Origin of the sequence: Bacillus cereus group sp. N8, assembly GCF_016483685.1 — a bacterium.
Taxonomy (GTDB): Bacteria; Bacillota; Bacilli; order Bacillales; family Bacillaceae_G; genus Bacillus_A; species Bacillus_A proteolyticus.
This window is the reverse complement of record NZ_JAEHBK010000003.1, coordinates 115344-346029: the sequence shown is the minus strand read 5'-3', so window position 1 is coordinate 346029 and position 230686 is coordinate 115344. Positions and strand designations below refer to the sequence as shown.

Below are 230686 nucleotides of genomic sequence, written 5' to 3'. Positions count from 1 at the left end.
AGAACACGATATGAAAGAAAGTGTTCTTCATGATTGCGGTGATATTACGATGCATGTGACAGATTTAAAAGAAAGTCATAACCGAATTGCGAAAACAGTTGGTCACTTGACGAAAGTAAACCCGAAAATGATACCGATCGTTCTTGGTGGTGACCACTCGATTAGTTTCCCGAGTATAACAGGTTTTGCAAATAGTAAAGGAAAGGTCGGTATTATTCAATTTGATGCCCATCATGATTTACGCAATTTAGATGATGGTGGTCCATCAAATGGTACACCGTTCCGTAGTTTACTAGAGAATGATGTGATTACAGGAAAACAACTCGTTCAAATCGGAATTCGTAATTTTTCAAATGCACGTACGTACCATGAATATGCAAAAGAGCATGGCGTGAAAGTGTATACAATGAAAGATGTAAGAGAGCGAGAAATAAAAGATCTTATTTCAGAAAGTATTGAAGTATTAAGAAAACAAGGTGTGACTTCTATTTATATTTCTCTTGATATGGACGTATTAGACCAAGCGTTTGCGCCAGGCTGTCCAGCAATTGGTCCTGGTGGAATGGATAGTACAACTTTACTTGATGCAATTGAATTCCTTGGTAAAGAGCCACTCGTTCAAGGGATGGATATAGTCGAAATTGATCCAACTCTTGATTTTAGGGATATGACGAGTAGAGTAGCTGCGCAAGTGATTATGAGTTTTCTTTTAGCGCGAGAAACGATTAGTAAACAGGTTAGTATATAAGCGAAGAATTGTGCGTGTGAAGTTTTGAAGTAACCGTTTTTGTCTTTCATGTTGCACATTATATAAAAATACATCGCTACTTATATGTAGTGATGTATTTTTTGTTTTACAAGGTATATAAAATTGGAGGAAAAGGTAACAAAAATGCGGGTTTTTTAGTGTTTCTGTACAGATTGAATTTTTATGTGTAAATAAATTGACATGGAAAATATTTTTGTGATATTATAAAAATTTTGCTAAAAAAATAAATGTGTGTTATGCTTGAGAAGGTTACCATATATGGAGGTGGATTATTTGTTTCAAATTGGCGATAACATTGTTTATCCAATGCACGGAGCAGGTATAATTAAAGCCATAGAAGAAAAGGAAATTTCAGGAGAAAAACAACAGTATTATGTTATAAAAATGTCGGCTAGTAATATGGAAGTAATGATTCCTATGGGGAAAATATTGAATTCAAATATACGACCAGTTACAACTCTAAAGGCATTAACACACATAATAGATGTTTTTCAACATGGAGAATCAGATAGATTACTTACGTGGAAACAAAGGTATAAATTGAACACTGATAAAATAAAAACGGGTAAAATACAAGAAGGTGCTGAAGTTGTACGTGATTTATTACGTATGCAGAAGGAAAAAGCACTTAATGCAAGCGAAAAGAAAATGTTAGATAACGCACATGAATTTTTGATTAGTGAACTGGGATTAATTGAAGGTATCACAGAAAATCAAATAAAAAGCTTTTGTTAAGATTCATTGTAGATAATGTATTACATCCCAAAAAAGATCTTGAATTTTTTGGGAATATAATTATAGAGAATCAATCATTTCAAAGACATTCAACTCTTTCAAACCACTTTTAGAGCATTAACCTCTTTTGTTATTACTACAATCTAATCCATTTTTATTTTTTAATTTCTTTTACGAATGTTCGAGGTTTAATTAAATAACTCGATAAAATAGTTACTTGATTTTTGCAATCCTGATTCACACTGGCACGGACGAGGAGCCGTAAGGATGAAAGAGAGGTAGGGCTTTCATTGTTTTAGGTATATAAGTTATTATTTTTAGAAGAATACTGAACCACTCCCACTTCTATTGTTAAGAGATTTTCCATATGTGAGGAGATAATAATTGTTTATTTTCTTTATGTAAAAGAGATAAACGAATTGTTAGCCTTATATGGTCAACTAAAAAAAGGTTTCATAATTAGGAAACCTTTTTAATTTTTGTTTTTATCATTCTGTTTGTTTAATATTCGAATTTATAATGGCAAAGACGTATAAATTGACGTTACTATCTAAAAGTAAGTATGATGCGATTGTAGTAAGAATTTTTTTAGGGGGAAGAAAAATGACAAGTTCAAATAATAAAGCAGCGAGTATTTATGAAGGAACAAATATAAACGCTTGGGGCTCTTTTGAAAATATTGAAAAGACGAAGTTGTTTGATCCGATTCAAATAGGTTCTTGGTCTCTTCGTAATCGTATAGCAATGGCACCGATGACGAGATGTTTCGCGGATAATGAAACAGGAGTAATTGGTGCTGATGTAGTCGAATACTATAGAAAACGTGCTGCTGATGGATTGGGATTAATTATTACAGAAGGAATTGTTATTAGTCCGAGAGCAAAAGGGAATCCAGGAGTACCAGGTATTTACACACAAGCGCAAGTCGATTCTTGGAAACCTGTTACAGAGGCAGTACATAAAGAAGGCGGAACGATTATTGCTCAAATATGGCATGTTGGCCGTATGAGTCATCACGAAATAATTGGTGGTCAAATGCCACAAGCACCGTCTGCAATTGCTGCGGAAGGGAATGTTCCGCGTTTTCGTAAACCGTTTGATACACCAGAAGCAATGACGTTAGCAGAAGCAAAAGAAGTTATCGGTCAATACGCACAAGCTGCGAAGAATGCGATAGAAGCTGGGTTTGATGGAGTAGAAATCCACGGTGCACACGGATATTTAATTGATCAGTTTACTTATGAGTTTGCGAATAAGCGTACTGATCAATACGGGGGAGACTTAAAGCAAAGGTTAACGTTTATGAAAGAAGTAACGGAGGCTGTAATAGAAGTGGTTGGAGCTGATAAAACACTTCTTCGCTTCTCTGCTTTCAAAGGTGATAATCCTACTTATATGTGGGAGAACCCTGAACTTGCAATTGAAACTTTTGTAAATATGTTCAAAGAAGTTGGATTAACGATGATTCACCCTTCAACGATGAATTATACGCAAGTTATTGCTGACGAAATGAATTTTCATCAATTAGTAAGAAAGTATTGGGATCGTACTATCGTAGGAGTAGGTAATTTAAATCCGAAAGAGGCAGAAGAAGCACTGCAAGAAGGAACAATTGATGTAGCGGCATTTGGAAGACCATTAATCGCTAATCCGGATTTTGTTCATCGAATTAAAAATGCTGAAAGTTTAGTTGAATATGATGCGAAAGAGCATCTTGCTACGTTAATTTGAATAAGGATAAAAGGAGAACACATGAAGTGTTCTCCTTTTATTATGGAATTTCATAGGGGGAAGCGGGATGAGTGAAACTCTACTCGTTATTATTAGTATATTGCTCTTTTTGATGTTACTTTTAATTGTCTTTTTTATTATTACATTTTTTATAAAAAAACGGACGCACCATTCTATATTAAAACTGCATCCATACTTAGGAAGAATGCGCTATTTACTTGAAAAGATAGGACCGGAATTCCGGCAATACTGGTTTGATCATGACACGGATGGAAAACCTTTTTCACGTTACGATTTTCAAAGTGTTATGTTCTTAGCGAAATATCGTTCTGAAATACTTGGTTTTGGATCGAAACGAGATTTTGATGCATCTGGCTATTATATTGCTAATACATTGTTTCCGATTTTAACAGATGAATTAAGTGTAAATCTCACGAAAGAAAGTGAGGGGAAAAAGTATGTAATTCATAAAGAAGGATTATTTTCAAGAAGAGAGAAATTGACAGCGGATACAACAAATCTTTGGTTATATGAAGATGACGATGCAATTATAGTTGGTGAAAATCGTAAATACCCATGGAAGCTACATGGAATGTTTGGAGCATCAGCGACATCTTACGGTGCGATTGGAGAGAATTATATTTTAGCGAGCGGTTTTGGTGCGAAAATGGCAGGTGGATCGTGGATTAATACTGGAGAAGGGGGTGTAATTCCAGAGCATTTACATACAGGTGCGAATATCGTTGCACAAATTGGTCCAGGGTTATTCGGATACCGTGATGAAGACGGGAATTTTTCAATGGAGAAATTTATAGATAAAGCGAAAGAAAGTAATATTAAGGCGTTCGAGTTAAAATTTGGGCAAGGTGCTAAAATACGTGGTGGCCATCTAGAGGGACAAAAAGTAAATGAGAAAATTGCTTCTGTTCGGAACGTACGAGAAGGGGAGACGATTAATTCACCGAATCGATTTTCATTTTTAAAAAATGCAGCGGATACACTTTACTTTATTCAAAAGTTGCAAGAAAACGGTGGTAAGCCAGTCGGGATGAAAATCGTAATTGGACAGCAGAAGCCTCTGGAAGATTTATTAAAAACAATGAGTGAATTAAATATTTATCCAGATTTTATTACAATTGATGGTTCAGAAGGTGGATCGGGTGCTACGTATAAATCGATGGCAGATAGTATGGGACTTCCGCTTATACCCGCATTACTTACATTTATTGATACAGCAAATCATTTTGGTGTTCGGGATAAATTAAAGGTGTTTGCCTCTGGGAAATTAGTCACACCAGATAAAGTGGCGATTGCTTTAGCTATCGGTGCAGATGCCGTAAATTCAGCACGTGGATTTATGATGGCGAGTGGCTGTATTATGGCACTTCAATGTAATTCAGGACAATGCCCATCGGGGGTTGCAACTACAAATCCACACTACCAAAAAGCATTAGATCCGTATGAGAAAAAATGGCGAGTAATGAACTATGTTATTAGTATGAGATATAGTTTGTTTTCATTAGCGGCAGCAGCAGGGGTAAAGAGCCCACGCCATTTAACAAGAGAACATATTGTATTTAAAGATGAGATGGGGAGGGTAGTTGTTCTGTCGGAATTGTTTCCTGCTGTAAGTGAGAAGTAAACATATATTAGAACAAAAAATATTGGTAAAAGTCATACATTTGTATGGCTTTTTTGATTATAGTAGTATGGGTATTAGTTATCAGAATATTGCTTTTGATGAAAAAGTGAAACGATATACTCATTGACAATAAAAACTAATTAGATTATAATAAATCTCGAATTCAAGATAAATTTTAAGGGTAGTTAAAACAATAAAAAATTATTTTAAATAATGTTAAACTAAGCATATTGTAAGAACTGTAATTTTTTTGTAAATTATCTCGAATTCGAGATAATTTCTGAGCTGAATGAAATGTGTTAGTTCTTTAGAGAAATACCTCAATTTTGAAAAAGATAGTATTGCGGATTGAACTTTATCATATGGACAAAATGAATAATGAAATTTAGCGAATAAACGTTTTTTGTAATGAAATAAAAAAGGAGTGGAAGAAATGGAAAAGAAAACAATGGGAATCCATCATATTACAGCAATTGTAGGACATCCACAAGAAAACGTAGACTTTTATGCTGGTGTATTAGGGTTACGTTTAGTGAAACAAACAGTGAATTTTGATGATCCAGGTACGTACCATCTTTATTTTGGTAATGAAGGAGGAAAACCTGGAACAATTATTACATTTTTCCCATGGGCAGGTGCTCGCCAAGGAATTATTGGAGACGGTCAAGTAGGAATTACTTCTTATGTTGTGCCAAAAGGTGCAATGGAGTTTTGGGAAAATAGATTAGAAAAATTTGATGTTTCGTATACAAAGATGATTCGATTTGGAGAACAGTATATAGAATTTGATGATCCACACGGTTTGCATATAGAATTAGTTGAAAGAGAAGAGGGCGAATTAAATAATTGGAATTTTGGAGAAGTCACACCAGAAGTAGCAATTAAAGGATTTGGCGGAGCTGTTCTTTTATCTGCACAACCTCAAAAAACAGCTGAATTATTAGAGCATGTTATGGGTCTTGAGAAAATTGGAGAAGAGGGTGAATTTGTTCGATTCCGTTCTTCTGCTGATATTGGAAATATTATTGATTTAAAATTATCAACAATCGGACGCGGTCAGATGGGCGTTGGTACAGTTCATCATATTGCTTGGAGAGCGAGCGACGATGCTGATCAACTAGATTGGAGAGAACATGTATCTCGCTTTGGGTACGGTGTAACTCCTGTGCAAGATCGAAATTATTTTAATGCGATTTATTTTAGAGAACACGGGGAAATTTTATTTGAAATTGCAACAGACCCTCCTGGTTTTGCCCATGACGAATCTTTAGAGACGATGGGTGAGGATTTAAAGTTACCGGAGCGATATGAAACACATAGAAAACAGATTGAACAAACACTTTTACCATTTGAAGTGAGAAATTTAGACTAAAGTGATTGGAAGGGGAAAAGAATTATGATGAAACATGTTTTTCAAAAAGGAAAAGATACGTCAAAGCCAGTATTGTTATTACTTCATGGTACAGGTGGTAATGAGTTAGATCTATTACCGCTTGCAGAAAGAATTGATCCAAAAGCTTCTGTATTAAGTGTTCGTGGAAATGTATTAGAAAATGGTATGCCTCGTTTCTTCCGCCGATTAGCAGAAGGTATTTTTGATGAAGAGGATCTTGTTTTCCGTACTAAGGAATTAAATGAATTTTTAAATGAAGCAGCAAAAACATATGAATTTGATAGAGATAATATCGTAGCTGTTGGGTATTCAAATGGAGCAAATATTGCAGCGAGTTTATTATTCCATTATGAAAATGCATTAAAAGGTGCTATTCTTCATCATCCAATGGTCCCAAGAAGAGGGATAGAACTTCCTAATTTAGTAGAGAAAGCGGTGTTTATTGCTGCTGGAACAAATGATCCAATTTGTTCACCTTCTGAGTCAGAGGAATTGAAGATGCTATTAGAAAACGCAAATGCTAATGTAACAATGCATTGGGAAAATAGAGGGCATCAATTAACGATTGGTGAAGTAGAGAAGGCAACAGAATGGTATGAAAAAATGGTTTCACAGGCATAAATGATAGACTAAAACGGGTATAAAATCTTTATGATTTTATACCCGTTTTTTGTTGTAATTTAAGGGATTAAAAGAGAATAGGAAAACTATGTTAAAATATAAAGAAAAGTAAAGGGGTTCCTGTTTGTTAATGAGCAGGAGTGTGGATTTTTCTAATAATGAGGGGGAAACTATTAGATGGCAAACTACGAAAATGAAGAAATGCTAACGGGAGGGAATGTTTCAAACGTATATCGTTCGGAAGATACTGTTCGACGAGAATTAAAGAAAGGCAGTACGAAAATTCATAAGCTATTAAAACATTTGGAAAACAAAGGTTTTAGTTATGCACCAAAGTTTTTAGGTATTGATGATAAAGATAGAGAGATATTATCATTTATTGAAGGGAAAGCCGGTAATTATCCTTTAAAAGAGTACATGTGGTCTAATGATGTTTTAAAAGAAATAGCGAAGATGCTCCGTCTTTATCATGATGCTGTGAGTGATTTCCCGTTATCAGATGATTGGAAACCGATGGATAATACTCCAAATAAAATAGAGGTTGTATGCCATAATGATTTTGCAATATACAACATTATTTTTAATAACGAAAAACCAGTAGGTATTATTGATTTTGATGTTGCTGGTCCTGGACCAAGACTTTGGGACATAGCCTATACTCTTTACACTTGTGTCCCATTAAGTAGAGTTTATTATAAAGAAACAGGTGAGGCAGTTTATTATAGTTCATTACAGCATGCGGATCGTATAAAGCAAAGGGTTAAATTATTTTTTGAATCTTACGGTGGGGGTATGGAAGAAGATTATCTGGAGATGGTATTGCTACGATTAGAGGGATTATGTAAATACATGAAAAGAAAAGCACTAGAAGGCGATATGAACTTCCAAAAGATGATAGATGAAGGGCATCTTGAACATTATGAAAATGATATTCAGTTTATTCGTAAACATGGAAAAGAGTGGATTTAATAAAATAAATCGTATACAAAAATAAAGCTCAGAGTCATATAGGGACTTTGAGCTTTTTAACGTATTAGTGTAGATGTTTTCCACAATAACCCAACTACTTATAACAGATGTCTTTTACTATATTAATGTAGCATAGTTAAGAGTTTGTTACAGGCTGGGCTGTAGCAATCGGTAATTGGATATCGACAGTTGTTCCTATGTTTAATTCACTGGAAATGAATAATTTACCGTGATGCTCTTGAATGATTTTATAGCACATCATTAAGCCGAGGCCAGTTCCTTTTTCTTTCAAGCTATAAAAAGGTTCGCCAAGACGAGCCATGCGCTCTTCAGGAATCCCACAACCTTCATCAATAATGCGTATTGAAACAAAATCATTTTCTAACGAAGCTGTTTGAATGAATATGTTACCACCATCGGGCATCGCCTCGATTGCGTTTTTTAATATGTTAATAAAAACTTGTTTTAATTGATTACTGTCACATTGAATGTCAGAAATATAATCGAAATGATCCATGATGATATGAACGCTATGCATAATTGCTGTTGGTAAAATAAAAGTTACAACTTCTTCAATTAATGCCTGTACGTTGCATGTATGAATAGATAACACTTGTGGTTTAGACATCGCCATAAATTGGCTTGTTATAGATTCCATTTGTGAAATTTCACTCAACATAACGTCCACATACCATTTATTTTCCTCATTTATTTCTGGATGCAATAATGTTAAAAATCCTTTTAATGAAGTGAGTGGGTTTCTAATTTCATGGGCAATTCCAGCTGTCAGTTGTCCTACTACTGCAAGCTTTTCGGATTTTCGTAATAACTTTTCAGTTTCTTTTAGTTCGGTAACGTCCCTTCCCATCACTATAAGACCTTTGCGTGAGCCATCAGGGTGGAAGAGTGGGACCTTTGAAATACTTAAAATTAGGTCGAAATCATCTCTATGTATAATAAATTCCTCTCCGTGAAGAATTTGTCCTTTTTGCCATGTTAGTTCATCAACTTCTTCACAATGCAAAAAAGCTTCCCGATACGCTTCGTTATATTGAATGAGTTCATTATCTCTTTTTCCATGATAAGGAACGTTATGGAAATTGAAACAAGAAAGTGCATAGTCATTCGCTTCAAGCCAGCGCCCTTCATGATCCTTAAAAATAACAAACGCAGGCATTGAATTCATTAATGTGCGTAATCGTTTCTCACTCTCTTGTAATGTTTTCTCAATTCTTTCTGATTTTTCAAGGGGTTTCATAATGGCGTATACACCTGTTAAACGGTTTTCAACAAAAATAGGAACTAATTTTGTTACGACATCTAGTGAATATCCGTCTTTATGATAAATAGAGACGATATACTCTTTTTGATTGTCAGCTGCAGTATTTTTTATGTATTGTAGTACTTGATCAAAAATATGTGCTTCTAAAATAGAAGTGATTATTTTTCGCTCTAATTCGCTAGAAGTATAACCCAATATTCTTTCAGCAGCGGGGTTAATATGTAAAATAACTCCTTCTAAATTCAATGAAATAATACTATCAGGATTATGTTCAAAAAGAGATGCATACATTTCTGCTAAAGAACGATTTTGTATATGGTTTCGCAAGCGTCCAGATACGTTCGGATGACGCTTTTTTTGAGTAGATGAATATTTTTTACGACTCATAATATTTCCTCCGTACAACTAGCATCTAAAAAGATTAATCTAGTACTAACTATAATATAGGTGCAATGTGTATTTCTATAAAAAATGGAAATTATATAATAAATTTTCTTTTTTATTTTTAGTGTAAGGTAAAAAAAGGTGATAATAAGAGAATCTTATATTGCTTTATTAATTTTTTCTAAGTTACATGAATGTATTTTCGTTATAACATTAGAATAGAAGAGGGGGAAGGAATATGAAAAATTATATTCAAGGAATTGATCATGTACAAGTAGCCGCGCCCGTAGGATGTGAAGAAGAAGCACGAGAATTTTATGGTAATAAAATTGGTATGGAGGAAATCCCCAAACCAGAGGAATTAAAGAAGCGTGGTGGGTGTTGGTTTAAGTGTGGAAATCAAGAGATTCATATCGGAGTTGAGCAAAACTTTAATCCAGCTAAAAAAGCGCATCCAGCTTTTTATGTTTTGAAAATTAATGAATTTAAACAAGAGTTAATAAAGCAAGGTGTTGAAATAATAGATGATAATGCACGACCAGATGTGATTAGATTTTACGTGTCAGATCCGTTTGGAAATCGAATTGAATTTATGGAAAATAAAAACTAGGTGGAGGTCCACCTAGTTTTTTACGCTTTTCTAAACAATCCTAATACTTCAACAGTCTCCGTAATATTAACGAATGCATGAGGATCAATTTCGGAAATCGTTAGTTTCATACTTGCTAACTCTTCACGAGAAACGACTGTCATAAGTACACGTTTTTTCTCGTTTGAATAAGCACCTTCACCATCCAGTAATGTAATTCCGCGTACTACAGTTGAAAGAAGCTTTTTTTTCATTTCTTCTGCTTGATTTGTTACAATCATAAGTGTAACTTTACGATGCTTCGTATGAACGGCATCAATTACTTTACCAGTTACATAAATTGAAAGTAAGCTTGTAAGGGCAACATCCCAAGTGAAGAAAAATCCTGCAATGACAACAACAACAGTATTTAATGCAATAAGGAATCCACCAAGTTTAATATCTCGCTTACGAGATAACAACATACCGATAATATCAAATCCACCAGTTGAACCATGGCAGTTAAAGACAAGACCAATACCAGCTCCGGCGATGACACCGCCAAATACAGATGATAAAAGTGGGTCTGTTGCCACGACTTTTACAGGAATATAATATAGTGCAACAGATAATACAATTACAGAGACAACTGTGTTAAAAATTACTTTTTTTCCAAGACCTATGTATCCTAAAATGAGGATAGGTAAGTTCAATACAAAGTTAATAATACCTGTGTTCACAGGGGTTGCAATTCCTAAAACAATAGCAATTCCGCCAATTCCACTACTTAAAATTTTATGGGGGATAAGGAAAAGATTAAAGGCAATTGCAATAATAATAGAACCAAAAATAACACCAAGAAATCTGACCATCTCTTTCCCGTCCTTCACTAAATAATCATATTATTTCAAGATTATATATGAAATTGAAAGTTTTGGGTAAAAACAGTTTATTTCGGGAAATCGGAGTAGTCTAAAAAGTTTGATTTTTTAAAAGTGGAAGGGGATACAAAAATGGAGATAATGACGTATCAACAGAAAAGCCCTTTAAAACAAGAATGTGAGGATTCATTTTTTTGTAATGAGCATAACATGATGTACGGTGTATGTGATGGCGCAACACCGCTTGTCCCGTTTCGTGATGAAAAGGGACATAATGGAGCATACATCGCTTCGCATTTATTTGTAAGTCATTTTACTTCATTACGGGAGATTAATAGTTTAAAAGTTGAAGTGGCAAAAGCGAATGCGTTATTACAGAACAAGATGCTAGACTATAAGGTTGATACGAGAAAAAAAGATCATTTGTGGTGTACATGTGTTGCGGCAGTTCGAATAGTTGACGAAAAACTGGAATATGCACAGCTAGGTGATTGTATGATTGTCGCAATCCTTCAAAATGGAACGATGCAAGTATTAACGAAAGATACAGTTCAAGGAATTAGTAAACGTGCAAAAAAGAAGAGAGAAGAGGATCGAAAAAAAGGTTTACCAGTCCCGGAAGAACAAATTTTTCAGGAGGTTCGGGAACAGTTGAAATACAATCGTTATCTTGCAAATATGCCAAATGGCTATTCAGTCGCAAATGGTATGAAGGAAGCGATGACCTATTTACAACATGGAGAATTACATGTAGCTGACGTAAGTGGGATCTTTATTTGTTCAGATGGATTGTTCCACCCAGAGTGGTCGTTAGAACAAACTGTAGCATATATAAGAAAGAATAGTATAAAAGAATATGTAGCAATCATTGAAGAGTTAGAAGGGGAAAATAGAATAAGACCAGATGATAAAACAGTTATTATGATTGATTTTTAAGAGGAGGACGTTCATATGGAAATTAAATGTGCAAATTTAACATTTCAAGATGAGTTAGTTCCTTTAGAAAAAGTAAATAAGCTTATTATCCACCATACGTCAGAAGATGGATGGGATGTGTATAAAACCCATGAATTTCATCAAAAAGTACGAGGATGGAGCGGTATTGGTTACAATTATTTTATTGAAGAAGATGGAACTGTAGTCGAAGGGCGAGGTTTACATATTGGAGCACATGCGAAAGATAATAATAGTGACACAATTGGAATATGTATGACGGGAAATTTTGATAAATATGATCCTACTACCCCGCAAATGAATTCATTATATTCTTTATGTAAAATGTTTATGAAGCAGTTTGCCATAGAGAAAGGAAATATACTCGGCCATAGGGAGTTAGAAGGGGTTACAAAAACTTGTCCAGGAAATCGCTTTTCTATGGTAGAGTTAAGAAAAGTATTATCTTAAATATAGAGGAGTAACGAATGATGATGAACATAAAAATACCAAATGATAAAAAAGAAGAGCTTGTAGCACAAATTCAGCAATTTTTCGTTGAAGAAGATTTAGATGAGATTGGACGTTTCCAAGCAGAACGTTTAATAGAAGAAATGATAAAGTTAGTAGGACCATTTGCATACAATCAAGCAATTGGAGATGCAAGAAAACTTGTAAGTGAGAAATTAACGAATATTGAAGAAGATTTATATGTGTTAGAGAAGAATGAGGGTAAATAAAAAAGAGCCAGATGGCTCTTTTTTATTTGTTTTCTTTATATTCATGTATTTTCTCTTTTATATTACCGACAGTATCTTTTGCATTACCTTTTACTTTATCCCATTTTCCTTCGGCTTGTAATTTTTTATTGTCAGTTACTTTCCCAACAACTTCTTTTACTTCGCCTTTTACCTTATCAATGGCACCTTCTACTTTTTCTTTTAAACCATAATCATGTTTAGTCATACATTTCTCCTCCTTGTAGTTTGAGTAGAATTCTCTTTTCATATTGCAAGTTGAATGATGTATCTAGTAATAGCGTAACAAATCTTGTTTGAATATTCAAATGATTGATGGGATAGAAAAGGAATTGTCATAAAGTGAAAATTTAATCAGTGGGGGTTTTGTTCATCCTCCACTGATTATCAGCCCTCACCAATCGGGCTTTTACGGGCAGCCCGACGAATAGTGGGATAAAATGTATAAGGTTGTAATAGAAAGAATGTTAATTACATGTCTTTTGCAGTCCATATCGATTTCGTATAAGCGATTTTCATATGGGCACGTTCCATATTATTTTGACTGCCGCTACCAAAGCGAGCTTGTCCAACTATTAAATTGCAATTGGATTCAACAGCGGTCTCAATCCGTTTTTGAATTAATGCAGTATGACAACCTTTACGTTGAAATTCTGGTAAAGTAGCAGAAGCAGCTAGTGAGGCGACACCTTTATTTATGTAGAGTACCCCTATACTAGCTGGAGTGTTTTGAACTTCGGCTATGAAAAAATGCCACCCAGGCTGATTGTAAAGAATTTCATTATTTCGACGAACGCCATCTTTTGTAAATGAAGGCATGTTAAAGCCCTGAACATAAATGTCTGCAAAAGTATGAAACTCATTTTCTTTCAGTTTGCGTACTGAAATGTTAGAAGGGGGGAGCGAAAAATCTTGTCCCGGTATACTATATAAAGCGGTATGGAAGCTAGATTGGTAAAAGTCTTTTTGAGATAAGTATTGAAATAGTTCAGTTGTGCCTTGAGCCGGTGTAATTTCAAAACGGCAAGGGATTTGTAGTGATTGATAATAAGAGATGATTTCATCTATCTCGTCTGTATTTGTAAATGCAATGCCCTTTACTGTGTTAAAAGTAGGACCAGCGATTATTTTTGATGAAAAGGCAGTAGCACTCCCAAACTTTTTCAATTGTACTTGCATTGGATTTTCTGACATCGCTTGTAATGCCTTTAATCTAGAAGAAAGCATATCTATTTCTGCGTTTTCAATTTCTTGTGCTGCATTGAATGTCATAATAGTACTCATAAGATTCCTCCGTCAATTAATATAGTTCATAGTACATATACGATTTTCGTTCTGAGATTCCTGTTGAAATGTAAGAGAATAAGAGGTTTTTTGGAAGGGAAATGGAAGTTAACTGTCGAAGGGAGTGGAAACAGATTAAAGGTGGTGCTCTCATGAAACAGAAAGACGTGCAGACATGCTCTCATTGCGGTTCTCAAAACATAGGAGAAGGTGAGTTTATCGGTTATGCACAAATACGGAAAAAGGAGACGATGTTCACATCTTCACCAGTAGATGCTTATATTTGTACAGATTGCGGGAATATCCTTTCATTAAAGGTGCGGAATTATGAAAAGTTTAAGCAGAAGCCGTTATGATTGTTGAGAAGTGGTAATATAAAATGTCGTATACGAAACATATTACATTAAGTTAATTTAATAAAAGTGAAATTTTACATATATATGAGTACGCCTTAAAAAAAGAGATAAAAACATATACTGTATGAGATGCTCATCATTCATTACATGACACAGAAAAATATATAGAAGAAAAAGTAGTCATCTTAGAATGGTTCATAACGAAAACTCCTTTAAATGAATAAAGGAGTTTTTTGGGTTTTTTTATACAATAATTACCTTTAATTGTTATAATTGGTTATTGAGAGGGGTTGTTTTATTAACGCCATAATCATAGAAGAAAAACAGCTAAAACGTATACAAAACCGCCATATAACATAATCGCAACCGTAAGTTGACAAAGTGCAACCGCAGGAAGATAGAGATAGGGGCAATGTTTACATACAATTTAGTTAAGAAAACAAGGGGGGACACACATATGGGATTTGGTGAGAAACTTTTTAAATTAAGAAAGGAAAAAGACCTTTCTCAAGAAGCATTAGCTGAGAAATTAAACACGACAAGGCAAGCGGTTAGTAAATGGGAAAACGGTCAAGGTTTTCCAGAAACTGAAAAGCTAATAATGATTGGAAATGTATTTGAAGTATCGCTTGATTACTTATTAAAAGAAACTGCTGAGCAAAGTAATGAAAAGGAACATGGTTATTATGTAAGTAAGGAAATGGCAGAAGGGTATATAGTATATGGGCAAAAAATTTCTAAATATATCGCATTAGGGTTTAGTTTGCTTATTTTATCTACAATACCGTATTTATTATTTAAAGAAGATCCAACAATGTCTACATTCCTTATCATTATTATTGCTGTCCTTGGAATTGGAGCGATTATGGTACCTGTAACGATAGAAGAGAGTCGATACAATGTATTGAAAAAGGAAGAACTACTATTTGATCCAAACTTTTTAAAAGAATTGACAAAAAGATATGCGACTATTAAAAAGAAATATGCTGTAGTAGTAATTGTTGGACTTTGTTTCATAGCAGCGGGTGCAATACCATTTTTGTTTGAGAAAAAGCATATCACTTCAGGAGAGTTAGTACAATATTATCCCTACTGTGTTGTTCTTATTGCTATAGGTTTCTATCTTTTCGTTCGCGTTTTAGGAGTGTTAGAAACGTATAAAATTTTAGTTGAAAATGAAGAGTACAGTAATCGTTTCATTTTCAAATTAAAAAAGAAAGTAAGGAAAAAGGTAGATAGTTTTTAAATAGGAGAGAACCATGTTTTGTATCGTATGTATTCAAAACATGGTTCTTATTTATTAGAATTATTTCCAAAGAAATAATTCAGAAAATACAGAAAAATGTCGTAATTATTTGTAGAAGTCTGTTATAATGAACGAAATGAAAAGGCTTTAAAGGGAGGATGTAAACAATATGATGATGAATGTACCTCTAACAATTAGTTCTATGATGGAAAGGGCAGAAAAACTATTCCCAAAGAAAGAAATCATTTCACGGACACATGATACAGTTACGACATTAACGTATAAGCAGCTAGGGGAAAGGACAAGAAGACTTTCAAGTGCGTTAAAAAAGCTCGGAATTAAAGAAGGCGAGCGCATAGGAACGTTAGCGTGGAATCATCATCGACATGTGGAGGCATATTTTGCTATTCCAGGTATTGCTTCTGTTTTACACACAATTAATATTCGTTTATCTCCTCAACATATTTCATACATTATTCAACATGCAGAAGATCGTATTTTACTTATTGATGAAGATCTTGTACCACTCATTGAGAATATTCAGTCTGAATTATCGACTGTACAAGCATATATTATTATGACTGATAAAGAGGAACTCCCAAAAACTACACTTCAACCTGTATATCATTATGAGAAACTTTTAGAAGAAGGCGACCCGGATTTCCAGTTTGCTAAAGATATTGATGAAAACACACCTGCTGGTATGTGTTATACGTCAGCGACTACAGGGAATCCAAAAGGTGTTGTTTATACACATCGCAGTACAGTGTTGCACTGTATGGCACTCGGATTAGCGGATACGACGGCTTTATCGGAAAGTGATGCAGCAATGGCTATTGTGCCAATGTTTCATGTGAACGCTTGGGGACTTCCTTTTGCGGCTACTTGGTTTGGGGCAAAACAAGTTCTTCCGGGACCGATGTTTACGCCGAAAATTTTATTAGAAATGATTCAAACTGAAAAAGTAACGATAGCTGCAGGTGTGCCGACAATTTGGCTTGGTGTTTTACAAGAGTTAGAAAATAATAGTTTCGATTTATCTAGTATAACGAGATTACTATGCGGAGGCGCAGCTGCACCGAAAAGTGTTATTAAAGCGTTTGAGCAAAAATATAATGTTCCTTTCGTACATGCATATGGAATGACTGAAACAAGTCCACTCGTAACGCTTGCACGTCTAAAAAGCTATGAAACAGATTTGGCGTATGAAGAACAACTTGAGATAAGATCGAAACAAGGATATCTTGTCCCTGGTGTAGAGATGAAAGTAGTCGGTACAAATGGGGAAGTGAAGTGGGACGGTACGGAGATGGGAGAACTATGTTTACGAGCGCCATGGATCGCTGCAAGCTATTATAACGATGATCGTACTGTCGAAGGTTTTCGAGATGGGTGGTTATATACAGGAGATGTCGTTACGGTTGACGAGGAAGGGTGCGTAAAGATTGTTGATCGTACGAAGGATGTTATTAAAAGCGGGGGAGAATGGATTTCCTCAGTTGACCTTGAAAATGCTCTAATGGCACATGACGCTATATTTGAAGCGGCTGTCGTTGCAATCCCACACCCGCAGTGGCAAGAGCGTCCAGTTGCCTGTGTTGTACAAAAGAAAAATAGTACTGTTACAAAAGAAGAACTATATGAATTTTTAAAACCACAGTTTGCGAAGTGGTGGTTACCAGACGATATTGTATTTATGGAGGAAATTCCGAAAACATCTGTTGGGAAGTTTTTAAAACAGGCGCTTCGGAAAGAACTTGAGCATTTGCATAAAGAGAAATAATTGAACTTATATTTGTTAACTTAAAATAAAATAAAGTTGACAAAAGGTGAATAGAAAGATAATATAACCCCTATAATATGTTATCTGAAATGGATTTTAAGTTTACAAATAGGAGAAGCAAATATGAATACAAAAAACTTAGTTTTCGTCGCTTTATTTAGTTCTATTATGGGAGTGTTAGGGTTAATACCTCCGATTGCTCTTTCTATTACACCTGTTCCTATTACATTGCAATCGCTTGGAGTCATGCTTGCAGGTGGATTGCTAGGATCACGTCTAGGTGCACTAAGTCAGCTTATTTTCTTACTTATTGTAGGAGTTGGAGCACCACTACTTGCAGGTGGACGCGGGGGGCCTGGCGTATTTGTTGGGCCAAGTGCAGGATATTTACTTGGTTATATTGCAGGAGCATTTGTAATTGGTTATTTAATTGAACGTTTACGTGAAGTTTCTATTATAAAAGTATTATGCATTAATATAATTGGTGGTATTTTCGTAGTTTATGTATTTGGTATCATTGTACAAGCTTTCGTAATGGATATTTCCGTATGGGAAACGATGAAAGTGAGTGTTGTATTTTTACCAGGTGATTGCATAAAAGCGATTATAGCAGCAATTCTTGTGACAAGGTTACATCGTTCATTGAAACATATTATTACGCCCGCTTTGAAGAATAGAAAATATACAAATGCGGGATAAGAGAGAAGAAACACGCTAATTGCGTGTTTCTTTTTATTATTTTGTAAAGAAAGGACGTCTCATATGGGGATTACAAAAGAATATAAACAGCATGCCTCTTTACAACCGAATAAAATAGCGATAAAGGAAAATGATAGAGTATTAACATATAAAGAGTGGTTTAATTCAGTTTGTAAAGTAACAAACTGGTTGCGCGCAACAGAATCGAAGAATAAAACTATAGCAATTGTACTAGAAAATCGTATAGAATTTTTACAACTATTTGCTGGTGCTGCTATGGCTGGATGGATTTGTGTACCATTAGATATAAAATGGAAGCAGGGTGAGCTAAAGGAAAGGCTAGCCATCAGTAATCCAGATATGATGGTGACAGAACGGTACAAGTTAAATGATATATCGGATGAAGAAGGAAGAGTAATTGAAATTGATGAATGGAAAAGAATGATAGAGAATTATCCAACTACCAATCCACCTTTAGAAAATGTAGAAAATGCTCCTTTTTATATGGGATTTACATCAGGATCGACAGGGAAGGCGAAGGCATTTTTACGTGGACAACAATCGTGGGTTCATAGTTTTGAGTGTAATGTACATGACTTTCATATGAAAAAGAAAGATTCTATTTTAATAGCTGGGACGTTTGTTCATTCTTTGTTCTTATATGGAGCAATAAGTGCATTGTATTTAGGGCAAACCGTACATATTATGAGAAAATTCATTCCAAATCAAGTGTTGGCTAAGTTAGAAACTGAAAATATTTCGGTCATGTATACAGTACCGACGATGCTTGAGTCTTTATATAAAGAAAATAGAGTAATAGAAAATGAAATGAAAATTATTTCGTCAGGAGCGAAATGGGAAGCTGAAGCGAAAGAAAAGGTGAAGAATATGTTACCTTATGCAAAAAGATATGAGTTTTATGGTGCGTCTGAGCTAAGCTTTGTAACAGCATTGGTCGATGAAGAGAGTGAAAGAAAACCGAATTCAGTAGGGAAACCTTGTCATAATGTACAAGTTCGAATATGTAATGAAGTAGGAGAAGAAGTACAGACAGGCGAGATAGGAACTGTGTATGTGAAAAGTGATCAGTTTTTTATAGGATACATAATAGATGGTGTTTTAGCTCAAAAGTTGACTGCAGATGGCTGGATGACAGTGCAAGATGTAGGCTATCAAGATGAAGAAGGCTTTATATATATTGTTGGAAGAGAGAAGAATATGATTTTATTTGGAGGAATCAATATTTATCCAGAAGAAATAGAGAGTGTGCTACAGACACATCCAGCTGTTGATGAAATAGTTGTAGTTGGTGTAGAGGATAGTTATTGGGGTGAAAAGCTTGTCGCTATCGTAAAAGGAAGTGCTACAAAGCAACAATTGAAGAGTTTTTGCTTACAACGATTATCATCTTTTAAAATACCGAAAGAATGGCACTTTGTTGATGAAATACCTTATACAAATAGCGGGAAGATTGCTCGTATCGAAGCAAAAAGTATGATTGAAAACCGGGAAAAGATATATGAATAGGGCGGTTATTGTAGAAGCGAAAAGAACACCTATTGGTAAAAAAAACGGGATGTTGAAAGATTATGAAGTTCAGCAATTAGCAGCACCACTTCTTACGTTTCTAAGCAAAGGAATTGAGAGAGAAATAGATGATGTCATATTAGGAAATGTCGTTGGACCAGGAGGTAACGTTGCAAGATTATCTGCTTTAGAAACAGGGCTCGGTTATCATATACCTGGTGTAACGATTGATCGGCAATGTGGTGCAGGATTAGAAGCCATTCGTACTGCGTGTCATTATATCGGGGGCGGGGCAGGTAATTGTTATATCGCTGGGGGAGTAGAGAGTACAAGTACGTCACCTTTTCAAAATAGAGCACGGTTTTCGCCTGAAATAATTGGGGATCCAGATATGGGATTAGCCGCTGAGTATGTTGCAGAGCAGTATAATATAACGAAAGAAATACAAGATGAATATGCTTGTCTTAGCTATAAAAGAACGCTGCAAGCATTAGAAAAAGGATATATACAAGAAGAGATATTACCTCATTATTTTAATGGATTATTAGATGAATCTATAAAGCGAGAAATGAATTATGAAAGAATGATTAAGAGAACGAAACCTGTATTTTTACAAAATGGAACGGTAACAGCAGGAAATTCGTGTGGTGTAAATGACGGGGCATGTGCTGTTCTTGTAATGGAAGAGGGGCAAGCCCGGAAATTAGGATACAAGCCTGTTCTTCGTTTCGTTCGCAGTGCTGTAGTTGGAGTGGATCCAAACCTTCCAGGAACTGGTCCGATATTTGCAGTGAATAAATTATTAAATGAAATGAATTTAAAAGTAGAGGATATAGATTATTTTGAAATAAATGAAGCATTTGCTTCAAAAATTGTGGCATGTGCAAAGGAGTTACAAATTCCGTACGAAAAATTAAATGTAAATGGTGGTGCAATTGCGCACGGGCATCCGTACGGTGCGTCTGGAGCTATGCTTGTAACGCGCTTGTTTTATCAGGCTAAAAGAGAGTATATGAAATATGGAGTTGCGACATTAGGAATTGGGGGCGGGATAGGGCTTGCTCTATTATTTGAAAAAATAGAAGACTAGCTCCTAAACTAGTTTTCTATTTTTTGAGGAGTATAAACATTGCTACCAGGTTTTGCTTTTATTTCATTCCAAGCAGCGATAGCATCAGCTTTTGATTTTCCTTTGTTATTTGGATCTTCGAAAAAGTCACGAGTAAAGCGATTGTATTCAAACTGCGCGCTGATAGTAGTTTTGTATGTAGGATCTTTTTTTCGTTCGTTTTCTTCATACCAAAACGTAATCGCGTCTTCATATGTTTTTCCAACATTCGCTTTAAAAAACTTTTGAAGAGCTACTGTAAAGCGGAAGTTTGCTCCGATTTTTTCTTTGAAAAAAGCACGAACATCTTCGCTACAGCGGTGATTGTTAGTAATAACAGTTTGAAGGGAAAGGTCTTTATAGGATAGGGAGGCTTTACTCACCTTTTGACCGGAGCTGTTTTTTAATATTTTACCAGTAGTTAAATAATGGGAGATACGCTCGGTTATTTCGATCTTAGAGCCACTAGCTGGAAAATCATGTTCACGACAAAATGTTTGCAGTTCTGCTTTTAACCAATAATAGTTTTGGAAATCTTCAAGTGATATAGACTTTGTTAAAGGTGGACGCATGAATGTAACAACTTCTTTCTTCCATAATTTTCTTTAATTATAAAACGTACGTTCTTTTTGTGGAAGGATTAATTTGTAAATATAATGGGAAGAGGAGATTACATATGGAAAATGTAATGCAAGTTCGTGTTACCGGAATTTTAACTGAAGATGAAAAGGTGTTACTAGTAAAGCAAAAAATTGCTAATCGGAATTGGTCTTTACCTGGAGGAAGGGTAGAGAACGGTGAAATGTTAGAAGCAGCGATAATTCGAGAAATGAGAGAAGAAACAGGGTTAGAAGTTAAAATTAAGAAGCTGCTCTATGTTTGTGATAAACCAGATGCTAGTCCATCTTTATTGCATATTACGTTTCTGCTTGAAAGGATTACAGGGGAAATTACGTTACCATCAAATGAATTTGATCATAATCCAATTCAAGATGTGCAAATGGTACCGATCAAAGAATTGAGTAGATATGGTTTTTCTGAGAAGTTCATTAAACTTGCATCTGAAAAGTTCTTGAACGCAGGAAGTTACCAAGGATTAAAACAAAATATTGGTTTGTAAACATAAAAGAAGGCTGTTATTTTGGAGCAGCCTCCTCTTACTCTATAAGTTGTGTTTATTGTCGTATGTCGTTGGACAATCGATATTTCTTATAGGATCGTTGATATATTTTGATTTATGATAGATATATTTGAAAAATCGTTAATATAATTTCATTTACTGTATTACTATGTACGAAGCAAAGCAGCAAAGAGGATATCATCGAGTTCAATGACATCCCACTCATAAAATGATCTACACTGCTGACTGTAAAGAAGAAACAAGTTGATTTAAAAACTCATCCCCACTCATAATTGCTTTCCCACCACCACGAGCACTCTTTTTATTTCCTCCGCCTTTTCCTTCAATTGTAGGAAGGGCATCTTTTAAAAGAGCATTCATATCGAGTGTCACTGCTTTACTACAAGCAAGAATACATTGTAATTTGTCCTCATTTTCAATAACGAAGTATGTAATTGCATGTTCTTGTTGTTCTGTAATAATAGCAGACAGTTTTGCAATTTCTTGCATAAGGCGGTTTGTAAATACTTTAGAAATAAGTATACCACCGTGTATTTCTAAAGGCTGTTGCAGTAGTTCATTTGCCTCTGCAAATAATAGTTTTTCATTCATTGTTTGTAGTGCTTTTTCGTTTTCTTTTTGGGATGTAAGAAGTTGGGATACTTTTGCTGGAATATCAGCTTCACTACTGTTTAATTGTTTAGAAACATCTTTCATAATTTGTTGTTGTTGACCCATTAATTTTAGTGTGCGCCAGCCAGCGATAAACGTTAAGCGTATACTACCTTTATTGCGCTCCCATCCTAGTACTTGAATAAGACCTACTTCACCAGTGTGTTTCGGATGCGTTCCGCCACAGCCGTTGTAATCATAGTTTTCGATAATAACAACGCGTATATTTTCTGTCATAGTCGGTTCTTTGCGAAGAGGTAATGTTTTCGCTTCTTCTAAGTTCATCCACTCTATACGGATCGGATGGTTTTCAAAAACAATTTTGTTGGCAATTTGCATAGCCTTTTCAACTGTTTCTGCATGCAGATTTTCCGTTTCTAAATCAATTGTTATCGTTTCTTTTCCGAGGTGAAACCCAATTGTTGGTATGTTAAAATGATCCCAAAAAGCAGCAGATAAAATGTGCTGAGCTGTATGTTGCTGCATATGATCAAAACGGCGCTCCCAATCTATTTTACCCTCTACTTCTTCTGTATGTAATTGTTCTACTATGAAATGACGAATTTCTCCATTTACTTCTTCAACGTTACTTACCGGAATACCATTTAAAGTTCCAGTGTCGTGTGGTTGTCCGCCGCCTGTTGGATAAAAGGCTGTTTCATTTAAAACAACATATAAGTTACCTTCTTTATCATAATCTTGCTTTATAATTTTAGTAGTAAAGTCTTTCGTATAAGCGTCGATGTAATATAATTTTTGCTCCAATTTTCTTTCCCCTTTCGTGTTAGCTAGTTTCATTGTAAAGCAATTGAAATTAGTTTCCTAATATTTCAGAAGAAAGAAACTATTTTTAGAATTTTCTTGCTATAATAAGAAGAAAATGCGGGGGTGGAATGAATATGTTATATGAAAACGGTGTAGATAAACTGCTTAGTTTAAGCAGAAATATTTCTGAATTATATCGAGAACTAAATGAAATGACCCGGATTTTAACGGATTGTAACCGAGAAAGTGTGAAATTTGATCGGTTATATGTAAAGGAGTTACTTTGGAAGAAAGAAGATGTACTAGAAAAATATGACCAACTACTTGTACAACTTTGTATTAATGAATGCTTTGATTTAAAAAGTGTCATTACAGGAGAATATAAGTATACATACGAAGAAGTAGAAAGCATAGTTTTACAATTTAATGAAACGTATAATGTCGCGATTTTAATTAAAGATGTTTGTAAGGAATTACAGTTTACATATGGAATTGATATGGACATAACGCGAACAGCTCGGGTACAAACATCTCAAGTATAAAAAGGGAAAAGAAAGCAGATCCTTTGCTTTCTTTTTTTATGTAAGAATAGGGAGAGTAGGTTTGAAGATGAAGGGGAAGTTACAGAATATTCATCCGTTAGGAATGACAATTATAATAGGGACTTTATTTGCGAGGTTCGCCACGTCAATGAGTATTCCATTTTTAGCAATTTATTTAACGACTGTTAAAGGGGTATCAGCTGGAATGACGGGTGCTATTATCGGAACGAGTGCACTTGTTGGAGTTTTTGCTAGCTTTATCGGAGGGAATTTATCGGATCGATTCGGCCGAAAGATGATTATAATATGTTCCATGATCGTTTGGGTGTTTGTATTTATAGGTTTTTCAGTGGCAGATCATGTTTTAAGTTTCTTTTTATTAAATGCTTTGAATGGATTATGTAGGTCCTTTTTTGAACCGACGTCAAGAGCATTGTTATCAGATTTAACGAAACCAGAGTATCGGTTACTCGTCTATAACTTACGATACGGTGCAATAAATGTTGGGGTTGCGATTGGACCAATTGTTGGATTACAGCTCGGAAGTGCAAAATCAACAATTCCTTTTTTAGTAGCCGCTGGAGTTTACATTTTATATACAGCTATATTGGCGTTCCAATTTAAGAAGTATCCACTGGAACGAAAGAAAATAAATAAAGAAAAGCCTGTTACAATGTTAAATGCAATTCGTATTTTGCGAAAGGATGTAGTATTTTTAGTTGCTTTAGTCGGGATTATTTTGAGTAATAGTGGTTTTTCACATTTAACCACGACAGTATCTCAATATTTTGCAAATGCACATATATTTCAGGATGGAGTGAAGTTGTTTTCATATATGCTAGCTTTAAATGCAATTACAGTAGTAGTTATTCAATACCCTGTTATTCAAATGTGTAAAAAGTATACGCCATTAGCGTCTATTATGGTTGGAACGTTATTTGTGAGCGGGGGATTGTTTGGATTTGGACTAGTAGAATCCATGTTAGAGGCAGCTATTTGTACAATTATTTTTACATTTGGAGAAGTTTTAATGTTTTCAATGACAGATGTATTTATTGATGAGATCGCTGATTCCAATCTGAAAGGAACATACTTCGGAGCGATGGGCTTTTCAGGAATTGGAGTAGTAATTGGTCCTTGGTTTGGAGGAGTACTTCTCGATTATTACGGGTACCAAAATGGATTTGTAGTATTTTCAGCGCTAGCTATATTTTCAACTATAGCATTTCCTGTACTTTTAGTTACAAAAGGCTTATTGAAAAAAAGATATGATAGAAATTCTAATATAGAAATGCATGCGAAATAAAATAAGCCCCAGCAAGTTACTGGGGCTTATTTTTGTATTTATGTTAACTCTCAATTTGAAAAAAGAATCTTCTTTTCATGCTTATCGGCAACTTCATTTTTGGAAATATGAATGGCTAAAAATCCATTCTCTAAGCAGGCTAGCATCTTCTTATAAATAATATTAGCGGGTAAAGGAATGGTCCGCTGTAAAGAAGTATTTTTATGAAGTATGCATATGTTTAGGCCTGTCTCCATCTTTTTAATGAGTACATTTTGTTCAGTCACATTTGGTACATCTGTTTCCAAAATGTATTCTTGTTCTGTTTCACAAAGGTCAATATGAATTTGATTTGGAAAACTAAAATTACTACAAGAATCAGAACAAAATTGATCCATCCATTCTTCGAAACCATCAACATGAAAAAGACAATCCTTCTTTTTCTTGCCCATGTAAGACACCCTCCGTAAAATCTCAATTCATACTATGTTATGCATGAATGAACCAGGGGTGAAGAATAAATGGAAAAATATAAACATTGTATGTGGCAAAGGTAGCTAGTGTGAATGTTTTGTTTTACATATCATGATGCGCATGATTTTTTTGGCGTGAATGGTTACGGTTTTTTACTTTATGAGACCCGCTTAATGGTTCAGGTTGTCCTTTTTTTTCTTTCGATTCACGATTGTTTTTTCCCATTGTATGTGACACCTCCTCTTTCTATTTAGAATGAGAGAAGTTTGCGAATTTATACGAGAATGTTTTTAGAAAAAAGGGTAAAGATAAAGGGGACTAACTATTACAGAAAGGGGATCATATAATGCCATATCATAAAGATAAACAACAAGCTTTTCAAGCTGCACAGCAAGGAGTTACACAAGCAGAAAATATATTCAATAACATTGTGAAAAATGATCCAAACTACGGTCATGATTTAAAAGAATTACGCCAAGAGGTCCAGGAAGCGTATGAACAGATTCAAAATGCGCTAGAAGTAGCTTCGGAAACACAACGTCCACAACTTGAGCAATACGAAAATAATCTCCAAAATATTATGCGAAATGTAGATCAATTAGAAAAGTAAATGAGGTTGTTGTGAATTCAACAACCTCAAAACTTTTAGCGCTAATATGCAGAAACAAAAAATTATTCTATTAATTTTTTCTTTAATTTGTGCAGTACATATATTTCAAGTGGATAAAGTGGAAGCTAAAATGTTGTTAAGAAAAGAATTAGAGCCAACAGGCTATGTAACGTGGGAAGTGCCAAATAATGAAAAGGTCATTGCAATCACATTTGATGATGGTCCGGATCCAACATACACGCCGCAAATTCTAGATTTATTACATCAATATAAGGCGGAAGCGACTTTTTTTATGATTGGATTCCGTGTGCAGCGTAATCCATATTTAGTAAAGCAAGTGTTAAAAGAGGGACATGAAATTGGAAATCATACGATGAATCATTTGTATGCGAGTAATTCATCAGATGAAAAATTAGAAAATGATATTTTAGATGGAAAGAAATACTTTAAAAAATGGGTGAAAGAACCTTTGTTGTTCCGTCCTCCAGGCGGATATATTAACGATGCTGTATTTAAAACAGCTAAAGAAGCTGGTTATCAAACTGTTCTATGGTCGTGGCATCAAGACCCTCGTGATTGGGCGAATCCAGGTACTGAGTCCATTGTAAATCATGTTGTGAAACATGCTAAAAGTGGAGATATTGTACTGTTGCACGATGGAGGAAGTGATCGTAGCCAAACAGTGGCGGCGTTATCGAAAATTTTACCTGAGCTTAAAAAGCAAGGATATCGATTTGTAACGGTTTCGGAGTTATTACGTTATAAGCATTAGAAAAAAACCAAAAGGCAGACATACCTTTTGGTTTTTTTGTTACTGATTCTTTTTACGTTTCTTATTATTTTGTCGCTCTGCTGGAGTTAACGCCTCATTTGCAAACTCTTCGTTATAACCAGCACCTTGCCCTTGTGCGGGTGCAGCATTCATTCCTGAAATAATATGATTGGCTTTTCTTTTACCCATTTTTTTCACCTCTATAATGATTTTTTATAGACGAACCATGAGTTGTTCATAGCATATATGAACGTAAAGTAATACGCTGAAAGAGCGCTTTACTTTATGGTAATAGTATTAATAAAGAGCATGGACACTATTCAAATTTAGAAAGATAAAGAAAACTTATGATAATCCATAAGTTTCTTATTATTTACTTATTTAGAAAGTTGTAATAAGATATTATCGTAAGGTATTGAAAAGTTTGTCTACATTTTATATTCAGACAACTTAGTCACGTTTAACAGGGGGGAAACATAATGGTCAAACATAATCCATTTCAATCACGTGCAACTTTCGAAGTAGATGGAAAAACGTATCATTATTATCAATTGAAAGCGCTTGAAAATGCAGGGGTTGGCAACGTATCTCAATTACCATATTCCGTGAAAGTTTTACTTGAATCTGTACTTCGTCAAGTAGACGGACGTGTAATTACAGAAGAGCATGTTACAAATTTAGCGAAATGGGGAACGAAAGATGTTCAAGAGATCGATGTTCCGTTTAAACCATCTCGTGTAATTTTACAAGATTTCACTGGTGTTCCAGCTGTTGTAGATTTGGCTTCGCTTCGTAAAGCAATGGCAGATATGGGCGGGGATCCTGATAAAATTAATCCAGAAATTACTGTAGACCTTGTAATTGATCACTCTGTACAGGTTGATAGAGCGGGTACGGCAGACGCGCTTGCATTCAACATGGACTTAGAGTTTAAACGTAATGAAGAACGTTATAAATTTTTAAGCTGGGCACAAAAATCATTTGATAACTATCGTGCAGTTCCACCAGCAACAGGTATCGTACACCAAGTAAACCTTGAATATTTAGCACCAGTTGTTCACGCGGTGAAAAATGCTGAGGGCGACTTAGTTGCATACCCAGATTCATTAGTTGGAACAGACTCACATACAACGATGATTAACGGTATCGGTGTTCTTGGATGGGGCGTTGGTGGTATTGAAGCAGAAGCGGGAATGCTTGGACAGCCTTCATACTTCCCAGTACCTGAAGTAATCGGTGTGAAATTAACTGGCACACTTCCAAGTGGTACTACAGCAACTGATGTTGCATTAAAAGTAACACAAGTATTACGTCAAAAAGGTGTAGTTGGTAAATTCGTTGAGTTCTTCGGTAATGGACTAAAGAGCATGCCTCTAGCTGACCGTGCAACAATTTCAAATATGGCACCAGAATACGGCGCAACTTGTGGATTCTTCCCAATCGATGATATTTCATTAGAATACTTACGTTTAACAGGTAGAGATGAAGAGCAAATTCGCGTTGTTGAAGAATACTGTAAAGCAAACGGTTTATTCTATACAGCAGACAGTAAAGATTCAATTTACACTGATCTTGTTGAAATTGATTTAAATACAATCGAATCTAACCTTTCTGGACCGAAACGCCCACAAGATTTAATTCCACTTTCAGATATGAAAGATGCGTTCCACAAAGCTGTTGTAGCACCAGTTGGAACACAAGGACTTGGATTTAATGAGCAAGAATTCGATAAAGAAGTGAAGGTTACATTAGAAGATAAAGAAGTAACGATGAAAACAGGTGCAATTGCAATCGCTGCAATTACAAGCTGTACAAATACATCAAACCCATACGTATTAATTGGGGCAGGTCTAGTTGCGAAAAAAGCAATTGAAAAAGGACTTGTAGTACCTGAATACGTAAAAACATCATTAGCACCAGGATCTAAAGTTGTTACTGAATACTTAGACAAATCAGGTTTAACAACATATTTAGATCAATTAGGTTTCCAAACAGTTGGTTACGGCTGTACGACTTGTATCGGTAACTCTGGTCCATTAGCAGAGGAGCTAGAAGAAGCAATCGCAGCAAACGATTTATTAGTAACATCTGTTTTATCTGGTAACCGTAACTTCGAAGGTCGTATTCATCCGCTTGTAAAAGCGAACTACTTAGCATCACCACCACTTGTTGTGGCATATGCACTTGCAGGTACTGTTGATATTGACCTGAAAAATGATGAAATCGGTAAAGATGCAAATGGCAATGCTGTTTACTTCAACGATATTTGGCCATCAGCTAAAGAAATTGAAGATGTAGTTCAAAGCGTTGTTACATCTGAACTGTTCAAGAAAGAATATGCACAAGTATTTAACAGCAATGAGCGTTGGAATGAAATCCAAACTTCAAATGAAGCTTTATATACTTGGGATAATGACTCAACTTATATTCAAAACCCACCATTCTTTGAAGGTTTATCTAAAGAGCCAGGTGAAGTTGAAACATTATCAGGTTTACGCATAGTTGGTAAATTTGGTGACTCTGTAACGACAGACCACATTTCACCAGCAGGTTCAATTGGTAAGCATACACCAGCGGGACGTTACTTATTAGAAAACGGCGTACAACCAGTTGACTTTAACTCTTACGGTTCTCGTCGTGGTAACCATGAAGTTATGATGCGTGGTACATTTGCAAACATCCGTATTAAAAACCAAATCGCACCAGGAACAGAAGGCGGATATACAACATATTGGCCAACTGGTGAAGTAACATCTATCTATGATGCTGCCATGAAATATAAAGAAGATGGAACAGGTCTTCTAGTTGTTGCTGGTAAAGATTACGGTATGGGAAGTTCTCGTGACTGGGCTGCGAAAGGTACAAACTTATTAGGTATTAAAGCAGTAATCGCAGAAAGCTTCGAGCGTATTCACCGTAGTAACTTAGTATTAATGGGCGTATTACCACTTCAATTTAAAGATGGCGACAGCGCTGAAACGTTAGGTCTTGTTGGTAATGAGTCATTTGAAATTCAAATCGACAAAACAGTTAGACCACGCGATCTTGTAAAAGTAGTTGCAACCGATGCAGATGGCAATGAAAAACAATTTGAAGTAGTAGCTCGTTTCGATAGTGAAGTTGAAATTGATTACTACCGTCACGGTGGTATCCTGCAAATGGTTCTTCGTGAGAAAATTGAAGAGTCTAAAGTATCGAACTAAATAATTGAAATGAACGATAAGGAAGCTAACGTATGTTAGCTTCCTTATTTTATGGAAAGGGATGAAACCATTTGGTTTCATCCCTTTCTTTTTACTATAAAAAATGGAGGGAACATCATGAAAGAATATAAAAGAATATTGTTACCGTTACAGAAAGAAAAATTATTAGTAATAGCAGCTGTATGCAGTGGACTTTTTGCAGCTATTTTAAATTTATCTCGGCCACTATTTATGGGGCTAATTGTAGATAATCTTATTCAACGAGAGCTGAAGGGAGCATATCTTTACATTACTTTGTTTACAGTTAGCCGCTTGTTAATGTGGGTGAACAATCTTTCATTTGATTATGTAAGCTCAAAAGCGAGTCAGCGAATATTAAGAGAGAAGCGTATAGATGTATTGCGTCATTTTTTCCTATTACCGTTTGAAGAGAGTGAGAAAGTCAAACAAGGAGAGTTAGAAACGTTAGTCGTGTCTGATATTCCAAACTGGGTCAGATTATATGGCTCTATATTAATAGAATATATACACGCTATTGCGCAATTTATAGGTGCGTTCATAGCACTACAACATATAGATACAAAGTTCATATTGTGGGTAACTCCATTTTTATTTTTAAGTGCAACGGTTCCGATGTTGATGGGGAAAAAGGTAAGAAATATTGCAAGCATTGCTCAAAAAAATCAATCAAGTGTTGTAGAGATGGTGTCACAGTTTGTAAAAGGTATACAAGATATACGGAGTTTACAAAAAGAAAAATGGGCAATTCACTTATTTAAAGGAGTAACAGCACAATCTTATAAAACGGAAGTAAAGAAGATGATGATGCAACATTGCATTGGAATAGTTGGAACGGTGATTGAAACGGTCACGTATATAGTTGTTCTTATTATAGGAGCACAAAAAATAATAAAAGGGGATATGGAAGTTGGATCGCTCGTTGCAGTATTAGCTACAATTGAGATGCTTTTTTCCCCTGTTCGTTATGCGAGTGATTTATTGATGATGACGCAAGTCGCAATCGCTTCGGCAAATCGAGTTTTTTGTTTTTTAGATATACAGGCTGAATACAGAAATGTAGAAAGAGCGATGGGAATCAGATTAACAAATGTTTCATTTCAAGAGAACGGTGAAGAGAGATGTAGAATTAAAAATATTCATTTGCAAATTAATCCTGGCGAACTCGTTATCATTGTGGGGGAAAGTGGTGCAGGTAAAACGACGCTTTTAAAATTAATCGCGGGCTTATATAAACCATCTAATGGTAGTATTGCTTATTATGGTAATAAAGCTTGTATGACTACTATATGGCAGGAACCTCGTTTTTTTCGAACGACAGTAAAAGAGAATATGTATTTCGGAGAAGAGTGCCTAGAAAAACAATTAGAAAAAAATATTGAACTTGTAAATGCGAAGCCGATTATTTGGAGGTTATCTGAAGGTATTCAGACTGTACTACATAAAAGCGGAGAAGAGTTTTCGGGAGGAGAGAGAAAGCGTCTGGCGTTATTGCGAGCGATTGTATCAAATCCGAATCTCATTATTTTAGATGAACCAACTGCGGGATTAGATCCGAACAATCAAGAAGTGGTTTGGAATATACTGAAAGGGCTAGGAGGGAATGTAACGAGAATTGTGACGACACATGATGTTGAGAGGGCGATGATAGCGGATCGAGTTGTCGTCATGAATAATGGGAGTATTGTGGAATGTGGGGATCCTAGAGAATTATTAACTTGTAAGTCATTGTTTAAAGAGATGCTAATAAAAAGATAAGAGCTATATAGCGCTCTTATCTTTATTCACTCTTATTAAGTTGATACGTATAAGATTCAGGATCGTTAGTGCTAAACTCTTTGACTAGAGTAAGTTGATTTGTATCCGGATTATATTTGAAAATTTTGACCGTATGTTCGCTACTTAGTGATGGATTATATTCTTGAATAGCAAATGTATTTTCAGCAATCTGTGTCATATTACTGGTTGAAACGTTTTCTACGGCATCATGATTTGTAGAAATTTCAACGACTCTTTCACCGTTGAAAAATAAAAGAACGATTAATAAAACAACTAAACATATTCGTATATAGCGAAGTTCTTTACTAATAGGATGTTCTCCCAAAACAATCATCCTTTCTATAACTATTGTATAGTAGTGGTGGTAGTCATCGTGAAGAAACTAAGAATACCGAGACCGGCTAAAAGGATAAATGAGATTAAAGCGATATAGAGACAAATACGTCCAACTTGCTTTTTTTCAGGATCTTTACTGAAGAGCGAGATGATCCAAGTGATAATCCCGATTGGGGAAAATATAAAACTAAGAATATATAATAGTATTTTTTCAAATAGATTCATAAAAATCCCCCTTTTTGAAAGTTCTACATGTGCAGTTTTCTTCGTATTAGTGCTGCTGTTATGTAGGAAAGTACAGAATAAACAGCACTATAACTAATCCAAACGTCTAAGTTTTGTAAAGTTAGGTGTATATCAAATCCCGAGACGATAATGAAAAAAATAAGTGGAACAGTAAAAGAAATAATAATAGCAGCCCATTTGAATTTGTATAGCAAGCCGCTAAAACAAATACATAGTAATGGTAAAGTGAAGAAAGCAAAAGTAAAAGGGTTGATAAGTAATTGTAAAATACATATCACCTCGCAGGTTTTGTATTTATTTCTAATTATATGATAAAAAGGTAAATATTTCATCTAGACTATAAATATTCTAACTATTTTGAATGTGAATATTTCCAAGCTTGTCCGTATAAGCTAAAATAAGGTATATAGTATTTTGTGATTATGTTATAAGAAGATAAACACGTTAGGGTGATATAAGATGTGGCGGAAGCTTACGATTATTGTAGTGTTACTTTGTTTAGCGGGATATGCAGCTTATGATCAGTTTGGTAAAAAGGATCAAGTAGTACAAGAAAAGCCAGCAAAAAGTGAAGCTGCTATGAAAGAGATGATCGCAAGGAACGGTATTGAAATAGGAAAGAGTGCACCAGACTTTGAATTGACAAAATTAGATGGAACGAAGGTAAAGTTATCGGATTTAAAAGGGAAGAAAGTTATTTTAAACTTTTGGGCAACGTGGTGTGGACCTTGTCAGCAAGAAATGCCTGATATGGAGGCTTTCTATAAAGAACATAAAGAAAATGTAGAAATTTTAGCAATAAATTATACGCCTTCAGAAAAAGGAGGGGGAGAAGAAAAAGTAAGAAATTTCGCTAAAGAAAAAGGGATTACTTTTCCTATTTTAATGGACAAGAACATTGATGTGACAACAGCGTATAAAGTAATTACGATCCCAACTTCGTATTTTATAGATACAAAAGGTGTTATTCAGGATAAGTTTATTGGACCGATGACGCAAAAAGAGATGGAAAAACGGATTGCTAAATTAAAATAACGGCGAAAAGGTAGAGATGGAATATAATCGTTTCTGCCTTTTCTTTTTCAAGTAGTGAAAGCTTCGTGATATGATAAAAGAAATATAAATGTTTAGAGATAAAGGAGTGTCTGGAGTGGGGAATGTATCCTTACCGTTAGATTATGTTGTAATTGATTTTGAAACAACAGGATTTAACCCTTATAATGATAAAATTATTCAAGTTGCAGCAGTGAAATATCGTAATCATGAACTAGTAGATCAGTTTGTTTCCTATGTGAATCCGGAGCGTCCAATTCCGGAACGAATAACGAGTTTAACAGGTATTACAAATTATCGCGTTTCGGATGCACCGACGATTGAAGAAGTGTTACCTTTATTTTTAGCATTTTTACATACAAATGTTATTGTGGCACATAATGCCTCTTTTGACATGCGTTTTTTAAAGAGTAATGTAAATATGCTTGGACTACCTGAGCCGAAAAATAAAGTTATCGATACTGTATTTTTGGCGAAAAAATATATGAAACACGCGCCTAACCATAAACTTGAAACGTTAAAACGAATGCTTGGAATTCGCTTAAGTTCTCATAATGCATTTGACGATTGTATTACGTGTGCGGCAGTTTATCAAAGGTGTGCATCAGTTGAAGAAGAAGGAAAAAGAAAAGCGAAGAAAGAAGTGCTTGATGAAACAATAGTATTTGAAGCGGTAAAAGAAATGCTTGTACGAAATAACCGTGATATTGAATGGATTCGTTGTATGAGTGTAGGAAGCTATTTAGATATAAAAGCTTTTTATCCGGTTATGAGAGTAAAAGTAAAAGGGCGAAAGAAATACATATTAACAGAAATATTAGAAGATGATGTGAAAGAAATATGTACGAGTTTAAAATGTGAACCTGCGTTAAAAAGTGAAGTTGGTAATACGAGAATTATGCTTAATAACTTAGAGGATGTCTTGAAATTAGAAAGTTATATTTTAGAACAGTATGATTTCGTATTACGAGCGCTGCGTGATTATAAAGAAAGTGAAGTGAATGCAGAAGAAAAATTAAAAGAGTATTTAAAAGTTTTGGTATAAAAAACTCCGTGTGCTATTTTGAAGTGAACCCGAATCGTGGTATAGGAAAAAACACCTCCTGAATTCGCATACAAAGTATGTAAATGTAACGGAGTTGTTTTTCATTTGAAGAGCAGAGTACATTACTGAGAAGAAGTAATGTGATTGATTTGATATTGAAAGGCCCCCACCATTTTAGTCCTATCTAAAATGGTGGGGGCCAATTTGGTTTCTAGTTAGTCGCTTATTAAATGTAAAGCTGTTTAGTTATCTTACAAATTTTCTTTGAAAAGTTCTGGTAAAAAATTACTGAATTCACTCATTTCTTCTACATTGTGTTTATATAAACCACTTAGATTAATAAATGGTGGTAATCCTTTCGGAAAAATGAATGTAGAAGTCATTACTGTACCGTTCTCGGATTTTTCGTATTGATGTATTACTTGTGAAATTACATCGTCATTATCATCTAAACATGAACCCATTAAAACATGGCTGTAATGGGTATTTATAGGACAATCTTTAGGGTCTTCCCATCTGATTCTTAGCGGGAATTCTAGTCCATCCCCAGCAGATTCGATTGAAGCTGATATGGCTCCTACATGCCCATGCACTTTAGGATCAACTAGCCACTTAAAATCAACATGTTCTTCTGGGTGCCATAGTTTATATCGTTCAGAGTTATCGATATTATCCCACCACCAGTCAATCATTTCTGGTGTTACGTCATTCAATTCATGTTCAACTACTATTGATACTTGGTTTTTCATTTTTGTACCTCCTATTTTTTAACCAACATAGTGTCGGTTATTTATATTTATTATTATAGTTTGTGTATTTCATACGTTCAGTAAACAGAAATAGCCGATCTGTTGTATTCTGAACACTTTATAAAAATATGTCTAAAAAAATTCAGGAAGGGAAAAATTGGCAAAAGCATACACTGATTTACGTATAGCTCGTACTAAAGAAGCAATACATTATACAGGAACTAAATTAATACATGAAAAAGGGGTAGATTCGATTATATACGTTTAAGGATATTACAACTAAAGCCAATATTAATCGAGGGACATTTGCTTGGAATTCAAAATATTTTCCGAATTAAGATATGGATGAAATGGTAACGTATCGATCCAATTTATCGATTTAACAACCTGTAGGAAATAATATCCTTTTGGAAATATACCAAAAGTACTAAGGGAATTGGGGCAGATGGTTTAGGTGTTTTGATCTGTGTCCCGATTTCGGGGGCATTTTAATTTATTATACACGGAGCTTTTTTAGGAGTACTAAAACATAAAATTTTCTTACAAATCTGATTAAAGAGTTTTTCATTTGCTCATACTATGTAGTAAGAAAGCGAAGGAGAAAGGGTGAGCAGCATGAGAAGAAGTCGCCGTAAATCGTTTGAAGAACTTGTAAATGAAAATAAACAACAATTATTAAGCGATCGCGATGCAATCGATCGAATTGAAGAACGTATTGAAAAACGTTATGAAATGAAACTTTTTAAGCAAGCTGAATAATTCTTAACGCTAGTACGATACTAGTGTTAAGGAGGCGATAGTAATGGGTAATCCGAAAAAGAATTCAAAAGACTTTGCACCAAATCAAATTGGAACACAATCGAAAAAAGCTGGTGGCAATAAAGGGAAGCAAATGCAAGACCAAACTGGTAAACAACCGATTGTTGATAACGGTTAAAGTAAAGGAGAATATTGCATTCTCCTTTTTTTGTATAAATTTGAAGGAATATAGGTAATTTAAGATGGTATGTATAAAGAATTAGGAGGGAAGTACATGCCGAATCCAGATAATCGAAATGACAACGCTGAAAAATTACAAGAAATGGTACAAAATACGATTGATAATTTTAATGAAGCAAAAGAAACAGCGGAACTTTCTAATGAAAAAGATCGTGCTGCCATTGAAGCGAAAAATCAAAGACGTTTAGAAAGTATTGATTCATTAAAAAGTGAAATAAAAGATGAATCTTAACAGAATGTACAAAAAAGGCTGACGGAAGTCAGCCCTTTTTTGTAATCGTAAAGTTTTCGACGAGTAAACGCCAATTTTGTGGGAATGGTAAACCAATCTTCCAGTAACTAATACCGCCAATACCTTGTTCTTTCATTAAATTGAATTTACTTTGAACAGATCGTGAATCTTCAAACCAAACTTCATGTTGTACACCGTTTTCGTCAAAGTAATTAAAATGGGGAGCTTGAGCTGTGAAATCATAACGGATAGGAACATTGTACTTACGTGCTAATGCGACCGCTGCGACAGAACTAACAGCTTTTGCGGGCGGATTACCTTGTTTAAATGGAAGTTTCCAATCGAACCCGTATAAATTTTGCCCCATCATAATTTTTTGTGGAGGCATTTGAGATTTTGCATATTGAAGTACTTCTTTTACAGGACCGATAGGAGAAATAGCCATCGGTGGCCCGCCTTGCCAACCCCAGTCGTATGTCATAATGACGACGAAATCAACAATTTGCCCTTGTGCTTTATAATCATGAGCTTCAAAGAATTTTCCTTTTTGAGTGGAGCTTGTTTTCGGTACGAGAGTTGTACTCAATGTGTACCCGCTAGGTAAGCGTGTTTTCACATTTCGTAAAAAACGATTATATGCTTCGCGATCTTCGGGCGCCACATTCTCGAAATCGAAGTGAATATCTCGCATACCGTATTTTTCAGCTGTTTGCAAAATGTTCGTAATAAATTTATTTTGAATGGTTGGGTCACGCAACAAAACAGATGTTAGTTCAGGACTAAAGTTCCCGTTTTCGATATTTGTAATAACGAGCATAGGGATGGTTTTGCCTTGAGTTGCAATATTAGCGATTTTAGCTGTTTCCGTTGGTTCTTTTAAAGTGCCGTCTCTTTTTGCTTCAAAGCTGAAGTAGGCTAAATATGTTAAAAATGGATTAATAGCACGTGTAGCATTTACTAAACTTTCTTTTATCGGTATTGTTGAAGGTTGTAAATAAGCGATGGATTCTACTGCTCGTTTTGTCCCTTTCGGTATATATAATTGCTGTCCGACATGGAGTATAGATTTTAACGATAGATTATTAACTTTAGCCAAACTAGCAAGAGGAACGTTATACGTTTGAGAAATTCGATATAGGCTGTCACCAGGCTGCACATAATAATTATTTCCTTTCGTATTAACGATAAGTGCCTGACCAACAACGAGCGTTTCAGCTGGATTTAATCCGTTGTCTTTTACTATTTCGTCAGGTGTTGATCCATATTTTGATGCCAAGCTATATACGCTATCACCGCTACGAACAGTTACAATTTGAATCATATGCTTGCTCCTTTCAGGAAAAGATTCACTGTTTTTATTTTATTTTTGATTCCGGTGTATTATGATTAAATGTATGCAAGGCAGCAGAAGTGAAAGAAGGCGAATACATATGTTTGTAGCAGAACATGAAGTTGAAATCCGTTATGCGGAAACAGATCAAATGGGTGTTGTTTACCATTCAAATTATTTGGTGTGGCTCGAACTAGGTCGCACGAAACTTATACAAGATTTAGGATTTTCATATGTTGAAATGGAGAAAGAAGGAATTATTTCTCCTGTGTTAGATTTGCAAATTTCATATCGCAAAGCGATGCGTTACGGAGAAAAAGCAATTGTGAAAACGTGGATTGATACTGTGAGCCCGCTTCGTGTTGTATATGGTTATGAAATATATAACGGTGATGATGAGCTTTGCATTACTGCAAGTACAACGAATATTTGTGCAAAAAAAGAAGGGTTCCGCCCTGTATCATTTAAAAAATTATATCCTGAGTGGTATGCGAAATATGAGGAAATTAAAAAGAAATAAAAAAAGCGTGGCAGAAGCCACGCTTTTTTTTATTTTTCATAATTAAATTGAGGGAAATCATCACCATCGTTAAGTGTAACAGATAAATTATGTCCATCGAAGAACCACTCATCATCGCCTTCAATAAAGAAGTTAATACCTTCTTCTTGAGTTTGAACAGCAGGATGTGCAGGGTCATCTTTACGAATACCTAAAGAAAGTCCTTTTTGCACAGTACTGCAACCGCCGTATTGTACGAAAAGGCGTAGTGTTTCACCCGATTGTAAGTTTAATTCGTTTTTATACCATTGTGCTGCTTCTTTTGTTACGGAAAGATTCATGTATAGTTCCTCCAGATTATGTTGCTTTTTCTTTAGTATAAAAAATAACGCAAAAAGACGCTATTAATATGCTTCACGTTTTCTTTTTGCGTTATGTGGGTTACGATCTTATTTTTGCTTTTTTGAAAAGTTTGCTTTCGGTTCAGTTTTATTTATAATTCGTCCGATATTTGCACGGTGTTTATAAATAACCATACCTGCTAATAAACACATCGCAATAATGAAGATTTTATCCCCGCTAACAATGGATGCAATAACAGCAACGACAGCTGTTACCATAGAAGAAAGTGATACGTATCTTGTTGTAAATAAAAGGCTGAAAAAGACAACAGCTAATATTGCAAAAACAACTGGTGAGTAGCATAATAGCACGCCAGCAGAAGTTGCAACTGCTTTACCACCGCGGAATTTCGCGAAAATTGGATATACATGTCCAAGAACAGCAGCTAAGCCGAACCATAGTGGGTGAACATCTAATCCGAAAATAATCGGTAGACTTGTTGCTAATGTACCTTTTAAAATATCAGCAATTGTAACGATGAAACCTGCTTTTTTCCCTAATGTGCGGAATGTATTTGTTCCGCCTAAATTACCGCTTCCGTGCTCACGAATGTCGATTCCATAGCCAATTTTTCCAACGACTAATGCAAATGGAATCGAGCCAAGTAAGTAGGCAACGATAAATAAAAGATATGTAGTAACCATAAGTTCAGTCTCCTTTATTCAAATGTGTTGATAAAGGGTAAAAAGAGTTTTTCCCGTTTATTGTACCATACATTTGTAAAGAGCACATTTCTTTTTTGTAAATGAAAAATTCATTATTTCGTGAAAAAAAATTCACAGGAATGTTACATTTCTTACAGAAACAATAAGACTATATGTTGTAACATTTTAATCAAGAGACACCAACATATTGATGGAGGGTTATGAATGTTACAACAAAATACACGTGGAGAAGAATTAATGAAAGTGTTTGGGACAATTGTCCACGGTAATGAACAAGATTTAATGCAGGAAAATGCAAATGTAGATGGCCGATCTCCAATGGGAGTGATGGGAACGTTCGCATCTGAGAGTGCAAAGTACTATGCTGTAGCAAATTTACTATCAGATCAAGTGAAAAAAGCGATAAATCAAAATATATTATATCCACATGATTTGGATTTTTATGCAACAGGAACGACGACTTGTTCGCAAATTCCTTTAGCACAAATGCTTGCTACCGGTTTTCATACTGGACATGGACATATGAGACAACCGCAAGACATTAAAAGTGCGTTGGCGCTTTCTTCAATTATTTTTCAAGCGAATCAAAACATGCAGCATGGTGGTCAATCGTTTGCACTCTTTGATATTGATTTAGCTCCATATGTGAGAAAAACCGTACTGAGACATAAAAAACGACTACAGTCATATCCGCTTACGAAAGAACAAATAGAAGAATTTGCATGGAAAGAAACAGAAAATGATACGTATCAGGCATGTGAAGCGTTCATTCATAATTCAAATAGTATGCATAGTAGGGGCGGTGGACAAGTACCGTTTATTTCTATTAATTATGGAACAGACACATCAAAAGAGGGACGGTTATTAGTTAGACAGCTTTTAAAAGCGACACAAGCTGGTCTTGGTAAAGGGGAAACACCAATTTTTCCTATTCAAATTTTTAAAATGAAAAAAGGTGTGAACTTTGAAGAATCTGATCCGAACTATGATTTATTTGAATTAGCGTTAGAGACAACGGCTGAACGATTATTCCCTAACTTTTCATTTTTAGATGCTCCGTTTAATGCAGTGCATTATGATGGGCGACCTGAAAGTGAAGTATGTTACATGGGATGTCGCACTCGTGTTATGTCTAATATACATGGAGAAGAAACAGCAATAGGAAGAGGGAATCTGTCGTTTACTTCTATTAATTTAGTGAAATTAGGGCTAATTAGTGGATCGAAAGAAGCGTTTTTTGAAGCGCTAAATTATTACTTGGATTTAGGAATTAAGCAATTATTAGAGAGATTCGCGTATCAATGTACGAAGCGAGCGAGAGATTTTCGATTTTTATATTCACAAGGTGTATGGCGTGGTGGAGAAACATTACAGCCTGAAGATTCTGTAGCACCTATTTTAAAGCAAGGGACGTTAAGTATTGGTTTTATCGGTCTTGCGGAATGTTTAGTAGCTTTAACAGGAAAGCATCATGGAGAAGATGAAGAGTCATGGAAACTTGGATATGAAATTATTTCCTTTATGAGGGAGAGAATGGATAAGGCGACAGAAGAACATCAACTGAATTTCTCAATCATTGCAACTCCTGCAGAAGGTTTATCAGGGAAGTTTGTGAAAAAAGACAGAGAAGAATTTGGTGAGATTAGCGGTATAACGAACCATAATTACTATACGAATTCATTCCATATTCCAGTTTATTATAACATTCAAGCGATAAATAAAATTCGTTTAGAAGGACCTTTTCATGCTCTATGTAATGGAGGGCACATTACGTATATTGAACTAGACGGAGCAGCGATGCATAATCAAAAGGCGTTAAAACAAATTGTACAAGCAATGGCAGAGCATGGCGTTGGATACGGTTCAATTAATCATCCTGTTGATCGTTGTAAATGTTGCAGCTATCACGGAGTTATTGGAAATGAATGTCCAAGCTGCGGAAATGAAGACGAGACTAATATAGAAAGAATTCGCCGTATAACTGGCTATCTTGTGGGAGATATGTCGAAGTGGAATAGTGCGAAACGTAGCGAAGAGATGGATCGGGTGAAGCATAAATGAAAGTGATGAATATCATTCATGATAGTGTAGTAGATGGGGAAGGGTTGCGGACAGTCGTGTTTTTTGCGGGCTGTCCGCATCGTTGTATTGGTTGTCATAATCCGAAATCGTGGAATGTTTGCAACGGAACTGAAATGACAGTAGAGGAAATTGTGAAAGAGATTGAAAGTAATCCATTAACTGATGTAACATTTTCAGGTGGAGATCCATTCTTTCAAGCTGCTGAAGTGAAAAAAGTAGCGAAAGCTGTGAAGGATTTGAAAAAAAATCTATGGATTTATACAGGTTATACGTTAGAAGAGATACAGAGTGACCAAAATAATGATATGATAGAATTGTTACATTATGGGGATGTTTTGGTCGATGGAAGATTTGAACTTGATAAAAAAGATTTAACACTTCCATTTCGCGGAAGCTCCAATCAACGTATTATTCGATTGAAAGAGTAAAAAGGCGGGATAGGTTATATGAATAAAACAGTATTGCTTGTTGAAGACGAAAGAAGATTACGTGAAATTGTTAGTGATTATTTTCGTAATGAAGGCTTTGAAGTAATCGAAGCGGAAGACGGAAAAAAAGCGCTAGAATTATTTGCTGAACATACAATTGATTTAATTATGTTAGATATTATGTTACCAGAAATAGATGGTTGGTCTGTTTGTAGACGAATTAGAAAAGAGTCAGCAGTACCAATTATTATGCTGACAGCACGTTCTGATGAGGATGATACATTACTAGGATTTGAACTAGGTGCAGATGAGTATGTAACAAAACCTTTTAGTCCAAAAGTGTTAGTAGCTCGAGCAAAGACATTATTGAAACGTGCGGATGGTGCGATAGGCGTAACTGAAGAAAATGCTATGTCTTTAGCTGGAATAGAAGTGAATCGACTATCTAGAACAGTTTTAGTAGATGGAGAAGAAATTATATTGACACATAAGGAGTTTGAGCTTCTTGTTTATTTAATGGAGAACAAAGGAATTGTGTTGTCGCGTCAACATTTATTAGATCAGTTATGGGGATATGATTACTACGGTGATGACCGAACGGTTGATACACATATTAAAAAACTGCGAAATAAGCTAGGAGATAGAGCGAAGCATATCGGTACTGTCATTCGAGTGGGTTATAAATTTGAAGAATAACCTTTAAGTTACTCTATGCACTTTAGCTTCGGGATATAGCAAATTTATACTCTCCTTTGTAGGTGGAATGTACAAAAAATACTTTTCTTGTCTACAATGATAGATAGGAGTATTTTTTTAATTGGATTTCACGATGAGTTCACAAGAAGGACACAAAAAGTGACTATACTGAAAGTACGAGTTCACCAGAGAGGGGAAATAAAACATGGGATATTACGACGGACCGAATTTAAATGAAGAGCATAGTGAAACGAGAGAAATGAAAAAATCAGGTAGTAAAAAAGGATACTTTTTTACAGGTTTAGTTGGAGCTGTAGTCGGGGCTGTTACAATTAGTTTTGCAGCACCTTACATGCCATGGATGCAAAATAATGGCGCGGCAGTTTCATCATTCAATTCTAATCAACAAGTGGAAGGTACGCTAGCCCCTGTTGTTAATAAAGCGAAGGGCGAAACTGATTTGCCAGGTATGGTTGAAGGGGCAAAGGATGTTGTAGTTGGTGTAATTAATATGCAGAAGACTATTGATCCGTTTGCGATGCAACCGGCAGAACAAGAGCAAACAGCTGGTACAGGATCAGGTGTTATTTATAAAAAATCAGGAAATAAAGCATATATTGTAACAAATAACCACGTTGTAGATGGTGCAAATAAACTTGCTGTTAAATTGAGCGACGGAAAGCAAGTTGATGCAAAATTAGTTGGTAAGGACCCTTGGTTAGACTTAGCAGTTGTAGAGATTGATGGATCTGCTGTTAATAAAGTTGCAACTTTAGGTGACTCTAGTAAACTTCGTGCTGGAGAAAAAGCAATTGCAATCGGTAACCCACTTGGATTTGACGGTAGTGTAACGGAAGGCATTATCAGTAGTAAAGAACGTGAAATCCCAGTAGATATTGATGGGGACAAACGTCCAGACTGGCAAGCACAAGTTATTCAAACAGATGCAGCGATTAACCCTGGTAATAGTGGCGGTGCATTATTTAACCAAAACGGTGAATTAATTGGAATTAACTCAAGTAAAATTGCGCAGCAAGAAGTTGAGGGGATTGGTTTTGCAATTCCAATTAATGTCGCAAAACCAGTTATTGAATCGCTTGAAAAAGACGGAGTGGTGAAACGACCAGCTCTTGGTGTAGGTGTAGTTTCATTAGAAGATGTGCAAGCTTATGCATTAAACCAATTAAAAGTACCAAAAGAAGTAACAAATGGCGTTGTATTAGGTAAAATTTATCCAGTATCACCAGCAGAAAAAGCTGGTTTAGAGCAATATGATATTGTAGTAGCATTAGATGATCAAAAAGTAGAAAATTCACTTCAATTCCGTAAGTATTTATATGAAAAGAAAAAAGTAGGCGAAAAAGTAGAAGTTACATTCTATCGCAACGGTCAAAAAATGACGAAATCAGCTACGTTAGCAGATAATTCAGCTACTAAGAATCAGTAAGGTGAAACATTAATTAGTAAGGTTATCCGCAAATAATGGATAAAAGAAAGTCTCTTTCATGTTGAAAGAGACTTTCTTTATCGGATATACTAAGGGAATAGGAGGGATTAATTATGATAATTGAAAACCCAACCCGTACGGAAATTGGTGAAGTATTGAAGAAAAGCAAAACGATTGCAGTTGTTGGATTATCAGATAAGCCAGAACGTACATCGTATATGGTTTCAAAAGCAATGCAAGATGCGGGGTACCGCATTATACCGGTAAATCCAACAGTTGATGAAGTACTTGGAGAAAAGGCAGTTCCTTCACTAAAGGATATTAAAGAACATGTGGATATCGTAAACGTATTCCGCCGTTCAGAATTTTTAATGGATGTTGCGAAAGAGTTTGTAGAGATTGATGCAGATGTTTTTTGGGCACAATTAGGAGTACAAGATGAAGGTACATATAAACTTTTACAAGAAAAAGGCTATACTGTAATAATGGATCGTTGTATTAAAGTAGAGCATGCGATGACAAAGTAGTTTATGTTTTGTTAACGGAAATGTTAATTTCGCCCCTTATATATGATGGGGTAGATGAACGAGGTGTTCATCATGAGATTTTTTAAAGGCTGTTTTTGGGGATTGTTACTTGTTATCCCGTTTTGGATATTGATCATTTGGATCATGATAAAGGTTTGGAATGTATAATCTTGGAATACATATCCATTTCTCGTTGACAAACGATTATTTTTCTGAAATAGTAGCCTAGAGGAATCCTTGTGAAAAAACAAGGATTTTTCTATTGAAAATGGTATATAAAAGAGATAAGATAACTTGCCAAAACTATAGTCGAGGCGTTATTCTATAATAGAAACATATGTTCTGATTTGATTAGGAAAGGGGCAAGGAGTTTGGCGAAGCATCAGTTCCAATACAATGAAGATGCAATTCAAGTGTTAGAAGGACTTGAAGCCGTTCGAAAACGCCCGGGTATGTATATCGGGAGTACGGATAGCCGTGGATTGCATCATTTAGTATATGAAATAGTAGATAACTCCGTTGACGAAGCGTTAGCGGGATTTGGCGACGAAATTTCTGTCGTAATACATAAAGATAATAGTATTAGTGTTATTGATAAAGGGCGAGGAATGCCTACGGGAATGCATAAACTTGGGAAACCAACACCTGAAGTTATTTTAACTGTACTTCATGCTGGTGGTAAGTTTGGTCAAGGTGGCTATAAAACAAGTGGTGGTTTACACGGTGTTGGGGCATCAGTTGTAAATGCCTTGTCAGAATGGTTAGTAGTAACGATTAAACGTGACGGAAGCATTTATGAACAACGCTTTGAAAATGGTGGTATTCCTGCAACGACGTTAGAGAAAATTGGGAAAACGAAAGAGTCTGGTACGACAATGCACTTCAAACCAGATACAACGATTTTCAGTACAACAAATTACAATTATGAAACGTTATGTGAGAGATTACGTGAATCTGCATTCTTATTAAAAGGAATGAAAATCTCGATAAAAGATGAACGTAATGATTTAGAAGATGTATTTCATTATGAAACAGGAATTGAAGCTTTCGTTTCATACTTAAACGAAGAGAAAGATTCGATTCATCCAGTTGTATACTTCACTGGTGAACAAAACGGAATTGAAGCAGAGTTAGCATTCCAGTTTAATGATGGCTATTCAGAAAACATTCTTTCGTTTGTAAATAACGTACGTACAAAAGACGGGGGAACACACGAAGCTGGATTTAAAACAGCAATGACACGTGTGTTCAATGAGTATGCTCGTAAAGTTTCACTATTAAAAGAAAAAGACAAAAATTTAGAGGGTACAGATATTCGTGAAGGTGTAGCGGCTATCGTTTCTGTACGTGTGCCAGAAGAAGTACTTCAGTTTGAAGGGCAAACGAAAGGGAAACTAGGTACAAGTGAAGCTCGTTCTTCAATTGATGCAATTGTATCTGAGCATTTAGCTTACTTTTTAGAAGAAAACCCGGATGTTGCTACACTTCTTGTGAGAAAGGCAGTTAAAGCAGCGCAGGCACGTGAGGCTGCTCGTAAAGCGAGAGAAGAAGCGCGTACTGGTAAGAAGAAGAAAAAATCAGAAGGTACTTTAAGCGGAAAGTTAACCCCTGCGCAATCGCGTAATCCGCAGAAAAATGAATTATATTTAGTAGAGGGTGACTCTGCCGGTGGTTCTGCGAAACAAGGGCGAGATCGCCGTTTTCAAGCTGTATTGCCATTACGTGGTAAAGTAATTAACACGGAAAAAGCAAAGCTTGCTGATATTTTTAAGAATGAAGAGATTAATACGATTATATACGCAATTGGCGGTGGCGTAGGGAATGAGTTCGCTGTTGAAGATATTAACTACGATAAAGTTGTTATTATGACCGATGCGGATACGGATGGAGCACATATTCAAGTGTTACTACTGACGTTCTTCTACCGCTATATGAAACCACTTATTGAAGCTGGTAAAGTATTTATCGCACTTCCACCTTTATATAAAGTAAGTAAGGGAAAAGGGAAAAGTGAAGTAATCGAATATGCATGGTCTGATGAAGAATTAGATGGTGTAACAAAAAAGGTCGGTAAAGGCTATATGTTACAGCGCTATAAAGGACTTGGTGAAATGAATGCCGACCAATTATGGGAGACAACGATGAATCCTGAAACACGTACGTTAATTCGTGTGAAAATTGACGATGCATCAAGAGCTGAGCGTCGAGTTACGACATTGATGGGTGATAAAGTAGAACCTCGCCGTAAATGGATCGAACGAAATGTACAATTTGGTATGCAAGAAGAGGGAAATATTTTAGAAAATGAAATGATTATGGAGACGGAGGTGGAATAACATGCAAGCAGAGAAGTTTCATGACCTCCCGCTTGAAGACGTGTTAGGTGATCGCTTTGCACGTTATAGTAAATATATTATTCAAGATCGCGCGCTTCCAGATGCGCGTGACGGTTTAAAACCGGTACAAAGACGTATTTTATATTCTATGTATGTAGAAGGAAATGTACATGATAAAGCGTTTCGTAAATCAGCTAAAACAGTAGGTAATGTTATTGGTAACTACCATCCACACGGTGATTCCTCTGTATATGAGGCGATGGTACGTTTAAGTCAAACTTGGAAAGTACGTAATGTTTTAGTTGAAATGCATGGTAATAATGGTAGTGTTGATGGCGATCCAGCAGCGGCAATGCGTTATACAGAAGCACGTTTATCACCAATCGCATCTGAGTTATTACGTGATCTTGATAAAGAAACAGTAGAATTTGTGTCAAACTTCGATGATACGAGTGAAGAACCAGTTGTATTACCGGCAATGTTCCCAAACTTATTAGTGAACGGATCGACAGGGATTTCAGCTGGTTATGCAACAGAAATTCCTCCGCATCACCTTGGAGAAGTAATTGATGCGACGATGATGCGTATTGATAAGCCGGATAGTACTGTTGATGATTTATTAACAGTTATTAAAGGACCAGATTTCCCAACAGGTGGTATTATTCAAGGGATTGATGGTATTAAAAAAGCGTACGAAACAGGGAAAGGTAAAATTATTATTCGCGGAAAAGCAGAAGTTGAAACGATTCGTGGTGGGAAGCAACAAATCGTTATTACAGAAATTCCGTATGAAGTAAATAAAGCGAACCTTGTTAAGAAAATGGATGAATTACGTCTAGACAAAAAGCTAGATGGAATTGCTGAAGTGCGTGATGAGACAGATCGTACAGGTCTTCGCATCGTTGTAGAATTAAAAAAAGAAGTAAATGCTGAAGGTATTTTAAATTATTTATATAAAAATACAGATTTGCAAATTCCATACAACTTTAATATGGTAGCGATAAATAATCGTCGTCCGACACTTATGACATTAACTAAGATTTTGGATGCATATATTGGGCATCAGAAAGAAGTTGTTACAAGACGCTCACAATATGAATTAAGAAAAGCAGAAAATCGTCAGCATATTGTAGAAGGTTTAAAGAAAGCATTATCGATTTTAGATGAAGTGATTGAAACGATCCGTACTTCTAAAGATAAGCGTAATGCGAAAGATAATTTAAGTGCGAAATTTGGATTTACAGAAGCACAGTCAGAAGCAATCGTATCGTTGCAACTATATCGTTTAACGAATACAGATATTACGGCGCTAGAACAAGAAGCAAATGAGCTTAATAAGAAAATTATAGAGTTACAGTCGATTTTACAAAGTGAAAAAAGACTACTTCAAGTTATTAAAACAGATTTGAAGAGAGTAAAGAAAACATATAGTGATGATCGCCGTGCTATTATTGAAGAACAAATTGAGGAAATTAAAATTGATGTGGAAGTTATGATTCCGCAAGAAGATGTCATCGTTACTGTAACGAAAGAAGGATATGTGAAACGAACAGGCTGGCGTTCACATAATGCATCGAACGGGAAAGACTTCGGTATGAAAGAGGGTGACATCTTACTTGAGCGTTTCGATACAAACACGACAGAAACCGTTCTTTTATTTACGAACAAAGGAAATTATATTTATCTTCCTGTATATGAAATGCCAGAAATTCGTTGGAAAGATTTAGGTCAACACGTTGCGAATCTCGTTTCACTCGAGCGGGATGAAATGATTATCTGGGCGACCGTCGTACCGAATTTTGAAGAAGAAAAACGATTTATCGTATTTGTTACACGAAACGGTATGATTAAGAAAACCGAATTAAACCAATATAAAGTACAGCGCTATTCAAGAGCGTTCGTCGCTGTAAACTTGAAAAAAGAAGATGAAGTTGTTGATATATTTGCGACAGATGGAACGAGTGATATTGTTCTTGCAACTCATGGTGCATATGCACTTATTTTCCATGAAGATGAAGTAAGTCCAGTTGGTGTAAGGGCCGCTGGTGTAAAAGCAATTAATTTAAAAGAAGATGATTATGTCGCTTCTGGTAAACCGTTAAATGGTGAGAAAGATCAACTTATTCTCGTGACGCAGCGAGGTGCTGTAAAACGTCTAAAAGCATCAGAGATTGAGAAATCAACGAGGGCGAAGCGAGGTCTTGTTATTTTCAAAGAGTTAAAGCGTAATCCGTACCGCATTGTCGGTATTGAAATTGTGCGAGACGATGAACTAATTTACATGAAGACAGAGAAACACATTGTAGAAGAAATTGATCCGAAAGCGTATCGAAATAAAGACCGGTATAGTAACGGTAGTTTAGTATTAGATGTTAATGATACTGGTGAAGTTGTAGAAACGTGGACGAAGAAAAGACCGGAATAAAGGAAGCATCTTGCTATGAATAGTAGCAAGATGCTTTTTTATAAGCAAATCATTATGCGTATAAAAATAATCTTGTTATAATAGTGGAATGAAATCGTTCTCATAAAGTGAAACTTTAATCAGTGGGGGTTTTCTTCATCTCCCATTGAATATTAGTCTTCACCAATCGGGCTTTTACGAGCAATTGATCCCTCACCTAACTTCTGTGCTTTCGCTGAATTTTGAGGTAGGGGTCTTACTGCCCGCAAGTAGCGGGATAAATGGAGGGGCAACATGAAAAAAATAGGTGTAGGGATTGTAGGATTTGGATTTTCTAGTACAACATTTCACATCCCGTTATTACAAACGATAGAAGAATATGATATTCGTGCTATCTTATCATCAAAAGAAGAAGTAGTGAAACAAGCATTACCAAATGCTGAAGTTATTGGCACAATTGAGGAATTAGTAAATCGTGCTGATATTGACTTAGTAGTTATTACTTCACCGAATACAACTCATTTTCCATATGTAAAAGAAGCGATTGTACATGGTAAGCATGTTGTTGTGGAAAAACCATTCGTTGTTTCAATTGAAGAAGGAGAAGAACTTATTTCATTAGCGAAGCAACATAATGTCGTTTTAAGTGTGTATCACAATCGCCGTTTTGATAATGATTTCTTAACGATAAAGAAATTGTTAGAAGAAAAAAGAATAGGGAATGTATACGCATATGAAGCGCATTTCGATCGTTTCCGCCCACATGTACGTGATCGCTGGAGAGAAAAGAATTTACCGGGATCGGGAATTTTATATGACTTAGGCTCACATTTAATTGATCAAGCATTATCATTATTTGGGAAACCAGATGCGATACATGCTGATGTAATAAAGCAACGACCAGGTGCAGAAATTGATGACTACTTCCATGTTGTACTTCACTACGGAGTAAAGCGTGTCATTTTACATAGTAGCAGTTACGTAAAGCAAGCAGGTCCACATTTTACACTGCATGGAGATAAAGGTTCTATCGTGAAGTATGGTATGGATTCACAGGAAGAACAATTAAAAAATGGAATGAAGCCAGGCGATAACGGTTATGGAGCAGACTCTGAAGAGAATTTTGCTACTATAGAAACAGAAGAAGAATTAGTACGTATGCCGACAGAAGTCGGCTGTTATGAAATGTATTATAAAGGTGTAAGAGATAGTATTGTAAATGGTGAGAAACTACCTGTAACAGCAGAAGAAGGTTTAGATGTTATTAAAGTGATTCAATTAGCTATTGAAAGTAGTGAAACGGGTAGAGTCATTTCGGTAAAGTAAAAAAGACACGAATTTCGTGTCTTTTTTATTTTTGTGGAACAGAAAGACCGTAAAAAAACATAGTGACTATATCTTGTATATGTTTTTCTCGATCTCCTTCAAGAAGTTGTGCCCCGAAATCATCGCCTAACTTAGTGAACATTTGAATGTAAAGTAACATCATTTCTTTTGAAAGGTGTGGATTAATTTCATTTTTTTGCTGTGCTTGTTCTAATATTTCTAAATACCAAGGCAGGATTTTTTCGTTTTGATAACTATAAATAAATTCTCTGAGCGCTTCGTCTCTTTGCATCATTTGTAGTAACATATCAGGCTGAAATAACCCGCCAGTATTCATTTTTCTTACAATCATTTTTTGCATCATATCATGAAAAGGTAAATTTTCTTCTGCAAAATCTTTATAATATTGAAATTCAGATATTATAAATTCTTGTATAAGCTCCCTAAATAACGCATCTTTACTTCCAAAATGATTATAAATTGTAACTTGAGAAACGTTTGCTTTTTTTGCAATATGTTCTATTTTCACTTCATTAAATCCACGTTCTGAAAATAATTTAAAGGCCGCATCTTTAATGGCACGTTTTTTCTTTTCTTTCACTTTTTCAAAGCCGTTCAAAGCAATCACCTCATTTAAAATATACAAGAAAAAATAATTGAAAACAATATTTTTGAAATATGGACATATAAATATTTCAAAAAGTTGTTGCGAATATGAAAGATGAGGAGTACAATAATTTTGAAATATCACACATTAAATATTTCAAAAAATGAGGTGGGCTTATGATTTCAGTTCAAAATGTCACAACACAGTTTTCAAATGGGAAAGGCTTGTTTGATATTACATTTGAAGTGAAAGAAGGGGAAGTTTTTGGCTACTTAGGACCAAATGGTGCAGGGAAATCAACAACAATTCGTAATTTAATGGGATTTATAAAACCGACAGCTGGTAAAGCGACAATTTTCGGATTAGATTGTTGGGAAGATGCTGCGAAAATTCAAAGAGAAGTTGGCTATTTACCAGGAGAAATTTCTTTTATTGAAGGAATGAATGGATTAGAGTTTTTAAGTTTGATGCAAGGAATGCGTGGGCTGAAGGAAACGAAGAGACGTGATGACTTGATAGAGCGTCTGCAATTCGATGTGAAAACACCAATTCGAAAAATGTCTAAAGGAATGAAACAAAAAGTAGGGATTGTTGCTGCATTTATGCATGATCCAGAAGTACTAATTTTAGATGAACCGACATCAGGACTCGATCCACTTATGCAACAAGTGTTTATAGATTTAATATTAGAGGAAAAACAAAGAGGGAAAACGATTCTTATGTCATCGCATATTTTCACTGAAATTGAGAGAACTTGTGACAGAGTAGCTATTATTAAAGATGGACGTCTTGTAACGGTAGAAGATATTCATGATTTACAAGGAATGCGAAGACAAGTAATAGATGTAACAGTATCATCTCAAGAAGAAATAGAGTCTCTTAAACAATGTGATTTGCAATTTGAAGGAGTGAAAGGTAGAGAGGCGTCAATTATTGTGCAAGGAAATTATCAAACTGTTTTACAAATACTTTCAAACTACAATGTAACTGCACTACAAACGAGAGCGACGGATTTAGAACATTTATTTATGCATTATTACGATAAGAAAGAAGGGGTAAAGCATGAATAAGCAACTATTTTTAGCTAGTTTGAAAGAAACGCAAAAAAGTATTTTGAGTTATGCTACTGGTGCAGCTCTTTATTTATGGTTATTAATTTGGATATTCCCATCGATGGTTTCAGCGAAAGGGTTAAATGAATTAATAAGTGCCATGCCTGATAGTGTGAAAAAAATTGTTGGCATGGAAAGTCCAATTCAAAATGTAATGGATTTTTTAGCTGGTGAATATTATAGCCTATTGTTTATTATCATTTTAACAATTTTTTGTGTCACGGTTGCAACGCATTTAATTGCTCGTCATGTAGATAAAGGCGCAATGGCATACTTGCTAGCAACACCTGTATCTAGAGTGAAAATTGCAATCACGCAAGCTACTGTTCTCATATTGGGGTTACTAATCATTGTAATTGTCACTTATGTAGCGGGTATATTAGGTGCAGAATGGTTTTTAAAAGATAATAACTTAAATAAAGAATTATTTTTGAAGATAAACGTAGTTGGAGGGCTAATATTTTTAGTCGTTAGTGCTTATTCATTTTTCTTTTCTTGTATATGTAATGATGAAAGAAAAGCACTAAGTTATTCAGCAAGTTTAACTATCTTATTTTTCGTATTAGATATGGTAGGTAAATTAAGCGATAAGTTAGAGTGGATGAAAAATCTATCATTATTTACGCTGTTTCGTCCGAAAGAAATTGCTGAAGGAACATATAATATATGGCCGGTAAGTATAGGCTTAACTGTTGGAGCGCTTTGTATCTTCATATTAGCAATTGTAGTGTTTAGGAAGAGAGATTTACCGTTATAGAGTAGAAAGTCCACTATATGAGTGGGCTTTTTTGATGAGGAGGAAACTAGTGGATCATTTATTCCGGGTTCAGCTAAATGTACATGATATTGAAAAGTCATTATTGTTTTATGAAGAAATATTTGGTTTAAAGTTGTATAAAAGAAGTATGAATGCAGCACGATTTAATCACGATCAGTTTTCTCTATTATTAGCTAATGATTCAACATTGAATGCAAATCACTATTTTTACAATCGAAAAGAAATGAAGGGGAATGGCTTTGAGCTAATTATTGTTGTCGACCGAATTGAAGACGTATATGAACGTTGTAAAGAGAAGCGATGCACAATACAAGAAGAGATTCAAACTTATCCATGGGAGATGAGGGGATTTAAGGTTCTGGATCCAGAGGGATATTTCCTTAGGATTACATCTGAGTAAAGGTAAACATGAAGAATGTTTACCTTTTTTTATGGAAATATTCGAAAAAATGAACCTTTTTCTAGGCTCAACCGTCTAATACATGTAAAGTTAAATTTGAAGTGAGGATGAAACAGGAGGAGCAATTGTGAAAGTAATCCCTTTATATAAAATGATTGTAAAAGAAGAAACAGATGTTTCCTTAGCGAAAAAAGGTGATCATGAAGCGTTTATGGTCCTTATACATACAGAGAAATTGAAGATGTATCGTATTGCAAAGGCTATGTTACGTGATGAAACAAATATAGAGGATGCGATACAGACGACAATTTTAAAGGCCTATGAAAATATAAAAAAATTAAAAAAAGAAGAGTTTTTTCAAACTTGGTTAATTCGAATTCTAATGAACGAGTGTAACAATATTATCAGGTCGTATAAAAAGGTAATTGTGACAGAAGAGAATGATTACAATATGGGTGCATGTGATCAGTATGAAGATATAGATTTGTGTAATGCGATTCAATCGTTACATGAAGAATTAAGAGCTGTTACGGTGCTTTATTACTATGAGGATATGAATCAAGATAGTATTGCGAAGCTTTTAGAAATACCAAAAGGAACAGTGAAATCGAGATTGTCACGTGCGAGAGAACAACTGCAAAAACGATTAAAGATGGAATAGGGGGTGTATAGGATGGATAATGAAAAATTATTTGATGAGAAATTAAAAAAGAGAATAAAAGATGAGAATATTATAGTACCGCCAGAATTAAATGAAAAGATAAATGATGCAATACATAATCTTCCAGTAAAAAAGAAAGGTTACAGAGTTTATATGATGGTTATGAGTGCTGCTGTTCTAGCACTTTCAATTGTGTCTATGTCGGAGTTTTCTGATCAAATTTTTGCTCAAAACGGCGGAGTATTTGAATATGTAAAGAAAAAGGCGTTTTCAGATTATGAAAATGAAGAAGAAATAAAATTGAACGTAAATTATCCAGATAAAGAAAAGATTCATCAAAAGATGCTAGATTCCATTGATCATTTTAAAAATATTTCAGGACAATTTGAGGAATATTCTAGCTCATCAAGAATTGCTACAACATATAAGTATGCGATTGATACGGAGAAACAAAGAGGTACTTCTTCGAAAGAAGATAAACTAACGAAAAAACGAACAATTATATATAATGAGGGCACGAAAAAAGAATTTGATGATGAGAATTACACATATAAAGAGACGAAATGGGGCCCTAAAGAAAGAAACAATGAACTATTAAAATTAAATCCTACGGAAAGGTTATTGAGAAAATCAGGCGAGAAAAAAAGATATGATGATGAATATGTAGGATTCACGAAGTATAGTATTCAATCAGAATTTGCTGATCTATTAATTCGATATAAAGATTGGAATTATAAAGAAACGAAGTATCTTGGACTTGATTGCTACAAAATAGAAGGAACAATAAATATAGAAATGCCTGTAAGTACATCTGAAGATTTAAGAGGGAAATTTGAAATGGTTGTAGAGAAAAATACAGGGATTATGCTAAAATTCCTTAGTTTCCACGAAGGTATGATTCAATATTCGATTACGACTGAATGGATACAAATAAACAAAGGATTGAAAGAGACTGCATTTCAAAAGGATAGCGCTAATTATGAAAAAATGAAAAACATTTTATCTGAATAAAAAGGGGGTAACTATATGGAGAATAACTCTTCTTCAAGAGAAAAGAAAAATAAACGAAAATATAAAAAGACAATGATAATAAGTGTATTGTTAGGAGTATTACTATTTGGCGGAGTTGGGTACGGTGCTTATGTATATATGAAAACTTCTAATCTCGTACAAAAATCTAATTTGAACTTATCGCGTGGTGAAAAATCAAATTTACGTGAGAAAGCTGTAAAGCCAATTACACACAACGTATCAATGTTAATTATGGGAATTGATGAAAATCAAGAACGGCAAAAGGGCTATAATGGTGCATTTCATACGGATGCATTATTGTTAGCTACGTTTAATAAAGAAGATAAGACAGTGAAATTAATCAGTATACCAAGAGATACTTATACATATGTTCCAATCGAAAAGAAAAAAGATAAAATAACACACGCATATGGAAGTGGTTTCGTTAAAAACGGAAAAGATGGAGGGCCACAAGCTTCCGTTGAGGCAGTAGAGAAGTTACTGCAAGTACCGGTAGATTATTTTGTGAAATTTAATTTTGGGTCATTTATTAAAATTGTTGATGGGCTCGATGGTGTTGAGGTAGATGTCCCGGTTGAATTTACTGAACAAAATAGTAAAGATGAACCTGATACGATACACTTGAAAAAAGGGGTTCAGAAATTAACGGGGGAAGAAGCACTTGCTTTGGCGAGAACTCGTCATATTGATAGCGATGCAATGAGAGGACAGCGCCAACAACTTGTTATTGAGGCGATTTTAAGTAAATTAAAAAATGTAGGGTCTATTACAAAAGTTGAGAAAATGGTTGAGGCCGTTGAGGGTGATTTTAAAACAAATTTAGCACTGGATGATATTTTATCTTTTTATAAATATGGTTTAGATTGCTCAGTTGAGAAGATTCAGCTAAATGGCGATGATTTATATTTACCAAATGGCCCAAATGGGCAACGGGTATATTATTATAATCCTAATAAAAAAGACTTACAAAATTTGAGTAATACACTCAGAACACATCTTGGATTAAGTGAGAAACAAATTGAGGAAAATTAAAGCAGATCTTATATCTGCTTTTTTTGTTTAATAGTATATCTTTTATATTTAATTGTTATATACTATTTAAAAATTATACATAATAGTGTAACATAATAACAGGGGTTCAAGTTAAATAGCAAGGGGGCTATCACATAAAATAAATGATTGTCATCGGTAGAAATAGTATGGGGGAAATGAAAGAAACAGGGGAGTATTGAAAATGAAAATTGTAAAGAATTTAACATTCCAAGTTATTGTGGCAATTATTTGTGGTATTGCAGTAGGAGCGATTTGGCCTAGTGTTGGACAAGAAATGAAGCCAATTGGTGAGACGTTCATTAATATGATAAAAATGGTCATTGCACCAATTATCTTTTTAACAATTGTGCTTGGTATTACAAGTATGGGAAGTATGAAAAAGGTAGGACGCGTTGGTGGGAAAGCGTTATTATATTTTGAGATTGTTACAACTTTTGCTCTTGTCATTGGTATTATCGTAGCGAATGTCGTACGTCCTGGAGATGGATTAGATCCTTCAAAGTTAAAGGGTGGTGATGTTTCACAATATGTACAAAGCGGGCAAGAAATGCAATGGATGGACTTCTTTTTACATATCGTGCCTTCTAATATGTTTGAGGCATTTGCAAAAGGTGATATATTACAAGTGTTATTCTTCTCCATTTTATTTGGTGCAGGGTTAACGATGTTAGGGAAAAATGGACAACCTGTTATTGACTTTTTTGAAAGATTATCGAAAGTATTTTTTAACATTTTATCAATTGTAATGAAATTAGCACCGGTTGGAGCATTCGGTGGAATGGCGTTTACAATTGGTAAATATGGTTTAAGTACACTTATTCCACTTGGTAAATTAATGATTTGTGTATATGCGACAATGGCATTATTTGTTTTTGTTGTTTTAAATTTTATTTGTAAACTGTATAAATTTAGTTTGTGGAAATATTTAGTGCATATTAAAGAAGAATTACTTATTGTTCTGGGGACATCATCATCAGAATCAGTACTGCCGCGAATGATGACAAAGATGGAAGACTTCGGGTGTTCGAAGCCGGTAGTAGGTTTAGTCATTCCAACAGGCTATTCTTTTAACTTAGATGGAACAACGATTTATTTATCAATGGCTACTATATTTTTAGCTCAAGTCTTTCACGTCGATCTTTCACTAGGTCAACAATTAACTATAATAGCTATTTTGTTAGTTACATCTAAAGGGGCAGCAGCAGTAACGGGCGGGGGATTTATTGTACTAGCATCTACTTTATCTGCGATGAATGTTATTCCGTTAGAAGGGCTAGCACTTTTACTTGGTGTAGATCGTTTCATGTCAGAAGCACGTGCTATCGTCAATTTAATTGGTAACGGTATTGCGACTGTAGTTGTTGCAAAAAGTGAAAATGAATTTGATGATGAGAAGTATATGAAAGTAGTAGAGGAAATGAAAAGAGAGAAAATGGCCGGATAAAAAGTCAGCTTTGCTGACTTTTTTTATTTTTGTAGGAAAAGAGTTTCTAAAAATATACATTATTTATTAACAATAATTCACAGATATTTAATGTGTAAATATAATAAAGACTATTAAAATGGCACATTTATATGAATGAGCAATAGAATTTGAACATTATATGGAATTTTTATGAATATTACTGTAAGAAAATAATTTTTTAAAAATTTTTAATAATAATACTTTACAAATTTAAAAAAATTAGTAGAATAAGAAGTAGTAAGAATCGTCTGATAAATATATAAAGAAAAACAGAATTATCAGAAAATTCTTAAATAGATATCGTTTAGAATTAGGGAGGGTACAAAAAATGAAAAAGAAAAAAATGAAAAAACTAACGGCAGTTGTAGTACCGGTTTTAGCAATGAGCATGGCACTAACAGCATGTTCTACATCAGGCGGAGATAAAAAGACAAGCACAAACTCAAACTCAAGTGGAGATAGCAAGTCAGGGGAAAAATTAGCGGCAAAACAAGTTTTAAATCGAACAGTAACACAAGAGATTCCAACGATGGATTCTTCAAAATCAACTGATACAGTATCTTCACAAATGCTAGGGAACACAATGGAAGGATTATATCGTCTTGATAAAGATAATAAGCCTATTCCAGCTGCTGCAGAATCTAGTACGAAAAGTGAAGATGGTAAAAAATATACATTTAAACTACGTAAAGATGCAAAATGGTCAAATGGTGATCCAGTAACGGCGAAAGATTTCGTATATGCTTGGCAACGTCTATTAGATCCAAAAACGGCTGCTGAGTATGCATTTATCGCTTTCCCAATTAAAAATGCAGAAGTAGTTAATAAAGGAGAAAAACCTGTAGCTGAACTAGGAGTGAAGGCGATAGATGACCTTACACTTGAAGTTGAGTTAGAGCAGGCAGTACCGTACTTCTTAAACTTAGTAGCATTCCCATCGTACTATCCATTAAATGAAAAATACGTAAAAGAAAAAGGGGAGAAGTTCGGTTTAGAGTCTGATACAACAGTTTATAATGGACCGTTCGTTCTTAAAGATTGGAAGCATGAACAAGGATGGCAATTAAAGAAAAATGATCAATATTGGGATAAAAAGACTGTAAAACTTGAAGAAGTTAACTTCAGTGTTGTTAAAGAGCCAGCAACTCTTATCAATTTATATGATAGCGGACAAGTTGATTTCGCTTTATTAAACGGAGAGTTCGTTGACAAATATAGAAGTAAGAAAGATGAATTTGGCACATATTCGCAAGTAAGTACGTACTTCATTCGTATGAACCAAAAACGTGCTGGACAAGACACGCCATTAAAGAGCAAAAAATTGCGTGAAGCAATTGCACTATCAATTGATAAAAAGAATTTAGCAAACGTAATTTTAAATGATGGATCAAAAGAAGCTGACTTCTTAGTACCAAAAGGATTAGCAACTGGACCAGACGGTAAAGACTTCCAAGAAACATTTAAAAACGGCTTGAAACCAGATGCTAAAAAAGCTGCAGCAGCTTGGGAAGAAGCGAAAAAAGAGCTTGGCAAAGATCAAGTTACAATTGAATTCTTAAACTATGATACTGGTAATGCGAAAAAAGTTGGAGAATATGTAAAAGATCAAATTGAGAAAAACTTAAAAGGTGTAACAGTTAACATTAAACTTCAACCATTTAAGCAAAAACTAAAATTAGAATCTGAGCAACAATATGATATTTCATACGGTGGTTGGAATCCAGATTATGCAGATCCAATGACATTCTTAGATATGTTTGAGTCTAAGCATTCTCATAACCAAATGAGCTTCTCAGATCCTAAATATGATACAATGGTGAAGAAAGCTGGTACTGAATTAATGGGTGATGCGAAAAAACGTTGGGAAGAGTTAGGAAAAGCTGAAAAAACATTACTTGAAGAAGATGTAGCGATTGTACCTTTATATCAACGTGGAGATTCTTATGTTTTACAACCAAATGTAAAAGGTGTAGTAAAACATAATATCAGTCCAGAATTTAGCTTTAAGTGGGCATACGTGACTGAAAAATAATAGAGTTAAAAAAGCATTTTAAAGTAGCTTAGCTACTTTAAAATGCTTTTTTTAGTTCAGTTAAATAGAGAAGAATAAGGCGTATAGTACGTACATATAGTAGATGGGGGATAAATCATACTAATTTATGAAGATAAAAATCAGAATATTTAAAATAAAACTATTTACAAATGTGAAAAAAAGAGTAGAATAACATTAGTTATAATTTTCTGAAAAGTAAATCATTAACAAGGGGTCTCTCAAGGGTTGGTAATGTACATATAATTAGGGAGGGTATAAAAATGAAGAGAAAAAAGATGAAAAAGTTAACAGCGGTTGTAGTACCAGTTTTAGCAATGAGTGTTGCATTGACAGCATGCTCTGGATCAGGTGGGGAGAAGAAAACGACTACTACATCTAATAGTGGGGAAGAAAAAAAATCTGATATTAAATATGCAGCGAAGCAAGTATTAAATCGTACGGAAAACCAAGAAATTCCGACGATGGACACTTCTAAATCTACTGATACGTTAGGGGCACAAATTTTAGGGAACACAATGGAAGGATTATATCGCCTTGATAAAGATAATAAGCCTATTCCGGCTGCTGCAGAATCAAGTACGAAAAGCGAAGATGGTAAAAAATATACGTTTAAACTGCGTAAAGATGCGAAATGGTCAAATGGAGATCCTGTAACAGCGAAAGATTTTGTATACGGATGGCAGCGCTTACTTGATAAAACCACAGCGGCGGAATATGCATTTATTGCTTACTATATAAAAAATGCAGAAGCGATTAATAAAGGAGAAAAACCTGTAACTGAATTAGGAGCGAAGGCGGTAGATGATTACACGCTAGAAGTAGAATTAGAAAAACCGGTACCGTACTTCTTAAATTTATTAGCATTCCCGTCATACTATCCATTAAATGAAAAGTTTGTAAAAGAAAAAGGAGATAAGTTTGGTTTAGAAGCAGATACAACGGTGTATAACGGGCCATTCGTTATGTCTTCATGGAAACATGAACAAGGATGGCAGTTGAAGAAAAATGATAAATATTGGGATAATAAGACCGTGAAATTAGAAGAAATTAATTATAGTGTAGTAAAAGAAGTTGCTACGAAAGTAAATTTATATGATACAGGATCAATTGATTTCACACTACTATCAGGAGAGTTTGTAGATAAATATAAATCGAATAAAGATGAATACGGTGAGTATGCAGAATCAAGTACATTCTTCTTACGTTTAAATCAAAAGCGTAACGGACAAGATACACCGTTAAAGAGTAAAAAACTTCGTGAAGCAATTGCATTATCAGTTGATAAAAAAGGTTTAGCAAATGTTATTTTAAATAATGGATCAAAAGCAACAGATCAATTGGTGCCAAAAGGGCTTGCGACAGGACCTGACGGTAAAGATTACCAAGACACGTTTAAAAATGGTCTGAAACAAGATACAAAAAAAGCAGCAGCTGCATGGGAAGAAGCGAAAAAGGAGCTTGGAACAGATCAAGTTACAATTGAATTACTAAGCTATGATGATGGAACTGCGAAAAAGATTGCTGATTATGTTAAAGATCAAATTGAGAAAAATTTAAAAGGTGTAACGATTAATACGAAAATTCAGCCGTTCAAACAAAAATTAAAATTAGAGTCAGCGCAAGATTATGAAATCTCTTATGCAGGCTGGAGCCCAGATTATGCGGATCCAATGACATTTATTGATATGTTTGAATCGAAGAGCCCATATAACCAAATGAGTTATTCAAACCCGAAATACGATGAAATGGTACAAAAAGCAGGTAATGAATTACTGTCTGATCCGAAGAAACGTTGGGAAGCGTTAGGGAAAGCAGAAAAATTATTCCTTGAAGAAGATGCTGGATTAGTACCTTTATATCAAACAGGAAGATCATATGTAATGAAACCGAATGTAAAAGGCATTGTGAAACACAACATCAGTCCAGAATATAGCTTTAAGTGGGCGTATGTAACTGAGGATGGCGGAAAGAAATAACATGAAAGCATTTCAAAAGTGGCTAATATGCTTTTGAAATGCTTTTTTTAGTATAAGGAGGATAAGGCTTATTGAATTTTTGAGAAACGTTGAGGACACATTTGAAAGTTTACTGTAGGCTATTAGAATGAAATTCAACGGTTGGAAAGATAAATGATAGTAAAAGATTTCATATGAATAAGGAAAATATAGAAATTAGAAATAGAGAAGAATAAGGATGGGGATGTTTACATATAGTAGATGGGGGATAATTCATATAGTAGTAATAGTAAAATAACAAGTTACTATCATAAAAAAATAAATATTTAGAAAATTTATAAAACTACTTTACAAAACTCGAAAAAACAGTAGAATATTAATTAATAAGAATTTTCTGATAACTAAAGTTAATAGAGAATCTCTAACTGTTAATATCGTACATATAATTGGGGAGGGTACAAAAAAATGAAGAGAAAAAAGATGACAAAATTAACAGCGGTTGTAGCACCAGTTCTAGTAATGAGTATGGCATTAACAGCTTGCTCTGGATCAGGGGATAAAGAGAAGGCAAGCACAACGCCGAAAAGCGGCGAAAAAGAAGGCGGAAAATTAGCTGCAAAACAAGTACTTAATTTAACAGAGAGCCAAGAGATTCCATCTATGGATTCAGCAAAAGCGACAGACCAAGTATCGTTTCTTGCTTTAAACAACGTAATGGAAGGGTTATATCGACTTGATAAAGATAATAAAGCAACACCAGGGGTTGCTGAATCATATAAAAAGAGTGATGATGGTAAAAAATATACATTCACATTAAATAAAAATGCGAAATGGTCAAATGGAGAACCTGTAACGGCGAAAGATTTCGTATATGCTTGGCAACGTGCGGTAGATAAAAATACAGCAGCGGAATATGCATACATTATGTTTGATTTAAAGAACGCAAAAGCAATTAATGATGGGAAAGCACCACTTGATACGTTAGGTGTAAAAGCTGTAGATGACTACACATTAGAGGTAGAATTAGAAAATCCAGTTCCTTACTTTGTAGAATTAACTTCATTCGGAACATTCTATCCGTTAAATGAAAAATTCGTAAAAGAAAAAGGAGAAAAATACGGTTTAGAAGCAGATACAACGTTATACAACGGACCATTTACATTAACAGACTGGAAACATGAAGAAGGTTGGAAGTTAAAGAAAAATGCACAATACTGGGATAATAAAACAGTTAAGTTAGATGAAATCAACTTTAACGTAGTAAAAGATAGCGGTACACGTGTAAACTTATATGAAAGTGGACAAATTGATCGTGCGGCACTTACATCTGAAATGGTTGACAAATATAAATCAAATCCGGACTTCTTTACACAAAAAACACCGTCAACGTACTTCTTACGATTAAACCAAAAACGTGGTAATCAAGATACAGTATTAAAGAGCAAAGATTTACGTTTAGCGATTGCAATGGCATATGATAAAAAAGGCTTAACGAATGTAATTTTAAATGACGGATCTACACCTGCAGATTACTTAGTACCAAAAGAATTTGCGAAGAGTCCAGATGGAAAAGACTTCCGTAAAGAAAATGGAGATATTTTAAAAACAGATGTGAAAAAAGCAAAAGAGCATTGGGAAAAAGCGAAAAAAGAGCTTGGAAAAGAGCAAGTAACGATTGAGCTATTAAACTACGATAGCGATAACGCGAAAAAAGTAGGTGAGTTCTTAAAAGGAGAGCTTGAGAAGAACTTACCGGGCTTAACAGTGAACTTGAAAAACCAACCGTTTAAACAAAAATTAAAATTAGAATCAGATCTAGATTATGATTTATCTTACGCTGGTTGGGGACCTGACTACTTAGATCCAATGACATTCATTGATATGTTCGTTACAAATGGACCTCATAACCAAACTGGATATTCAAATCCGAAATATGATGAAATTGTAGAAAAAGGAAAAGGCGAGTTATTAACGAAAACGAAAGAGCGCTGGGATAGCTTACTGAAAGCTGAGAAAATGCTACTTGAAGATGCTGCAATTGCACCGTTATATCAACGTGGTGATGCTCTTGTTCAAAGAGCGAAAGTAAAAGGTATTATTCACCATCCAGTTGGTGGAGATTACAGCTACAAATGGGCATATATTTCTGAAGATAAGTAAAAGAGAGGGCGCGCGATGCGCCCTTTTTTTTATGCACTTTTCTCCCTTTCTGGAATATATAAAATAAAAAAGGGAGAATCCCATGAAACGAAACACATACATCGATTTTCTAGCTTATTACGGAATAGGGAGTGCTCATCCTGGTGGTTTTACGTTAACAAAGCAATTGCTATCTCAATTGCCACTTAGACACGGAGCAAATGTTCTTGAGATAGGTTGCGGCACGGGGAAAACAGCGGCGTATATGACAAAAGAATTGGGTTATAAAGTGACAGCGGTTGAAAAGAATGAAATTATGATTCAAAAAGCGAAAGATAGATGGTTGTTTAATGGTTTAAATATACAATTGATTCAAGGCGATGTAGAAGGATTACCGTGTTTAAATGATTCATTTGAGCTTGTACTTGGAGAATCTATACTCGCTTTTACAAATAAAGAAAAGGTTATTTCGGAATGTTATCGTGTATTACAGAAGGATGGAAAGCTTGTTGTCATTGAAATGATTACCGAAAAGCATATTGAGAAGAAAGAGGAAGAAAAGATTGGACAGTTATACGGTATGAAAGAATTATTAACTGAAAATGAGTGGATTCATTTATTTAAAGCAGCAAATTTTAAAAGAATTACAATTGCGGGCGGCGGAACTATTGCAGAAACAGTTGCAGGACATAGGGAAGAGCTGGAGTGGAATGTATCACCGTTTATTCCAGAAGAATTGTATGAGGCGTGGGTACAACACGAACAAGTACTGCTTATGTACCAACATATTTTAGGTCATCGCATTTTTATATGTGAAAAATAGAGAAAAAGAGTTGGCTAAAAATAGTCAACTCTTTACTATTGTTAGATGAAAAATAATGCAGCCAAAGTAATTCCAAAAATAAAACCAAATCCGAGTTCAACGCCCCAGCCACAACCGCCGCCACCCCAGCCACAACTATTGCAACCACGACCACCGCATCCACAGTCACTAAATCCACTACTGAATCCACCACCGCATCCAAATCCACAGTTATCACATCTGCTAATACCACCGCAAATATCACATCCACCGTTTGAATATGCGTTATAGTATCCGAATCCTGTATCAAAAGCTGAGCGCTGTTGCATTGGTTCAATCCAAACAGAATCGTTTGTTACATCGATTATTTTGCCTAAGTGAATGCGACCATCACGATCTTCAATTCGAACAACTTTACCGAAATAACGTTGGCATGTATCATAACATCTTTTTCTATGCATGTTCTTTCCTCCTTCCGTATTACCGTAATACGATATGTAAGCAGGACAAGTGCGGCTTGTACGAATGACCTATCTATCATAATTGTTATACGAAAGGGGAAATATACGAACAGGATACAGGATACATAACGAGGAGGAAGAGAAATGAAATCTACAGACCAATTTCAGACGTACGAAGTTCCTTGGGAAGAATTTATTGAAGCATTGCGGGGGGAAATAAAGAAACAAGTGGGGGCGGATATTATTGATACGGTCATATGTAATTTGAAGGATGGTTTTGAAGTGTATACATATGTGCAAGGAGATTTAGATTTTGAATATAAGGAGGCGCTTGAAAGAAAATACGGAAGCGATGCGAAGATACCTAACTTACTAACTGTTATGCTGTTAGCTAGTATTTACAATACAAGTGAAGAGAATATACGTTTACATGCAGATCAAAAGGAAAATCCGATTGTTGAAGTATACGTGAAAAAATGAAGAGTGCGCTAATTATAGCGTGCTTTTTTATTTCTTGTATTGAAAAGAAAATCAAACTTTAGTGGTGGAATTTATAGTGGGAAAAGTATGAAAGCTATGTGTTATTTTAGATATATATATAATAAGGAAAAAACTCAAAATATAATATGGGAGTAGTTCATTTTTGTTTACATAATGTACTTGTTGTGAACTGTTGTCCTAAAATACAAGTCATATATCTTGTTTCCTCTCATAAATTTAAACATAGGAATTTGTCTACAAAGGTGGCGAAGCCTCATCATGAAAATTCGAATTTGTGCCACGTTCATGCTGTTTCTATTTATATGTTTACCTTTTTCAGTTTTTGCAAAAGGAGAGGAGGCAAAAGAAAGGGTCGTTTCACTTGTATATGATGATTCGGGCAGCATGAGAAATAACGATCGCTGGAAGTATGCCAATTACGCCTTGCAAAGTTTAGTTGCGCTATTAGATGAGAAAGATAAATTTTCTTACGTTCCAATGAGTAAGCCAAATGATCCGTTAAACATTTCGTTAACAAAGGATCGAAGGCAAACAGAAATTGATGGGATCGGCGCGTGGAAAACATATTTAAATACTCCATTTAGCGCAGTAGAAACGGCGATGCAATCTATAAAAAAGGAAGCAGATATAGATGGAAAACGTGAATTTTGGCTTATTGTATTAACTGACGGGGCATTTAATGATTTGGAGAAAGATAAGGTTGGCGGAAAAGAACAAATTACACAGAAGTTAGCACAGTTTAAGAAAGAAATGGATTCGAAAAAGATCTCTTTACATCCAGTCTTAATCACGATGGAAGAGGATTTAGGGCAGCAAGAAAAAGAACAGCTAAATATGTTTAAAGAAATATGGAAGAAAGAGATAAATGGTGTTACGATGCCATCTAGTGGTGAGGATGGCATTGTAAAAAGTGTAAATCAAGTGGCAGCATTGGTTGCCAATCGTGACCCTTTCTCCTCGGTTGAAACAATTGTCAAAACGAAAATAGTAGGGCAAAAAATAGAAATTACAACGCCGTTCCCATTAAAGCGTATGACGCTTGTACGACAATCATCGTCTTTGTCTAATTATAAAGTTATGCAAATTTCTAAACCGTTACAAGTGCAGTCTTCTTTTTCCATACATGCACCAGGAGAAGCTAAATTATTCGGAAATATTGTGCATGTAAGTACAGCGAATCAGGAAGTGATTAAACCAGGGACATATACGATAGAAGTGGATCAAGATATTGAGAAAGAAGGGTTACAAGTACTTGTTGAACCAGCGCTTAATTATACTCTTTCTACGTATGACAAAGATGATAAAGATAGAAAAAATGTTGAGAAAATGTACGAAGGAGTAACGGCTGTTATTGAAGCAAAACCTACGGAGCTACCAATTCAAATTTCTTATTTTGAAGCAGAAGTAGAAATAGACGGAAAGCAGTATCCGATGAAGTGGGATGATAAAAGACATTTATTTTATTATGAGACAAAAGTTGGCAAAGAGTTAGTACGCGGAAAAGTTCATATGAACATAAAGGGATTTTATAGGCAGACGAAAGAATTCAAGATTGAATCAACTGAAAAACCAAAATTAACACTTCAAACTGTTACAAAAGGTTACGAAGAAAAGGTAACGAATTTGGAAAATAGTAAACCATTTATTTTACAGCCGCAGTTAGATGGTAAACCGATGACAGAAGAGGCTGTAAAGAAACTATTAAAATCTACTGGTGTCACATCCAATCAATCAATCAACTATGAAGTAAAACAACATGATAATCAAATTTACGTTTATCCTCGACCTTATTACTCCGACACATTCAATTTTACAGATACAGGCACCGTAGAAGCTACCATCACGATTAATGATTCAAAATTACAAGAAGTAAAGGAAAAGATTGTACTTCATATAGAAAATGCGCCATTTTTTGAGAAATATGCGCTCATTTTTAAATTTGTAATTCCTATCACTTTATTACTTTTAGTAGTAGGAATTATTATTTTAGGATGGATTGTTCGTCCGAGATTTCACCGAAAAGCATTATTATATTATGAATGGGATCAAGAAGTAGCGAAAGATTGGCTTTATCAATCCGAACCAGAGTTACTTAAAAATAAATGGTGGAAGCACTATTTTGGTATTCCATTCCGAGCAGAAAGAAAGACGGTGCAATCTGTAACATTAATAGCGAAAAAAGGATCGAAATCTATATTTGTAGCGAAAGAGTCACAAGTAGTTGGGATGATTATTGATGGAATGTTTATAACAGAGGATGAGGTAGGGATGGAACATAAGACGCTGTATCCAAATGAACTTTTAGTAATTGATAGAGGGTATGGTAAGGAAATTTACAGGTACGAATGTGAATAGTGGATAGGGATAAGAGCTGGTGGGTTCTTTGCGCTCTTTCCCCTTTATTTTAAACAAGCAAGAATAGGAAGGTGGTTCACATGACATTACAAGTTCCAACGATATTAATTGGTTTAGGTGGAATCGGTAGTACTGTGACACATCAAATATATGAAAAACTGCCTGAGGAGCGCCGAAAAAAGGTAGCAATGCACGTATTTGATACAGATGTGAATACATTGAGTAAATTTGATCATATTCGAAAGTTTAAGACGCAAACGAGCTCGAGTAAAACACCGAGGGAGTATATTGCAGGAGATCCAACGATTCCGGAGTGGTTTCCGATGGACCCGACTATACTTGATAAACCATTAACAGAAGGGGCCGGACAGTTGCGCGTCATTTCACGTTTAGCATTACGTGCAGCGATGAAAGAAGATAAGCTGACATCGTTTTGGCAAGAAATCGAGAAGATTTTTCCGGTTACAAGTGATCAGACAGAATATGGTGTACGTGTCATTATTGTAACGTCACTAGCTGGCGGAACAGGTTCAGGGATGTTTTTACAAATCGCATTATATTTGCGTGAAATGCTTCGGAAAAAATTGCAGCATCACAACATTTTAATTCGCGGTGCGTTTTTAATGCCAGACGTTTTAGTGAAGACGAGAACGGTTAGTGCGAAAGAGTTTGAAACGGTGCAAGCAAACGGCTATGCCTCGTTAAAAGAATTACATGCTATTACACTCGGCTCTACCGGTGAATTATCAAAACGAGGCGGCGTCACGATTGAATTAGAATATCGTCCTGATCAAGTGGATGAAGATGGAAGAACGAATCATACGATAAAGCAGCATCATTTACCGTACAATTATTGCTTCTTATATGATTATGAAAATTTACATGGGCACCATTTGCACAATTTATCAGATTATATGGAGCAAATGGCAAATACAATTCATTTACAGTTATTTAGTCCAATGTCTGCAAATCATTTTGCACAAGAAGATAATCAAATTCAGCAATTGGCAGAATCGAGCGGGAAAGGTAGATATTGCGGAGCAGGAACGGCAAAACTTATTTATCCGTATGAGCACGTTTTGAAATATTGTGCTTTAAAATGGGCGGTTCAAGGTTTAGATGAATCTTGGCTTCATTTAGATCAACTGTTTCAAGAAAAGAAGCAAAGATACGACCAAGATGTCAAACGTGGTATGCAGCGTGAAAAGCCAGAGCGCGGGAAAAGTTATTTAGAAGATTTAGAGCATCTTGCTACTCGTCCAGAGCAGGCCCATATTTTTTATAGACAAATGTTCAATGAAACGCGTGAAGGAGCAGAGGGCGGTAAGGTCGGTGTCGCAAAGTCTAAGTTGTTTTTAGAGGCTGTTGAAAGCTATGTACACCGTACAGTGCAAAAAGATGAGGAATTAAACCGCCTGCAGCATGAGTGCAAAATATCAGCTGCGAAACTTAAAATAATGGAACAAATGAAAGGTGAAGTAGCGAGAGTTGATCATGCAGTTCGTTTATATGCGTATGCGATTCCAAGCCGTGTACATGAACATGTAACTACCCTTTTATATGATATGATCGAATCAGATCGCTTTACACCGAGTGGCTCAGAAGGACAGTCGTATCAATTAAATACATGGTTTTTAAAGAAAACGGATCCTGTCCATCCAGTCGCATCACGTTTTATGCTGTATGAAATTCGAAAGCAGTTAGTAGAGAAGATGAATCGACTACATGAAAATAATGAACAAAAGCGTAATTTAATTCAAAACTACGATAAGAAATTTAATGTGAGTAATATTGATGGAACGGTAACGGCTGTTCGCCGCGTTGAAATTGCTCAGCAACAAGGCTGGGTCGGGAAAATGTTTTATAATCAGCAACGTTTGTTCAAAAAAGAATTTGAAGATATCGTAACGCAATATGTGCACAAATTAAGTGAGTATCGTAAAGAAATGTTGTTAGAACTCGTGTATCAATCGCTATACCAAGCAGTTGATAAAATGATTCAATATTGGGAAAGATTTTTTGATAACTTACACGAAACACGTGAAAATTTATTGTTTGAAATTCAAAAGCGAAGCAAAGAATTTGAGGGGAAAACGAACCCGACGAATGTATACGTATTAGCTGAAGAGAAATTGCAAGAAAAGATTTGGCAAGATATGCAGCAACATTTAAATTTAGGTGTATTACCGAAAGATATATCAGCAGAAATTTATATGAGCTTGTACGGGGAATATTGTCGTGATGCGAAAGCCGAAGAAATTCAGTCGAAAAAGGTTGAAGACTTCTATCGTGAACATATATTGAGTTATTGTTATGACGAACTTCAAGTGCGCTATCGTGACAAATTAGAGCTTAATATCGTTGAAGCACTGCGAAAGGAAGCAGATTTCAAGAAGCGTGATCGTGATGAATACGTTCGTGAAAAAATTGAAGATCTCTTCCATTTAGCAAGTCCGTTCGTTCCGAAAGTTTCTCATCATAGAGAATTACAATATTGGGGCGTACACCCTTCTTTGAAACAAGAATTGCAAGAAGAGTTATTGCAAGAAATGTTTAAAGAAAAAGATACGGTAAACGAGGCGTTTTCACCATTTGAAGTGATTTGTTATCGTGCTCATTACGGATTATCGCTACAAGATTTTCCTAAGCTTTCATCTGGGCATATTGCAAATGGCTTTATGAATGATAAAGGTGATTACTTCCAATCGTATTATCGCCGCGTGAACAAATTAAATAGTAAAAAATCTAGTTTGACGCCGCATTTAGATAAATATTGGCACTTGCCAGCCTTTATGCCAGACTTGAATGCAACGCAAACGAAGTTAGATTACGATAAATGTAATCGTGCTCTTCTATACGCGTATATGTATCGCTGGATTAGTTTAGTTGCTGTTGATGGACAATTCGTGTATCAATATAATGGTGTCGGCCGTAGCTTTTTAATCCAGTCGATGGGGAAAAATATTTCAAACGAAAGTTATAAGTTGCACAGAGCATTGCTTCATAATCCGTTTATTTATGAAAACATCTTGTCCCGGTTTGAAGAAGAACAAGAAAAGGCAATGATACAAGGTGGGCATTTATATACACATCCATTTGTATTAGGTGCTCAAGATATTAGATGGCTTCGTAAAGAGCATGTCCATAATATTTTAGATATGATTTTAATGTATGACCGTGAGGCGAAATATGACCCGACGTTAGAAGAAACATCTGACGATTTGTTAAGGCTATTCCTTGATGAAATTGAGCTGTATTTCCAAAATTACTACGGAACAGGCGCGGATATGGTTGCGAAGAAAGAAAAAGAGATGTTTATTAAGCAATTGTGGGATCGTTCGTATGCGAAAGGGTATGTAGATCCAAATAGTGTACCTTATAAAAAATGGCAAAACTTATTACATGTCCAAGATGAAGAAGAAGCACCAAAAACGAATGTATAATGAGCGAAAAGGGAATCCTTAAGAATGGCAATACAACTTTAGAAAAGAGGGATTCCGATGCCGTTTTTAGGGAGTGTATATCAAATATTTGGATTATATCCAGAAATTTATTATGGAATGATTTCAGCAGAGATTGCAGAGCAACAAATGGAAGAACAAAAAGAACAAGAAAATCATGAGACTGAAGTATAAAACCATGCAGGCTACTCGCCTGCGTGGTTTTTTCGTGTTACAATAAAGCGAATTTTTTAAGGGAGAGAAAGAGATGAAATGGATTTATTTTATTATTATCAACGTTATAGCATTTAGTATGATGGGGCTTGATAAGCGAAAAGCAAAGAAAAGGCAGTGGAGAACGCCAGAAAGTACGTTATTTTTATCAGCTGCAGCTGGAGGGGCGGTTGGAGCTTGGATTGGTATGTATATGTTTCATCATAAGACACATAAAAGTAAATTTGTCTTCGGTATTCCAGTGCTCGTTATTATAACAGTAGGAGTGTTTTTATACATATAAGGGATTTGTAAGAGGAATGTCGAAAGAAATGCAGATTGAATATTGGTAAAGTAAGTATGTGAGACCTTATAATGAAGAAAAAAAGAGAAGAGGAGAACAGGGAAGATGGGGAGTCAAACAGCAGAGCAAAAGCAGGGGATTATATATGCGGCGGGTGCGTATACGATGTGGGGAGTCCTTCCGATTTATTGGAAATGGGTGGAGGAAGTACCGGCAGATGAAATATTAGCGCATCGCATCGTTTGGGCATTTGTTTTTATGTTGTTAGTTTTAGGAGTAACGAAGAGGTTTCGTCAGTTTGGTGGGGAGTTAGTGGCCCTTTTTAAACGACCTAAATTATTAATGTCATTAACAATTGCTTCGGTACTTATTAGTGGAAACTGGTTTGTATACATATGGGCAGTAAATCATAACCATGTAATCGAAGCGAGTCTTGGGTATTATATTAATCCACTTATAAGTATTTTACTTGGTACAGTTGTTTTAAAAGAGAAGCTTAATTTTTGGCAATATGTTGCGGTTGGTTTAGCTGGATTAGGTGTTGTTATTTTAACGGTACGTTTCGGATCAATTCCATGGGTTTCTCTTTCACTTGCTTTTTCATTTGGATTATATGGATTAACGAAAAAATTATTGAATTACGACGCAACAATCGGGCTTACGATGGAAACGATGTTAGTGACGCCATTTGCACTTATATATTTGTTTATGACAGGAGTGCATGGTTTCGGTTCGTTCGGTTCTATTTCGGCAATATCAACGGTTCTTTTAATAGGTGCGGGTATTGTTACAGCATTACCACTCTTTTATTTTGCTAAAGGGGCACAACTTATTCCGCTCTATATGATAGGATTTTTACAATACATCGCACCGACTATTAGTTTAATTTTAGGTGTGTTCGTTTTTGGTGAACATTTCACATCTACTCATATGATTGCGTTTTTCTGTATATGGATTGCTTTATTGGTCTTTTCAATGGCAAAAACAAAGTTTCTACTACAGAAACAACCAAAATTTATTAAAAATAAATCAGCAAAAGTATCATAATGCGTAGTATTTTCTACGCATTTTTCTTTATACTTATATTATATAGAAATTCCATTATAGTCAGTGAGGAGCTGAAAAACATGGAAACAATTTTACATAATGATCCACTTATAGCAGCTATAATTTCTTGGTTTTTAGCACAGTTAACGAAAGTCGTTTTTAAATTAATAAAAACAGGCGAGTTTGATTTTGCTAAGTTTTTCGCTTCAGGTGGAATGCCAAGTTCGCATGCTTCGACTGTTACTGCACTTGCTACAGGTGTCGGAGTGGTGGAAGGAGTGGAGAGTCCAATATTTGCGGTTACCGCTATTTTTGCCATTATTGTTATGTATGATGCTTCAGGAGTAAGGCTTGCGGTAAGTAAGCAAGCGAAAATATTGAATGATTTTTTTCATGGTAGACAAACAGAATATAAAAAGTTAAATGAGCTCGTTGGACATACACCGTATCAAGTTGTTGTTGGTGCACTATTAGGAATTGTTGTCGGGGTTGGGTATTGTTTGTAAGCAGAATGTGTAATACACGTTCTGCTTTTCTTTATTTTCATACATATTTAGCTAGTTTTTCGAATATCGTATACGGACTTAGAAAGGGTGGGTGAGCGGTGTGCTACTATATGACAAAGTGCGTGAGGAGATAGAGCGGAGAACGACTGCACTTCAAACGATGCAAAGACAAGACGGAACGTGGGAATTTTGTTTTGAAGGAGCTTTGCTAACGGATTGTCACATGATTTTTTTACTCAAATTATTAGGGCGAAATGAAGAAATAGAACCGTTCGTGAAAAGGTTAGCATCTCTTCAAACAAATGAAGGGACTTGGAAATTATACGAAGATGAAAATGGAGGGAATTTATCCGCGACGATTCAAGCGTATGCTGCTTTACTTGCTTCGAAAAAATATTCGAAAGAAGATATGAATATGAGGCGAGCTGAAATGTTTATTAAGGAACACGGGGGAGTTTCTCGTGCACATTTTATGACGAAGTTTTTATTAGCGATTCATGGAGAATATGAATTTCCTACGCTTTTTCACTTTCCAACGCCAATCTTATTTTTACAAGATGACTCCCCTCTCAGTATATTTGGGCTCAGCAGCTCAGCGCGTATACATTTAATTCCGATGATGATTTGTATGAATAAGAGATTCCGTGTAGAAAAAAAGTTATTGCTAAATTTAAATCATATTGCAGGCGAAGGTGGACAATGGTTTCGAGAGGAGCGATCTCCGTTGTTTCAATCGTTTTTAGGTGATGTGAAAAAGGTAATATCTTATCCGCTTTCTTTACATCATAAAGGATACGAAGAAGTAGAGCGCTTTATGAAGGAGCGTATAGATGAAAATGGAACATTATATAGTTACGCGAGTGCTACGTTTTATATGATTTATGCTTTGCTTGCATTAGGGCACTCTATTCAGTCTCCCATTATTGAGAAAGCTGTGGCGGGATTAAAATCTTATATATGGAAGATGGACAGAGGAAGTCATTTGCAAAATTCTCCTTCTACCGTATGGGATACCGCTTTACTTAGCTATTCATTGCAAGAAGCTAATGTAATAAAAGAAAATAAGATGATTCAAAAGGCGACGGAATATTTACTACAAAGACAACAAACTAAGAAAATGGATTGGAGTGTCCACGCACCGTCCATTATAGCTGGCGGCTGGGGATTTTCAGATGTGAATACAACGATTCCTGATATAGACGATACAACGGCTGCTCTTAGAGCGTTAGCGCGAAGTAGAGGGAATAGTAAAGTAGATGGTGCATGGGATAGAGGCGTCGGATGGATAAAAGGATTGCAAAACAATGATGGAGGCTGGGGAGCTTTTGAAAGAGGTGTAACGAGCCAGTTACTAGCGAATTTACCGATTGAAAATGCAAGTGATATGCTAACTGATCCGTCTACACCAGATATTACAGGTAGGGTGTTAGAGTTTTTCGGAACGTATGCGCCGAATGAATTGTCTGAAGAGAAAAAAAAGAAAGCAGTCAAATGGTTAATGAATGTACAAGAGTCGAATGGGTCATGGTATGGGAAATGGGGGATATGCTATATATACGGTACATGGGCAGCAATGACAGGCTTACGTGCATTAGGAGTGCCTTCTACTCATCCATCGTTGAAAAAAGCAGCTTCATGGCTCGAGCATTTGCAGCATGAAGACGGAGGGTGGGGAGAATCCTGTCAAAGTAGTGTAGAGAAAAAATTTATTTCTTTACCTTTTAGCACGCCGTCACAAACAGCGTGGGCGCTTGATGCACTCATTTCTTACTATGATCAAGAAACACCAATTATTCGAAAAGGGATTTCATATTTGCTCGCGCAGCCTACTATGAATGAAAAATATCCTACTGGTACAGGGTTACCGGGTGGCTTTTATATTCGGTATCATAGTTACGGACATATATACCCATTGCTCGCTTTGGCACATTATATAAAAAAATATAATAAATAAACCGAGAGTAGCTCTCGGTTTATTTTTCGGGTAGTAGGTCCCTGTTGAAAAGAATAAGGAACGTTGTAGTGCCTTATTTTTCTGATGACTGGCGTTTTTGACGTGCATCAGCGGCATTTGCACGTGCGTTTGCTTCTAAGTCATTGTGGTCAGCGAGTTCGCGAGAGAACTCAACATCAATGCCATCAGCAGCTTTGTTTCGGTTTGCATTTTTATTTTTCATTCGACACAATCTCTTTGTGTTTTATCCCGCATAACGGGTAGTAAAACTCCCACCTCAAAATTCAGATGGAACAAAGAAGATAGGTGGGAGATTAACTGCCCGTAAATGCCCGATTGGTGAAGGCCAATAATCAGTGGGGGATGAACAAACTCCCCACTGATTAAAGTTTCACTTTATGCGACGTTGCAAAGTTAGTTTGACACAAATAGACTTTTTTATACAAAGAGGATTTGGAAAGCATAGAGCCGAAATATACAGTATAGCTAATAGAAATGGGGGATAGGGATGGACTTGTTAAATGGAAAAACAGCAGTTGTAACAGGTGCTGCGCAGGGGATTGGAAAAGAAATCGCACGGGTTTTTGCAAAATTAGGAGCTAAAGTATTAATTAGTGATGTAAATGAAGAGAAGCTACAAAAAACGACACGTGAGTTATCGGATGAAGGATATGAAGTGAGCTTATATCGATGTGATGTGAGCAATCAAAATGAAGCGAAGTCGTTAATTGAATATGCGGTTCAAAAATTTGGTACACTACATATTTTAGTGAATAACGCTGGGGTTACAAGAGATGCAATGTTACATAAGATGGAGAAGTCTGCTTGGGAGCAAGTATTACAAGTGAATTTAACTGGCGTTTTTTATTGTATGCAGCCAGCACTTCTTTATATGAGACAACAAGGATATGGGCGTGTTATTAATATATCTTCAATTAGTAGAGAAGGAAACATAGGGCAGGCAAATTATGCAGCTACAAAAGCAGGGGTTGTAGGTTTAACAAAAACAGCAGCGAAAGAGGTTGGGAGTTTTGGTATTACGTGTAATGCGATTTGTCCAGGATTTATGGATACTGATATGACAAAAACAATACCAGATAAAGTAAAAGAGAAAATGGTTGGAGCGATTCCAGTTGGAAGAATTGGAACACCGGAAGACATTGCAAATGCAGCGGCTTTTTTAGGATCAGAATATGCATCTTATATTACGGGAGAAGTATTAAACGTGAGCGGGGGACTGCAGGTTTAAAGGAATACATAATGAGAAAGAACCTGATCGGATAGATCAGGTTCTTTCTCATTAGTTTAAGTTGAGCCAAACACTCTTCACTTCTGTATAGTTATTTAATGCGTAAGATCCCATTTCACGGCCAAGGCCGGATTGTTTAAATCCTCCAAATGGAGATGCTGCATCAAAGACGTTATAACAGTTTATCCATACTGTACCAGCTCGTACTTTACTCGCAACATAATGTGCTGTTTTAACATTTTCTGTCCAGACACCAGCAGCTAAGCCGAATTGTGATTTATTTGCACGTTCAATTACTTCATCAATATCGTTAAACGGTATTGCAGAAATAACTGGACCGAAAATTTCTTCTTTTGCGATCGTCATTTCATCATTTACGTCAGCGAATACGGTAGGAGAAACGAAGTAGCCTTGATCGAATGGATTACTTCCTCCGCAAAGTACTTCAGCGCCTTCTTCAATCCCTTTTTCAATGTAGCCCATTACACGTTTTTGTTGTTCTTCGGAAACGAGAGGACCGATTGTTGTTTCAGGGTTAAGACCGACACCTTGATTTAGTTTTTTAGAATAGAGGACGAGATCAGCCATGACATTATCGTACATTTTCTTCGGAACAAATAAGCGTGATCCAGCAGAGCATACTTGTCCTTGGTTAAACATAACACCAGAAAGTGCACCAGGAATCGCGCGAGATAAATCAGCATCTGGCAAGATGATATTTGGTGATTTACCGCCTAACTCAAGTGTAACGCGTTTTAATGATTCGGATGCTTGTCGCATAATTTGTTTACCGACTGGAGTAGAACCGGTAAATGCAATTTTATCAACGAGTGGATGATTAACGAGAGCTTGTCCAGCTGATTCACCGAATCCAGGTACGATATTAATAACACCTTTCGGGAATCCAGCTTCTTCAATTAATTCAGCTAAGTATAGAGCAGATAGTGGAGTTTGTTCTGCAGGTTTTAAAACGATTGTACATCCTGTAGCAAGCGCTGCTCCCATTTTCCACATTGCCATAAGAAGCGGGAAGTTCCAAGGGATAATTTGACCAACGACACCAACAGCTTCATGGCGTGTATAGTTAAAGTAATCACCGGAAACAGGGATTGTTTGACCAACGATTTTCGTCGCCCAGCCAGCATAATAGCGCATATGTTCAATTGCGAGTGGTATGTCTGCTGCCATTGTTTCACGGATTGGCTTTCCGTTATCTAGCGTTTCGAGTTGTGCAAGCTCTTCTTTATGTTCTTCCATTAAATCAGCTAACTTGTACATAAGGCGGCTTCGCTCAGCAGTGCTCATGCGAGACCAAGGACCTTCGTCAAAAGCCATGCGAGCTGCAACGACAGCTTTATGAATATCTTCGCGACCAGCTTCAGAAACGATGGCAAGTGTTTCGCCAGTTGCTGGGTTAGGTGTCTTAAATGTTTTACCGGAAGCGCTTTCAATGAAAGATCCATTCACATATAACTTTTTTGTACCTTGAAGAAACTTTTCTACCTTTTCATGAAGATTTACAGCTAGTTGACTCATTGTATAACCCCCTTGAAAATATAATGTAAACGCAGTACGAGACGGCGTTTATTCCGAAATCAAGGATGTGGGAACTAGATGGAAAGCCTCTAATTAAAATCATAATTAATAAATACTGAAAATTCAAATTTCATTTGTGTTACAATTGTAAAAAATATGTAATGTAAGAGAATCTTCTATATGATTATAAAAAATCCTGCTTGTTTTTGCTTTCTAGTAGGAAAAACTAGAAGAACAATGGTACAATAATACATCGTGAGAGGAGGGGGAAAATGAAGAATTATCATGATGATCCGCGCTTTCGAGTTGCCCATAGAGAAGCGTTAATCGGTCTTGGATTAGCTATTATTAATTTTATAATATGGTATGGATTTGCTTATGGGCTTGGAAGTAAGGATCCGAGTGAATATACATATGTATTAGGTTTTCCAGCATGGTTTTTTTATAGCTGTATCGTTGGATTTATCGTAATGGTTATTTTGCTTATTTTAGTTGTTCGTTTTTTATTTCAAGATATTTCACTCGATGAGGAAGAAAAAAGTGAGGAATGATAGATGAATTGGTATGTAATAATCCCAATGATAATTTCTTTTATCGTTGTGTTTTTAATTGGTGTATATGCATCAAGACGTGTACAAGCAACCGCTAATAATAAATTTTTACAAGAATATTTTCTTGGTGGACGTGAGCTCGGCGGCTTATTATTAGCTATGACAATGATTGCTACGTACGGTAGTGCAAGTAGCTTTATCGGCGGGCCTGGTATTGCTTACAATATGGGTCTTGGATGGGTGTTGTTATCAGCGATTCAAGTTGTAACAGGATATATCGTTTTAACGGTTATTGGTAAAAAGTTTGCTATTATCGCTAGGAAGATGGAAGCAATTACTCTTATTGATTATTTGAAGGGCAGATACAATAATAAAGCGGTGGTTGTTCTTTCTGCGCTATGTATTATAATCTTTTTGTTCTCAGCAACAGTAGCCCAGTGGGTTGGCGGCGGACGATTAATTGAGTCACTAACAGGACTTTCTTATACAACGGCACTATTTTTATTTACATTTTCTGTACTTGTGTACGTGCTAATTGGTGGATTTCGTGCAGTTGCTTTATCAGATACGTTATTAGGAATCATTATGTTAGTCGGAACAACAATCATTTTAATTGCTACTGTCATTGCTGGTGGTGGAGTTGAAAAGATTATGCAGGAACTCATTCAAATTAATCCGAATTTAATTACACCATTCGGAGCAGATGGCAGTTTAACGAAATCATATGTGACATCGTTTTGGATTTTAATTGGAATTGGAGTCGTTGGATTACCACAAATTAGTGTGCGTGCTATGTCTTATAAAAATTCAAAAGCTATGCATCAAGCGCTTATCATTGGGACGATTGTCGTTGGTACAATTATGATTGGTATGCATTTAACTGGTGTATTTGCCCGAGTAGTACTTCCTGGTATAACGGTACCAGATAAAGTGATGCCACTACTCGCGATGGAAGTGTTACCACCTTGGCTAGCTGGAGTTTTCTTAGCTGCACCAATGGCAGCGATAATGTCTACAGTAAACTCATTACTTTTACTTGTAAGTTCGTCAATTATTAAGGACATATATGTGAATTACATAAATAAAGATGCAGCAGATAGTACGATAAAGAAAGGTAGTCTATGGATTACTGGTATCGTAGGATTACTCGTATATGCTGCAGCAATTAAGCCGCCAGATTTTTTAATATGGTTAAATTTATTTTCCTTCGGTGGTTTAGAAGCGGCGTTCATTTGGCCGATTGTACTAGGTTTATATTGGAGAAAGGGAAATGCAACTGGAGCACTCGCTTCCATTTTAGTTGGGGTAGGCTCATATATGTGTATTCATCTTTTCTATCCAAACCCGTTCGGTATACATACAGTTGTCTTCCCAATCTGCTTTGCATTTATTGCTTACATCATTGGCAGTATGGTTACTATGAAGAAAAACGTCTAGATAAGATGGAGAACGCAGTCCGTATAGGGCTGCGTTTTTTCGTATGAATTTATTCTTTTTTATTCTGTATATCCATGACTATTCATAAATTAATAACAACTGAGGGGATGGAGTTGAGGTCGATGAAAAAAGTTTTGTTTTTGGGAGACCCGGGAATTGATGACTCTTTAGCCATCATGTATGGAATTATGCATCCTGATGTTGATATTGTTGGTGTTGTAACAGGATACGGGAATGTAACGCAAGAAAAAGCAACGAGTAATGCGGCATATTTATTGCAAATGGCAGGAAGGGAAGATATACCTGTTATTAATGGTGCGAAAATCCCTTTATCTGGGGATTTTGTGACGTATTATCCGGAGATTCATGGGGCAGATGGCTTAGGTCCTATTAAACCGCCAAAAGCATTTTCACCTAATATAAAACCTTTTTGTGCATTTTTTGATATTCTTGAAAAGTATAAAGGTGAATTAATCATTGTTGATGCTGGCAGGTCAACGACACTAGCGACAGCATTTATTTTAGAAAAACCGATGATGAAATATGTGAAAGAATATTATATAATGGGCGGTGCTTTCTTAATGCCTGGTAATGTTACACCAGTCGCGGAGGCGAATTTTCATGGTGATCCCATTGCATCACAATTAGTTATGCAAAATGCCAAGAATGTGACATTAGTGCCACTTAACGTTACATCTGAAGCTATTATTACGCCGGAGATGGTAAAGTATATTACGAAACACTCTAAAACAAGTTTTAATAAGTTAATCGAACCGATATTTACGTATTATTATAAAGCTTATAAAAAGCTAAATCCCAAAATAACAGGTAGCCCAGTACATGACGTTGTTACAATGATGGTAGCGGCAAATCCATCTCTTTTAGATTACGTGTATCGCCGTGTTGATGTCGATACGGTTGGAGTTGCAAAAGGAGAAAGTATCGCTGATTTTCGCCCGCAACCTGATGCGAAAGCATTGAAAAATTGGGTGAGAATTGGTTGGTCATTACATTATAAAAAGTTTATTGAAGATTTCGTGAAAATTATGACGTAGACATACTAGGAACATACAAGTTAAAATAATGGAGATGATTATTAAAATAATCATCTCCATTATTTTATTTTTAAGAGATAAATAGAGAAGAGTTACACAATAGGAGAGGAATTTTACTTGAAAAAAACTATAGTATGCGCAGTGATTGTGGGTATTTTTGTTTTGCTGATATCGGGTAACTTTTTAGTGAAAAAAGTGTGGAGTTCAAATAATGATGATGCGCAGTACATAGCATCCTTTATTGAAGAACATAAAGAGGAAAAAAATAGTGCTCTTCTAGTAAAGAGAAATGATAAAGTTGTGTATTCTGTAAATCCAGATGTTGTATTGCCAGTTGCTAGTACGATGAAGTTAATTGTGGCGCTTGAATATACGAAACAAGTTACAGAGGGGAAAATCGACCCGTCTAGTTTCGTTTCAATTAATGATGTGAATCGCTATTATGTGCCGAATACAGATGGTGGTGCACAAGACAGATGGCAAAGTTATTTGCAAAAAAAAGAAAAAATAACTGAAGGGGCAGTCTCTTTAGAGGAAGTTGCAAAAGGTATGGTTAAGTTTAGTTCTAATGCAAATACTGAATATTTAATGGAGGTATTAGGATTAGACAATATTAATCGGAATTTACAAAGTTTAGCGCTTCCTGCACATCAACCGCTATTTCCGATTGTTTCATCTTTATATATTCCGGGATATTTGCATAAAGAATTACATGTTCCAAAATATAAAATAGAGAAAAAGTTAAAAGAAATGTCTCAAGAGCAATATCGTGAATATGCTATGATTATTCATGAACGCTTAAAAAAGAAGGGGCCATTATTACAGAAGGAAATTCCTCTTTATTTAGAGGAACGATATGATAAAATTTGGTCGGATAGATTGCCGGCTGCTTCCGCTAACGATTATATGGTACTGCTTCAAAAGGCCAATCATAAAGGTGGCCTGACAGAGGCAGAAGAAAAAGTGTGGGCGAATATCGTTGAAACAGATATGAGTGCGAAGAAATATCGTAAAACATTCAGGCATGCCGGGCAAAAGAATGGTTATACACCATGGACGGTAACTAAAGCAGTTTATGCAATGGATAAACGCGGAAACTGTACAGAAATTGTTTTCTTGGCAAATGATTTAAATGAAGATGACAGTGCTGAAATACGTAAACATTTAGCAAATTTACATTTCCAAGTATTGCAAAGTGACAAGTATGATGCGACTTTTATTAAATAAACTCGGTGCTATAAGCACCGAGTTTATTTTTACGTACAAGCACTTTTTTTCCATCCCTGGGTATGATGGGTAGTAATACTTAGGTGGGAGGGGAAAAGGTGATGAAACAGAGTAAAGAAGAGTTTATAAAGAGTGAAGGCGCTGATTTCCCTGGGAAGACATATGTGGATTGTGTATTACAGCATGTATTTGATTTTCAACACAATTATTTATTGAAAGATATGTTTCAAGTGCATAGGGCACATATTATTATGTTAACTGAAGAAAAGTTGATGAAAAGAGAAGAAGCTAAAGTTATACTAACAGCGCTTAAAAAAGTAGGAGCAATTCCAAAGGATCAGTTGCTATATACAGAGCAACATGAAGATCTTTTTTTCTTAGTTGAACATTTACTTTCTCAAGAAGCAAAGTGTGAATTTGTCAGTAATATGCATATCGGTAGGAGTAGAAATGATATGGGTGTAACGATGTATCGCATGAGTTTGCGGCAATATGTTTTACAGTTAATGGAACATCATTTATTGCTGCAAGAAAGTATGCTGGAGCTCGCTGAGGAACATATGGAAACAATTATGCCTGCGTATACACATACACAACCAGCGCAACCAACAACATTTGGTCATTATGTTTTGGCAATTTACGATACGATGCAAAGAGACTTAGAACGAACGAGAAAAGCGTATCATCTTGTAAATCATTCTCCAATGGGGGCAGCTGCCCTTTCTACAACAAGCTTCCCGATTAAGCGAGAACGAGTGGCACAGCTACTGGGATTTACAAATGTAATTGAGAACTCGTATGATGCTGTTGCTGGGGCGGATTATTTATTAGAAACTAGTTCGTTGCTAATGGTTATTATGACGAACATGAGTAGATGGATTCATGATTTTTTACTATTAGCGACGAAAGAATATGAAGGGATTACTGTAGCGAAGCCATATGTGCAAATAAGTAGTATTATGCCGCAAAAACGAAATCCTGTTTCAATTGAACATGCCCGCGCTATTACGAGTAGTGTTTTAGGGGAAGCCTTTACTGTATTTCAAATGATTCATAATACACCATTTGGCGATATTGTTGATACGGAGGATGACTTGCAGCCGTATTTATATAAAGGAATCGAAAAGGCGATTCGTGTTTTTTGTATTATGAACGCAGTCATTCGAACGATGAAAGTAGAAGTGGAAACGTTAAAAAGTCGTTCATATAAACATGCGATTACGATTACAGATTTCGCAGATGTTTTAACAAGAAACTATGAAATACCATTTCGGCATGCACATCATGCAGCAAGTGCGATTGCAGATATGTCTATGCGGCAGAAGAAAGAATTGCATGAATTACATTTCAAAGAAGTAAATATGTACTTGCAAGAAAAGTTAAGAGTAAATTTATTAGAAGAAGAGTGGAAAGAAATTATATCACCAGAAGCTTTTATTCAAAAAAGAAATGTATATGGTGGTCCGAGTAAAAAAGAAATGGAGCGTATGATTCAAAATCGGAAAGAATCTTTTCGAAAAGAAGAAGAGATATTTGAGAAGGAAAAGAAGAGAGTTTTGCATGCTGAAAATGATTTGAGCACATTAGTTTCAAATATTATCGAATCGTAAAAGAAGGATTTAATGAATCAATCGCCAATATGTAATTAAAATATAAATGGAGAGAAGAGATTGTCGATGATTCAATTACACGTATATGAAGAGATTCTTCGTTTTAAAGAAGATGTCACACCATTTTTAGAAAAGAGTGAGCAGGAAAATAATCTCATATTAGGTGTATTACAAGTGGCTCAAGAACCGAAATTTATGGGGGTAGCGAAACAAGGAGAAGAAATTGCAGTTGTATTTCTTCAAACGGTGGAGAAACAAATCATTGTCGCTACGTCTGAAATTTCGGAAGAAGATATAGTAGAACTTGCAAAAGAGTTAACGAAAGTATATCCGGATATTCCTGGGTTGATCGGTAATAAGAAAGTTGTACAAAAATTAGCGGAAGAGATTGCGGTGTTAGAAAATAAGAAAACTAATGTTGTAATGAAACAAGGTGTGTATGCATTACAACAAGTTAAGCAGAAGTGGACCGAGGATGGGATTTTTCGAGAAATAAATAGTGATGAGCTACCATTAATAGAAAAATGGATATATCAATTCTGCGAAGACGTGAAGCTTCCTACTACGAAAGAAGAAGCGAAACAAACCGCGCATACATTAATAACTACCAACCGTCTATTTGGTCTGGAGGTTGGCGGGAAATTAGTCTCTGTAGCTGCAAAAACAAGACCAACTACAAATAATATAACAGTTAATTTCGTATATACGCCGAAAGAAGAACGGAAAAAAGGGTACGCATCAAATTGTGTAGCTGCACTTAGTCAACGTATGTTAGATGAAGGTTACAAAACAACGACATTATATACTGACCTGGCAAATCCAACATCGAATAAAATTTATCAAGAAATCGGTTATGAACAGATTATGGAGTCTGTACTTATATTTTTAGAGAAATAGAATGAAAAGGCACACTAGGTATAGCGTGCCTTTTTGTTATTCATCAATTCGAATTACCTCACCTTGCGGGAAGTCCTCTGTTTCTAGTAAGCTACGAATTGCTTTCGCAACATATTCAGGTGACAGTAGCTTTCCTTCTTCTTTTAATGTGATGAAGCGGTCTAAATTTATGAAGTCTTCTTTATTTGTTTCACGAATTTGAGCTTGCATATTTGTATCAACAACACCAGGTGCAAAAGCGACGATTTTTACTGGATATTCTTTTTCCACTTCTTCAGTTGCTACGCACTGTGTAAACATATTTACACCTGCTTTCGTTGTGCAATAAGCGCCCCATCCGAAATAAGGATTTTTTCCTGCTCCGGAAGAAATGTTTATAACTCGTTTATCTAATTTCCAGTCTTTCGTATGTTTCAAGAAAGTGGAAGTAAGGATCATTGGTGCGATTAAATTAATTTGAACGTTTGAAATGATAAGTTCGCTTTCTGCTTTTTCGATCGGTTTCATTGGTGCAACCGTGCCAGCGTTATTAATTAAATGAATAGATGATACAGTATCTTCTTTAATAGATGAAATGATTTCGTTAAAGTTAGTTTCTAAGTTATGTACATCTTGAAGATCTACGGAATGAAAAATATAATTGCTGTTATTTTGCTCTGCAAGTTTAGTAAGCTCTTTATTTTCTCTTCTAGAAATAGAGATGACCGTTGTATTTTCTTCTAGCAATTGGGTGGCAATTGCCTCACCTAAACCTTGTGAAGTTCCTGTTACGATAACGTAGCGCATAGTTTTATAAACCCCTCTCGTATGTGCGGAATTTTGTTGGACAACGTACGTTGCATAGTTTGTCTACATTTTATAGTATAGAGCACTTTTTACTATAAATGAAATGAGATGATTATGTGCCTTTTATGAATCGCTTTACAACGACAGTAACTGGTGCCGTCACGTTCACTGGGAACACATTAGGATTAAGCCCGACCTCGCCTGCCCCGGGCAATAACTTCGGTACGATTAATGTGTTTACTACAGTAAATACATCACTTCAAGTTCCGGGGTTCCCAGTAGGAACGACGAATGATTGGCGGTTAAATTCTTCAAGTGCACTTTTAAACCTTCCAGCAGGGAGTAATGTTTTATACGCAGAACTTGTGTGGGCCGGCACATACAAGACTGATACTGAGGATGTTACTGCATTTTTAAATGATAATATCACCTTTAGAACACCCATAGGGACCTTTTCAGTTACGCCAGATCCTGCAACTGCACAGCAAGGTTCTGTTGGAAGTCAATTTTATTACGTTCGCTCTGCCAATGTGACAAGTCTTGTTAATGCGGGTGGGGCAGGTCCATATACAACGGGGGGCGTACCAGCTACAAGAACATCCGCTGAGACATCAATTAGTCGTTCGGTAGGTTGGACTCTTGAAGTTGTTTATCAAAGTGCGAGTTTACCACTTCGGAATTTATCAGTGTATGCAGGTCAAGAAATCATTGATGCTTCGTCACCACCAGTTGATGCTATTATTTCAGGTTTTGCAACCCCTTCTACAGGAGTTGTTACAGGAAGGGTACTTGTAACTGCCCAAGAAGGTGATTCTAACATTTCTGGAGATCAACTTCGCTTTGGGCCGAATGCGAATACTACAGTTGCTTTATTCGGACCGAGAAATCCTGCAAATAATTTCTTTCAGTCACAAATTTGTAATGACAATGGAAATTTAGATACAACTGGTACATTTGGAAATTTGAATCAACCATTAGGAACAGCTTTGGCCGTTCGAAGACAAGGGTGGGATATTACGAATGTAGATGCTTCATCATCATTAGTAAACAATCAGACGTCAGCGACTGTTCGTTTCGTCACAAATGGAGATGGATACGCTGCAGCTGGTTTTGGTGTTCAAATTGATGCGACGGGTCCAAGTATTAATCCTGTTAAATTAGTTGATAAAACAGTTGCAGGTGTAGGGGATACTCTTACTTACACGATTACAGTTCCGAATACAGGGACGGGAAGTGCGGATAACGTTGTATTACAAGACAGTATTCCGAATGGAACGACGTTTGTAGCCGGTAGTGTGACAGTAGGGGGAGTAACTCAGCCGAGTGCGAATCCAGCCACCGGAATTAATTTAGGAACGATACCTAACAATACTCAGAGAATCGTTACATTTCAAGTGAGAGTCACATCATTCCCAAGTCCGAACCCAATTCCAAATCGTGCGGTGGTGTCTTATCAATTCCGTCCTTTCGTAGGAAGTCCACTCGTTACAAGTACAGCTTCTTCAAATACAGTACAGACAACAATTAATCGTGCGAATTTAAGTTTGCAAAAATCTGTAGATTTACAGACGGCAACGCTTAATGACGTATTAACGTACACAGTTAATGTGACGAATAATGGGAATGTTGCTGCAAATAATGTTATTTTTGTTGATAGTATCCCTGCAGGAACAACATTTGTCGCAAACAGCGTTACGGTAAACGGAGTAGCACGTCCAGGAGCGAATCCAGCAAGTAGTATTAATCTTGGAAGTATTAATGCTTCGCAAACGACTGTAGTACGCTTTCAAGTTCGAGTAACATCGAGTCCTCTTGTAAATCCAATTCCAAACCGTGCGAGTGTAACATTTAACTTTACTCCAGTGCCTGGTCAACAACCAATTTCAGGTCAAGCGACAAGTAATACTGTATTTACTACAATAAATATAGCTGATATAAGAACGAGAAAAACAGTAGATAGAGCTTTTGCGACAGTTAATGACGTTCTTACGTATACCGTTACAATTGAAAATACTGGAAATGTACTGGCGATGAACGTTATTTTTCAAGATCCAATCCCAATTGGAACGACTTTTATCCCAAATAGTGTAACTGTTGATGGAGTTTCGCAACCTGGAGCAAATCCAGCGACTGGGTTTACAGTAGCGAATATATCTCCAGGTGGAAGTAGGGTAGTGACTTTTCAAGTACGAGTGACATCAACGCCATCAGGAGGTACGATTGCGAATCGCGGAAATGTATCTGCTAATTTCGTCGTTATTCCGAATCAGCCGCCAGTAACGATTAATAGACAAACGAATACAGTTGTAACACAAGTTAATACAGGTGGTTTAAATGTAATAAAAGAAGTAAATACAGCTCAAGCGGCAGTAGGAGATACTTTAACGTACACGATTGCCGTTCAAAATACAGGAAACGTTCCGTTAACAAATGTGTTTTTCCAAGACACTATTTCTTCCGCTGTTTCATTTGTTGCAAATTCTGTAACGATTAATGGAGTACCGCAAAGTGGATTGAATCCGAATACAGGATTTTCTCTTCAAAATATTCCTGCGGCTCAAACCGTTGTAGTCACATTTGACGTATTAATTGTACAGGATCCAGAAAATGAAGATGTTTTAAATAGTGCAACTGTATCCGCAAGTTTTCAAGTGAATCCGAGTGAACCACCAGTTACTATTACTGTTCCGAGTAACGTCGTGAATACGACAGTACAAACAGGGAGCTTTGAAGTTATAAAATCTGTGAATACGAGTGTTGCAACTGTAGGAGATATTTTAATATATACAATCGAAATAATAAATGCAGGTAGTGTACCAGCTACAAATGTATTTTTCCAAGATTCAATTCCACAAGGAACGCTATTTATTGAAAATAGTGTATTGGTTAATGGTGTTTTACAGGAAGGGGCAGATCCAGAACTTGGATTTACATTGAATAATTTACCTACTGGTGCGAGTGTAATTGTTACGTTTGAAGTATTAGTTGATTCAATTCCTCAAGGAAATAATGTTGTAAATAATGCGAATGTCACTGGAGATTTTCTTGTAAATCCAACAGAGCCACCAGTGACTGTAACGGTGCCAAGTAATACTGTTATGACAATCGTAAATTCTTCAGGACTAAATGTAATGAAAAGTGTAAGCGCTACTGAAGCAGGTGTAGGAGATACGTTAACGTATACAGTTCGTATACAAAATAGTGGAACAGTAGCAGCAACAAATGTATCATTCCTTGATCCAATTCCATCTGGAACAACGTTTGTAGCAAATAGTGTAACGATAAATGGAACCTCTGAACCAGGTTTAAACCCGACAACTGGATTTCCACTTGCTAATATTCCAGTAGGAGGGATGGTAACCGTCACTTTTCAAGTGACAATTACGAGCGTACCACCAAATAGAGTACTTCCGAATAATGCGAATGTAACTGCTGATTTTCAAGTAAGTCCTCTGCAGCCACCAATTACAATTGTAACAATTAGTAATATAGTCGTGACACGAGTGAATGTAGGTTCAGTTAATGTAATAAAGAGTGTAAATACACCACAAGCAGGTGTAGGAGATACGTTAACGTATACGATTCGTATTCAAAATACAGGAACTGTTCCTGCGACAAATATTATTTTTCAAGATCCTATACCTGCTGGATCTACGTTTGTTGCGAATAGTGTAACGATAAATGGAGTCGTTCAACAAGGTGCGGATCCTATGGTAGGTCTTCCAGTTACGAATATTCCGGTTGGTCAAACGGCTACGATTACGTTTCAAGTTACAGTGACGAGTGTTCCGAGCGGTGGAAATATAAGAAACCAATCGAACGTTACTGCAAGTTTCCTTATAAATTCGGCAGGGCCTCCGATAACGACTGTTACGAATAGCAATTTCGTCGTGACGCAAGTAAACACAGCACAGTTAAATATACAAAAATCTTCATCTGTACAACAAGCAGCACTTGGAGAAACTTACACGTATTCTGTTGTCATTCGAAATAACGGCACAGTACCAGCGACGAATGTTTCTTTCATTGATCCAATTGCTCTAGAAACAACATTTGTAGCAAATAGTGTAACGATAAATGGAACGCCACAACCTGGGTTTGATCCAAATGTTGGTTTTCTGATTCCTAATATTGCAGCTGGGACATCATTGACTGTAACGTTCCAAGTTACAGTAGTTGCGCCATCCCCGCGCGGAGCAGTATTAAATACGGCATCTGCTACAGCCACGTTCTTATTAAATCCTTTACAACCACCTGTAACAACGACAAATTCAAGTAATACGACAGTAGTTACAATACCGTTACCTCCTCCTGGTGAAGTAACAGCAACAAAAACAGTTGATGTTGCAACTGGGGCTGTTGGGGATGTATTAACGTATACCGTGCTCATTTCAAACGTAGGAATTATACCTGTTACAGATGTGTTCTTCCAAGATGTCATACCAGAAGGAACGACATTTGTAGAAAATAGTGTAACGATAGGTGGAGTGCAGCAATTCGGTTTAAATCCAGAAATAGGCTTTACAGTTACTCCATTATTAATTGCTGGTGGAAGTATTACGGTAACATTCCAAGTGACGATTACAGAAATTCCAGATAATGAAGTCATATTAAATGATGCAGACGTTACATTTACTTCACAACCAAATCCGCAGGAACCACCGATTACGGAAACGATATTAACGAATTTAGTCGTTACGACAATTAATATAGCTTCGATTTTCCCATTAAAACTAGTAGATAAGGAAGTAGCCACTGTAGGAGAAATTTTAACGTATGATGTATTGATCTTTAATTTTGGAACAGTGCCAGCGACTAATGTTCAATTTATCGATACTACTTCCGCGGGTGTAGCATTTGTACCAGGAAGTGTGAGCATAAACGGGGTACCGGCACCAGGATTAGATCCTTTTATCGGTTTTACAGTTCCAGATATACCTGTAGATGATTTTGTACTTGTCACATATCAGGAGAGGGTAACGAGCATACCAGAAGGTGGTACAGTTGTTAACTTTGTAGACGTTACCGCTACATTTGCTGTAAGTGAAACAGAACCGCCTATTACTGAGACGACGACAAGTAACACGACATTAACAGAAATAAATGAATCTGGTTTGAAAGTATTAAAATCAGTAAGTCAGCCGGTTGTTACAGTAGGCGATACAATCACCTATACAACCGTAGTTCAAAATACAGGGACAGTGGCAGTAACGAATGTTCAATATAGTGATGTATTACCTTCCTCTATAGCATTCGTGCCGAACAGTGTAACGATAGACGGTGTGTTACAACCTGGATTCAATCCGAATAATGGATTCCCGCTTCCAGATATAAATCCAGGTGAAAGTGTAGAAGTAACATTCCAAGTAACAGTTGTCAGTGTTCCATCAAACGGAACGATTGCCAATACGGCAAATGTGACTGGAAGCTTTATATTAGTACCAGGAGAACCACCAGTTGTAGTAAATCAGCCAAGCAATACAACACTCATAACTGTAAATAGAGGACGATTTAATGTTATAAAACAGGTGAACAGGGCTGCGACTCTCGTTGGCGATGTATTAACGTATACAGTGCAAATAACGAATACGGGAACAGTAACAGCTAACAATGTTCAGTTTATTGATACGATTTCAGCAGGAGCGTCATTTGTACCAAATAGTGTAACGGTAAATGGGGCCCTGCAACCAAACTTAAATCCGATTACTGGATTTGGAGTTGGAGATATACTCGTTGGTGAAACCGTTATAGTGACGTTTCAAGCGACAGTTACAACCATCCCGTCATCAGGAACAATTACGAACGTTGCAAATATAACAGGAAACTTTACTTTAGTGCCAGGAGAGCCACCTGTTGTAGTAACTGAACCGAGTAATACGACGATAACAAGGGTAAATAGAGGTAGATTTAATGTTATTAAATCAGTAAATAAACAAGCAACACGATTAGGAGATACGTTAATTTATAGTGTGCAAGTTACGAATACAGGAACGGTACTGGCGACGAATGTTCAGTTTATCGATGTTCCATCCGCTAGTTTAGAATTTGTTCTTGGAAGTGTACAGATAAATGGGATTCCACAAGTAGGTTTAGATCCTTTTGTAGGCTTTTCATTACTAAATCTTGCAGTAGGGGATAGCGTATTAATCACATTTGAAGTAAATGTAATCGCAATTCCACCTTCTAGTAGCATTATGAATACAGCGAGAGTAACTGGTGATTTCGAATTGATTCCAGGAGAACCACCATTTACAATTACGAATTCAAGTAATACGACAGTCACACCAGTAAATAGAGGCAGTTTAGATATGCTGAAAGAAGTAGATCATTCAATTGTTGGAGTAGGAGAAACGGTAACGTATCGTGTTCGCATATTAAATACTGGTACGGCTGATGCAATGAATGTTCAATTTATTGATGTGCTATCTCCGGAAGCGGCTTTTGTACCAAATAGTGTAACGGTAAATGGAGTAGCGCGTCCAGGAGTAAATCCGCAGGTTGGATTTACGATTTTAGACATTCCAGTCGGTGAGACGGCGATTGTAACATATGAAGCTACAATTATGAGTTTTCCAGATGGTGGTACAGTAGTGAACGTCGCTGGAGTGTTAGCAGAATATATTTTAGTACCAGGAGAGCCGCCAGTTACAGTGATGGACACGAGTAATACAGTTATTGTAACGGTAAACACTGCAATCTTATTTGTTGCAAAAGGAGCAAACTTTGAAGTAGCAATGGTAGGAGATGTTGTCACTTACGGAATTGCCGTTATAAATGATAGTACAGTTCCTGTGACGAATATTGTTTTAACGGATATCATTGATCCGAATACGTTATTTATAAATGGCACGGTAACGGTAAATGACGTATCTCTTCCATTTGCCAATCCGAATACTGGTATTCCGTTAGGTGATTTTCAGCCAAATGATGCGGCAATTATTAATTTCTAAGTTGTAATAACAGGAGGACAAATAAATAACTTAGTTACAAATATTGCTACAGCGACTGGGCTCGCAACTGTAAATCCGAATGAGTCGCCTGTAGTAGTTGAAGGTGATAGCAATACAGTTGTTATCCCGTTTATCCCTCAAAATGTCTCAACGACAGTCGTAAAAACGGCAGATTTACAGGCAGCAACAATTGGAGATGTCATTACGTTTACGACAGTCATTACAAATACAGGTGATACTGTCATGCAAAATATTCGTTTTCAAGACATATTAGATAGTAGTGTTCGATTTATCCCTGGAAGCGTAATAGTCGATAGTGTTCCATTACGAAATGTAAGTCCAGTATCAGGGTTTCTTATAGGAAATTTAAATCCGGGTGAAGCGCGGACAGTTTCGTTTCAAGTAGCAGTTCAGAGTGCACCAAGTGGTTCAGGAAATTATATTAATCAAGCGAGTATTCGCTTTGAACATCAAGTAGGTACAGTATTGCCACCTGTTACACAAATAATAGAAAGTAACATAGTGGTCATCCCATTTGTTCCAACGATAGAACAAATTTGCGAAACGAACTTTAATTGCTTAGATAAAATTCCATTTCAATGTTCTCCATGTAATCACTTACAAATAAATAAAAAATAAATACAAAAAGAGCATCCAGTAAGAATAGGGTGCTCTTTTTTATGTGTATCAATCATGTAGATTCTTTTTCGGGTGAGGTAAAAAATTCGTTGGTTTTGTTGGAGAGTAGAAATGGAATAGCTCCTTTTATGACAGAAATATCCCAGTCCCACCATGCAAGTTTTTCTAGTTTTTCAATGGTTTCTTGTGGGAAACGATAGCGAACTAGTTTGGCAGGGTTCCCAGCCACAATTGCATATGGAGGTACGTCTTTTGTAACTACACTTTTTGCACCGATAATGGCCCCGTTACCAATTGTAACACCAGATAAAACGCAGGATTGATAACCAATCCATACATCATTGCCAACTACGATATCACCTTTTGATGAAGGGTGACCGGTAATATGTGCTCCTTCTTCGAAGAGGACATTAAATGGATAAGTTGTTATCCAATCAGCACGATGTTCACCGCCAAGTACGAAAACGACTTCTTCTCCTAATGAACAAAACTTACCTATTTTTAATTTTGTTTCATCATTCCAAGAAAAAATAATAGGGCCTACTTTACTGTAAGTATAATCACCGATATCATATTTATTATATTCAGGTTTTTGATTTAAATATAACATACCAATTTTAGCATCCTCTCTAAAGAAAGTAATGGATATGGAACATTATATGCAAGGTGAAGTAAGGCGAACTATGTTGTATGAAATAGTAATGTGCAAAAATGTTAGTAGGCAAGATGAATAAAAGGGAGTGGAATGCATGAGATACGAAATGGGATTATATAATAAACCTTTTCAGTCAATTCGATTAGGGAAAAAAGTATATGAAATACGCTTATACGATAAAAAACGTCAACTTATAAAACAAGACGATGAAATTGTATTTACGAACCTTACGACAGCAGAAACGATGGCTGTAAAAGTAACGGAGATAAAGCGATACGAAAGCTTTAAAGCAATGTACAAACAAATTGATAAAAAATTATTTGATTGTGAAGAACTTAGTATAGAAGAAATGTTAGAAAGTACATATGAAATCTATACAAAAGAACAAGAAAAAGAATGGGGAACAGTTGCGATTGGTGTTGAGGTAATAAAGTGAGAAGAAATCGCGGCGTGGCTATTATTGTACAGGACGGTAAAATTGCTCTTATAAAACGTGTTCGAGAAGATGAGATGTATTTTGTTTTTCCAGGCGGGGGAATTGAAGAAGGAGAAACACCTGAAGAAGCAACGAAGCGAGAGGTTTATGAAGAATTAGGGGTACATATACAAGTGGAGCATCTGATTGCAAAGGTGGAGTATAAAGGTACGGAGTATTATTATAATGCCCATATTATAGGTGGAGTTTTCGGAAGTGGTAAAGGCGAGGAGTTCGAGCTGAAAGATAGAGGGAGTTATATTCCTTTATGGATGCCGGTAAATGAGTTGCCAAATGTAAATATAAAACCGTATGAAATGGCCCAAAGTGTATTCGATTATTATAGGGAATAAGGTCTGACAACATACAAAAAAAACCATTGACATAGCCTTCTGATTTAAGTATTGTATTCGAGTATGTTTATAATCAGGAGGTTTATATGAGCAATCAAACTACTACACATCATGTGAAAATGACAACAGCAGATCCATCTGGAATTGGTCTATTTGGATTAGCGATGGTAACACTTGTAGCATCATCTCAAAAGTTAGGCTTAACAGATGGCGTTTCACTTGTATTACCATGGGCAATCTTTTTAGGAGGATTTGCACAAATCTTTGCATGCATTCACGATGCAAAGCATAATAATACGTTCGGTACAACAGCATTTGGTGCGTACGGCCTATTTTGGTTAGGTGTTGGAATGACTTGGTTAATTCAACTTGGAGTATTTGGTGAAAAATTAGCCCAAACGGCAGATTCAAAACAGCTTGGTGTAGCCTTTATCGGATACTTGATTTTCACGATCTTTATGACAATTGGTGCAATGGAAACACATAAAGTATTATTTATGATTTTCGTCCTTATTGATTTCTTATTTATCGGTCTTTCATTAAGTACTTTAGGTGTTATGCCGCACGCAATGCATAATTTAGCAGCGTATTCTGAACTATGTATTTCATTATTATCTTTCTATGGTTCAGCAGCAGCTGTGTTAAATACACACTTCGGAAAAGTAGTATTACCAGTTGGAAAACCATTTGGTATTTTTAAAAAGTAATAAAGAAGAACGGATGATTGTATAGTCATCTGTTCTTTTTTTTATGGAATTAAATAAAATAGCAAAAAATATAATTGAAATTGATTATCATTATTAATATAATGATAATCATTTATTGTAAGAGGGGGATGCCAAAGTGGCGAAAATTTTAATAGCGTATGCAAGTATGTCAGGGAATACAGAGAGTATTGCTGATTTAATTAAAGTAAGTTTAGATGCCTTTAATCATGAAGTAGTATTACAAGAGATGGAAGGTATGGATGCTGAAGAATTATTAGGTTATGATGGAATCATTTTAGGATCTTATACGTGGGGTGATGGTGAATTACCATTTGAAGCGGAAGATTTCCATGATGAGTTAGAAAATATAGATTTAACGGGTAAAAAAGTGGCTGTTTTTGGATCAGGTGATACGGCGTATGAACTGTTTTGTGAAGCGGTAACGATATTTGAAGAACGTCTTGTGAAATGCGGAGCAGAGCTTGTACAAGAAGGATTGAAAATTGAATTAGCTCCAGAAGATGAAGAGGACGTTGAAAAATGCAGTAATTTTGCAATTGCTTTTGCTGAGAAGTTCTAGGAATGGGAGTGTCAACGTGGAAACAGAGTTCAGTGCAACCGCTATTACAAAGTTAAGAGATGGAAAGCTTTTGTTAGCTACTACATATAATGGTTTATTCATTGAAAACGATGGAGAATGGAAACAGATTTTAACTGGGTTCCAAAAACGAATTCGAGATTTACATAGTGAAGGTAATGTAGTTTACGGGGTAGGAGATGAAGGAGCTTTTATTCGTAGTATGAATTGTGGAGAAACGTGGACAATCCAGCGCTTTCCAACAAAAGCAACGAGTTGGAATGTGTGTAGTAATGTACAAGGAACTGTCATTGCTCATGGAGATAAAACACTGTATCTTTCCAATAATTTCGGTTCTACATGGGAGACCATTCATCCATTTCTTGATTATGGTAGTGATGCACCGTCTATTCGTTCGTTATTCTTATATAAACATTACTTATTTATCGGTACGAAAATACATGCGAAATATGGTGGTGTTTGGTTTTTTGATTTAGAGAAACGTAAATTAAGAAGAATTAAAATAGCGATGAATCAAATGATTTCTGCGTTGACTATACATAATTCTTATTTAGTAGCAGCAAGTGGATCGTGTAAAGGAATTGGCGGTAATATTTCTTTTCGTAAAATAGATGAAAGTATTGAGAATGAAAAACTATATTGGCATACATGTCAAAGTGAGCAGAAAGCTAGTAGCTATTTAGATTTAAGTGTAGATCAACATGTGTTATATACGACTTCAACGCAAAATAAGGCAGGCGTTAGCACGGTTTGCCGAGTGCATCTTAATGAAGGAATTGTTACAGTATGTGACTCGGTTAAAGGGCATGGTTGGCGCATTGTGAATGAAAAAGAGGACTATGTTGTAGCTGGATCAGGTGAATTAAAAGCGATGCAATGGGAGAAAGAAGTTATTTAGTAAAAAAACTTTGCTTTTATTATATTGATATGATATAGTTACTTTAAACCATTTTACTTTTAATAATATAGAGATTTAAATGAGCTGTAACTTCCAAGGGGGTAGCAATGTTAAATCTCCTTCGGGGGTTGCAGTTTTTTAAGTTATGACGTATTATTGTAAAGTGGTTGAAAATGAATATGTACATATAGGTACATTGTAGGAGGATTTTTTAAATGCAAAACGGTAAAGTAAAATGGTTTAACGCAGAAAAAGGTTTCGGTTTCATCGAAGTTGAAGGCGGAGAAGACGTATTCGTTCATTTCTCAGCTATCCAAGGCGACGGCTTCAAATCTTTAGAAGAAGGTCAAGAAGTTACTTTCGAAGTAGAACAAGGTAACCGTGGACCTCAAGCTACAAACGTAAACAAGAAGTAATTATGAAAAAAAGAAGGGCTTGCCCTTCTTTTTTTTGCGTTCTTATTGAATATCCTCCAATGTACATATGATAATAAGACTGAATTTTTATTTTTTTACACGAGGTATTTCATGCATAAAGTGCATTAATAAATAAATACTGAAAATAAAGTATTTGTGTGAAAAGGAATTTAGAAAGAGGTAAATAAATTGAAAAATGCTACACATTTCATTGTGTTTGATATTGAAAGGAATTTTAGGCCGTATAAATCGGAAGATCCGTCAGAAATAGTTGATATTGGAGCTGTAAAAATAGATGTGAGTACAATGAAGATTATTGAAGTATTTTCAGAGTTAGTAAAACCAAGTGCTCCATTAACTCGTCATACAACAAAATTAACTGGAATTACAAAGAAAGATTTAATTGGTGTAGAGAAGTTCCCTCAAATTATAGAGAAATTTATTAAGTTTATCGGAGAAGATTCTATATTTATTTCATGGGGAAAAGAAGATTATCATTTTCTATCTCACGATTGTACATTACATGGTGTAGAATGCCCATGTATGGAAAAAGAGAGCAGATTTGATGTGCAAAAATTTGTTTTCCAGGCGTATGAAGAATTATTTGAGCATACACCAAGTTTACAATTTGCAGTGGAGCAGCTTGATTTAACGTGGGAAGGTAGGCAACATCGTGCTTTCGCAGATGCTGAGAATACAGCGAATATATTTCTTAAAGCATATAGTGAGAGAGATATTAATAAGCGATACAAGAGACATGGTGAGCTTGAACTTGTAAAGAACGGAAAACTAACAGAAAAAGCGAAAAAAAAGATGCGAAAATGGGCATTTAAAGAAATGAAAAAAAGTGCAGAGCGTCCTTTCGTATGGAGTGTATTTGAAAGTAGTGACACGTGGGAAAGTATAACGGAAAGATATTATATAAGTGAATCTGCAGTAGAACTACTAAAAAAACACTTTCCTACTGCAGTGAGAAAGGCAGAGCGGCAACTTAGGTATTTGGCTGAGATGGAGGAGAATACAGAGGTTAAATGAGATTCGCCTCCATTTCTAACTACATAAATTTAATGTCATCGTATTGACGGGTGAATAATGTATTCATATTAAATAGGAATAAACTTGTTGTTATAATTGCTTTGAAAATAAAGGCGTAGTAAGAATTGTAAAATGTATTAATAAAATAAGAACTCATAGAAATGAAAGAGTGGACAGTTAAATGGAAGCGATCTTTAATATTTTAACCGTTTTAGTTTGTGGTGTAATATTCACGTTACTTTTAGCAGTAATTACACTTCCTCTTATAGCAAAGAAGAAGAATTGGAAAAAACTTAACATATCTTTAAACCGTCGGGTATTAACGATTAAAATAGAAGCGTAAGATAAGATTTTTATACAAGGGAGATGTGATAGTGATAAACTTGGATATCAAAGATGTCAACGTAAAGATGGAATTAAACGGTGTCTTTTGGAATGAGGATAGAATTGCTGAAATGATGGTGACTACAAAAGCAGAACATTCTCTTATTCTTCGTCTATTAGTTAACTTAGAAAGTAAAACTATTAGTGCGATGAGTGCCAAGATAGTGAATGGATTCTGCCCTCTGTGCGAACAGAAAAGGGATGAATGTAGTGAACTTAATGACTCACAAAACAAAATGGATATTTTAGAAGAAGCCTACGATTGGGTGAGAGAACATCCAAAATATCGTTTTCAATTATCTTTTTACGAGTACAATAAATTTGAGGTAGTGAAGTGAAAATTTCATTTTACCAACATACATAGTGACTAAAAGGACACCAAAAACTTATAGAAGGACTTGGTCAACTAGAAATATTGAAGCAAATATCTGTAATGGAAATATGCTTGTACAGCAAGGAAGGGATCTACTTGATCCTACAAAAAATGTCATCTTGGATCAAAAAAATTTTAAAATAAGCATATTTTGTTATACAGCAGAGAAACCGATTCTTAGTAGAATGGGTTTTTAATATAAATGTTAACTATGTCCAAAATAAAAGAGCGCTTGTTAATAGCGCTCAGTAAAAATAGTTATATGGAAGCATTTATTCAATCCCGTTCGGATCATAAGAATATTGTTGCTTATTCTCAATCCGCTCAATCACGTCTTGCAATTCATCCGGCTTTAGAAACTCAATTGGAGAGAATCCTTTTTCAAATGTAAGTGTGTCTGCTTCGATCATTAGTACGTATCGGTCATTTACCTTTGCGATATGTATTTGATCTCCAAAATCAGCAAGCAGGGCCTTCACAGAGATATGATCTGCTTTTAACTTTAATTCTACTTCAGGAGCATGCTCGACGATTTGAGCGGTAGCTTCCATTACTTCTTCGGTTGAAAATTGTTCCATAATTTCGCGTTTCGGACTGGCAGCCCATACTTCCATCGCTTGGTCGAATTGTTCGCGTTCTTCAGTACCTTCTTCAAATACATCTTCAATTTGGTCGTATACCATGTCCATTACTTGTGTTTTCATAATTTCAGGCATAGAGCGTTCGTACTCTACGAATTTTAAGAAGTCTTCAAAGTAACGGGCGTGTGATGCTTGGTGAATTTTTAGCTCGCCTACTTCGACGATGCCTTCTTCAGGCATGTACGGATATTGGATAGATTTCATGTTTTTTGTTGTGATGGCCATTTCGACGTTACGAATCAGTGTGGATTCATCGGAAATAGAAGCGACTTTCGGCTCGAAGTCACATTTCATAACGAAAACGAATGGATCATCAAAGTATTTACGTAGTTTTGCTTGAGCGATTAAAAATACACCACCACGTACAGCGCTTGTGTCAAGATATGTATAAACGAGAGGTTCGCTCATATCTTTGAAGTGTTCTTTTGTTTCTGCAAAGCGAATACGATTAAAAAGGTTATAATGAGGGTTTGAATCAAGTTCATGTCCTTCTTCTACAATAAAGCGACCAATCTTGGTTGGGGCTTGTTCTGTTTTTGCGTGACGTTCTACTTTTCGCTTTGAAATTTTTAATAATTCACCATTCAAAAATTCTTTTAAGGAGCTATCTTCATATTCTTCAGCGTCTAATGTTTGAAAATGTTTATAGCGTTTATCAACTGCTTCACCTTTTCCTTCTACTTGTACTACATAAAAGGAAAGAAAATTTATTTCAAAATCCATTTTTATCACCTTGTTTCATTTCATTAACTCTTATCAGTATAGAGATGTAAAAAACTTTCGTCAATTTATATAAGGAAGGGGGAGTCCCTTCCTTATATATTTATTAGTTTTCGAAATTAAAATCCATCTTCTAATGCTGAAAATGGAATGTTTAGTCTGTTTTCAACTGTACGTAAACGCTGATTTAAGCGGTTTAATCTACGCGTATGTCGCTCAACTGTGTTTTCTAGTTGACGTACTCTTTGCTCAAGCTCATTTACTCGTCGTTCTAGTTGACGGTTTCCAGTACCAGGGAAAGAGATTGGAAGTTGAAATTGACGATTTTGATCATATGGATTAACTTGTTCTGATTGATCTATATATTGTTGGTATTGTGCCTGTAAATCATACTGAGGTTGGTATCCATATTGGTTATATGGATCATAAGGATTGTAGGGATACATAAAAACATCCTCCATTTCTTTATAATTAGGTTGAATTCACCATAATGTATGTGCAAACGCGGAGTAGTGGCACGGCAAATACCTAGATGCGCTGAAGGGATTGATTGTTTTGATCTATAAAAATTTGGTTGCAGTTGTTTAATAATAATCATATATGAGAAATCAGCATTACGTTTCATGAAGCATGTAGGTGAATAAAGAGGTGAAATGAAAGAGTTTTCCAATTGTATTCTAGTCGTTAAATGGTATATACTGGATATAGAAAGGTTACATAAAAGTTACAATCTTACCAAACTCAAAAATTTATATAAATATGTATAGACATTTACAAAAGAAAAGAGTAATTTAAATAGAGTAAAAAACAACTTGTAACATTTTCTAAATATATTGTAAAATGATTGTAACAAAACATACATAAAATGAAATAATACTTAAGAAATAATGTTGGGGGAAAAGGAGAGAGTATATTGTTCCGAAAAGTAAAGGGTATATTAGTTGGGGTACTATGCGTAGCTGTAGTAAGTGGTTGTGGCGCAAAAGTAAGTGATGTGGCATTAGTGAGTGATATTGGTGGGAACGTTGTAGAGGCTAAGGCTGATGTACAGGATTCAATTAGCTTGGTTGATGCGCGTACTGGTACTGAAGTAAAAAAATTAGATTTATCAAGTTTAGGTTATTTTGAAGATGAAGCGAAATTCAAAAAATCGGTAACGAAGGTTGCAAGTGAAGTTGGGAAAAGCGTTGACAAAAAGATGGTTCCTTCACGTATAGCTCCTGATGGAAGTTGGCAAGAAGGAAAACCTTCTTATGAATTAATGGAAAAAGAATTAGTAGATAAATTATTAAACGTAGGTATGTGGGATTCTTCATATCAATTACCTATTGTTGAGAAAAAGCCTATCGCAACATTAAGTGATGCGCAAGGAAGTGGCACGGTAATTGGTAGATATGAAACGAATTTAGGTGGATCAGCAGGTGGCCGTATTGAGAATATTCGTTTGTCGGCAGCGAGCATAAATGGAGTTGTATTAGCAAAAGGAGACAGTTTCTCTTTCAATGCATTAATCGGTGATACAACGCCAGATAAAGGATATCAATTAGGTAAAGAAATTGTAGATGGTAAATTAGTAGATGGTTATGGTGGTGGCGTTTGTCAAACATCATCAACTCTATACAATGCAGCAGATCAAGCTGGTTTGAAAATGGTAGAGAGAACTACACATTCTAAAACAGTAGGTTATGTCCCGCAGGGAAGAGATGCTACAATTGCGTATCCTTATTTAGATTTAGTGTTTGAAAACACGAATGATGCGCCTGTTAAGCTATATATGGGCATACAAGGCGGAAAGTTAGTTGCTGAAGTACATAAGATGAAATAAATATCATAAGTTATAAGAATAAAAGATTGGAAGCCGGTATTTCTAAGTTTGTTAGAAGTACCGGCTTTTTGTGTACGGTGTATAAAGAAGAGTAATTTTGATGGCATATTGTTTGTATGTACGAAATAAGTATAAATTTAATTCTTAGTTTTCCTATTGACATTGTTTTAATTTATCTGTATTCTTCATAATAACAACTTAATAAATGGAAAAATTTATTAGTTTTCTTATCAAGAGAGATGGAGGGACTGGCCCGATGAAATCTCAGCAACAGGCTATAAAAGTACTGTGCTAATTCCAGCAAACGAATGATGCGTTTGGAAGATGGGGGGAAATGGATTAACATTCAACTCTTCTTATATGTATAAGAAGAGCTTTTTGTTTAGAGAGGGGGGATAGAATGAAATTTGATGCAACGTATTTTTTAGAAAGTTTTCCGCAATTATTTAAGTATGTATACATAACTTTAGGGATTACTGTTGTTTCCATGATTATTTCTTTCTTTATAGGGATTGGCTTGGCAATCATAACAAAAAACAAACCGAAATTTTTATATCCAATTGCAAGGGTGTATATCTCTTTCTTTAGAGGAACACCGTTATTAGTTCAATTGTTTGTGTTGTATTTCGGATTGCCACAAATATTTCCGGCTTTTACAGTACTTACAGCTATGCAAGCAACCTTAATTGGTCTCAGTTTAAATAATGCTGCTTATTTGTCAGAGATAATTCGAGGTTCATTAAATGCTGTTGAATCAGGGCAAATGGATGCTTGTTTATCAGTAGGGATGACAAAAGCACAAGCCATGCGGCAAATTATCTTTCCGCAGGCTATTCGTGTAGCAGTGCCGTCACTTGGAAATAATTTTGTTGGATTGTTAAAAGAATCTTCGTTATCTTTTGCGCTTGGGGTGGCTGAAATTTTAGCACAAGCGAAAATGTTAGCTGCTCAATCGTATCGTTATATGGAAAGTTATTTAGCGGTAGCGATTGTGTATTGGATTATTACAATTGCAATTAGCTGGGGGCAGAAAAAATTAGAAAAGAAACTTGATGCGCCGTATTTATAACAGAAATGAGGTGAAGTATGTGATTGAGATAAGTGATTTGTATAAATCCTACAAACTTAATGAAGTGTTAAAGGGAATTTCACTTACTGTGAAAAAAGGGGAAGTGGTAGTAATTATTGGACCTTCTGGTTCAGGGAAATCGACCCTATTGAGATGTTTGAATTTATTAGAACAACCGAATGATGGAAGTATTAGAATTGAAGATTTAGAGATTCATGTGAAGAAAATTTATAAAAAAGAAATAATACAATTACGGCAAAAAACAGCTATGGTTTTTCAAAACTATAATTTATTCAAAAATAAAACAGCACTGCAAAATATTACAACGCCATTAACGGTTGTACAGAAAAAAAGTGAAGAAGAGGCAAAGAGAATAGCGAGAGAAATATTAAAACAAGTAGGATTAGCTGATAAAGAAGATTTTTATCCAACGATGTTATCAGGGGGGCAACAGCAAAGGGTAGGGATTGCTAGAGCAATGGCTTTAAATCCCGTTGTATTATTGTTTGATGAACCGACTTCTGCGCTTGATCCAGAATTAGTTAATGAGGTACTGCAAGTTATTAAAGACTTGGCAAGACAGCATATAACGATGGTTATTGTTACACATGAAATGAATTTTGCAAAAGAGGTGGCGGATCGCATTATATTTATGGCGGATGGAATTATCGTAGAGCAGGGAACGCCAAAAGAGATTTTTAGAAACCCACAAAATGAACGTACGAAAAAGTTTTTACGACAATTAAATGCATCTGAAGAAGGAAATCATTTCGTTATTTAGGAGGAAGAGTTATGAGGAAATCGTCATTATTACTAACGATAGCATTAACACTATCAGTTAGAGCTTTGTCTGCATGTGGTTCAAACGTATCAAGTGAAAAAACGAATGAAAAAGTAGTGAAAGTTGGGACTTCTGCAGGTCGTAGTCCATTTATTTTTAAAGAGGGTGAGAAAGTAAAAGGTTTTGATGCTGAAATTATTGAAGCAGCTGCTAAAAAAGCTGGATATAAAGTAGAATGGAATGTTTCTGATTTTGAAGGATTATTTGGTTTATTAGATTCTGGTCGTATTGATACGATTGCAAATGAACTATCCGTTTCTCCGGAAAGAAAAAAGAAATATGATTTTTCAATCCCGTATGTGTATTCAGGATCTGTTTTCGCAGTGAAGAAAGATAATAATACAATTAAATCGATAGAGGATCTGAAAGGGAAGACTGTAGGTGTTGGACTTGGTACGGCAGGAGAGCAAGAGTTAAAAGCTTTAAATAAAAATAATGCTTTTACGATTAAAACATACTCAGAGGATCCGACAGCGGAATTGAATGAAGTAGGATTTGGACGCGTCGATGCTTATTATAATGATAAAGTTCAAGTAGAAACAACAATAACAAAGGCGAAACTAGATAATGTGAAAGTAGGATTTGGTCCACTTGAATGGGGAGAGATTGCATTTCCATTTGCAAAAAAGAGTGAAAAGTTAGAAGATATAAATAAATCGTTAAAAGAATTAGAACAAGATGGAACATTAAGCGATATATCGAAAAAATGGCTAAAAATTGATGCTACAAAAAAACAAAATTAAGGTGTATTCGTTGAATGGGCCTATTGCCTATCAACTTACATAAAAAACTAAAGGGAACTGGAGAGGAAGCTATTCATGGTACAAATTCATTCGAAAACATATATTGGTCATGTGGAATTTAAAGTTAAAGATTTAGGGCGTCAAATTGCTTTTTATGAGAATGTAGTAGGATTAGAAGTAATTAAACAAGAAGGGAATAAAGCATATTTATCTGGAAAGGGTGGTAAGAATACGCTGCTTGTTCTTGAAAAGTTGGAGGATGGGGTACTGCAAGAACCACGTACGACTGGTATATATCATGTTGCCTTTTTGGTTCCGACTCGTGAGGCTTTTGCTTCGGCATTATTTGGTGTGCTTCGTAATAAGAACGTAATTGATAGTCCAGCTGAGCAAGAAGGGCGTTATACATATTCAAATGAAATTTTACCAATTTCAAGGTTTAATAGCGCAAGTGATCATACGTATAGTGAGGCGTTTTATTTACAAGACTTAGAGGGTAATGGTATCGAAATATATGCAGACCGACCGCGAGATCAGTGGGGAGAAGGGCCAGGAGGAAGTACGCCACTTGATTTAAAAGAACTAGCAGTGCTCGTTGATTATGAGTTTGATGGCCTACCAGCCGAAACGGTGGTTGGGCACGTACATTTACGAATAGCTGATGTTGAGAAGGCACATGAGTTTTATGTAGATACAGTAGGTTTTGAAGTACAACAGCGTGAAGATGATTGCTTATTTATTTCGGCAGGAGGCTATCATCATCATATTGGTGCAAATACGTGGAACGGGGTAAATAATCCACATCCACCAGCATATGCAACGGGACTAAAAGTGTATACGATTGTACTGCCTCATAAAGAAGCGTTAGATGAAGTGAAAGAAAGATTAATAGAAAAACAACATGAACTAAATGAAACTTCAAATGGATTTACGGTAGTAGATCCAAGTGGTGTTACAGTGCAGTTTGAAATAGAAGCAGTATAAAAGAAACCAGAAAGTGTGTAATCACTTTCTGGTTTCTTTTTGATACGTAATCCAAGTAGGGCAAGGATTAAAAGGCAAGGATTTTAATATTTCCATTGCATATATACTCGTTGAATCGAATTCACCTTGTATGAAAGAATAGCTGTGTTTATTTGCATATGTAGTTTGTTCGAAAACGAGCAGTTTCAGTAATGGTAAATCTTCTGTAGTGTGAGTCCCACACCATCCAAATTCTAACGTATTATCCTTTTCTGATGTATGGAGGAAAGAGTACGCAATAATTTGATTCTCTTCATCTATAATGAGAAAGCTCCCATCTAGTAGTACATCAGCAGCCAAAATCATTTCTTGCCAAGTTTCGAGAGGGAATGAGGCAACAGGATTTACTAAGTGAGTATGCTCGTAATTTGCTTTTACTAAGTGAGCTAGTTTTTTAAGTAAACTATTATCGGATAAAATATTTGATATAGTTTGTAAACGATAATTTGAAGTAAGAACTGTATTGGTAAGAACTATTTTTTGTAAGTCTAATATCGGCATATATGTTCTTCGGATTTCAATAAAATTATTTTCTTCATAAAAGGCTTTTAACTGAGCTAAAGTTTCCCATATGGAAGTCTGCAATGGTAGAATGAATTTTTCTCGTTTTTGAACCTCAGTTAATAAATGTTTTTTAATTTGTAGTTTTGAGCAGAGAGGGTTCGTGTATATTCGAAAGTATGTGCAGTATGGATGGAAGTTACTGCTCCAGGCGATAAAAATGCCTACTACATCTTTGTTATAGTAGGCAACATACGCACATTTTACTTTATTATTTCGTAATAAGTGAAGTAGATTAGATTCTTCATTGTATAAAGCAATAAGTTGTTTTACTTCTAATTCATTGCTCGCTTTATATTTCTTTATAAAAAGAGTGTTTTCGTTGGATGATTTATTCATAGTTCAATCCAAAACCTTCTTACAACATTACCATCTTCTTCAGTGAAATCTTCATCACGAAGACCGCCGTTATGTAAAATCGTTTTCTCTGAAGCCGTATTCACTTCGTCGCAAACGACAAGTGCTTTCGTGATGTTTAATTCCTTCGTTTTTTCTATTGATAATGCTAGTAACTTCGTAGCATAGCCTTTTCTTCTTTCAGAAGGACGAATGCCATAACCGATATGGCCTCCAGCATTAAACAAATGATCAGTTAAACTATGACGTATATTAACAGCTCCTACAATTCTATTTTCAGCTGTAACGAGCCAATATGTAGAATCCGGTACCCAAGTTTCAGGGATATTTATTCCATTATGGGCATCGAGTAGTTCTTGAATCATAGCTGGGAAGTTGGCAGGATCTTTTGAGATAACCCACGGAATCATCGTTTCACCGCTATCTTTCCATTCGTTATAGAAATCTAGGTATTCTTCTTGTAAATCGGTAGTAGGTGTAAGTAAAGAGACATTCATTGTTAGTAAGCTCCTTTTATTTTATGTATTATTTCACAAAAATTGCGGCATAAAATGAAAGCGTTTTCTGATTTTCTCAACTTCATTTCATGAAATCCACATTCTGTTTTCAAATGAAAATGAGTTGTGCTTTGAAATTTAAAGGTTTTCGTATGAAAAGTAGGATGTTTTTGTTTATGTTAATATTTAAAATATTAACATAAATATATCGGAATATTAAGTGAATTTTAATGGAATGATTTTATATCGATAAATGGATGTGTGTGATAATTTTTGTTGCATCTATCTATAATGAATGAAAGGGGGAAGTGTTCGTGAGCTTACATATTGATTTTATTATGCTAATCGGTGTTGCTGGTTTATTAGGAGCGATGATTGGTATTGAAAGGGAAATTCGATCAAAAGAAGCGGGATTAAAGACTCATTTCCTCGTAGCGGTAGGGAGTGCTTTAATAATGGTTGTTTCAAAATATGCCTTTTCAGATATTATATTTGAAGATCATATGTCTCTTGATTCAAGTCGTATTGCAGCGCAAGTTGTTAGTGGAGTGGGGTTTTTAGGTGCAGGTACAATTATTATTCAAAAGCAGGCAGTGAAAGGGTTAACGACAGCGGCTGGTTTATGGGCTACAGCAGGAATTGGGTTAGCAATTGGAGCGGGTATGTATGTAGTAGGGATTGGAGCTACGATTCTTGTTTTAATTGGTTTAGAGATTGTAAGTCGTATTTTTAAGTTGCGATTTTTATTTTCGCAAAGTATTACAGTCCAAATTTGTATGAATAAACATGAAGCGGTGCAACAAATATTAGAGACGCTACAAGTAAAAGGTATTCCAATAATTTCATATGAAGTTGAAGCTTTACAGCAAGATACAGGTGTGGTTTATAAGGTAGGAATGCAGCTGAAAAGTATATCACCTGAAGAAAAGAATGCATTCATTCAGTATATGCAAACATTACCGGAAATCACGTTTATAAAGTTAAAATCATAGCGTTGAAAAAGGGGTTAGATGTAGCAGGAATTTCGCTATTATCTATCCTTTTTTTAACACAAATCGCATGGAGAGTCAAGCGTTAATTTTGCTATGAATGGATACATATGTGAACGTTACCTTATTTTTTCTCAATACAGAATAAAAGTCAGAATAGTAGAGTAATGGTGTGGGACACTAAAAAATGTAAGGTAGGGGAGAGTATGAAAGGCTATTCAAAAAAAGTTTTAGTAGGGGTAAGTTTTGCTAGTTTAATGTTAGGGAGTTTTCAAGGGAACATATTGGCGGAAGATACTAAGGGAGAGCAAGTTTCATATCGAAATGTGCTAAAAATGGAGCCGGTTGGTGTACAACTGCCAGTGGAAGAATTAGCTCATTCATCGAAAGTATTAGAAAGCAAGTCTTTTGAGAAAAGGCTACAATTTGCTGATTTATCGCAAAGACCGCCTGAAGTAAAAAAGGAAAGTAAGCAATTAGCTGTAGCGAAAACTTATACGATTGCTGAATTAAATCAATTAAGCAATCAACAATTAGTAGATTTACTTGTAACAATCGATTGGGAGCAAATTACGGGGCTATTTCAGTTTAATAAAGATAGTCTAGCATTCTATCAAAATGATAGTAGGATACAGGCAATTATTGATAAATTGAAGCAGCAAGGACAAACTTATACGCAAGATGATTCAAAAGGGATTGAGACATTAGTAGAGGTATTGCGATCTGGTTTTTATTTAGGGTTTTATAATACAGAATTAAGTAAACTGAATGAACGAAGCTATCATGATAAGTGCTTACCTGCATTAAAAACGATTGCGAGCAACCCGGATTTTAAGCTCGGTACATTAGAACAAAATAGAGTTGTATCATCATACGGAAAATTAATAGGAAACGCTTCGAGTGATGTGGAAACGATAACATCGGCTGCAAAGATTTTTAAACAATATAACGATAATTTTTCTACATTGGTAGATAATCTGTCAGCTGGAAATGCGATTTACGATATTATGCAAGGTGTGGATTACGACATTCAATCGTATTTGTACGATACGAGAAAAGCACCGAAAGATACAGTATGGTATCAAAAAATAGATAGTTATATTAATGAGCTAAGTCGTTTTGCATTAATGGGAACGATTACAGCGAAAAATGGATGGCTTATTAATAATGGCATTTATTATACAGGTAGACTCGGTACATTCCATAGTACAGGAACGAAAGGGTTGCAAGTTGTAACAGATGCGATGAAAATATATCCGTACTTAGGGGAGCAATATTTCGTAGCAGCTGAGCAAATTACGACGAATTATGGAGGAAAAGATGCAAATGGAAATACGGTTAATTTAGATCAAATACGAGAAGATGGTAAGAAAAAATATTTACCGAAAACGTATACGTTTGATGATGGTGCAATTGTTTTAAAAGCTGGAGATAAAGTGACTGAGGAAAAAGTAAAACGCCTATATTGGGCAGCAAAAGAAGTGAAGGCACAATTCCATCGTACCGTTGAAAGTGACCAGCCTTTAGAAAAAGGAAATCCTGATGATGTATTAACGATGGTTATTTATAATAGCCCAGATGAATATCAATTTAACCGTCAATTGTACGGATATGAAACAAATAACGGTGGTCTTTATATAGAAGGAACAGGTACGTTCTTTACTTATGAACGTACGCCACAAGAAAGTATTTATAGCTTAGAGGAATTGTTCCGCCATGAGTTCACGCATTACTTACAAGGTAGATATGAAGTGCCAGGACTTTGGGGACAAGGTAAGCTGTATGAGAATGAGAGGTTATCTTGGTTTGAAGAAGGGAATGCTGAGTTTTTTGCAGGTGCAACGAGAACGGACAACGTCGTTCCAAGAAAGAGCATTATAGGAGGACTATCTTCAAATCCAGCAGAACGTTATACAGCAGAACGGACGTTAAATGCAAAGTATGGAACTTGGGATTTTTATAACTATTCCTTTGCTTTACAATCTTATATGTACAACAAGAGATATGATATGTTTGATAAAATTCATGATCTTATTAGAAAAAATGATGTAACAGCATATGATGCTTATCGCTCTGCTTTAAGTAAAGATGCGAATTTAAATAAAGAATATCAAGACTATATGCAAATGTTAGTTGATAATCGTGATAAATATAACGTTCCGTTAGTATCAGACGATTATTTAGCAACTCACGCACCGAAACCAGTTTCGGATATTGCAGCAGAAATGACAGCAGAAGCAAAATTAAGTAATGTATCGGTAAAGAAAAATAAGTCTCAGTTCTTTAATACATTTACACTACAAGGAACATATACAGGAACAGCTGCAAAAGGAGAAAATGAAGACTGGAAAACAATTACACAAAACGTTAATGATACGTTAAAACGTTTAAGTGCGAAAGAATGGACAGGTTATAAAACGGTAACTGCGTACTTTGTGAATTACCGTGTGAATGCAGCAGGCCAGTTTGAATATGATGTTGTGTTCCACGGCATTAATACAGAAGAAGGTGCAGTGAATAAAGCACCAGTTGCGGTAATAAATGGTCCGTATAGCGGAAATGTGAATGAAGCAATCTCGTTTAAAAGCGATGGATCAAAAGATGAAGATGGGAAAATTGTTTCTTATAAATGGGAGTTTGGCGATGGTACTGTAAGTAATGAACAAAACCCAACGCACGTTTATACAAAAGAAGGAACGTATACAGCGAAATTAACAGTAACAGATGATAAAGGATTAATTAATACTGTTACAACGAATGTAACGGTTCAAAAGAAAGAAGATAACAGTGTAGAAAAAGAATCAAACAATTCATTCCAGACAGCAAATAAACTGCAATTAAATCAAGTTTTACGTGCTAGTTTAGGGAACGGTGATACGAGTGATTACTTTGAAATAAATGTGGAAACTGCAAAAAACCTTCAAATTAACGTAACGAAGGAAAATAATATTGGAGTAAATTGGGTTCTTTATTCAGAAGCTGATTTAAATAATTATGTTACGTATGCTAAGACGCAAGGAAGTAAATTAGAGGGTAGCTACAATGCGCATCCAGGTAAGTATTATTTACATGTATATCAATATGGTGGGGGATCAGGGAATTATACGGTAGAAGTGAAATAGCAAAAAGGTCGCCATGAATGGCGACTTTTTTATTACACGTTATACCCAAATAATTTTAAATCTTCTCCTGAGTCTGAAATTATTTTTTCGAATCGCAATCCTACTTTTTCTAACAGATTTCCTGAAGCAGCATTATCTATAGAAGTAATTGCTACAATTCGTTTCATACCTAGCTTATGTACACCGTATTCGATTACCGCAGCAACTGATTCATAGCCGTACCCTTTTGAACGGAATTTTTCTAAAAAGGCAAAGCCGATATCAATATCTTCTAATGAATCCCTTTTAATAAGGCCGCACATACCAAGTGGAGTGAGATCTTCTTTTCGTTCAACTAAGTAAAGACCAAAGCCCATTTTATTATACATATCGACAGGTCCGTTTAAGATGTAATTTTTTGCATCTTCTAAGTTTTTAATCCTTTTATCACCGATAAACTGAATCCATGCAGGATCGTTTACTAACTCGAGAATGAACGGAGCATCTTGTATATTGAACCAACGAAGAGTGAGTCGTTCAGTTTCAAGAACTATCAATCTATTGCACCCCCTTTAAAAGTTATAATAATTAGTATGGATTGTGTAACACAAAAGCGCAACATATTTTAATAGAGCCCTGCTTGTTCACATAAAGTTCGATTGTTTTGTATAAAAGGATATTTTATAATTAGGATTGATTGTAAAGAGTGAGATGCTTATACAATGACTCCTAGGAAACTGGGAGTTTTTACTATATAACTATCATTATTACTAAATATGACGCACTACACATTCTACTTAAGGAGGTACATAATGAAGAAATTATATAATGCATCGTTTACGTATTTAATTATTGGTTTACTATCAGGAATATTCGCTAGAGAGTATGGAAAATTTAAAGGGATTCTAGGATCTACACTATTAAATCTTTTGCATACACACACGCTAGTGCTTGGCTTTTTCTTCTTTTTAATTGCTTTAGGATTAGCAAAAGTATTCGCGTTTCATGAAGTGAAAGGATTTAATAACTGGTTTGTTTTACATAATATTGCGTTAACATTAATGTTAGGTTCGCTGGCAGCGAGAGGTCTTCTTCAACTAAATGGAGCGGACTTTAAAGGGTTAACTTATATTGTAGGATTTTCCCATTCGTTAATGGCAGTTACTTTAGTTTGGTTTATGTTGTTAATAAAGAAGTCATTTAAAATATAGTTTTATAGAAAAGAACTTGCAATATTTATTGCAAGTTCTTTTTGTTTATTCGACAGTAGGAAACGAATTTTATATGTATAAAACTTGAATTATTTAATTTTTCGGATTATTATGTATAAAATAGTTAACATATTTTGTAATTCAAATTTATAGAAAGTAGGAGAGTGTACGATGGAAATAACGATAGAGCGTTTAGTAAATGAATTAAAGGGGGTACTTCCCGAAGATCGAGTAGTTGTGAATACGACAGTAAGAGAGTTACATAGTAAAGATGAATCTTATCATGCTAGTAGTTTACCTGATGTAGTAGTTTTTCCGAAAACGACTGAAGAGGTTAGTAGATTAATGAAAGTAGCGGGTGAGCATAAAAAACCTGTCGTTCCTTTTGGGGTAGGTTCTAGTTTAGAAGGACATGTCATTCCATATGAAAAAGGAATTACAATGGACTTTTCGCTCATGAATAAAATACTCGAAATAAGAGAGAAAGATTTTCTCGTGAGAGTACAGCCGGGAGTGACTCGCTCTCAGCTCAATAAAGAATTGAAAAAGTATGGATTATTTTTTAGTGTAGACCCAGGAGCAGATGCAACGTTAGGTGGAATGGCAGCCACAAATGCGAGCGGAACGACAGCAGTTAAGTATGGTGTAATGCGTGATCAAGTACGTGATTTAGAAGTCGTTCTTGCTGATGGGGAAGTAATACATACTGGAAATTTAGCAGCGAAGTCATCATCAGGTTACCATTTAAATGGTGTTTTCGTAGGATCAGAAGGTACTCTTGGATGCTTTACAGAGTTAACATTAAAAGTATACGGCATACCAGAGCATGTTATGGCTGCGAGAGCATCGTTTCCAACTATAAACGATGCAGTAGAAGCTGTTATTAATATACTGCAAGCGGGTATTCCAATTGCGAGAATTGAACTTGTAGATGAATTATCTATGAAACAAGTAAATCATTATAATGAAACAAGTTACAGAGAAGAACCTACACTGTTTTTAGAGTTTCATGGTAATGAAGCTGGGCTAAAGCAAGATATTGAATTTACGAAGGAAATTGTTTTTGATCATAAATGTAAAGAAGTTGCTTTTGAAACGGAAACTGCGGCGAGAAATAAATTATGGGATGCACGGCATAATCTAGCATATTCTTACGTTCATAGCTATCCTGGTAAAAAGCTTATGAGTACAGACGTATGTGTACCAATTTCAGAATTAGCTGGTGCAATCCAACATGCGAAAGAGACTTTAGATAAAGTAGGTCTTGTCGGTGGTATTCTTGGTCATGTAGGAGACGGGAATTTCCACGTGCTCTTAATGATTGATCCGAACGATAAAGAAGAAGTGGAAAAGGGCGACGAAATAAATGAAAGTATCGTTTTATACGCTCTTAAACGAGGTGGAACGTGTACGGGAGAACATGGCGTTGGAATCGGAAAACGAAAGTATCAAGAAGAAGAACATGGGGCGGCATTATTCGTAATGGAAAAAATAAAGAAAGCTCTTGATCCGCAAAATATTTTGAATCCGAATAAAGTTTTTCAGTTGAAGGATAGGGGATGATGGGGTGAAAGTACTAGAAGCGATAAGTAATATAGCTGGAAAGTATTTTGCATTTTGGGTTATTTGTATTGCAGCTATTGCATATTTCATTCCTGGACCATTTCTCGGGTTAACAAGTTACATAACAATATTACTTGGCGTTGTTATGTTTGGGATGGGGTTAACATTAAAGGCTGTTGACTTTAAAATCATTGCTACAAAACCATTGCCAGTTATTATCGGTGTATGTGCTCAGTTTATTATTATGCCACTAGTCGCATACGTACTAGCCTACGTTATGAATCTGCCAGCCGAATTAGCAGCTGGATTAGTGTTGCTCGGTTCAGTACCGGGTGGCACTGCATCAAATGTTATGGTTTATTTAGCAAAAGGGAACTTAGCGTTGTCTATTGCAATGACGTCATTATCAACGTTATTAGCACCAATTGCCACACCTCTTATTTTATTATTACTTGCAGGACAATGGATGCCAGTAAATCCTATGTCTATGTTTCTTTCTATCGTACAAGTCATTATCATACCTATTATTTTAGGATTAGTAGTGAAGAGGTTTTTCCCTAAAACTGTTACGAAAGGAATGACCGTTATCCCTTTAATATCAGTTTTAGCAATTATCATTATTGTTTCAGCAGTGGTTTCAGCGAATGTAAGTAGCATTACTTCTTCAGGCCTGCTTATCTTTATTGCAGTTATGCTCCATAATGCATTTGGCTTTTTACTCGGATATATAACAGCGTTCGTACTTGGACTAGACGAAGGGACAAGAAGAGCTATTTCAATAGAAGTAGGAATGCAAAATTCAGGTTTAGGTGTTGCGCTAGCAACAGCACATTTTGGACCAGCTGCCGCACTCCCAAGTGTATTAGCAGCAGTATGGCATAATATTGCAGGACCAATTTTAGCAACCATCTGGTCAAAAAATGCAAAGAATACTTTCAGTGATGAAAATGTATCGGTAAATATAGAAAAATAGGAATGATAAAGAATGCAAAAACGTATTGTACATTTTGAAGGACTTGTTGTTTTGTTAGCCACAATTTATGCGTATTCAATATATGAATTTAGTTGGATTATATTTTTTGTGTTCCTTTTAGCACCGGATTTATCAATGTTAGCGTATGGGATAAATAATCAAGTTGGTGCTAAAATATATAATATATTTCACACATATATTATATCCATATTAGTAGTTATCATAGGTGTCTATTTTAAGATAGATACCGTTATAATGATTGGTTTAATATGGACAGCGCATATTGGGATGGATCGAATGTTTGGATATGGCTTGAAATATGAGACGGATTTTAAAGATACTCATATTCAAAGGTTATAATTGCTTTTGAGGAGAGGGATACATTGAAACAGAGAATTACAATCGAAGAATATAACATCAAATGGGAAAGTGAATTTAATAAGCTACAATCGCTCATTAACAATGCAATAAAAGAACTTGTTTTTTCCATTGAACATGTTGGGAGTACATCTGTTAAAGGACTTACCTCAAAACCAATACTAGATATTGACATAGTAATAGAAGATTACGAAATTTTTCCTGAAGTAGTAACAAAGCTTGAAACAATCGGATACTATCATCAAGCGGAATGGAGCTTCAAAGGAAGAGAGGCGTTTGGCAGAAAGGACGCTTTCGTTCCGTGGGACGGAGAAAGTATAGTTTGGATAGAACATCATTTGTATGTGTGTGACAAAAATAGCGAAGAGCTAAGAAAACATATAGCGTTTCGGGATTACCTTCGTGAACATGAAAATGTTGCTATTGAATATGGACGCTTAAAGGAAAAGTTAGCAAGAGGATCGGAAAATCGAGCGAGCTATAGCGAAGGTAAGACGGCATTTATTATAAATATATTAGGGAAAATGAACTAAGGCGGCATGGAATACATGCTGCCTATTCTTTTGAAATAGAAAGTTGCCATTATAAAACAAATACAAACTGGCCCTGTTGAATGCTACGAGACTTAAATATAATGAGAAATAAAAGACCGGAAAAGAGGGAGATTATGTACATACCAAAATACTTTGCAATACAAGATGAAGAGATGAAGTACGAAATAATTGAACAAAATAGCTTTGCGACGTTATTTTCTCAACATAATGGAGAACCATATGCAACGCATTTGCCGTTGTTACTGAATAGAGAAACCTTTACATTATATGGTCACTTTGCACGTCCGAATGAACAGTGGAAAGATAGTGGGAAACAGCAAGCACTAGCTATATTTCAAGGACCGCATAGTTACATATCACCGTCATGGTATGAAACAAACAATGCAGTACCCACATGGAATTACGTTGCAGTGCATGTATATGGTGAATTAGAAATTGTGGAGGATGAACAGGAATTAATAGATTCTCTTCAAGAGTTAGTACATAAATATGAAGATCCAGAGGGTACCTACTCGCTAAATGAGGTAGATTCGAATTATATGGCAGGATTAAGTAAGGGAATAGTTGGATTCAAAATAAAGATAAATAAAATAGAAGGAAAAGCGAAGTTAAGTCAAAATCATTCTGTAGAGAGACGGAATTTAGTTGTGGAGGAACTTGAGAAAGTTGGTAGTGAGGGGAGCAGGGGGATTGCAGAGTTGATGAAAAAATAGAGTCTACTTGAAAGAAAAACATTCTAAATAAGCGTATTTAAAAAGACCTTCTTAATTGAAGGTCTTTCATTTTTTATAGTGCTTTTTCAGCTGTCGTTGAGTTGTAGTCTTTACTTATGTCAACAGATTGAACAAAGTCAGGTCTTTGTGGTGCAGGGAAATCTGCATGGCCTGCTTGATATGTAAATGAACTATTGAGACCGATAGATACAATACCTATAACAGATAACCCTAAAACGATAGAACTAATTTTTTTTATCATTTTAATGCCCCTTTCTCAAAAGTTTTTTCTTTTGCTTGTAACGCTCTATGAAAATACTCACTTGCTTTTATATGATTATTTTCATTGTAAAGTTTAACCGCTAATTTTTCTGAATATTCTTGAACGTAGTTATATAAAGATTCTTTGTCGAAATACGCAATTCCTTCAAGAATAATATTTTCTAAGTCTTCAGTTGACTCATTATTGTTAAGAGACTCTAAAATTTTAAAGTGAAGCATATATTCTTCATTGTTTAGTTCTGTACAAATTTTTAATCCTTTTTTTATGAATTGATCAGCAATATTTATTTCATTAAGTTTAGAATGTTCCCTAGCTTGTAAGAAAATTGCTTTGAAATGGGTAGGCATTTTTGTCGTTACTTCAGATAGATGACGAATAGCTAGTGTCGATAAGTTTTGATTGGCATATAGCCATCCTAAATTATTACGCACTCTTAAAAGTAAAGATTCTTCATTTTGTTTTTGTAAAATGTTGATTGCTGAATTATATTTTTCTTCTGCTTGCTCGTATTGTTTTAAATATACAAATGCTGCACCTAATACGCTTTCACAAGAGGCGACGTTTTTTTCATACCCTACAGCTTTTATGAAGAATTCTTTCGCTTTGGTTGCATATTCAATAGCTTCAATTGGCTGATAAAAGTGATAATGGAAAATAGCCATTCGATAATTAAATTCACCTTTTTCTAGATCCTCAATAGCATTTACTAGTAGTTTCCCAGCTTTTTCATAATGTTCACTTGCTAAATTATAATTTGTTGTTAAAGTAGCATGAATCGCTTTAAATAAATGATAGTAGTAAGAAAGTTGGTGATTAGGTGAAATCGCGTAAGAATCTATCTTATTGAAACTGTCTTTTGTAATACTTAAACCATCAGTTAAAACTTTGAAACGAAAATTTAATAGAGAATAGTATAATGCTAAGTTTTCATCTTCTTCAAAGTTTAGTTCCTTTTCCTCAATTTCATGCTTTAAGTTTGTCGCCTGGGACACATCTTGTTTTAGCATAGCTGCATACCAGTCATTAAATAATTTCGTAACTTGTTCATTACCTTGTAGTTGAACGTTCATGAAATCCCCTCACTTTTTTGAATATTCTTATAAAATATATTATCAAAAATAACAATATTTAGAAATGAGGTTTTATATTTCTCAATATTTGTTTCGTATTTTTATTATTAAGCTCATTGGAAGAGATAGGTTTTGGTTTTGAGTTAAAGAAAGAGGAGAGCTATATAGTTAGGGACTTGAAATGGATTAAAAAGATGTGTTCATACAAATTGCATAAACACATCTTTTTTTAATGTATTAAACAATCAAGTCCCACAAAAAGTACGATAAGGACGATTCGTCGGTGCAGGTGGAACACAGTATTCTTCTTGATTTGTAGAGTATGCATAAGGGTTTGATAAAGCTTCAAGAAGTTTCTCCATTACGCTATAATCTCCACCTGTAACAGCAGCTTCTAGTGCTTCTTCTACGCGATGGTTTCTTGGGATGATTGATGGGTTATTATTTTTCATCATCTCATAGGCGTTCTCTTTCGATTCTTCTTGTCGTTCTAATCGAGATTGCCATTGATTGTGCCATTCTTTAAATTCATCGCTACCAAAGAGAGGACTACTTTCTAACGTGTTAAGAGTTAAAGAACGGAATGTATTTGTGTAATCCGCTTTATATTTCTCCATCATTTTTAAAAGTTTCTCAATAAGTGCTTTGTCTTGTTCGTCTTCGTTAAATAGTCCTAATTTCTTCTTCATACCGAGGAACCAATTGTTTTCGTACTGCACGCTGAATTTTGAAATTTCGTCTTGTGCAATTTTTAAGGCTGCTTCTTCGTCTTCGTGTAGAATCGGCATTAAAGATTCAGCTAATCGCGCGAGGTCCCATGCGGCCATATATGGCTGATTTCCATATGCGTAGCGACCTTGTGTATCAATAGAGCTAAATACTGTTCCTTGGTCGTAATTGTCCATAAATGCACAAGGACCGTAATCAATCGTTTCGCCACTAATTGTTATGTTGTCAGTGTTCATTACGCCGTGAATGAAGCCGACGAGTTGCCATTTTGCGATGAGATTTGCTTGTCGTTTAATGACTTCTTGAAGTAGCGCAGTATATCGGTTTTCATGAGCTTCAATTTCTGGATAATGCCTTTTTATCGTATAGTTGGCTAGTGATTTAAGGTCCTCGTTTGAGCCACGAGCTGCAGCGTATTGAAATGTACCGACGCGTATATGGCTGCTTGCTATCCTTGTTAAAATTGCTCCAGGTAACTTTGTTTCACGATATGTTGGTTCACCAGTTGTGACGACTGCTAAACTACGAGTAGTCGGAATATCAAGTGCATACATTGCTTCACTAATAATATATTCACGTAGCATTGGTCCAAGGGCAGCGCGACCATCTCCTCGGCGTGAATATGGAGTAGGGCCAGAACCTTTCAATTGAATATCAAAACGTTCACCTGAAGGGGTAATTTGTTCTCCAATTAAGAGGGCACGACCATCTCCTAACATGTTGAAATGACCAAATTGGTGCCCAGCGTATGCTTGAGCTAATGGATAAGCTCCTTCTGGTGTTGCGTTACCAGCAAAAATCGCAATTTCGGCTTCCTTCTTCAGTTCTTCTGGATTAAAGCCAAGAGATATTGCTAATGAATGGTTTAGTTTAATTAACTCCGGTGAACTTACGGGAGTAGGGGGGATTTCTGTATAAAATGATTGTGGTAAAGTCGTATAACTATTATCTAAATTCCAACCAGCTTCATTATTTTTAGTCATTTTATCTCCTCCTTGTTTATTTTTTTATTATGTATTTGTACGTATGTATTCTTTGTAAAGTTAGCTAAAAGTATAATATGATATTTCCCCTTGAAATCTATTGTAAGGACTTCACTGCACTATGTCTATTTAACAGCAAATATAAAAACTCCATTTTAAAAAAATGGAGTTTTTATTATTATTTAATTTTTACAATTATTTTTCCTTTTGCTCCTCCAGCCTCTGAATATTCCATTGCTTTTTGAGCATCTTGAAAAGGAAAAACTCGATCGATTACAGGTTTGATTTTTCCGGCTTCAATATAGTCTGCAATTATACGTAATTGATCACCACTTGGTTTCATAAATAAAAATGAATATTGAGCATTATGCTTTTTTTCAAGTGCAGTAAGTTTTTTGCTTGCTAATGAAAATAAGAGTGTTTTGAAAAATCCTGAACCAAATTCTTTACCGAAGCGAGCATTCGGCATTCCTGAAACGGAAACAATGTTGCCTCCGCTTTTTATAATATTGAATGATTTTTCAAGTGTTGTACCACCGATTGTATCAAATATTGCATCATAATTTGTTAGTATTTCTTCAAAATTCTCTGTTTTATAATTAATAATTTCATCTGCACCAAGAGATTTTACTAATTTTGCACCAGCCTCACTAGCAGTCGTTGTAACGGTAGCGCCCATTATTTTTGCTAACTGAATTGCGAAAGTACCAACTCCACCAGATCCAGCGTGAATTAAAATCTTTTGTCCTTTTTGTAATTGCATGATGTCATGTAATGCTTGATATGATGTTAAGCCAACGAGTGGAATCGACGCTGCTTCCTCAAAAGTTAAATTTTTCGGTTTTAAAGCTATATCATCTTCATGAATGGCTATATATTCCGCAAAAGTGCCGATCTTATTTTTTCTTGGGCGTGCATATATTTCATCACCGACTTTAAAGTTAGTCACTTTTGCCCCAACCTTTACGATGACACCGGAAAAGTCATTACCAAGGATTAGGGGCATTTCATATTTAAGCAACATCTTCACTTTTCCATCGCGTATTTTAAAATCAATTGGGTTAATGCTAGCTGCATGAATTTCTGCGAGCACCTCATACTCATTTATTTCAGGGGTAGGTACCTCTGCCATACACATTGGAACTTTCCCGTATTTATCAATTATCATCGCTTTCATTTCTTATACCTCCAAATTTCAATAAAAGTTGTGCAATAGCTTTTCGATATCTAATACAAGGTTCTTTAATAAACCTAATTTTGTACGTATATCAATATAATAAAAGTTTTTTGTACCTTCTTTTCGCATTAAAATAATACCGGCTTCTCGTAAAATCTTAAGGTGATGTGATACTGCTGGTCGAGAAAGATGTGTTTGTTTCGTAATTTCTCCTACACGTAATCCGGTTTGACATTCCGTTTCCATGAGAACTAGTAAAATAGCTTGACGTGTTTCATCGCCAATTGCCAATAATACTTTTTGTGAATCAATAAAATCTTTTTTTATAGCATTTAATTGTTCTTGTTTATTCATTTCAATCACTTTACCTCCTGGTAATTAGTCGAAAGGTTTAAGATGATGAACCATTACAACGATACGGTAATGCTACATGATTGTTGTATGAGCTGCAATATTGGGAAAGAAAATCGAGACGAATGAATTTTCTATGTTGAAAATGATAGGGGGGATAGAAAAGGATTAAATACCAGGATGGATAAAGTTTTAAAAATAGAAAATGATTTAATAATACATTGTTTCCAAATGAGGATGGTTAAGCCATTGAGCAAAAAATTAAGCGGTCATAACCCTGTATAATTTTTAGGGTTACGACCGCTTATAATGTTTTCATTATTTTGGTGTCTACTAAAGTGAGTTCTTTAGTTTTACTTTTTCATACACGCATAATTCAAGCGGATTATAATTGTATGAAAAAGTAAAAATAATTTGGGGCGTAATCTATCTATATGATAATTCAAAATGAAATATAAGTCTATATTTTTGTTGGTTTTTTGATTATATTTATGTCACTGAGCTCAGAACAATGATGTGGAGGGTAAATATATGAAATCGAATTATGTACCAGTTTTAATTGTTGGAGGGGGATTATCTGGGTTAGCGTCTGCGTTATTTCTTGCAAAACATAACATTGAGTACTTACTTATTGAAAGGCATCCGTCTACTGCCATTCATCCGAAAGCAGGCGGTCTTACTTTACGTACGATGGAGTTATTTCGAGAATTAGGTTTGGAACAAAGAATTAAATTGGCAGGTAAAGCATTAGAGAACTGCCGAGGAAGAATAGCAGTTCATACAATAGCTGAGGCGAATAAAGAAGAATTGGAACAAATGAGAGCGACTCAATACGGAAACGATGAAGAGTTACTTCAAAAAATAGAAAAGATTAGTCCATCAAAACAAACTGCGTGTTATCAAATTATTTTAGAAGAGATGATGTTACAAGAAGCGAAAACATTAGGCGGGCAACTATCTTTTTATCATGAACTAGTTTCATTTGAACAAAATGAAAACGGGGTAAAAGCAACGATTCGAAATCGTGAAACAGAAAAAGAAAGTGTCATACATTGTGACTATGTAATTGCAGCAGATGGAGCCAAAAGTAAAATACGTGAGCATTTAGGGATTACAACTGAAGGTCGCGGTACAATCGGTGGCTATTATATGAATATTTATTTTGAGGCTGATTTAAGTGGATTTATACAAGGAGACGCCTTTGGTTTTTCTATGGTACTTCGTCCGGAGGTTCTTGGTGCACTTATTCCGGTCGATAACGTGAGTAAATGGATCTATCATGTAGCTTATGATCCAATAAAAGGAGAGCGACCAGAGGATTTCACTATAGAACGCTGTAAACAAATTATTCAAACAGCAATTGGAAGCCCAAATGTAGAGTCAGAAATATTAAGTGTTTTACCTTGGGAAGCGACTGAAAGTACAGCTACAAAATTTCAAGAAAATCGCATTTTTTTAGTTGGCGATTCTGCACATATTATGCCGCCGACAGGAGGATTTGGTTCAAATACAGGAATACAAGATGCGCATAACTTAGCTTGGAAATTAGCGGCTGTTATAAAAGGGGCAGCAAAACCAAAATTGTTAGAAACATATCATGAAGAGAGATACCCTGTTGCAAAATTAACAACGGACCACGCGAGTAGTATATTATTTCGTGCTGCGGGCAGAGAGGAAGGTAATTTGAGTAATTTGGATAGTTTAGCTGTCACTGTTGGGTATCAGTATTGCTCAGAAGCAATTATAGACGAAAGTAACACACCGCATAGAATGGATATAGTTGATTTGAACGGACGCCCGGGAACGCGTGCGCCACATTTTTGGGGAACTTATGAAGGAAAAGAAGTTTCTATACTTGATCTATTTGGTAGCAACTTTGTATTACTTTCTGGAGGAGAGTCTAGTGCTTGGACTGAAGCTGCAAATGTTGTTTCATCGAGATTAGGCGTAAAGATAAAAGTGTATCAGGTAGGTTTAGCTGGTGATTTCATCGATCAAGGTAACTTTTTTAGAAAACTATACGGGATAGAAAATGGGGGAGCGGTAGTAATAAGACCAGATGGATTTATTGGATGGCGTACGGAAAATGAGGTAGTAAAGCCGGGTATATTACTTGAAGAGATAATGAATCGTTTATTATGTAATTAATATAAAACCACCGCTTGTATTTCAAAAGCGGTGGTTTTTATGCTTACAACTTACAAAAATAAAATATTGTAAGTTATAAGCGGGTGTGCTAATCTTATAACCTACTTGAAAGATGAATTTTTTTGATTGTAACTTACAAATAATAAAAAATGTAAGTTGTTGAAATAACAGAAGATAATTTTATTATGTAAATAAAATGGACGGTGAGAAAAATGACAGATAAGGCGTTAACGAAAAATGTTGTTTTAGATGCAGCGGAAAAAGAGTTAATGAAATATGGATGGAGTAGGACGACACTTGTTAGTATTGCGAAGTCACTTGATGTTAGTCATGCGGCTTTATATTCTTATTTTCGGAGTAAGGCCACGCTACGCGATGCTATTTTAGAAAGGTGGTTGTTCAAGTACTCGGATCAGCTTGAGCAAATTGCGGGAAAAGATGGAGATACAGAAATCATTTTACAAGAGTGGTTCTTTTGTTTATTTCAGCTTAAAAAGAAAGAGTTACTTGAAAACGAAGAGTTATTTACATTGAATAGTTCGTTAGTGCAGCAAAAGAATAAGGTGATTCAAAAGCATGAAGAAAGATTAGTTGGACAACTAGAGAAAGTGATAAATTGCGGGATAGAACGCAATGAGATTAAAAAACAGGATAGTTTATTTTTAGCACATACGTTATTTGGGTTACTTTCACCGTTCTACCACCCTGCTTTTTCTGAGCGATGGAAAGAAGAGAAGATAAACGAAGAATTTCAAAAGTCATGGGAAATTGTTGCGCGTGGTATTTTTCAGAAGTAAAGAACTTCGTATCATATAAGGCTTTCAATCAGGAAACGTAATGAAAAGGGGAGATTATATGAGTCATTATAAAGAAGAACAACAACGTGTAAATGTAGTCATTGAAAAAGTAGACGAGGAACTGAAAGAGCTGGATAGCCGAGTTGGTTCGGTGAAGTCTGAAATTGTAAATATAAGAAAAAACTTTTGGGAAGATGTAAAAGTAAATATAGATAATATTAAAGAGGCGGTTGAAACGGCGGCCAGTATTAGGCAAGAGGCCGAGATTCTTTCGGAAAGGGAGCATACCCATCGACATGCGAAAAATGAATACAATCTTTTAATGAAAATAAAAGATACACCCTACTTTGGAAGAATTGATTTTAAAGAAGAACAAGAGGCGGATACTGATGAGATCTATATTGGTATCGGCTCTTTTTATGATAAAGAGACAGATGAATTTTTAGTATATGATTGGCGCGCACCTATTTCTAGTCTTTATTACGATTATTCTTTAGGAAGTGCAAAGTATATAGCGCCAATGGGGACAATATCAGGTGATTTACTTTTGAAACGTCAATATATTATCCGAAATGGTAACATTCAAAGTATGTTCGATACAGGTGTAACGATAGGGGATGAACTCCTTCAAGAAGCGTTAGGAAGAAATGCAAGTGAACAGATGAAAAGTATTGTAGCGACAATTCAAAAGGAACAAAACAAAATTATTCGAAACGATAAAAGTGATGTATTACTTGTGCAAGGGACGGCTGGAAGTGGAAAAACTTCAGCAGCTCTGCAACGGGTTGCGTATTTATTATATCGTTACCGCGGGACAGTAAACGCGGATCAAATTTTGCTATTTTCTCCGAATGAGTTGTTCAATAGCTATATTGCTAACGTCTTACCAGAGCTTGGTGAGGAAAATATGCAGCAAACGACTTTTCAGGCGTATGTGGAGCATATGATCAGCAAAAGTTTTATTGTAGAAGATTCTTTTTCACAGCTAGAATACATGTTAACGAAAGAACAGGAAAACATGTATGAAACGAGGCTAAAAGGAATTGAATATAAATCATCAATTGAATTTATGGGACTGATTGAGAAATATGCGAGATGTCTAAGTGAAAAAGGACTAGAATTTCATGATGTCACATTTAAAGGTGAAGTGCTGATTGAGGCAAGTACGATAGATGATTATTTTTATGAGCTAGAAACGTCTATTTCCATACCGAATCGAATGCAGCTTACAGCGGAATGGATTCGTAAGAAGATAAGTGAATTTGAAAAGAAAGAAGCGAAAAAAGACTGGGTAGAACAAGAAATTCAGTATTTAAATAAAGAAGATTACAATCGTTTTTATGAAAAATTAGAGAAGGATAACCAATTTGATTATTATGAGCAGGAACATGAATTATTAACGAAATATGTAGTGAGAAAACATTTTTGTTCATTGCGAAGAAAGGTGAAATCTTTAGCTTTTGTAAATCATTCTGCAATATTTCAGCAGTTCTTTGAAACCATCCAGAAAGATGTTTTTGTACCAGATGGTTGGGAAGAGATATGTAAACAAACAGTAAATCGGTTGGAGAGAAAACAATTAGCGTATGAAGATGCAGCGCCGTATTTGTTTTTAAAAGAGTTAATTGAAGGATTTAAAACGAATCACCTTGTTAAATTTGTATTTGTTGATGAAGTACAAGATTATACACCATTTCAGTTAGCGTTTATGAAGCGGCTGTTTCCGGAGGCGAAATGGACAATGCTTGGAGATGTAAATCAAAACATTTTATCACACGCTAGCAATAGAGGGATGGATATGATTTCAACGTTGTTTGCAAATAGAAAAGTAGAAACAATTCAGCTTAACCGTAGTTATCGCTCGGCAAAACCGATAATTGAATTTACAAAACATATCATTCCAAATGGAAAAGAAATTGAAGCTTTTAACCGTAACGGGAAGAAGCCGTTATGTGTAAAAGTGAATGATGAACGAGAGCGCGCAGAAAGTATCATAGATAAAGCAAGAGATTTGCAAAAGCAAGGTCATAAATCGATTGCAATCATTTGTAAAACAGATGAAGAATGTATAAGGGCTATGGAGTTAATAGGGGATAAATTAGATTTTCATCTTGTAAAAAAAGAAAATACGACTTATGAAAAAGGCGTTGTGATTATTCCTACTTATTTGGCAAAAGGGATAGAGTTTGACGCTGTTATTATATTTGATGCTTCAAATGACATGTATAGCAAAGAATCTGAACGGAATTTATTTTATGTAGCATGTACACGAGCGATGCATGAATTATATGTTTATTATACAGGAGAGATTACGACAATGCTTTCGAAAGTACCGAAAGCATTATTTCAAAACGAAACGAGTAAAGGGAGAGATGCTTAATGGCTAATCAATTAAATGTTTTTCAAAACTGTAGTAAGGAAGTTTCAATGTTATTACCAATTCCGAAGTATGTAAAATTAGTGCATGAGCATGAAGAATTGCGTGATGGTGTAAATGTTGAAATACATCGTTATCAAGCAGAAGAACGACTAAATTACGGTGGTTCTCATATTACAACGATTGCTGCTCAAAATGGTAAATACTTGTTGAGTTATACGAACATGATGCCCGTTTATTCTAGTAAGCTACCTCATAAGGATGAGGCAGAGAAAATAGCAATGGATGTAATGGAAAAGGTTGATCGACAATATGCAAAGGGCCTAACTTTACTTCGTATGGAAAAACAAACGAGACATTATGTTGACGGGGGACAAACTGTGGAGTTTCCTGTTCTATGGATAAAGATGATGCATAATAACGGAAGTTTTAACTGGGTGACAATTGGTGGTGACGGACAAATCATTGAATTTGAGCGGGAAGTACGCTGGGATTATATGATGAGCCGCCGTCAAACAGAAATGTGGTATTACGATGATTGGGTATTGGCGCGCACGGGGAAAGGACCGCAATTATTGCCGCCGTCTGCGTTGGCTTAATATGTGTACAATGGTAGGCGTCTATGATAATATACCGCTATTTATGCCTTATCTGTATAATAAAATGAACATAAAGGGCTGAGCGTTATGAGAAGAAAAGGTTATTTTATAGACAATGAAAGTAAACGATTGTACAACAATGAAATAGTAGTTTCAAATAAAGTGTATCCTAATAATCCTACGTTAGAAGAACTGAAACAAATGGTTTTTAACGGTGGAATAGAAGAAGTATTTATATCCCATTATTTTGACGGTCAAAAAAGTAATTTAGAGCGTGAATCAATAGATGATGTGAGAACCGAATGGGATACAAAATATCACAATAATATTTGTCTTACTAATGAACCAGTATCTTTAGAAGATTTCCCAGATGAATATCTTTTCGTTGTTGAAATGTGGGAAAATGAAAGAGGAAAAGTAATTTTAGTGTTATTTATGCATCATTAGAATGTTCGGGAAGCCTTTATATTGGCTTCCCGATATTTTTTATGTTGAGAAAATATTATGCAAGATGTTGGTAATATGATACGTATTTTTCTAATCCTTCAATCTCTTTCTCAGGAGGTTCAATTCCGCCTTTTCTACCATAGCAAACATTTCTCAAGTATTCTCCGAAAATCATAGAGCGACTTTTCTCATTTTCCATCCAACTATATCTGTTAATTATAAAATCACCATCAAAACTTGTATCAAATGTATATGGAATACAAGTTATATGTTTTGGTAAATGTTTTTTTTATACTCTATATTGCCGACCTGCTCCTAAACTTTTACATACAAACAGTAAACTATTAATTGTTGTAAAATCAAAAATCTTCTTAGCTTCAATTACATTTGCGATAGAATGGAGAGAGTTTTTCTCGAAAATGATAGCATCTTCTGGTACACCGTGTTCAATTAACTTGTTAACAATTACTTCTGATTCTGATAAATCTCCATAATCCCAGTTTGAATGTTTCATTCCATGTAAACTAGTACCACCTGTGACGATAATTTGTGCACCTAAACCTTGTTGATAAGCATGTAGAGGAGCTTGCCAATTACCAGGATGGGAACCACCGAAAACGAAAATTGCATCACACTCTTGTGGTGTTGATTCTTTTAGGAAAGTGATTTCGGTTATTTCTTCAATTTGTTTTTTCGTAAGATATGGGACTTCAGGGTATTTAGGGATTACCATATGAAAACCTCCTATATAGTGAAACGTTAAATTCATTATATAGCGATGTTATTTAGTGGAAAAAGGGAAGTTTTTCATTTGACAGTTCCCCTTTTATGATAACTCTCCTATAAACAAAAGTTCTACTTCATCATAAAATTCATCTTCATCCTTGATTATCTCTTGGAAATGCAATGTTTGGATGCTGTTAGAAATTGATATTCCCCATTCATGCCCGAAGTCAAACTCATTGGAAAGAGGAATCCATTTTTGAAATTCGTTATCTCTATTGAAAACACTGTGAAAGTAGTCATTGTTTTTAAAGATGATGATTTGTGAGTGCCATAAACTTGCTATTGTAATCATAACAACGACTCGATATGTATTTGTATCGTTCGGTTTCATTTTCATTAAAAGATCCGCTCTATCTAATAATGTTTGAATGCATAATCGCTTTACTTTTCTAGGTGTTTTAATTGAATCGATCAAAGCTTGAGTGCCCGGTAAAGGCATATGCCAGTATGCACCGTTATAGAAAGTAGATGGAAATGCTTTAGTGGCGTCTGCAATTCTATTTATAAGAGTTTTTGTTTTTCGTTTCATGCCGCGTATTTTCTTTTCACGCATTGTTGATCATCTCCATAAATTTTTGCAAGGCAGCTGAGTGGAAAATATCTTTTCGAGTAATAAAGGTAGTAGGAACCTTTTTAAAGTGATTTGGTAATGTCTTTAAAGATAAACCATGTTCGTAATCTGGAATAATAGATTTCAGCATAATAGCCGTGCCCATACCTGATTTTACACATGCAAGTATTGCTTCAATTGTTCCGAACTCTAGTATTCTTTTAGGTGAAATCCCTTCTTCTTGAAGCCAGTTTTCTAATAGTTTTCTGTAATAACATCCTTGACTAAAAGCGAGTAAATTCAGTTCTCCTATTGTTTTAAAGGAAGATAGAGGAGTCTTGCTAATGAGAACGAGTTCTTCTTCTCGAAATGAAAGTGTATGAAGTTCAGTATGCTGAATATTTCCAGCGATAAGAGCCCCATCTAGTTTTCGCTCTAAAACGAGCTGAGTTAATTGGTCTGTCGTATTTGTTTCTAGAATCAATTCAACTTCTGGATACTTTTCATAATAGGTCGTTAATATAGGTGGGAGACGAACGGCTGTTGTCGATTCTGTACACCCGATTTTTAACGTGCCTTTTGGCTCGGTTCCGTTACTTTGGACAGCTTGAATGGATTGATCCATTAAGTGGATGATTTGTTTTGCATATGTTAATAAAATTTCTCCGTTAGAAGTTAAAGTAACGCCTTTTCCGTTTCGATAAAATAAAGGCACACCTAACTCGAGTTCTAGTTGTTTTATACGCATCGTTACACCTGATTGTACATAGTTTAAGTTTTTAGCAGCATAAGATATATTTCCTACTTTCGCAACTTCGTAAAAAACCGTTAAATCTTTTATGTCCATTTATTATCACCCCGAAAAAGGTATCAAATTTTTTGATGGATTCTATTATTAACACTTATTTTACATGATATCAGAACCTTCATACAATGAAAGGGATATGGGGGAGATAACGTTGATAAGTGAAGGGGAAATTGCAAAGTACAGTAGTTCTAATAAATGGATCATGTTAACTTTGACAACGGTAGCACAGGCAAGTGCAACACTTATAACATATGGAGTAGGGGTACTCGCTTTATTTTGGAAACAGAAATATGCACTTTCGAATATGCAGGTTGGGTTGTTAATAAGTGCTGTAAATATAGGTCCGCTGTTTTGTATGCTTTTTGTCGGAAGGTTACTTGATCGATATAGCGAAAGAATATTAATTGGAGCGAGCACTGTATTACTTGGTGGGGCGCTTTTACTTGCTCATATGGCAAGGGAATTTATGGGGCTATTATTTGTCCTTCTTTTAATAGGAACGTTTTATAGCGTATCCCAGCCAGGGGGAAGTAAAGTAATCTTGAAATGGTTTCCGAAAGAAATGCGCGGATTAGCTATGGGAATACGGCAAGCTGGTATACCTATTGGCGGGGCGTTAGCAGGAGTAACGATCCCTTTGCTTACACTTAAATTTAGTTTATCTTATACGATAAATGTTATTGCAACTATATGTATAGTAGGTGGGTTATTGTTTTTCATATTTTATAAGGAATCGAACCCCCAAGAACACACTAGCCGAGAATATGTAAGGCTTTCTTTTTGGATGCAATTAAAAAAGGTGATATGTAAAAAAGAGCTGTATCCAATTTTTATTACAGGTATTTGTATGATTTCTTTACAAATGATATTAGTCGGACATTTTATGAAATTTTTAGCTACTGAAAAATCGATAACACCTATTTTAGCAGGGAAAGTATTTTCGATTATGCTATTTGCAGGAATGATAGGCCGAATTATATTAGCTACAATAAGTGATACATATTACAAAGGGAATCGTCGTACACCGTTGTTTATATGTGTATGTATTTCTTTTTTCTTAATTTTAGTTGTTGTGATGAGTATACATACAATGAGAATTGGGGCATTATTTGTGGTAAGCGGACTGTTAGGTTTTTTTGCAATTGGTTGGTTTAGTCTTTTTATGGTCGAAGCTGCTGAGTCTGCAAGTAAGGAATCGGTAGGTTTAACAGTGAGTTTTGCGCTTACGCTTAATCAAATTGCTATTATCTTTGCACCTGCTTTGTTTGGTTATATAGTAGATGGGAAAGGCTACACATATGCATGGATGGGTATAGCTGCATTACTAAGCGTTTCAGCAGTGAGTTTATGTAAAAGTAAATGAATATTAAAAATGTAAATCTTTTATGAAGAAAACCTAAAGAAATGTCATGGGAGTGACATTTCTTTTTTTATATGCTGTATAATCAATTTATAAATGAGATTCGTTTTCATTAACGCTCATTTCCTCTTTTGAAATTACCTGTAATTTTAGCCATAATAAGTTGTTTTTCTTTTTCGTTATTTGCCCGATTTATTTTGTTTGAAAATTTGTCAGCTTCATTTCCTTTTAAAAACATGATTTGTTTTCCGTAATATTCAATTAAAACTGTATCATTTTTTGTTACTCGATAATGAAACATCATATCATCTAAACGATTGCGTTTATCGGTCTTTTTCAAATTGCCACCTCTATTTTTGTTAATATGTAACGAATGTTACATAAAAAATTTAAATTAAAGTTGGATCTATCCGATTGTAAGGTGGAAATTTTGTAAAAAAGAACTACAATAGAGAGTAGTTAAAATTTGAACGTTAGAAAAAAGGAATCTAGTTTACTATGAGGAATAATAGAGTAGATAGATTATAAAATATTTAAAAATAAAAAGATATAGAATAGAATGGAAAAGTATAGAGTGAAACTAGATAAAAGAGGGTTCCCATATGTTTAAGAAATGGTTAATCTTTTTCTTTGTTTTTGCTATTTTTTGTGGGAGTGTCGCTGCACTCATACATGCAAATAAAGAAAAGAAATACAGTTTGAAGGCATTTTCAAATTTAAAGGATAAGGTTGGAAATGATCAGCCGAAAGTTGATGCAAATCAGCAAAGCCGTTATGATATTGCAGCAACGAAACTCGATCAATATTTAAAAGATAAAGGATTTAACGGTACAGTTCTCGTAACAGATAAAAATAATGTAGTTTTACGAAAAGGCTACGGATATGCGAATATAAAAGATAAAGTTTTAACAACGCCAAGAACAAAATATCGCATCGGTTCCATAACAAAAACAGTCGTTGCAATATCTATCATGCAACTAAGAGAAAAAGGGAAATTAAATATTGAAGACAATGTAAATAAGTATATTCCATCGTTTCCAGCAGATAAAAACATTACGTTACGAAATTTGTTAACACATACGTCCGGGTTACCAGAACAGGGGCAAGGTAGTGTTGATGCAGCGTCACGTTTAAAGTTAGTAACTTGGATCGGAGCGCAAACGTTACAATTTCCTGCAGGAACGGGATGGAGATATACAGATTATAATTATATGGTACTTGCATATATTGTAGAAAAGATAACAAATGAACCACTTGCTGACTATGTGAAAGAAAACATTTTTACTCCTGTTGGAATGCATGAATCTGGGATGGGTGCCACTTTCCCTGGAGATATGTTTTTAGCAGAAGGATATACGAAAAAAGATAATGAGTTAGTAGCTACGCCTCGTTTAAGGATGAATTGGCTATATGGTTGTGGTGAAATGTACACTACAGTTGATGATATGAAAAGGTTAGATGAGGCAATTATGGATGGGAAGCTGCTTTCTAAACAAAGTTTATCAGATATGTTTACTGTATCACCCGCTAGAAAGTATGGATTTAGTTTCTATATTTACCCAGATTATTATCATAATCATGGTGTATTAGCTGGTTGGAACACTTTTAATAATTTTAACTGGGATAAAAGAACGTTTGTAATATTATTCTCTAACGTACAAAATGGTATGAATGATACATTTAATCAAGAGTTTAGGAAATTAGCGAATGATTTAATAGAAGAAAAATAATTATTTTAAAATCGGTATTGATATGTAATTATCAATACCGATTTTTTTATTTAATAATGTTTTATTTAGTGAACAAGCATGTATGAGAGGGGATTAATATTAGAATAAATTTATGAAGGAAGTTAAATGATATTAATGTTAAATATAGGGGATTTGTTTTGTGAATGTCATCTATTTGTATTGAAATTATGTAATTATCATGCGGAAGAATAATTGGTAATTTTTACATTGATGAAAAAGCTTGAGCTTCACACTATGTGAAGCTTTACATTATTGGAGACACGAACAGGAGGTTGAAAAAATGAAAAAAGTAGTAAAGTTTTGTTTAATAGCTACATTATCTACAGCGATTATTAGTGGATGTTCTTTTGAAGGGAATAATGAAAATGCTAAAGGGAAAGAGGGTGAAAAAGTAGAGGTACAGAAAAGTGCTGGGAAATATACGATGCCGGATGAAAAAGATAAACATGAAGGTACATGGCTACAATGGCCACATGAATACACATACGGTCAAGAGTATAAACAAGAAGTTGAACCTATTTGGGTTAAGATGGCAAGTACTTTAACTGAGGGTGAAAAAGTCCACATTGTTGCATATGATCAGGAAGAAAAAGAGCGAATTAATAAGCTTCTAACAGATGAAGGGCTAAATATGGAGAAGATTGATTTCTTTATAGCGCCTACTGATGATGTATGGGCAAGAGATAGTGGACCAATTTTTGTTTATGACAATAATAAAAATCTAAAAATATTAGATCCAGCATTTAATGGTTGGGGGAAGAAAACTCCTTATAAAAATGATGCCCGTGTACGGGAGAATGTTAGTAAACAATTAGGGATTGAAAGAATTGATTGGGGGAAATTCGTCCTTGAAGGTGGCGCAATTGAATTAGACAGCAATGGGACTGCTTTATTAACTCGAAGTGCAGTAACGAATAAAAATAGAAATCCTGATTTATCAGAAAAGGAAATTGAAAAATATATAAGTGACCTTGGGGTGACAAACTTTATTTGGTTAGATGGAGTGCCTAATTTAGATATTACGGATTTTCATATTGATGGATTTGCTAAATTCCATGATAAATCTACCATTGTAACGATGAAAGAAGATGACTTGGCTGAATGGGGCTTGTCAAACAAAGATATGGATAAATTGTTAGATGCAAAAAATGCTTCAGGAAAGAAATATAAATATGAATACTTACCGCTTAGTAAAGATAAAGTTACTTTAGAAGGTGGAAAAACTCTCGATTATAAGGGATCGTATATCAATTATTATATTGGGAATAAAGTTGTATTGGTGCCTAACTATAATGACCCAAATGACAAAATCGCAAACGATACGATTCAGAAGTTATACCCAGATCGTAAAGTAGTCGGTATTGATGTGAGAGAGCTTTATAAAAATGGCGGAATGATTCATTGTGTTACACAGCAACAACCGATTCAATTGAAGTAATCGATTATAGTTTCGTTATGTTGCTTTATAGACAAAATAGGTGAAATGCTATCTTTACTTATTTTGTCTTGTTTTAACATCTGTAATAAGAATAAAATTTATAATTTTGATGTAATGATAATTAAATATATTGTCATTATTGTTTTATATGGAAAAGGAGAAAAATATTTGTGTTAAAGAATATAAAAAGAGTTTTTTCGTTGTTCCCTATCGTTCTACAGTACATTTTAAATGTTGCTTTGATCTGTTTGGGAATGGTTTTAAGTGTGTTTCTTATGAAAGAAGTTATTCAATTTATACAAGAACTTAAATTAAATAGTGAGGAATCTAGTTATCATTTGATTGATAGTATCGTCGTATTCTTTTTATATTTTGAATTCATCGTAATGATTATAAAGTATTTTCAAATGAACTTTCATTTTCCATTACGTTATTTTATATATATAGGTATTACGGCTATTGTTCGTCTAATTATTATAGACCATGATAGTCCAATGGATTCATTGTTATATGCTTGCGCGATTCTTGTATTAATTAGTGCTTTATTCATTGCAAATTCTAAAATAATGCGTCGTGATTTAGAAGAGTGAAGATTTGTTGTTGAATAAATAAGGTATTTTATCTTTTTGAAAAAAGGAGTAACAGTATTGAAAGAAATAATCTTAACCAGCCTCATAATGATAGGGTTTATGATTCTATTATTTAATTGTATACTTTCATGATTTAAAAGAATAAAAGGTTAATAGAGAAAGAGGTTTTTGTAAATATGGTTCATTACAATAATCAAAATAGTTTACATCAAATATTTACATTAAAAGGGACAATTATAAGAGATATTTTCCCACAAATCGTATTATATACGTGTATTTCAACGATAGTAGCTGTGATTAATTATTACTATGCAGAAATAAATATAAATCAGACTCCTTGGGTAATCGTCGGAGGAGCTTTAGGATTACTATTAGTGTTTCGTACGAATACTGCCTATGATCGGTACTGGGAAGGTAGAAAGCTATTTGGCACGATTGGTGCTTGTACTAGAAATTTAGCAATTAGTTTTTTGTGTCATTGGGATTCTAAAGGGAAGAGTATGGAGCAGGAAAAAATAAAATTTTTACATTTATTAATTGCATTTCCAAAGTTAGCGAAAGGGCACTTGAGGGAGGAAAAAGATTTATCTGAAGTGAAATCATTGCTTGCTGTCTGTTCTGAGAAGGAAAAAGCATTTTTGGTTGAGTCCAATCATTTACCGATTAGTATAGTTTTTATGTTGAAAACTATACTATCAAAAGGTTTGAAAACGGGGCAAATTCATCCAAATGCGATAATTAGTATGGAAACGGATTTGAATACGTTACTTACATCTGTGGGTGGATGTGATCGTATCAAAACAACACCTATTCCTTTTGCATATTTTGCTCATATAAAAATTTTATTGATTATATTTTGTGCTACTTTACCGATTGGTCTTGTTGATAGTCTCGGATGGTTTACAGTACTTGCGACTACGTTTATAAGTTTTGCATTCATAGGTATTGAAGCAATAGGGGTTGAAATTGAAGATTCCTTTGGTCAGGATCCAAATGATCTTCCGCTAGAAGGAATTTGTATAGGAGTAGAAATGCATTTAGTGAATTTATATAATCAAAACGATCTATTAGAAGTAATGGGTTTGAATCGTGATAAAAAATCATTTAATCATTTATTGTTGTTTTAAAATATGGTATTTAAAAAACTTGTCAAGAGTCAATTTAAGGCTTAACGTCAGCTTTATATTTTTTATATAAATATATAATATTTCTCCATGCTATAATCCATTCATGAAATGTACATGTTGCATGAGTTGTAATGAAAAAAGACATGAATTGAGGAATAGTTGGCTTTGTAAAATCAGTTATGTAACTACTATTAAAAAGCGAGGTAAATAATATGGAACAAAAACATAATGGCATTATTTTTACTGCAATACCAGACGAATCGAATGAATATTATCAACCATTTTATGAGGACTTGATTTACTTTAATGAATGTTTAAATGAAAAGAAATCAATTGCGGATCAACTTATATCTTTATCTGTTGAAGAGCAAGACTTTCATACAAACTTCTTTGAGTATGATGATATTTGGTTAAGAGATGTTGCGCCAGTTGTAACGAATCATCTTGTTAAATTTAAATATTACCCAAATTATTTACCAGAGGATCAGGGACGATATTTAGATCAACAATTTAATAAATGGTTGAAGAAAAATGACTTTGAGTATGTGAAATCACCATTAATATTGGATGGTGGCAATCTTATTTGGAATAAAAAAGATACTGTTATATTAACAGAACGCATATTTGATGACAACGATGATTGGACGGAAGAGGAAATAATTGAGCAATTAGAGTGGGACTTAGATGTGAGCCGGGTTATTATTATTCCTGCTGAAGAAGGAGATGTACTTGCGCACGCGGACGGAATGGTTAAATTTATTGATGAACACACAATGTTTATTAGTGATTTTCTAGGTGATAATGAATTTAGATATCATGTGCAAGAGATTATTCAAGAGCAAATGCCAGAAGCTGAATTTATCGTTGTTCCTTCGTCATATACAGAGAAAGGGCAATATGATCAAGAAATAGCATCGGCAAAAGGCTTATATATAAATATGTTAGAAACATGTGACTCCCTTTATGTTCCTAAGTTTGGGTTAGCTAAAGATGGGGAAGTATTACGATGTATTCAACAGTATACGGAGAAACAAGTTATTCAAATTCATGTAGGAGACATTTCGACTATGGGAGGCGCAATGAATTGTTTAACGTGGTATTGTCCGAGTCATTTGTTACCTTCAAAAATGAAAGGATTGAGTAATCAGAATGAAGTTTCTTCAATTAAAAAGTTTTTTGATTGGTTTTAGTAAATAAATTTAAAAAAGAAATATACTCAAGGGGTATGTATATGTATACAATTACTGAATTTTCTCGGATTTGTAAAATGAGTACACGGATGCTAAGACATTATGATAAAGAGGAAATATTGAAACCGGCATATGTGAATCCGGTAAATGGATATAGATTTTATGAGCAAGGGCAGCTAGAAATAGCACTGAAAATTAAAAAGCTCAGAGAGTACAAGTTTCCTTTGCCGAAAATTAAAGTAATTCTGCAGTCATCAGATCAAGATTCATTTATTCACCATATGCAAGCGCAAATTATAGAGTTGTCTCATGAGGTGAAACAAAATTTACAGGTTATTTCTGAAATGAATGAAATGGTCAATATGAATCATGCTTTAAATATTGCTCGCCATAGAAATTACGATATATTAAATGGAACGAGAAATGAAATAACAGTAATTGCTCAAAGGTTACAAATAGATATAGATCATATGGATGATTATTTTTATGACTTATATGAAGAAGTACAAAAAAATAGTTTGCAAATAGTAGGCTCTCCTTCTACTGTTTTTTATGATGAAGAGTTTATGCCGGGTCACAGTGATATTGAATTAAGAATTCCAGTTATGGATAGTGACGATAAAGATGGATTACAAGGATACGAAATAAAAAAGATACATCAACATCAAATTGTTACTACTATGCATTATGGTAGCTATGACTATATAGGTTATGCCTATATGGCATTAGAAGAGTGGGTGGAAAAGAACGGTTATAAAATAGATGGTCATCCATATGAAGTTTATATAAAGGGACCTGAATGTGATTGTTTAGCAGAAGAGTATGTTACACAAATTTGTTTTTTATTACGAAAATAGAATGAGAATAAGGATTGACATTAACATTATGTCAATCCTTATTCTATGTACGAAAGCAATTTATCATAATAAAAAGGAGAGAGAATATGAGAAGAACAATCATGATCATTTGTCTGATTCTAAGTATGGTATGGATTTCGGCATGTACTTCTGGAGTAGGAGAAGGTGAGAGTGGTAGCGCTGTTTTACCTAATCAGTTACCTAAAAACGTAGTGTTTAAAAATGGTGCAATCTATACTTCTAATGAAAAGCAAGACATCGTAGAGGCTATAGCCGTTAAAGAGGGGAAAATTACATTTGTTGGTTCAAACAAGGATGTAGAGGGATTTATAAATGAAGATACGAAAGTGGTGGATTTACAAGGACGTTTTATCCTCCCTGGTTTTGTGGACAATCATAATCATATATTTGAAGCAAAATCACCAGCAGCAGGGAATTGTAGTGTCTCACCAGATGCTTCCCTGCAAGAACAACGCTCGTATTTAAAGGCTTGTAAAAAAGATGTGAAAGATGGCGAATGGATAAGTGGAACGGGATTTAGTTTGGAAGAGCTGTTAAAAGATATGGACGAAAAGTCAGAACAACAAACTCCATTACAAGTTCTTGATGAGTTATTTCCTAATAATCCAGTGTTAATTATGGAAAGAACCTCTCATTCTGTATGGGTTAATTCAAAGGCACTTGAGTTAGCTGGAATAAATAAAGATACGAAAGATCCGCAAGGCGGAAGAATCATTCGAGATCCAGAGACAGGAGAACCTTTTGGGATTCTTTATGATACAGCAGGAGATATCGTAATGGAAAAAGCATGGAATTCTCAGCCCAATCTCTTTGAAAAAAATTATGAAGGTTTGCTAGACGGATTAGATGAGGTTGCTAAGAATGGTATTACTACAGTCGGCGATGGACGTCTCTACTGGAAACGAGGCTGGTTAGATGTTTGGAATAAAGTACATGATGAGAAAAAATTAACATCGCGAGTAGTACTTCGTCCATGGGTATATCCGAATTTAAATGAAGCAGAACAAATGGAGTATTTCAAAAAAATTAAGCGTGATGATGTATCATCTCGAATGCTTATTAATCAAGTGAAGATGTATAGTGATGGAATTAGTATTAATAGTACAGCTAAAATACTAGAAAAATATAAATTTGAGTGGTTTAAAGGAACGCCGTATGGTTTGAACTATATTCCAGAAGAAAAAATGAAATGGTGGTTGACGGAACTGAATAAACTTGGTTACGGTGCACTCATTCATACGATTGGAGATGGCGGGGTAAGAGAGAGTTTAAATGCAATTGAAGCAGCGAAAAAAGAAGGGGCGAATCAGCCTTATACGCTTACGCACGTGGAAATGGTAGAAGATAGTGATATAAATCGTTTTGCTAAGTTAGGTGTTAGTGCTGATTTTCAGGTAGGGCATGATTTTGCGGAAGACCCTAAACAAGGCTGGGCAAGTACGTATTTTTCAGATCAACAGATGAAACGAATTATGCCGTTAGGACGAATTTGGAAAACAGGGGCAAATGTATCGCTTAGTAGTGATTGGGATGTAAACGAACTGAATCCGCTTGTGACGATTTCGAATGCATTAAGCATTGATGACAAGGGTTTGTCTGATGTATATGCAGCTATTGATGCCTATACAATTAAGCCAGCTAAAGCATTAGGTCTTGATAACATTACTGGCTCGATTGAAGTAGGGAAATCAGCTGATATGGTATTACTAAATGAAGATATTACTAAAATGAATGCCGATAAGATTCCAAATGCGAAAGTTTTGGTGACGGTTTTACAAGGAGAAATAGTGTATCACAAGGAGAAATAAAGAGTCACCTTATAAAGTTTCTACAAGTAAATGAATATATTCCTGTTGACCTTAACACGATGTCAAAGTTTAGACTGAACTTACATTCGAAGAAGGGGTGAACATGTATGAGAAATATGGAAAATAGTTTGTTTTATATGCCAGCTGAGTGGGAAAAGCATGAGGGGACATGGCTCCAATGGCCTCATGATAAAGCGCATAGAGGTGAAGGTTACAAAGCTAAGTTAGATGATATTTGGATAGCGATGGCAAAGGAACTTCATTATGGAGAAAATGTGCATATTGTTGTATGTGATGAGGAAGAGAAAGTACATGTCCAATCAAAGTTAATGGAAGCAAAAGTAAATATGGATAAAATTGATTTCTTAGTTCAGGAAACTGATGATGTTTGGATAAGAGATAATGGACCGATCTTTGTGAAAGATAAAGAGGGAAATCTCCGCCTAACACACTGGGTATTTAATGGTTGGGGGGATAAATATCCGTATGAAAATGATGCTATTATACCAACTAAAATAAGTGAAAGGTATAGCATTCCAAAAGTTGAATCTAGTGTCTGTATAGAGGGCGGGGGAATTGAGGTAAACGGAAACGGGACCTTAATGGCAGCGAAAACTTCTATTATAAACGAGAATCGAAATCCTACACGAAGTCAGAAAGAGATTGAAATGGAGTTGACGAAATATTTAGGAGTAACAAATTTTATATGGATAACTGGTATACGCGGAGAGGATAATTATGATGAAGATACAGATTATCATATTGATGGCGCGGCACGGTTTGTAAATGAAAATACGATACTGTATGAATATGATCCTTTTGAGGAAGGAGAGTCGTACCTTTTGGAGGCGCAAGAAAAACATTATCAAGAATTGCGACAAGCAAGAAATATAGATGGAAATCCATTTCAGCTCATCCCAGTACCTGTAACAAGAAAAGTGGTAAAAGAGGCAGACTGTAAAGGTTCGTATTTGAATTTTTATATTGGCAATGAAGTTGTATTGGTTCCTATATACGGTGATGAACATGATAAGTTAGGGCTTCAAATTATTGAAGGGCAATTTCCAGGTAGAAGAGTTGTTGGTGTTTATGTAAATGAATTGTATGCGTATGGTGGTATGATTCATTGTGTGACGCAGCAGCATTTAGAGTAAAGTGATTCAAATGAAAAAAGCATGCAGAGCATATACTCTACATGCTTTTTTCTATAATGCTGAAAACTCTTCAACAAGTGAGCTAAAACGATTTAGTGCACTTTCAATCGGTTCTGGCGTAGTTAAATCAACGCCAGCTTTTTTCAGTAGGTTTAATGGATAGTCAGAACTTCCACCTTTAAGGAATTCAATATAATTTTTCTGAGCATTTGGATCGCCGCTTAATAATTTATCGGCGATTTGGATTGCAGAGGCGAAGCCCGTTGCGTATTTGTACACGTAAAATGGACGGTAGAAATGAGGGATTCTAGACCAGCCATATTTTACTTCTTCGTCAAATACGAGGGAGTCGCCATTATACTCTCTAAACAAGTTTTCGTAAACTTCGCTAAAGACTTGGGCATTTAATGGTTTACCTTGCTGCGCCATTTCATGTGTGATTTTTTCAAATTCTGCGAACATAATTTGTGTAAAGAAAGTGCCTTTAAATTTCTCGATGAAATGGTTTACTAAATGGTTACGTACATTAGCATCTTTTGCTTCTTTTAATAAATAGTGAATTAATAACACTTCATTTACTGTAGAAGCGACTTCTGCAACAAAGATAGTATAGTGTGCAGAAATTCTTGGTTGGTATCCGTGTGAGTAATGCGTATGCATACCGTGGCCACATTCATGAGTTAGAGTGAAAAGGCTATTTAAATCATCGTGATGATTTAAAAGAATGAAAGGATGAACACCGTATACACCAAAGTTATAAGCGCCAGAACGTTTTCCAGGTGTTTCTCTCACGTCTATATAGCGTTTATCTTTAAAGCTTTTTAATGTTTCGATATATTCTTCACCTAAAGGAGCTAGTGACGCGATCATTATGTCAAACGCTTCGTCGTATGGAATGTCTTGCTTTACACCTTTTACTAAATCAACACTCAAGTCGTATTGTCTTAGTTCATCTACATTTAATTTTTCTTTTCTAAGTTCATTATATGTATGTAATGATTGAATGTTTTTTTTCGTCGTATCGATTAAATTTTCATATACTTCTTTCGGAACCATATCGCCAAATAATGATTTTTCTAAAGCTGATGGATATTTTCTTAGCTTTGAAACAGTAACATTATTTTTAATAGCAGCAGATAGAGTAGAAGCGATAGAGTTTTTTAACTGAACATATGGTTTGTAATAAGCTTTATAAGCTTCTTTACGCTTCTCACGATTCTCATCTTCTATTAACTTTGCATACATTCCACGCGTTAAATTTACTTTTTCTCCATCATTAGTAGTCACGTCGCCAAATAGTATATCTGCATTATTTAACATGCCAAATGTATGCTGCGGGGAGGAAAGTGCTTCACCCATTTGTGATAAAATCTCTTCTTGGTCCTTATTCAATACGTGTTTTTTATAACGGTATAGTTCAAATAAGTCTTCTTTATAATATTGTAAGCCTTCTGCTTCTTCTATGTAAGCATGTAATGTGTTTTCATCTACGCTAAGTAAGAATGGGGAAAAGAAAGATTTAGCCGCACTTACTTTCACGTGTAATTGTGATACTTTATCGACGAGGGATTGAGCGTCAGTATCGCGTGTATCAAGATCAGATTGTAATCGTGCATAAGCGAACATTAAAGATATTATGCTAGAAATTTCTTCACTCTTTGTTAAATAAGCTAATAAACTATTGCCATCGTGAATATTTCCATTAAACTTGTGTAATTCATTCGTTAATACTTCAATTTTATGAAAATCGCTTTCCCAATCTTCAATTGTATGGTAAATATCTGTTAAATCCCATTTTTCTTTATCAGCTACTTGTAGTCGATCTTTAAGTTCAGTCATAATCATTTCCTTTCTAAATATGTAGTTATATTCCTATATAACTATGAAATACAACAAATTGCAAAAAATCCCTGCTGAAAATTGAAAAGCCTTGCTGTAAATAGCAAGGCTTAAACAGTTATAGTGTAATTCCGAACTTCGAATGTAAAAGATTTGTATATTGCTCGTCTGTAACTTCTTCTTTAGATTTTTTACCGTCTTTTGTTATTGTAAGACTATCTTTTGTTAAAGAAGCGTGTCCGTCATGTGTAAGTTTTACAATAAGAGGTACTTTGTTAAATGGTGAGCCCTCATGTTCAACGATGATTTTTTGTGCTACATTTGCTTGTTCTTCATCCACTTCTTCTATATGAAATGCATAGCCTAATGTCCAATCATCAGTAGAAGATTGATCCAGAAACTCATTGTTTTTACGCATTTCTAAAATGTAATTTCCTTTTTCAGTTGTTTCTTTGCGAATACGATAATCTCCTGTTACTGAGTGAACGACTTCACCTGAGAAAGGAACAGGTGCAAGAGGTAAGTATGATCCGAATCCTACTTCAATTAAATAAAGTTCATGATGATGTTTTAAAACAGTAGCGATATGTCCGGAATCGACAGCCCATATAGAGTTTGCAGCATTATAAACTGTCCCTGAAACTAAATAAACATCCAATCCAAAGTCTTTAAGAAAGTAATACATAGTAGGATTTAGTTCATAACAAAGACCGCCACGGTTGTTTACTAAAATTTTTTCTTTTAAATTCTCTTTTGATATTTCTTTAAAGTTATTTTCGAGAACATTTAAGTTTTCAAATGGAACAGTTTGCGCCATTCTATACATAATTTGAGATAAATCTTCAAATGATACGGTTTCTTTTTCTTCTATATGTAAACGTGCGAAAAATTGTTTTTGAAAGTCTGTCATAGAAATCCCTCCGTCATACTTTTATAGATAAATTGTATACAATTTTGAATACGATGTGAATTTTAAACTATGTGGGGGTACTTGTGGAATAGTTGAATTCATATTTTGAAAAATAATGTGAGAGATTAAAAGATTGTTACTTTACTAACTGTAGAACGAATATTATAATAATTTTGAAGAATTATGCAAACGCTTTCTTGAAGGGGATGGTGTAAATATGTTGAAAAGGATTACGGTAGTCTGTTTATTTTTTATTTTGCTTTTTCCTAGTATATATGAGGGAAACAAGGCAGAAGCAGCAACGATAAACAATGGAACACTAATGCAGTATTTTGAGTGGTACGCTCCGAATGATGGGGATCATTGGAATCGTTTGCGTTCTGATGCTGAAAGTTTAGCCCATAAAGGAATCACATCTGTATGGATACCACCTGCATATAAAGGGACTTCGCAAAATGATGTAGGGTATGGGGCCTATGATTTATATGATTTGGGAGAGTTTAATCAAAAAGGAACGGTGCGGACGAAATATGGGACAAAAGCACAGTTGAAATCTGCAATTGACGCTTTACATAAGCAAAACATCGACGTATACGGTGATGTAGTTATGAATCATAAAGGTGGGGCTGATTATACTGAAACCGTAACAGCTGTTGAGGTAGACCGTAACAATCGAAATATTGAAGTATCAGGTGACTATGAAATTAGTGCATGGACAGGTTTTAACTTTCCAGGGCGCAGAGATGCTTATTCTAATTTCAAATGGAAATGGTATCATTTTGACGGAACGGATTGGGATGAAGGAAGAAAATTAAATCGAATTTATAAATTTAGGGGGATAGGTAAAGCGTGGGACTGGGAAGTGTCTAGCGAAAATGGGAATTATGATTATTTGATGTATGCGGATCTTGATTTTGATCATCCTGATGTTGCGAATGAGATGAAAAAATGGGGAATGTGGTATGCGAATGAATTAAATTTAGATGGATTTCGTTTAGATGCTGTTAAACATATTGATCATGAATATTTACGCGATTGGGTAAATCATGTCAGACAGCAAACGGGGAAAGAAATGTTTACAGTAGCAGAATATTGGCAAAATGATATTCAGGCTTTAAACAATTATTTAGCGAAAGTCAATTATAATCAATCTGTGTTTGATGCACCGCTTCATTACAATTTTCATTATGCTTCAACAGGAAATGGGAATTATGATATGAGAAATATTTTAAATGGAACAGTAATGCAAAATCACCCTGCACTCGCAGTTACTCTCGTTGAAAATCATGATTCTCAGCCTGGGCAGTCATTGGAATCTGTAGTAAGTCCGTGGTTTAAACCGTTGGCGTATGCATTTATTTTAACACGTGCAGAGGGCTATCCTTCAGTTTTCTATGGTGATTACTATGGGACAAGCGGAAATAGTAGTTATGAAATTCCAGCGTTAAAAGATAAAATTGATCCGATTTTGACGGCGCGAAAAAACTTTGCATATGGTACGCAGCGTGATTATTTGGACCATCCAGATGTGATTGGCTGGACAAGAGAGGGTGATGGTGTACATGCTAATTCTGGTTTAGCGGCATTAATCTCTGATGGACCAGGAGGATCAAAGTGGATGGATGTTGGAAAGAATAACGCTGGGGAAGTATGGTACGATATTACGGGTAATCAAACAAATACTGTAACAATTAATAAGGATGGATTGGGGCAATTCCAAGTAAGTGGAGGCTCAGTTTCCATATATGTTCAGCAGTAAATTGGTGATGAAAAGAAGAGGTAGACTGAAATATAAGTCTTCCTCTTCTTTTTATATTGTTATCATACCTAAATCTTTATTTTAATAAATGAACTAGTCGACTTTTGAAACAACAAGAGATGCGTTGGAATAAATAATGTCACCCGTGGCTTCTCTTATTCGTACTCGAAGAACATCTCCTTGGTTTAAAGGTAATAGATCAGTTCTGGCGGATGTAGCTCTTACCCCAGACCCACCACCAACTCGTGTTTCAATTGCGAATTGAATGGAATCATTTATTGTAAGGTTTAATGTACTAGACGAAATAGCTTGTATCACAAATACAATTGAAAAGGATACCGAGTACACACCAGTGGTATCAATTGTAATGGAGTTGTCTACTGGGTTTAGAGTAGTTCCACTAACAGGTCCTGGAATTGTCAAATTAACATTTGTATTAACTACTGCTGCAAAACCGATACCTACTGCAGAAGTTATTGTTCCAAATACGGGGAGAATTCCTAAACCGGTTGCTCCAGTGGGACCGGTTATTCCGATTCCGGTAGGTCCTGTAACACCAGTGGGACCAGTTACTCCAATTCCAGTAGGTCCTGTAACACCAGTAGAACCAGTTATTCCAATTCCGGTAAAACCTGTAGCGCCGGTAGGGCCTGTGATTCCAGTAGGTCCGGTAGGGAATGTAAATGGTGGAATGGGTGGTAGTGTGGGGCCAATTAAATTTGGTTCAAGAGCAGGTCCATGTAAAATAATATATTCTTCACTCATATAGTAACCTCCTACGATTGCTTGTCATAATTATTAAATGTATTTGGGCCAGTAAATGACATTCGCAATAGCGGAGGCGCTTATTTAATTTTTCTACAATGAAATTAAAGTTGCTACTTTAAAATTGGATACGATAAAAACCGTACTGTGATTGCTATAGAACTGAATATTAGTATGTTTTTAAAGTGATTTTAATAGATGTTATATTTACTTTACGACAAAATCAATATAGTGTAAAATTACACTATAAGTGTAAAATGATAACTAAAGGGCGTTTTTACACTTGTGATTATTAGGGCTTTCTAAAGCAAGATGATGAGTTTTTATTATTCAAGTCAGCGAAGACAATTTAATGTAGCGGTTATTAGAAGAAGTTCTTTATATAAATCGTAATTTAAAATCCATAATGACATTTCTGTATAGGCAGTAGTAGCAAAAGGAGAGGCAATATGAAAAAAATAAAAATGAAATATAGCATACTGTTTAGCTTATTACTATTAACATCATGTGATATATCGGATGATGAAATTGAACAAACAGCACAACGTTATACAAAAGCTGAGTATGGTATTTCTGTGGAACTAAATCGAATTGAAATACCTAGTCAAGGTAAGGATTTTTTAGGACCAGACACACGAATAGCTTATGTACAGCAAGTAGATGAACCATATTTACAATTTCAAATATGGTTCGATGGACGAATCTCTCCAAAGGTAAATAATGATAACTATAAAATAAAAAAAGGAGCGAATGATTTACGAGAAAGGTTCAATACCTATTATGAAGAAAAAAGGAATAATACTATACTTACTTTCGAGCAAATGCAGACAGGGGATACTGTTTTCGGTAAGAATGAAGAGAAAAAAATAGCGAAGAAACATCCGAAGCATTATGTTACGGCAGTTTTCAAAAGTAATATCTTTTTGGACGTAAACAACCGTGCACATATGGAGACATTAGCTGAGGTTGCAAGAAGTATTCAGGAATTTAATCAAACGATTGAAGATAGTGCGATAAGTGTGGATGATATTACAATTCAGTTGCAAAATGATAATAAGGAGTTATTACAACATATTGCGGTAGATTATATAGTAACGGCTGAAGATGCGAAAAAGACCCTTGAGAAAAAGGTTGATTATATGAAAGTTTTACAATCTACAAGGCAATAGTTTGACACCTTTACTTATTACAAGACATATAGTATGATGATTTCAGTAAATTAGATTTCAATGACTATAATATAAATTAATGAGAGGTGCTTTTTGTGAGTGCGGTAGGTACTAAATAGGAAAAATTTAATGAAATAAATCGGATAAGACCAGGGGATTTTTATGTACATCATACCCCTAATTTTGTCATGGATTTATTTCGGAACCTATGAAGATACCTACAATACTTTATAAAGCGTGTAATAAGGGGATTGCCATCTGTTTTTTATGGCTTATTTCCTCATATATAATTACACTTGCCTTGTAAATGTAAAAGCTGCGGTATCCCCGCAGCTTTTTTGTATATATTTTTAGTGTATAAAAATGGTGATTAAATAATGTAGGGCTCATTGGAATCTAATGAGTAGGTATCTTCATTTATGATAGAAATCAATCATAGTGAGGAGAAACAAAATGAATACGATGACTTTTGAAAAGTTACAATATAACGAATTAATGGAAATAGTGAAATCATATTGTGTAAGTGGATTAGGTAAGGAATTATTAAATAAATTAGAGCCGAGTACAAGTATAAAAGTAGTGAGAAATCGCTTAAATGAAACGACAGAAGCACGAGCTATAGTAGATGCAGAAGGGCATGTTCCTTTCTTCGGAATTTCCAATATCGCTAGTACAATTCAAAAATTAGAAAAAGGGATGATTTTAGACCCAGCAGAGTTAGTGAGCGTTTCAGACTTTTTACGTGGGTGCCGAAAGATTAAAAAGTTTATGCTAGATAAAGAATTCTTTGCTCCAGTATTAGCCTCTTATGCAAATTCAATGACTGAATTTAAAAGTGTCGAAGAAGAAATTAACTTTTCGATTAAAGGAAATAACATTGATGCGGCGGCTAGTAAAGAGTTAAAACGGATTCGAAATAACATTGATTCTGTTGATGGAAAAATAAAAGAACGTTTAACGAAGTTTTTAAATAGTAGTGCAAATAAGAAGTATATTCAGGAATTCTTTATTAGTAAAAAGGATGATCGCTATACGATTCCAATCAAATCTACCTATAAAAATCAAGTTGCCGGGAGTATCGTTGAAGCTTCGGCTAAAGGTTCTACTGTATTTATAGAACCACATACGGTTACAAAGTTAAATGCGGAGCTCGCAAGTTTGAAAGCAGAAGAAGCGATGGAAGAGTATCAAATTTTAGCGACTTTATCAGGAATGGTATTAGAAAATATTTATCATATAAAAATTAATATGGAATTGATTAGTCAATATGATATGGTATTTGCGAAAGCGAAGTTCAGTAAATCAATCGATGGAATAGAGCCGAAATTAAATGATCATGGCTACATTCATTTAGTGAATTGTAAGCACCCGCTTTTAAGTGGGAAAGTAGTACCATTAAACTTTGAAATCGGTCAAAGCTATCGAAGTTTAATTATTACAGGACCAAATGCGGGCGGGAAAACAATTGTGCTAAAAACAATCGGATTGTTAACATTAGCGACAATGTCAGGCCTTCATATCGCTGGAGATAAAGAAACAGAAATTGCTATTTTCGAAAATGTATTTGTAGACATTGGTGATAATCAAAGTATCGAAAATGCACTAAGTACATTTTCGTCTCATATGAAAAATCTTTCTGAAATCATGAGGATGTCAAATAATAATACGTTACTGTTATTTGACGAAATAGGAAGCGGTACAGAACCGAATGAAGGTGCGGCGCTTGCGATATCTATTTTAGAAGAATTTTACCTTGCGGGATGTATTACAATTGCAAGTACGCATTACGGTGAAATTAAACGCTTTTCAGAAATGCATGGTGATTTTATGAACGCAGCAATGCAATTTAATAGTGAGACACTAGAGCCACTTTATAAATTAGTGATCGGTAAATCAGGTGAAAGTAATGCACTTTGGATTGCGAATAAAATGAATGTGAGAGAACATGTACTGCAAAGAGCGAAAGAGTATATGGGAAATAAAGAATACGCTCTAGAAAAAGTGAATGAAAGTAAAATTAGAAAACCGAAATTCGTGCAGGAAAAAAGAGAAGAGCACCATGAATACAGAAAAGGCGACCGTGTGAAATTGTTAGATCATAACGATTTCGGGATTGTATATAAGGAAAAAGATAATTTCTATAATGTCGTTGTATATTATAACGGTGAATTCGTTGAAGTGAATGTAAAACGTATTACTTTAGAGGTAGCGGCGAAAGAATTATACCCAGAAGGATATGATTTAAATACACTATTTGTTGATTATAAAGAAAGAAAAATGCAGCATGATATTGAGCGCGGATCGAAAAAAGCGCTTCGTAAAATTGAAAAGGAAATAAGAAAGAATAGAGGGTAAGTTAAAATGGTAGCAATTAGACAAGAACAAAAAAACGATTATAGAAAAACAGAAGAAGTTGTACAACAAGCATTTTTAAGTGAAGAATTTAGTGATAAAAAAGAACATGAACTTGTAAAACGTATTAGAGAATGTGACGCGTTTGTTCCAGAGTTATCTATCGTTGCGGTAGATGAAGAAATAGTTGGTCACATTATGTTATCAAAAATTACAATAGAAAAAGATGGAGCGTCTGTAGAATCATTAGCGCTTGCGCCAGTGTCGGTTGCTAGGGGCCATCAGAAAAGAGGAATTGGCGGGAAACTTATTGTAGCTGCATTAGAAAAAGCGAAAGAACTTGGATATGGATCGGTTGTTGTGTTAGGGCATCCAGAATACTATCCGAAATTTGGTTTTAAGAAAGCAAGTGAGTGGAATATAAAAGCGCCATTTGAAGTGCCTGAAGAAGTGTTTATGGTAATGGAATTAACAGAAAATGCTCTTGAAGGTGTAGAAGGAATTGTACAATATTCGAGTGCTTTTGCTGAGTAGGGGTATCAGTTAAGAAGTGTAATCATAAAATACGCTACCTTTTTGTAGGAATATACAGAAAGGTAGCTTTTTTATTAAACGAATCTACTTACATATATTTTGCTCAATGAATAATTAAGGTGGTAAAATTGATATAGAAATGTAAAGGGAGAGAATAAAATGAATAAGCGAGAAAAAGATAGCAATGAGAATGTAGTTACGTTATATGTTACGAGACACGGTAAAACAATATTAAATACGAATCATCGCGCGCAAGGTTGGGCAGACTCTCCGTTAGTAGAAAAAGGTGTGGAAGTTGCCACAAATTTAGGAACGGGATTAAAAGATATTCATTTTACAAATGCGTATAGTAGTGATAGCGGCCGAGCGATTGAAACTGCTAATTTAGTATTAAAATATAGTGAGCAATCAAAATTGAAACTTGAGAAAAGGAAAGATTTACGAGAATTAAATTTTGGTATTTTTGAAGGTGAAAAGCTTGAAAATATGTGGGATGTGGTTGGAAAAGCTGCGGGCGTTGCATCACCAGAAGAACTCATGAAGTTTTCTATTCAAGAAGTGATTAATCTTATTAGAGCAGCAGACCCTACGAAACAGGCGGAAGATTGGGAATTATTTTCTACTCGTATAAAAGCAGAGATTGATAAAATTAGTGAAGAAGCTGCTGGAAATGGTGGCGGTAATGTTTTAGTTGTCGTTCATGGGCTTTTGATTACAACCTTAATAGAAATGTTAGACAGTAGCAAAACAAAACTTGGAGTGGAAAATGCTAGTGTGACGAAGATTGTATATCAAGATGGAACATATACAGTCGAGTCGGTTGGAGATATGAGTTATGTTGCAAAAGGGAAAGAAAGTGTAGAAATATAATTATATCTCAAATAGAAATAAGAAAACGAAGATAGAAAGATCTTAATGAAATCTCTTTAGGGTGAGTTTTACTCAAAATAACAAATAAGTTCGTATGCCTTTTCGCATAAGCGGAAGGGTCTTTTTTTATTGATTTAAATCACTTTTCGTTGACTTTGTACCAAAAACAGTACCACTTTCAACATAAAGTAAGAGTGTACAATGATTTATGTTACAGTTGATTAGAATAGGTGTATAAAATCTTGGTTGAGTAGTAATGTAAAGAGAATCGCAACTGTTTCAGATAGATTTTCAAAATGGGGGGAAGTAATGGATTTTCAAGATTTGATGGAATTTAAAGGATATATATATTTAAACAAATTGTTTGAACCTGAAGAAAATTCACTGAAGGTACTTATTGATAGGTGTAAAGTTAACAAAACTAAGGGACTCGCGAAAATTACAGATGAGGTTGAAATAGAAGCATCATCCATTGATGTTGATGACAATCTGCCAATTGTTCAATTGGATTTTGACTCGTATATTGCTTACTCCGTTACTAATGAATCGTTTACTGTAATGGATGACTACGAAATTTCAGAAGGTAGAATTTTTAGAGTTTACTCAAAATCAAAATATTTAGATTTTGTTAAAGCAGGAACGATTGCTGAATTTATATTTCCTGAAGAGCAGTTCATTCACTATCAAATTCCTTGTTTGAACCATATAATCGACATTATTTCATATGATGAGCCGGAAATTACTGAAATAAAAAGAAACGAATAAAATTCCATAATAAAAGAGCATCGTAATCGATGCTCTTTTATATGTTTATTTTTCCTTTTTAAATTGGAACGATTACGGGATTAATAAAATCTTCCCTGTACTTTTTCTGCTCTCTAATAATTCATGAGCACGGGCACCATCTTGTAAAGAGAATGTCCTAGGACTCGCGATATTTAATTTTCCTGCAGTGATCCAATCAAATAATTGAGTAGAGCGTTGCTTGCGTTCTTCATACGTAGTAAGAACGTTCCAAAGGTCTCCGCCAGTTAAAGTTTTTGAAGTATCCATAAGCATACGTGGATCTACAGGCGCAGGATTACCACCAGCCATTCCGTAAAATACAACGGTACCACCAATTTTAGTAGCGCTAAAGCTTTCCTCTAATGTAGAACCTACTGATTCATATACTACATTTACGCCAGCACTACTAGTCATTTCAAGTACTTTCGTATGCCAGGATTCAGTATATAAAAATACGTGATCGGCGCCGGCTAACGTAGCTACCTGTACTTTTTCTTTTGATGATGTTAGACCAATTACTTTTCCGCCTTGTAATTTAATCATCTGAACGAGAAGTTGACCAACACCGCCAGCCGCAGCGTGTACTAAAGCTATATCACCTTGTTTTATTTGATAGCTATCTTTTGTTAAATAGTGTGCAGTTAATCCTTGTAATAATACAGAAGCAGCTGTTTCAAAAGAGATAGATTCAGGAAGTGGAATTGCTTTCTCTGATGGAACAGCTACTAGTTCTGCGTTTGCAAATGGGACATCAGCAAATGCAATACGGTCTCCAGGATGGATAGTAGTAACTTCAGCACCTACTTTTTCAACAATCCCAGCGCCTTCATAACCTAATATATAAGGCGGATTGCCAGCGAGATGATAATCGCCGCGGCGTCTATAAATATCAGCGAAATTTAAACCGATTGCTTTCGTGCGAACAAGAATTTCATTTGGATTTATGATTGGATCATGTATTTCTTTATATTGTAGTACATCAGCGTTTCCGAATGTTTCGAAACAAAGTGCTTTCATATGGAATACCTCCATTATATTGTTTGTCGATGCTCTTTATCATACAATATAAATATCAATAGACAAAGAGGATTATTTCGATGGAATCAATCGGAAATACTGATTGAAAAGAGGGATGATAAATGGAGATAAAACAATTAATTACATTTAAAGTAGCAGCGGACACTTTGAATTTTACGCAAACTGCGAAGAAATTGAACTTTGCTCAGTCGAGCGTGACAGCGCAAATTAAAACGTTAGAGGCAGATCTTGGTACACCATTATTTGAAAGATTAGGAAAACGTCTTTTCTTAACTGAAGCGGGCAGGAAGTTTCAACTATATGCCGACAAGATGATTGCACTTAGTAACGAAGCGAAAATGGCAGTGAAAGATGATGAGGAAATAGCAGGTACGTTAATAATCGGTGCACAAGAGAGTCAATGTACATATAGACTTCCTTCTATATTAAAGAGGTTTAAAGCACAATTTCCTCAAATAAAGCTTATATTTAAACCCGCACATTCCAATAAAGATGCGAAAGAACAATTGATGGAGGGAAAAGTCGATCTTGCATTTATTTTGGACGAATGTAAAACAGAAGATGCTTTACATGTGGAGCCGCTTATGAAAGAAGAATTAAAAGTAGTAGCTGCTCCAGGGCATCGTTTATTTGAACAAACTTCCGTTTCTATAAAAGATTTAGAGAGGGAAACACTTTTGTTAACAGAACTAGGGTGCTCGTATCGAACTTTATTTGAAGAGCTGTTTCGTACGGAAGATGTGTATCCAGCAAATAAGATTGAGTTTGTTAGTATAGAGGCAATTAAACAATGCGTTATTGCAGATTTAGGTATAGCGGTTTTACCGGCGATAGTAGTAGAAAAAGATATACGAGAGGGAACGATAAAAGAATTACATCTAGAAAATACTATCAATCCGATTTATACACAAATTGCTTGGCATAAAGATAAATGGATGACATCGCCGTTACGGCAATTTATTGAGGTAACGAGGGAGTCTTTTAATTAACAGGTGTTATAGGTGAGCAAGTAATATAATAAACGATTAACTTATTTACGGAAAGAAAGAGCATGTTTTGAAAAAGATTAATCAAAACGTGCTCTTTCTTTTTGTGTTTATTAAGTATAGTTGCAGTAATTAACTAACTAAGGTCTGTATCAGGAGGTGTGTATCCAAGGTGACGAGCCATTGATACGATTTGTCCTTTATGATGAAACTCATGTGTCTCCGTATGAGTTAAAAGCCATAGCGGAGTTGTACTCCAAGGTTCTTTTTGCCATTTCACTTCATTTGCTATATTTTCGAGCCAACGGTCATTGTATTCATCTAAAAAACGTTGTACAGTTTCATCTACTAACTTAAATCTAGCACGGACCTTCGTGACATCTGCATGCTCAATTTCATAATCACTAGCAAATGAAAAATCTGCTCGCTTTTGTTTGAATGCGAATGATCCAAGCCAGTATCGATAGCAATCGGCTACATGAATATGCGTCTTTATAATACTACCGCTTCCGAAATTCGGAACAGTGCTATGTAATTTTTCTAGTGAGATTTCTTCCAAAAACGAAAATAGAGTTTCTCTTGTAGAGCTAATAAGATTATATTGTTGTTTTAAAACATGTAACATGCAACTACACTCCTCTTTTATTTACTAAACTATTTGTGTAGTAAGTAATTCTATATTTACGAGAGGTGAACCTTTTTATTATTTTTACTAAGCATATTAGATGTGTTTTTTAATTGTTTCTGATAGATTAAACAAGGTGAAACTTTAATAAGTTTAACATTCTTAGTTCATAATAAATAGTACATCAAGAAGGGGAACGATAAAATGAATAGACTAGTTGGCTTAAAACAATTTGAAATAACGCGCGGGGCATTACTTAAATTTATGGAAACATTAGATGATAAAACTGCGGATACGCAGCCGGATGGCTTTAACAATACAATTCGTTGGCACATTGGTCACGTGTTAACAGCAGCGGAAACATTCATGTTCGGAAGAGAGTTTAAACAATTACCAACGGAATATCCAGGTATGTTTGGATATGGATCAAGACCATCTAAATGGAAAACAGAAGGACCATCGTTAGAAGTGTTAACGGCCCAATTAAAAGAACAAGCAAAACGTATTAACGAAATTCCAGCAGAAGCATTTGAAAATAAACTTCCAGAGCTATTTTTAGGGTTGGAAACAGTTGGAGAGCTTTACGGTATGATGCTTTATCATGAAGCAGACCATATTGGGCAAATGAAGGCGATGGAACGTATTATTAAGGCTCTTTAGTTTGAATTGCATATAAAAAACGAAATTACAGATGTTTTGTCAAAATTGAGGTGTAAGTAGTTACAACCTTATTTTTCACAATACAGGTGTAATTTGAAATAATATATAAACAAAAAGGGTAGATAATTTATTATCTATCTTTTTTTGTTTTTGAACTTCTTGAAGGATTATGAACGCTTACCATCGTGATACTGATGAAGTAGGGATAGTTATTATTTTTTGTTTTACATAATAGAAAAATATTGAAGATAATACAGAAATAAGGTTGCAAAATCCGTATGAAATAGGGTATTCCTAAATATGGAATATACGTATAATAAAAGAGAGGAACTAGAAAATGGGGGAATACTATGATTACATTGGAACAAAAGTTGGAGCAATACACACATACATATGCACAGTTAAAGGGAGAACTAAAATGGAAAACGAGTGATTCTCGAACAGGAATGATGATTGCTGCTATGTATGCAAGTAGTGATAAATTGTTTGATCTCAGACGTTTTTTAGAAATTAGTAGTTATATTAAGAATCAGGTAGGGATGTTTTCATACTTAAAGTCTTATCATCGCTTTGTAGTGGCTGCAACTTTAGATATTCACTTTACAGATTACAAGGAAGCTTTTCGGAATTTTTTAGATTTATATGAACAATTGGTCGCTGGTGGTTTTAGCCGAAGTATATTTACCTATCTCGCAGCAGCTGTGCTTTTAACAGAAGAAAATGAACAGCATGGCACGCACATTCAACGTTCGATGCAAGTATATAAACGCATGAAAGAGGATCATCTTTTTCTTACTGGTACAAATGATTATCCGCTCGCGGTTTTACTAGCAGGACAATCAGAGAATGTAGAAACACTTATGGACCGAGTGGAACGTCTTTATCAGAAACTAGCGAAAGCTGGTTTGCGTAAAGGGAATGATCTTCAGTTTTTAAGTCATATTCTTTCATTAAAGAAGGATGTCCGTGAAGAAATGTTAGTTGCAACATGTACAAACATATGGAATTTGTTAAAACAAGAAAAGGTAAAAGTGAAACAGATGCATTATCCAGCAATCGGGCTACTAGCGTTACTTGAGGATGGAGAAAAAGAGATTCATTCTATTAAAGAATTGATTGAAAAATTGCGGGGGGAGAAATTATTCCGTTGGCATACAGATACGAATATTCTTATTGCTATTCAACTGTTCGTAAGTCAGAAAGGTGAGGAAAGTAAAGCTACCAACACAGGTTTACAAACTATGATAGAAGTCCTCATACAAGCACAACAAGCAGCTATGATGGCAACGATTGCCGCTTCCTCTGCAGCAACCTCTACTGCTAGTAGTGGTTCATAATGTGCAACTGCTTATGCTCTTGTAAATTATGATGAACCTATAATGCCTTTGATCCCGCATTAACGGGCAGTAAAATCCCCACCTGAAAATTCAGCGAAAGCAAAGAAGTTAGGTGGGGGATCAACTGCCCGTAAAAGTCCGATTGGTTCAACTAATAATCAGTGGGGATGAACAAAACCCCCACTGATTAAAGTTTCACTTTATGAGGACGGTTTAAAAAATATTATTAAAAAAGCCCATCACTCTCTAATGAGTGATGGGCTAACTGTTTTTGCAGAGTGGATTTCTTTTTTATTGGACAAGTAGGGAAGATAAGTTGTTTTTTAATTTTTTTACATAAGCAGTATCACCTTTTCGACTCCTTCAAATGTTTGAGTTGTGCAACAATCATAATGCTAATAACAACGAGTAAGAACCAGGAGCTAATTTTGCTTAAGTGAACGAGATTCCATGCTTCACGTTGATTTGGATATTGCCATGCTCCGAAGAAGGTAGCGATGTTTTCCACAATCCAAATAAAGAATCCGATTAGGAAAAATGAGAGAACGAGCGGCATTTTATATGTAACTCCTTGTAAGGAAAACTCCACAAAAGTTCCAGAGAATACAATGAATAAAAGTAAAGTTAATACCCATCTAAAATCGTATAGAAAATGGTGTGTGAAAAAATTGAAGTAAATCATAGCTCCTAATGGCACGGCAAAAATAGCCCTCGGCCAATGATGCATTTGTAAATGTAATCTTCTCCAAGCTTGGCATATGTAACTTGCGACACTTGCGTACATAAAACCGCTGTAAAGTGGAACTCCAAAAATCTTCGAATATGCCTCTTCAGGATAACTCCATGAACCGAAATGTACTTTATATATTTCTAGTAAAAGGCCGATGAGATGGAAGACAGTAATTACTTTTAGTTCGTCTTTTGTTTCAAGACCTGTCTTGTACATAATCCATTGCATCAGAAGACATACGATGAGTATGAAATCATACCGGTATAACCCTGGAATCAAAATGATTTTTGAAAGGGCTAGTGTTAAAAAAATAACGACTGGGAATAAGCAAGATAATGCTTGTTCGTAAGTGAAATAGAGTAGTTGTTTTACATAAAACATTGTGTCACCTTCAAATTTTTTATTAGAAAAATCAAAATAATGACTAAGTATACTACAATTTCAAAAATATAACAGTATTCTATTTTGCATGTATTTGTAAGTTTTGGAACGAGATTGTAATAAGTGTTTTTCATATTTTAACAAAGTAAAAAAATAGTTTGCTATTTAAAAAAAGTGGGGATATAATATCTAAATGAAAATGATAATTATTATCAATAATGATTATAAATAAAAAATAATTATAAAAAACAACTGAATATAAAGGATGAAATGAAACATGTTACATAAGTCTACTGTACATGCTGGCAATAATCGCTGGATACATATTAAGTTCGTATGTTTCATGAGCTTAACAATTTTATGTTTAATTGGATCTATATTTTTAGCTATTGCATTCGGGGCAAAGGATATTCATTTGCAAACGGTGTGGGCAGCGGTTTTTGATTATAATCCGAAATTAACGCAGCATCAAATTATTTATGAATTAAGGCTTCCGAGGGTAATTGGTGCGGCAGTTGTAGGAGCAGCTTTTGCAGTCGCTGGGGCTGTAATGCAAGGAGTAACACGAAATCCTTTAGCTGATGCAGGGGTGCTCGGAATAAATGCAGGTGCGATGTTTGTAGTAGCACTTAGTTTTGCTTTTTTCCCGCATATGCCGTATTCCTACTTAATGATTGTTTCCTTTATTGGAGCAGTTTTAAGTACCGTACTCATTTTTATTATTGGATCAGCAACATCAGGCGGATTAACACCGATGAGGTTAACAATTGCAGGAGCAGTTATGGCAGCGCTTTTACACTCATTAAGTTCAGGTATTGCAATTTATTATGATTTAAGCCAAGATTTAGCGTTTTGGTTTGCTGGTGGTGTTGCGGGGGTGAAGTGGGAACACTTGAAATTTTTAGTGCCTATTATTCTCATAACGATTGTTTTTGCTACAGTGCTAGGGCGATCTATTTCACTCATATCAATGGGGGATGATGTTGCTACGAATTTAGGTGTGAAAACGAACCGTACGAGAATACTTGGGATAATTATAGTAGTCATTCTTGCAGGTGTGTCTGTTTCAGCTGTTGGTTCCATTGGATTTGTAGGACTTGTCATTCCGCACATCGCTAGAAAATTAGTAGGTGTTAATTATCGGCTTATTATTCCTATGTCAGCATTATTAGGAGCTATGTTATTGGTGTTAGCTGATTTAGGGGCAAGAACAGTAAATCCTCCTAAAGAACTTGCGATAGGAATTATGGTAGCTCTTGTTGGAGTTCCGTTCTTCCTCTATATAGCACGTAAAGTTGGGAGTGAGCTATAAGTGACGAATCTTTTTAACACGGATAAAAAGAGAGCTATTACTGTAACTACAATTTTCGGGTGTATAAGTATCGCTGTAATTTTGATTAGTTTAAATACAGGTACGCTGAGCATTGCACCGCTCAAAGTGATTCAAACGCTTTTTGGTTATGGTGATTTTGAGAGTGCAACCGTGCTGTACGATTATCGTATGCCAAGAATAATTATTACAATGTTAGCAGGTATTGGCCTTGGGGTTTCCGGTGCGATTTTGCAAGGGTTATCTCGTAATGCACTCGCAGATCCTGGTATTCTCGGATTACATTCGGGTGCATCTTTCGGGCTTATTGTATTTGTTACTCTCTTTCATTCTATTAACGAGAGTGCATCGGTTTTAATACCGTTATTTACATTTGGCGGAGGAGTGTTAGCTGCATTTCTTATTGTTTTGCTTGCGAGTGATCGGTCAAAAGGTTTACTTCCCATTAGACTCATTCTTGTTGGTATTGCAGTTTCAGCTGGTTTTAGTGCACTTTCGTTATTTTTCTCGCTCAAGTTAAATGATGAGACGTATACGTTCGCTTCTAGGTGGCTAGTTGGTAATGTGTGGGGAAGAGATTGGATTCATGTTCTAGCATTATTACCTTGGATTTTGATACTAACCCCGTATGCATGGCTAAAATCAAAAACGTTAAACGCATTGTCATTAGGTGATAGTGTAGCGGCAGGACTTGGTGTTTCTGTTCAAAAAGAACGGTTACTACTTTTAGCTACAGCGGTAGGGTTGTCTTGTGCAAGTGTATCAATGGCAGGGGGAATTGGCTTTATCGGCTTAGTTTCTCCGCATATTGCAAGGAAGTTAGTAGGTAGTACATATCAGCACTTCCTACCGCTAGCTGGCATTATTGGAATGATTATTTTAGTACTCGCAGATACGATAGGTCGTTCTGTATTCGAGCCAAACTCTATTCCGGCTGGCGTAGTAGTAGCGGCTTTAGGAGCACCGTATTTTCTTTATTTACTTACAAAAACAAAATAAATACTTCAAAGAGAAGAACATATGAAAAAGAAACTTTCCATTTTATTTAGCATTATGTGTATGTTAGTATTAGCAGCATGTGGTCAAACGAAACCTAATGAAGAGGCAACTAAAAAAACTGACAAAAATAATGACCCTCAAATTGCTTCAATGTCTATTCATTTAACGAATGATTTACTTGCATTAGGAATTACACCAGTAGGTTCTGTTATTGGTGGAGATTTAAAAGATTTCTTACCGCACGCAAAAGAGCAACTGAAAGATACGAAGAAACTTGGCGTTGCAACAGATCCAAACATGGAAGCGTTACTTCAATTAAAGCCAACAGAAATTTATGTTGATGAAAAATATGCTGGCAAAGATTTAGCGAAATACGAAAAAATTGCAACAACACATTCTTTCAATTTAGATGAAGGTACGTGGAGAGATCATTTAAAAGAAGTAGGTAAACTTGTAAACCGTGAGAAAGAAGCGGATAAATATATTCAAGACTATGAAGAACAATCAAAACGAGTGAAAAGTTTAATAGATAAAGAGCTAGGTAATAACGAAAAAACAATGGCAATTCGCGTGACTGCAAAAGAATTACGTGTATTTAGTACGAAAAGACCGATGGGACCAATTTTGTTCCAAGACTTAGGATTACAACCTGCAAATGGTGTGGAGAAAATTGATGGAAACCGTCCTTACGAAGTCATTTCACAAGAAGTATTACCTGACTTTGATGCAGATGCGATTTTCGTTGTTGTAAATAGAGACGATAAAGCAAAAGCAGCATTTAAACAACTTCAAGAAACACCAATTTGGAAAGACTTAAAAGCTGTTAAAGGCAAGCACGTATACATTATAAATGACCAACCATGGCTTGACTATTCTGCTTTAGGTAACAAAATGGCAATGGATGAAGCAGAGAAAATGTTTACGAAATAATATCGATTCGTTGTTAGGAAGATCCTCTAAATTTTGAGGGTCTTTTTTTATTGTTAGAATAAATGAAAAATTATACAATGAAGTTAATGTAGAGGAGATGTGCCAATATCAGCGCTTATTGTAAGTATCCCGTTCATACAAGAGTATATGGAAAATGGGGATAAATAGGCTAGAATTATTATCCCCGCTATTTAAAAAGGGGGAGTTTTAGATGACAATGAATCTTTTTCAAAATAAAACTATTAAATTATCAGCTATTAGAGAAAAAGATGCTTAAGTAATGGCTATGTGGCAAGAGGATAGTGAATATTTAAGAAATGTAGATACAGATTTGGCATTCCCACAATCGTTACAAGAAATAGCAAGTGATGGACTATTAAAGGGACGGAGATCGAATAGTGTTTCTTTCATGTTAAGAACAGTTCAAGATGATCGTTTAATTGGTTTTGTGGCGATTCATGGCATAGAGTGGAATAACAGAACAGGTTTATTAGCAATTGGAATAGGGGATGCAAATGATAGAGGAAAAGGGTATGGGAGAGAAGCGATGCATCTTATTCTAAAGTATGCTTTCTATGAAATGAATTTACATCGCATCGGACTCGATGTTATTTCTTATAATAAGGCAGCTATTACACTGTATAAAAAGATGGGTTTTCAGATGGAAGGATGTATGAGAGAAGCAGTTCAGCGAGATGGGAAGTGTTTTGATCGTATGATTATGGGGATATTGAGGGATGAATGGATAGAGCTGCAAAACTAGTAAAAACATACAGAATAATTGTATAGTGTGGTGAGGAAAATCTAATATTCAGATGATCAGAAGGGAGGGGTGTACTAATGGAAGGTTTCTCTCCATTAAGAGAGTGTTTATATCAGCTAGAGGAACGATTACTTAAGCCAGAGGTTCGCACATCTCAAAAAGAGCTTAAAAAGATACTTGCAGATGATTTTTTTGAGTTTGGGAGTTCTGGTAAAGTTTTATATAAAAATGAGGATATCGATAAAAATGGAATAGGCGTGGTAAAAATGACTTTAAGTGATTTTGAAGTACATCCTTTATCCAAAGATGTAGTATTAACTACTTATCGAATATTCAATGAAATAAATAATCAACACTCGTTACGTAGTTCAATTTGGAAATTTAGAGAAGGAAGGTGGCAAATGTATTTTCACCAAGGTACACCTGCCAAATTTTAATGAAGCTATGTTTTTTAGGTGTGAAAAGAAACTATAAAAAATAGAATTGTTGAATATATGGTATGCAGGAGAAATAATGATAATTGGCGAAATTTTACAGTGAACTGATTGAATTTATAAGGAGTTATGCAAAATGAATTTAGAAAAAACAAAACCAGTAAATGAAGAGGTCGCTGAATTAAAAGAACTAATTAAAGAATTACACGGAAGTGTACATCAACTTCAAAGTGAAGTACAACAACTAAGGCACGAAAGACCGGTTGTTGAAGTGAGGAAAGGTGTTCAATTATCACCGGCAATCGTCGGACAAATTGGTGGTATGATTTTAGGTGGATTAGCAATTATAGGTATATTTTGGTGATGAAAAAAGGTATGCGGCGTAGTGCTGCATACCTTTTTTGTTTGAAGGTATAATTTCATATAATACAACTTTTACATTAAGTAACGTAAATAAATGTAAGCATGTGATAACAATAGCGCAATGATCGTTAAGGGGAAACCGATTTTTAAGAAGTCCATATAAGAGAACCCATGTCCTTCACGTTTTGCAATACCAGCAACGACTACGTTTGCTGATGCGCCGATTAACGTTCCGTTTCCTCCTAAGCAAGCGCCAAGTGATAACGCCCACCATAGTACTTCGATTTGCGGGGAATCGACAGATAGTCCGAGTCCTGTAGCTAAATCTTGAATAAGTGGGATCATCGTTGCGACAAATGGGATATTGTCAATTGTCGCAGATGCGATGCCAGATACCCATAAAATAAGTATCGCAGCGAAACCGATATCACCGTTTGTTACGTCGATTACCTCTTTTGCGAGTGAGGAAATAAGTCCGATATCAATTAACCCGCCAACGAGAACGAACAATCCGGCGAAGAAAAAAATGGTTACCCATTCAACGTGGGCAAATACATCTTCAATATCATGCTCTTTCACACCGATTAGCATAAGAAGTGTAGCGCCTGTCATCGCAATTACGGCAGCATCTACATGAATAATAGAATGAAGTACAAAGCCTAAAATAGTTAGTCCTAAAATCGAAATGGATTTTAAAAGGAGGCTTTGATCTTTAATATAATCTTTTTCATTTAATGCCATTAGTTTTTCGATTTGCTCAGGTGTTGTTTTTAGTTTGTTACGATACATGAAGTAAATAATGCCAAGTGTAACGATAGAAATAATAATTACGATTGGAGCTAAGTTTAGTAAAAAGGCATTAAAATCTAAATGCTTATTTGCTGATCCAATCATAATGTTCGGCGGGTCACCGATTAATGTTGCTGTTCCGCCTATATTTGAAAATAGTACTTCTGAAATTAAATAAGGAACAGGGTTTACTTTTAAAATACGTGTAATAGATAGAGTAACAGGTACGATTAATAATACGGTTGTTACGTTGTCCAAAAATGCTGAACCGACAGCAGTTAATAGGGATAGCAATAATAAAATGCGGATTGGTTTTCCGCCAGCTGCTTTTGCTGCTTTAATGGCTACAAATTCAAATACGCCTGATTGACTCGTAATATGCACGAGAATCATCATACCAATTAAAAGGGTGATTGTTTCCCATTGAATATGTGATGTGAAAGCAGTATGTAAATCTACAATTCCAAAAATAATCATAATAGCAGCACCGAATAGTGCGATTACAGCACGATTCAATTTCTCAGAAATAATAAATCCGTACGTGACTAAAAATACGGCAATTGCAAAATAATATTGCCAATTTGCTACTTCATGTGCTGATTGTTCCAATCGTGTCACCTTCTTTAAAGTATGTATTCAATTGTAAACATGCATCCCTCTGCATAATTTATATTGTAGCAAATTCAAAAAAGAAAGAAAACTATTTAACAAAGTGAAGGGAAAAATATGTTTTTTACATATGATATAAAAAATATAAAAAACACAGTGCAAATTATTAGGAAAAGTGAGCGTTGTCCTCTAATATAGAGATAGCAATTTACATTATTTTTGCGTAAAATGGTTTAAAGAGGTGAATTCCGATGGAAATAGTAAAAGATAGTTCTCTTATTCAAAATGAAATTGAACGTTTTGTAAATAAAGATGTATATATTCATTTAGAAACGACGAACGGAGCGTATGCGTCACACTTTAATGAAAAGCTGATGACAGTTGGAGCATTCATTCGAAATGCAATTATTCGCTTTGAGCGCGGGAAAATAACTGGAACAAACCCATACCGAGTTGGTTTGAAAATGGATCATGGCTGGGTATATGCTGAAGGTATTACGCACTGGGAAGTAGACGATAAAGAGCGTTTATTATTAGCGGGGCATGATAATCAAGGCCGCTTAGCAGTTGCACTTGAATTAAGCTTAACGCCATTTAAGTAAGAAGGAGGGAAACTTATGGAGAGACATGTACTTGTTGTATTTCCGCATCCAGATGATGAAGCATTTGCTGCGGGAGGAACAATTCGCTTATTAACAGATCAAGGAGTACCTGTAACGTATGCGTGTGGTACTTTAGGACAAATGGGACGTAACATGGGGAAAAACGTGTTTGCTAACCGTGAAACGATTCCAAATATCCGTGAAAAAGAATTAAAAGATGCATGTGAAGCGATGGGGATTCAAGATTTAAGAATGCTCGGTTTCCATGATAAAACGTTAGAATTTGAAGATGTTGATTTCGTTGCTGATAAAATCGAAGCGATCATTCAAGAAGTAAATCCATCTCGAATTATTACATTTTATCCAGAACACGGCGTACATCCAGATCATGATGCATTTGGCCGCGCTGTCGTTCGCGCTGTATCACGTATGCCAAAAGAAGAACGTCCAGCCATTCATGCGGTTGCGATTACGAGAAATCGCGAAGCAGTACTCGGTGAGCCGGATGTTGTAAATAATATTAGTGAAGTATTTGAACATAAATTAGCTGCACTAGGCGCGCATCGTTCACAAACAGAAGCGATGCTAGAAGAAACGCATGCAAAAATAAAAAACAAAGATGCAGCAACATTAAAATGGCTGCAACTTGAACAATTTTGGACTTACAAATGGGAGTAGGCTAGAAGGATACCTTCTAGTAGCTCTTACATAGAAAAAGCGCCGTCACTTGTGATGGCGCTTTTTTGTGCTATTGTTTCGTGCTAGCCAAATACATGAGCATGTGGAATTTTTCGTCTCTTACATGATAATCGAAATAAGGTCCTGGATCTGTACAGTAACCAATATTTTCATTTTGCATGATTTGAAATCCGTTAACTGATAGATTTTCTTCTAAGTATTTTGGATGTAAAATATGCTCATGGGAATTTGGATATAAGGCTGAAATATTTTTCAAGGATTTGGCCGAGCTATCATAATACGAGTATCCACCGACAATTGTTGAACTGCTATGTAAATAGTTTTTTAGAACGTGACTTGGGAACTCTGAGTTGAGCAGTGAAAAATCAGTTATTGTAAAACTATCCACAAAAACATCGATGCTAAGCGGTTTTAATGGTAGATTTAAATCGGAATTTAAAATATAAAGGACGCGTGGCTTCGGATTCATACGCTCAATTCTATTTCTAACCTTCTTGAGCATTGCGAGCGAATAGCCACTGAATACATAGGATGCGCTCGTTTCAAGAGTATCAATATATTTTGGTAGTGATACAAAAGCGTCAATGTTTGTTTCCACAATTAATTTGTTTGTCAAATCTATATTTTGTAGAACTTTTTGAAATTGAAAATTACTTTTTTCAAATAAGTTAATCATTTTGGGATTGATTTCTTTAATCGTTTCTTTATCGTAAAAATATGATGGATAAGGAGACGTTTCGTACAAGTTTGCGGTAATGATAATACCTTCCTCTATAGCTGCCTCGTATCCACAAGTGCAAGTTAAATTCCCCGTGTGAATGTAGACTTTTTTTATCGTTACATCTTCCATTTCAAGTGGAATGCGGCACTTTGGACAATAGAGCAAATTTACAAAGTCAAGCGGAATCCCTGTAACATTCTCTTCTTTAGGTGAAGGTGAGCTAGTTTGAACCGCTTTTTCAATCAAATGAATCGCTTTTGATATGTCTTCTTTTTTATTGTTCAGCTCGTTCTTTTTATCAGTGAGTAAGTTGTTGTAGTAGTCGATATCCTCATGGTCCGAGAAGTTTGTGACACGTCGATATGATAAAATTCGTTGGATTTCTATCAATGAAAAATGAAATTTTTTTAGCTCAGTAATAAAAGTCATGTCGTCGAAACACAATTGGTTCATTTGATACTGGGTGTTTTTTTTATCTGGTATTAATAATCCTAGTTCAATGTAATAACGAACTGTATCGGTTGTAACGTGAAAAAGCTTCGCAAATGTACCAATCTTCATAGATGTACCCCCTGATGAAAAAAGTGGAGTTACTCCACTTTTTTCGCAAAATGAATTCAAAAAACTCTCAAATGGCTATTGACTTGGAGGGAACTCCAAGTCATATTATTAATTCAATAAGTTCGAATATTTTGAATATTTTCGACTGTATTGTAACACACATGTCACGAAAGGAGAAGGATTAGCTATGGATAAGATGGATCGAATGGATACTCTCTCATTGTGGACAGCGACTGCAAACAGATATGACAAAGGAAAACCTCTTGAAGGAAATAAAGAGGCGGATGTTGTCATTATTGGCGCAGGCTTCACAGGTCTTTCTTCTGCATATCATTTGCAAAAGTTAGGGAAGAGTGTCATTGTCCTTGAGCAGGAAACAATTGGGTATGGCGCAAGTGGTCGTAACGGTGGGATGGTATTGCCGGGCTATAAGCCAACGATGCAGGAGCTTGCTAAGAAGTATGGTGCTAAAGAGGCGAGACAACTTAACGATCTTTCGCTGCTTAGTGTTGAACTAGTTAAAAACATCATCGATGAGCATCAAATCCACTGTAACTTTAGAAAGACAGGTCACATTGTGGCGGCTTACAAAGCAAAGCATTTTGAAGGATTGAAACTTGAAAGTGAATACTTAAACAAAAATTTTGGATATGAATGTAGCGTGCTTAATCGAAGTCAGTTGCATCAAGAAATTGATTCCCCGCAATATTATGGTTGCTTAGTCGACGACTCGAGCTACTCGTTCCAACCACTGAACTATGCAATTGGTTTGGGAGAAGCAGCTAAATCGATAGGTGCAAAAATCTTTGAACATTCGAAAGCACTATCTATTGAGTACGGCCGGAATAGTGTGAAAGTTGTTACAGAAAAAGGTGCTGTTACAGCGAAAGACATTATTGTTGCTACAGATGGTTACTCCGGAAAAATTATGGCTGAATTGAATAAAGGCGTACTGCCAATTTCGGCACGTATTATTGCTACTGAACAGCTTCCAGAAACACTTTTGAATACCGTCATTCCTAATGATCGCATGGTTTTTGATACAAGCAGTTTCCTTTACTATTTCAGGCGCACACCAGATAATCGGATCGTATTTGGCGGTGGCGATATTCGTCCAAACTTAGGCGATGCTGTTTATCAAAGTGTTTATGATGCCATGGTTAAAATAATGCCAAAACTAGAAGGAAGCAAGATTGATTACAGGTGGGGTGGATTTATCGGTGTGACAATTGATACGTTCCCGGTTATCGGTAGATCCAAAGAAGGCGCATATTTTGCAACGGGTTATACGGGCCATGGCGCGTCTCTCTCGACATTGTTTGGTAAGTTATTGGCACAATGGATTGTTACAGGGAATGCAGGTGGATATCGATTTGAAAAGGAACGACTCAAATCATTCCCATTCTATAATCAGAAAACGATGTTGGTCAATATAGCGCATATTGGTTTCAAACTAGTTGATATTATTGCGTAAAGGAGAGAGCTATATGGAAATTAACATGTTCATTGACGGGAAATGGGTAGAAGCATTATCCGGTGATAGACGAAACATTATTAACCCTGCAACCGGAGAGGTTATGGCAACTTCTGCTCATGGATCGGCGGATGATGCGAAGATAGCAATCAAGGTGGCTCGTAAAGCGTTTGACAGCGGAATTTGGTCAGATTTATCGGCTGATGAAAGAGCTGATTATCTATATAAGATTGCAGACCGTCTTGAAGAGAAGACAGCTGAAATTGCACGTTTGGAAACGGAAAATAACGGTAAAGTTATTCGAGCAACGACCTTTGTGGATATTCCGGTATCGATTCAATGCTTCCGTTATTATGCTGACTTGATTAAAGGTATGAAAAAGGAATCTTACACTCGTGATGATTCTTCGGAAACAGTGATTATTCATGAACCAATTGGGGTTTGTGGACTGATTGTACCTTGGAACTTCCCGCTTATGTTAGCCGTTTGGCAAATTGCTCCTGCACTCGCTGCAGGGAATACAATTGTAATTAAACCTGCTGACGTCACTCCTGTAAGCGTATTTAAACTGTTTGAAATTATCGAAGAGGTTGGACTTCCAGATGGAGTGGCAAACTTGGTACTGGGACCTGGTTCAAAGGTTGGGAATGAGCTTGCAGAGAGCCATGAGGTTGACAAAATTGCCTTTACTGGTGGAACAAAAACAGGTCAAAGTATTATGCGCGCAGCTGCGGGTAATATGAAAAAAATCACACTTGAACTTGGTGGTAAATCTCCACTTATTGTGTTCGACGATGTGGATTTTGAAACTGCAGTTGATAATGCGATGTTTGGTATTTTCCACAACGCTGGGCAAGTTTGTTCAGCTGCATCCCGTTTGCTTGTACAAGAGACCATTTACGATAAGTTTGTTGAACGGTTGGCCGAGCGTGCGAACAAAATTGTAGTTGGAAACGGGGAAAGCGAGACCATTGAAATGGGGCCCCTAACAAACGAGACTCATATGAATGAAGTTTTACAGTATATCAATAGCGGAGTCGAAGAAGGTGCAAGATTAGTTTGTGGTGGTAATCGCTTAACAGAAAATGGGCTTGATCGAGGATTTTTCATTGCACCAACAATCTTTGCTGATGTAAATGCAGATATGCGTATTGTTAAGGAAGAGATTTTTGGACCAGTCCTTGTTGTACAGAAATTTAAAGATGAGGAAGATGCGATCCAAAAAGCGAATGATTCCATTTATGGATTAGCCGGTGCTGTATTTACTGAAGATATGGACCGAGCAAAACGTGTTATTAGTAAATTGCGTGCGGGAATTACTTGGATTAATAGTTATCATCTTGCTTATGTTGAAGGTCCTTGGGGCGGATATAAGCAAAGTGGAATCGGTAGGGCTTTAGGTGTTGCCGGACTGGAGCACTTTATGGAAACGAAGCAAATCAATATCCACCAGCATGCCAAGCCTGTAGGTTGGTATGTGAATTAATTGAGCTTAACTTGCTATATAAATTATTTGTAAGGGGATATGCTCATGAAAATAGTGGACAACGGTCCGTCATCGAAATTAGAGAAGCCGGAAGGAATGAATAAGCCGATAGATGATTCAGTGCTTGGAACCAAAAGTATTCCGTTACTATATTTACGGTTTGCTTTGGCAGGGATTATGGCCAATGTAATTCTAGGAGTTGTATCGGTTATCGATGGCTATTTCGTCAGTGGCTTTCAGGAGCTGGAAATCGAAGGGATAGGAATTGGATTTACTGTCATGGTTATTACCCGTATGATCGGTGTTCTTTTGGGTGTGGGAGCCGGAGCAGTCATTTCACTTCGACTGGGAAAAGGGAAGATAGAAGAAGCTAGAGGTATTATGGGACAAACTTTATGGTTTACTCTTTTCCTTTCTACTTTGATAGCTGTACTTGGATTGGTCTTTGAAAATGAAGTTATGATTTTATTCGGAGCAAGTGATGAAGCGCTCCCGTATGCGGTGGAATATAGCCGACTACTATGGATTTCATTGCCATTAACGATTTTGGCCGTTGTATTAAGTATTTTGACTAATATTGATGAAAAACCTGGATTATCAATGAACAGTTGGTTAGTCGCAGCGGTAGTTGCTGGTGTTACAGAATGGATTTTGGTAACGAAGTATGACATGGGGATGATGGGTTCTTCATGGGCCAATACGATTTCGCAATCGATCCCTGTTCTCCTAATCTTTTATTTCTGGTTTGGTAAAACAAAACTTAAGCCGAAAATGAAAGATATGCTGATTAATTTTAAGAAGATTGGTGAGGTAGTTTGGACGGGATTTGCCTCTTTCTCAAGTCAGTTCATGATGTTTTTTGCCATTATTATCTTCAACAACTTACTACAAAGCTACGGTGGTGGGCTGCACGTTGCCGCTTTTACGATTCAAAACGGTTATATTACAAATTTGCTCGCCTTAGCAGCGCTCGGTGGGATGACAGGACTTCAACCAATTATTAGTTATAATTACGGTGCGGGAAACCTTGATCGTGTTAAGCAAGCAATTAAGATGGGGCTCATTTTTACAGTTTCCTTCTTTGTTATTGTGACAGCCATACTAATCATTTTTGCAGATCCAATTGTGTCATTTTTCTCAGGTGGTAATCCTGAATTGCAGAAACTGGGCATTTGGACGACAGTTGTATTCAATTCTTTATTTATGCTTAATGCAGTCAGTTTACTTATCTCCGGTTATTTCGAATCACAAGAGAGAAATTGGATTGCAACGTTTATTAGTGTTAGCAAAATGTTGTTGTTCTTGTTCCCATTTCTATTTATTTTCCCGAAATTCTGGGGTGTGGAAGGTGTATGGTATGCAGGTCCTGCTGCAGAAATTCCAGGTATTCTCATTGCTATATACTTTATGAGAAAAGAGTTTAAACGTTTAAAAGCTACCAATATTAATACAGATACCAATGTTAAAACAGTAGATTTATAGGAACGTATTCCATCAAAATTACCAATAAGAGAGAGGGATATCATCATGTTTTTTGCGAAAAAAATTACAGCAGAAGAAGCAGAGAAACTAGGTGCTAACACATGGGAACCATGGGTAGGTGAACCGAATAAAGGAACGTGGCATGTAGAAGAACAGGAAGTTTTCTATGTGACAGATGGTGAAGTGTTTATTACTGTTGATGGAAAAAAGTATCATGTTACAAAGGACTGGATTGTTTCCTTGGCTAAGGACCTTGTTTGTGAATGGGATTGCCCCGTATTTTTGAAAAAGAATTATAAGATGAACCATGAGATTGATCTGAAATAATGTGAACTGGGAGTGGACAAATGCTAAGCAGATGACTGCTCCTGCGTATTCAATGGACAAGATTAGTAATGTTGGAGATATGTAAATCAGTTTATATACAATCAAATGAATGCGCTTTCTTTCGAGCGTTGTAATACAAAGGACGGTTATCTTAAAATAGGAGGTTTCACCATGGTAGTAACGAAAAATGTACAAATGTTGAAAAATTATATTGGCGGACAATGGATAGAATCCACAGGTAAACAAGTTGAAGATGTACCAAATCCAGCAACAGGCGAGATTATTGCTCGTGTGCCACTTTCGACTAAAGAAGATTTAGATAGAGCTGTAGCAACTGCGAAAGAAGCATTCAAAACTTGGAGAAGGGTCGCTGTACCTCGGCGTGCTCGGATTCTATTTCGTTATCAACAGTTATTGATTGAAAACTGGGAAGAGTTAGCAAAACTCGTTACCTTGGAAAACGGAAAAAGTTATAAAGAAGCTTACGGTGAAGTACAGCGAGGAATTGAATGTGTTGAATTTGCCGCAGGTGCACCTACTTTAATGATGGGAGAGCAACTTCCTGATATTGCGACTGGTGTTGAATCAGGGATGTATCGTTACCCGATCGGAGTAATCGCAGGAATAACGCCATTTAACTTTCCGATGATGGTGCCATGCTGGATGTTCCCACTCGCGATTCCATGCGGAAATACGTTTGTATTAAAACCATCTGAAAGAACACCATTGCTGGCTAATCGCATAGCTGAACTATTTAAAGAAGCAGGTCTTCCAGATGGCGTGCTAAATATTGTGCATGGTGCACATGATGTCGTGAATGGCATTCTTGACAATGAGGATGTGAAGGCTGTATCTTTCGTTGGTTCTCAACCTGTGGCTGAGTACATATATAAAACAGCGGCAGCTAACGGTAAACGTGTACAAGCTCTTGCGGGTGCAAAAAATCATTCGATCGTATTAAAAGATGCGGACCTTAGTTCTGCAGTGAAAGAAATTACAAGTGCTGCCTTCGGTTCAGCTGGTGAAAGGTGCATGGCGGCGGCTGTTGTTGTTGTGGAAGAAGACGTTGCAGATGAATTTGTTAATAGACTGCTTCAAGAGGCGAATGCTATTACGATTGGTAATGGGCTGGAAGAAGGTGTGTTCCTTGGTCCCGTTATTCGTGACGGACATAAAGAGCGTACACTCGGATACATTCAATCTGGTATAGAGCAGGGAGCGACACTTATTCGTGACGGACGTGAAGATGATGCAGCAAACGGTAACGGTTATTTTGTTGGCCCAACAATTTTTGACAATGTGACACAGGAAATGAAAATCTGGCAAGATGAAATCTTCGCACCGGTTCTTTCTATTGTACGTGTAAAAGACTTGATGGAAGCGATTCATGTTGCTAATGCATCACCGTTCGCAAATGGTGCATGCCTGTACACCGATAGCGCGAAAGCTATTCGCGAATTCCGTGAAGAAATTGATGCAGGTATGCTTGGGGTCAATCTTGGGGTTCCTGCTCCAATGGCATTCTTCCCATTCTCAGGTTATAAGAAATCCTTCTATGGTGATCTCCATGCAAATGGAAAAGATGGCGTAGAATTCTATACTCGAAAGAAAATACTAACGGCTCGTTATTGAAAGAGTGATATGAAAATATAAAAGAATGGAGTTGGTGATTGTGCAAGCGACAGAACAAACACAAAGTTTGAAACAAGCAGATGAAAAGTACCTTTGGCATGCAATGAAAGGAGCATCCCCTAATCCAACGAATTTAATTATTACAAAAGCAGAAGGAGCATGGGTGACGGATATTGATGGAAACCGTTATTTAGATGGCATGTCCGGTCTTTGGTGCGTGAATGTTGGCTATGGCCGAAAAGAGCTTGCAAGAGCGGCTTTTGAACAACTGGAAGAAATGCCATATTTCCCTCTCACACAAAGTCATGTTCCTGCTATTAAATTAGCAGAGAAATTGAATGAATGGCTTGAGGATGAATATGTCATTTTCTTTTCTAACAGTGGATCGGAAGCAAATGAAACGGCGTTTAAAATTGCTCGTCAATATCATCAACAAAAAGGTGATCATGGACGTTATAAGTTTATTTCACGCTATCGCGCTTATCACGGTAACTCAATGGGGGCTCTTGCAGCAACAGGTCAAGCGCAGCGAAAGTATAAATATGAACCACTTGGGCAAGGGTTCTTGCATGTAGCACCACCTGATACGTATCGTAATCCAGATGATGTTCGTACACTGGCAAGTGCTGATGAAATCGATCGTGTTATGACATGGGAGTTAAGTCAAACAGTAGCCGGCGTGATTATGGAGCCGATTATTACTGGGGGCGGCATTTTGATGCCTCCTGATGGATATATGGAAAAAGTAAAAGAAATTTGCGAGAAGCACGGTGCGTTGCTTATTTGTGATGAAGTTATATGTGGATTTGGCCGGACTGGGAAGCCATTTGGATTTATGAATTATGGCGTTAAACCAGATATCATTACAATGGCAAAAGGTATTACAAGTGCGTATCTTCCTTTGTCAGCAACAGCAGTCAGACGAGAGATTTATGAGGCATACGTAGGTAGTGAAGATTATGATCGCTTCCGCCATGTGAATACGTTCGGAGGAAATCCAGCTGCTTGCGCCTTGGCTTTGAAGAATTTAGAAATTATGGAGAATGAGAAACTCATTGAACGTTCCAAAGAATTGGGTGAACGACTGTTATATGAATTAGAAGATGTAAAAGAGCATCCAAACGTAGGAGATGTTCGCGGAAAAGGACTTCTTTTAGGTATTGAACTAGTGGAAGATAAGCAAACAAAAGAACCTGCTACTATTGAAAAGATGAACAAAGTTATTAATGCTTGTAAAGAAAAAGGGCTAATTATTGGTAAAAATGGTGACACTGTTGCAGGTTACAATAATATTTTGCAGCTTGCTCCTCCATTAAGCATTACAGAGGAAGACTTTAATTTTATCGTTAAAACAATAAAAGAATGTTTAGCTCAACTTTAATTAGTTATTGATAAATTTTGCTGGAAAGCGGAACAGCATCCCAAAAGATATATCTTTAAATATGGAACGAATCACTCTAAAAGAGTAATTCCGAAAGGGCTGAGTTTATGAAAGCTGATGTTGTATTGATAAATGGAGAAGTTATTACAGTAGACAAAAAGAATACAGTGGCCGAGGCTGTAGCAATAAAAGATAATCGTATCGTAGTTGTTGGTTCACATCAGGAGGTTAAGAGTTTTATAGGAGAAAAAACGGATGTAATTGACCTGCAAGGAAAAACGCTTCTTCCTGGATTCATTGATTCCCATCTTCATCTCATTTCTTATGGGCAAAATCAGTTGGCTGTCAGTTGTAAAGCTGAACATATTGATTCTATCGAGGCTTTGTTAGATGATCTGAAAAAGAAAGCCTTAGAAACGCCAAAAGGTGAATGGATACGTGCTTGGGGCTTTAATGAAACCGCTGTGAAGGAAAAGCGTTATCCGACAATTACTGAGCTGGATGAAATTTCAGTTGAACATCCTATTATGATAACTCGTACTTGCCACCATATAAGCGTAGTGAACAGCAAAGCATTAGAAATTGCGCGAATTAACGAGAACACACCGAACACGAGTGGGGGAGTTATTGAAAAGGATCAGGCAGGAAAGCTTACAGGAAAGTTAATTGAAGCAGCAAATATGAGTATGAGCGAGGTTGCCAGTTATAAAGAAAGTGAAATGATGAAGGCAGTAAAAATTGCATCAGATCATTTCGTTGCAGCTGGCATAACGAGTATACATGACGCAGGTGGAGATGGACCTGAGAGTTTTCGTTTACTACAACAAGCTGTGAAGAGTAGGGATATTCGTGTCAGAATATATGCAATGATATGTCAAATAAATAACTCCCATGAATTTGTTAATAAAATGGTCGAAGCTGGTGTGGTAACTGGTACCGGAGATGAGAGATTTAAAGTTGGACCAGCTAAATTGTTTACAGATGGAAGTAGCACGGGTCCTACAATTGCAACCCGCAAGTCATATTCTAGTGACTCTAACAATTATGGTATTCTTTATTATAGTGAGGAAGAAATCTATCAAGTTTTAGGTGAAGCACATAAAAAAGGCCATCAAATCACTGTACATGCACAAGGTGATAAAGCTATTGAAATGTATTTAAATTGTGTAGAAAGAGCGCTAGAGGAATCGCCAAGAAAAAATCACCGTCATCGGATTGAGCACGCGGGAATTTCTTCACCAGATTTACAAGAGAGAATGAAAAACCTCGAGATAGTTCCAATTCCGAATCCTCCATTTCCATATGAATTTGGAGAGATATATGCAAGGCACTATGGTGAGCGTGTTAACCACATGTACGCTGCTCGTGATTTTATTGATCGTGGCATCATTGCAGCAGGTAGTTCGGACGCTCCAGTTACTGACTATAATCCTTTATTAGGAATTCATGTTGCTGTTAATAGAAAAAGTAAGTCTGGGATGGAGATTGGTGCGAATCAATCTATAAGCGTAATGGAAGCCATTAAACTATACACATGGAATGGCGCGTATGCGAGTTTTGAAGAAGAGATAAAAGGAAGTATAGAGGTCGGAAAGCTGGCGGATTTAGTTATATTAAATGACAGCATTTTAAGTGTCAATCCAAACCAAATTAAAGATTTAAAAGTAGAAACAACAATTATTGATGGAGAAATTATCTATCAAGAAAAACAATCAGTGAAAATGTAACGAAATGCCCCCCGATTGTTAGATTGGGGGGCATTTCGTTGCTTAGTTGAACTTTTTAATCCTGTCTAATCATTAAGGTACGAATGCAAGGAGTATTTTCCATCTGCATACTTTCCTTCTAAGGCAATTGTATTAAGGTATTATCTTTTTTAAAACGCCTTAAATTTCTGAGAGAATAAAGTGAAACTTTAATCAGTGGGGTTTTGTTCATCCCTCACCAATCGGGCTTCCCGTTAATGCGGGATAAAAAGGATATTCGTCTACTAACAAATATTCAGATCATGAACACTAGAAAACAAATACAACCTATCATATAATTGAAAGACTATATTGTAAAATCAATGTTAATATTACCCTCCTATAAGTATTAACATGCGTAATTGAGGTGTTTTCTTTGTTGTTTTATGATCGAATTTCTATAATGGCCCCTCCTGTTCCGTAGCTAAGAAAGTCTATTCATTTCTGAGATTTTCAAAGTTATAGGAGGGTATTAAAAATGAAAAAAGTCTCAGTACCATCACTTTGGTTAATGATTATTCTTGTGGCATTTCCGCAAATTAGTGAAACAATTTACACACCGTCTTTACCAGACATTTCAAAGGCGTTACATGTAAGTAATAATGAGGTGCAGTTAACGCTTAGTGTTTATTTTGCTGGATTTGCTTTAGGCGTATTTTTTATTGGATGGTTATCAGATATAATTGGTCGTCGCCGGGCAATGTTATTTGGAATTGTCGTATATAGCGCTGGGAGTTTCTTATGCTTTATTGCAAGTTCCATTGAATTTTTATTGCTAAGTCGTTTTATTCAAGCGTTTGGGGCAAGTGCAGGATCAGTTGTTACACAAACGATTCTTCGTGAAAGTGTAGATGGGTATAAACGTCATGTTATGTTTGCTCAAATTTCGGCAGTCATTGCTTTTACACCAGCGATAGGACCGTTAATTGGTGGCTTTCTTGATCAAATGTTTGGGTTTAAAATAGTATTTTTAAGTTTAGTAGTTATGAGCGTCGGAATTTTGCTGTATACGTTTGTTTCTCTTCCAGAAACAAAAACGGACTCAGTGACGAATCAAATAAATGTGTTTTCTGTTTTAAAACGGTTGATTACAAATCCGAAAGTAGTAACATACGGTCTATTAATTGGAGGAGCGAATGGTGTTTTATTTAGCTATTATGCAGAAGCGCCGTTTATCTTTATTGAATACTTTCAGTTATCGCCTAGTATGTATGGATTTTTAGGAATCGTTGTCGCTTCTGCTTCAATTATTGGGGCGAAAGTTTCAAAACGTTTACTGGCTACTTATAAACCAGAGAAAATTATATATATCGGTTGTCTTGTAATGACAGGGGGAGCTATCCTTTTAACTGTTATTACTTCAGTTGGATCAAATCCAAACATAATATATATGATTGGATTTTTAGTATCGATGTTTATATTGCTATTAGGAATTGGGATAGCGTTACCGAACTGTTTAAGTTTAGCATTAGTAGATTTTCAAGATGTCATTGGTACAGCAGGTGCATTGTTTAGCTTAGGATACTATGCAATTGTAACGGTGACAATTTGGGGAATGAGTCAGCTTCATACAGGTTCGTTGATGGTGATGCCACTTTATTTTCTGGCTATTGTAGTTATCATGGTGGTGTTTACTAAAGTATTTATTTTTGGTAAACAAACTTCAAAAACGATTTAAATATGAAATGGCAAAAGAGTCTCATTTTTTAATGAGACTCTTTTATATTTTATGAAAAAATATAGGTATGAATATGTAATTAATGTTGAAATATAACAAAGTTGTATAGTTATAGTTTTTGGGAGGGTTAAATATGTTAATGAATCTAGTATGTACTTTACTAATCATTTCCGGATTTACTATATTTGTAAGAAAAACTTTCATTGTCAACCACTATCTTTGTAATTTAATGGCATTCTTTTGTGCTTATATGACAACATCTTCTTATATGTTAAATCAACTTTCATTAGTGAAAACAATAGTTGTGCTAGTTTTGTTGTTTATAACTTTAGTTCTCGTATACTCACATTTCGATATTAGAGGCCTAGCTTTTAACGATTATACAGTGTTTAATTTACCTTCTAGCCGAGTGAATATATTAGTGAAAGAAGGGCTTACTGAAGCAAATATAGAATTTACTTTGGATAAAAATAATATATATTTATCAGGATCTCCTGTTAAAATTCGAATATTAAATAGGCCATTACATACAACTAATATTTTATTTAAAAAATGTCCAGATGATATGAAGGGGAAAATTAAAGATATTATTGAGGAAAAGATAAAAGCTGAAGAGAAGAGTTTTCCGCTTTCGGATGTATTGTTGATTGCTTTAGGAGGACTAATATATTTCATAAAATAGTAGTATTATGAAATATTTTTGTGATAAGGTTCGAATTTTCAATTAGAATGAGGTGGAATGCATGCGAAACTTAGTAAATAAACTAAATGTTAAAGCAACTGGACAAGAAGATTTACAACAAATTTTAAAACTATGTACAATTTATGATCAAGCCATTTACGGTGAAGTTAATACAACGGTAGAGGATATTAATAACTCATGGAAAGGTATTGATGTTAGTAAAAGGTCTTATGTTGTTATGAATGAAGAAGAAATAATCGCTTATGGAATTTTGACAGGGAATGAAGGGCAGTTTCCATCTGCCGTATTTGTAAACCCTGCTTATATAAATCAAGGAATTGAACATGTAATATGGTCAAAGCTTGAAGAGCGTGCTACGGGGCTTGTAAGTAATTCCTCTTGCTTAAATGGCACGATTGTAACACAAGCAAATAATTTCTATGAGGAAAAAGTATTAGAAGAAGATGGATTTATCCCAACTCGTATATGGTGGGGGATGGGGATTGAATTAAAGAGAAATGTTCCATCGCCACTATGGCCAAAGGATGTTATAGTGCGACATTACATACCAGGTTTAGATGATGAAAGATTACATCAAGCTTTTAATGAAGCATTTGCAGACCACTGGAATTCGCATCTTTCTACGTTAGAAGAGTTTTTGCAGCGTACTGAAAGAGCTGGGTTTCATCCTACGTTATGGTCACTAGCAATGGTTGAAGATGAAGTAGTGGGATTTATTTTTAGTAAAAAGGGTACTGATAATAAAGCTGAAATTACTCACTTAGGTGTAAGAAGTTCTAAGCGGAAACAAGGATTAGGATTGGCGTTATTACACCATGCATTCGGGCAATTGTATGAAGAGGGGATTTCGAAAGTGAATCTAAATGTAGATTCTGAGAATATTACAGGTGCACCTCGCGTATACGAAGCAGCTGGAATGGAAGTAAAGAGTAAATTCGTTCGCTTTGATAAGGAAGTCCGTGCGAAGGATGTATATGGTATGTAATTTTACTAATATATTATATTTCCAGGTGAGATGGAAATGTAATTCATTTAAATGATGGACAATGACGTTATCAACTATAAATATTGAAGTACATGCTGTATAAAACCGAGGAAGATATGATCTCCTCGGTTATTTATATTGTAATAACATTTAAACTAGAATCATATTGAATAGATGTATTTTATTTCTAATTAAGTTAAAAATTAAACGTAATCATGCATATTAATTTATTGAAAAAAAATTGAATTTTTCAGATAAATGAATTAATATGAAATAAGTAATTTTAAGATTTATAGAATATTGGAAGATGAAAGGTTTTGAGAATTTTGTTAGGGGCAAAAAACGATTTTAGGATAGCTTTAAAGCTAGTGTAAAATGACGTTTGCTTCATCATTTTCAGGGCCGAAAGGAATTAGGGGAAAGCATCTTGTTTTAAAATGCGGCTATGAATCATCTAAGAGGGGGAAGTGAAGTGGCAAACAAAGAATTGAAAAGAGGTTTAGAAGCACGTCATATTCAAATGATTGCTTTAGGCGGAACAATTGGTGTTGGTTTGTTTATGGGATCAGCCAGCACGATTAAATGGACAGGTCCGTCAGTAATGCTTGCTTATGCAATTGCAGGTATTTTTATCTTCTTCATCATGCGTGCCATGGGAGAAATGTTGTACATGGAGCCAAGTACAGGTTCATTTGCGACGTTCGGTCATAAGTATATTCACCCGTTAGCTGGTTATATGACAGCGTGGAGTAACTGGTTCCAGTGGGTTATCGTTGGGATGTCAGAGATTATCGCAGTTGGGGCGTATATGAAGTATTGGTTCCCAGATTTACCAGCCTGGATACCGGGTGTTATCGCAATGGTTATTCTTGGTGCAGCTAACTTAATTTCTGTTAAATCATTTGGTGAATTTGAATTTTGGTTTGCGATGATTAAAATCGTTACGATTTTATTAATGATTATTGCTGGATTTGGTCTTATTTTCTTCGGAATTGGTAACGGCGGAGAAGCGATTGGTATATCAAACCTTTGGGAAAATGGCGGTTTCTTTACAGGTGGTTTTTCAGGATTCTTCTTTGCATTATCACTTGTAGTTGGAGCGTATCAAGGTGTGGAATTAATCGGGATTACTGCTGGTGAAGCGAAAGATCCGAAGAAGACACTTACAAGAGCAATTCAAAGTACAATTTGGCGTATTTTAATTTTCTATATCGGTGCTATTTTCGTTATTGTAACTGTTTACCCTTGGGATCAATTAAGTACAATTGGTAGCCCGTTCGTAGCGACTTTCGCGAAGGTTGGTATTACGGCAGCTGCTGGACTTATTAACTTCGTTGTTATTACAGCAGCGATGTCTGGTTGTAATAGTGGTATTTATAGTGCTGGACGTATGCTGTATACGTTAGGTGTGAATGGACAAGCACCGAAATACTTTACGAAGATTTCTAATAACGGTGTACCTTTATTCGGTACAGTTGGTGTAATTATCGGTTTAGCGGTTGGTGTTGTATTAAGTTATATCGCACCGAAAAACTTATTCGTATATGTATATAGCGCGAGTGTACTTCCTGGTATGGTACCATGGTTCGTCATTTTAATTAGTCAAATTAATTTTAGAAAAGAAAAAGGAGCAGCGATGAAAGATCATCCATTCAAAATGCCATTTGCTCCTGTTACAAACTATTTGACGATTGCCTTTTTAATTATGGTATTAATCGGAATGTGGTTTAACGATGATACTCGTATTTCACTAATTGTAGGTATTGTTTTCTTAGCTATCGTAACAATTAGTTTCTATGCTTTCGGAATAGGGAAGCGTGCTCCGTTAGATGTTCAAAATGATCAAGAGATTTCAAGTAAATAAAAGTAAAAAAGTCCGATTTCATATTTAGAAATCGGACTTTTTTATTAAAACTTTTCTAATACAATTTTCCCAATTGTACGCCCACCCTCAAGTAATGCATGTGCTTTTTTTAGATTTTCTGCATGTATCGGTGTTAACGTATCGTTTAAAGTTGTATGAAGGATACCTTCATCTAATAATTCGCTCACTTTGTTTAATAGTTCGTGCTGCGTAATCATATCGCCAGTTTCATACATCGCTTTTGTGAACATAAATTCCCAAACTAGTGTGGCGCTTTTACTTTTTAAAATGCCCATCTCAAGAGGGTGCTCATTTTCTACGATAGAGCAAATTTTTCCTTGTGGTTTAATGAGGTCACATATTGCTTGCCAATGTTGATCTGTATTGTTTAAGCAGAAGATGTAATCGACATCTTTTAGCCCAAGTTCTACTATTTGCTCTTTTAAAGGTTTGTGATGGTTGATTGTATGATTAGCCCCAAACTTTTTCACCCAGTCTATCGTTTCTCCGCGTGAAGCAGTTGCGATTACATTTAGTCCAGCCCACTTCGCAAGCTGAATTGCGATGGAACCTACACCACCAGCTCCGCCGATGATTAAAATGTTTTTAAATGAGTTTTCACTTTTTTTAGAGTAATCAATACCTAAACGTTTAAATAAACCTTCCCACGCTGTGATGGCTGTTAAAGGAATTGCTGCAGATTCAGCATCACTTAACGCTTTTGGTTTTTTACCAACAATTCTTTCATCAACTAGATGGTATTCACTGTATGTACCTTGCCTTGTAATGCTTCCAGCGTAAAATACTTTATCGCCTTCTTTAAATAACGTACAACCTTCGCCCGTTTGTACGACAACACCACTAGCATCCCAGCCAAGTATTTTTGCTATATCTTCTTTTTTATCTTTCGGAGATCGAACTTTTGTATCAACTGGGTTAACGGAAATAGCGTTAATTTTTACAAGTATATCTCTTCCTGTGGCAACAGGTCTTTCAACTTCAATATCAATTAAACTGTTTTCTTCTTCAATAGGTAAGTATTCATGTAAACCAATTGCTTTCATTTCTATTCCCTCCATTAAAGTAAGAGTTTTTCTCTTTTATTATAGGGGGGAAAGATTGGTATGTAAAAAAGTATACTTTAATTATTTTTGTGAACTTGGAAATTTTTTAAAATATTAAGTATATATGGTATATTTTTGATAGAAAACATTGCGAGGTGAATAGCAAATGACAATGCAATTAAGAAGAAATGACTATTTTGTAGTAACGGCAATTATTATCATGTACTTTTTCATCGGTCACTTATTCGATATTGATATATTGAAACTTATGACTATTTATAAAGATGGTTTCAGCGTTAGTTTCTTAGGGATTGCTATATGTTACATCTCGATTGTTTTAGCATGTTTTACTATTCGGAAATTGAAAAAATAGTAAGTAAAGATGGAATGATGGTCTAGAAGGATTTTATTTCTAGAAAGAAGAATTTTTACTGTGTGTCTTATTCAAAATTAAATGTAAAGGTGGATACATAATGACGGTAAAGAAGCTTTATTTCGTACCAGCTGGTCGTTGTATGTTAGATCACTCTTCTGTTAATAGTACGCTCACACCGGGGAATTTATTAAACTTACCAGTATGGTGTTATTTATTGGAGACTGAAGAAGGACCTATTTTAGTAGATACAGGTATGCCAGAAAGTGCGGTTAATAATGAAGGCCTTTTTAACGGCACATTTGTTGAGGGGCAGATTTTACCGAAAATGACTGAAGAAGATAGAATCGTAAATATTTTAAAGCGTGCAGGGTATGAGCCAGAAGACCTTCTGTATATTATTAGTTCTCACTTACATTTTGATCATGCAGGAGGAAATGGTGCTTTTACAAATACACCGATTATTGTGCAGCGGACTGAATATGAGGCGGCACAACATAGTGAAGAATATATGAAAGAATGTATATTGCCGAATTTAAACTACAAAATCATTGAAGGGGATTATGGAGTCGTACCAGGTGTTCAATTATTGTATACACCAGGACATACTCCGGGGCATCAGTCACTATTCATTGAGACAGAGAACTCTGGCCCAGTGTTATTAACGATCGATGCATCGTATACGAAAGAAAATTTTGAAGATGAAGTGCCGTTCGCGGGGTTTGATTCGGAATTAGCTTTATCTTCAATTAAACGTTTAAAAGAAGTTGTTAGGAAAGAGAACCCAATTGTTTTCTTCGGACATGATATAGAGCAGGAAAAGAGCTGTAAAGTGTTCCCTGAATATATATAAAAGAGAAAGTCATGAGCTAATGTGCCCATGACTTTCTCTTTTATATAATCTTTTTAAATAAGCTATATACTTTTTTCGAATTGCCTTCATTTAATTGATAATAAGTAAGATCTATGTCATCAGGACTGTTTTGATGAGCAATCATAATTTCACTACTGTTGTTATCTACTATCCAAATTAAATATTGTTTATAAGTCCCATCTTGGAAAGTAATCCACATGTTACAATCTACTAGATCAGAACCTTCTTCATCTAGCGTTAAATCGCCTTTTTTTGCTGTATTCATACTGTTAATGAATGTTTTTAATTCATCTGTTTTTGTAAGGAAGATAGATTTTTTTGTTTTAATTGACTCTACATGTATATCTTTTATTTCCTGTTTCCCTAAAAAAACAGGAGGTGCATCTGGGTCTCTTTGAGTTGAAATAATAGTAGCTTTCTTTTTTGGTTTACTTGCTGTATAGAGATCTTGAATAGATTTTCCAGAGTTTAAAAACCATACGGTTCCAAAAATAATTAATGCGCTACCTATCAATAAAATGATTTTCTTAATAGGGTATTCTCCTCTCTATTACTTCGTGTGAAGAGCTTTTCTATTAATATATGATAGGTAAGCGCAAAGTATTATAGTTGAACGTGTTTATTAGGCAAAGTTTTAATAGGGCGATCAACAAGTAAATTGTAAGTAAGTCCTATTAATACGAAAACACCGCCGATAATTTTTCCAGTTGAGAGTTCATTTGACAGGAAGAAGTCAATGATAGTCCCCGCAAATAATTGTCCGATAAAGATGAGTAACGTTAAATAAAATGCCGATATTTTAGGAGTAATATAGTTGGATAATGAAATAACGATAACGCCTACTAATCCGCCTAAGTATACAGCGATAGGAATAGATCGCAACGTATGACTAGGAATATAAAATGAATCTGAACTGAAAATTAAAAATATCATAGAGAAAAATAATCCAGTAATATAATTGAAAAATGTACCTTCCCAATTCCCAATTTTCTTTGCTAAATTCGCGTTAATAATTCTAGCAACAACGATAGAAACACCAGCTAAAATAGCGATACAAATATATAACATTTTCTTACCCCCATTAATAAATTGTCATGACTATAATCCCAGAAGAGATGAATAATAATCCAATTAGTTTTTTCTTTTCGAACTTTGCAACTTTCATTCCTAATAAGCCGAAGTGATCAATAACAATTGCAGCAATGGATTGACCGAGTAAACTTAATGCGATTGTAATAGAGGCACCAAGGGCGGAGAAACTTATATTATTAAAAAGAACAGTGAACACCCCAATCGCTCCAGCGCTATATAAAGCAAGTGGAATACCTTTATCAAAATGGATTTTATTTTTGTTTATGATTAAAACGAAAATAACTGCAATTAAACCGACAAGGTGAATGACAACGCTCGCTGTGTACTTGCCAATTAACTCAGATAAAATCCCATTCAATGGAAGCATAACGGCGATGAGCACACCAATAAAGACAGAAAGAAAGTTATACAATGTAATAGCCCCTTTATATTTCATATTTGTAATGACTGTATCATGCTGAAATTGTGTATTACTATGACATATGTCATAGTGGAAGAAGAAAATTTTAATTACAATGGGGATAGGTTGTAAAGGTGGGGGAACTATGAAGAAAGTATGTAATTCTATTAAATTAGCAGAGTATATGAAACAAAATAATATTGACTCATTTTTTAGTAATGATATGAAGCCATATATGGAACTTTTATTTTTTAAAAAGAATGAGTTTATTTGTAGAGAAAATGAAGAGATAGATTATTTATATTTTTTTGTTGAAGGAAAAGCGAAAGCGTTTAACACATTAAGTAACGGGAAATCGGTATTATTATGTTTTTATGATAGTTTGCAGTTACTAGGAGATGTGGAGTTAATTCATTCTCAAAAGACTGCTTCAAACGTACAAGTAATGGCTGATTCGTATTGTGTTGGTTTACCTTTAGGGAAAGTGAGAAACCAATTATTTCATGATGCGAAATTTTTACGATGTATTTGCGGATCGTTAGCACATAAATTAAATCGTCTTTCAAAAAATAGTACAATTAATTTACTATATCCACTTGAAAATAGACTTGCGAGTTACATGTTAGCAGCAGGGGAACGAGCGGCTCAGTATGGAAATAGAATTGTGTTTAGTGGGAATTTAACGGAAACAGCTGAATTGTTAGGAACGAGTTATCGGCATTTATTGCGCACTTTGAATATTTTTTGTGATAAAGAGATAATCAAGAAAAATAATGGTTGCTTTGAAGTAGTAAACGTGGATGTTTTGAGAGAATTGGCTGCGGATGTTTATAAATAGGAGAGGATTATAAATGATTACACCTATATTTAGAATTTTTGATATTGAAAAAGCTCAGTTGTTTTACTTTTACTTTTTAGGATTTAAACTGGATTGGGAACATCGGTATGAGGGGAATATGCCATTATATATGCAAATTTCGTTACATGATGCTGTGATACATTTATCAGAACATCATGGGGATGCTTCACCAGGCGGTGCGATTCGGGTGAAAATAGAGGATTTAAAAAGTTATTATGCTATTTTATCAAGTAAAGATTATGCTTATCCAAAACCTGATATAGAGAGAACACCTTGGGATACAATGGAATTAACTGTGATTGATCCGTTTTTAAATAGAATTATATTTTATGAGGAGCGGGTTTAGAAATTGAGATGACATAAATAATTTATCAAGGTAGGTGTAACAATGAACAGAAAAATAGCGATAATTTCGGATATTCATGGGAATAGTCACGCTTTAAAATCTGTATTAGAAGATATTGAGCGTCGTAAGGTCGAAATGATAATAAATTTAGGGGATAGCGTGTATGGGCCGTTAGATCCTTTAGGGACAATTGAAATATTAATGAATAACGAGATGGTATATATTAAGGGGAATTGTGATCGCATGCTTTGGGAATCTATACAAGAGCAGTCTGCTACACTAACTTTTGTCCAAAATCAATTAACAAAAAATCATATAGATTGGTTACAACAACATTCTTCACAATTTATTGTAGATGATATGTTATGTTGTCATGGCACACCTACTTCAGATGAGGTGTATTTGTTAGAAGAGATGAATGAAAGTGGTGCGGTATTAAAGAATGAAAAAAATATAATGGACCAACTCCAAAATATTGAGCAAAAAATAATAGTATGCGGTCATACGCATATTCCTAGAGTTGTTTATTTAGCAAACGGAAAGATTATTATAAATCCAGGGAGTGTAGGACTTCCAGCATACAAAGATGAATTACCTGTTATGCATAAAATGGAGTCAGGAACTCCGCACGCAAAATATGTAGTGATAGAAAAGGTTTTGGGAGAATGGATAATTGAACAAATTTCAGTTCCTTATAATTGGGAAGAAGCTGTTGGATTAGCTGCTCGACAGGAAAGACATGACTGGGCACAGGCGCTAAAGACTGGGAAGATAGAATGAAGGGGAGTTTACTTTATAGTAAACTGCTCTTTTTTATTTTGAGTAGATATTGAATTATATAAAAATAAAATGTTATGATTACGGAAACATATGAATACATGAACAAGTATTCATATGTATAAAAGAAGGAGGGATTAGAGTGAAAGACCTAATTATTATTGGAGCTGGTCAAGCTGGATTAACAATGGGATACTACTTGAAGCAAGAAGGATATAATTTTTTATTACTTGAGGCAGGAAAGCGAATTGGTGATTCATGGAGAAACAGATATGATTCTTTGCAGCTTTTTACCCCAAGGTCTTACAGTAGTTTGCCGGGGAGGGCATTAATAGGTGGGAAAAATGAATTACCACATAAAGATGAAATTGCAACGTATTTAGAAGAATATGCAAGGCACTTTAAATTACCGGTCCAATTGCAAAACGAAGTTTTAAAAATAAAGAAAGAAAAAGATATATTCGAATTACATACTCCTAGAGAAACTTTACAATCAAAAAAGGTTGTTATCGCAACAGGTGGTTTTCAGCAACCGTATATCCCCTCATACTCACAACGTCTTTCATCGCATGTTTTTCAAATACATTCATCACAATATAAATCACCACCGCAAATTCCTAAGGGAAAAGTACTAGTAGTAGGTGGTGGGAATTCAGGAATGCAAATCGCAGTAGAACTTGCAAAAACTCATGAAGTTACAATGTCTATCAGTCATCCTTTAACATTTCTACCGTTACATCTTTTTAGAAAGAGCATTTTTAATTGGTTAGAAAAATTGGGTTTATTGTACGCTGAAGTAAATACAAAGAGGGGAAAATGGTTTCAAAAGAGGAAGGATCCTATTTTTGGTTTTGAAGGTCAAGAACTTATTCGTAATGGAGCAATACAACTACAGGAAAAAGTAGTAAGTGCATCAAAAAATAATATTATGTTTCAGAATGGTGATACATATAGTGCAGAAAGTATTATATGGTCAACTGGTTTTGCTTCAGATTATAACTGGATTGAAATAGAAAAGACAGTGAATGAGAAAGGATTTCCTAATCATGTAAAGGGAATAAGTCCCGTAAGAGGATTATATTATATCGGTTTGCCGTGGCAATCTCAAAGGGGCTCTGCACTTATTTGTGGTGTAGGAAAGGATGCAGCGTATTTACTTTCTGAAATCAAAAAAATAGATCAGTAGCAGCAACTACTGATCATCCATATGTACATGAATTAGGAGAGGTCAAACATTTATTAACTTTATTATAATAGATTTTCATAGATTTAAAAACTGAAAATTCTAATTTTATGTTGAGAAAGTTTTTTGTATCGAAATATATGAAAGAATAGGAATTTTTATTAAAAGGAAAAATGATATTTATATTTTAGTAAATTATGATATAGTCTAAAAAAGAGTCTTTTCCATAAATGTAATTAATTTTATTTTAATTTCATTTATGTGAGGGAAGGAGAAGTAATTATGAAGTTTGATGATCAACGCTTACTAGGAGTACGATTAGGATCGGTACTCGTAACAGAAGAAAATCAATATTTAGTAATTAAGAAGAAAGATCATTATGCACTATTAAATATACATAATTTAGAATGCACACATGTCGAAGTACAGCTAGAACATATTGAAGAACTGTTGCATGAAGATTTCCAAGAAAGTATAACGGAGATTATCGCACCAGAACATATAAAAATTGTTGCGAAAAATGTTATATAAAGAAAGAAGCTGGAAGGAACAGCTTCTTTCTTTTCATTATAAGGATAACGTTTTTAAAACCTCGCCAATAATTCCTTCCATTTGATGAACACCTAAATCAGAGTTTGTCATAATAACAGCACCATTACCTTGGTATGGATAGCATACCATCATACATTGAAATCCAACGCCCCATCCATATGAATAAATTTGTAAGTCTTCATTAGAATCATCTAGAAAAACACCTAACCCAGTCCATTTTGAGCAACCTTGAGGAGAAATCATGTCTTGTACTATTTTTTGAGAAAGTTTTAGTTTGCTATTTCCATGTAAGGAATGAATGAGTTCGATTACTAAAGTTGATAAGTCAGTTGGTGTTGTCCAAATGCCTGAAGCTGCTGGGAATGGATAAAATGGATACTTCTCATTTGTAACGGTGCCATCTTTATTATGTCCGCAAGCAAATGTATCTAATTTATTTATATCTTCAGTAGGGAATACCGTACTATTCTTCAGTTGAAGTGGCTGAAAGATATATTCTTCAAGTAAAAGATTAAATGGTTTTCCAGTTATATTTTCAAGTAGTAGTTCGATAATACAAAAGTTTGCGTCAGAGTAGTGAAATTCGCTTTCTGGTTTATAAGCTGCTTCTATCGGTACTGGGCAATATAATGTTTTACCAGCAAGGAGTTCAGACATGTTTGGTCGCCCTTGTGCAAGTGTATAATGTTCAAAACTATTAGGAGGATCAATGATTCCAGATTGATGACTTAATAAGTTTCACAACGTGATTTTTTTCTGTGAAGTAAATAGATTGGTAGGGATGTTCCAAGATGTGAGTCTATCATTTACGTATTCATCTAAATGTACTATGCCTTGATTACATAATTTTAGCGTGAGTATGGCGGTGATGAACTTGCTAATAGAACAAGAATTGAATATGGAATCCGTAGTGACAGTTCTAGTTGTTCCGGATTCAAGTGTTCCGAAAGCAATCGCCTCGTCTAGTTTGCCGTCACGTATAGCGGCAAGACTTAAACCTGCAACGGAATATTGGTTCATTTTCTCGTATATATCGTTACTTTTTAATTTCATAGTGACTCCTTTCTTCGAAAAGACAGAATGTTAATTCTATTATACAGTAGTAAATAGATAGAATGAGAGAAAAAGAAAAAACTTCATCTTTTATCGATGAAGTTTTTTAGTTAATTCGAAGTGAATGCTTTAAAAAATTTATCCCGGTACATGTACATTAACCATGAGGCTGTTAGTAAGGAAATAATGCTTACTTTGTTTTTTATGGGCGCATTGAAAACAAGCCAGCCAACGATATCAAATAATAAATGTAGTGCGATTGAAAGAACTACAAATTGTAGTAACGTCTTAAAAAATCTTTTCATAAAGTGCCCCCTTAAAATAAAAGGTTTTATCAACAGTGTTGTATATTACTATTATACATTAAATGTGTTTCATGGTAAAATTTACATAAGTTAGTGGAATAAAACAAATGAAAGCTAATGAGGAGGGATAGTCATGGAATTTTGGATGATCATACCGATAGCGGTCTTTGGGTTTATTTATATCGTTGAAAAATTAAATAGAATCGAAAAGAAAACGGATGCCCGTTTAAAGAGGATGGAAGATAGATTACAGCTAATTTCGAAAGAAATGGGAATTATAGATAGAGAACCTGAGATTAATAAAGAATTACGCCAGCTTGTGGAAGAAGGAAAAACAGTTACAGCAATTAAGAGAGTAAGAGAGGCTTTTGGATTTTCATTGTTAGAAGCGAAGCAATATGTTGATAAGTTATAAAAAAGATCATCCAATTGGATGGTCTTTTTTTACTGAACCATACGTGTATTTGTATAAGCAGCGATTATAACGTGGCCAATAATAATGATGGGAAATATAATTTTAACATTAGGAGTAATGAAGACACTGCCAATTGTGGCAATAACACCAGCAGTTAAATTATAAAGACCAACTATTTTTGATAACTTCACTTTATCTGGCACACGGCGTTCATTGAATCCTGATAAGAGCCAAGTGTATTGCTTTACTCCGATGAAATATGCTAGTGCAAATGAAATGATTGCTAGTATGAATAATGATGGGGAAGCGAAGAGAGTCATTAAAAACACCTCCGTTAATAGGCTATAAATAAATTATAGTATGAATGTTATAATTTAACAAAATACATTTTTGATTTTAAATGTAATAGAAAAACGGAGTATTTGTGATGAAGGGAGATTAAGTATGAATATAGTGGAATTCCAGAGATATGTATCAAATTTCAGTAAAGAAAAAGGATTTCAAGATACAACAATTGAAGAGCGTACGATGTATGCGATGGCCGAATTAGGTGAATTAGTGGAAGTTATATTAAAGCGTGATAAAATACAAGATTCGAAAAGAGAGATTGGTTTAGAAATGTTTGATGTAATTTGGAATGTATGTGATTTAGCAAATAAGTTAGAAATTGATTTAGAGAAGGCGTTTGAAGAAAAAATGATGATTAATAAAAAACGTGAATGGTAAAAGGAAAGTTAAGTTAAAAAGCGTACAAAATTTTGTGCGCTTTTATTAATTTCATGAAAAATAGGTAAGAAATGATGGAACAAACATTTGAGATGAATTGTCTAATATAGGTAATAACTATTTAGTTTGAAAGAAAGGGTGGAGAAAATGAAAAAGAATACATTATTAAAATTAGGGGTATGTGTTAGTTTACTAGGAACAACTCAATTTGTTAGCACAATTTCTTCTGTGAAAGCGGAACAAAAGCTAGAGAAAAAAGTAATAAAAAATGAGACAGGAACCATTTCAATTTCTCAGTTAAACAAAAATGTATGGGTTCATACTGAGTTAGGTTATTTTAACGGAGAAGCAGTTCCTTCGAATGGTCTAGTTCTTAATACTTCTAAAGGATTAGTACTTGTCGATTCTTCTTGGGATGATAAGTTAACGAAGGAACTAATAGAGATGGTAGAAAAGAAATTTCAGAAGCGAGTAACGGATGTCATTATTACACATGCGCACTCTGATCGAATTGGCGGAATTAAAACGTTGAAAGAAAGAGGAATTAAAGCGCATAGTACAGCATTAACTGCGGAACTAGCAAAGAAAAATGGATATGAAGATCCACTTGGAGACTTACAAACAATTACGAATTTGAAGTTTGGAAATATGAAAGTAGAAACGTTCTATCCAGGGAAAGGACATACAGAAGATAATATTGTCGTATGGTTACCGCAATACAACATTTTAGCTGGAGGCTGTTTAGTGAAATCTGCGGGGGCAAAAGATTTAGGGAATGTTGCTGATGCATATGTAAATGAATGGTCGATATCGATTGAGAATGTGTTGAAGCGATATGGAAATATGAACTTGGTAGTGCCTGGTCATGGAGAAGTAGGGGACAGAGGATTACTTTTACATACATTGGATTTGTTGAAATAAGAAACTGTTGGAATATAAAAGCGAGGGGAAACAATTTCCTCCTCGCTTTCTTCTAGCTATATTTAAATGCGAAGCTATTAATTACGCCTATATACGTTACTGAGATTTTAATTCCAAGTATACAAATACCAGTACCGTCATAATTGCTATAACAACGTAAGTAACATCAAGCATTATAAGTGTTTTTAATGATTCAGTCATTCTAGTTCACCCCTGTTATAAAAATATAACATGATCTTTTTATCAATCAGATAAGAGATCATAAAGATAAAATGTACATGAAATTTCTTAAGTAGTTTCTATATAAATATATCATATAAATAATGTAAACAATGTAAAGATAGTGTAAATGTATTGTAAAGAAAGAGGGTGCTCATAATGTGTATAAATCTTTTAATTTGTAAATACTATGTATCTCTCGTGTGCCGAGTAGAAAAAAGTTATAACATGTGAAAAATAGATTTATTTTGATAAATCAATCACGATGGTAGCTGTTACTACATTTTCCTCTAAGACTTCTACCTGTACTTGTTCATCGTTTCTCCAATTGATATTGAAGTTCTCTGTCGTATACATGTCCTTAAGAGTGACTTCTTTATATTTTTTTAAAATGCTACCTCTTTTCCCATAATAGATTCTTACAGTTGAACTGGGACTTGGTCCTTTTGATTTTATTGTTTCCCTAAACTCGATAATATTTATTAGATTTGGAGATTCACTTTTTTGAAAGGTAAAGGAACTGACCACTTTTTGTACTTTCTTAAAAACAGAACTACTGGATTTATCTGATACATTAAATTCCACAACTTCAGGTACTGTTTCTTTTCCGCGTAGCGTTATTGTTGCTTCATAATCGTTTTTCCAATCTATTGAAACGTTTGAAGAATCGAGACGTTCCCCGTCATTTGCAATATTTGTGTCCAAATGTTCCGACCAACCGTATTTAATTCTGACGGGAGAGGAACCAAGAGAAGAGTCAGAATCTATTTTAACTACTTTAATCGTATTTATATTATTCGGAGAATGACTTTTTTCTAGTGTAACGTCCTGTAAATACAATATGTAAGAAAAACAGCCTACTAATAAAATAATTGGAATTAAAATACGTATGGCAGTAACGGGACGGCCTCGTGTCTCTTTTTTCTTAGTACTTTTCATATTTTGTTCAAGGTCTTTTTCAATGCTCGTTGAAACTTTTACTTTGGCCGGGCGAATAGACCACCAAATGAAAGCTATAAGTAGTAAGAAAAGAGGTATTCCTTGAATAAAGAGAAATCCTTTCCAAAAATCAAGTCTAGTACTATATGGAGAATCTGTTGCCATCACCCCTATAAAAAGTGCCACTGGACTTGTAAGTATATTTATCCCTAAACCGATCATTACGAATGAAAGATTTTTATTCCTAATTTTTCGTGACCCAGCCATAATAAACAGAAATATTGCAATACCGAGTATAAGAAACAGTATTCCATAATAAAACACCATATATACCATATTATCCCTCCATAACTTTAATTGTACCATCAGCAAGGAAAATTTTGTGAAATATTAGATGGATATGATATTTGTGTTCCTTAAAAGTGCGTCGATACATTATGCAAATAAATGATTATGCGAAAGCATTAATATTAGAAGATGATAAAAATATTATGTCAACAATGTGAACTGTCACAAATCTTTATATATTATTGTGATTGATATCACATCCCTTTTCATCAATGGGTATTATGCTTAGGTTGTAAGGAATGCTTGGGAGAGGGTGGGATGATAATGTTTTGTTATCAATGTGAACAAACGCCAACAGGCGGATGTAAAGTAATAGGTGTTTGCGGTAAAAATGAAACAATTGCAAGTTTACAAGATACGATTGTGTTTGGATTAAAAGGAATTGCGGCTTATCGTACTCATGCTGCTCAGCTAGGATATACAGATGCATTTGTAGATGCTACAACGCAAGAAGCGTTATATATGACGTTAACAAATTCCAACTTTAATGAGCAAGAACATATTGATATGGCTATGAAAGTCGGGAAATCAGCTTTACGAGTGATGGAGTTATTAGATGAGGCACATACGAATCAATTTGGTGTTCCAGAGCCGGTTCAAATTACACAAAATCGTGTAGAAGGTAAGGCAATTGTAGTTACTGGTCATAATTTATTTGCGTTAGAAGAATTATTAAAGCAAACAGAAGGAAAAGAAATTAATATTTATACGCATTCTGAAATGTTACCAGCACACGGATATCCGCAGCTGAAAAAATATAAACATTTAAAAGGGAACATTGGTAAGGCATGGTATGATCAAAGACGTCTTTTCGAAAAATTTACTGGTGCCATTTTAGCTACAACGAACTGTGTTATGCCAATTAAAGGATCATATTTTGATCGATTCTTTTCATATGATATTGCAGGTTTAGAGGGCGTACAAAAAATTGAAAATGATGATTTTGCACCATTGATTCAAAAAGCGTTAGAACTTCCAGAAGTACATATGGAGTCGGATGAACAGTTAATAACAGGGTTTCATCATAATACAGTATTATCATTATATAGGATTAAATACCCTTATTTCAAGCGGTTTGTATACTTTTTCAAAACCGCTTGCCCACAATTTGCCCACGTTATTTCAAAAATTCATCGTATTGATTTACTGCGGTTACTTCCATCGATTGTGTTACATGAAGATAAACATCTGCTGTCATGTTGATGGTGGAGTGCCCCAGACGTTCAGAAACATATTTTATATTCGCTCCACTTTGTAGCAAATGTACAGCATGAGTATGCCTGAATCCATGCAATTTAATAAATTCGAATCTACCCTTTATGCATGTTTCTTTTAAAAAAACTAACGCTGTAGCTCGCAACATACAAGAGTTATCTTCGTTGGTAAATACAAAGTTATAATCCTTGTAATATTTTCCATTTATTGAAGTGTTCTTAGCTTGTTCTATTTTCACCTGCTTTAAAAGTGCTAAAGTAGAATCATCTAGAGTAAGTATTCTGATACTACTTTTATTTTTAGGTGGTCCGAATTTAATAGGCTGGTTTCTTTGAGTGGTAATTAATGTTTTGTTGATAAAGACCTGTTTTTTATCAAGTTCTATATCATCCCATTGTAAAGCCAGGCATTCTCCAATTCGTAGACCAGTCCTCGACAAAAACATAAACAGAGAATAGTATTTAAAAGTAGCTTGTTCATTCAAAACATAATTCAAGAATGATTTTAATTCATCTATGTCATAACATTTAATTTCTGATCGTTTGTCGATTACTTGATGTTCTTTAATACTAATTTTGTTTGTAGGATTTTTAGTGAGAATTTCAAGTTCATAAACTGCTATTTCTAATGCATTGTGCATTGTAGCGTTAATCTGTGCTACGGTTTTCTTACTACGTGTCTTTAGAAGGTCATTTATAAATTTTTGATATTTAACACGAGTTAAATCTTTTAATTTCACATCACCAAATGCAGGTAATATGAACAATCGAATATTTTTTTCGTAATTTGTATATGTTCGTTCAGAGATATTTCCTTTTTTATAAGTATCTAACCATTCATACATATAGTCATAAAATGTTATATTATGACTGTTTACGTCCACTCCGTTTGCTAATTTTTCTTCTACTTTAGCAGCAGCTAATTGAGCTTCTTTTTTTGTTTTAAATCCACCTTTAGAGGTTTCTTTGTATTTGCCCATTTCTTTGTATCTAATCCTATATTCCCATTTGTCTTTACGTTTTCTAAAACTAGCCATCGTAGTCACTCCATTCTATTTTTAAAGAATGTTTGTTTTTTAGGTGTAAAAATATATAGCGGATTTCAAATGAATCTTTCCATTTGCTTAGGTATCCCGTAATGCTGTAATAATTCTTGTTTGGTTTGTATGCAGTAATCATGGTGACTTCCATCTATAAGAAATCTTGTCGCAAAATAATTTGCTTCGGCTTCTATACGAATTTCAGAACAAAGCGATACCGTAGATAATTTAGGTGTATTTTCATTTGGATGAAAGATAGCATGCCCTAATTCGTGAAAACAGGTAAATACTTGATCTTGATATGAAAGTCGTTCGTTTATATGAATAAAAGGGATACGAGATATTTTGTGATAGTATCCAAAAATATCTCCTAAGTCTTCTGTGATGATAATAATTCCTTTTTCTTCGGCAATAAGGTATGGATCTCTGGTATTATATCGACTAAGTAGTTCGTCTGTTTTTAAATTGATTTGCTGTTTTGAGACCAACAAGATCCACTCCAATCACTCTTCGTTTCTGTATTTTTTAGGTGTAAATTTCTTTTTAGCCATTTGCTTTCCTAATCTAAGAGAATTTTCTAATGAGACAATCAATAATTGTCTAGTTTCCTCTGACATAGGTTCAGAGTCTTTAGAGAAAGCAAGAGCATCCGATTTACTCATATCTTCTATTAATTCTTCTAATTTCTTTTGTATATCTTTTTCGTCCTTTTCTGTAAGTTCCCAATACTCTTTGTTAGTTCTACCTAATAAGTAGTCAACACTTACGTTGAAATAATCTGCTACTAGTTGAAGTTTATCGATAGCAGGTTTTTGCGTTTTCCACTTATAAAGTGAATTTTCTCCCATGTTTAGCTCCTTCGCTAAATCAGATAGTGATATTCCTTTCTTGTTCGCAAGCTCTTTAATTATGTTGAATGTAGACATATTAACCACCCTTATCAAACCTACGAACACCTTTTCTATCCAATTGGATAGAAAAGTATTGACTTTTATCCGGTTGGATATTAAACTATGTTCATAAGCTAATTATTTAGCCGCGAAACCATTAAAAATTAAGCCTGTATAGCACGTCCCTCAACGTTTAAAGGCAATTTAATTCGGTTTATTTAGCTATGCTCTAATTTTATCTAATTGGATAGAAATAGTCAATAGAAAGCTAAAAAATTAGCTAAATGTATAGAAGGAGGTGTGGGTATGGATAAAGCATTTGGAAAGAAAGTGAAAATATGGCTATTTGTTAATGAAATGAAACAAGGAGAATTAGCAAAGATACTTAACGTTTCTGGTCCATATCTCTCTGATATTTTACACGGTAAAAGAGAAGGGAAAAAAGTAAGAGAAAAAATAAATCGAATGTTGGAAAGCGAGGGAATTTGTAAATGACAGCAACTGTGCAAGTTGTGATTGATGAAACTTACTTACAAAAAGAAGTATCTCGTCAGGTTAATGAAAGATTGGCGGATATGGGTGTTGGTACTTGGTGGGATATGAAAAGACTTCAATATGAAACAAGTCGAAGTTATGACTGGTTAATGGAATATGTCGTTTGTGATCCTCGTGTACAAAAATTTGCAAAACAAAAAAATAATCGCTGGTTGTTTAAGGCGAGAGAAATGAAAGAATTTCTTTCTAAATTTTTCGATGAGCTGTAAGGAGTGAATAAAAATGAAGAACGGTAAAAATCCAACAAAGAAGGAAAAGAATCATATTAAGTCATACAATCTTAATCCTGATAATTGGTTAATTTTTAAAAAAGTTAGTAACGAATTACATTTGTTACATCGCAATATGAATAAAACTAAGGTTATTCCAAGTTTATAGCCAGGAGGAAATTAAAATGGACCAATTAGCTGTAGTAAACGAAACGTCAGTACATAGTGAATTAGTATTTGAAAGTAATGGGGAAATTGTGACGGATAGTTTGATGATTGCAGAAGTATTTAACAAGAGGCATTCAGATGTATTACGTGACATTGAAATACAATTCGAAAAAATGAAAGCTGCCGGAGAAGAAGTTTGGGGGTTACGCAACTTTGCGCAGACCCAATATCAACATCATCAAAATAAACAATGGTATACAAAATACAATTTAACGGAAGAGGCATTTGCTATTGTCGCTATGAGCTATGTAACGCCAGAAGCAATGAAAATGAAAATTAAGTTTATTGAAGAGTTTAAACGAATGAAACAACATATACAAGATCAGCAACAACTTCCTAAAGACCCAATAGGTATTTTGAAACTCACATTCCAAGCGTTAGAAGGACAAAAACAAGAAATACAAGATATTAAATCAGATGTGAAAAACTTGCGTGAGAATGCACCGTTGTATGCCATTGAGTGTGATGAAATATCAAAGGCTGTAAGAAAGTTAGGGGTTCTTCTATTAGGTGGTAAGGATTCTAATTCATATCGGGATATTAGCCTTAGAAGAAAATTATATAGCGATATTTATAGTCAACTACATAGGGAGTTCGGTGTGAATAGCTATAAGGCTATTAAACGTCATCATTTAGATAGAGCTATTCAAATCATTAATGAAGAATATTCAATTCCAATTGTTTTAGATGAAGAAATTACAGCTACAAATGCACAGATAAATATGGCGGAAGTTCAATAGGAGGAAAAGAAAATGAGAGAAACTAAATATTTTGTACTTCACAACAGGGGATATGGTCTAAACGCTTACGAGTGTGAATCAAAAACTGAAGCAACTCGTAAGATTAAGAGGTTAATTGAAGATGGTGAACCAACATCATCTATCATACTTACACAACAGGTTCCCCTAAAAACACAGATTCACTATGTAACAGTTGAAATTGATGATAAATAATACGCTGAATTTATTTAGAAGGGAAGTGATTTTGTGGAAGATTCAACATCGTTAGCTGTATTCGGAGTGTTAATCGCATGTAGTTTATGGTTGTTTTACATTACTTACGAACCAATAAAACAATGGGCTTGGAGTGATGTAGAACAAAAGGAAAAGACCCACTGCAATGGGTCCCTTTAGAAAAACTCTTATTATTAGTATATCACGAGAATAGAGGAAATAGTACGTGCAGATAAACTTAGCTACTTATCAAGTACTGTTACCTCAGAAGTTTTGGGAACAAGCAAACAATGAAGAAGAATTAAGTCAGATGATTGAAAAATACTTCAGTGTTGGATATCCGCGTTATGAAATTCAGCGCATTATCAAAAATGGACAAGCATATGTGGCGGTTTGTACGAGGAGGTAAATAAATGGCAACATTTCGAGTTAATAAAAGTAAAAACTACACAACCATTAATAATACAGGTCTTCGTGATGAACGTTTAAGTTGGAAAGCGAAAGGAATACTGGCTTACATTTTATCATTACCAGATGATTGGGTGTTTTATATGGAGGAAATATCCACTCATGCGAAAGATGGAATCGATAGTTTAAGGGTAGGGATGAAAGAACTGAAAAAATTCGGTTATGTTAGACGATTTCCTGTAAAAAACGAAAAGGGAAAGATAACAAATTGGGAGACAATCATATATGAGGTTCCACAAGTGGAAAATCCACAAATGGAAAACCCACAAGTGGAAGTTCCACAAGTGGAAAATCCAACACTACTAAGTACTAAAGAACTAAGTACTAATAAACAAAATACTAATATACAAAGTAGTAGTAGCATCTTCTCTTTCTACGAAAATAATTTTGGAATTTTAAATTCATTCATTGCTGAAAGTATTTCGCAATGGGTAAGCGATACAAGCGAAGAACTTGTACAAGCAGCTATGGAACGTGCTTTGAAACAGCAGAAGAAATGGAATTATGCTGAGGGCATTTTAAAACAATGGGTTAATAAAAACATTCGTACTTTAGCCGATGTTAATGCAGCAGAAATAGAGTTTAAAAGCAAAGGAAATAAAGGGGCGAATAAAAATGGCAACACCAATGAAAAAGCTGGCAGAATCCCTGGAATCGAAGGTGACTTACCATTCTGATCAATGTATGAATCACTCTTATGAAATAGGGGGACGGAAAATCATTAAGCCAGTTCAAATGATTGAATACAAAGGACAAATTGTTTGTCCTAGATGTGTAGTTGAACAAAACAACAAAGTTTTAGAAGAACAGGCTAATGCTCACTATAAAAAAATTAATCGTTTGCAGAAATTTAACATGCTGGAAAAGGCTAGTGTTATTACAAATAAGAGAATTCCTCTTTCAAGATTGGCTGATTACAGAATTGGTTGTAATGAAACGAGTAGTCACAAGAAAGCTATAGAAGAAACCTTGGAAGATTTAAAGAACGGAGAAATTAGAAAAGTTGTATTTACAGGAAACCAAGGGACGGCAAAAAGTTTCCTAGCATACAGTATGCTTCATGAATTAAATCAATATTTCTGGGATATCAGTCAAGAAGAAGAAAATTATCATCTTATGAAAAGTTGTTTGTACGTTGAATTAGAAGCAATAACAAGGATGATTATGGATTCTTTCGATGATAAGAACAGCAAATATACTCTTCAATATTTTGTTCAATTAATTGGACAAGCTGATTTTGTTGTATTAGATGATCTGGGTGCGGAAAGTGGATCAACGGATTCAAGTAGACAGGCATCTGATTTCATTCAACGTCTTTTATATGCAGTATCAAACTCTAGACAAGGAATGAGTACATTTACCACAACAAACTTTACTGGAAAACAACTTTTTAATAAATATGATGCTAAAACAGTTAGTCGTTTATTAGGAGATTCAAAGGTGTTGAAGTTTACGACAGCAGATCAAAGACTTGCAAATTTAGGTTTCTAATAAGGAGGAATAAACATGTGTGTATTATGCCGGAATACAGGAATTATTCGTAAAGAAACTTATCCAGGTGTAATTGAAACGAACGATTGTAATTGTGAAGTAGCAAAGCAACAGCAAGAAGAAAATGATAAGCGTTGGGAAGCGTGGTTAGTAAAATTTGAATCAATGAAGCAATCATTAAAACAGAAACAGCAAAAAGCTAGCTAACAAGAAAAAGGGGGATTTCAGTCGTATGAAGCCTACGAAAATTGAAATCGATGTTACTGATAATAAAATTTATGTGGTCAAAAATGGTAAGGTTACTCCGCTGAACCCTCCAGCCACAGGATTCGGAGAACAAATAATTACCTGGCAAGGTGGAAAAGTTGATCGTGTATCAACTACAAGCACAGAAAAAATCAAATAACTGGGGGTGCGATTATGAAGCAATTAACAATTGATGATGTTATAGGTAGTTTCAACTATAACGCGATAAGTACCAGTGAAAAGTTTTTGAATCCAAGCTATGAAGTACATTTCTACGATAAAGAGGAACGGCAAAAGATGGATTGCTTTGATGCTAAGACTGAAACTGAAGCTTGGAATGCAGCGATAGAAGAGCATGGAAAAGGTATTCAGAAGATTAGGATAAGTTGTTCGAATCGTACCAGATCTGAATTTTTGGCACTAGATTAGGAGGGGTAAATGATGACTTTCAATCGTTGGCTAACTGATGAGGAATATAAGCAGGCTGAATCAAATGGTATTAGCAGAAGAGTTCTCTACATGAGGATGTACAGATATCGTGTTGATGTGAAGTAAGACCAAATTTGAATTTTGTACAAAAGTGGGGGGGAGAAACATGAAAGCATATCATGTGCAGCGTAGCGATGGTGAACATCAAGAAGTTGTGTTTGCAGAAACGACTGGTAAAGCAAAGATGAAAAGTGAAGCTTATGGATGGTGTGAATATACAGAAGTTAGAGCAAATAGAGTTAAAGAATTCGATCAGTATTCCGATTTGGGTTATGTGCCAAAAGAAGCAATGTTAAAAAGCGGTTGGTGGTTTGTATGTGAGAAGTGCTCAACTACGTGTACTGTGGAAGATGCTGTAGTTATAGATGAAAAGGTATTTTGTGAGAAATGTAGACAATCTTAATAAAAGCGTTATTTTAACAACAAAAAGCCCTAGCAGGGGAGCTAGGGCAGGGGACGGGGTATTAAGAATTATTGATTCTATAAATAACGAATGACATCTTCGAATGAATTTAGTGTAACACACAAACTTGTATACATCTGTTACAAAATCATGAACAAAGGGGAATGGGAAATGAATAAGGACATTCAATTTTTAAAGGACCTTCAGGCAATTATGAAACATGAGGGTGAACATGATTATGATTCGCAAGCCGCACCGCGTTTTTGGGTAATTAAGGATTATCGAATTGTTCCGGGGCATGAGGATTATGACAGTGGACATGAGGAACATTTCTTTAATGATGGTGATCACGTTACATTCTCTAATTTTAGTAATTTAAAAGAGTACTTAGAAGAATATTTCGAAGATGAAATTGAGGAGGATGAAGACTTACAAGAACTTATAAACAATGAGAATGAGAGCTTTTATGATTTGTGGGAGTATGTAGAAGGAAATCTAAATGATTCGGGTTATTTTAATAAAGTTTTTGTTAAGGAAGAGGATTTCATTGTTCCTAACACTATGTTTCTAACAAAAGAAGAAGCCAAGCGTCACCTTGAATCGAATCGCCATCACTACACTTCAAAAGCTCACACGTATGCTATGACGGCTTGGAGAGCACCGAAAGTGGAACGATTGATAAAAATATTAGAAACATTTGATTGGGGTTCAATTAGTACAAAATAGTTATTGTATGACAAATAAATAAAAGAATCCGTTAGTAATAAACGGATTCTTTCCACAAGGTGTGCAAGAAATTCAAGGAAACTGGACCAGAGCAACCTGTGGAATTCCTTGTGATAATAATGTATGCGAAGGAATCAAAAAAATACATGAGAATAATACAAAATCCTTATTTAAACATAAAAAGAGCGCTGTTAAAAGCGCTCTTTGACCAAGACTCATATCGAAAAGGTGACTACGATAACATCATATGTATGCTTTTAGTGTACGTGCAAGTTTAAGCAAAATCTTTATTTGAATAGAGAAAAGAAAAAAGACAACAACCGGAGGCTTGTTGTCTCAAAAAAAGTGGAATGGCACTAAAATATTAGTTTAAGTCATAACAGGTTATTTAAAGTATATGAATTGCGTATAAAAATATACATCTTTCAAACAAAATCGTTATTTGGGTAGAAAGGGAGAGAATCAATTGACTGAATATGAGTTTGAACGCGGTTACTGTGAGCGTTCTGGAATAACGATTCATGAGTATCATATCGAATACAATCTTAGAACATTACCGTGTAATTGTGGAGATAGCTCTTGCGAAGGTTGGGGCGCTGTTATAAATACACCGTACTTTGTGAAACTTCACAATGATCTTTATAACAACAAAGTTAAATTAGTTTAATACAAAAACGCTATTTTATTAGAAAAGGAGAGCTAAATTGTGAACTTAAAGGAGTACGTCGTTTATAAAGGTGAATCATTCGTTTGTCTCGGGACCATAAAGGAATGCGCTCAACATATGGGCGTACTTCCTGAAACGGTTCGTTATTATACAACGCCAGCTTATCAGAGGAAGTTAGCAAAGCGGAAGAAGGCTAGGAATTACTTAACAGTTGCGGTCCTTGAGGAAGATTAGTATAAAAATTTCAGTTTGTAGAATAGATGAAACTAAAAAAGAGCACTTACTTACGGTGCTCTCAAATAAGAAAGGTAGAATGCTATGAATGGAAAGCTTCCATACAATAACACATCTTTGGCACAACAAAGCAGCTAGCTCAATAAACTAACTACTTGTTGTACAAAGGAAATTAGGCCTTACAAGTAATGATGTGTAACCTTAAGTTACAGTTGTAGTGTAAACAAGATTGGAAAGGTTATACGGAAGTGAACTTAATAAAAACTTCATTTTGTAGAATAAGGGAAACTAAAAAAGAGCACTTGCTTACGGTGCTCTTTAGAGAAAAAGTGAAATGTTGAAAAGTAGATTAGGGTTTCTTGCTTCGAAATAATATATGACCATTTCATCGTAATGTGACAATGAATCGCTAATGCTAACTACTTGTTGAAAAAAGAATCCCCTCTAGATTATTGAATGCCAGAGCTTTAAGAAATAATTAATTTAACTTTTCAATTACAATCGAAGCATTTATATTTGTTTGTGTTCCACCTGCTAAAGTCTGCAAAGTAACTGCAGCAGCGGAAGTATGATTGTTAAGGGTAAGAATATCACCTGCGGCTAAAGTGAGGATTGTTTGCCCGTTGTTTGGTTGAGTTCCTGCACCTGATCCATAAACTGCGTTGGTAACTGGAGCACTATTTAAAAAGAGCGTAAATTGATTAGACTGAACTCCTGATACAGAAAAAGAAATTTTATAATCTCCTGCATTAATAACCATGATCTGAGAAGTTCCAGGAGTATGAGTAAAACCAGGTGTCATTAAACCGTTTGAATTGAAAAGAATAGGTGCTTCTAAGGCAACAACTTGAGCTGCTGTATTATAAATATAAGCATATTGAGATAAGCCAGATACTGTAAGTCCGGTCGCTCCGGTAGGCCCGGTAGGTCCTGGAGGTCCACCTGATGGTCCGGTCGCTCCGGTAGGCCCGGTAGGTCCCAGAGGTCCACCTGATGGTCCGGTCGCTCCGGCAGGTCCGGTAGGCCCGGTAGGTCCCGGAGGTCCACCTGATGGTCCGGTCGCTCCGGCAAGTCCGGTAGGCCCGGTAGGTCCTGGAGGTCCACCTGATGGTCCGGTCGCTCCGGTAGGCCCGGTAGATCCCAGAGGTCCACCTGATGGTCCGGTCGCTCCAGCAGGCCCGGTAGGCCCGGTAGGTCCCGGAGGTCCACCTGATGGTCCGGTTGCTCCAGCAGGTCCGGTAGGCCCAGTTGGCCCTATTTGAGGTAAAGGAAAGGCACATGGAAAGGGTATGTGACAATTCTTTTTAAATTTACTCATTTTTACACCTCTCTTATAAATTAACTAACTAATTTTTTAACAACTTATGAGTAAACAGACACACAGGTGTAAGTAAAGAGCCTATAAAGATCACACAAAAGGTTTTAAGAGCAAGCCTCTATTTCACATTCGATACTAAAAAGCACCATATAAAAGTGCTCTTCGGACCAAAACTCTTAATGTAAAAGAGTACGTGATACCATATGTGATTTTTTCATGAGGCGTGAAGGATTTGAACAAAAACGCTATTTGATATGTAAAAGTTAGAGCACTTTGGAAAGTGCTCTGTAAAGGCTATTTATTTTAAAAAGAGAGGGTAGAAGATATCATATGAGGCTATTTTTAATTGAGTGTGTATCTTTTGCACAAAAATTGCATTGTGTAGAAATGAGGAAACTAAAAAAGAGCACCATGTACAAGTGCTCTTTAAGATAGGAGGTAACTCTATGAGCTGGGTCTAGGTTAGAAGTATATGGTGTGAAAAAGAAATAAGAACAAAATTTTATAATCAGACTAATAAAAAAGAGCAGCTAGCTAATTAAGCTAACTGCTTAGCCCCAGGGAAGGGAGAGGAGCGATTTGTTAGGTCTAAGGTTGAAATAAGGGTTTTAGATATTAAGACCTAAATATAGTATGGATTTCAATTTAAAAGTTATGCATATAAACTGTATTCGTGCAAAAAATGGTTAACAAACAAAGCAGCTAGCTAATTAAGCTAACTGCAATGTTCTTAGTACTGTCTTTAAAGGATATGTGATTCGGCACAATTTCATGGGAAAACTATTATGGCTGTTAGCCTACCTATAGTATCTACAATTTGTGGGAATTAATTCTTGAATTTTATAATAAAGGACCAATGAAAATAAGATGGCAGACAGTTGGTAAGTGAACGGCCTGCCAAATGAATGAACAAATGTGATTTGGAAAGATTGAGCTACATCTGTAATAGCTCATGAGTAGTATAGTTAGAAACTTAAAAGTTTATTCATCGGGTAAAGTGAATTAAAAAACTTCATATTGCACAACAAAGTAGCTAGCACAATTAGCTAACTACTTGTTGTACAAAAGGAAATTAGGCCCTACAAGTAAATGATATGTAACTTTTAGTTACAGCTATAGTATAAGCAGCATTAAAAATATTATGTGGGAGTGAAAATGAGTTTAATAAAAATTTCATTTTGTAAAGTTCAAGTGCATCCAACAGGAGAATAACCAAAGGATGCATTTGAACAGTAAATTTGTTATTAGAAATTTTGGTCATGTATACACATAACTAATGTTTAGTATGGGTTAAAATATAACAAAGTATGCAAAAGAGCAGCTAGCAAAAGCTAACTGCTCCCTACAAGGAGATACAGAGAAAACTACTTTAAATGAGTTCTGGCTAACAGCCTATCTACAGTATTGACGGAATATTGAGTTTTATCCAGGGGGTAGATGTATTTAATGAAAGAATATAGCCCACCACATTGCGAATAATGCAATCCAACCAATGCTAAGTAATATGTATTTCAAAATTTTCATAATTAATCCTTTTAGATATAGATTGCTCAATGAAGATGGATTTTATAAATTTTTTACAAAATAATCCTTTTCTAATAAGAAAGTTACTAAAATATGAGAAAATGATATAATAATATCAATTACACATTTAGTCCTACTGGAAGAACCAGCGGACATCAAACTATAAAGAGCATTAGTGATATTGCTCTATAGTTTGGTGTCCGCTTTTTGGTTTTTTTAACAAAATAGATAAGGGGTGTTTATAAATATGATGCAATTAACTTTCTTACCTAAAATTGACCGAAAAGCAACACAGGTTCGTTTAGAAGAGATTTTAGAAAACGTTCGTATTTACAGACAATTTGGGATGATTAGAAACGAGATGAAGGTCACAGCCTCTGGTGAGGTAAGGTATCATGGTCCAACAAACATAATAGGAAAGCCAGCTGAAGATGTTGCTTTAGCAAATGTTGCTATGAGTGAAAGAGAAGTGAAATTACAACGTTTATCTTTTCAAATTGATAAGGCATTAAGTCGTTTTAGCAAAATCCAAAGGGACATTATTGTAAAACGATATTTGGAGGATGAAGAAGTTTTTGATTACATGGTTTATAACGAGATTGGTATGAGTGAACGTACATATAGAAGAAATAAATCTAATGCTTTTTATAAACTAGCTTTTGCTCTTAGATTAGAAATATATGAGACGGAAGAACAGAATGGAGGGGATAACCTATGAACTTTGTTCAACCTATCCGTGATCCAGAGCAAATACAACAGATTAAAGAATATCTGAAAGAAAACAGCGAACGTAATTTTATTTTGTTTGTAATGGGAATTAACACAGGTTTACGTATTAGTGACATTCTCAAATTGAAGATAGGTGATTTGAAAGGCAGCCATATTTCAATGAGAGAAAAAAAGACAGGGAAACAAAAACGTATTCAGTTAACTCCAGCGTTAAAAAGAGAATTACGTTGGTACATTGAAGAACGAGATGACAGTGAATATGTAATTAAAAGTCGTGAAGGTACTAATAGACCAATTGGACGTAGCATGGCTTATAAGATACTCAGAAGCACAGCAGCAGAGTTTGGCTTAAAGGAGATAGGGACTCATACATTAAGAAAGACATTCGGATATCATATGTACACGCAAACAAAGAATATTGCTTTGCTAATGGAGATATTCAATCATTCAAGCGAAAAAGTGACACTTAGATATATCGGTGTAAACCAAGATGCAATGGATAAGGCTATGACTAGATTTAAAATATAGCAAAATCCTTTTTATTTTTTTGATTTTTATAATTACCCATTTTTTATGCGTTGTGTAACTCAAAAGGAAAAGTCTTATGAAGCTATGAATATCAAGGGCTTCAGCGACAAGGGCAGTTACACAAAATATAAGATATGGGTAAGTGAAGAAAAGGCATAAAAAAGAAGCGTAGTTCGTCAAATGGACGTAACGCAAAAATAAAAAATCGCCTCATTAAAGGCGATTCATAATTTATTCATTTTGCATTCTTTTGATAAATAAATATCTTTTAAAATTAAATGCAATGTTCTACATTAACGTGTTTCTGGATCTTTGTCTTTTTTTCTAAGACCAAATAATCCTAATAGTCCCAATAAACCAAGCCAAGTCCAATTATTATTTTTATCACGATTATCATTTAAATCATTTGTCGTATTTACATTTCGAGTTCTCACATCATTATTAACTCTATTCATGTTATTGTCATTAACTCGAGTTGTAATATTAGTATTGTTAACTCTATCCGTATTATATCCATCATATTCAGCATGGACGCTTGTACCAAAAACCATAATAGTTAGTAATAGGGCACCTAAAATAGATGAAAGTTTTTTCTTCATGGTTTTCCCTCCTTTCGTATTTAGTAATTTATCCAGTTCCTTTAGACAATATTCGGTTGAAAATATATAAAGCCATTTGAATTGAAATTACGATAAACATCTTTAATTTTTATTATTAAAAGTACTTATAATAATGGATTAAGTTAATTGAAATGTATTTATTCTTTATAAGAATAAATTTTTGGTAACGGTGCATTCTATGAGAGGTAATTACTATATTTGGGTAAGGTGTTCCTTATGAGTTATAAGAACTTATTTTCTTTAATCCAGAACATGGTTGGGAAAATTTTTTCTATAGTAAGTATTGTTGCTAAAAGTCTAATTTCTTTAAGGAGGAATATTTTTATGGGTATTTTAAGTGGAAATCCACAAAATGAACCAATGCACTACGGAGAAGTCTTTGGGATTTGGAGTTACCTTGCAGCGGCACAAGGTGCAATTGCTGGATATCAAGTTCTTATTAACCACACAGGAGACGAGGATTTAAAGAAATTTTTAGAAAACCTTGTAGAGAATGATATCCAATCAGAAGTTGAAGAATTAAAAAATATATTAAAATTGAATGGTGTTGCATTACCTCCAGCACCTCCAGAAAGACCAGTTGCATCTATTGAAACGATTCCTCCTGGAGCCCGTATTAATGATGCAGAAATTGCTGCAAAAGTTTCTATGGATCTTGCTGCTGGGTTAGTAGCATGTAGTCAAGCTATGGGACAATCTCTTCGAGAAGATGTCGGAATGATGTTTGGCCAATTTCATATGAAAAAAGCACAAGCTGGGGCTATATTACTTCGTCTGAATAAGAAAAAAGGTTGGATTATTCCGCCTCCATTACATGTTCTACAATCAGATCAAGCATAATACCTAAATAAAAATTCAATTTATTCTTTATGGCTGTTGCAGTAAGGTTGTCTAGGAAAATAAAGGTTATTAGCTAATTAAAATAAGTGGCAGAGTCGTGACCGCTTTTTGGCAGTAAATGTGCCGGTTGTTTTGCAATTACCGTGTTATATTTGTATTGTGAGTAATGGCGGAAAACGTTATTTACCAAGATTCCTTTATAAAATTCTAAACGGCTTTATAATTGCGGCACATAAAATCCGAAACCAGCAGATGGCACTGATTGAATGATACCGTTAATGAGGAGAGCTTTTGCTCTTCTTCCAGTTACTTAATAATGTTCAAGGTACAGGTGAATATGGAAACATTAGGTGCTTGGAATAAGAATAAAACTTCATTTACCGTGTTTAAATTAATAAAGAATAATTAATAATTTAGCATCCATTTGGATGCTTTTTATTATGCGAAAATTATAGGGTGGTAATGAGGTGTATTATTGGCTGAGCTTTTTCGGTGGGTTCATACTTTGCTTAATGATTATGATTCAATTCATAAAAGCAAAGGAAGCTAAAGAATTAAATTAGTAAATGAAGGAGTGACCAGAAATGATTATAGAAATTAGAAAGACTGTATCTGGTACTGAGTATTGGGATACAAAAGAAAAGCGAAGTCTATTTGTTCCTACAGGTGAAGAACCAGGATTCGAAATAACTGTAAATCCTGAGAGTATGATTATGGGTGGGGACTTAGCAAACGGTCCAGATACAACGGTAGTGAGCACAGCATCCTTGGATGATATGACAGTTAAACAGTTACGTGAGTATGCTGATGAGTTAAGCATCGATATTCCTTCTGATGTTAAAAAGAAAGAAGACATCATTGAATTACTATCATGAAATACTGTGACTTTAACGGCTGCCATAACAAGATAAACAAAGGGCGTTACTGTGAAGAGCATAAGCGTAATAAACCAAGGAAGAAAGACAAGAAGAACATCTACCATCATGATAACAAACCATTCTATCGTACTGATGCATGGAAGTATGTTAGGTCAAAGGTATATGAAAGAGAGAAAGGATATTGTCAGCGATGTGGAAGGTTCGTCTTTGGTAGGAGTGCTCATGTTCATCACGTAATACCAATTAAAGAAGATGAAACACTTAAATTAGAAGAGAATAACCTGAGATTACTTTGTCCAGTTTGCCATACAATCGAAGAGAACGAAGACAAAAAGAGAACAGTTTTTCCAAGTTATTTCGGAAGCCCCCCTATCAAAAAATAAAATTTGTCCTCTGGGAAGGATAGGTAGCATAGGGGGCACATCAATAGTTGCACCATTTTTTAAAAATGAAGGGGGGTGTGAAAATGGCCCGAATGTCAAAAAAGAAAAAGTTGGAAATCCTAGATGTAGCAAGGGATGAAGAGCGAAATAGAATCATAAAATTATTGACTGAAGAGGAACTTTTCACACCTTCTTTAGAACCATTAATTGATAATTATTTAGATGCTTTTATTATTTATAAATCTATGTTTGATGAATGGAAATTAGATGGTTTTGCAGCTATAAAAACGCATAAGAACAAGGCAGGAGCAACAAATGAAATGAAACATCCGCTTGCTCAACAAGTTGAAACTTGGAATGATAAAAAGAATAAAATGCTAGATGCTCTAGGAATGACGAATAAAGGGAAAAGTGTACAAAAAACGCCTAAAAGTGCAGAGAATAATCAATCTAGTGAACCAAAAGATGAATTGGCAGCTCATCGGAATAAATGGCGGAAATCTAAATGATTATTACACCAGGCGTTAACTATGCTGATAAATATGCAAATAACGTCATACGTAATAAAAAGAAATACCCGAAATCGATCATTCTTGCTGTAGAGCGTTATAAGAAGTGGAAAAAGCGTAAAGATATGTGGTTTGATGTAGATCGAGCAAATGAAATGTTGGATTTCGTTCAATCGTTCATCCGTCATGTAAAGGGCCCACTTGCAGGTCAATTGATGGAATTAGAGCTTTGGGAAATGTTTGTTTTTGCAAATATGTATGGTTGGTATCATAAAAACGAAAAAGGAAAAACAGTCCGTGTTATTCGTGAATCATATGTTCAAGTACCAAAGAAGAACGGAAAAACAATTATTGCAGCAGGTGCATTACTCTATGCTATGTATGGAGAACTTGAACTTGGGGCCGATTGTTATTGTGCAGCATCAGACTATGAACAAGCGCAAAATGCAGCTGAGCCAATTGCACAAGCAATAGAAAACTCTGAACCTTTAGCAAGTCCCACGCAAATTTATAAAGGTGTGAATGGTACTGTCAGTGGTGCTATGTATCGATATAGTATCAATGGAATTGCATATCAAAATAAATTCAAAGTATTAACGAAAAACACTAAGGGCCTTGAAGGAAAGAATCCTTATTTTGTGTTGAATGATGAGCTCCATGCACAAGAAAATATGGACATGTACGACAACTTGAAGTCAGCACAGATTTCTCGTGAGCAACCAATGATGCTTAATATTTCAACGGCCGGTAAAGGTGCTTCATCTGTAGGTATGCGTGTTTATAAATATGCGAAACTTGTTCTTGAAAATGACGATGATGATTCTTTGTTTGTTGCGATTTGGGAGCCGAATAAAAATTATGATTGGGAAGATCGTAAAGTTTGGGAAATGGTAAACCCGAATATTGGTGTATCCGTTACGATGGAACAACTTGAAATCGAATTTAAAAAGGCAAAGCAGTCCGCACATTCAAAAGCCGAATTTCTTTCTAAGCATTTAAATGTTTTCGTAAATGGTGCAGACAATTATTTTGAACACGATCAAGTGCAACATGTTCTTGTGGAAGATTTGGGTGATCTTACAGGTGAAACTTGTTATTTAGGATTGGATTTATCTAAAACAACAGATTTAACATGTGTAAGTTTAAACTTCCCTTCACATGATGAAGAAGGTAATTCGATTCTGAAAGTCAAACAGATGTATTTCCTTCCTAATGAAAATATTGATTTTAAAGAAAAAGAAGATAATGTTCCCTATACAGATATGGTTGAACGTGGTTTTGCAACGTTTTGTGATGGGAAAATGATTGACCAAGATCAAGTGATGGAATATATCGTTGAATGTATGAATTTATATGATGTACAACAAATAAACTACGATCCAGCGATGTCACAAAAGTTAATAGAGAAGCTTGAAAACCTCGGTTTAGAATGTATCGCAGTAAATCAGTATCCAAACGTTATGAATGCAATGCTTGATGATTCAGAAATACTAATTTATGAAAAGCGTTTGATTACCGACAATCCTTTATTTGTTTATTGCGCACTTAATGTTGTAGTAGTTACAAATCTTAACGGAATGAAAGCACCAAGTAAGCGACAGTCCAAAAAGAAGATTGATGGATTTGTTGCTTTTTTAGTTGCTCATAAAGAAACCATGATGATTATGGACGATGTAGGCGAAGAGGGAATGGACGAATTAATTAATGAAATTTATAGATAGAAAGGCGGTGAAAATATGGGGATAAGAAGTAGGTTTTCAAGTTATTTGTACCGTCAAATTGAAAAACGTGGTTTTCTTGATGATATATTTAACAACACTGTTCGTTATGGTGGGAGCTATGCAAATGCTGATAATATTTTAGAATCATCGGATGTATATGAACTACTACAAGATATAAGTAATCAAATGATGTTAGCGGAAATTGTTGTAGAAGATAAAGAGGGTCAAGAATTAAAGAATGATTTTTCTCTTAAAGTATTAAAGAATCCTAACAATTACCTAACACAATCTGAATTCATTAAATTAATGACAAATGTATATTTACTTCAGGGTGAAGTCTTCCCAGTTCTTGACGGTGATCAATTACATCTTGCTTCAAATGTTTACACTGAACTAGATGATAGATTAATTGAACATTTTCGAATTAATGGCGTGGATATTCCTTCATTTATGATTCGACATGTAAAAAATATCGGTTCAGACCATCTAAAAGGAAGAGGTATTCTTGAGCTGGGAAAAGATACACTTGAGGGTGTAATGAGTGCTGAAAAGGTTTTAACCGACAAATATAAAAAAGGTGGTTTGCTAGCCTTCCTATTGAAAATGGATTCACATATTAATCCTAAAAATGGCACACAGTCATTATTAATTAAAGCTATTTTAGATCAATTAGAATCAATTGATGAAGCAAGGTCTGTTAAGATGATTCCTTTGGGGAAAGGATATGAGATAGAAACGCTCAAAAGCCCTATAGAAGATGATAAAACTCTAGCCTATCTAAATGTATATAAAAAAGATTTAGGTAAGTTTTTAGGGATAAACGTGGATACATACACAGCATTAATTAAAGAAGATATTGAAAAAGCGATGTTGTATTTGCATAACAAGGCAGTTAGACCAATTATGAAAAACTTTGAAGACCATTTGAGTCTTCTTTTTTTCGGGAAAAATTCGGACCGACGTATTAAATTCAGAATCAACATTCTCGATTTTGTTACTTACAGTACAAAAACAAATATTGGTTACAACATTGTGCGTACCGGTATTACTTCACCAGATAATGTTGCCGAAATGCTTGGATTCCCTAAACAGAATACACCTGAATCACAAGCTATCTATATTTCAAATGACTTATCAAAAATAGGTGAGAAAAAAGCTACTGATGATAGCCTGAAGGGGGGGGATGGAAATGACAAAGAAAAAGGAAATTCGGACATTTAACATCACCAGTTTTCAAACAAGAGATGCGATTAATGAAGAACCAAATGTAATTAGTGGTTATGCAGCTATTTTCAATTCACCAACTAATATCAGTGATTGGTTTACAGAAACAATTGCTCCAGGTGCCTTTAGTAAAGCTATTTCAGAAAATAATGATATCAGGGCTTTGATTAATCATGATTGGAACAATGTTTTAGGAAGAACAAAAAGTGGAACTTTACGATTATCAGAAGATAATCATGGATTGAAATTTGAAGTGGATATGCCTGATACAACTTATGCGAATGATTTAGTTAAAAGCATGAAACGTGGTGATATTAACCAATGTTCATTTGGATTCCGTGCAACAGAAGAGACATGGGACTATACCGTTGAACCAGCATTGAGAACAATCCATGAAGTTGAATTGTATGAAGTATCCGTTGTATCAATTCCAGCTTATGAAGATACAGAAGTATCACTTAGAAGTAAAGAAATTGATAGTGAAGTAGAACAAAGAACTAAGATGTTAAAACAAATAGATCAGTTATTGGAGGAAAAAAAATGAACCGTCAATTATTATTAGCACTACAAAAACGAAATAAAGAAAGATTAACAGAATTACGTACGCAGGTAGAAAATCCAGAATTACGTGCAGAAGATTTACCAGCAATTCAAGAACAAATTGATGAAATTAATAAGGAATTACAAGATGTTGCTGATGCGTTAGCAAATCTAGATGATGAAGGTGGCGACGAAGGAGCAGGTGAAGGAGAAGCTGGTTCTAACGGCGATGAAGGTGGAACTGGTGACGATGGTTCAAATGGTGATGAAGGACGTTCCGGTAACAATGGAGAGGGTGAAAACCGAACAGGTATAACACCAGAACAACGAAATGCAGCAATGACAGCCATTAATTCAGGTCTTTCAACTCGTGGTCATAAAACTACTAAAGTAAAAGAGAATGAGATTCGTTCAGCATTCGCTAATTTTGTAGTTGGTAGAATCACAGAAACAGAAGCACGTGCTTTAGGTATTGAAGCAGGGAATGGATCAGTAACTATTCCAGAAGTTATTGCAAGTGAAATCATTACTTATGCTCAAGAAGAAAATTTACTGCGTAAATATGGTTCAGTTCATCGTACAGCAGGGGATGTAAAATATCCTGTCCTTGTAAAGAAAGCTGATGCAAATGTACGTAAAAAAGAACGTGGTGCATCTGATGAAATCACAGAAACAGGAATTGAATTTGATGAAATTTTATTAAGCCCAGCAGAATTTGATGCGCTTGCTACTGTAACTAAAAAGTTATTAAAAATGACAGGTGCGCCAATTGAACAAATTGTTATCGATGAGTTGAAAAAGGCGTATGTACGTAAAGAAACAAACTATATGTTTAACGGTAATGATGCAGGTAATGAAAACCCAGATGCATTAGCTAAAAAAGCTGTGAAATATTACGAATCAGAAGTTATTGATATTAATGTTGCAGGTTATTCTCAAAAACTATACCAACAGTTAGTTAAAGTAAAAGGACAACCAGTTACAGAAGTTCTAAAAAAATCAATGTGGTTAATTAACCGTGCAGCATTAACAGTTTTAGAAGGTATGACAGATACAACAGGTCGTCCATTGTTATATCAAGCTCCAGATGGTGTTGGTTACAAATTACTAGGTCATAATGTAGATTTTACAGATGCAGCAAATGGTACGGATCCAACTAAACCAGTATTCTATTTTGGTGATTTCAAAGCATTCCATATTCAAGATGTTATTGGTGCAATGGAATTACAGAAATTAATTGAGAAGTTTAGTGGAACGAATAAAGTCGGCTTCCAAATTTATAACTTATTAGATGGACAATTAGTATATTCTCCATTTGAACCAGCTGTTTATCGCTATGAAGTAGGTCTGAAAAAAGTTTAAAAGATAGGTGTTCAGTATGGAATATTCTTTAGTAAATACATTAAAAGAACATATTCATTGGGAAGAGGGCATGAGTGAAACCATGCTCCCTTTTTATATAAAACAAGGTCAAAGATATGTTCAAAATGCAACGGGTAAGCAAGAGGAATATATGGTCATTATGTGTGCGGCTATATTTTATGAATATCGTGTATCTGAAAAAGAGCTTATTCAAGCACTTGATGCAATAACACCTTTTATAATACAGGAGCAGTACAATGCCAAAGAGACAGACAAATAAGTTAAGATGGTTAGCTGATTTATTAAAACTTGGTGAAATAATTGATCCAGAAACAGACCGTGTAGTAATGGGATATCCATTTGAGAGAAACATCAAATATAACAATATTGGTGTAACAGTTACGGACAAACACTTTAGTCGTCAAGATGGAAATGAAGTCATGAAAAAGATTGAAGTCCGTTTAAATCGAGAAATTGAAGAAAACCAAAAAGATTACCGTATCAAAATCAAAGATAAGATTTATAACATTGAAAGAATTTATGTTCGTGAAGATGAACGAATCATGGAGTTGAATTTGTCATATGCAAATTAATTTTCAGCAATTAAGAAATCTCATGAAACAGTCAGGAATTCCTGTTTATCGTGATAATGCTTCAACAAAGACTGATTATCCTTACATTGTGTATGAATTTGTGAATGAAACGCATAAACGAGCATCATCTAAAGTTCTTAAATCAATGCCTTTATATCAAATTGCAGTAATTACAAATGGTACTGAGAAAGATTATGAACCATTAACAGTAGTTTTTAATGAAAATGGAGTTGAATACGCTTCATTTTTTTGCATTCCCTATGATGAGAATGATGACACTGTAACGCAATTCATAACATCGGTGAGGTGTATTAATTAATGGCTGCTAACAATAATGGATTTGCTGATGCTTTAGAAGATATTAATACGTTACTTAGAGTTAATAAGCAAGTAGAAATGGATGTATTAGAGGAAGCAGCAAAATATTTTGCTGCAAAATTAAAAGCGAATATTAAACTTTCAAACAAGAACAAAAGAACTCATTTAAAAAATAGCTTAAAAGTCGTTATAAAAAATGATCGTGTTTCTTTGGAATTTGAAGATAAAGCTTGGTATTGGCATTTAGCTGAACATGGTCATAAAAAAGCGAATGGAAGAGGTCGTGTGAAAGGCTTACACTTCTCTCAAAACACATTTGATGCAGAGGGTGACAAAGTAGCCGATATTTTAGCAGAAAAAATAATAGATAAGATGGAAGGATGATATAAATGGCAACGACAACGACAACAAAATCGAAGGATTTATTATATCCAGTGGGGATTGAATCATTATATATTGCAATGATGACTGGTGGAAAAGATACAAATCTCGCAATTCCGACATACGAAAAAGATATTTATATAATGGACATCATTACTGAACTTGGGATTGCAGGAAATAGTACGACAGTTCAAAAATGGGCAAGTAATAAATTATTTGTAAATGCAAGTAAAAATAGTAAATACACATTGTCTTTAAGTTTTGCAGCATTACCACAGGTTGTTAAAGATGCAATTTATGGATATATGGCGAAAAAAGGTGTGGTATTTAATAAAGCAACAGTAAAAGAATTCCCAATGTTCGCTTTAGGGTTTGTTGCTCCATTATCGGATGGTTCTCGTGTTGGTCGTTGGTACCCTCGTGTTCAAATTACACCAGCAGAAGAAAAATTTGCAACAACAACAGAAGAAGCAGAGGTTAAAGATCAATCATTAGTTATGGAAGCAACCCCGTTATTATTCAATGATGTAACAGAAGTAGATTTTTCAGAAGTTCGTGATTCCGCAACAGGCGTTACAATTAAAGACTTTATGAAACAAGTTATTTGTGATGAATCTCAATTAACTACATTGGGAACAAGTACAGGACAGTAGGGGGATAATGTAAATGGCACGTTTAAGTGATTTAGTTAACGTTAATATAAATAGAAATACAATTAAGATACAGGGTGTACATATCCCCGTTATTTTCTCAATGACTTCTTTTGCTTATATCCAAGAAGCATACGGGAAAGAGTATCATATATTCGAGAAAGAACTACATGACATGTTAAAAACAGGTTCGGTAGTTGTAGGAACTAAAGAAACCACACTCATGTATACGCTAATCTATGGGATGATGAGAAGTGCAGGGACGGAATGTACTCCGCAAGAAGTAGAGTCTTCTATTCCTCTATCTGATTTGCAGCATGTTTTCCAATCAGCATTAGATATTTTTAACAATCAAAACTTCCAAGGCTCCGATATGGAGAAGTTAAAGAAAGATGAAAAAAAGTAAAAAATGTGTTTACCAAGGAATCTCAGTCCGAATTGGACTGGGATTTTTATTTTTATGTTGGTAACACATTACTGGGTTTAAGTATGGATGATTTTTGGAAAATCACACCCAACCATTTCTTAAAGCAATACATTATGCATCTTAGATATAACCATCCTGATGCATTGGTAGAGGAACAGCCAAAACAAATTTATACATTAGATCAAACTCCGTATTACTAAGAAATGAGGTGAGATTATGACAGGGAATAAAGAAAGAAATGTTGTTCTTAATTTCAAAATGGATGGTCAAGTTCAGTATGCTCAGACATTGAAGCAAATCAATATGGTCATGAATAATGCAGCGAAAGAATATAAGAATCATATTGCCGCAATGGGTCAAGATGCTACTATGACGGATAAGTTAGCAGCCGAAAAGAAAAAACTTGAAATCCAAATGGAGGCCGCTAAAAAGCGTACAGAAATGTTACGTTCTGAATATCAAGCAATGTCCAAAGATACAAATACAACTGCAGAACAATTAAATAAAATGTACGGGAAACTTTTAGATGCTGAACGTGCTGAAACCTCACTTAGTAATGCGATGAAAAGAGTCAATGAGGGTCTTTCGGATCAAGCAACCGAAGCAAGAGAAGCACGTGGAACTTTGCTTGATTTACAAGAGAATTCCAAAAAGCTTGAAGCGGAACAAAAACGTTTAACAAGTTCATTTAAACTTCAAAATGCTGAATTAGGTCAAAATGCTAGTGCAGCTGATAAATTAGAATTGGCACAAAAACAATTACGTCAGCAAATGGAAATGACGGATAGAGTTGTACACAATTTAGAGCAACAATTAAGCACAGCAAAGCGTGTTTATGGTGAAAATTCTAAAGAGGTGCAGCAACTTGAAACAAAGTTAAATCAAGCGAAAACAACATTAAAGCAATTTGAAAATTCTCTTGAGAGTGTCGGGCGTAGCGGTAACCAAGCAGCCGATGGCATGGAACAGATCGGAAAGAAATTAGATTTAAATAATTTATTAGAAGCTACTCAAGTGTTACAAGGCGTTTCGGAAAAAATTATTGAACTTGGTAAGGCAGCTGCAAGTATAGCAATAGATTTTGATAATTCTCAAAGAAAAATTCAAGCTTCTTTAGGACTTACTGAAAAAGGTGCTGAAAACCTTGGTAATATTGCGAAGGATGCATGGAAAAAGGGATTCGGTGAAAGTCTTGAAGATGTAGATAATGCGCTGATAAAAGTCTATCAAAATATGCGTGATGTTCCACATGAGGAATTACAGGGCGCTTCAGAAAATGTTTTAACGCTTGCGAAAGTATATGATGTGGATTTAAACGAAGCTACTCGTGGTGCAGGGCAATTAATGTCGCAGTTTGGCTTATCTACCCAAGAGACTTTTGATTTACTTGCTGCAGGTGCCCAAAGTGGTTTGAATTATTCTGATGAATTATTTGATAACCTTTCAGAATATGCACCACTGTTCAAGCAAGCTGGTTTTACGGCAGATGAGATGTTTACTATTTTAGCAAATGGAACTAAAAATGGTAGTTATAATCTTGATTACATCAATGACCTTGTGAAAGAATTCGGTATTCGTGTACAAGATGGATCAAAAGGTGTTACTGAGGGATTCGGTGATTTATCAAAAGAGACACAAAATGTATGGAAGGCGTTTAACGAGGGGAAAGCAACCACAGCTGATGTATTTAATGCTGTTTTAGGTGATTTACGAAACATGGATGATAAAGTAAAAGCCAATCAGATTGGTGTAGCTCTTATGGGGACCAAATGGGAAGATATGGGTGCTGAAGCTGTATTAAGTCTGAATGATGTAAATGGTGGACTCGGTGACACTAAGGGCCGTATGGAAGAAATGAAAAAGATTCAAGAAGAATCCTTCGGACAAAAATTTCAAAGTATGCTACGTGAAACACAAGCGGCCTTTGAACCATTGGGACTAAAACTACTTGAACTTGCAACAACTATATTACCTCCAGTAGTAGAAGGTGTTAAATCTGTAGTTGAATGGTTTACCAAATTACCAGAACCAATTCAAAATTTTGTATATATCGGTGGGGCCTTGACTGCTGTATTGGGTCTTTTAGCCCCCGTAATTGCAGCTGTTGTTGTATCCTGTATAGCACTTGGTACAACAATTGGTACTGTCATCCTTGTTATTGCTGGTATATCAGCTGTTATAGCTGGTGTTATTTGGGCGATACAAAATTGGGGTGCCATAACTGATTGGCTTTCTGAAAAGTGGTCACAATTTAAAGATTGGCTTGGTGAATTGTGGTCTGGTATAGTTCAAATTTGCCAAGATGCTTGGTCTTCCACAGTTTCTTATTTTTCTGAAGCCTGGGCTTCATTTTTAGAAATGGCACATAGTTTTTTTGATCCATTTTCTCAATTTTTTAGTGATTTATGGTCAGGGATTACTGAAACTGCATCTTCATGGTGGTCGAGTCTTGTTACAACAGCTTCCGAATTGTGGGGAGCATTGGCTCAAGCCTGGCAAGAAACGTGGAATACCATTCTTACAATCTTAGATCCTATTATTTCAGCGGTTTCTACCATTTTAGAAGCAGGGTGGTTGTTAATACAAGCAGGGGCGCAAATTGCCTGGGCTTTAATATCTAAATATATTATTGATCCAATGAAAGAAATGTATAACTGGATGAATAAGCAAATTGGTGAATTGGTTAACTGGTTAAGTGAAAAATGGGAAATGGTGAAGTTAATAACACAAATTGCCTGGGCTTTATGCAAGCAGTATATTATACAACCGATTCAAGAAGCTTATAATTCAGCTAAAGAAAAGCTTAATGATTTAGCAAATTGGATATTAGGAAATTGGGAAAAAATCAAGTCCTATACACTTGCAGCGTGGAATTTAGTGAAAAAATATGTGATTGATCCAGTAACTGAAGCTTACAATTCAGCAAAGCAAAAATTTACTGATTTATATAATTCAGCTAAAGAAAAATTCGATTCTGTGAAGAACGCAGCGCAAGAAAAGTTTGAAGCAGCGAAACGATTTATTATTGATCCAATAAAAGACGCAGTTGATAAGGTGAAGGGGTTAATTGATAAAATTAAAGGATTCTTTGACAATATGAAATTAAAAATCCCTAAACCTGAAATGCCTAAAATGCCACACTTTAGTCTAGAAACTAGTTCCAAAACAATTGCAGGGAAAGAAATCTCTTATCCATCTGGCATTAATGTTCAATGGCGTGCTAAAGGTGGTATTTTCACTAGACCAACTATCTTCGGTATGAACGGTGGGAATTTACAAGGTGCTGGTGAAGCGGGACCAGAAGGAGTATTACCTCTTAATAAAAAGACATTAGGAGCAATTGGTGAAGGTATTGCAGCAACTATGTCAAAAGAGCCAACAATTATCAATATCAATAATCCAGTTGTAAGGAATGATAGGGATATTAAACTGATGGGTGAAGAGATTGATAGTGTTCTTGCTCAACGGGGACGTAATGCAAAAATAGGGATAGGGAGGAATTAAATTGCTGGACATTGGAATTAACAACGAATTAGTAAGTAGTTTCGGAGTATATATGGTAGGCCGTCCAGTTATTCCAACCACCGAGCAAGAAGTAGAGCATATAATTGTTCCTGGTAGACACGGTTCGCTTACAAAGAAAGGGGCGTATAAAGATGTCCCTCTTAAAGTCAAATTCAACTTGCTTGAAAATGAAAACATAAAACCATTAATAAGACGTGTGAAGTCATTATTTATTAATGGGGAAACACTGTTTTTTACTGATGATGAAGTGTACCGGAAAATAAAACATGTAAAAATCGGGGATATCGTTAATGATATTGAAGAACATGGAGAGTTTGAAGTGGAATTTACACTTGATCCTTTTGAATATGTTACAACAGTGCCAATTGTATTGACAAAACCAGAAAATCTTTTAAATCCTGGAACAATAGAATCTGCTCCAAAACTAGTGGTTTATGGGGGCGGTGATGTAACAATTACGATTAATGATGTATCGTTCCGAATAAAAGGAGTGGCTTATTCCGTCACCATCGATTCAGGTTTGTTAGAAGCATATGTTGGTACAACATCAATGAATTCTAAAATGATAGGAGAATTTCCGCTTTTTAAACCTGGAATAAATACAATTTCATGGTCTGAATCAGTTACTAAAATCATAGTTGAACCAAGGTGGAGATATGTATGATTACGTTATATAAACCAAATGAGACTGATTTCACACATAATGGAATCGGTATTCTGGATAAGAATATTTACAATGCAACTGTTGAGGAAGAACTCAACGGTTTATTTGCATTTACATTTAGTTATCCGTTATTTGCTCCATACGGAATAGATATTGATGGTATGAGTATCATTAAAGTTCCCACGCCAGACGGTGACCAGTTATTTCGTGTTGTGAACCCTAAACCGAGTATGGGAGAAATAACTGTACAGTGTTATCACATCTTTTATGATCTAACAGAGAATTTAATAGAAGATATCTTCATTCAAACCACAAACGGTAATGCTGCAATGAATCGCTTATCAGGAGGGTGTCAATATAAACATCCTTTTACTTTTTATTCCGATATACCGACCATTGCAAGTGCACGTATTGTAAGGAAAAATCCAGTTGAAGCAATGCTAGATACGAGCTTAGATAATTCTTTTATCAATCGGTGGGGCGGAGAATTAAAACGAGATAATTTTGATGTTAAAATGCTCAAAAGTCGTGGTATGGATCGTGGTGTTGTTATTCAACACAAAAAGGATTTACTAGGCTATGAGGGTGATGTGGATTGGAAGAGCCCGATTACTAAAATTATGCCACAAGGATTTGACGGATTATTTTTACCAGAAAAGTATGTAAACAGTCCACTTATAAATAAGTATCCTCATCCAAAGATAAGAGTTGTGGAATTCAAAGATATAAAAGCAGCTCTTGGTGAGAACGCAAATGATGATGATGTAGTTCCTTTAGAGGAAGCTTATAGACTTTTGCGTAAGGCAGCATATGATATGTTTGAAATTCAAAAGGTTGACCAACCTAAAGCGACATATAAAGTTGAATTTCAAGAACTATCTCAAACAGAAGAGTATAAGGATTATGCTATTTTGCAACGTGTATATATGGGGGATATCGTTACTGTCAAGCATTTGGAAGACAATATCGATATCCAGGCTAAAGTTATTTCTTATAAATATGATCCAATAAAGAAGGAATATATAAATTTAACAATCGGTAACTTTAAAGAAAATTTCACTGATATGTCAGGTAAAGTGGATCAAATGCATGATGAATTAAAGGATATGCCTGGTTCTATATTAGATGAAGCAAAAGAACATGCGACGAATCTTATTAACTCTGGATTTGGGGGACATGTTAGGGTTTATCCAGATCGTATTTTAATTATGGACACAAAATACGAAATGACCGCTTCAAAGGTTTGGCAGTGGAACATCAACGGATTAGGGTATTCGCCTTGGGGAGTAGACGGTCCATATGAAACTGCCATTACATATGATGGGCGAATTGTCGCTGATTTTATAACAGCTGGAACACTTACTGGTAATTTAATTAAAGGTGGAGAAATTAGTGGTACCACTTTAAGATCCGATGATTCAAAAAACTATGTAAGCATATCTAAACAATTCATGCGAATTATGGAAAATAATATTACTCGTATGTTTTTAGGGTATTACAAAAATTCAAGGAATGAATTACAACCCACTTTACTTTTAGGTGGAGATAATGACGATACAGCTTCACAAGGAGCACTTGCACTTTATCAGTATTCAAATATTTATCCTAAAGGGGCAGGGATAGGAATCACACGAGGATATGTAGGTGGCAGTAGTACCGATTTGTATTTTCCCTCCGTTATTAAATTTGGTCAAAATGGAGATTTGAGCTTAAAAGCAGAGGAATATTTGCAACTTGAATCTCAATTGTCATATATGAATCTACTAGCTGGTACAAATTTTTCGGCAAAGGCAAAAAATGACTTCATTGCTGAAGCCACAAATGGGAATATGCATTTCACGGCTGGTCAAAGATTCTATTATCACAAAAACGGCACGAGGATTCTATCTATTGATACTTCTTCGGGTGGAGACACTGATCTTATCATGCAGTACTGTATGTTACGTAATTCAAATTACGAGAATGGGTATCTTCAAGTTAAATCTGGTACAGGTTCATTCTATGGCGGAATAATAGCGGCGGATTTTAAAGTATCTTCGCAAGCTAAATACAAAACGAACATACGTGATATTAAATTTGATGTGTTAGAAAAAGTAATGGATTGGGATATAAAACAATATAACCTCAAATTAGATATGCCAAAACTATATGAAATGCGGATGGATCGTAAAGAAGGAGAAAACACTTTAACGACAAATGATATCCCTATCCATTATGGTATTGTCATTCCAAAAGAATCTGAAGAAACAGGTGTAGGCTTATATGGGATGCTTTCACAAGTGACTAAGGCTTTCCAGGAATACGTAACAAAAACAGATGCTAGACTTGAAGAATTAGAGCCGTTAAAACTAAAAGGTAATGTAAAGTATAGAGGTAGAACAAAACGCGCCAGAAGACCAAATAGGCACGTTAAAAGCAAACTATAGAAGGGAGTTGAATTAATGAGGAATGAAATAATTGATATAGATTTGGCTGATCCAGTGTTTACAAAAACAATTCGATCTCGCCAGAACGATAAGAATGGTTTGAAACTTACTGTAAATTTAAAAGAACACGGAAAAATTGTCGTGCTAACAGGATACACAATTAAATACGAGGCTACACGATATACTGGTGAACTAATTAGAAAAGACGCCAAAGTAATCGATGCGAACAATGGGGTATTTGAATATGTATTATCTGATGAATCTGTTTCCGTACCAGGCGATTGGACAGCATATTTTGTTTTGGAGAAAAATAATACAGAACGAATGAGTACGCCAGATATTCGGATTTCCTTAAAAAGAGATGCAAGAGAAGGGAACATTCAGATAGAAAACTATATTTCAGATTTTGATAAAGCACTCGAAAGTGTGGAAGGGTATCTAAAAATAATTGATGATACGAATAAAAAGATTGCAGATGTAGTGGCGTTAATAAATGCAAATCAAGTTGTTCGAAAAATAGGAGATAGTATGTCTGGTCCTCTTAGTATAGAACATACTGGTAATGATGCTCCTTTACTAATCGCAAATGCATTAGGACGAATGAGATTCTTAACGACCAATGATATGAACTATATCCAGAGCGGAACATTAGATAATCAAGCTAGAAATTTATTTTTAACTGGATACAACGGTTCTACTATGAATGAAGTGCAAGTAAAAACGAAAAAGTTAACGGTAGAAGGAACGGTTAAACAAAGTGGTGATATCGATTGGATAACTTTAAATACAACAGGTGTTACAAATGTACCCGATAGAATTCCGAAATATAAAAGAAATGGTGATATCGTTAATGTAATTGGATCAATACGAAATCCTAAAAATGTTACTCCATTTGCGACTCTTCCTGTGGGGTGTCGTCCACCACAAGATGTTGCCTTTACGGGTATTGCGATTGGAGATGCAACAGTTTCTTGTGAGGTTACAGTACAAAGTAGTGGTAATATTTTTGTAAACAACCTTCCTGGTGGTACTTCTGTTACTGTTCATATCGGTGTTAATTTCATGGTTTAAGAAACAAAGTAAGCGTGCATAAGCAGGCTTTTTTATTTTGATCAAAAGGAGTGTGTTTCATGTTTGATCCATATCAGCCTGCAGAATAATAAGTATCTTTAAAGCGTGCGAAATGTAGGCTTTTTTATTTTGGCCAAAAAGGGGATGAATGATGTGCCAGAAGAAAACCACGATGATTTCACAAAGGTAATCATTGGATTAACACGAGTGGAAACAAAAATTGATGGGTTTGGAAACGTAAGAGAGGTTGCAATAGAAGCACAACAATCAGCAAAGAGTGCTCATTTACGTGTGGATCGTTTAGATAAATTAGTATTTTGGATTGGAACAACAGTTATCGGTGCTGTTATCACTGGTGGTATTACGATGCTATTTAAAGTTGTAGGAAAGTAGGGAGAATAATGAATAAAGAAAATATTAAAAAACGATTCCGCAACTGGAAAACATGGATTGCGGTCTTTTCTTTGCTTGGATTTTTATTTACTAAATTCGGTGTACCAGAAGCTAAGAGTTTCTTAGATGAGCTGGCACCTTATTTATTATCTGTTGGTATTGCTTTAGGTATTTGGTCAGATCATGAAGAAAATGAAAAAGGGGATGTTCAATAATGGGTAACATTGTAGATATTTCAAAATGGAACGGTAATATTAATTGGGATGTAGCGGCAGCACAATTAGATTTTGTTATTGCTAGGGTTCAAGATGGTTCGAATTATGTAGATCCATTATATAAAGGATATGCACAATCTATGAAGCAGCATGGCATTCCTTTTGGTAACTATGCATTTTGCCGTTTTGTATCAATTAACGATGCAAAGAAAGAAGCTCAAGACTTCTGGAACCGTGGTGACAAGAGTGCAACAGTTTGGGTTGCTGATGTAGAAGTGAAAACGATGGGAGATATGAAAGCAGGTACACAGGCGTTCATCGATGAATTACGACGATTAGGAGCTAAGAAAGTTGGTTTATACGTTGGTCATCACATGTATGAACCATTTGGTATGGCAAGCGTTGATTGTGATTTTGTATGGATTCCACGTTATGGTGGAAAGACACCTGCATATCCTTGTGATATTTGGCAATACACGGAAACAGGTAATGTACCTGGTATCGGTAAATGTGATTTGAATTCTCTTGTAGGGGTAAAGTCTTTAGCATGGTTTACGGGTGAAACTGAACAATCTATTGTAAATGATACTTCAAATAGTGGTTACCAATACGTTAAGTCTTATGAATTCGGTACAAATTATTTAAACGAAGCACTTCAAGCGATGAATGAGCGAGGAACAAAAGGTACTGTTATCACCGATCCACTAACGGGACTATGCTATATCCAAACCGAGGTTTTACCTAATACTGAATTAGATAAAATTACTTGGTGGATGGATAATCGACCGGGTGGAAAATGGTTTTACGAATATATAAAAGTGAAATAAAAAAAGTGCTGGCTCTTAATTGAGTCGGCATTTTTTATTTATTACAAATCAGATATTCTTCTAACTTGTTTTTCTTTCTTCTTAAAGGACTTCTTATATTGTTTAAATTCGTTCTTATCTACTTTAAACTTTTCACCTGTAGCAACATTTTGCACTAAATATGTTTTAGTGAAGATTTCTTTAATCCCAAAATAAAACCCATATAACATAAGTGAAAAACTAAGTGTTGGCACAGCTAAAAGAACCCCAATAACAATTAACCATATATCTAATGTAGAATTGATTCGCTTTAATACTACGCGCTTCCCATTTACAGCCTGTGCTTGCTCTAATTGCTGCATACGTTGTAATGATGCTATAGTGTCATAACTCATGAAAAGACCTCCTAAATTATTTGGTCATTTTACTTAATGCTTTATCCATTTGACGTTCGTTTGCTTGTGTAGCGCTACTTGTTGCATTTTCTACGCCACGGTAGTTGTATTTAGAGTTTTGCCAGAAGTCGAAAGCGAAATCTTTTAATGGCTTTTCTGATGCATTTCTCTCAACAACTTCAGATTTAAAGATATTCGTAAGCATATATTCATGGTTAGATGCATCTTTAATATAATTTTTATCTTTATACTCTTTAATGATGTCATCGCCAAACTGTTTAACTTCATCTTTAGATGGCTTGTAATCATGAGCATATTTGCTAATCTCGTCAAATTTTTCATTTGGTGTTTTATTACTTGAAGCTATCTCTGTAATCTTATTTTCCCACTTACTAGAAGTAGTAGTCACTGATGCCTTTGTAGTTTGAGAATTAGAATTTTTTCTATCTGGGTTTGTATTAATACAAATCATACATAAAATAAATGAAATTAGAGCAACAGAAAGATAAATTTTCACAACTCGTAATCGACTAATATTGTCTCCCCATAATACTTTTTTAGGTATTAATAAACCTATAACTAAAATAATAATTGATACAATTGATAATAAAAATAGTATTACTTTTAATGCGTTTAACAAAAAATCCACTCCTTAAAATTAATATCAGTATAATATTAACAAATTGTGGTGGGATTTTCCGTATAAAAATCATATTTATATCCCCATAAATTCCTTATCAAAATAGAACTTGTCCATTAAGTTGTTTACAATCCCGTTGAAATAAGCGAATTTACCCTTGTTCATTTTTGTACCAGATTTAATTTTCATAACAAACTCTTTGATAGCTTTTAAGCCAATAGTAAGCTCCTGGGCTGTATTAAATGCTTTATCACCTGTAGAGAAGTTTGTAACTTTATTACACTGTCTTACGACCTTCCACAGTTCTTGAATTGTTTTAGATTCACTGTAAAAAGAGCTAGTTAAAGAAATAAAACGTTGTGGTACCCAGTGAGCAACAAAATCAACTTCTTTAATGTTTTCCTCAGGTGTATTGCTATTCTCATTACTATTACGTTTGTTTATATCTTTTATATTTTGTTTTAAGGAAACAGGGGTTGTTTTAATGGTAGGACACTTTGTAGGACTTTTTGTATCTACCTTGTTGGACACTTCTTCCACAATTGGTTGAATAATAATAGCATTGGAAGTTTGTAGCATGTCTTTTGTACGCTTCATTGCAACTTGTTTAACCATCTCTAGATCCACAAGTTTCTTCATTAAACGTTGTACAGTTTTATATGAAACTTCCATTTTTTCAGCTATTCTATTTTTGCATAGGAAACTAACACCTACATATTTGCAGCTGTGGCGCTTTAAAATTTCAAGTAATGTAATTAATTTAGATTGTACGTCAGTACGTTTAATAGAAATACGGATAGTGTTACGGTATGTACGTACAGTTTTATTTAGTTCTTCTACTTCTTTGAATGTAGAAAGGTTGTTATAAGATTCTTCATTTGCTATAACATCGATACGAATCTTCATTATTCGGCTCCTTTGTTAAAACAAAAAAGCAACGTCACCAATGTGGTAAACGTTGCTTAAGAAACCCTACATGATGTACAATAACTCATGAGAGTATGGCAAGTGTTTACCTGGTTGTGTCAGGTGGACGGTATATAAAGTGTTGGCGCACGATATATACACGCTGTGCTCTTTTGTTGTATTTGTTATTTTCGCCCACAATTCGCCCACATACTTTTCTTTTGATAACGTTTTTTATCGATAAAGAAAAATTGCAGATGAAATGCAGGGCTTGTTGTATAAACGTTTTAATTTTTTAATCGTCTATTATCTGATTGGGGATTAAAATACAGTATTATCATTAGCTCCAGAAATTATTGAGGCAGTAAAGGAAGGGAAAATAAAGCGTTTCTTTGTTATAGCAGGTTGCGATGCCCCAGGAAAAGGCGGAGAATACTATCGTGAATTAGCAACGTCACTTCCGCCAGAAACGGTAATTTTAACAACTTCTTGCGGGAAATTCCGCTTTAATGATGTAAATTATGGTGTTGTACCTGGTACGGAGATCCCGCGTTACATTGACTTAGGACAATGTAACAATTCAATTTCTACAGTGAAAATAGCGGCCGCTTTAGCAGATGCTTTTCAATGTGAAGTGAATGAATTGCCAGTTAGTATTGTGCTATCATGGTTTGAACAAAAAGCAGTTGCCATTTTACTTGGACTATTTAGCCTTGGAATTCAAGATATTCGCATCGGTCCAAAGGCTCCTGAATTTATTTCACCTGGCGTGCTTGATGTATTACAAGAAACATTCGGTTTAAAACTGATTACAAATGCAGCAGAAGACATGGCTATGATGTTATCGTAATGAAAAGATGTTGTACATTTAATAGTGGCTTTATAAAGAATTTGTATGTATTCGAAAACTAATTTATTAGATGCACAGGTATAATAGTAGAAGAACAAAAAATAATCCGTCTTATTAATAAGGAGAGCCATCCATATTCATTAACTTCGGAAT

At 35.2% G+C, this 230686-nt stretch carries 232 protein-coding genes, 6 pseudogenes and 1 riboswitch (1 of these 239 running past the window's edge); of the genes and pseudogenes, 179 read left to right on the top strand and 59 right to left on the bottom strand.

What is annotated here, in order from left to right; translation table 11 throughout:
- From hutG to JDS80_RS08095, 7 genes are all read left to right on the top strand, one after another.
- Window positions 1-748, top strand: the 3' portion of a protein-coding gene (gene hutG / locus JDS80_RS08125) for a formimidoylglutamase (protein WP_071747698.1). It extends 224 nt beyond the left edge of the window; 748 of the gene's 972 nt are visible here — the last part of the coding sequence; its start codon lies beyond the left edge, outside the window; its stop codon occupies window positions 746-748.
- A gap of 294 nt (window positions 749-1042) precedes the next feature.
- On the top strand, window positions 1043-1504 hold the full coding sequence (locus JDS80_RS08120; RefSeq protein WP_000486322.1) for a CarD family transcriptional regulator: 462 nt from the start codon (window positions 1043-1045) through the stop codon (window positions 1502-1504).
- A 603-nt stretch (window positions 1505-2107) separates the two neighbouring features.
- The gene (locus tag JDS80_RS08115; protein ID WP_071747697.1) at window positions 2108-3235 is read left to right on the top strand and encodes an alkene reductase; all 1128 of its coding nucleotides are present in this window, start codon (window positions 2108-2110) and stop codon (window positions 3233-3235) included.
- Between the two features lie 67 nt (window positions 3236-3302).
- Window positions 3303-4877 (top strand): FMN-binding glutamate synthase family protein, encoded by a 1575-nt coding sequence (locus tag JDS80_RS08110; protein ID WP_098889902.1) that lies wholly within the window; start codon window positions 3303-3305, stop codon window positions 4875-4877.
- 433 nt (window positions 4878-5310) lie between these two features.
- Entirely contained in the window at window positions 5311-6249 is a 939-nt protein-coding gene (locus JDS80_RS08105) for a ring-cleaving dioxygenase (protein WP_199637959.1), read from the top strand.
- A gap of 27 nt (window positions 6250-6276) precedes the next feature.
- The gene (locus JDS80_RS08100; protein ID WP_116733507.1) at window positions 6277-6891 is read left to right on the top strand and encodes an alpha/beta hydrolase; all 615 of its coding nucleotides are present in this window, start codon (window positions 6277-6279) and stop codon (window positions 6889-6891) included.
- Between the two features lie 177 nt (window positions 6892-7068).
- On the top strand, window positions 7069-7860 hold the full coding sequence (locus tag JDS80_RS08095) for a phosphotransferase (protein WP_098889900.1): 792 nt from the start codon (window positions 7069-7071) through the stop codon (window positions 7858-7860).
- 136 nt (window positions 7861-7996) lie between these two features.
- On the opposite strand, the gene JDS80_RS08090 is transcribed toward JDS80_RS08095, so the two are convergent.
- Window positions 7997-9529 carry a BA3702 family sensor histidine kinase gene (locus tag JDS80_RS08090; protein ID WP_071770764.1) on the bottom strand — a complete coding sequence of 511 codons (1533 nt, stop codon included), beginning with the start codon at window positions 9527-9529 and terminating at the stop codon, window positions 7997-7999.
- Between the two features lie 235 nt (window positions 9530-9764).
- On the opposite strand from JDS80_RS08090, the gene JDS80_RS08085 reads away from it, so the two are divergent.
- Window positions 9765-10136, top strand: coding sequence for a VOC family protein (locus JDS80_RS08085; RefSeq protein ID WP_071747691.1), 372 nt, complete (start codon window positions 9765-9767; stop codon window positions 10134-10136).
- A gap of 20 nt (window positions 10137-10156) precedes the next feature.
- Here the strand turns inward: JDS80_RS08085 and JDS80_RS08080 are convergent, their stop codons facing one another.
- A complete protein-coding gene (locus JDS80_RS08080) occupies window positions 10157-10966 on the bottom strand; it encodes a YitT family protein (protein WP_071747690.1) in 810 nt (269 codons plus the stop codon).
- Between the two features lie 141 nt (window positions 10967-11107).
- On the opposite strand from JDS80_RS08080, the gene JDS80_RS08075 reads away from it, so the two are divergent.
- Genes JDS80_RS08075 through JDS80_RS08065 form a run of 3 tightly spaced genes read left to right on the top strand, consistent with a single transcriptional unit; the run spans window position 11108 to window position 12648 of the window.
- Window positions 11108-11911, top strand: a complete 804-nt coding sequence (locus JDS80_RS08075; RefSeq protein ID WP_199637957.1) for a protein phosphatase 2C domain-containing protein — start codon at window positions 11108-11110, stop codon at window positions 11909-11911.
- 15 nt (window positions 11912-11926) lie between these two features.
- Window positions 11927-12379: a peptidoglycan recognition protein family protein gene (locus JDS80_RS08070; RefSeq protein WP_071747688.1), complete on the top strand. Its 453-nt coding sequence runs from the start codon at window positions 11927-11929 to the stop codon at window positions 12377-12379.
- A gap of 17 nt (window positions 12380-12396) precedes the next feature.
- Complete coding sequence (locus tag JDS80_RS08065; RefSeq protein WP_002066602.1) at window positions 12397-12648, top strand: DUF2164 domain-containing protein; 252 nt, start codon at window positions 12397-12399, stop codon at window positions 12646-12648.
- Window positions 12649-12670: 22 nt separating this feature from the next.
- Here JDS80_RS08065 and JDS80_RS08060 read toward each other — a convergent pair whose 3' ends face one another.
- Together JDS80_RS08060 and JDS80_RS08055 are read right to left on the bottom strand one after the other, a co-directional pair.
- Window positions 12671-12874 (bottom strand): CsbD family protein, encoded by a 204-nt coding sequence (locus JDS80_RS08060; protein ID WP_071747687.1) that lies wholly within the window; start codon window positions 12872-12874, stop codon window positions 12671-12673.
- Between the two features lie 263 nt (window positions 12875-13137).
- A complete protein-coding gene (locus tag JDS80_RS08055; protein WP_071747686.1) occupies window positions 13138-13950 on the bottom strand; it encodes a GNAT family N-acetyltransferase in 813 nt (270 codons plus the stop codon).
- Between the two features lie 152 nt (window positions 13951-14102).
- Here JDS80_RS08055 and JDS80_RS08050 point away from each other — a divergent pair, with 152 nt between their 5' ends.
- The 6 genes from JDS80_RS08050 to JDS80_RS08025 all read left to right on the top strand — a co-directional run bounded on the left by JDS80_RS08050 (window position 14103) and on the right by JDS80_RS08025 (window position 20651).
- On the top strand, window positions 14103-14306 hold the full coding sequence (locus tag JDS80_RS08050) for a hypothetical protein (protein ID WP_012261408.1): 204 nt from the start codon (window positions 14103-14105) through the stop codon (window positions 14304-14306).
- 457 nt (window positions 14307-14763) lie between these two features.
- Window positions 14764-15552: a helix-turn-helix domain-containing protein gene (locus JDS80_RS08045; protein ID WP_346011352.1), complete on the top strand. Its 789-nt coding sequence runs from the start codon at window positions 14764-14766 to the stop codon at window positions 15550-15552.
- Window positions 15553-15721: 169 nt separating this feature from the next.
- Window positions 15722-17335, top strand: a complete 1614-nt coding sequence (locus tag JDS80_RS08040; protein ID WP_071747684.1) for a long-chain fatty acid--CoA ligase — start codon at window positions 15722-15724, stop codon at window positions 17333-17335.
- A 123-nt stretch (window positions 17336-17458) separates the two neighbouring features.
- The gene (locus JDS80_RS08035) at window positions 17459-18034 is read left to right on the top strand and encodes a biotin transporter BioY (RefSeq protein ID WP_071747683.1); all 576 of its coding nucleotides are present in this window, start codon (window positions 17459-17461) and stop codon (window positions 18032-18034) included.
- A 63-nt stretch (window positions 18035-18097) separates the two neighbouring features.
- The gene (locus tag JDS80_RS08030; protein ID WP_199637953.1) at window positions 18098-19561 is read left to right on the top strand and encodes an acyl-CoA synthetase; all 1464 of its coding nucleotides are present in this window, start codon (window positions 18098-18100) and stop codon (window positions 19559-19561) included.
- Window positions 19554-20651 (top strand): acetyl-CoA C-acyltransferase, encoded by a 1098-nt coding sequence (locus JDS80_RS08025; protein WP_098889897.1) that lies wholly within the window; start codon window positions 19554-19556, stop codon window positions 20649-20651. Before JDS80_RS08030 ends, JDS80_RS08025 begins: the two co-directional genes overlap by 8 nt.
- Window positions 20652-20659: 8 nt before the next feature.
- Here JDS80_RS08025 and JDS80_RS08020 read toward each other — a convergent pair whose 3' ends face one another.
- Window positions 20660-21241, bottom strand: a complete 582-nt coding sequence (locus JDS80_RS08020; protein ID WP_071747680.1) for a DUF6434 domain-containing protein — start codon at window positions 21239-21241, stop codon at window positions 20660-20662.
- Window positions 21242-21345: 104 nt separating this feature from the next.
- Here JDS80_RS08020 and JDS80_RS08015 point away from each other — a divergent pair, with 104 nt between their 5' ends.
- Entirely contained in the window at window positions 21346-21789 is a 444-nt protein-coding gene (locus tag JDS80_RS08015) for an NUDIX hydrolase (RefSeq protein ID WP_071747679.1), read from the top strand.
- 234 nt (window positions 21790-22023) lie between these two features.
- On the opposite strand, the gene JDS80_RS08010 is transcribed toward JDS80_RS08015, so the two are convergent.
- Window positions 22024-23226, bottom strand: coding sequence for an alanyl-tRNA editing protein (locus tag JDS80_RS08010; RefSeq protein WP_199637951.1), 1203 nt, complete (start codon window positions 23224-23226; stop codon window positions 22024-22026).
- A gap of 134 nt (window positions 23227-23360) precedes the next feature.
- Between JDS80_RS08010 and JDS80_RS08005 the strand changes: the two genes are divergently transcribed.
- Together JDS80_RS08005 and JDS80_RS08000 are read left to right on the top strand one after the other, a co-directional pair.
- On the top strand, window positions 23361-23768 hold the full coding sequence (locus tag JDS80_RS08005) for a hypothetical protein (protein WP_071747677.1): 408 nt from the start codon (window positions 23361-23363) through the stop codon (window positions 23766-23768).
- 67 nt (window positions 23769-23835) lie between these two features.
- Window positions 23836-25074, top strand: a complete 1239-nt coding sequence (locus JDS80_RS08000; RefSeq protein WP_098889895.1) for an MDR family MFS transporter — start codon at window positions 23836-23838, stop codon at window positions 25072-25074.
- A 50-nt stretch (window positions 25075-25124) separates the two neighbouring features.
- Here JDS80_RS08000 and JDS80_RS07995 read toward each other — a convergent pair whose 3' ends face one another.
- Window positions 25125-25505, bottom strand: a complete 381-nt coding sequence (locus tag JDS80_RS07995) for an Hsp20 family protein (protein ID WP_071770752.1) — start codon at window positions 25503-25505, stop codon at window positions 25125-25127.
- 124 nt (window positions 25506-25629) lie between these two features.
- Window positions 25630-25752 (bottom strand): small acid-soluble spore protein P, encoded by a 123-nt coding sequence (locus JDS80_RS07990; RefSeq protein WP_000517651.1) that lies wholly within the window; start codon window positions 25750-25752, stop codon window positions 25630-25632.
- Between the two features lie 121 nt (window positions 25753-25873).
- On the opposite strand from JDS80_RS07990, the gene JDS80_RS07985 reads away from it, so the two are divergent.
- Both JDS80_RS07985 and pdaB read left to right on the top strand, forming a co-directional pair.
- Window positions 25874-26137, top strand: a complete 264-nt coding sequence (locus JDS80_RS07985; RefSeq protein ID WP_001146298.1) for a hypothetical protein — start codon at window positions 25874-25876, stop codon at window positions 26135-26137.
- Window positions 26138-26183: 46 nt separating this feature from the next.
- Entirely contained in the window at window positions 26184-26909 is a 726-nt protein-coding gene (pdaB, locus tag JDS80_RS07980; RefSeq protein WP_116733504.1) for a polysaccharide deacetylase family sporulation protein PdaB, read from the top strand.
- Between the two features lie 39 nt (window positions 26910-26948).
- Here the strand turns inward: pdaB and sspO are convergent, their stop codons facing one another.
- The gene (gene sspO / locus JDS80_RS07975; protein WP_071747673.1) at window positions 26949-27098 is read right to left on the bottom strand and encodes a small acid-soluble spore protein O; all 150 of its coding nucleotides are present in this window, start codon (window positions 27096-27098) and stop codon (window positions 26949-26951) included.
- 290 nt (window positions 27099-27388) lie between these two features.
- Between sspO and acnA the strand changes: the two genes are divergently transcribed.
- On the top strand, window positions 27389-30112 hold the full coding sequence (gene acnA / locus JDS80_RS07970; protein WP_199637949.1) for an aconitate hydratase AcnA: 2724 nt from the start codon (window positions 27389-27391) through the stop codon (window positions 30110-30112).
- A gap of 51 nt (window positions 30113-30163) precedes the next feature.
- Window positions 30164-31888 (top strand): ABC transporter ATP-binding protein, encoded by a 1725-nt coding sequence (locus JDS80_RS07965; protein ID WP_199637947.1) that lies wholly within the window; start codon window positions 30164-30166, stop codon window positions 31886-31888.
- A gap of 22 nt (window positions 31889-31910) precedes the next feature.
- Here JDS80_RS07965 and JDS80_RS07960 read toward each other — a convergent pair whose 3' ends face one another.
- Together JDS80_RS07960 and JDS80_RS07955 are read right to left on the bottom strand one after the other, a co-directional pair.
- A complete protein-coding gene (locus tag JDS80_RS07960) occupies window positions 31911-32243 on the bottom strand; it encodes a YmzC family protein (RefSeq protein ID WP_098889893.1) in 333 nt (110 codons plus the stop codon).
- Between the two features lie 11 nt (window positions 32244-32254).
- Window positions 32255-32470 (bottom strand): hypothetical protein, encoded by a 216-nt coding sequence (locus tag JDS80_RS07955; RefSeq protein ID WP_002121369.1) that lies wholly within the window; start codon window positions 32468-32470, stop codon window positions 32255-32257.
- 480 nt (window positions 32471-32950) lie between these two features.
- Between JDS80_RS07955 and JDS80_RS07950 the strand changes: the two genes are divergently transcribed.
- Both JDS80_RS07950 and JDS80_RS07945 read left to right on the top strand, forming a co-directional pair.
- Entirely contained in the window at window positions 32951-33526 is a 576-nt protein-coding gene (locus JDS80_RS07950) for a TlpA family protein disulfide reductase (RefSeq protein ID WP_071747669.1), read from the top strand.
- A gap of 115 nt (window positions 33527-33641) precedes the next feature.
- Window positions 33642-34589 carry a 3'-5' exonuclease gene (locus JDS80_RS07945; protein ID WP_071747668.1) on the top strand — a complete coding sequence of 316 codons (948 nt, stop codon included), beginning with the start codon at window positions 33642-33644 and terminating at the stop codon, window positions 34587-34589.
- Between the two features lie 251 nt (window positions 34590-34840).
- On the opposite strand, the gene JDS80_RS07940 is transcribed toward JDS80_RS07945, so the two are convergent.
- Window positions 34841-35338: a DAPG hydrolase family protein gene (locus JDS80_RS07940; protein ID WP_071747667.1), complete on the bottom strand. Its 498-nt coding sequence runs from the start codon at window positions 35336-35338 to the stop codon at window positions 34841-34843.
- A gap of 615 nt (window positions 35339-35953) precedes the next feature.
- Here JDS80_RS07940 and JDS80_RS07930 point away from each other — a divergent pair.
- From JDS80_RS07930 to tlp, 3 genes are all read left to right on the top strand, one after another.
- Window positions 35954-36097 (top strand): FbpB family small basic protein, encoded by a 144-nt coding sequence (locus JDS80_RS07930; protein ID WP_001254699.1) that lies wholly within the window; start codon window positions 35954-35956, stop codon window positions 36095-36097.
- 43 nt (window positions 36098-36140) lie between these two features.
- The gene (sspN, locus tag JDS80_RS07925; protein ID WP_000527988.1) at window positions 36141-36275 is read left to right on the top strand and encodes an acid-soluble spore protein SspN; all 135 of its coding nucleotides are present in this window, start codon (window positions 36141-36143) and stop codon (window positions 36273-36275) included.
- Window positions 36276-36371: 96 nt separating this feature from the next.
- The gene (tlp, locus tag JDS80_RS07920) at window positions 36372-36569 is read left to right on the top strand and encodes a small acid-soluble spore protein Tlp (protein ID WP_001133508.1); all 198 of its coding nucleotides are present in this window, start codon (window positions 36372-36374) and stop codon (window positions 36567-36569) included.
- A gap of 28 nt (window positions 36570-36597) precedes the next feature.
- On the opposite strand, the gene JDS80_RS07915 is transcribed toward tlp, so the two are convergent.
- Complete coding sequence (locus JDS80_RS07915) at window positions 36598-37890, bottom strand: glycoside hydrolase family 18 protein (protein WP_097902768.1); 1293 nt, start codon at window positions 37888-37890, stop codon at window positions 36598-36600.
- Between the two features lie 109 nt (window positions 37891-37999).
- Between JDS80_RS07915 and JDS80_RS07910 the strand changes: the two genes are divergently transcribed.
- Complete coding sequence (locus tag JDS80_RS07910; protein WP_071747665.1) at window positions 38000-38419, top strand: acyl-CoA thioesterase; 420 nt, start codon at window positions 38000-38002, stop codon at window positions 38417-38419.
- Between the two features lie 29 nt (window positions 38420-38448).
- Here the strand turns inward: JDS80_RS07910 and JDS80_RS07905 are convergent, their stop codons facing one another.
- The gene (locus JDS80_RS07905) at window positions 38449-38739 is read right to left on the bottom strand and encodes a HesB/YadR/YfhF family protein (protein WP_001054451.1); all 291 of its coding nucleotides are present in this window, start codon (window positions 38737-38739) and stop codon (window positions 38449-38451) included.
- 108 nt (window positions 38740-38847) lie between these two features.
- Window positions 38848-39444 carry a glycerol-3-phosphate 1-O-acyltransferase PlsY gene (plsY, locus tag JDS80_RS07900; RefSeq protein ID WP_000258967.1) on the bottom strand — a complete coding sequence of 199 codons (597 nt, stop codon included), beginning with the start codon at window positions 39442-39444 and terminating at the stop codon, window positions 38848-38850.
- A gap of 225 nt (window positions 39445-39669) precedes the next feature.
- Here plsY and JDS80_RS07895 point away from each other — a divergent pair, with 225 nt between their 5' ends.
- The 8 genes from JDS80_RS07895 (at window position 39670) to JDS80_RS07860 (ending at window position 50711) form a co-directional block, all read left to right on the top strand.
- Window positions 39670-41526, top strand: coding sequence for an anaerobic ribonucleoside triphosphate reductase (locus JDS80_RS07895; RefSeq protein WP_071747664.1), 1857 nt, complete (start codon window positions 39670-39672; stop codon window positions 41524-41526).
- A complete protein-coding gene (nrdG, locus tag JDS80_RS07890) occupies window positions 41523-41975 on the top strand; it encodes an anaerobic ribonucleoside-triphosphate reductase activating protein (protein ID WP_071747663.1) in 453 nt (150 codons plus the stop codon). The genes JDS80_RS07895 and nrdG overlap by 4 nt, the downstream gene beginning before the upstream one ends.
- A gap of 18 nt (window positions 41976-41993) precedes the next feature.
- Window positions 41994-42671, top strand: a complete 678-nt coding sequence (locus JDS80_RS07885; protein ID WP_071747662.1) for a response regulator transcription factor — start codon at window positions 41994-41996, stop codon at window positions 42669-42671.
- Window positions 42672-42876: 205 nt separating this feature from the next.
- Window positions 42877-44118 (top strand): S1C family serine protease, encoded by a 1242-nt coding sequence (locus JDS80_RS07880; protein ID WP_071747661.1) that lies wholly within the window; start codon window positions 42877-42879, stop codon window positions 44116-44118.
- A gap of 113 nt (window positions 44119-44231) precedes the next feature.
- Window positions 44232-44645, top strand: coding sequence for a CoA-binding protein (locus JDS80_RS07875; protein ID WP_098889672.1), 414 nt, complete (start codon window positions 44232-44234; stop codon window positions 44643-44645).
- 371 nt (window positions 44646-45016) lie between these two features.
- Window positions 45017-46981, top strand: a complete 1965-nt coding sequence (parE, locus tag JDS80_RS07870) for a DNA topoisomerase IV subunit B (RefSeq protein WP_001062211.1) — start codon at window positions 45017-45019, stop codon at window positions 46979-46981.
- Window position 46982: 1 nt separating this feature from the next.
- Window positions 46983-49406 carry a DNA topoisomerase IV subunit A gene (parC, locus tag JDS80_RS07865; protein WP_199637945.1) on the top strand — a complete coding sequence of 808 codons (2424 nt, stop codon included), beginning with the start codon at window positions 46983-46985 and terminating at the stop codon, window positions 49404-49406.
- Between the two features lie 273 nt (window positions 49407-49679).
- A complete protein-coding gene (locus JDS80_RS07860) occupies window positions 49680-50711 on the top strand; it encodes an oxidoreductase (RefSeq protein WP_071770735.1) in 1032 nt (343 codons plus the stop codon).
- A 25-nt stretch (window positions 50712-50736) separates the two neighbouring features.
- On the opposite strand, the gene JDS80_RS07855 is transcribed toward JDS80_RS07860, so the two are convergent.
- Entirely contained in the window at window positions 50737-51330 is a 594-nt protein-coding gene (locus JDS80_RS07855; protein ID WP_199637943.1) for a TetR/AcrR family transcriptional regulator, read from the bottom strand.
- A 164-nt stretch (window positions 51331-51494) separates the two neighbouring features.
- Here JDS80_RS07855 and JDS80_RS07850 point away from each other — a divergent pair, with 164 nt between their 5' ends.
- The 11 genes from JDS80_RS07850 to JDS80_RS07800 all read left to right on the top strand — a co-directional run bounded on the left by JDS80_RS07850 (window position 51495) and on the right by JDS80_RS07800 (window position 64789).
- Complete coding sequence (locus JDS80_RS07850) at window positions 51495-52388, top strand: ABC transporter ATP-binding protein (RefSeq protein WP_199637941.1); 894 nt, start codon at window positions 51495-51497, stop codon at window positions 52386-52388.
- A complete protein-coding gene (locus JDS80_RS07845) occupies window positions 52381-53187 on the top strand; it encodes an ABC transporter permease subunit (RefSeq protein WP_071747655.1) in 807 nt (268 codons plus the stop codon). The genes JDS80_RS07850 and JDS80_RS07845 overlap by 8 nt, the downstream gene beginning before the upstream one ends.
- Before the next feature lie 49 nt (window positions 53188-53236).
- Entirely contained in the window at window positions 53237-53608 is a 372-nt protein-coding gene (locus JDS80_RS07840) for a VOC family protein (protein WP_199637939.1), read from the top strand.
- A gap of 127 nt (window positions 53609-53735) precedes the next feature.
- Complete coding sequence (locus JDS80_RS07835; RefSeq protein WP_071747653.1) at window positions 53736-54269, top strand: sigma-70 family RNA polymerase sigma factor; 534 nt, start codon at window positions 53736-53738, stop codon at window positions 54267-54269.
- 12 nt (window positions 54270-54281) lie between these two features.
- Window positions 54282-55280, top strand: coding sequence for an anti-sigma factor (locus JDS80_RS07830; protein WP_199637937.1), 999 nt, complete (start codon window positions 54282-54284; stop codon window positions 55278-55280).
- Window positions 55281-55295: 15 nt separating this feature from the next.
- Entirely contained in the window at window positions 55296-56333 is a 1038-nt protein-coding gene (locus JDS80_RS07825) for an LCP family protein (RefSeq protein WP_199637936.1), read from the top strand.
- Between the two features lie 202 nt (window positions 56334-56535).
- Window positions 56536-57798: a dicarboxylate/amino acid:cation symporter gene (locus tag JDS80_RS07820; protein WP_199637935.1), complete on the top strand. Its 1263-nt coding sequence runs from the start codon at window positions 56536-56538 to the stop codon at window positions 57796-57798.
- 349 nt (window positions 57799-58147) lie between these two features.
- Window positions 58148-59851: a peptide ABC transporter substrate-binding protein gene (locus JDS80_RS07815; RefSeq protein WP_199637934.1), complete on the top strand. Its 1704-nt coding sequence runs from the start codon at window positions 58148-58150 to the stop codon at window positions 59849-59851.
- A gap of 281 nt (window positions 59852-60132) precedes the next feature.
- Window positions 60133-61848, top strand: a complete 1716-nt coding sequence (locus tag JDS80_RS07810) for a peptide ABC transporter substrate-binding protein (RefSeq protein ID WP_199637933.1) — start codon at window positions 60133-60135, stop codon at window positions 61846-61848.
- A gap of 444 nt (window positions 61849-62292) precedes the next feature.
- Window positions 62293-63987, top strand: coding sequence for a peptide ABC transporter substrate-binding protein (locus JDS80_RS07805; RefSeq protein ID WP_199637932.1), 1695 nt, complete (start codon window positions 62293-62295; stop codon window positions 63985-63987).
- Window positions 63988-64069: 82 nt separating this feature from the next.
- On the top strand, window positions 64070-64789 hold the full coding sequence (locus JDS80_RS07800) for a class I SAM-dependent methyltransferase (protein WP_199637931.1): 720 nt from the start codon (window positions 64070-64072) through the stop codon (window positions 64787-64789).
- A 41-nt stretch (window positions 64790-64830) separates the two neighbouring features.
- Here JDS80_RS07800 and JDS80_RS07795 read toward each other — a convergent pair whose 3' ends face one another.
- The gene (locus tag JDS80_RS07795) at window positions 64831-65229 is read right to left on the bottom strand and encodes a hypothetical protein (RefSeq protein WP_199637930.1); all 399 of its coding nucleotides are present in this window, start codon (window positions 65227-65229) and stop codon (window positions 64831-64833) included.
- A gap of 144 nt (window positions 65230-65373) precedes the next feature.
- Here JDS80_RS07795 and JDS80_RS07790 point away from each other — a divergent pair, with 144 nt between their 5' ends.
- The 8 genes from JDS80_RS07790 (at window position 65374) to JDS80_RS07755 (ending at window position 75549) form a co-directional block, all read left to right on the top strand.
- On the top strand, window positions 65374-65709 hold the full coding sequence (locus JDS80_RS07790; RefSeq protein WP_071747644.1) for a hypothetical protein: 336 nt from the start codon (window positions 65374-65376) through the stop codon (window positions 65707-65709).
- Between the two features lie 279 nt (window positions 65710-65988).
- Window positions 65989-68085, top strand: a complete 2097-nt coding sequence (locus JDS80_RS07785) for a vWA domain-containing protein (RefSeq protein WP_199637928.1) — start codon at window positions 65989-65991, stop codon at window positions 68083-68085.
- Window positions 68086-68165: 80 nt separating this feature from the next.
- Entirely contained in the window at window positions 68166-71528 is a 3363-nt protein-coding gene (locus JDS80_RS07780; protein ID WP_199637926.1) for a tubulin-like doman-containing protein, read from the top strand.
- Window positions 71529-71585: 57 nt separating this feature from the next.
- Window positions 71586-71720, top strand: a complete 135-nt coding sequence (locus JDS80_RS07775) for a hypothetical protein (protein ID WP_001116171.1) — start codon at window positions 71586-71588, stop codon at window positions 71718-71720.
- Between the two features lie 73 nt (window positions 71721-71793).
- On the top strand, window positions 71794-72042 hold the full coding sequence (locus JDS80_RS07770; RefSeq protein ID WP_199637924.1) for a DUF1294 domain-containing protein: 249 nt from the start codon (window positions 71794-71796) through the stop codon (window positions 72040-72042).
- Between the two features lie 105 nt (window positions 72043-72147).
- Window positions 72148-73089, top strand: a complete 942-nt coding sequence (gene rarD / locus JDS80_RS07765) for an EamA family transporter RarD (RefSeq protein ID WP_199637922.1) — start codon at window positions 72148-72150, stop codon at window positions 73087-73089.
- A gap of 80 nt (window positions 73090-73169) precedes the next feature.
- On the top strand, window positions 73170-73595 hold the full coding sequence (locus tag JDS80_RS07760; RefSeq protein ID WP_199637920.1) for a divergent PAP2 family protein: 426 nt from the start codon (window positions 73170-73172) through the stop codon (window positions 73593-73595).
- Between the two features lie 100 nt (window positions 73596-73695).
- Window positions 73696-75549 carry a prenyltransferase/squalene oxidase repeat-containing protein gene (locus JDS80_RS07755; RefSeq protein ID WP_199637918.1) on the top strand — a complete coding sequence of 618 codons (1854 nt, stop codon included), beginning with the start codon at window positions 73696-73698 and terminating at the stop codon, window positions 75547-75549.
- Between the two features lie 73 nt (window positions 75550-75622).
- Here the strand turns inward: JDS80_RS07755 and JDS80_RS07750 are convergent, their stop codons facing one another.
- Entirely contained in the window at window positions 75623-75772 is a 150-nt protein-coding gene (locus tag JDS80_RS07750) for a YfhD family protein (RefSeq protein ID WP_199637981.1), read from the bottom strand.
- A gap of 285 nt (window positions 75773-76057) precedes the next feature.
- Between JDS80_RS07750 and fabG the strand changes: the two genes are divergently transcribed.
- Window positions 76058-76798, top strand: a complete 741-nt coding sequence (gene fabG / locus JDS80_RS07745) for a 3-oxoacyl-ACP reductase FabG (protein ID WP_199637916.1) — start codon at window positions 76058-76060, stop codon at window positions 76796-76798.
- Window positions 76799-76849: 51 nt separating this feature from the next.
- Here fabG and dhaS read toward each other — a convergent pair whose 3' ends face one another.
- On the bottom strand, window positions 76850-78334 hold the full coding sequence (gene dhaS, locus JDS80_RS07740; RefSeq protein WP_199637914.1) for an aldehyde dehydrogenase DhaS: 1485 nt from the start codon (window positions 78332-78334) through the stop codon (window positions 76850-76852).
- A gap of 272 nt (window positions 78335-78606) precedes the next feature.
- Between dhaS and JDS80_RS07735 the strand changes: the two genes are divergently transcribed.
- The 6 genes from JDS80_RS07735 (at window position 78607) to JDS80_RS07710 (ending at window position 85111) form a co-directional block, all read left to right on the top strand.
- Complete coding sequence (locus JDS80_RS07735; protein WP_002014357.1) at window positions 78607-78885, top strand: YhdT family protein; 279 nt, start codon at window positions 78607-78609, stop codon at window positions 78883-78885.
- A gap of 3 nt (window positions 78886-78888) precedes the next feature.
- On the top strand, window positions 78889-80322 hold the full coding sequence (gene panF, locus JDS80_RS07730; RefSeq protein WP_199637911.1) for a sodium/pantothenate symporter: 1434 nt from the start codon (window positions 78889-78891) through the stop codon (window positions 80320-80322).
- Window positions 80323-80444: 122 nt separating this feature from the next.
- Window positions 80445-81377 carry a nucleoside hydrolase gene (locus JDS80_RS07725; protein WP_199637908.1) on the top strand — a complete coding sequence of 311 codons (933 nt, stop codon included), beginning with the start codon at window positions 80445-80447 and terminating at the stop codon, window positions 81375-81377.
- Between the two features lie 117 nt (window positions 81378-81494).
- Window positions 81495-82604: a serine hydrolase gene (locus JDS80_RS07720; RefSeq protein WP_199637904.1), complete on the top strand. Its 1110-nt coding sequence runs from the start codon at window positions 81495-81497 to the stop codon at window positions 82602-82604.
- A gap of 101 nt (window positions 82605-82705) precedes the next feature.
- A complete protein-coding gene (gene argH / locus JDS80_RS07715; RefSeq protein WP_199637979.1) occupies window positions 82706-84214 on the top strand; it encodes an argininosuccinate lyase in 1509 nt (502 codons plus the stop codon).
- 60 nt (window positions 84215-84274) lie between these two features.
- Entirely contained in the window at window positions 84275-85111 is an 837-nt protein-coding gene (locus JDS80_RS07710) for a GNAT family N-acetyltransferase (protein ID WP_199637901.1), read from the top strand.
- 36 nt (window positions 85112-85147) lie between these two features.
- On the opposite strand, the gene JDS80_RS07705 is transcribed toward JDS80_RS07710, so the two are convergent.
- Window positions 85148-85897 carry a (S)-benzoin forming benzil reductase gene (locus JDS80_RS07705; protein WP_199637898.1) on the bottom strand — a complete coding sequence of 250 codons (750 nt, stop codon included), beginning with the start codon at window positions 85895-85897 and terminating at the stop codon, window positions 85148-85150.
- A 116-nt stretch (window positions 85898-86013) separates the two neighbouring features.
- Between JDS80_RS07705 and JDS80_RS07700 the strand changes: the two are divergent.
- A pseudogene (locus tag JDS80_RS07700) lies at window positions 86014-93486 on the top strand (DUF7507 domain-containing protein).
- Window positions 93487-93538: 52 nt separating this feature from the next.
- Here the strand turns inward: JDS80_RS07700 and JDS80_RS07695 are convergent.
- Window positions 93539-94096 (bottom strand): CatB-related O-acetyltransferase, encoded by a 558-nt coding sequence (locus JDS80_RS07695; protein ID WP_199637895.1) that lies wholly within the window; start codon window positions 94094-94096, stop codon window positions 93539-93541.
- Between the two features lie 139 nt (window positions 94097-94235).
- On the opposite strand from JDS80_RS07695, the gene JDS80_RS07690 reads away from it, so the two are divergent.
- The 9 genes from JDS80_RS07690 (at window position 94236) to JDS80_RS07650 (ending at window position 99345) form a co-directional block, all read left to right on the top strand.
- Window positions 94236-94577 (top strand): ASCH domain-containing protein, encoded by a 342-nt coding sequence (locus JDS80_RS07690; RefSeq protein ID WP_199637893.1) that lies wholly within the window; start codon window positions 94236-94238, stop codon window positions 94575-94577.
- Window positions 94574-94969, top strand: coding sequence for an NUDIX hydrolase (locus JDS80_RS07685; protein ID WP_071771995.1), 396 nt, complete (start codon window positions 94574-94576; stop codon window positions 94967-94969). Before JDS80_RS07690 ends, JDS80_RS07685 begins: the two co-directional genes overlap by 4 nt.
- Before the next feature lie 86 nt (window positions 94970-95055).
- Window positions 95056-95676, top strand: a complete 621-nt coding sequence (locus tag JDS80_RS07680; protein ID WP_000070943.1) for an acetate uptake transporter — start codon at window positions 95056-95058, stop codon at window positions 95674-95676.
- Between the two features lie 136 nt (window positions 95677-95812).
- Window positions 95813-96256 carry a flavodoxin gene (locus JDS80_RS07675; RefSeq protein WP_199637891.1) on the top strand — a complete coding sequence of 148 codons (444 nt, stop codon included), beginning with the start codon at window positions 95813-95815 and terminating at the stop codon, window positions 96254-96256.
- Between the two features lie 16 nt (window positions 96257-96272).
- Entirely contained in the window at window positions 96273-97172 is a 900-nt protein-coding gene (locus tag JDS80_RS07670; protein ID WP_199637888.1) for a beta propeller repeat protein, read from the top strand.
- Between the two features lie 215 nt (window positions 97173-97387).
- The gene (cspB, locus tag JDS80_RS07665) at window positions 97388-97588 is read left to right on the top strand and encodes a cold shock-like protein CspB (protein ID WP_001179147.1); all 201 of its coding nucleotides are present in this window, start codon (window positions 97388-97390) and stop codon (window positions 97586-97588) included.
- A 189-nt stretch (window positions 97589-97777) separates the two neighbouring features.
- Window positions 97778-98623 carry an exonuclease gene (locus JDS80_RS07660; protein ID WP_199637886.1) on the top strand — a complete coding sequence of 282 codons (846 nt, stop codon included), beginning with the start codon at window positions 97778-97780 and terminating at the stop codon, window positions 98621-98623.
- A 181-nt stretch (window positions 98624-98804) separates the two neighbouring features.
- A complete protein-coding gene (locus JDS80_RS07655; RefSeq protein ID WP_199637884.1) occupies window positions 98805-98966 on the top strand; it encodes a hypothetical protein in 162 nt (53 codons plus the stop codon).
- Between the two features lie 31 nt (window positions 98967-98997).
- Window positions 98998-99345: a hypothetical protein gene (locus tag JDS80_RS07650; protein WP_199637882.1), complete on the top strand. Its 348-nt coding sequence runs from the start codon at window positions 98998-99000 to the stop codon at window positions 99343-99345.
- Between the two features lie 307 nt (window positions 99346-99652).
- Here the strand turns inward: JDS80_RS07650 and JDS80_RS07645 are convergent, their stop codons facing one another.
- The gene (locus tag JDS80_RS07645; RefSeq protein ID WP_199637880.1) at window positions 99653-100744 is read right to left on the bottom strand and encodes a DUF3900 domain-containing protein; all 1092 of its coding nucleotides are present in this window, start codon (window positions 100742-100744) and stop codon (window positions 99653-99655) included.
- A 116-nt stretch (window positions 100745-100860) separates the two neighbouring features.
- Window positions 100861-101187, bottom strand: coding sequence for a hypothetical protein (locus tag JDS80_RS07640; RefSeq protein WP_098501387.1), 327 nt, complete (start codon window positions 101185-101187; stop codon window positions 100861-100863).
- A 467-nt stretch (window positions 101188-101654) separates the two neighbouring features.
- Between JDS80_RS07640 and JDS80_RS07635 the strand changes: the two genes are divergently transcribed.
- From JDS80_RS07635 to JDS80_RS07615, 5 genes are all read left to right on the top strand, one after another.
- Window positions 101655-102566, top strand: coding sequence for a VanW family protein (locus JDS80_RS07635; RefSeq protein ID WP_000488981.1), 912 nt, complete (start codon window positions 101655-101657; stop codon window positions 102564-102566).
- A gap of 224 nt (window positions 102567-102790) precedes the next feature.
- Window positions 102791-102897: riboswitch (SAM riboswitch) on the top strand.
- Between the two features lie 69 nt (window positions 102898-102966).
- A complete protein-coding gene (locus tag JDS80_RS07630; RefSeq protein WP_199637878.1) occupies window positions 102967-103635 on the top strand; it encodes an amino acid ABC transporter permease in 669 nt (222 codons plus the stop codon).
- A 19-nt stretch (window positions 103636-103654) separates the two neighbouring features.
- Complete coding sequence (locus tag JDS80_RS07625; RefSeq protein WP_199637876.1) at window positions 103655-104416, top strand: ATP-binding cassette domain-containing protein; 762 nt, start codon at window positions 103655-103657, stop codon at window positions 104414-104416.
- 11 nt (window positions 104417-104427) lie between these two features.
- Window positions 104428-105219, top strand: coding sequence for an amino acid ABC transporter substrate-binding protein (locus JDS80_RS07620; protein ID WP_199637873.1), 792 nt, complete (start codon window positions 104428-104430; stop codon window positions 105217-105219).
- Window positions 105220-105294: 75 nt separating this feature from the next.
- Window positions 105295-106203, top strand: a complete 909-nt coding sequence (locus tag JDS80_RS07615; RefSeq protein ID WP_071747613.1) for a VOC family protein — start codon at window positions 105295-105297, stop codon at window positions 106201-106203.
- Between the two features lie 21 nt (window positions 106204-106224).
- Here JDS80_RS07615 and JDS80_RS07610 read toward each other — a convergent pair whose 3' ends face one another.
- Together JDS80_RS07610 and JDS80_RS07605 are read right to left on the bottom strand one after the other, a co-directional pair.
- On the bottom strand, window positions 106225-107142 hold the full coding sequence (locus JDS80_RS07610) for a GNAT family acetyltransferase (protein ID WP_199637868.1): 918 nt from the start codon (window positions 107140-107142) through the stop codon (window positions 106225-106227).
- The gene (locus JDS80_RS07605) at window positions 107139-107657 is read right to left on the bottom strand and encodes a GNAT family N-acetyltransferase (RefSeq protein ID WP_199637865.1); all 519 of its coding nucleotides are present in this window, start codon (window positions 107655-107657) and stop codon (window positions 107139-107141) included. The genes JDS80_RS07610 and JDS80_RS07605 overlap by 4 nt, the downstream gene beginning before the upstream one ends.
- 314 nt (window positions 107658-107971) lie before the next feature.
- Between JDS80_RS07605 and JDS80_RS07600 the strand changes: the two genes are divergently transcribed.
- Window positions 107972-108649, top strand: coding sequence for an MgtC/SapB family protein (locus JDS80_RS07600; RefSeq protein WP_199637862.1), 678 nt, complete (start codon window positions 107972-107974; stop codon window positions 108647-108649).
- 203 nt (window positions 108650-108852) lie between these two features.
- Window positions 108853-111768 (top strand): collagenase ColA, encoded by a 2916-nt coding sequence (gene colA / locus JDS80_RS07595; RefSeq protein ID WP_199637859.1) that lies wholly within the window; start codon window positions 108853-108855, stop codon window positions 111766-111768.
- 32 nt (window positions 111769-111800) lie between these two features.
- Here colA and JDS80_RS07590 read toward each other — a convergent pair whose 3' ends face one another.
- The gene (locus tag JDS80_RS07590) at window positions 111801-112304 is read right to left on the bottom strand and encodes a GNAT family N-acetyltransferase (protein WP_199637856.1); all 504 of its coding nucleotides are present in this window, start codon (window positions 112302-112304) and stop codon (window positions 111801-111803) included.
- 255 nt (window positions 112305-112559) lie between these two features.
- Here JDS80_RS07590 and JDS80_RS07585 point away from each other — a divergent pair, with 255 nt between their 5' ends.
- From JDS80_RS07585 to JDS80_RS07560, 6 genes are all read left to right on the top strand, one after another.
- The gene (locus tag JDS80_RS07585; RefSeq protein ID WP_199637853.1) at window positions 112560-112958 is read left to right on the top strand and encodes a DUF2871 family protein; all 399 of its coding nucleotides are present in this window, start codon (window positions 112560-112562) and stop codon (window positions 112956-112958) included.
- 171 nt (window positions 112959-113129) lie between these two features.
- Entirely contained in the window at window positions 113130-114521 is a 1392-nt protein-coding gene (locus tag JDS80_RS07580) for an FAD-binding oxidoreductase (protein ID WP_199637851.1), read from the top strand.
- Between the two features lie 4 nt (window positions 114522-114525).
- Entirely contained in the window at window positions 114526-115494 is a 969-nt protein-coding gene (locus tag JDS80_RS07575) for a bile acid:sodium symporter (RefSeq protein WP_199637849.1), read from the top strand.
- Window positions 115495-115506: 12 nt separating this feature from the next.
- Entirely contained in the window at window positions 115507-115854 is a 348-nt protein-coding gene (locus JDS80_RS07570; protein WP_199637847.1) for a DUF4260 domain-containing protein, read from the top strand.
- 23 nt (window positions 115855-115877) lie between these two features.
- Entirely contained in the window at window positions 115878-116405 is a 528-nt protein-coding gene (locus tag JDS80_RS07565) for a GrpB family protein (RefSeq protein WP_199637845.1), read from the top strand.
- Between the two features lie 134 nt (window positions 116406-116539).
- Window positions 116540-117139 (top strand): FMN-binding negative transcriptional regulator, encoded by a 600-nt coding sequence (locus tag JDS80_RS07560; protein WP_199637843.1) that lies wholly within the window; start codon window positions 116540-116542, stop codon window positions 117137-117139.
- Window positions 117140-117212: 73 nt separating this feature from the next.
- Here JDS80_RS07560 and JDS80_RS07555 read toward each other — a convergent pair whose 3' ends face one another.
- The 5 genes from JDS80_RS07555 to JDS80_RS07535 form a co-directional block, all read right to left on the bottom strand.
- Window positions 117213-117401 carry a Phr family secreted Rap phosphatase inhibitor gene (locus tag JDS80_RS07555; RefSeq protein WP_087981420.1) on the bottom strand — a complete coding sequence of 63 codons (189 nt, stop codon included), beginning with the start codon at window positions 117399-117401 and terminating at the stop codon, window positions 117213-117215.
- The gene (locus tag JDS80_RS07550; RefSeq protein ID WP_199637841.1) at window positions 117398-118492 is read right to left on the bottom strand and encodes a Rap family tetratricopeptide repeat protein; all 1095 of its coding nucleotides are present in this window, start codon (window positions 118490-118492) and stop codon (window positions 117398-117400) included. Before JDS80_RS07550 ends, JDS80_RS07555 begins: the two co-directional genes overlap by 4 nt.
- A gap of 245 nt (window positions 118493-118737) precedes the next feature.
- On the bottom strand, window positions 118738-120204 hold the full coding sequence (locus JDS80_RS07545; RefSeq protein WP_199637839.1) for a protein adenylyltransferase SelO: 1467 nt from the start codon (window positions 120202-120204) through the stop codon (window positions 118738-118740).
- Window positions 120205-120382: 178 nt separating this feature from the next.
- Complete coding sequence (locus JDS80_RS07540; RefSeq protein WP_199637837.1) at window positions 120383-121381, bottom strand: NADP-dependent oxidoreductase; 999 nt, start codon at window positions 121379-121381, stop codon at window positions 120383-120385.
- 18 nt (window positions 121382-121399) lie between these two features.
- On the bottom strand, window positions 121400-121744 hold the full coding sequence (locus tag JDS80_RS07535) for an ArsR/SmtB family transcription factor (protein ID WP_199637835.1): 345 nt from the start codon (window positions 121742-121744) through the stop codon (window positions 121400-121402).
- A gap of 519 nt (window positions 121745-122263) precedes the next feature.
- Between JDS80_RS07535 and JDS80_RS07530 the strand changes: the two genes are divergently transcribed.
- The 5 genes from JDS80_RS07530 to JDS80_RS07510 all read left to right on the top strand — a co-directional run bounded on the left by JDS80_RS07530 (window position 122264) and on the right by JDS80_RS07510 (window position 128100).
- The gene (locus tag JDS80_RS07530) at window positions 122264-123880 is read left to right on the top strand and encodes an FAD-dependent oxidoreductase (protein WP_199637833.1); all 1617 of its coding nucleotides are present in this window, start codon (window positions 122264-122266) and stop codon (window positions 123878-123880) included.
- Between the two features lie 212 nt (window positions 123881-124092).
- Entirely contained in the window at window positions 124093-124677 is a 585-nt protein-coding gene (locus JDS80_RS07525) for a TetR/AcrR family transcriptional regulator (RefSeq protein WP_199637831.1), read from the top strand.
- A 58-nt stretch (window positions 124678-124735) separates the two neighbouring features.
- On the top strand, window positions 124736-127057 hold the full coding sequence (helD, locus tag JDS80_RS07520) for an RNA polymerase recycling motor HelD (RefSeq protein WP_199637829.1): 2322 nt from the start codon (window positions 124736-124738) through the stop codon (window positions 127055-127057).
- Window positions 127057-127653 carry a hypothetical protein gene (locus tag JDS80_RS07515; RefSeq protein WP_199637827.1) on the top strand — a complete coding sequence of 199 codons (597 nt, stop codon included), beginning with the start codon at window positions 127057-127059 and terminating at the stop codon, window positions 127651-127653. Before helD ends, JDS80_RS07515 begins: the two co-directional genes overlap by 1 nt.
- Window positions 127654-127740: 87 nt before the next feature.
- On the top strand, window positions 127741-128100 hold the full coding sequence (locus tag JDS80_RS07510; RefSeq protein ID WP_199637825.1) for a hypothetical protein: 360 nt from the start codon (window positions 127741-127743) through the stop codon (window positions 128098-128100).
- A gap of 55 nt (window positions 128101-128155) precedes the next feature.
- Here the strand turns inward: JDS80_RS07510 and JDS80_RS07505 are convergent.
- The 3 genes and pseudogenes from JDS80_RS07505 to JDS80_RS07495 form a co-directional block, all read right to left on the bottom strand.
- Window positions 128156-128833, bottom strand: a pseudogene (locus JDS80_RS07505) (YdcF family protein).
- A 93-nt stretch (window positions 128834-128926) separates the two neighbouring features.
- Window positions 128927-129439, bottom strand: coding sequence for a DUF3916 domain-containing protein (locus tag JDS80_RS07500; protein ID WP_199637823.1), 513 nt, complete (start codon window positions 129437-129439; stop codon window positions 128927-128929).
- Complete coding sequence (locus JDS80_RS07495; protein WP_199637821.1) at window positions 129432-130283, bottom strand: LysR family transcriptional regulator; 852 nt, start codon at window positions 130281-130283, stop codon at window positions 129432-129434. The genes JDS80_RS07500 and JDS80_RS07495 overlap by 8 nt, the downstream gene beginning before the upstream one ends.
- 112 nt (window positions 130284-130395) lie before the next feature.
- Here JDS80_RS07495 and JDS80_RS07490 point away from each other — a divergent pair, with 112 nt between their 5' ends.
- Complete coding sequence (locus tag JDS80_RS07490; RefSeq protein ID WP_199637819.1) at window positions 130396-131607, top strand: MFS transporter; 1212 nt, start codon at window positions 130396-130398, stop codon at window positions 131605-131607.
- 109 nt (window positions 131608-131716) lie between these two features.
- On the opposite strand, the gene JDS80_RS07485 is transcribed toward JDS80_RS07490, so the two are convergent.
- Window positions 131717-131944 carry a hypothetical protein gene (locus JDS80_RS07485; protein WP_199637817.1) on the bottom strand — a complete coding sequence of 76 codons (228 nt, stop codon included), beginning with the start codon at window positions 131942-131944 and terminating at the stop codon, window positions 131717-131719.
- Window positions 131945-132206: 262 nt separating this feature from the next.
- Between JDS80_RS07485 and JDS80_RS07480 the strand changes: the two genes are divergently transcribed.
- The 8 genes from JDS80_RS07480 to JDS80_RS07445 all read left to right on the top strand — a co-directional run bounded on the left by JDS80_RS07480 (window position 132207) and on the right by JDS80_RS07445 (window position 141540).
- On the top strand, window positions 132207-133334 hold the full coding sequence (locus tag JDS80_RS07480; RefSeq protein ID WP_199637815.1) for a serine hydrolase domain-containing protein: 1128 nt from the start codon (window positions 132207-132209) through the stop codon (window positions 133332-133334).
- A gap of 301 nt (window positions 133335-133635) precedes the next feature.
- Window positions 133636-134793 carry an agmatine deiminase family protein gene (locus JDS80_RS07475; RefSeq protein ID WP_199637813.1) on the top strand — a complete coding sequence of 386 codons (1158 nt, stop codon included), beginning with the start codon at window positions 133636-133638 and terminating at the stop codon, window positions 134791-134793.
- A gap of 170 nt (window positions 134794-134963) precedes the next feature.
- On the top strand, window positions 134964-135383 hold the full coding sequence (psiE, locus tag JDS80_RS07470) for a phosphate-starvation-inducible protein PsiE (RefSeq protein ID WP_071747587.1): 420 nt from the start codon (window positions 134964-134966) through the stop codon (window positions 135381-135383).
- 176 nt (window positions 135384-135559) lie between these two features.
- Window positions 135560-136510 (top strand): bestrophin family protein, encoded by a 951-nt coding sequence (locus JDS80_RS07465; RefSeq protein WP_199637812.1) that lies wholly within the window; start codon window positions 135560-135562, stop codon window positions 136508-136510.
- A 212-nt stretch (window positions 136511-136722) separates the two neighbouring features.
- Complete coding sequence (locus JDS80_RS07460; RefSeq protein ID WP_199637810.1) at window positions 136723-137700, top strand: agmatine deiminase family protein; 978 nt, start codon at window positions 136723-136725, stop codon at window positions 137698-137700.
- A gap of 41 nt (window positions 137701-137741) precedes the next feature.
- Complete coding sequence (locus JDS80_RS07455) at window positions 137742-138557, top strand: MerR family transcriptional regulator (protein WP_199637808.1); 816 nt, start codon at window positions 137742-137744, stop codon at window positions 138555-138557.
- An 86-nt stretch (window positions 138558-138643) separates the two neighbouring features.
- Window positions 138644-140386 carry an amidohydrolase gene (locus JDS80_RS07450; protein ID WP_199637806.1) on the top strand — a complete coding sequence of 581 codons (1743 nt, stop codon included), beginning with the start codon at window positions 138644-138646 and terminating at the stop codon, window positions 140384-140386.
- Window positions 140387-140493: 107 nt separating this feature from the next.
- On the top strand, window positions 140494-141540 hold the full coding sequence (locus JDS80_RS07445; RefSeq protein ID WP_199637804.1) for an agmatine deiminase family protein: 1047 nt from the start codon (window positions 140494-140496) through the stop codon (window positions 141538-141540).
- A 51-nt stretch (window positions 141541-141591) separates the two neighbouring features.
- Here the strand turns inward: JDS80_RS07445 and pepF are convergent, their stop codons facing one another.
- Complete coding sequence (gene pepF, locus JDS80_RS07440; protein WP_199637802.1) at window positions 141592-143379, bottom strand: oligoendopeptidase F; 1788 nt, start codon at window positions 143377-143379, stop codon at window positions 141592-141594.
- 118 nt (window positions 143380-143497) lie between these two features.
- On the bottom strand, window positions 143498-144289 hold the full coding sequence (locus JDS80_RS07435) for an arylamine N-acetyltransferase family protein (RefSeq protein WP_199637800.1): 792 nt from the start codon (window positions 144287-144289) through the stop codon (window positions 143498-143500).
- Between the two features lie 217 nt (window positions 144290-144506).
- On the opposite strand from JDS80_RS07435, the gene amyS reads away from it, so the two are divergent.
- Window positions 144507-146048 (top strand): alpha-amylase, encoded by a 1542-nt coding sequence (gene amyS, locus JDS80_RS07430; RefSeq protein ID WP_199637798.1) that lies wholly within the window; start codon window positions 144507-144509, stop codon window positions 146046-146048.
- Between the two features lie 93 nt (window positions 146049-146141).
- Here amyS and betA read toward each other — a convergent pair whose 3' ends face one another.
- Window positions 146142-146813, bottom strand: a complete 672-nt coding sequence (gene betA, locus JDS80_RS07425) for a collagen-like exosporium glycoprotein BetA (RefSeq protein WP_199637796.1) — start codon at window positions 146811-146813, stop codon at window positions 146142-146144.
- Window positions 146814-147262: 449 nt separating this feature from the next.
- On the opposite strand from betA, the gene JDS80_RS07420 reads away from it, so the two are divergent.
- The 5 genes from JDS80_RS07420 (at window position 147263) to JDS80_RS07400 (ending at window position 152503) form a co-directional block, all read left to right on the top strand.
- Entirely contained in the window at window positions 147263-147982 is a 720-nt protein-coding gene (locus JDS80_RS07420; RefSeq protein ID WP_199637794.1) for a hypothetical protein, read from the top strand.
- A 453-nt stretch (window positions 147983-148435) separates the two neighbouring features.
- The gene (locus JDS80_RS07415; RefSeq protein ID WP_199637792.1) at window positions 148436-150337 is read left to right on the top strand and encodes an endonuclease MutS2; all 1902 of its coding nucleotides are present in this window, start codon (window positions 148436-148438) and stop codon (window positions 150335-150337) included.
- Window positions 150338-150343: 6 nt separating this feature from the next.
- Window positions 150344-150868 carry a GNAT family N-acetyltransferase gene (locus JDS80_RS07410; protein WP_199637790.1) on the top strand — a complete coding sequence of 175 codons (525 nt, stop codon included), beginning with the start codon at window positions 150344-150346 and terminating at the stop codon, window positions 150866-150868.
- Window positions 150869-151027: 159 nt separating this feature from the next.
- Complete coding sequence (locus JDS80_RS07405; RefSeq protein WP_071747575.1) at window positions 151028-151738, top strand: histidine phosphatase family protein; 711 nt, start codon at window positions 151028-151030, stop codon at window positions 151736-151738.
- Between the two features lie 309 nt (window positions 151739-152047).
- On the top strand, window positions 152048-152503 hold the full coding sequence (locus tag JDS80_RS07400; RefSeq protein WP_199637788.1) for a hypothetical protein: 456 nt from the start codon (window positions 152048-152050) through the stop codon (window positions 152501-152503).
- Between the two features lie 72 nt (window positions 152504-152575).
- Here JDS80_RS07400 and JDS80_RS07395 read toward each other — a convergent pair whose 3' ends face one another.
- On the bottom strand, window positions 152576-153541 hold the full coding sequence (locus JDS80_RS07395) for a quinone oxidoreductase family protein (RefSeq protein WP_199637786.1): 966 nt from the start codon (window positions 153539-153541) through the stop codon (window positions 152576-152578).
- Between the two features lie 122 nt (window positions 153542-153663).
- On the opposite strand from JDS80_RS07395, the gene JDS80_RS07390 reads away from it, so the two are divergent.
- The gene (locus tag JDS80_RS07390; RefSeq protein WP_199637784.1) at window positions 153664-154551 is read left to right on the top strand and encodes a LysR family transcriptional regulator; all 888 of its coding nucleotides are present in this window, start codon (window positions 153664-153666) and stop codon (window positions 154549-154551) included.
- A 133-nt stretch (window positions 154552-154684) separates the two neighbouring features.
- On the opposite strand, the gene JDS80_RS07385 is transcribed toward JDS80_RS07390, so the two are convergent.
- Window positions 154685-155173 carry a DinB family protein gene (locus tag JDS80_RS07385; protein WP_071747571.1) on the bottom strand — a complete coding sequence of 163 codons (489 nt, stop codon included), beginning with the start codon at window positions 155171-155173 and terminating at the stop codon, window positions 154685-154687.
- Between the two features lie 204 nt (window positions 155174-155377).
- Between JDS80_RS07385 and JDS80_RS07380 the strand changes: the two genes are divergently transcribed.
- Both JDS80_RS07380 and JDS80_RS07375 read left to right on the top strand, forming a co-directional pair.
- Window positions 155378-155833: a DinB family protein gene (locus JDS80_RS07380; protein WP_199637782.1), complete on the top strand. Its 456-nt coding sequence runs from the start codon at window positions 155378-155380 to the stop codon at window positions 155831-155833.
- Window positions 155834-156183: 350 nt separating this feature from the next.
- Window positions 156184-157170: a DUF4003 domain-containing protein gene (locus tag JDS80_RS07375; protein WP_199637780.1), complete on the top strand. Its 987-nt coding sequence runs from the start codon at window positions 156184-156186 to the stop codon at window positions 157168-157170.
- 346 nt (window positions 157171-157516) lie between these two features.
- Here the strand turns inward: JDS80_RS07375 and JDS80_RS07370 are convergent, their stop codons facing one another.
- The gene (locus JDS80_RS07370) at window positions 157517-158281 is read right to left on the bottom strand and encodes a DUF817 domain-containing protein (protein ID WP_199637778.1); all 765 of its coding nucleotides are present in this window, start codon (window positions 158279-158281) and stop codon (window positions 157517-157519) included.
- A 277-nt stretch (window positions 158282-158558) separates the two neighbouring features.
- On the opposite strand from JDS80_RS07370, the gene JDS80_RS07365 reads away from it, so the two are divergent.
- From JDS80_RS07365 to JDS80_RS07340, 6 genes and pseudogenes are all read left to right on the top strand, one after another.
- Window positions 158559-159593, top strand: a complete 1035-nt coding sequence (locus tag JDS80_RS07365; protein ID WP_199637776.1) for a FecCD family ABC transporter permease — start codon at window positions 158559-158561, stop codon at window positions 159591-159593.
- The gene (locus JDS80_RS07360; protein ID WP_071747566.1) at window positions 159594-160610 is read left to right on the top strand and encodes a FecCD family ABC transporter permease; all 1017 of its coding nucleotides are present in this window, start codon (window positions 159594-159596) and stop codon (window positions 160608-160610) included. It abuts the gene before it with no gap.
- A 21-nt stretch (window positions 160611-160631) separates the two neighbouring features.
- Window positions 160632-161540: an iron-hydroxamate ABC transporter substrate-binding protein gene (locus tag JDS80_RS07355; RefSeq protein WP_071747565.1), complete on the top strand. Its 909-nt coding sequence runs from the start codon at window positions 160632-160634 to the stop codon at window positions 161538-161540.
- Between the two features lie 211 nt (window positions 161541-161751).
- Window positions 161752-162303 (top strand): annotated as a pseudogene (locus tag JDS80_RS07350) (GNAT family N-acetyltransferase).
- A 77-nt stretch (window positions 162304-162380) separates the two neighbouring features.
- On the top strand, window positions 162381-162740 hold the full coding sequence (locus tag JDS80_RS07345) for a nuclear transport factor 2 family protein (RefSeq protein WP_071747563.1): 360 nt from the start codon (window positions 162381-162383) through the stop codon (window positions 162738-162740).
- A gap of 133 nt (window positions 162741-162873) precedes the next feature.
- On the top strand, window positions 162874-163101 hold the full coding sequence (locus tag JDS80_RS07340) for a coiled-coil domain-containing protein (protein ID WP_071747562.1): 228 nt from the start codon (window positions 162874-162876) through the stop codon (window positions 163099-163101).
- A 71-nt stretch (window positions 163102-163172) separates the two neighbouring features.
- Here JDS80_RS07340 and JDS80_RS07335 read toward each other — a convergent pair whose 3' ends face one another.
- A complete protein-coding gene (locus tag JDS80_RS07335; protein ID WP_071771951.1) occupies window positions 163173-164498 on the bottom strand; it encodes an ArsB/NhaD family transporter in 1326 nt (441 codons plus the stop codon).
- A gap of 251 nt (window positions 164499-164749) precedes the next feature.
- Here JDS80_RS07335 and JDS80_RS07330 point away from each other — a divergent pair, with 251 nt between their 5' ends.
- Both JDS80_RS07330 and bshB2 read left to right on the top strand, forming a co-directional pair.
- A complete protein-coding gene (locus tag JDS80_RS07330; RefSeq protein WP_000407037.1) occupies window positions 164750-165100 on the top strand; it encodes a YojF family protein in 351 nt (116 codons plus the stop codon).
- A gap of 15 nt (window positions 165101-165115) precedes the next feature.
- A complete protein-coding gene (bshB2, locus tag JDS80_RS07325) occupies window positions 165116-165778 on the top strand; it encodes a bacillithiol biosynthesis deacetylase BshB2 (protein WP_000439465.1) in 663 nt (220 codons plus the stop codon).
- A 70-nt stretch (window positions 165779-165848) separates the two neighbouring features.
- Here bshB2 and JDS80_RS07320 read toward each other — a convergent pair whose 3' ends face one another.
- Window positions 165849-167081 carry a MerR family transcriptional regulator gene (locus JDS80_RS07320; RefSeq protein ID WP_199637774.1) on the bottom strand — a complete coding sequence of 411 codons (1233 nt, stop codon included), beginning with the start codon at window positions 167079-167081 and terminating at the stop codon, window positions 165849-165851.
- Between the two features lie 187 nt (window positions 167082-167268).
- Between JDS80_RS07320 and JDS80_RS07315 the strand changes: the two genes are divergently transcribed.
- The 11 genes from JDS80_RS07315 to JDS80_RS07265 all read left to right on the top strand — a co-directional run bounded on the left by JDS80_RS07315 (window position 167269) and on the right by JDS80_RS07265 (window position 181838).
- The gene (locus tag JDS80_RS07315) at window positions 167269-168555 is read left to right on the top strand and encodes an NAD(P)/FAD-dependent oxidoreductase (protein ID WP_199637772.1); all 1287 of its coding nucleotides are present in this window, start codon (window positions 167269-167271) and stop codon (window positions 168553-168555) included.
- Between the two features lie 13 nt (window positions 168556-168568).
- Window positions 168569-170041, top strand: coding sequence for an aldehyde dehydrogenase family protein (locus tag JDS80_RS07310; RefSeq protein ID WP_199637770.1), 1473 nt, complete (start codon window positions 168569-168571; stop codon window positions 170039-170041).
- A gap of 45 nt (window positions 170042-170086) precedes the next feature.
- Window positions 170087-171523 (top strand): MATE family efflux transporter, encoded by a 1437-nt coding sequence (locus tag JDS80_RS07305; protein ID WP_199637768.1) that lies wholly within the window; start codon window positions 170087-170089, stop codon window positions 171521-171523.
- A gap of 45 nt (window positions 171524-171568) precedes the next feature.
- Window positions 171569-171850 (top strand): cupin domain-containing protein, encoded by a 282-nt coding sequence (locus tag JDS80_RS07300; RefSeq protein WP_071747556.1) that lies wholly within the window; start codon window positions 171569-171571, stop codon window positions 171848-171850.
- A gap of 171 nt (window positions 171851-172021) precedes the next feature.
- The gene (locus tag JDS80_RS07295; RefSeq protein WP_199637766.1) at window positions 172022-173482 is read left to right on the top strand and encodes a CoA-acylating methylmalonate-semialdehyde dehydrogenase; all 1461 of its coding nucleotides are present in this window, start codon (window positions 172022-172024) and stop codon (window positions 173480-173482) included.
- 25 nt (window positions 173483-173507) lie between these two features.
- Window positions 173508-174863: an aspartate aminotransferase family protein gene (locus tag JDS80_RS07290; RefSeq protein WP_199637764.1), complete on the top strand. Its 1356-nt coding sequence runs from the start codon at window positions 173508-173510 to the stop codon at window positions 174861-174863.
- Window positions 174864-174970: 107 nt separating this feature from the next.
- Window positions 174971-176590: an amidohydrolase gene (locus JDS80_RS07285; protein ID WP_199637762.1), complete on the top strand. Its 1620-nt coding sequence runs from the start codon at window positions 174971-174973 to the stop codon at window positions 176588-176590.
- A 496-nt stretch (window positions 176591-177086) separates the two neighbouring features.
- Window positions 177087-178286 (top strand): multidrug effflux MFS transporter, encoded by a 1200-nt coding sequence (locus JDS80_RS07280; protein ID WP_199637760.1) that lies wholly within the window; start codon window positions 177087-177089, stop codon window positions 178284-178286.
- Window positions 178287-178419: 133 nt separating this feature from the next.
- Complete coding sequence (locus JDS80_RS07275; RefSeq protein WP_199637758.1) at window positions 178420-178968, top strand: hypothetical protein; 549 nt, start codon at window positions 178420-178422, stop codon at window positions 178966-178968.
- Window positions 178969-179029: 61 nt separating this feature from the next.
- On the top strand, window positions 179030-179974 hold the full coding sequence (locus JDS80_RS07270) for a GNAT family N-acetyltransferase (RefSeq protein WP_199637756.1): 945 nt from the start codon (window positions 179030-179032) through the stop codon (window positions 179972-179974).
- Window positions 179975-180446: 472 nt separating this feature from the next.
- Window positions 180447-181838: an amino acid permease gene (locus JDS80_RS07265; protein ID WP_199637755.1), complete on the top strand. Its 1392-nt coding sequence runs from the start codon at window positions 180447-180449 to the stop codon at window positions 181836-181838.
- A gap of 44 nt (window positions 181839-181882) precedes the next feature.
- On the opposite strand, the gene JDS80_RS07260 is transcribed toward JDS80_RS07265, so the two are convergent.
- Entirely contained in the window at window positions 181883-182902 is a 1020-nt protein-coding gene (locus tag JDS80_RS07260; RefSeq protein WP_199637753.1) for a zinc-binding alcohol dehydrogenase family protein, read from the bottom strand.
- Window positions 182903-183068: 166 nt separating this feature from the next.
- On the opposite strand from JDS80_RS07260, the gene JDS80_RS07255 reads away from it, so the two are divergent.
- Together JDS80_RS07255 and aiiA are read left to right on the top strand one after the other, a co-directional pair.
- The gene (locus tag JDS80_RS07255) at window positions 183069-183275 is read left to right on the top strand and encodes a hypothetical protein (protein WP_071747547.1); all 207 of its coding nucleotides are present in this window, start codon (window positions 183069-183071) and stop codon (window positions 183273-183275) included.
- A 100-nt stretch (window positions 183276-183375) separates the two neighbouring features.
- Window positions 183376-184128, top strand: coding sequence for a quorum-quenching N-acyl homoserine lactonase AiiA (aiiA, locus tag JDS80_RS07250; RefSeq protein ID WP_199637751.1), 753 nt, complete (start codon window positions 183376-183378; stop codon window positions 184126-184128).
- 40 nt (window positions 184129-184168) lie between these two features.
- Here the strand turns inward: aiiA and JDS80_RS07245 are convergent, their stop codons facing one another.
- From JDS80_RS07245 to JDS80_RS07235, 3 genes are all read right to left on the bottom strand, one after another.
- Window positions 184169-184663 carry a hypothetical protein gene (locus tag JDS80_RS07245; RefSeq protein ID WP_097832590.1) on the bottom strand — a complete coding sequence of 165 codons (495 nt, stop codon included), beginning with the start codon at window positions 184661-184663 and terminating at the stop codon, window positions 184169-184171.
- 89 nt (window positions 184664-184752) lie between these two features.
- The gene (locus tag JDS80_RS07240) at window positions 184753-185217 is read right to left on the bottom strand and encodes a DMT family transporter (protein WP_199637750.1); all 465 of its coding nucleotides are present in this window, start codon (window positions 185215-185217) and stop codon (window positions 184753-184755) included.
- Window positions 185218-185230: 13 nt separating this feature from the next.
- Window positions 185231-185677 carry a DMT family transporter gene (locus tag JDS80_RS07235; protein ID WP_199637748.1) on the bottom strand — a complete coding sequence of 149 codons (447 nt, stop codon included), beginning with the start codon at window positions 185675-185677 and terminating at the stop codon, window positions 185231-185233.
- A gap of 109 nt (window positions 185678-185786) precedes the next feature.
- Between JDS80_RS07235 and JDS80_RS07230 the strand changes: the two genes are divergently transcribed.
- The 5 genes from JDS80_RS07230 to JDS80_RS07210 all read left to right on the top strand — a co-directional run bounded on the left by JDS80_RS07230 (window position 185787) and on the right by JDS80_RS07210 (window position 189337).
- A complete protein-coding gene (locus tag JDS80_RS07230; RefSeq protein ID WP_199637746.1) occupies window positions 185787-186479 on the top strand; it encodes a cyclic nucleotide-binding domain-containing protein in 693 nt (230 codons plus the stop codon).
- A 13-nt stretch (window positions 186480-186492) separates the two neighbouring features.
- Window positions 186493-186846 (top strand): glyoxalase superfamily protein, encoded by a 354-nt coding sequence (locus JDS80_RS07225; protein WP_199637745.1) that lies wholly within the window; start codon window positions 186493-186495, stop codon window positions 186844-186846.
- A 42-nt stretch (window positions 186847-186888) separates the two neighbouring features.
- On the top strand, window positions 186889-187626 hold the full coding sequence (locus JDS80_RS07220) for a metallophosphoesterase family protein (RefSeq protein ID WP_199637743.1): 738 nt from the start codon (window positions 186889-186891) through the stop codon (window positions 187624-187626).
- Between the two features lie 139 nt (window positions 187627-187765).
- Complete coding sequence (locus tag JDS80_RS07215; RefSeq protein ID WP_199637741.1) at window positions 187766-188809, top strand: NAD(P)-binding domain-containing protein; 1044 nt, start codon at window positions 187766-187768, stop codon at window positions 188807-188809.
- 279 nt (window positions 188810-189088) lie between these two features.
- Window positions 189089-189337: a hypothetical protein gene (locus JDS80_RS07210; RefSeq protein WP_025150487.1), complete on the top strand. Its 249-nt coding sequence runs from the start codon at window positions 189089-189091 to the stop codon at window positions 189335-189337.
- A 36-nt stretch (window positions 189338-189373) separates the two neighbouring features.
- Here the strand turns inward: JDS80_RS07210 and JDS80_RS07205 are convergent.
- Window positions 189374-190411: pseudogene (locus JDS80_RS07205) on the bottom strand (serine hydrolase domain-containing protein).
- 110 nt (window positions 190412-190521) lie between these two features.
- Window positions 190522-190716 carry a hypothetical protein gene (locus JDS80_RS07200; protein ID WP_199637740.1) on the bottom strand — a complete coding sequence of 65 codons (195 nt, stop codon included), beginning with the start codon at window positions 190714-190716 and terminating at the stop codon, window positions 190522-190524.
- 133 nt (window positions 190717-190849) lie between these two features.
- Between JDS80_RS07200 and JDS80_RS07195 the strand changes: the two genes are divergently transcribed.
- Window positions 190850-191131 (top strand): hypothetical protein, encoded by a 282-nt coding sequence (locus tag JDS80_RS07195; protein ID WP_199637738.1) that lies wholly within the window; start codon window positions 190850-190852, stop codon window positions 191129-191131.
- Between the two features lie 29 nt (window positions 191132-191160).
- Here JDS80_RS07195 and JDS80_RS07190 read toward each other — a convergent pair whose 3' ends face one another.
- Entirely contained in the window at window positions 191161-191451 is a 291-nt protein-coding gene (locus JDS80_RS07190; RefSeq protein ID WP_199637736.1) for a DUF3784 domain-containing protein, read from the bottom strand.
- A gap of 124 nt (window positions 191452-191575) precedes the next feature.
- Between JDS80_RS07190 and JDS80_RS07185 the strand changes: the two genes are divergently transcribed.
- Both JDS80_RS07185 and bla2 read left to right on the top strand, forming a co-directional pair.
- On the top strand, window positions 191576-191857 hold the full coding sequence (locus JDS80_RS07185; RefSeq protein ID WP_199637734.1) for a MazG nucleotide pyrophosphohydrolase domain-containing protein: 282 nt from the start codon (window positions 191576-191578) through the stop codon (window positions 191855-191857).
- 147 nt (window positions 191858-192004) lie between these two features.
- Window positions 192005-192778 (top strand): BcII family subclass B1 metallo-beta-lactamase, encoded by a 774-nt coding sequence (gene bla2 / locus JDS80_RS07180; protein WP_199637732.1) that lies wholly within the window; start codon window positions 192005-192007, stop codon window positions 192776-192778.
- A gap of 462 nt (window positions 192779-193240) precedes the next feature.
- Here the strand turns inward: bla2 and JDS80_RS07175 are convergent, their stop codons facing one another.
- Window positions 193241-194272: a hypothetical protein gene (locus JDS80_RS07175; protein WP_199637730.1), complete on the bottom strand. Its 1032-nt coding sequence runs from the start codon at window positions 194270-194272 to the stop codon at window positions 193241-193243.
- 276 nt (window positions 194273-194548) lie between these two features.
- Here JDS80_RS07175 and JDS80_RS07170 point away from each other — a divergent pair.
- Window positions 194549-195328 (top strand): annotated as a pseudogene (locus JDS80_RS07170) (anaerobic carbon-monoxide dehydrogenase catalytic subunit); the annotation flags it as partial.
- Window positions 195329-195401: 73 nt separating this feature from the next.
- Here the strand turns inward: JDS80_RS07170 and JDS80_RS07165 are convergent.
- From JDS80_RS07165 to JDS80_RS07155, 3 genes are all read right to left on the bottom strand, one after another.
- On the bottom strand, window positions 195402-196535 hold the full coding sequence (locus tag JDS80_RS07165) for a site-specific integrase (protein WP_199637728.1): 1134 nt from the start codon (window positions 196533-196535) through the stop codon (window positions 195402-195404).
- 65 nt (window positions 196536-196600) lie between these two features.
- Entirely contained in the window at window positions 196601-197026 is a 426-nt protein-coding gene (locus JDS80_RS07160; RefSeq protein WP_199637726.1) for an ImmA/IrrE family metallo-endopeptidase, read from the bottom strand.
- A 15-nt stretch (window positions 197027-197041) separates the two neighbouring features.
- Complete coding sequence (locus JDS80_RS07155; protein WP_097807556.1) at window positions 197042-197464, bottom strand: helix-turn-helix domain-containing protein; 423 nt, start codon at window positions 197462-197464, stop codon at window positions 197042-197044.
- Window positions 197465-197734: 270 nt separating this feature from the next.
- On the opposite strand from JDS80_RS07155, the gene JDS80_RS07150 reads away from it, so the two are divergent.
- The 15 genes from JDS80_RS07150 (at window position 197735) to JDS80_RS07080 (ending at window position 204097) form a co-directional block, all read left to right on the top strand.
- Window positions 197735-197923 (top strand): helix-turn-helix domain-containing protein, encoded by a 189-nt coding sequence (locus JDS80_RS07150; RefSeq protein ID WP_097807555.1) that lies wholly within the window; start codon window positions 197735-197737, stop codon window positions 197921-197923.
- Window positions 197920-198192, top strand: a complete 273-nt coding sequence (locus JDS80_RS07145; RefSeq protein WP_097807554.1) for a DUF771 domain-containing protein — start codon at window positions 197920-197922, stop codon at window positions 198190-198192. The genes JDS80_RS07150 and JDS80_RS07145 overlap by 4 nt, the downstream gene beginning before the upstream one ends.
- A gap of 13 nt (window positions 198193-198205) precedes the next feature.
- Window positions 198206-198361, top strand: a complete 156-nt coding sequence (locus tag JDS80_RS07140) for a DUF6906 family protein (RefSeq protein WP_199637718.1) — start codon at window positions 198206-198208, stop codon at window positions 198359-198361.
- A gap of 16 nt (window positions 198362-198377) precedes the next feature.
- Complete coding sequence (locus tag JDS80_RS07135) at window positions 198378-199160, top strand: ORF6C domain-containing protein (RefSeq protein ID WP_199637716.1); 783 nt, start codon at window positions 198378-198380, stop codon at window positions 199158-199160.
- Between the two features lie 12 nt (window positions 199161-199172).
- On the top strand, window positions 199173-199373 hold the full coding sequence (locus tag JDS80_RS07130; RefSeq protein WP_097807552.1) for a hypothetical protein: 201 nt from the start codon (window positions 199173-199175) through the stop codon (window positions 199371-199373).
- Window positions 199374-199406: 33 nt separating this feature from the next.
- Window positions 199407-199553 carry a hypothetical protein gene (locus tag JDS80_RS07125; protein WP_199637714.1) on the top strand — a complete coding sequence of 49 codons (147 nt, stop codon included), beginning with the start codon at window positions 199407-199409 and terminating at the stop codon, window positions 199551-199553.
- A 46-nt stretch (window positions 199554-199599) separates the two neighbouring features.
- On the top strand, window positions 199600-199782 hold the full coding sequence (locus JDS80_RS07120) for a hypothetical protein (protein ID WP_199637983.1): 183 nt from the start codon (window positions 199600-199602) through the stop codon (window positions 199780-199782).
- Between the two features lie 4 nt (window positions 199783-199786).
- Entirely contained in the window at window positions 199787-200518 is a 732-nt protein-coding gene (locus JDS80_RS07115; protein ID WP_199637712.1) for a DnaD domain-containing protein, read from the top strand.
- Window positions 200457-201332: an ATP-binding protein gene (locus JDS80_RS07110; protein WP_199637710.1), complete on the top strand. Its 876-nt coding sequence runs from the start codon at window positions 200457-200459 to the stop codon at window positions 201330-201332. Before JDS80_RS07115 ends, JDS80_RS07110 begins: the two co-directional genes overlap by 62 nt.
- 15 nt (window positions 201333-201347) lie before the next feature.
- Window positions 201348-201539, top strand: coding sequence for a hypothetical protein (locus JDS80_RS07105; RefSeq protein WP_199637708.1), 192 nt, complete (start codon window positions 201348-201350; stop codon window positions 201537-201539).
- A gap of 25 nt (window positions 201540-201564) precedes the next feature.
- Window positions 201565-201738, top strand: a complete 174-nt coding sequence (locus tag JDS80_RS07100) for a DUF3954 domain-containing protein (protein ID WP_199637706.1) — start codon at window positions 201565-201567, stop codon at window positions 201736-201738.
- Between the two features lie 14 nt (window positions 201739-201752).
- Window positions 201753-202007, top strand: a complete 255-nt coding sequence (locus JDS80_RS07095; protein WP_199637704.1) for a hypothetical protein — start codon at window positions 201753-201755, stop codon at window positions 202005-202007.
- A gap of 166 nt (window positions 202008-202173) precedes the next feature.
- Entirely contained in the window at window positions 202174-202470 is a 297-nt protein-coding gene (locus tag JDS80_RS07090; RefSeq protein WP_199637702.1) for a hypothetical protein, read from the top strand.
- A gap of 171 nt (window positions 202471-202641) precedes the next feature.
- The gene (locus JDS80_RS07085; RefSeq protein ID WP_199637700.1) at window positions 202642-203196 is read left to right on the top strand and encodes a hypothetical protein; all 555 of its coding nucleotides are present in this window, start codon (window positions 202642-202644) and stop codon (window positions 203194-203196) included.
- A 706-nt stretch (window positions 203197-203902) separates the two neighbouring features.
- Window positions 203903-204097 carry a hypothetical protein gene (locus JDS80_RS07080; RefSeq protein ID WP_199637698.1) on the top strand — a complete coding sequence of 65 codons (195 nt, stop codon included), beginning with the start codon at window positions 203903-203905 and terminating at the stop codon, window positions 204095-204097.
- Window positions 204098-204575: 478 nt separating this feature from the next.
- Here JDS80_RS07080 and JDS80_RS07075 read toward each other — a convergent pair whose 3' ends face one another.
- A complete protein-coding gene (locus JDS80_RS07075) occupies window positions 204576-205415 on the bottom strand; it encodes a BclA C-terminal domain-containing protein (RefSeq protein ID WP_199637696.1) in 840 nt (279 codons plus the stop codon).
- Window positions 205416-207186: 1771 nt separating this feature from the next.
- Here JDS80_RS07075 and JDS80_RS07070 point away from each other — a divergent pair.
- Together JDS80_RS07070 and JDS80_RS07065 are read left to right on the top strand one after the other, a co-directional pair.
- Window positions 207187-207657 (top strand): ArpU family phage packaging/lysis transcriptional regulator, encoded by a 471-nt coding sequence (locus JDS80_RS07070; RefSeq protein WP_199637694.1) that lies wholly within the window; start codon window positions 207187-207189, stop codon window positions 207655-207657.
- Window positions 207654-208196 carry a site-specific integrase gene (locus tag JDS80_RS07065; RefSeq protein WP_199637692.1) on the top strand — a complete coding sequence of 181 codons (543 nt, stop codon included), beginning with the start codon at window positions 207654-207656 and terminating at the stop codon, window positions 208194-208196. Before JDS80_RS07070 ends, JDS80_RS07065 begins: the two co-directional genes overlap by 4 nt.
- 293 nt (window positions 208197-208489) lie before the next feature.
- Here the strand turns inward: JDS80_RS07065 and JDS80_RS07060 are convergent, their stop codons facing one another.
- Window positions 208490-208795: a WGxxGxxG family protein gene (locus tag JDS80_RS07060; RefSeq protein ID WP_199637690.1), complete on the bottom strand. Its 306-nt coding sequence runs from the start codon at window positions 208793-208795 to the stop codon at window positions 208490-208492.
- A 345-nt stretch (window positions 208796-209140) separates the two neighbouring features.
- On the opposite strand from JDS80_RS07060, the gene JDS80_RS07055 reads away from it, so the two are divergent.
- The 21 genes from JDS80_RS07055 (at window position 209141) to JDS80_RS06955 (ending at window position 227763) form a co-directional block, all read left to right on the top strand.
- Complete coding sequence (locus JDS80_RS07055; RefSeq protein WP_000512143.1) at window positions 209141-209656, top strand: DUF3231 family protein; 516 nt, start codon at window positions 209141-209143, stop codon at window positions 209654-209656.
- Between the two features lie 584 nt (window positions 209657-210240).
- Window positions 210241-210531, top strand: coding sequence for a Rho termination factor N-terminal domain-containing protein (locus JDS80_RS07050; RefSeq protein ID WP_199637688.1), 291 nt, complete (start codon window positions 210241-210243; stop codon window positions 210529-210531).
- The gene (locus JDS80_RS07045; RefSeq protein WP_199637686.1) at window positions 210528-210917 is read left to right on the top strand and encodes an HNH endonuclease; all 390 of its coding nucleotides are present in this window, start codon (window positions 210528-210530) and stop codon (window positions 210915-210917) included. The genes JDS80_RS07050 and JDS80_RS07045 overlap by 4 nt, the downstream gene beginning before the upstream one ends.
- 83 nt (window positions 210918-211000) lie before the next feature.
- Entirely contained in the window at window positions 211001-211426 is a 426-nt protein-coding gene (locus JDS80_RS07040; RefSeq protein ID WP_199637684.1) for a P27 family phage terminase small subunit, read from the top strand.
- Entirely contained in the window at window positions 211423-213147 is a 1725-nt protein-coding gene (locus JDS80_RS07035; RefSeq protein WP_199637682.1) for a terminase large subunit, read from the top strand. Before JDS80_RS07040 ends, JDS80_RS07035 begins: the two co-directional genes overlap by 4 nt.
- Window positions 213148-213162: 15 nt before the next feature.
- Window positions 213163-214368, top strand: coding sequence for a phage portal protein (locus tag JDS80_RS07030; protein WP_199637680.1), 1206 nt, complete (start codon window positions 213163-213165; stop codon window positions 214366-214368).
- The gene (locus JDS80_RS07025) at window positions 214337-214915 is read left to right on the top strand and encodes an HK97 family phage prohead protease (RefSeq protein WP_199637678.1); all 579 of its coding nucleotides are present in this window, start codon (window positions 214337-214339) and stop codon (window positions 214913-214915) included. The genes JDS80_RS07030 and JDS80_RS07025 overlap by 32 nt, the downstream gene beginning before the upstream one ends.
- A complete protein-coding gene (locus JDS80_RS07020; protein ID WP_199637676.1) occupies window positions 214912-216273 on the top strand; it encodes a phage major capsid protein in 1362 nt (453 codons plus the stop codon). Before JDS80_RS07025 ends, JDS80_RS07020 begins: the two co-directional genes overlap by 4 nt.
- 16 nt (window positions 216274-216289) lie before the next feature.
- Entirely contained in the window at window positions 216290-216553 is a 264-nt protein-coding gene (locus tag JDS80_RS07015) for a phage gp6-like head-tail connector protein (protein ID WP_199637674.1), read from the top strand.
- Window positions 216531-216866 (top strand): head-tail adaptor protein, encoded by a 336-nt coding sequence (locus JDS80_RS07010; RefSeq protein WP_199637672.1) that lies wholly within the window; start codon window positions 216531-216533, stop codon window positions 216864-216866. The genes JDS80_RS07015 and JDS80_RS07010 overlap by 23 nt, the downstream gene beginning before the upstream one ends.
- A complete protein-coding gene (locus JDS80_RS07005) occupies window positions 216856-217185 on the top strand; it encodes a hypothetical protein (protein ID WP_199637669.1) in 330 nt (109 codons plus the stop codon). The genes JDS80_RS07010 and JDS80_RS07005 overlap by 11 nt, the downstream gene beginning before the upstream one ends.
- Entirely contained in the window at window positions 217185-217568 is a 384-nt protein-coding gene (locus tag JDS80_RS07000; RefSeq protein ID WP_199637667.1) for an HK97-gp10 family putative phage morphogenesis protein, read from the top strand. The genes JDS80_RS07005 and JDS80_RS07000 overlap by 1 nt, the downstream gene beginning before the upstream one ends.
- A gap of 5 nt (window positions 217569-217573) precedes the next feature.
- Complete coding sequence (locus JDS80_RS06995; protein WP_199637665.1) at window positions 217574-218218, top strand: major tail protein; 645 nt, start codon at window positions 217574-217576, stop codon at window positions 218216-218218.
- Between the two features lie 13 nt (window positions 218219-218231).
- Entirely contained in the window at window positions 218232-218621 is a 390-nt protein-coding gene (locus JDS80_RS06990; RefSeq protein ID WP_199637663.1) for a hypothetical protein, read from the top strand.
- Window positions 218622-218858: 237 nt separating this feature from the next.
- Complete coding sequence (locus tag JDS80_RS06985) at window positions 218859-222146, top strand: phage tail tape measure protein (protein ID WP_199637661.1); 3288 nt, start codon at window positions 218859-218861, stop codon at window positions 222144-222146.
- Window position 222147: 1 nt separating this feature from the next.
- Entirely contained in the window at window positions 222148-222831 is a 684-nt protein-coding gene (locus JDS80_RS06980) for a distal tail protein Dit (RefSeq protein WP_199637659.1), read from the top strand.
- Complete coding sequence (locus JDS80_RS06975; protein ID WP_199637657.1) at window positions 222828-225257, top strand: phage tail spike protein; 2430 nt, start codon at window positions 222828-222830, stop codon at window positions 225255-225257. Before JDS80_RS06980 ends, JDS80_RS06975 begins: the two co-directional genes overlap by 4 nt.
- A 15-nt stretch (window positions 225258-225272) precedes the next feature.
- Window positions 225273-226328, top strand: a complete 1056-nt coding sequence (locus JDS80_RS06970; RefSeq protein ID WP_199637655.1) for a BppU family phage baseplate upper protein — start codon at window positions 225273-225275, stop codon at window positions 226326-226328.
- A gap of 153 nt (window positions 226329-226481) precedes the next feature.
- Entirely contained in the window at window positions 226482-226721 is a 240-nt protein-coding gene (locus tag JDS80_RS06965) for a hemolysin XhlA family protein (RefSeq protein WP_199637653.1), read from the top strand.
- Window positions 226722-226729: 8 nt separating this feature from the next.
- Window positions 226730-226936 (top strand): hypothetical protein, encoded by a 207-nt coding sequence (locus JDS80_RS06960; RefSeq protein ID WP_199637651.1) that lies wholly within the window; start codon window positions 226730-226732, stop codon window positions 226934-226936.
- Window positions 226936-227763, top strand: coding sequence for a GH25 family lysozyme (locus tag JDS80_RS06955; RefSeq protein WP_199637649.1), 828 nt, complete (start codon window positions 226936-226938; stop codon window positions 227761-227763). The genes JDS80_RS06960 and JDS80_RS06955 overlap by 1 nt, the downstream gene beginning before the upstream one ends.
- A 41-nt stretch (window positions 227764-227804) precedes the next feature.
- Here JDS80_RS06955 and JDS80_RS06950 read toward each other — a convergent pair whose 3' ends face one another.
- From JDS80_RS06950 to JDS80_RS06940, 3 genes are all read right to left on the bottom strand, one after another.
- Window positions 227805-228137: a hypothetical protein gene (locus tag JDS80_RS06950; RefSeq protein WP_199637647.1), complete on the bottom strand. Its 333-nt coding sequence runs from the start codon at window positions 228135-228137 to the stop codon at window positions 227805-227807.
- Between the two features lie 16 nt (window positions 228138-228153).
- Window positions 228154-228777, bottom strand: a complete 624-nt coding sequence (locus tag JDS80_RS06945) for a hypothetical protein (protein ID WP_199637645.1) — start codon at window positions 228775-228777, stop codon at window positions 228154-228156.
- 75 nt (window positions 228778-228852) lie between these two features.
- The gene (locus JDS80_RS06940; RefSeq protein ID WP_199637643.1) at window positions 228853-229683 is read right to left on the bottom strand and encodes a helix-turn-helix domain-containing protein; all 831 of its coding nucleotides are present in this window, start codon (window positions 229681-229683) and stop codon (window positions 228853-228855) included.
- Window positions 229684-230008: 325 nt separating this feature from the next.
- Between JDS80_RS06940 and JDS80_RS06935 the strand changes: the two are divergent.
- Window positions 230009-230533: pseudogene (locus JDS80_RS06935) on the top strand (anaerobic carbon-monoxide dehydrogenase catalytic subunit); the annotation flags it as partial.
- Window positions 230534-230686 lie beyond the last annotated feature (153 nt).

What these genes read in the sequence shown, in the direction of transcription:
- fabG (WP_199637916.1), top strand. Translation starts at nt 76,058, where the DNA reads ATGGACTTGTTAAATGGAAAAACAGCAGTTGTAACAGGTGCTGCGCAG.
- JDS80_RS07645 (WP_199637880.1), bottom strand. Translation starts at nt 100,744, where the DNA reads ATGGATTTTGAAATAAATTTTCTTTCCTTTTATGTAGTACAAGTAGAA.
- JDS80_RS07100 (WP_199637706.1), top strand. Translation starts at nt 201,565, where the DNA reads ATGAAGCCTACGAAAATTGAAATCGATGTTACTGATAATAAAATTTAT.
- JDS80_RS07680 (WP_000070943.1), top strand. Translation starts at nt 95,056, where the DNA reads ATGAGCAATCAAACTACTACACATCATGTGAAAATGACAACAGCAGAT.
- dhaS (WP_199637914.1), bottom strand. Translation starts at nt 78,334, where the DNA reads ATGAGTCAACTAGCTGTAAATCTTCATGAAAAGGTAGAAAAGTTTCTT.
- JDS80_RS07135 (WP_199637716.1), top strand. Translation starts at nt 198,378, where the DNA reads ATGGACCAATTAGCTGTAGTAAACGAAACGTCAGTACATAGTGAATTA.
- JDS80_RS07195 (WP_199637738.1), top strand. Translation starts at nt 190,850, where the DNA reads ATGGAATTTTGGATGATCATACCGATAGCGGTCTTTGGGTTTATTTAT.
- JDS80_RS07315 (WP_199637772.1), top strand. Translation starts at nt 167,269, where the DNA reads ATGGATAAGATGGATCGAATGGATACTCTCTCATTGTGGACAGCGACT.
- JDS80_RS07075 (WP_199637696.1), bottom strand. Translation starts at nt 205,415, where the DNA reads ATGAGTAAATTTAAAAAGAATTGTCACATACCCTTTCCATGTGCCTTT.
- JDS80_RS07355 (WP_071747565.1), top strand. Translation starts at nt 160,632, where the DNA reads ATGAAAAAGAAACTTTCCATTTTATTTAGCATTATGTGTATGTTAGTA.
- JDS80_RS07805 (WP_199637932.1), top strand. Translation starts at nt 62,293, where the DNA reads ATGAAGAGAAAAAAGATGACAAAATTAACAGCGGTTGTAGCACCAGTT.
- JDS80_RS07395 (WP_199637786.1), bottom strand. Translation starts at nt 153,541, where the DNA reads ATGAAAGCACTTTGTTTCGAAACATTCGGAAACGCTGATGTACTACAA.
- JDS80_RS07725 (WP_199637908.1), top strand. Translation starts at nt 80,445, where the DNA reads ATGAAAAAAGTTTTGTTTTTGGGAGACCCGGGAATTGATGACTCTTTA.
- JDS80_RS07000 (WP_199637667.1), top strand. Translation starts at nt 217,185, where the DNA reads ATGGCTGCTAACAATAATGGATTTGCTGATGCTTTAGAAGATATTAAT.
- JDS80_RS07500 (WP_199637823.1), bottom strand. Translation starts at nt 129,439, where the DNA reads ATGCGTGAAAAGAAAATACGCGGCATGAAACGAAAAACAAAAACTCTT.
- JDS80_RS07750 (WP_199637981.1), bottom strand. Translation starts at nt 75,772, where the DNA reads ATGAAAAATAAAAATGCAAACCGAAACAAAGCTGCTGATGGCATTGAT.
- JDS80_RS07330 (WP_000407037.1), top strand. Translation starts at nt 164,750, where the DNA reads ATGGAAATAGTAAAAGATAGTTCTCTTATTCAAAATGAAATTGAACGT.
- JDS80_RS07305 (WP_199637768.1), top strand. Translation starts at nt 170,087, where the DNA reads ATGAAAATAGTGGACAACGGTCCGTCATCGAAATTAGAGAAGCCGGAA.
- JDS80_RS07030 (WP_199637680.1), top strand. Translation starts at nt 213,163, where the DNA reads ATGGGGATAAGAAGTAGGTTTTCAAGTTATTTGTACCGTCAAATTGAA.
- JDS80_RS06985 (WP_199637661.1), top strand. Translation starts at nt 218,859, where the DNA reads ATGACAGGGAATAAAGAAAGAAATGTTGTTCTTAATTTCAAAATGGAT.
- JDS80_RS06990 (WP_199637663.1), top strand. Translation starts at nt 218,232, where the DNA reads ATGGCACGTTTAAGTGATTTAGTTAACGTTAATATAAATAGAAATACA.
- JDS80_RS07785 (WP_199637928.1), top strand. Translation starts at nt 65,989, where the DNA reads ATGAAAATTCGAATTTGTGCCACGTTCATGCTGTTTCTATTTATATGT.
- JDS80_RS07140 (WP_199637718.1), top strand. Translation starts at nt 198,206, where the DNA reads ATGAAGAACGGTAAAAATCCAACAAAGAAGGAAAAGAATCATATTAAG.
- JDS80_RS07210 (WP_025150487.1), top strand. Translation starts at nt 189,089, where the DNA reads ATGAAGTTTGATGATCAACGCTTACTAGGAGTACGATTAGGATCGGTA.
- JDS80_RS07005 (WP_199637669.1), top strand. Translation starts at nt 216,856, where the DNA reads ATGCAAATTAATTTTCAGCAATTAAGAAATCTCATGAAACAGTCAGGA.
- JDS80_RS06970 (WP_199637655.1), top strand. Translation starts at nt 225,273, where the DNA reads ATGAGGAATGAAATAATTGATATAGATTTGGCTGATCCAGTGTTTACA.
- JDS80_RS07260 (WP_199637753.1), bottom strand. Translation starts at nt 182,902, where the DNA reads ATGAAAGCAATTGGTTTACATGAATACTTACCTATTGAAGAAGAAAAC.
- JDS80_RS07800 (WP_199637931.1), top strand. Translation starts at nt 64,070, where the DNA reads ATGAAACGAAACACATACATCGATTTTCTAGCTTATTACGGAATAGGG.
- JDS80_RS07775 (WP_001116171.1), top strand. Translation starts at nt 71,586, where the DNA reads ATGCCGTTTTTAGGGAGTGTATATCAAATATTTGGATTATATCCAGAA.
- amyS (WP_199637798.1), top strand. Translation starts at nt 144,507, where the DNA reads ATGTTGAAAAGGATTACGGTAGTCTGTTTATTTTTTATTTTGCTTTTT.
- JDS80_RS07110 (WP_199637710.1), top strand. Translation starts at nt 200,457, where the DNA reads ATGGCAACACCAATGAAAAAGCTGGCAGAATCCCTGGAATCGAAGGTG.
- JDS80_RS07380 (WP_199637782.1), top strand. Translation starts at nt 155,378, where the DNA reads ATGAATAGACTAGTTGGCTTAAAACAATTTGAAATAACGCGCGGGGCA.
- betA (WP_199637796.1), bottom strand. Translation starts at nt 146,813, where the DNA reads ATGAGTGAAGAATATATTATTTTACATGGACCTGCTCTTGAACCAAAT.
- JDS80_RS07370 (WP_199637778.1), bottom strand. Translation starts at nt 158,281, where the DNA reads ATGTTTTATGTAAAACAACTACTCTATTTCACTTACGAACAAGCATTA.
- JDS80_RS07105 (WP_199637708.1), top strand. Translation starts at nt 201,348, where the DNA reads ATGTGTGTATTATGCCGGAATACAGGAATTATTCGTAAAGAAACTTAT.
- JDS80_RS08095 (WP_098889900.1), top strand. Translation starts at nt 7,069, where the DNA reads ATGGCAAACTACGAAAATGAAGAAATGCTAACGGGAGGGAATGTTTCA.
- JDS80_RS07390 (WP_199637784.1), top strand. Translation starts at nt 153,664, where the DNA reads ATGGAGATAAAACAATTAATTACATTTAAAGTAGCAGCGGACACTTTG.
- JDS80_RS07530 (WP_199637833.1), top strand. Translation starts at nt 122,264, where the DNA reads ATGAAATCGAATTATGTACCAGTTTTAATTGTTGGAGGGGGATTATCT.
- JDS80_RS08020 (WP_071747680.1), bottom strand. Translation starts at nt 21,241, where the DNA reads ATGCGTCCACCTTTAACAAAGTCTATATCACTTGAAGATTTCCAAAAC.
- JDS80_RS07995 (WP_071770752.1), bottom strand. Translation starts at nt 25,505, where the DNA reads ATGGGCAAGAAAAAGAAGGATTGTCTTTTTCATGTTGATGGTTTCGAA.
- JDS80_RS07435 (WP_199637800.1), bottom strand. Translation starts at nt 144,289, where the DNA reads ATGACAGACTTTCAAAAACAATTTTTCGCACGTTTACATATAGAAGAA.
- JDS80_RS08045 (WP_346011352.1), top strand. Translation starts at nt 14,764, where the DNA reads ATGGGATTTGGTGAGAAACTTTTTAAATTAAGAAAGGAAAAAGACCTT.
- JDS80_RS07225 (WP_199637745.1), top strand. Translation starts at nt 186,493, where the DNA reads ATGATTACACCTATATTTAGAATTTTTGATATTGAAAAAGCTCAGTTG.
- JDS80_RS07860 (WP_071770735.1), top strand. Translation starts at nt 49,680, where the DNA reads ATGAAAAAAATAGGTGTAGGGATTGTAGGATTTGGATTTTCTAGTACA.
- JDS80_RS07580 (WP_199637851.1), top strand. Translation starts at nt 113,130, where the DNA reads ATGGAAATAACGATAGAGCGTTTAGTAAATGAATTAAAGGGGGTACTT.
- JDS80_RS07220 (WP_199637743.1), top strand. Translation starts at nt 186,889, where the DNA reads ATGAACAGAAAAATAGCGATAATTTCGGATATTCATGGGAATAGTCAC.
- JDS80_RS07010 (WP_199637672.1), top strand. Translation starts at nt 216,531, where the DNA reads ATGCCAAAGAGACAGACAAATAAGTTAAGATGGTTAGCTGATTTATTA.
- JDS80_RS07450 (WP_199637806.1), top strand. Translation starts at nt 138,644, where the DNA reads ATGAGAAGAACAATCATGATCATTTGTCTGATTCTAAGTATGGTATGG.
- JDS80_RS07410 (WP_199637790.1), top strand. Translation starts at nt 150,344, where the DNA reads ATGGTAGCAATTAGACAAGAACAAAAAAACGATTATAGAAAAACAGAA.
- JDS80_RS08100 (WP_116733507.1), top strand. Translation starts at nt 6,277, where the DNA reads ATGAAACATGTTTTTCAAAAAGGAAAAGATACGTCAAAGCCAGTATTG.
- JDS80_RS07810 (WP_199637933.1), top strand. Translation starts at nt 60,133, where the DNA reads ATGAAGAGAAAAAAGATGAAAAAGTTAACAGCGGTTGTAGTACCAGTT.
- JDS80_RS07365 (WP_199637776.1), top strand. Translation starts at nt 158,559, where the DNA reads ATGTTACATAAGTCTACTGTACATGCTGGCAATAATCGCTGGATACAT.
- JDS80_RS08070 (WP_071747688.1), top strand. Translation starts at nt 11,927, where the DNA reads ATGGAAATTAAATGTGCAAATTTAACATTTCAAGATGAGTTAGTTCCT.
- cspB (WP_001179147.1), top strand. Translation starts at nt 97,388, where the DNA reads ATGCAAAACGGTAAAGTAAAATGGTTTAACGCAGAAAAAGGTTTCGGT.
- JDS80_RS07910 (WP_071747665.1), top strand. Translation starts at nt 38,000, where the DNA reads ATGTTTGTAGCAGAACATGAAGTTGAAATCCGTTATGCGGAAACAGAT.
- JDS80_RS08035 (WP_071747683.1), top strand. Translation starts at nt 17,459, where the DNA reads ATGAATACAAAAAACTTAGTTTTCGTCGCTTTATTTAGTTCTATTATG.
- JDS80_RS07480 (WP_199637815.1), top strand. Translation starts at nt 132,207, where the DNA reads ATGTTTAAGAAATGGTTAATCTTTTTCTTTGTTTTTGCTATTTTTTGT.
- JDS80_RS06995 (WP_199637665.1), top strand. Translation starts at nt 217,574, where the DNA reads ATGGCAACGACAACGACAACAAAATCGAAGGATTTATTATATCCAGTG.
- JDS80_RS07295 (WP_199637766.1), top strand. Translation starts at nt 172,022, where the DNA reads ATGGTAGTAACGAAAAATGTACAAATGTTGAAAAATTATATTGGCGGA.
- JDS80_RS07290 (WP_199637764.1), top strand. Translation starts at nt 173,508, where the DNA reads ATGGAGTTGGTGATTGTGCAAGCGACAGAACAAACACAAAGTTTGAAA.
- JDS80_RS08030 (WP_199637953.1), top strand. Translation starts at nt 18,098, where the DNA reads ATGGGGATTACAAAAGAATATAAACAGCATGCCTCTTTACAACCGAAT.
- JDS80_RS07130 (WP_097807552.1), top strand. Translation starts at nt 199,173, where the DNA reads ATGAGAGAAACTAAATATTTTGTACTTCACAACAGGGGATATGGTCTA.
- JDS80_RS07985 (WP_001146298.1), top strand. Translation starts at nt 25,874, where the DNA reads ATGCCATATCATAAAGATAAACAACAAGCTTTTCAAGCTGCACAGCAA.
- JDS80_RS07895 (WP_071747664.1), top strand. Translation starts at nt 39,670, where the DNA reads ATGTTACAACAAAATACACGTGGAGAAGAATTAATGAAAGTGTTTGGG.
- JDS80_RS07885 (WP_071747662.1), top strand. Translation starts at nt 41,994, where the DNA reads ATGAATAAAACAGTATTGCTTGTTGAAGACGAAAGAAGATTACGTGAA.
- plsY (WP_000258967.1), bottom strand. Translation starts at nt 39,444, where the DNA reads ATGGTTACTACATATCTTTTATTTATCGTTGCCTACTTACTTGGCTCG.
- JDS80_RS07255 (WP_071747547.1), top strand. Translation starts at nt 183,069, where the DNA reads ATGACAATGCAATTAAGAAGAAATGACTATTTTGTAGTAACGGCAATT.
- JDS80_RS07780 (WP_199637926.1), top strand. Translation starts at nt 68,166, where the DNA reads ATGACATTACAAGTTCCAACGATATTAATTGGTTTAGGTGGAATCGGT.
- JDS80_RS08055 (WP_071747686.1), bottom strand. Translation starts at nt 13,950, where the DNA reads ATGAGTACTATTATGACATTCAATGCAGCACAAGAAATTGAAAACGCA.
- JDS80_RS07240 (WP_199637750.1), bottom strand. Translation starts at nt 185,217, where the DNA reads ATGTTATATATTTGTATCGCTATTTTAGCTGGTGTTTCTATCGTTGTT.
- JDS80_RS08015 (WP_071747679.1), top strand. Translation starts at nt 21,346, where the DNA reads ATGGAAAATGTAATGCAAGTTCGTGTTACCGGAATTTTAACTGAAGAT.
- JDS80_RS07085 (WP_199637700.1), top strand. Translation starts at nt 202,642, where the DNA reads ATGAATAAGGACATTCAATTTTTAAAGGACCTTCAGGCAATTATGAAA.
- JDS80_RS07510 (WP_199637825.1), top strand. Translation starts at nt 127,741, where the DNA reads ATGAGAAGAAAAGGTTATTTTATAGACAATGAAAGTAAACGATTGTAC.
- JDS80_RS07615 (WP_071747613.1), top strand. Translation starts at nt 105,295, where the DNA reads ATGGTACAAATTCATTCGAAAACATATATTGGTCATGTGGAATTTAAA.
- JDS80_RS08050 (WP_012261408.1), top strand. Translation starts at nt 14,103, where the DNA reads ATGAAACAGAAAGACGTGCAGACATGCTCTCATTGCGGTTCTCAAAAC.
- JDS80_RS07955 (WP_002121369.1), bottom strand. Translation starts at nt 32,470, where the DNA reads ATGAATCTATTTGAAAAAATACTATTATATATTCTTAGTTTTATATTT.
- JDS80_RS08000 (WP_098889895.1), top strand. Translation starts at nt 23,836, where the DNA reads ATGAAGGGGAAGTTACAGAATATTCATCCGTTAGGAATGACAATTATA.
- JDS80_RS07880 (WP_071747661.1), top strand. Translation starts at nt 42,877, where the DNA reads ATGGGATATTACGACGGACCGAATTTAAATGAAGAGCATAGTGAAACG.
- JDS80_RS07055 (WP_000512143.1), top strand. Translation starts at nt 209,141, where the DNA reads ATGGGTATTTTAAGTGGAAATCCACAAAATGAACCAATGCACTACGGA.
- JDS80_RS07825 (WP_199637936.1), top strand. Translation starts at nt 55,296, where the DNA reads ATGGAGAATAACTCTTCTTCAAGAGAAAAGAAAAATAAACGAAAATAT.
- JDS80_RS07495 (WP_199637821.1), bottom strand. Translation starts at nt 130,283, where the DNA reads ATGGACATAAAAGATTTAACGGTTTTTTACGAAGTTGCGAAAGTAGGA.
- colA (WP_199637859.1), top strand. Translation starts at nt 108,853, where the DNA reads ATGAAAGGCTATTCAAAAAAAGTTTTAGTAGGGGTAAGTTTTGCTAGT.
- JDS80_RS07515 (WP_199637827.1), top strand. Translation starts at nt 127,057, where the DNA reads ATGGCTAATCAATTAAATGTTTTTCAAAACTGTAGTAAGGAAGTTTCA.
- JDS80_RS07820 (WP_199637935.1), top strand. Translation starts at nt 56,536, where the DNA reads ATGAAAATTGTAAAGAATTTAACATTCCAAGTTATTGTGGCAATTATT.
- JDS80_RS08060 (WP_071747687.1), bottom strand. Translation starts at nt 12,874, where the DNA reads ATGACTAAACATGATTATGGTTTAAAAGAAAAAGTAGAAGGTGCCATT.
- JDS80_RS07065 (WP_199637692.1), top strand. Translation starts at nt 207,654, where the DNA reads ATGAACTTTGTTCAACCTATCCGTGATCCAGAGCAAATACAACAGATT.
- JDS80_RS07035 (WP_199637682.1), top strand. Translation starts at nt 211,423, where the DNA reads ATGATTATTACACCAGGCGTTAACTATGCTGATAAATATGCAAATAAC.
- JDS80_RS07070 (WP_199637694.1), top strand. Translation starts at nt 207,187, where the DNA reads ATGATGCAATTAACTTTCTTACCTAAAATTGACCGAAAAGCAACACAG.
- bla2 (WP_199637732.1), top strand. Translation starts at nt 192,005, where the DNA reads ATGAAAAAGAATACATTATTAAAATTAGGGGTATGTGTTAGTTTACTA.
- JDS80_RS07705 (WP_199637898.1), bottom strand. Translation starts at nt 85,897, where the DNA reads ATGCGCTACGTTATCGTAACAGGAACTTCACAAGGTTTAGGTGAGGCA.
- JDS80_RS07690 (WP_199637893.1), top strand. Translation starts at nt 94,236, where the DNA reads ATGAGATACGAAATGGGATTATATAATAAACCTTTTCAGTCAATTCGA.
- JDS80_RS07455 (WP_199637808.1), top strand. Translation starts at nt 137,742, where the DNA reads ATGTATACAATTACTGAATTTTCTCGGATTTGTAAAATGAGTACACGG.
- JDS80_RS07545 (WP_199637839.1), bottom strand. Translation starts at nt 120,204, where the DNA reads ATGACTAAAAATAATGAAGCTGGTTGGAATTTAGATAATAGTTATACG.
- JDS80_RS07655 (WP_199637884.1), top strand. Translation starts at nt 98,805, where the DNA reads ATGGAAGCGATCTTTAATATTTTAACCGTTTTAGTTTGTGGTGTAATA.
- JDS80_RS07915 (WP_097902768.1), bottom strand. Translation starts at nt 37,890, where the DNA reads ATGATTCAAATTGTAACTGTTCGTAGCGGTGATAGCGTATATAGCTTG.
- JDS80_RS08115 (WP_071747697.1), top strand. Translation starts at nt 2,108, where the DNA reads ATGACAAGTTCAAATAATAAAGCAGCGAGTATTTATGAAGGAACAAAT.
- JDS80_RS07020 (WP_199637676.1), top strand. Translation starts at nt 214,912, where the DNA reads ATGAACCGTCAATTATTATTAGCACTACAAAAACGAAATAAAGAAAGA.
- JDS80_RS07610 (WP_199637868.1), bottom strand. Translation starts at nt 107,142, where the DNA reads ATGAATAAATCATCCAACGAAAACACTCTTTTTATAAAGAAATATAAA.
- JDS80_RS07990 (WP_000517651.1), bottom strand. Translation starts at nt 25,752, where the DNA reads ATGGGAAAAAACAATCGTGAATCGAAAGAAAAAAAAGGACAACCTGAA.
- JDS80_RS07275 (WP_199637758.1), top strand. Translation starts at nt 178,420, where the DNA reads ATGTTAATGAATCTAGTATGTACTTTACTAATCATTTCCGGATTTACT.
- JDS80_RS07270 (WP_199637756.1), top strand. Translation starts at nt 179,030, where the DNA reads ATGCGAAACTTAGTAAATAAACTAAATGTTAAAGCAACTGGACAAGAA.
- JDS80_RS07905 (WP_001054451.1), bottom strand. Translation starts at nt 38,739, where the DNA reads ATGAATCTTTCCGTAACAAAAGAAGCAGCACAATGGTATAAAAACGAA.
- JDS80_RS07830 (WP_199637937.1), top strand. Translation starts at nt 54,282, where the DNA reads ATGGATAATGAAAAATTATTTGATGAGAAATTAAAAAAGAGAATAAAA.
- JDS80_RS07960 (WP_098889893.1), bottom strand. Translation starts at nt 32,243, where the DNA reads ATGATTGTTTTGGGAGAACATCCTATTAGTAAAGAACTTCGCTATATA.
- JDS80_RS07095 (WP_199637704.1), top strand. Translation starts at nt 201,753, where the DNA reads ATGAAGCAATTAACAATTGATGATGTTATAGGTAGTTTCAACTATAAC.
- JDS80_RS07040 (WP_199637684.1), top strand. Translation starts at nt 211,001, where the DNA reads ATGGCCCGAATGTCAAAAAAGAAAAAGTTGGAAATCCTAGATGTAGCA.
- JDS80_RS07845 (WP_071747655.1), top strand. Translation starts at nt 52,381, where the DNA reads ATGAATAAGCAACTATTTTTAGCTAGTTTGAAAGAAACGCAAAAAAGT.
- JDS80_RS07605 (WP_199637865.1), bottom strand. Translation starts at nt 107,657, where the DNA reads ATGAATGTCTCTTTACTTACACCTACTACCGATTTACAAGAAGAATAC.
- JDS80_RS07115 (WP_199637712.1), top strand. Translation starts at nt 199,787, where the DNA reads ATGGCAACATTTCGAGTTAATAAAAGTAAAAACTACACAACCATTAAT.
- JDS80_RS07475 (WP_199637813.1), top strand. Translation starts at nt 133,636, where the DNA reads ATGAAAAAAGTAGTAAAGTTTTGTTTAATAGCTACATTATCTACAGCG.
- JDS80_RS07285 (WP_199637762.1), top strand. Translation starts at nt 174,971, where the DNA reads ATGAAAGCTGATGTTGTATTGATAAATGGAGAAGTTATTACAGTAGAC.
- JDS80_RS06940 (WP_199637643.1), bottom strand. Translation starts at nt 229,683, where the DNA reads ATGAAGATTCGTATCGATGTTATAGCAAATGAAGAATCTTATAACAAC.
- JDS80_RS07415 (WP_199637792.1), top strand. Translation starts at nt 148,436, where the DNA reads ATGAATACGATGACTTTTGAAAAGTTACAATATAACGAATTAATGGAA.
- JDS80_RS07630 (WP_199637878.1), top strand. Translation starts at nt 102,967, where the DNA reads ATGAAATTTGATGCAACGTATTTTTTAGAAAGTTTTCCGCAATTATTT.
- JDS80_RS07230 (WP_199637746.1), top strand. Translation starts at nt 185,787, where the DNA reads ATGAAGAAAGTATGTAATTCTATTAAATTAGCAGAGTATATGAAACAA.
- JDS80_RS07465 (WP_199637812.1), top strand. Translation starts at nt 135,560, where the DNA reads ATGGTTCATTACAATAATCAAAATAGTTTACATCAAATATTTACATTA.
- JDS80_RS07015 (WP_199637674.1), top strand. Translation starts at nt 216,290, where the DNA reads ATGGAATATTCTTTAGTAAATACATTAAAAGAACATATTCATTGGGAA.
- aiiA (WP_199637751.1), top strand. Translation starts at nt 183,376, where the DNA reads ATGACGGTAAAGAAGCTTTATTTCGTACCAGCTGGTCGTTGTATGTTA.
- JDS80_RS08075 (WP_199637957.1), top strand. Translation starts at nt 11,108, where the DNA reads ATGGAGATAATGACGTATCAACAGAAAAGCCCTTTAAAACAAGAATGT.
- JDS80_RS07525 (WP_199637831.1), top strand. Translation starts at nt 124,093, where the DNA reads ATGACAGATAAGGCGTTAACGAAAAATGTTGTTTTAGATGCAGCGGAA.
- bshB2 (WP_000439465.1), top strand. Translation starts at nt 165,116, where the DNA reads ATGGAGAGACATGTACTTGTTGTATTTCCGCATCCAGATGATGAAGCA.
- JDS80_RS07965 (WP_199637947.1), top strand. Translation starts at nt 30,164, where the DNA reads ATGGAAAGGGATGAAACCATTTGGTTTCATCCCTTTCTTTTTACTATA.
- JDS80_RS06955 (WP_199637649.1), top strand. Translation starts at nt 226,936, where the DNA reads ATGGGTAACATTGTAGATATTTCAAAATGGAACGGTAATATTAATTGG.
- JDS80_RS07150 (WP_097807555.1), top strand. Translation starts at nt 197,735, where the DNA reads ATGGATAAAGCATTTGGAAAGAAAGTGAAAATATGGCTATTTGTTAAT.
- JDS80_RS08110 (WP_098889902.1), top strand. Translation starts at nt 3,303, where the DNA reads ATGAGTGAAACTCTACTCGTTATTATTAGTATATTGCTCTTTTTGATG.
- rarD (WP_199637922.1), top strand. Translation starts at nt 72,148, where the DNA reads ATGGGGAGTCAAACAGCAGAGCAAAAGCAGGGGATTATATATGCGGCG.
- panF (WP_199637911.1), top strand. Translation starts at nt 78,889, where the DNA reads ATGAATTGGTATGTAATAATCCCAATGATAATTTCTTTTATCGTTGTG.
- JDS80_RS07940 (WP_071747667.1), bottom strand. Translation starts at nt 35,338, where the DNA reads ATGAAAAACCAAGTATCAATAGTAGTTGAACATGAATTGAATGACGTA.
- JDS80_RS07795 (WP_199637930.1), bottom strand. Translation starts at nt 65,229, where the DNA reads ATGCATAGAAAAAGATGTTATGATACATGCCAACGTTATTTCGGTAAA.
- tlp (WP_001133508.1), top strand. Translation starts at nt 36,372, where the DNA reads ATGCCGAATCCAGATAATCGAAATGACAACGCTGAAAAATTACAAGAA.
- JDS80_RS07420 (WP_199637794.1), top strand. Translation starts at nt 147,263, where the DNA reads ATGAAAAAAATAAAAATGAAATATAGCATACTGTTTAGCTTATTACTA.
- pepF (WP_199637802.1), bottom strand. Translation starts at nt 143,379, where the DNA reads ATGACTGAACTTAAAGATCGACTACAAGTAGCTGATAAAGAAAAATGG.
- JDS80_RS07090 (WP_199637702.1), top strand. Translation starts at nt 202,174, where the DNA reads ATGAAAGCATATCATGTGCAGCGTAGCGATGGTGAACATCAAGAAGTT.
- helD (WP_199637829.1), top strand. Translation starts at nt 124,736, where the DNA reads ATGAGTCATTATAAAGAAGAACAACAACGTGTAAATGTAGTCATTGAA.
- JDS80_RS06960 (WP_199637651.1), top strand. Translation starts at nt 226,730, where the DNA reads ATGAATAAAGAAAATATTAAAAAACGATTCCGCAACTGGAAAACATGG.
- JDS80_RS07375 (WP_199637780.1), top strand. Translation starts at nt 156,184, where the DNA reads ATGATTACATTGGAACAAAAGTTGGAGCAATACACACATACATATGCA.
- JDS80_RS07760 (WP_199637920.1), top strand. Translation starts at nt 73,170, where the DNA reads ATGGAAACAATTTTACATAATGATCCACTTATAGCAGCTATAATTTCT.
- JDS80_RS06950 (WP_199637647.1), bottom strand. Translation starts at nt 228,137, where the DNA reads ATGAGTTATGACACTATAGCATCATTACAACGTATGCAGCAATTAGAG.
- JDS80_RS07850 (WP_199637941.1), top strand. Translation starts at nt 51,495, where the DNA reads ATGATTTCAGTTCAAAATGTCACAACACAGTTTTCAAATGGGAAAGGC.
- JDS80_RS07555 (WP_087981420.1), bottom strand. Translation starts at nt 117,401, where the DNA reads ATGATAAAAAAAATTAGTTCTATCGTTTTAGGGTTATCTGTTATAGGT.
- sspN (WP_000527988.1), top strand. Translation starts at nt 36,141, where the DNA reads ATGGGTAATCCGAAAAAGAATTCAAAAGACTTTGCACCAAATCAAATT.
- JDS80_RS07385 (WP_071747571.1), bottom strand. Translation starts at nt 155,173, where the DNA reads ATGTTACATGTTTTAAAACAACAATATAATCTTATTAGCTCTACAAGA.
- JDS80_RS08065 (WP_002066602.1), top strand. Translation starts at nt 12,397, where the DNA reads ATGATGATGAACATAAAAATACCAAATGATAAAAAAGAAGAGCTTGTA.
- JDS80_RS07570 (WP_199637847.1), top strand. Translation starts at nt 115,507, where the DNA reads ATGCAAAAACGTATTGTACATTTTGAAGGACTTGTTGTTTTGTTAGCC.
- JDS80_RS08085 (WP_071747691.1), top strand. Translation starts at nt 9,765, where the DNA reads ATGAAAAATTATATTCAAGGAATTGATCATGTACAAGTAGCCGCGCCC.
- JDS80_RS07145 (WP_097807554.1), top strand. Translation starts at nt 197,920, where the DNA reads ATGACAGCAACTGTGCAAGTTGTGATTGATGAAACTTACTTACAAAAA.
- JDS80_RS07340 (WP_071747562.1), top strand. Translation starts at nt 162,874, where the DNA reads ATGAATTTAGAAAAAACAAAACCAGTAAATGAAGAGGTCGCTGAATTA.
- JDS80_RS07045 (WP_199637686.1), top strand. Translation starts at nt 210,528, where the DNA reads ATGAAATACTGTGACTTTAACGGCTGCCATAACAAGATAAACAAAGGG.
- acnA (WP_199637949.1), top strand. Translation starts at nt 27,389, where the DNA reads ATGGTCAAACATAATCCATTTCAATCACGTGCAACTTTCGAAGTAGAT.
- JDS80_RS08090 (WP_071770764.1), bottom strand. Translation starts at nt 9,529, where the DNA reads ATGAGTCGTAAAAAATATTCATCTACTCAAAAAAAGCGTCATCCGAAC.
- JDS80_RS07790 (WP_071747644.1), top strand. Translation starts at nt 65,374, where the DNA reads ATGAAATCTACAGACCAATTTCAGACGTACGAAGTTCCTTGGGAAGAA.
- JDS80_RS08005 (WP_071747677.1), top strand. Translation starts at nt 23,361, where the DNA reads ATGTTATATGAAAACGGTGTAGATAAACTGCTTAGTTTAAGCAGAAAT.
- pdaB (WP_116733504.1), top strand. Translation starts at nt 26,184, where the DNA reads ATGCAGAAACAAAAAATTATTCTATTAATTTTTTCTTTAATTTGTGCA.
- JDS80_RS07190 (WP_199637736.1), bottom strand. Translation starts at nt 191,451, where the DNA reads ATGACTCTCTTCGCTTCCCCATCATTATTCATACTAGCAATCATTTCA.
- JDS80_RS07345 (WP_071747563.1), top strand. Translation starts at nt 162,381, where the DNA reads ATGGAAGGTTTCTCTCCATTAAGAGAGTGTTTATATCAGCTAGAGGAA.
- JDS80_RS08040 (WP_071747684.1), top strand. Translation starts at nt 15,722, where the DNA reads ATGATGATGAATGTACCTCTAACAATTAGTTCTATGATGGAAAGGGCA.
- JDS80_RS07060 (WP_199637690.1), bottom strand. Translation starts at nt 208,795, where the DNA reads ATGAAGAAAAAACTTTCATCTATTTTAGGTGCCCTATTACTAACTATT.
- JDS80_RS07640 (WP_098501387.1), bottom strand. Translation starts at nt 101,187, where the DNA reads ATGTATCCCTACAATCCTTATGATCCATATAACCAATATGGATACCAA.
- JDS80_RS07320 (WP_199637774.1), bottom strand. Translation starts at nt 167,081, where the DNA reads ATGAAGATTGGTACATTTGCGAAGCTTTTTCACGTTACAACCGATACA.
- JDS80_RS07405 (WP_071747575.1), top strand. Translation starts at nt 151,028, where the DNA reads ATGAATAAGCGAGAAAAAGATAGCAATGAGAATGTAGTTACGTTATAT.
- JDS80_RS07930 (WP_001254699.1), top strand. Translation starts at nt 35,954, where the DNA reads ATGAGAAGAAGTCGCCGTAAATCGTTTGAAGAACTTGTAAATGAAAAT.
- JDS80_RS07815 (WP_199637934.1), top strand. Translation starts at nt 58,148, where the DNA reads ATGAAAAAGAAAAAAATGAAAAAACTAACGGCAGTTGTAGTACCGGTT.
- JDS80_RS07155 (WP_097807556.1), bottom strand. Translation starts at nt 197,464, where the DNA reads ATGTCTACATTCAACATAATTAAAGAGCTTGCGAACAAGAAAGGAATA.
- sspO (WP_071747673.1), bottom strand. Translation starts at nt 27,098, where the DNA reads ATGGGTAAAAGAAAAGCCAATCATATTATTTCAGGAATGAATGCTGCA.
- JDS80_RS07695 (WP_199637895.1), bottom strand. Translation starts at nt 94,096, where the DNA reads ATGTTATATTTAAATCAAAAACCTGAATATAATAAATATGATATCGGT.
- JDS80_RS07560 (WP_199637843.1), top strand. Translation starts at nt 116,540, where the DNA reads ATGTACATACCAAAATACTTTGCAATACAAGATGAAGAGATGAAGTAC.
- JDS80_RS07185 (WP_199637734.1), top strand. Translation starts at nt 191,576, where the DNA reads ATGAATATAGTGGAATTCCAGAGATATGTATCAAATTTCAGTAAAGAA.
- JDS80_RS07585 (WP_199637853.1), top strand. Translation starts at nt 112,560, where the DNA reads ATGAAGAAATTATATAATGCATCGTTTACGTATTTAATTATTGGTTTA.
- JDS80_RS07400 (WP_199637788.1), top strand. Translation starts at nt 152,048, where the DNA reads ATGGATTTTCAAGATTTGATGGAATTTAAAGGATATATATATTTAAAC.
- JDS80_RS07950 (WP_071747669.1), top strand. Translation starts at nt 32,951, where the DNA reads ATGTGGCGGAAGCTTACGATTATTGTAGTGTTACTTTGTTTAGCGGGA.
- JDS80_RS08105 (WP_199637959.1), top strand. Translation starts at nt 5,311, where the DNA reads ATGGAAAAGAAAACAATGGGAATCCATCATATTACAGCAATTGTAGGA.
- JDS80_RS07300 (WP_071747556.1), top strand. Translation starts at nt 171,569, where the DNA reads ATGTTTTTTGCGAAAAAAATTACAGCAGAAGAAGCAGAGAAACTAGGT.
- JDS80_RS08025 (WP_098889897.1), top strand. Translation starts at nt 19,554, where the DNA reads ATGAATAGGGCGGTTATTGTAGAAGCGAAAAGAACACCTATTGGTAAA.
- JDS80_RS07050 (WP_199637688.1), top strand. Translation starts at nt 210,241, where the DNA reads ATGATTATAGAAATTAGAAAGACTGTATCTGGTACTGAGTATTGGGAT.
- JDS80_RS07540 (WP_199637837.1), bottom strand. Translation starts at nt 121,381, where the DNA reads ATGAAAGCGATGATAATTGATAAATACGGGAAAGTTCCAATGTGTATG.
- JDS80_RS07460 (WP_199637810.1), top strand. Translation starts at nt 136,723, where the DNA reads ATGGAACAAAAACATAATGGCATTATTTTTACTGCAATACCAGACGAA.
- JDS80_RS07025 (WP_199637678.1), top strand. Translation starts at nt 214,337, where the DNA reads ATGACAAAGAAAAAGGAAATTCGGACATTTAACATCACCAGTTTTCAA.
- JDS80_RS06975 (WP_199637657.1), top strand. Translation starts at nt 222,828, where the DNA reads ATGATTACGTTATATAAACCAAATGAGACTGATTTCACACATAATGGA.
- JDS80_RS07770 (WP_199637924.1), top strand. Translation starts at nt 71,794, where the DNA reads ATGAAATGGATTTATTTTATTATTATCAACGTTATAGCATTTAGTATG.
- nrdG (WP_071747663.1), top strand. Translation starts at nt 41,523, where the DNA reads ATGAAAGTGATGAATATCATTCATGATAGTGTAGTAGATGGGGAAGGG.
- JDS80_RS07550 (WP_199637841.1), bottom strand. Translation starts at nt 118,492, where the DNA reads ATGAACGTTCAACTACAAGGTAATGAACAAGTTACGAAATTATTTAAT.
- JDS80_RS07200 (WP_199637740.1), bottom strand. Translation starts at nt 190,716, where the DNA reads ATGAAAAGATTTTTTAAGACGTTACTACAATTTGTAGTTCTTTCAATC.
- JDS80_RS07620 (WP_199637873.1), top strand. Translation starts at nt 104,428, where the DNA reads ATGAGGAAATCGTCATTATTACTAACGATAGCATTAACACTATCAGTT.
- JDS80_RS08080 (WP_071747690.1), bottom strand. Translation starts at nt 10,966, where the DNA reads ATGGTCAGATTTCTTGGTGTTATTTTTGGTTCTATTATTATTGCAATT.
- JDS80_RS07735 (WP_002014357.1), top strand. Translation starts at nt 78,607, where the DNA reads ATGAAGAATTATCATGATGATCCGCGCTTTCGAGTTGCCCATAGAGAA.
- argH (WP_199637979.1), top strand. Translation starts at nt 82,706, where the DNA reads ATGAAACAGAGTAAAGAAGAGTTTATAAAGAGTGAAGGCGCTGATTTC.
- parC (WP_199637945.1), top strand. Translation starts at nt 46,983, where the DNA reads ATGCAAGCAGAGAAGTTTCATGACCTCCCGCTTGAAGACGTGTTAGGT.
- JDS80_RS07875 (WP_098889672.1), top strand. Translation starts at nt 44,232, where the DNA reads ATGATAATTGAAAACCCAACCCGTACGGAAATTGGTGAAGTATTGAAG.
- JDS80_RS07165 (WP_199637728.1), bottom strand. Translation starts at nt 196,535, where the DNA reads ATGGCTAGTTTTAGAAAACGTAAAGACAAATGGGAATATAGGATTAGA.
- JDS80_RS07175 (WP_199637730.1), bottom strand. Translation starts at nt 194,272, where the DNA reads ATGGTATATATGGTGTTTTATTATGGAATACTGTTTCTTATACTCGGT.
- JDS80_RS07310 (WP_199637770.1), top strand. Translation starts at nt 168,569, where the DNA reads ATGGAAATTAACATGTTCATTGACGGGAAATGGGTAGAAGCATTATCC.
- JDS80_RS07445 (WP_199637804.1), top strand. Translation starts at nt 140,494, where the DNA reads ATGAGAAATATGGAAAATAGTTTGTTTTATATGCCAGCTGAGTGGGAA.
- JDS80_RS07280 (WP_199637760.1), top strand. Translation starts at nt 177,087, where the DNA reads ATGAAAAAAGTCTCAGTACCATCACTTTGGTTAATGATTATTCTTGTG.
- JDS80_RS07235 (WP_199637748.1), bottom strand. Translation starts at nt 185,677, where the DNA reads ATGAAATATAAAGGGGCTATTACATTGTATAACTTTCTTTCTGTCTTT.